Annotated in this window: 215 protein-coding genes and 1 tRNA gene (2 of these 216 only partly in view); 113 read left to right on the top strand and 103 right to left on the bottom strand. The window is 66.2% G+C overall.

Annotated features, from left to right (window positions below; genetic code table 11):
* The 3 genes from MUG98_RS21695 to MUG98_RS21685 form a co-directional block, all read left to right on the top strand.
* Positions 1–1,169: the 3' portion of an ABC transporter ATP-binding protein gene (locus tag MUG98_RS21695; RefSeq protein WP_265109502.1), read on the top strand. It extends 115 nt beyond the left edge of the window; the window shows 1,169 of its 1,284 coding nt (coding positions 116–1,284); the start codon falls outside the window, past its left edge; its stop codon occupies positions 1,167–1,169.
* Between the two features lie 28 nt (positions 1,170–1,197).
* The gene (locus MUG98_RS21690) at positions 1,198–2,529 is read left to right on the top strand and encodes an ABC transporter ATP-binding protein (protein WP_265112502.1); all 1,332 of its coding nucleotides are present in this window, start codon (positions 1,198–1,200) and stop codon (positions 2,527–2,529) included.
* A gap of 216 nt (positions 2,530–2,745) precedes the next feature.
* On the top strand, positions 2,746–2,901 hold the full coding sequence (locus MUG98_RS21685) for a hypothetical protein (protein ID WP_265109501.1): 156 nt from the start codon (positions 2,746–2,748) through the stop codon (positions 2,899–2,901).
* Positions 2,902–3,038: 137 nt separating this feature from the next.
* Here MUG98_RS21685 and MUG98_RS21680 read toward each other — a convergent pair whose 3' ends face one another.
* Both MUG98_RS21680 and MUG98_RS21675 read right to left on the bottom strand, forming a co-directional pair.
* The gene (locus MUG98_RS21680) at positions 3,039–3,563 is read right to left on the bottom strand and encodes a DUF7974 family protein (protein ID WP_265109500.1); all 525 of its coding nucleotides are present in this window, start codon (positions 3,561–3,563) and stop codon (positions 3,039–3,041) included.
* 105 nt (positions 3,564–3,668) lie between these two features.
* Positions 3,669–3,830, bottom strand: a complete 162-nt coding sequence (locus tag MUG98_RS21675) for a DUF7556 family protein (RefSeq protein WP_265109499.1) — start codon at positions 3,828–3,830, stop codon at positions 3,669–3,671.
* A gap of 135 nt (positions 3,831–3,965) precedes the next feature.
* Here MUG98_RS21675 and MUG98_RS21670 point away from each other — a divergent pair, with 135 nt between their 5' ends.
* From MUG98_RS21670 to MUG98_RS21660, 3 genes are all read left to right on the top strand, one after another.
* Positions 3,966–4,817 carry a CBS domain-containing protein gene (locus tag MUG98_RS21670; RefSeq protein ID WP_265109498.1) on the top strand — a complete coding sequence of 284 codons (852 nt, stop codon included), beginning with the start codon at positions 3,966–3,968 and terminating at the stop codon, positions 4,815–4,817.
* Positions 4,810–6,588: a glycine--tRNA ligase gene (glyS, locus tag MUG98_RS21665; RefSeq protein ID WP_265109497.1), complete on the top strand. Its 1,779-nt coding sequence runs from the start codon at positions 4,810–4,812 to the stop codon at positions 6,586–6,588. Before MUG98_RS21670 ends, glyS begins: the two co-directional genes overlap by 8 nt.
* 78 nt (positions 6,589–6,666) lie before the next feature.
* Complete coding sequence (locus tag MUG98_RS21660) at positions 6,667–7,251, top strand: diacylglycerol/polyprenol kinase family protein (RefSeq protein WP_265109496.1); 585 nt, start codon at positions 6,667–6,669, stop codon at positions 7,249–7,251.
* Between the two features lie 43 nt (positions 7,252–7,294).
* Here the strand turns inward: MUG98_RS21660 and MUG98_RS21655 are convergent, their stop codons facing one another.
* The 3 genes from MUG98_RS21655 to MUG98_RS21645 are packed head-to-tail and all read right to left on the bottom strand — an operon-like array spanning position 7,295 to position 8,442.
* On the bottom strand, positions 7,295–7,795 hold the full coding sequence (locus MUG98_RS21655; protein ID WP_265109495.1) for a TspO/MBR family protein: 501 nt from the start codon (positions 7,793–7,795) through the stop codon (positions 7,295–7,297).
* 42 nt (positions 7,796–7,837) lie between these two features.
* Positions 7,838–8,233 (bottom strand): PIN domain-containing protein, encoded by a 396-nt coding sequence (locus MUG98_RS21650; protein WP_265109494.1) that lies wholly within the window; start codon positions 8,231–8,233, stop codon positions 7,838–7,840.
* Positions 8,230–8,442 carry an antitoxin VapB family protein gene (locus MUG98_RS21645; RefSeq protein WP_265109493.1) on the bottom strand — a complete coding sequence of 71 codons (213 nt, stop codon included), beginning with the start codon at positions 8,440–8,442 and terminating at the stop codon, positions 8,230–8,232. The genes MUG98_RS21650 and MUG98_RS21645 overlap by 4 nt, the downstream gene beginning before the upstream one ends.
* A gap of 91 nt (positions 8,443–8,533) precedes the next feature.
* Here MUG98_RS21645 and MUG98_RS21640 point away from each other — a divergent pair, with 91 nt between their 5' ends.
* The 3 genes from MUG98_RS21640 to MUG98_RS21630 all read left to right on the top strand — a co-directional run bounded on the left by MUG98_RS21640 (position 8,534) and on the right by MUG98_RS21630 (position 12,236).
* Positions 8,534–9,007: a nucleotidyltransferase domain-containing protein gene (locus MUG98_RS21640; RefSeq protein WP_265109492.1), complete on the top strand. Its 474-nt coding sequence runs from the start codon at positions 8,534–8,536 to the stop codon at positions 9,005–9,007.
* Positions 9,008–9,196: 189 nt separating this feature from the next.
* Positions 9,197–11,638 carry a DEAD/DEAH box helicase gene (locus MUG98_RS21635; RefSeq protein WP_265109491.1) on the top strand — a complete coding sequence of 814 codons (2,442 nt, stop codon included), beginning with the start codon at positions 9,197–9,199 and terminating at the stop codon, positions 11,636–11,638.
* A 181-nt stretch (positions 11,639–11,819) separates the two neighbouring features.
* A complete protein-coding gene (locus MUG98_RS21630) occupies positions 11,820–12,236 on the top strand; it encodes a thiol-disulfide oxidoreductase DCC family protein (protein WP_265109490.1) in 417 nt (138 codons plus the stop codon).
* Positions 12,237–12,258: 22 nt separating this feature from the next.
* On the opposite strand, the gene MUG98_RS21625 is transcribed toward MUG98_RS21630, so the two are convergent.
* From MUG98_RS21625 to MUG98_RS21610, 4 genes are all read right to left on the bottom strand, one after another.
* Complete coding sequence (locus tag MUG98_RS21625) at positions 12,259–13,011, bottom strand: Sjogren's syndrome/scleroderma autoantigen 1 family protein (RefSeq protein ID WP_265109489.1); 753 nt, start codon at positions 13,009–13,011, stop codon at positions 12,259–12,261.
* Positions 13,012–13,192: 181 nt separating this feature from the next.
* Complete coding sequence (locus MUG98_RS21620) at positions 13,193–13,621, bottom strand: GNAT family N-acetyltransferase (protein WP_265109488.1); 429 nt, start codon at positions 13,619–13,621, stop codon at positions 13,193–13,195.
* A gap of 108 nt (positions 13,622–13,729) precedes the next feature.
* On the bottom strand, positions 13,730–14,182 hold the full coding sequence (locus MUG98_RS21615; RefSeq protein WP_265109487.1) for a TIGR00725 family protein: 453 nt from the start codon (positions 14,180–14,182) through the stop codon (positions 13,730–13,732).
* Positions 14,183–14,241: 59 nt separating this feature from the next.
* A complete protein-coding gene (locus tag MUG98_RS21610) occupies positions 14,242–15,456 on the bottom strand; it encodes an MFS transporter (protein WP_265109486.1) in 1,215 nt (404 codons plus the stop codon).
* 168 nt (positions 15,457–15,624) lie between these two features.
* On the opposite strand from MUG98_RS21610, the gene mdh reads away from it, so the two are divergent.
* On the top strand, positions 15,625–16,539 hold the full coding sequence (mdh, locus tag MUG98_RS21605) for a malate dehydrogenase (protein ID WP_265109485.1): 915 nt from the start codon (positions 15,625–15,627) through the stop codon (positions 16,537–16,539).
* Between the two features lie 52 nt (positions 16,540–16,591).
* Here the strand turns inward: mdh and MUG98_RS21600 are convergent, their stop codons facing one another.
* Both MUG98_RS21600 and MUG98_RS21595 read right to left on the bottom strand, forming a co-directional pair.
* Positions 16,592–16,753: a hypothetical protein gene (locus MUG98_RS21600; protein WP_265109484.1), complete on the bottom strand. Its 162-nt coding sequence runs from the start codon at positions 16,751–16,753 to the stop codon at positions 16,592–16,594.
* A 183-nt stretch (positions 16,754–16,936) separates the two neighbouring features.
* Complete coding sequence (locus MUG98_RS21595; RefSeq protein WP_265109483.1) at positions 16,937–17,182, bottom strand: ferredoxin; 246 nt, start codon at positions 17,180–17,182, stop codon at positions 16,937–16,939.
* Positions 17,183–17,347: 165 nt separating this feature from the next.
* Between MUG98_RS21595 and MUG98_RS21590 the strand changes: the two genes are divergently transcribed.
* Positions 17,348–18,142, top strand: coding sequence for a class I SAM-dependent methyltransferase (locus MUG98_RS21590; protein ID WP_265109482.1), 795 nt, complete (start codon positions 17,348–17,350; stop codon positions 18,140–18,142).
* Positions 18,143–18,194: 52 nt separating this feature from the next.
* Positions 18,195–19,403, top strand: coding sequence for an inorganic phosphate transporter (locus MUG98_RS21585; protein WP_265109481.1), 1,209 nt, complete (start codon positions 18,195–18,197; stop codon positions 19,401–19,403).
* 48 nt (positions 19,404–19,451) lie between these two features.
* Here MUG98_RS21585 and MUG98_RS21580 read toward each other — a convergent pair whose 3' ends face one another.
* Positions 19,452–19,883 carry a universal stress protein gene (locus MUG98_RS21580; RefSeq protein ID WP_265109480.1) on the bottom strand — a complete coding sequence of 144 codons (432 nt, stop codon included), beginning with the start codon at positions 19,881–19,883 and terminating at the stop codon, positions 19,452–19,454.
* Between the two features lie 30 nt (positions 19,884–19,913).
* Complete coding sequence (locus MUG98_RS21575; RefSeq protein ID WP_265109479.1) at positions 19,914–20,498, bottom strand: hypothetical protein; 585 nt, start codon at positions 20,496–20,498, stop codon at positions 19,914–19,916.
* A 136-nt stretch (positions 20,499–20,634) separates the two neighbouring features.
* Here MUG98_RS21575 and MUG98_RS21570 point away from each other — a divergent pair, with 136 nt between their 5' ends.
* From MUG98_RS21570 to MUG98_RS21555, 4 genes are all read left to right on the top strand, one after another.
* Complete coding sequence (locus MUG98_RS21570; protein WP_265109478.1) at positions 20,635–23,019, top strand: ATP-dependent DNA helicase; 2,385 nt, start codon at positions 20,635–20,637, stop codon at positions 23,017–23,019.
* Positions 23,019–23,534, top strand: coding sequence for a KEOPS complex subunit Cgi121 (gene cgi121 / locus MUG98_RS21565; RefSeq protein ID WP_265109477.1), 516 nt, complete (start codon positions 23,019–23,021; stop codon positions 23,532–23,534). The genes MUG98_RS21570 and cgi121 overlap by 1 nt, the downstream gene beginning before the upstream one ends.
* 343 nt (positions 23,535–23,877) lie before the next feature.
* Positions 23,878–24,855 carry a hydroxyacid dehydrogenase gene (locus MUG98_RS21560; RefSeq protein ID WP_265109476.1) on the top strand — a complete coding sequence of 326 codons (978 nt, stop codon included), beginning with the start codon at positions 23,878–23,880 and terminating at the stop codon, positions 24,853–24,855.
* Complete coding sequence (locus MUG98_RS21555) at positions 24,852–25,637, top strand: HpcH/HpaI aldolase family protein (RefSeq protein ID WP_265109475.1); 786 nt, start codon at positions 24,852–24,854, stop codon at positions 25,635–25,637. Before MUG98_RS21560 ends, MUG98_RS21555 begins: the two co-directional genes overlap by 4 nt.
* A gap of 142 nt (positions 25,638–25,779) precedes the next feature.
* On the opposite strand, the gene MUG98_RS21550 is transcribed toward MUG98_RS21555, so the two are convergent.
* Together MUG98_RS21550 and MUG98_RS21545 are read right to left on the bottom strand one after the other, a co-directional pair.
* A complete protein-coding gene (locus tag MUG98_RS21550; protein WP_265109474.1) occupies positions 25,780–26,649 on the bottom strand; it encodes an iron-sulfur cluster assembly protein in 870 nt (289 codons plus the stop codon).
* Entirely contained in the window at positions 26,649–27,713 is a 1,065-nt protein-coding gene (locus MUG98_RS21545) for an amidohydrolase family protein (protein WP_265109473.1), read from the bottom strand. The genes MUG98_RS21550 and MUG98_RS21545 overlap by 1 nt, the downstream gene beginning before the upstream one ends.
* Before the next feature lie 181 nt (positions 27,714–27,894).
* Between MUG98_RS21545 and MUG98_RS21540 the strand changes: the two genes are divergently transcribed.
* Together MUG98_RS21540 and MUG98_RS21535 are read left to right on the top strand one after the other, a co-directional pair.
* Positions 27,895–28,938: an NAD(P)-dependent alcohol dehydrogenase gene (locus MUG98_RS21540; protein ID WP_265109472.1), complete on the top strand. Its 1,044-nt coding sequence runs from the start codon at positions 27,895–27,897 to the stop codon at positions 28,936–28,938.
* 193 nt (positions 28,939–29,131) lie between these two features.
* The gene (locus MUG98_RS21535) at positions 29,132–30,502 is read left to right on the top strand and encodes an oxidoreductase (protein WP_265109471.1); all 1,371 of its coding nucleotides are present in this window, start codon (positions 29,132–29,134) and stop codon (positions 30,500–30,502) included.
* Positions 30,503–30,531: 29 nt separating this feature from the next.
* Here MUG98_RS21535 and MUG98_RS21530 read toward each other — a convergent pair whose 3' ends face one another.
* Positions 30,532–31,275: a rhodanese-like domain-containing protein gene (locus tag MUG98_RS21530; protein ID WP_265109470.1), complete on the bottom strand. Its 744-nt coding sequence runs from the start codon at positions 31,273–31,275 to the stop codon at positions 30,532–30,534.
* 130 nt (positions 31,276–31,405) lie between these two features.
* Positions 31,406–31,478, bottom strand: a tRNA-Gln gene (locus MUG98_RS21525).
* 179 nt (positions 31,479–31,657) lie between these two features.
* Between MUG98_RS21525 and MUG98_RS21520 the strand changes: the two genes are divergently transcribed.
* The 3 genes from MUG98_RS21520 to MUG98_RS21510 all read left to right on the top strand — a co-directional run bounded on the left by MUG98_RS21520 (position 31,658) and on the right by MUG98_RS21510 (position 33,678).
* A complete protein-coding gene (locus MUG98_RS21520; RefSeq protein ID WP_265109469.1) occupies positions 31,658–32,092 on the top strand; it encodes a hypothetical protein in 435 nt (144 codons plus the stop codon).
* A 225-nt stretch (positions 32,093–32,317) separates the two neighbouring features.
* Positions 32,318–32,908 carry an IMP cyclohydrolase gene (locus tag MUG98_RS21515; RefSeq protein WP_265109468.1) on the top strand — a complete coding sequence of 197 codons (591 nt, stop codon included), beginning with the start codon at positions 32,318–32,320 and terminating at the stop codon, positions 32,906–32,908.
* Between the two features lie 41 nt (positions 32,909–32,949).
* The gene (locus tag MUG98_RS21510) at positions 32,950–33,678 is read left to right on the top strand and encodes an SDR family oxidoreductase (protein ID WP_265109467.1); all 729 of its coding nucleotides are present in this window, start codon (positions 32,950–32,952) and stop codon (positions 33,676–33,678) included.
* A 23-nt stretch (positions 33,679–33,701) separates the two neighbouring features.
* Here MUG98_RS21510 and MUG98_RS21505 read toward each other — a convergent pair whose 3' ends face one another.
* Positions 33,702–34,856: a pyridoxal phosphate-dependent aminotransferase gene (locus MUG98_RS21505; protein ID WP_345779780.1), complete on the bottom strand. Its 1,155-nt coding sequence runs from the start codon at positions 34,854–34,856 to the stop codon at positions 33,702–33,704.
* A 246-nt stretch (positions 34,857–35,102) separates the two neighbouring features.
* Between MUG98_RS21505 and MUG98_RS21500 the strand changes: the two genes are divergently transcribed.
* Together MUG98_RS21500 and cysE are read left to right on the top strand one after the other, a co-directional pair.
* The gene (locus MUG98_RS21500) at positions 35,103–35,768 is read left to right on the top strand and encodes a metallophosphoesterase family protein (protein WP_265109465.1); all 666 of its coding nucleotides are present in this window, start codon (positions 35,103–35,105) and stop codon (positions 35,766–35,768) included.
* A 182-nt stretch (positions 35,769–35,950) separates the two neighbouring features.
* Entirely contained in the window at positions 35,951–36,460 is a 510-nt protein-coding gene (gene cysE, locus MUG98_RS21495) for a serine O-acetyltransferase (RefSeq protein WP_265112501.1), read from the top strand.
* A 36-nt stretch (positions 36,461–36,496) separates the two neighbouring features.
* Here cysE and MUG98_RS21490 read toward each other — a convergent pair whose 3' ends face one another.
* Both MUG98_RS21490 and MUG98_RS21485 read right to left on the bottom strand, forming a co-directional pair.
* On the bottom strand, positions 36,497–36,865 hold the full coding sequence (locus MUG98_RS21490) for a hypothetical protein (protein WP_265109464.1): 369 nt from the start codon (positions 36,863–36,865) through the stop codon (positions 36,497–36,499).
* Positions 36,866–36,954: 89 nt separating this feature from the next.
* The gene (locus tag MUG98_RS21485; RefSeq protein ID WP_265109463.1) at positions 36,955–38,352 is read right to left on the bottom strand and encodes a phosphoglucomutase/phosphomannomutase family protein; all 1,398 of its coding nucleotides are present in this window, start codon (positions 38,350–38,352) and stop codon (positions 36,955–36,957) included.
* A 182-nt stretch (positions 38,353–38,534) separates the two neighbouring features.
* Here MUG98_RS21485 and MUG98_RS21480 point away from each other — a divergent pair, with 182 nt between their 5' ends.
* Complete coding sequence (locus tag MUG98_RS21480) at positions 38,535–39,131, top strand: NADPH-dependent FMN reductase (protein ID WP_265109462.1); 597 nt, start codon at positions 38,535–38,537, stop codon at positions 39,129–39,131.
* Between the two features lie 24 nt (positions 39,132–39,155).
* Here MUG98_RS21480 and MUG98_RS21475 read toward each other — a convergent pair whose 3' ends face one another.
* The 3 genes from MUG98_RS21475 to larB form a co-directional block, all read right to left on the bottom strand.
* Positions 39,156–39,422: a GIY-YIG nuclease family protein gene (locus MUG98_RS21475; RefSeq protein WP_265109461.1), complete on the bottom strand. Its 267-nt coding sequence runs from the start codon at positions 39,420–39,422 to the stop codon at positions 39,156–39,158.
* An 82-nt stretch (positions 39,423–39,504) separates the two neighbouring features.
* Positions 39,505–39,654: a DUF7563 family protein gene (locus MUG98_RS21470; protein ID WP_265109460.1), complete on the bottom strand. Its 150-nt coding sequence runs from the start codon at positions 39,652–39,654 to the stop codon at positions 39,505–39,507.
* Between the two features lie 114 nt (positions 39,655–39,768).
* Complete coding sequence (gene larB, locus MUG98_RS21465) at positions 39,769–40,527, bottom strand: nickel pincer cofactor biosynthesis protein LarB (protein WP_265109459.1); 759 nt, start codon at positions 40,525–40,527, stop codon at positions 39,769–39,771.
* Positions 40,528–40,806: 279 nt separating this feature from the next.
* Between larB and MUG98_RS21460 the strand changes: the two genes are divergently transcribed.
* The gene (locus MUG98_RS21460; RefSeq protein WP_004267503.1) at positions 40,807–40,974 is read left to right on the top strand and encodes a DUF1931 family protein; all 168 of its coding nucleotides are present in this window, start codon (positions 40,807–40,809) and stop codon (positions 40,972–40,974) included.
* A gap of 202 nt (positions 40,975–41,176) precedes the next feature.
* Here the strand turns inward: MUG98_RS21460 and MUG98_RS21455 are convergent, their stop codons facing one another.
* Both MUG98_RS21455 and fni read right to left on the bottom strand, forming a co-directional pair.
* Complete coding sequence (locus tag MUG98_RS21455) at positions 41,177–41,938, bottom strand: hypothetical protein (protein WP_265109458.1); 762 nt, start codon at positions 41,936–41,938, stop codon at positions 41,177–41,179.
* 116 nt (positions 41,939–42,054) lie between these two features.
* Positions 42,055–43,119 carry a type 2 isopentenyl-diphosphate Delta-isomerase gene (gene fni / locus MUG98_RS21450; protein ID WP_265109457.1) on the bottom strand — a complete coding sequence of 355 codons (1,065 nt, stop codon included), beginning with the start codon at positions 43,117–43,119 and terminating at the stop codon, positions 42,055–42,057.
* Positions 43,120–43,240: 121 nt separating this feature from the next.
* Between fni and MUG98_RS21445 the strand changes: the two genes are divergently transcribed.
* Both MUG98_RS21445 and MUG98_RS21440 read left to right on the top strand, forming a co-directional pair.
* The gene (locus MUG98_RS21445; RefSeq protein WP_265109456.1) at positions 43,241–43,663 is read left to right on the top strand and encodes a hypothetical protein; all 423 of its coding nucleotides are present in this window, start codon (positions 43,241–43,243) and stop codon (positions 43,661–43,663) included.
* Positions 43,664–43,841: 178 nt separating this feature from the next.
* A complete protein-coding gene (locus MUG98_RS21440; RefSeq protein WP_265109455.1) occupies positions 43,842–44,090 on the top strand; it encodes a hypothetical protein in 249 nt (82 codons plus the stop codon).
* Positions 44,091–44,142: 52 nt separating this feature from the next.
* Here the strand turns inward: MUG98_RS21440 and rpiA are convergent, their stop codons facing one another.
* Complete coding sequence (gene rpiA, locus MUG98_RS21435) at positions 44,143–44,850, bottom strand: ribose-5-phosphate isomerase RpiA (RefSeq protein ID WP_265109454.1); 708 nt, start codon at positions 44,848–44,850, stop codon at positions 44,143–44,145.
* Positions 44,851–44,987: 137 nt separating this feature from the next.
* Here rpiA and MUG98_RS21430 point away from each other — a divergent pair, with 137 nt between their 5' ends.
* The 3 genes from MUG98_RS21430 to MUG98_RS21420 all read left to right on the top strand — a co-directional run bounded on the left by MUG98_RS21430 (position 44,988) and on the right by MUG98_RS21420 (position 47,591).
* Positions 44,988–45,776, top strand: a complete 789-nt coding sequence (locus tag MUG98_RS21430) for an ABC transporter ATP-binding protein (RefSeq protein WP_265109453.1) — start codon at positions 44,988–44,990, stop codon at positions 45,774–45,776.
* Positions 45,776–47,146: an ABC transporter permease gene (locus MUG98_RS21425; RefSeq protein ID WP_265109452.1), complete on the top strand. Its 1,371-nt coding sequence runs from the start codon at positions 45,776–45,778 to the stop codon at positions 47,144–47,146. Before MUG98_RS21430 ends, MUG98_RS21425 begins: the two co-directional genes overlap by 1 nt.
* An 85-nt stretch (positions 47,147–47,231) precedes the next feature.
* On the top strand, positions 47,232–47,591 hold the full coding sequence (locus MUG98_RS21420; RefSeq protein ID WP_265109451.1) for a hypothetical protein: 360 nt from the start codon (positions 47,232–47,234) through the stop codon (positions 47,589–47,591).
* Between the two features lie 247 nt (positions 47,592–47,838).
* Here the strand turns inward: MUG98_RS21420 and MUG98_RS21415 are convergent, their stop codons facing one another.
* Positions 47,839–48,396, bottom strand: a complete 558-nt coding sequence (locus MUG98_RS21415) for a DUF5518 domain-containing protein (protein ID WP_265109450.1) — start codon at positions 48,394–48,396, stop codon at positions 47,839–47,841.
* Between the two features lie 86 nt (positions 48,397–48,482).
* Entirely contained in the window at positions 48,483–49,628 is a 1,146-nt protein-coding gene (locus MUG98_RS21410) for an AI-2E family transporter (protein WP_265112500.1), read from the bottom strand.
* Between the two features lie 215 nt (positions 49,629–49,843).
* Between MUG98_RS21410 and MUG98_RS21405 the strand changes: the two genes are divergently transcribed.
* The 6 genes from MUG98_RS21405 to MUG98_RS21380 all read left to right on the top strand — a co-directional run bounded on the left by MUG98_RS21405 (position 49,844) and on the right by MUG98_RS21380 (position 55,318).
* On the top strand, positions 49,844–50,974 hold the full coding sequence (locus tag MUG98_RS21405) for a thiamine ABC transporter substrate-binding protein (RefSeq protein WP_265109449.1): 1,131 nt from the start codon (positions 49,844–49,846) through the stop codon (positions 50,972–50,974).
* Positions 50,975–50,978: 4 nt separating this feature from the next.
* The gene (locus tag MUG98_RS21400) at positions 50,979–52,862 is read left to right on the top strand and encodes an ABC transporter permease (RefSeq protein WP_265109448.1); all 1,884 of its coding nucleotides are present in this window, start codon (positions 50,979–50,981) and stop codon (positions 52,860–52,862) included.
* Positions 52,859–53,926 (top strand): ABC transporter ATP-binding protein, encoded by a 1,068-nt coding sequence (locus MUG98_RS21395; RefSeq protein ID WP_265109447.1) that lies wholly within the window; start codon positions 52,859–52,861, stop codon positions 53,924–53,926. Before MUG98_RS21400 ends, MUG98_RS21395 begins: the two co-directional genes overlap by 4 nt.
* An 82-nt stretch (positions 53,927–54,008) precedes the next feature.
* On the top strand, positions 54,009–54,320 hold the full coding sequence (locus MUG98_RS21390) for a carboxypeptidase-like regulatory domain-containing protein (RefSeq protein WP_265109446.1): 312 nt from the start codon (positions 54,009–54,011) through the stop codon (positions 54,318–54,320).
* 225 nt (positions 54,321–54,545) lie between these two features.
* Positions 54,546–54,857 carry a DUF7521 family protein gene (locus MUG98_RS21385; protein ID WP_265109445.1) on the top strand — a complete coding sequence of 104 codons (312 nt, stop codon included), beginning with the start codon at positions 54,546–54,548 and terminating at the stop codon, positions 54,855–54,857.
* Entirely contained in the window at positions 54,854–55,318 is a 465-nt protein-coding gene (locus MUG98_RS21380; RefSeq protein WP_265109444.1) for an FAD synthase family protein, read from the top strand. Before MUG98_RS21385 ends, MUG98_RS21380 begins: the two co-directional genes overlap by 4 nt.
* Before the next feature lie 42 nt (positions 55,319–55,360).
* Here MUG98_RS21380 and MUG98_RS21375 read toward each other — a convergent pair whose 3' ends face one another.
* Positions 55,361–57,733 carry an ATP-dependent DNA helicase gene (locus MUG98_RS21375; protein WP_265109443.1) on the bottom strand — a complete coding sequence of 791 codons (2,373 nt, stop codon included), beginning with the start codon at positions 57,731–57,733 and terminating at the stop codon, positions 55,361–55,363.
* Positions 57,734–58,006: 273 nt separating this feature from the next.
* Here MUG98_RS21375 and MUG98_RS21370 point away from each other — a divergent pair, with 273 nt between their 5' ends.
* Entirely contained in the window at positions 58,007–58,246 is a 240-nt protein-coding gene (locus MUG98_RS21370) for a DUF7127 family protein (RefSeq protein ID WP_265109442.1), read from the top strand.
* A gap of 91 nt (positions 58,247–58,337) precedes the next feature.
* Positions 58,338–58,928: a DUF1684 domain-containing protein gene (locus tag MUG98_RS21365; protein WP_265109441.1), complete on the top strand. Its 591-nt coding sequence runs from the start codon at positions 58,338–58,340 to the stop codon at positions 58,926–58,928.
* Between the two features lie 212 nt (positions 58,929–59,140).
* Here MUG98_RS21365 and MUG98_RS21360 read toward each other — a convergent pair whose 3' ends face one another.
* Entirely contained in the window at positions 59,141–59,821 is a 681-nt protein-coding gene (locus MUG98_RS21360; protein WP_265109440.1) for a class I SAM-dependent methyltransferase, read from the bottom strand.
* 449 nt (positions 59,822–60,270) lie between these two features.
* Between MUG98_RS21360 and MUG98_RS21355 the strand changes: the two genes are divergently transcribed.
* Complete coding sequence (locus MUG98_RS21355) at positions 60,271–60,849, top strand: DUF7090 family protein (RefSeq protein ID WP_265109439.1); 579 nt, start codon at positions 60,271–60,273, stop codon at positions 60,847–60,849.
* Positions 60,850–60,898: 49 nt separating this feature from the next.
* Positions 60,899–61,216 (top strand): nucleoside triphosphate pyrophosphohydrolase, encoded by a 318-nt coding sequence (locus tag MUG98_RS21350; protein ID WP_265109438.1) that lies wholly within the window; start codon positions 60,899–60,901, stop codon positions 61,214–61,216.
* A gap of 107 nt (positions 61,217–61,323) precedes the next feature.
* On the opposite strand, the gene MUG98_RS21345 is transcribed toward MUG98_RS21350, so the two are convergent.
* The 5 genes from MUG98_RS21345 to MUG98_RS21330 form a co-directional block, all read right to left on the bottom strand.
* Complete coding sequence (locus tag MUG98_RS21345; RefSeq protein WP_265109437.1) at positions 61,324–62,106, bottom strand: DUF7089 family protein; 783 nt, start codon at positions 62,104–62,106, stop codon at positions 61,324–61,326.
* Complete coding sequence (locus MUG98_RS25605; protein ID WP_425601064.1) at positions 62,106–62,195, bottom strand: hypothetical protein; 90 nt, start codon at positions 62,193–62,195, stop codon at positions 62,106–62,108. Before MUG98_RS25605 ends, MUG98_RS21345 begins: the two co-directional genes overlap by 1 nt.
* 562 nt (positions 62,196–62,757) lie before the next feature.
* On the bottom strand, positions 62,758–63,690 hold the full coding sequence (locus MUG98_RS21340) for an OapC/ArvC family zinc-ribbon domain-containing protein (RefSeq protein WP_265109436.1): 933 nt from the start codon (positions 63,688–63,690) through the stop codon (positions 62,758–62,760).
* Positions 63,690–64,091 carry a DUF2073 domain-containing protein gene (locus tag MUG98_RS21335; RefSeq protein ID WP_265109435.1) on the bottom strand — a complete coding sequence of 134 codons (402 nt, stop codon included), beginning with the start codon at positions 64,089–64,091 and terminating at the stop codon, positions 63,690–63,692. The genes MUG98_RS21340 and MUG98_RS21335 overlap by 1 nt, the downstream gene beginning before the upstream one ends.
* Positions 64,092–64,097: 6 nt before the next feature.
* The gene (locus MUG98_RS21330; protein ID WP_265109434.1) at positions 64,098–64,736 is read right to left on the bottom strand and encodes an Era-like GTP-binding protein; all 639 of its coding nucleotides are present in this window, start codon (positions 64,734–64,736) and stop codon (positions 64,098–64,100) included.
* Positions 64,737–66,420: 1,684 nt separating this feature from the next.
* Between MUG98_RS21330 and MUG98_RS21325 the strand changes: the two genes are divergently transcribed.
* The gene (locus MUG98_RS21325; RefSeq protein WP_265109433.1) at positions 66,421–68,136 is read left to right on the top strand and encodes a Cdc6/Cdc18 family protein; all 1,716 of its coding nucleotides are present in this window, start codon (positions 66,421–66,423) and stop codon (positions 68,134–68,136) included.
* 167 nt (positions 68,137–68,303) lie between these two features.
* Here MUG98_RS21325 and MUG98_RS21320 read toward each other — a convergent pair whose 3' ends face one another.
* Positions 68,304–69,197 carry a S26 family signal peptidase gene (locus MUG98_RS21320; RefSeq protein WP_265109432.1) on the bottom strand — a complete coding sequence of 298 codons (894 nt, stop codon included), beginning with the start codon at positions 69,195–69,197 and terminating at the stop codon, positions 68,304–68,306.
* A 271-nt stretch (positions 69,198–69,468) separates the two neighbouring features.
* On the opposite strand from MUG98_RS21320, the gene MUG98_RS21315 reads away from it, so the two are divergent.
* Together MUG98_RS21315 and MUG98_RS21310 are read left to right on the top strand one after the other, a co-directional pair.
* Positions 69,469–71,061, top strand: coding sequence for a DNA-directed DNA polymerase II small subunit (locus MUG98_RS21315; protein ID WP_265109431.1), 1,593 nt, complete (start codon positions 69,469–69,471; stop codon positions 71,059–71,061).
* A gap of 145 nt (positions 71,062–71,206) precedes the next feature.
* Entirely contained in the window at positions 71,207–72,115 is a 909-nt protein-coding gene (locus MUG98_RS21310) for an amidohydrolase family protein (RefSeq protein ID WP_265109430.1), read from the top strand.
* An 87-nt stretch (positions 72,116–72,202) separates the two neighbouring features.
* Here the strand turns inward: MUG98_RS21310 and MUG98_RS21305 are convergent, their stop codons facing one another.
* Together MUG98_RS21305 and MUG98_RS21300 are read right to left on the bottom strand one after the other, a co-directional pair.
* Entirely contained in the window at positions 72,203–73,936 is a 1,734-nt protein-coding gene (locus MUG98_RS21305; protein ID WP_265109429.1) for an acetate--CoA ligase, read from the bottom strand.
* A gap of 124 nt (positions 73,937–74,060) precedes the next feature.
* Entirely contained in the window at positions 74,061–74,498 is a 438-nt protein-coding gene (locus MUG98_RS21300) for a hypothetical protein (protein WP_265109428.1), read from the bottom strand.
* 234 nt (positions 74,499–74,732) lie between these two features.
* Here MUG98_RS21300 and MUG98_RS21295 point away from each other — a divergent pair, with 234 nt between their 5' ends.
* Positions 74,733–75,911: an aspartate kinase gene (locus tag MUG98_RS21295; protein WP_265109427.1), complete on the top strand. Its 1,179-nt coding sequence runs from the start codon at positions 74,733–74,735 to the stop codon at positions 75,909–75,911.
* Between the two features lie 86 nt (positions 75,912–75,997).
* Positions 75,998–76,156, top strand: a complete 159-nt coding sequence (locus MUG98_RS21290) for a hypothetical protein (protein ID WP_265109426.1) — start codon at positions 75,998–76,000, stop codon at positions 76,154–76,156.
* A gap of 66 nt (positions 76,157–76,222) precedes the next feature.
* Here the strand turns inward: MUG98_RS21290 and MUG98_RS21285 are convergent, their stop codons facing one another.
* Together MUG98_RS21285 and MUG98_RS21280 are read right to left on the bottom strand one after the other, a co-directional pair.
* Positions 76,223–77,773 (bottom strand): lipopolysaccharide biosynthesis protein, encoded by a 1,551-nt coding sequence (locus MUG98_RS21285; RefSeq protein ID WP_265109425.1) that lies wholly within the window; start codon positions 77,771–77,773, stop codon positions 76,223–76,225.
* A 212-nt stretch (positions 77,774–77,985) separates the two neighbouring features.
* The gene (locus MUG98_RS21280) at positions 77,986–79,611 is read right to left on the bottom strand and encodes a long-chain fatty acid--CoA ligase (protein WP_265109424.1); all 1,626 of its coding nucleotides are present in this window, start codon (positions 79,609–79,611) and stop codon (positions 77,986–77,988) included.
* A 203-nt stretch (positions 79,612–79,814) separates the two neighbouring features.
* On the opposite strand from MUG98_RS21280, the gene MUG98_RS21275 reads away from it, so the two are divergent.
* Entirely contained in the window at positions 79,815–81,155 is a 1,341-nt protein-coding gene (locus tag MUG98_RS21275) for a tryptophanase (protein ID WP_265109423.1), read from the top strand.
* A gap of 68 nt (positions 81,156–81,223) precedes the next feature.
* On the opposite strand, the gene MUG98_RS21270 is transcribed toward MUG98_RS21275, so the two are convergent.
* Both MUG98_RS21270 and MUG98_RS21265 read right to left on the bottom strand, forming a co-directional pair.
* A complete protein-coding gene (locus MUG98_RS21270) occupies positions 81,224–81,586 on the bottom strand; it encodes a hypothetical protein (RefSeq protein ID WP_265109422.1) in 363 nt (120 codons plus the stop codon).
* A gap of 66 nt (positions 81,587–81,652) precedes the next feature.
* On the bottom strand, positions 81,653–82,072 hold the full coding sequence (locus MUG98_RS21265; RefSeq protein WP_265109421.1) for a GNAT family N-acetyltransferase: 420 nt from the start codon (positions 82,070–82,072) through the stop codon (positions 81,653–81,655).
* 408 nt (positions 82,073–82,480) lie between these two features.
* Here MUG98_RS21265 and MUG98_RS21260 point away from each other — a divergent pair, with 408 nt between their 5' ends.
* Positions 82,481–83,125: a helix-turn-helix domain-containing protein gene (locus MUG98_RS21260; RefSeq protein WP_265109420.1), complete on the top strand. Its 645-nt coding sequence runs from the start codon at positions 82,481–82,483 to the stop codon at positions 83,123–83,125.
* A gap of 64 nt (positions 83,126–83,189) precedes the next feature.
* Here MUG98_RS21260 and MUG98_RS21255 read toward each other — a convergent pair whose 3' ends face one another.
* Both MUG98_RS21255 and MUG98_RS21250 read right to left on the bottom strand, forming a co-directional pair.
* Positions 83,190–83,546: a hypothetical protein gene (locus MUG98_RS21255; protein ID WP_265109419.1), complete on the bottom strand. Its 357-nt coding sequence runs from the start codon at positions 83,544–83,546 to the stop codon at positions 83,190–83,192.
* Between the two features lie 27 nt (positions 83,547–83,573).
* Positions 83,574–84,722 (bottom strand): aromatic ring-hydroxylating oxygenase subunit alpha, encoded by a 1,149-nt coding sequence (locus MUG98_RS21250; protein ID WP_265109418.1) that lies wholly within the window; start codon positions 84,720–84,722, stop codon positions 83,574–83,576.
* 213 nt (positions 84,723–84,935) lie between these two features.
* Between MUG98_RS21250 and solA the strand changes: the two genes are divergently transcribed.
* The 5 genes from solA (at position 84,936) to MUG98_RS21225 (ending at position 92,591) form a co-directional block, all read left to right on the top strand.
* Positions 84,936–86,087 (top strand): N-methyl-L-tryptophan oxidase, encoded by a 1,152-nt coding sequence (gene solA, locus MUG98_RS21245; RefSeq protein WP_265109417.1) that lies wholly within the window; start codon positions 84,936–84,938, stop codon positions 86,085–86,087.
* A 199-nt stretch (positions 86,088–86,286) separates the two neighbouring features.
* Positions 86,287–88,809 (top strand): GcvT family protein, encoded by a 2,523-nt coding sequence (locus MUG98_RS21240; protein ID WP_265109416.1) that lies wholly within the window; start codon positions 86,287–86,289, stop codon positions 88,807–88,809.
* Between the two features lie 4 nt (positions 88,810–88,813).
* Complete coding sequence (ilvA, locus tag MUG98_RS21235) at positions 88,814–90,049, top strand: threonine ammonia-lyase (protein ID WP_265109415.1); 1,236 nt, start codon at positions 88,814–88,816, stop codon at positions 90,047–90,049.
* Between the two features lie 204 nt (positions 90,050–90,253).
* On the top strand, positions 90,254–91,876 hold the full coding sequence (locus MUG98_RS21230; RefSeq protein ID WP_265109414.1) for a BCCT family transporter: 1,623 nt from the start codon (positions 90,254–90,256) through the stop codon (positions 91,874–91,876).
* Positions 91,877–92,360: 484 nt separating this feature from the next.
* Complete coding sequence (locus MUG98_RS21225) at positions 92,361–92,591, top strand: DUF7860 family protein (RefSeq protein WP_265109413.1); 231 nt, start codon at positions 92,361–92,363, stop codon at positions 92,589–92,591.
* A 127-nt stretch (positions 92,592–92,718) separates the two neighbouring features.
* Here MUG98_RS21225 and MUG98_RS21220 read toward each other — a convergent pair whose 3' ends face one another.
* From MUG98_RS21220 to MUG98_RS21205, 4 genes are all read right to left on the bottom strand, one after another.
* Positions 92,719–93,069 carry a nuclear transport factor 2 family protein gene (locus MUG98_RS21220; RefSeq protein ID WP_265109412.1) on the bottom strand — a complete coding sequence of 117 codons (351 nt, stop codon included), beginning with the start codon at positions 93,067–93,069 and terminating at the stop codon, positions 92,719–92,721.
* Between the two features lie 137 nt (positions 93,070–93,206).
* Complete coding sequence (gene glyA, locus MUG98_RS21215; protein ID WP_265109411.1) at positions 93,207–94,451, bottom strand: serine hydroxymethyltransferase; 1,245 nt, start codon at positions 94,449–94,451, stop codon at positions 93,207–93,209.
* Positions 94,452–94,575: 124 nt separating this feature from the next.
* Positions 94,576–94,797: a ubiquitin-like small modifier protein SAMP2 gene (gene samp2, locus MUG98_RS21210; protein WP_265109410.1), complete on the bottom strand. Its 222-nt coding sequence runs from the start codon at positions 94,795–94,797 to the stop codon at positions 94,576–94,578.
* Between the two features lie 93 nt (positions 94,798–94,890).
* Positions 94,891–95,970: a bactofilin family protein gene (locus MUG98_RS21205; RefSeq protein ID WP_265109409.1), complete on the bottom strand. Its 1,080-nt coding sequence runs from the start codon at positions 95,968–95,970 to the stop codon at positions 94,891–94,893.
* 226 nt (positions 95,971–96,196) lie between these two features.
* Between MUG98_RS21205 and MUG98_RS21200 the strand changes: the two genes are divergently transcribed.
* A complete protein-coding gene (locus MUG98_RS21200; protein ID WP_265109408.1) occupies positions 96,197–97,183 on the top strand; it encodes a replication factor C small subunit in 987 nt (328 codons plus the stop codon).
* A 21-nt stretch (positions 97,184–97,204) separates the two neighbouring features.
* Here the strand turns inward: MUG98_RS21200 and MUG98_RS21195 are convergent, their stop codons facing one another.
* A complete protein-coding gene (locus MUG98_RS21195; RefSeq protein WP_265109407.1) occupies positions 97,205–98,719 on the bottom strand; it encodes an ATP-binding protein in 1,515 nt (504 codons plus the stop codon).
* 117 nt (positions 98,720–98,836) lie between these two features.
* A complete protein-coding gene (locus MUG98_RS21190; RefSeq protein WP_265109406.1) occupies positions 98,837–99,403 on the bottom strand; it encodes a hypothetical protein in 567 nt (188 codons plus the stop codon).
* 210 nt (positions 99,404–99,613) lie between these two features.
* On the opposite strand from MUG98_RS21190, the gene alaS reads away from it, so the two are divergent.
* Positions 99,614–102,388, top strand: a complete 2,775-nt coding sequence (gene alaS, locus MUG98_RS21185; RefSeq protein ID WP_265109405.1) for an alanine--tRNA ligase — start codon at positions 99,614–99,616, stop codon at positions 102,386–102,388.
* A 6-nt stretch (positions 102,389–102,394) separates the two neighbouring features.
* On the opposite strand, the gene MUG98_RS25680 is transcribed toward alaS, so the two are convergent.
* From MUG98_RS25680 to MUG98_RS21175, 3 genes are all read right to left on the bottom strand, one after another.
* A complete protein-coding gene (locus MUG98_RS25680; protein ID WP_486606247.1) occupies positions 102,395–102,682 on the bottom strand; it encodes a DUF7957 family protein in 288 nt (95 codons plus the stop codon).
* 49 nt (positions 102,683–102,731) lie between these two features.
* On the bottom strand, positions 102,732–103,442 hold the full coding sequence (locus tag MUG98_RS21180) for a hypothetical protein (RefSeq protein ID WP_265109404.1): 711 nt from the start codon (positions 103,440–103,442) through the stop codon (positions 102,732–102,734).
* A gap of 163 nt (positions 103,443–103,605) precedes the next feature.
* Entirely contained in the window at positions 103,606–108,267 is a 4,662-nt protein-coding gene (locus MUG98_RS21175) for a vWA domain-containing protein (RefSeq protein ID WP_265109403.1), read from the bottom strand.
* Between the two features lie 176 nt (positions 108,268–108,443).
* Here MUG98_RS21175 and MUG98_RS21170 point away from each other — a divergent pair, with 176 nt between their 5' ends.
* The 3 genes from MUG98_RS21170 to MUG98_RS21160 all read left to right on the top strand — a co-directional run bounded on the left by MUG98_RS21170 (position 108,444) and on the right by MUG98_RS21160 (position 111,428).
* Positions 108,444–109,226 (top strand): alpha/beta fold hydrolase, encoded by a 783-nt coding sequence (locus MUG98_RS21170; RefSeq protein WP_265109402.1) that lies wholly within the window; start codon positions 108,444–108,446, stop codon positions 109,224–109,226.
* A gap of 75 nt (positions 109,227–109,301) precedes the next feature.
* Positions 109,302–110,564 (top strand): class I adenylate-forming enzyme family protein, encoded by a 1,263-nt coding sequence (locus MUG98_RS21165; protein WP_265109401.1) that lies wholly within the window; start codon positions 109,302–109,304, stop codon positions 110,562–110,564.
* 123 nt (positions 110,565–110,687) lie between these two features.
* A complete protein-coding gene (locus tag MUG98_RS21160) occupies positions 110,688–111,428 on the top strand; it encodes a type 1 glutamine amidotransferase (protein WP_265109400.1) in 741 nt (246 codons plus the stop codon).
* Between the two features lie 176 nt (positions 111,429–111,604).
* Here the strand turns inward: MUG98_RS21160 and MUG98_RS21155 are convergent, their stop codons facing one another.
* Positions 111,605–113,806, bottom strand: coding sequence for a (Fe-S)-binding protein (locus tag MUG98_RS21155; RefSeq protein WP_265109399.1), 2,202 nt, complete (start codon positions 113,804–113,806; stop codon positions 111,605–111,607).
* A 179-nt stretch (positions 113,807–113,985) separates the two neighbouring features.
* Between MUG98_RS21155 and MUG98_RS21150 the strand changes: the two genes are divergently transcribed.
* Positions 113,986–114,576 (top strand): conditioned medium-induced protein 4, encoded by a 591-nt coding sequence (locus MUG98_RS21150; RefSeq protein ID WP_265109398.1) that lies wholly within the window; start codon positions 113,986–113,988, stop codon positions 114,574–114,576.
* A gap of 182 nt (positions 114,577–114,758) precedes the next feature.
* Complete coding sequence (locus MUG98_RS21145; protein WP_265109397.1) at positions 114,759–115,487, top strand: CRISPR-associated protein Cas4; 729 nt, start codon at positions 114,759–114,761, stop codon at positions 115,485–115,487.
* 41 nt (positions 115,488–115,528) lie between these two features.
* On the opposite strand, the gene MUG98_RS21140 is transcribed toward MUG98_RS21145, so the two are convergent.
* Genes MUG98_RS21140 through MUG98_RS21130 form a run of 3 tightly spaced genes read right to left on the bottom strand, consistent with a single transcriptional unit; the run spans position 115,529 to position 116,996 of the window.
* Entirely contained in the window at positions 115,529–116,113 is a 585-nt protein-coding gene (locus MUG98_RS21140; RefSeq protein WP_265109396.1) for an L-threonylcarbamoyladenylate synthase, read from the bottom strand.
* A 44-nt stretch (positions 116,114–116,157) separates the two neighbouring features.
* Positions 116,158–116,667 carry a redoxin domain-containing protein gene (locus MUG98_RS21135; protein WP_265109395.1) on the bottom strand — a complete coding sequence of 170 codons (510 nt, stop codon included), beginning with the start codon at positions 116,665–116,667 and terminating at the stop codon, positions 116,158–116,160.
* Positions 116,667–116,996, bottom strand: a complete 330-nt coding sequence (locus tag MUG98_RS21130; RefSeq protein WP_265109394.1) for a glutaredoxin family protein — start codon at positions 116,994–116,996, stop codon at positions 116,667–116,669. Before MUG98_RS21130 ends, MUG98_RS21135 begins: the two co-directional genes overlap by 1 nt.
* A 102-nt stretch (positions 116,997–117,098) precedes the next feature.
* Here MUG98_RS21130 and MUG98_RS21125 point away from each other — a divergent pair, with 102 nt between their 5' ends.
* The gene (locus MUG98_RS21125; protein ID WP_265109393.1) at positions 117,099–118,478 is read left to right on the top strand and encodes a hemolysin family protein; all 1,380 of its coding nucleotides are present in this window, start codon (positions 117,099–117,101) and stop codon (positions 118,476–118,478) included.
* Positions 118,479–118,520: 42 nt separating this feature from the next.
* Here the strand turns inward: MUG98_RS21125 and MUG98_RS21120 are convergent, their stop codons facing one another.
* Both MUG98_RS21120 and MUG98_RS21115 read right to left on the bottom strand, forming a co-directional pair.
* On the bottom strand, positions 118,521–119,243 hold the full coding sequence (locus MUG98_RS21120; protein WP_265109392.1) for a hypothetical protein: 723 nt from the start codon (positions 119,241–119,243) through the stop codon (positions 118,521–118,523).
* A 55-nt stretch (positions 119,244–119,298) separates the two neighbouring features.
* Positions 119,299–120,492 (bottom strand): inorganic phosphate transporter, encoded by a 1,194-nt coding sequence (locus MUG98_RS21115; RefSeq protein WP_265109391.1) that lies wholly within the window; start codon positions 120,490–120,492, stop codon positions 119,299–119,301.
* 163 nt (positions 120,493–120,655) lie between these two features.
* Between MUG98_RS21115 and MUG98_RS21110 the strand changes: the two genes are divergently transcribed.
* The 4 genes from MUG98_RS21110 to MUG98_RS21095 all read left to right on the top strand — a co-directional run bounded on the left by MUG98_RS21110 (position 120,656) and on the right by MUG98_RS21095 (position 124,233).
* Positions 120,656–121,510, top strand: coding sequence for a basic amino acid ABC transporter substrate-binding protein (locus MUG98_RS21110; protein ID WP_265109390.1), 855 nt, complete (start codon positions 120,656–120,658; stop codon positions 121,508–121,510).
* A gap of 11 nt (positions 121,511–121,521) precedes the next feature.
* Positions 121,522–122,379, top strand: a complete 858-nt coding sequence (locus MUG98_RS21105; protein WP_265109389.1) for an amino acid ABC transporter permease — start codon at positions 121,522–121,524, stop codon at positions 122,377–122,379.
* A 71-nt stretch (positions 122,380–122,450) separates the two neighbouring features.
* A complete protein-coding gene (locus tag MUG98_RS21100) occupies positions 122,451–123,194 on the top strand; it encodes an amino acid ABC transporter ATP-binding protein (RefSeq protein ID WP_345779806.1) in 744 nt (247 codons plus the stop codon).
* A complete protein-coding gene (locus MUG98_RS21095; RefSeq protein WP_425601063.1) occupies positions 123,187–124,233 on the top strand; it encodes an amino acid ABC transporter permease in 1,047 nt (348 codons plus the stop codon). Before MUG98_RS21100 ends, MUG98_RS21095 begins: the two co-directional genes overlap by 8 nt.
* A gap of 43 nt (positions 124,234–124,276) precedes the next feature.
* Here MUG98_RS21095 and MUG98_RS21090 read toward each other — a convergent pair whose 3' ends face one another.
* Both MUG98_RS21090 and MUG98_RS21085 read right to left on the bottom strand, forming a co-directional pair.
* Complete coding sequence (locus MUG98_RS21090; protein WP_265109388.1) at positions 124,277–125,005, bottom strand: DUF5828 family protein; 729 nt, start codon at positions 125,003–125,005, stop codon at positions 124,277–124,279.
* 78 nt (positions 125,006–125,083) lie between these two features.
* Positions 125,084–125,941 (bottom strand): hypothetical protein, encoded by an 858-nt coding sequence (locus MUG98_RS21085; protein ID WP_265109387.1) that lies wholly within the window; start codon positions 125,939–125,941, stop codon positions 125,084–125,086.
* 301 nt (positions 125,942–126,242) lie between these two features.
* On the opposite strand from MUG98_RS21085, the gene upp reads away from it, so the two are divergent.
* Entirely contained in the window at positions 126,243–126,923 is a 681-nt protein-coding gene (gene upp / locus MUG98_RS21080) for a uracil phosphoribosyltransferase (RefSeq protein ID WP_265109386.1), read from the top strand.
* A 103-nt stretch (positions 126,924–127,026) separates the two neighbouring features.
* Here the strand turns inward: upp and MUG98_RS21075 are convergent, their stop codons facing one another.
* Positions 127,027–127,227, bottom strand: coding sequence for a YgaP family membrane protein (locus tag MUG98_RS21075; RefSeq protein WP_265109385.1), 201 nt, complete (start codon positions 127,225–127,227; stop codon positions 127,027–127,029).
* 153 nt (positions 127,228–127,380) lie between these two features.
* Entirely contained in the window at positions 127,381–129,459 is a 2,079-nt protein-coding gene (locus MUG98_RS21070; protein WP_265109384.1) for a S9 family peptidase, read from the bottom strand.
* Between the two features lie 170 nt (positions 129,460–129,629).
* Between MUG98_RS21070 and MUG98_RS21065 the strand changes: the two genes are divergently transcribed.
* The 3 genes from MUG98_RS21065 to MUG98_RS21055 are packed head-to-tail and all read left to right on the top strand — an operon-like array spanning position 129,630 to position 133,939.
* Positions 129,630–130,631, top strand: coding sequence for a TAXI family TRAP transporter solute-binding subunit (locus tag MUG98_RS21065; protein ID WP_265109383.1), 1,002 nt, complete (start codon positions 129,630–129,632; stop codon positions 130,629–130,631).
* Positions 130,632–130,658: 27 nt separating this feature from the next.
* Positions 130,659–131,216, top strand: coding sequence for a DUF1850 domain-containing protein (locus tag MUG98_RS21060; protein ID WP_265109382.1), 558 nt, complete (start codon positions 130,659–130,661; stop codon positions 131,214–131,216).
* A 5-nt stretch (positions 131,217–131,221) separates the two neighbouring features.
* The gene (locus tag MUG98_RS21055; RefSeq protein ID WP_265109381.1) at positions 131,222–133,939 is read left to right on the top strand and encodes a TRAP transporter permease; all 2,718 of its coding nucleotides are present in this window, start codon (positions 131,222–131,224) and stop codon (positions 133,937–133,939) included.
* Between the two features lie 81 nt (positions 133,940–134,020).
* Here MUG98_RS21055 and MUG98_RS21050 read toward each other — a convergent pair whose 3' ends face one another.
* Positions 134,021–134,623 carry an IMPACT family protein gene (locus MUG98_RS21050; protein WP_265109380.1) on the bottom strand — a complete coding sequence of 201 codons (603 nt, stop codon included), beginning with the start codon at positions 134,621–134,623 and terminating at the stop codon, positions 134,021–134,023.
* Between the two features lie 142 nt (positions 134,624–134,765).
* On the opposite strand from MUG98_RS21050, the gene MUG98_RS21045 reads away from it, so the two are divergent.
* Complete coding sequence (locus MUG98_RS21045) at positions 134,766–135,161, top strand: DUF7522 family protein (RefSeq protein WP_265109379.1); 396 nt, start codon at positions 134,766–134,768, stop codon at positions 135,159–135,161.
* Between the two features lie 42 nt (positions 135,162–135,203).
* On the opposite strand, the gene trpY is transcribed toward MUG98_RS21045, so the two are convergent.
* Positions 135,204–135,707 carry a TrpY family transcription regulator gene (gene trpY / locus MUG98_RS21040; protein ID WP_265109378.1) on the bottom strand — a complete coding sequence of 168 codons (504 nt, stop codon included), beginning with the start codon at positions 135,705–135,707 and terminating at the stop codon, positions 135,204–135,206.
* A 141-nt stretch (positions 135,708–135,848) separates the two neighbouring features.
* On the opposite strand from trpY, the gene MUG98_RS21035 reads away from it, so the two are divergent.
* The gene (locus MUG98_RS21035; protein ID WP_265109377.1) at positions 135,849–136,652 is read left to right on the top strand and encodes a hypothetical protein; all 804 of its coding nucleotides are present in this window, start codon (positions 135,849–135,851) and stop codon (positions 136,650–136,652) included.
* 103 nt (positions 136,653–136,755) lie between these two features.
* Here the strand turns inward: MUG98_RS21035 and hisB are convergent, their stop codons facing one another.
* Positions 136,756–137,343 carry an imidazoleglycerol-phosphate dehydratase HisB gene (gene hisB / locus MUG98_RS21030; RefSeq protein WP_265109376.1) on the bottom strand — a complete coding sequence of 196 codons (588 nt, stop codon included), beginning with the start codon at positions 137,341–137,343 and terminating at the stop codon, positions 136,756–136,758.
* Positions 137,344–137,624: 281 nt separating this feature from the next.
* Here hisB and MUG98_RS21025 point away from each other — a divergent pair, with 281 nt between their 5' ends.
* The gene (locus MUG98_RS21025; RefSeq protein WP_265109375.1) at positions 137,625–137,900 is read left to right on the top strand and encodes a DUF8028 family protein; all 276 of its coding nucleotides are present in this window, start codon (positions 137,625–137,627) and stop codon (positions 137,898–137,900) included.
* A gap of 189 nt (positions 137,901–138,089) precedes the next feature.
* Here MUG98_RS21025 and hisA read toward each other — a convergent pair whose 3' ends face one another.
* Complete coding sequence (hisA, locus tag MUG98_RS21020; RefSeq protein ID WP_265109374.1) at positions 138,090–138,848, bottom strand: 1-(5-phosphoribosyl)-5-[(5-phosphoribosylamino)methylideneamino]imidazole-4-carboxamide isomerase; 759 nt, start codon at positions 138,846–138,848, stop codon at positions 138,090–138,092.
* A 118-nt stretch (positions 138,849–138,966) separates the two neighbouring features.
* Between hisA and MUG98_RS21015 the strand changes: the two genes are divergently transcribed.
* The 3 genes from MUG98_RS21015 to MUG98_RS21005 all read left to right on the top strand — a co-directional run bounded on the left by MUG98_RS21015 (position 138,967) and on the right by MUG98_RS21005 (position 142,644).
* Positions 138,967–140,829, top strand: coding sequence for an SLC13 family permease (locus MUG98_RS21015; protein ID WP_265109373.1), 1,863 nt, complete (start codon positions 138,967–138,969; stop codon positions 140,827–140,829).
* Between the two features lie 171 nt (positions 140,830–141,000).
* Positions 141,001–142,167: an inorganic phosphate transporter gene (locus tag MUG98_RS21010; RefSeq protein WP_265109372.1), complete on the top strand. Its 1,167-nt coding sequence runs from the start codon at positions 141,001–141,003 to the stop codon at positions 142,165–142,167.
* Between the two features lie 51 nt (positions 142,168–142,218).
* Complete coding sequence (locus MUG98_RS21005; RefSeq protein ID WP_265109371.1) at positions 142,219–142,644, top strand: universal stress protein; 426 nt, start codon at positions 142,219–142,221, stop codon at positions 142,642–142,644.
* A 22-nt stretch (positions 142,645–142,666) separates the two neighbouring features.
* Here MUG98_RS21005 and MUG98_RS21000 read toward each other — a convergent pair whose 3' ends face one another.
* The gene (locus MUG98_RS21000; protein WP_265109370.1) at positions 142,667–143,179 is read right to left on the bottom strand and encodes a hypothetical protein; all 513 of its coding nucleotides are present in this window, start codon (positions 143,177–143,179) and stop codon (positions 142,667–142,669) included.
* A 350-nt stretch (positions 143,180–143,529) separates the two neighbouring features.
* Here MUG98_RS21000 and MUG98_RS20995 point away from each other — a divergent pair, with 350 nt between their 5' ends.
* The 3 genes from MUG98_RS20995 (at position 143,530) to MUG98_RS20985 (ending at position 146,602) form a co-directional block, all read left to right on the top strand.
* Positions 143,530–144,711 (top strand): inorganic phosphate transporter, encoded by a 1,182-nt coding sequence (locus MUG98_RS20995; protein ID WP_265109369.1) that lies wholly within the window; start codon positions 143,530–143,532, stop codon positions 144,709–144,711.
* 247 nt (positions 144,712–144,958) lie between these two features.
* On the top strand, positions 144,959–145,348 hold the full coding sequence (gene fer, locus MUG98_RS20990) for a ferredoxin Fer (protein ID WP_265109368.1): 390 nt from the start codon (positions 144,959–144,961) through the stop codon (positions 145,346–145,348).
* Between the two features lie 225 nt (positions 145,349–145,573).
* Entirely contained in the window at positions 145,574–146,602 is a 1,029-nt protein-coding gene (locus MUG98_RS20985; protein ID WP_265109367.1) for an A24 family peptidase C-terminal domain-containing protein, read from the top strand.
* Between the two features lie 21 nt (positions 146,603–146,623).
* Here the strand turns inward: MUG98_RS20985 and MUG98_RS20980 are convergent, their stop codons facing one another.
* Positions 146,624–146,845: a hypothetical protein gene (locus MUG98_RS20980; protein WP_265109366.1), complete on the bottom strand. Its 222-nt coding sequence runs from the start codon at positions 146,843–146,845 to the stop codon at positions 146,624–146,626.
* Between the two features lie 97 nt (positions 146,846–146,942).
* Positions 146,943–147,362, bottom strand: a complete 420-nt coding sequence (locus tag MUG98_RS20975) for an HIT family protein (RefSeq protein WP_265109365.1) — start codon at positions 147,360–147,362, stop codon at positions 146,943–146,945.
* A 282-nt stretch (positions 147,363–147,644) separates the two neighbouring features.
* Between MUG98_RS20975 and MUG98_RS20970 the strand changes: the two genes are divergently transcribed.
* The 3 genes from MUG98_RS20970 to MUG98_RS20960 all read left to right on the top strand — a co-directional run bounded on the left by MUG98_RS20970 (position 147,645) and on the right by MUG98_RS20960 (position 150,179).
* Positions 147,645–148,631 carry a CDP-glycerol glycerophosphotransferase family protein gene (locus tag MUG98_RS20970; protein ID WP_265109364.1) on the top strand — a complete coding sequence of 329 codons (987 nt, stop codon included), beginning with the start codon at positions 147,645–147,647 and terminating at the stop codon, positions 148,629–148,631.
* Between the two features lie 25 nt (positions 148,632–148,656).
* Positions 148,657–149,337 carry an NTP transferase domain-containing protein gene (locus tag MUG98_RS20965; protein ID WP_265109363.1) on the top strand — a complete coding sequence of 227 codons (681 nt, stop codon included), beginning with the start codon at positions 148,657–148,659 and terminating at the stop codon, positions 149,335–149,337.
* Positions 149,338–149,477: 140 nt separating this feature from the next.
* Positions 149,478–150,179, top strand: a complete 702-nt coding sequence (locus MUG98_RS20960) for a glycerophosphodiester phosphodiesterase (RefSeq protein ID WP_265109362.1) — start codon at positions 149,478–149,480, stop codon at positions 150,177–150,179.
* A 91-nt stretch (positions 150,180–150,270) separates the two neighbouring features.
* On the opposite strand, the gene MUG98_RS20955 is transcribed toward MUG98_RS20960, so the two are convergent.
* Entirely contained in the window at positions 150,271–150,981 is a 711-nt protein-coding gene (locus tag MUG98_RS20955; RefSeq protein WP_265109361.1) for a uracil-DNA glycosylase, read from the bottom strand.
* A 55-nt stretch (positions 150,982–151,036) separates the two neighbouring features.
* Complete coding sequence (locus tag MUG98_RS20950; protein ID WP_265109360.1) at positions 151,037–151,825, bottom strand: enoyl-CoA hydratase/isomerase family protein; 789 nt, start codon at positions 151,823–151,825, stop codon at positions 151,037–151,039.
* Between the two features lie 134 nt (positions 151,826–151,959).
* Here MUG98_RS20950 and MUG98_RS20945 point away from each other — a divergent pair, with 134 nt between their 5' ends.
* A complete protein-coding gene (locus tag MUG98_RS20945; protein WP_265109359.1) occupies positions 151,960–152,181 on the top strand; it encodes a DUF8151 family protein in 222 nt (73 codons plus the stop codon).
* A 138-nt stretch (positions 152,182–152,319) separates the two neighbouring features.
* Positions 152,320–155,550, top strand: a complete 3,231-nt coding sequence (gene ileS / locus MUG98_RS20940) for an isoleucine--tRNA ligase (RefSeq protein ID WP_265109358.1) — start codon at positions 152,320–152,322, stop codon at positions 155,548–155,550.
* 191 nt (positions 155,551–155,741) lie between these two features.
* On the opposite strand, the gene MUG98_RS20935 is transcribed toward ileS, so the two are convergent.
* Both MUG98_RS20935 and MUG98_RS20930 read right to left on the bottom strand, forming a co-directional pair.
* Entirely contained in the window at positions 155,742–156,665 is a 924-nt protein-coding gene (locus tag MUG98_RS20935; protein WP_265109357.1) for a DUF4382 domain-containing protein, read from the bottom strand.
* A gap of 73 nt (positions 156,666–156,738) precedes the next feature.
* On the bottom strand, positions 156,739–156,999 hold the full coding sequence (locus MUG98_RS20930) for a hypothetical protein (RefSeq protein WP_265109356.1): 261 nt from the start codon (positions 156,997–156,999) through the stop codon (positions 156,739–156,741).
* Between the two features lie 274 nt (positions 157,000–157,273).
* Here MUG98_RS20930 and MUG98_RS20925 point away from each other — a divergent pair, with 274 nt between their 5' ends.
* On the top strand, positions 157,274–159,376 hold the full coding sequence (locus MUG98_RS20925; RefSeq protein WP_265109355.1) for a CARDB domain-containing protein: 2,103 nt from the start codon (positions 157,274–157,276) through the stop codon (positions 159,374–159,376).
* A 3-nt stretch (positions 159,377–159,379) separates the two neighbouring features.
* Here the strand turns inward: MUG98_RS20925 and MUG98_RS20920 are convergent, their stop codons facing one another.
* The 3 genes from MUG98_RS20920 to MUG98_RS20910 form a co-directional block, all read right to left on the bottom strand.
* Positions 159,380–159,925, bottom strand: a complete 546-nt coding sequence (locus MUG98_RS20920; RefSeq protein WP_265109354.1) for a heme NO-binding domain-containing protein — start codon at positions 159,923–159,925, stop codon at positions 159,380–159,382.
* A gap of 170 nt (positions 159,926–160,095) precedes the next feature.
* Positions 160,096–160,950 carry a ribose-phosphate diphosphokinase gene (locus MUG98_RS20915; protein ID WP_265109353.1) on the bottom strand — a complete coding sequence of 285 codons (855 nt, stop codon included), beginning with the start codon at positions 160,948–160,950 and terminating at the stop codon, positions 160,096–160,098.
* A 65-nt stretch (positions 160,951–161,015) separates the two neighbouring features.
* Entirely contained in the window at positions 161,016–161,897 is an 882-nt protein-coding gene (locus tag MUG98_RS20910) for an HVO_0234 family beta-propeller protein (RefSeq protein ID WP_265109352.1), read from the bottom strand.
* 190 nt (positions 161,898–162,087) lie between these two features.
* Here MUG98_RS20910 and glmM point away from each other — a divergent pair, with 190 nt between their 5' ends.
* Positions 162,088–163,452: a phosphoglucosamine mutase gene (gene glmM / locus MUG98_RS20905; protein WP_265109351.1), complete on the top strand. Its 1,365-nt coding sequence runs from the start codon at positions 162,088–162,090 to the stop codon at positions 163,450–163,452.
* A 34-nt stretch (positions 163,453–163,486) separates the two neighbouring features.
* On the opposite strand, the gene MUG98_RS20900 is transcribed toward glmM, so the two are convergent.
* The 4 genes from MUG98_RS20900 to hisI form a co-directional block, all read right to left on the bottom strand.
* Positions 163,487–163,996 carry an HPP family protein gene (locus tag MUG98_RS20900; protein WP_265109350.1) on the bottom strand — a complete coding sequence of 170 codons (510 nt, stop codon included), beginning with the start codon at positions 163,994–163,996 and terminating at the stop codon, positions 163,487–163,489.
* Between the two features lie 92 nt (positions 163,997–164,088).
* Positions 164,089–164,499, bottom strand: a complete 411-nt coding sequence (locus MUG98_RS20895) for a universal stress protein (protein ID WP_265109349.1) — start codon at positions 164,497–164,499, stop codon at positions 164,089–164,091.
* A 50-nt stretch (positions 164,500–164,549) separates the two neighbouring features.
* On the bottom strand, positions 164,550–165,707 hold the full coding sequence (locus MUG98_RS20890) for a DUF7118 family protein (RefSeq protein ID WP_265109348.1): 1,158 nt from the start codon (positions 165,705–165,707) through the stop codon (positions 164,550–164,552).
* A gap of 1 nt (position 165,708) precedes the next feature.
* On the bottom strand, positions 165,709–166,077 hold the full coding sequence (gene hisI, locus MUG98_RS20885) for a phosphoribosyl-AMP cyclohydrolase (RefSeq protein ID WP_265109347.1): 369 nt from the start codon (positions 166,075–166,077) through the stop codon (positions 165,709–165,711).
* A 134-nt stretch (positions 166,078–166,211) separates the two neighbouring features.
* Here hisI and MUG98_RS20880 point away from each other — a divergent pair, with 134 nt between their 5' ends.
* Positions 166,212–166,532: a cupin domain-containing protein gene (locus MUG98_RS20880; protein WP_265109346.1), complete on the top strand. Its 321-nt coding sequence runs from the start codon at positions 166,212–166,214 to the stop codon at positions 166,530–166,532.
* Positions 166,533–166,656: 124 nt separating this feature from the next.
* Here MUG98_RS20880 and MUG98_RS20875 read toward each other — a convergent pair whose 3' ends face one another.
* Positions 166,657–167,460, bottom strand: coding sequence for a hypothetical protein (locus tag MUG98_RS20875; protein ID WP_265109345.1), 804 nt, complete (start codon positions 167,458–167,460; stop codon positions 166,657–166,659).
* A gap of 118 nt (positions 167,461–167,578) precedes the next feature.
* On the opposite strand from MUG98_RS20875, the gene MUG98_RS20870 reads away from it, so the two are divergent.
* The gene (locus MUG98_RS20870; RefSeq protein WP_265109344.1) at positions 167,579–168,187 is read left to right on the top strand and encodes a class I SAM-dependent methyltransferase; all 609 of its coding nucleotides are present in this window, start codon (positions 167,579–167,581) and stop codon (positions 168,185–168,187) included.
* A 219-nt stretch (positions 168,188–168,406) separates the two neighbouring features.
* Here the strand turns inward: MUG98_RS20870 and serA are convergent, their stop codons facing one another.
* Positions 168,407–169,993: a phosphoglycerate dehydrogenase gene (serA, locus tag MUG98_RS20865; RefSeq protein WP_265109343.1), complete on the bottom strand. Its 1,587-nt coding sequence runs from the start codon at positions 169,991–169,993 to the stop codon at positions 168,407–168,409.
* 319 nt (positions 169,994–170,312) lie between these two features.
* Between serA and MUG98_RS20860 the strand changes: the two genes are divergently transcribed.
* Positions 170,313–170,858 (top strand): YbhB/YbcL family Raf kinase inhibitor-like protein, encoded by a 546-nt coding sequence (locus MUG98_RS20860; protein ID WP_265109342.1) that lies wholly within the window; start codon positions 170,313–170,315, stop codon positions 170,856–170,858.
* A 26-nt stretch (positions 170,859–170,884) separates the two neighbouring features.
* Here MUG98_RS20860 and MUG98_RS20855 read toward each other — a convergent pair whose 3' ends face one another.
* Complete coding sequence (locus tag MUG98_RS20855; protein ID WP_265109341.1) at positions 170,885–171,781, bottom strand: DMT family transporter; 897 nt, start codon at positions 171,779–171,781, stop codon at positions 170,885–170,887.
* A 181-nt stretch (positions 171,782–171,962) separates the two neighbouring features.
* Here MUG98_RS20855 and MUG98_RS20850 point away from each other — a divergent pair, with 181 nt between their 5' ends.
* A complete protein-coding gene (locus tag MUG98_RS20850; protein ID WP_265109340.1) occupies positions 171,963–172,412 on the top strand; it encodes a universal stress protein in 450 nt (149 codons plus the stop codon).
* Positions 172,413–172,444: 32 nt separating this feature from the next.
* On the opposite strand, the gene MUG98_RS20845 is transcribed toward MUG98_RS20850, so the two are convergent.
* Complete coding sequence (locus MUG98_RS20845; protein WP_265109339.1) at positions 172,445–173,176, bottom strand: DUF7978 family protein; 732 nt, start codon at positions 173,174–173,176, stop codon at positions 172,445–172,447.
* A gap of 182 nt (positions 173,177–173,358) precedes the next feature.
* Between MUG98_RS20845 and serB the strand changes: the two genes are divergently transcribed.
* Positions 173,359–174,009, top strand: coding sequence for a phosphoserine phosphatase SerB (serB, locus tag MUG98_RS20840; RefSeq protein WP_265109338.1), 651 nt, complete (start codon positions 173,359–173,361; stop codon positions 174,007–174,009).
* Positions 174,010–174,104: 95 nt separating this feature from the next.
* Entirely contained in the window at positions 174,105–174,488 is a 384-nt protein-coding gene (locus MUG98_RS20835; protein ID WP_265109337.1) for a hypothetical protein, read from the top strand.
* Between the two features lie 156 nt (positions 174,489–174,644).
* Here MUG98_RS20835 and metX read toward each other — a convergent pair whose 3' ends face one another.
* Both metX and MUG98_RS20825 read right to left on the bottom strand, forming a co-directional pair.
* On the bottom strand, positions 174,645–175,850 hold the full coding sequence (gene metX / locus MUG98_RS20830) for a homoserine O-acetyltransferase MetX (protein ID WP_265109336.1): 1,206 nt from the start codon (positions 175,848–175,850) through the stop codon (positions 174,645–174,647).
* Complete coding sequence (locus tag MUG98_RS20825; RefSeq protein WP_265109335.1) at positions 175,847–177,187, bottom strand: O-acetylhomoserine aminocarboxypropyltransferase/cysteine synthase family protein; 1,341 nt, start codon at positions 177,185–177,187, stop codon at positions 175,847–175,849. The genes metX and MUG98_RS20825 overlap by 4 nt, the downstream gene beginning before the upstream one ends.
* Positions 177,188–177,359: 172 nt before the next feature.
* On the opposite strand from MUG98_RS20825, the gene MUG98_RS20820 reads away from it, so the two are divergent.
* From MUG98_RS20820 to MUG98_RS20795, 6 genes are all read left to right on the top strand, one after another.
* Complete coding sequence (locus MUG98_RS20820) at positions 177,360–178,682, top strand: glycosyltransferase family 87 protein (protein WP_265109334.1); 1,323 nt, start codon at positions 177,360–177,362, stop codon at positions 178,680–178,682.
* 73 nt (positions 178,683–178,755) lie between these two features.
* Positions 178,756–179,988 (top strand): MFS transporter, encoded by a 1,233-nt coding sequence (locus MUG98_RS20815; protein WP_265109333.1) that lies wholly within the window; start codon positions 178,756–178,758, stop codon positions 179,986–179,988.
* 149 nt (positions 179,989–180,137) lie between these two features.
* Positions 180,138–180,608: a cupredoxin domain-containing protein gene (locus tag MUG98_RS20810; RefSeq protein WP_265109332.1), complete on the top strand. Its 471-nt coding sequence runs from the start codon at positions 180,138–180,140 to the stop codon at positions 180,606–180,608.
* Between the two features lie 427 nt (positions 180,609–181,035).
* Positions 181,036–182,058: a DMT family transporter gene (locus MUG98_RS20805; RefSeq protein WP_265109331.1), complete on the top strand. Its 1,023-nt coding sequence runs from the start codon at positions 181,036–181,038 to the stop codon at positions 182,056–182,058.
* A 98-nt stretch (positions 182,059–182,156) separates the two neighbouring features.
* Positions 182,157–183,269, top strand: a complete 1,113-nt coding sequence (locus MUG98_RS20800; RefSeq protein WP_265109330.1) for a pyridoxal-phosphate-dependent aminotransferase family protein — start codon at positions 182,157–182,159, stop codon at positions 183,267–183,269.
* 546 nt (positions 183,270–183,815) lie between these two features.
* Complete coding sequence (locus MUG98_RS20795; protein ID WP_265109329.1) at positions 183,816–184,097, top strand: hypothetical protein; 282 nt, start codon at positions 183,816–183,818, stop codon at positions 184,095–184,097.
* 219 nt (positions 184,098–184,316) lie between these two features.
* On the opposite strand, the gene eif1A is transcribed toward MUG98_RS20795, so the two are convergent.
* The gene (gene eif1A, locus MUG98_RS20790) at positions 184,317–184,604 is read right to left on the bottom strand and encodes a translation initiation factor eIF-1A (protein WP_265109328.1); all 288 of its coding nucleotides are present in this window, start codon (positions 184,602–184,604) and stop codon (positions 184,317–184,319) included.
* 131 nt (positions 184,605–184,735) lie between these two features.
* Here eif1A and MUG98_RS20785 point away from each other — a divergent pair, with 131 nt between their 5' ends.
* Positions 184,736–184,915, top strand: a complete 180-nt coding sequence (locus MUG98_RS20785; protein WP_265109327.1) for a DUF7470 family protein — start codon at positions 184,736–184,738, stop codon at positions 184,913–184,915.
* Between the two features lie 239 nt (positions 184,916–185,154).
* Here MUG98_RS20785 and MUG98_RS20780 read toward each other — a convergent pair whose 3' ends face one another.
* On the bottom strand, positions 185,155–187,128 hold the full coding sequence (locus MUG98_RS20780; protein WP_265109326.1) for a DUF460 domain-containing protein: 1,974 nt from the start codon (positions 187,126–187,128) through the stop codon (positions 185,155–185,157).
* Between the two features lie 125 nt (positions 187,129–187,253).
* Between MUG98_RS20780 and MUG98_RS20775 the strand changes: the two genes are divergently transcribed.
* On the top strand, positions 187,254–188,228 hold the full coding sequence (locus MUG98_RS20775; protein ID WP_265109325.1) for an aldo/keto reductase: 975 nt from the start codon (positions 187,254–187,256) through the stop codon (positions 188,226–188,228).
* Between the two features lie 1,135 nt (positions 188,229–189,363).
* Here the strand turns inward: MUG98_RS20775 and rnz are convergent.
* Positions 189,364–190,290, bottom strand: a complete 927-nt coding sequence (gene rnz, locus MUG98_RS20770) for a ribonuclease Z (protein ID WP_265109324.1) — start codon at positions 190,288–190,290, stop codon at positions 189,364–189,366.
* Between the two features lie 313 nt (positions 190,291–190,603).
* Here rnz and MUG98_RS20765 point away from each other — a divergent pair, with 313 nt between their 5' ends.
* From MUG98_RS20765 to MUG98_RS20755, 3 genes are all read left to right on the top strand, one after another.
* Positions 190,604–191,710 (top strand): DUF7282 domain-containing protein, encoded by a 1,107-nt coding sequence (locus tag MUG98_RS20765; protein ID WP_265109323.1) that lies wholly within the window; start codon positions 190,604–190,606, stop codon positions 191,708–191,710.
* A 108-nt stretch (positions 191,711–191,818) separates the two neighbouring features.
* Positions 191,819–192,823 carry an AAA family ATPase gene (locus MUG98_RS20760; protein ID WP_265109322.1) on the top strand — a complete coding sequence of 335 codons (1,005 nt, stop codon included), beginning with the start codon at positions 191,819–191,821 and terminating at the stop codon, positions 192,821–192,823.
* 61 nt (positions 192,824–192,884) lie between these two features.
* Entirely contained in the window at positions 192,885–193,322 is a 438-nt protein-coding gene (locus MUG98_RS20755) for an acyl-CoA thioesterase (RefSeq protein ID WP_265109321.1), read from the top strand.
* 10 nt (positions 193,323–193,332) lie between these two features.
* On the opposite strand, the gene MUG98_RS20750 is transcribed toward MUG98_RS20755, so the two are convergent.
* The gene (locus tag MUG98_RS20750) at positions 193,333–194,412 is read right to left on the bottom strand and encodes a THUMP domain-containing protein (RefSeq protein WP_265112497.1); all 1,080 of its coding nucleotides are present in this window, start codon (positions 194,410–194,412) and stop codon (positions 193,333–193,335) included.
* A 201-nt stretch (positions 194,413–194,613) separates the two neighbouring features.
* On the opposite strand from MUG98_RS20750, the gene MUG98_RS20745 reads away from it, so the two are divergent.
* A complete protein-coding gene (locus MUG98_RS20745) occupies positions 194,614–195,174 on the top strand; it encodes a TATA-box-binding protein (protein ID WP_006671604.1) in 561 nt (186 codons plus the stop codon).
* A 370-nt stretch (positions 195,175–195,544) separates the two neighbouring features.
* Complete coding sequence (locus MUG98_RS20740) at positions 195,545–195,964, top strand: DUF7344 domain-containing protein (RefSeq protein WP_265109320.1); 420 nt, start codon at positions 195,545–195,547, stop codon at positions 195,962–195,964.
* 155 nt (positions 195,965–196,119) lie between these two features.
* Here MUG98_RS20740 and hisG read toward each other — a convergent pair whose 3' ends face one another.
* Positions 196,120–196,974, bottom strand: a complete 855-nt coding sequence (gene hisG, locus MUG98_RS20735; RefSeq protein WP_265109319.1) for an ATP phosphoribosyltransferase — start codon at positions 196,972–196,974, stop codon at positions 196,120–196,122.
* A gap of 238 nt (positions 196,975–197,212) precedes the next feature.
* Positions 197,213–197,881 carry an AIM24 family protein gene (locus MUG98_RS20730; protein WP_265109318.1) on the bottom strand — a complete coding sequence of 223 codons (669 nt, stop codon included), beginning with the start codon at positions 197,879–197,881 and terminating at the stop codon, positions 197,213–197,215.
* A gap of 228 nt (positions 197,882–198,109) precedes the next feature.
* Between MUG98_RS20730 and MUG98_RS20725 the strand changes: the two genes are divergently transcribed.
* A complete protein-coding gene (locus MUG98_RS20725) occupies positions 198,110–200,854 on the top strand; it encodes a heavy metal translocating P-type ATPase (RefSeq protein WP_265109317.1) in 2,745 nt (914 codons plus the stop codon).
* Positions 200,855–200,880: 26 nt separating this feature from the next.
* Here MUG98_RS20725 and MUG98_RS20720 read toward each other — a convergent pair whose 3' ends face one another.
* Positions 200,881–201,864 (bottom strand): stage II sporulation protein M, encoded by a 984-nt coding sequence (locus MUG98_RS20720; RefSeq protein WP_265109316.1) that lies wholly within the window; start codon positions 201,862–201,864, stop codon positions 200,881–200,883.
* A gap of 158 nt (positions 201,865–202,022) precedes the next feature.
* Between MUG98_RS20720 and MUG98_RS20715 the strand changes: the two genes are divergently transcribed.
* The 3 genes from MUG98_RS20715 (at position 202,023) to MUG98_RS20705 (ending at position 205,847) form a co-directional block, all read left to right on the top strand.
* Positions 202,023–203,321, top strand: coding sequence for an amidohydrolase (locus MUG98_RS20715; RefSeq protein WP_265109315.1), 1,299 nt, complete (start codon positions 202,023–202,025; stop codon positions 203,319–203,321).
* A 152-nt stretch (positions 203,322–203,473) separates the two neighbouring features.
* Positions 203,474–204,271, top strand: a complete 798-nt coding sequence (locus MUG98_RS20710; protein ID WP_265109314.1) for a hypothetical protein — start codon at positions 203,474–203,476, stop codon at positions 204,269–204,271.
* A 292-nt stretch (positions 204,272–204,563) separates the two neighbouring features.
* Positions 204,564–205,847, top strand: a complete 1,284-nt coding sequence (locus MUG98_RS20705; RefSeq protein ID WP_265109313.1) for an adenosylhomocysteinase — start codon at positions 204,564–204,566, stop codon at positions 205,845–205,847.
* Positions 205,848–206,077: 230 nt separating this feature from the next.
* On the opposite strand, the gene MUG98_RS20700 is transcribed toward MUG98_RS20705, so the two are convergent.
* From MUG98_RS20700 to MUG98_RS20690, 3 genes are all read right to left on the bottom strand, one after another.
* Positions 206,078–206,860 (bottom strand): PAS domain S-box protein, encoded by a 783-nt coding sequence (locus MUG98_RS20700; protein WP_265109312.1) that lies wholly within the window; start codon positions 206,858–206,860, stop codon positions 206,078–206,080.
* A 183-nt stretch (positions 206,861–207,043) separates the two neighbouring features.
* Complete coding sequence (locus MUG98_RS20695) at positions 207,044–207,217, bottom strand: hypothetical protein (protein ID WP_265109311.1); 174 nt, start codon at positions 207,215–207,217, stop codon at positions 207,044–207,046.
* A gap of 2 nt (positions 207,218–207,219) precedes the next feature.
* Positions 207,220–207,468, bottom strand: a complete 249-nt coding sequence (locus tag MUG98_RS20690; protein WP_265109310.1) for a HalOD1 output domain-containing protein — start codon at positions 207,466–207,468, stop codon at positions 207,220–207,222.
* Positions 207,469–207,668: 200 nt separating this feature from the next.
* On the opposite strand from MUG98_RS20690, the gene MUG98_RS20685 reads away from it, so the two are divergent.
* The 4 genes from MUG98_RS20685 to MUG98_RS20670 all read left to right on the top strand — a co-directional run bounded on the left by MUG98_RS20685 (position 207,669) and on the right by MUG98_RS20670 (position 216,692).
* Positions 207,669–213,734, top strand: coding sequence for a PAS domain S-box protein (locus MUG98_RS20685; RefSeq protein WP_265109309.1), 6,066 nt, complete (start codon positions 207,669–207,671; stop codon positions 213,732–213,734).
* A gap of 49 nt (positions 213,735–213,783) precedes the next feature.
* On the top strand, positions 213,784–214,596 hold the full coding sequence (locus tag MUG98_RS20680; protein ID WP_265109308.1) for a CPBP family intramembrane glutamic endopeptidase: 813 nt from the start codon (positions 213,784–213,786) through the stop codon (positions 214,594–214,596).
* A gap of 43 nt (positions 214,597–214,639) precedes the next feature.
* A complete protein-coding gene (hjc, locus tag MUG98_RS20675; RefSeq protein ID WP_265109307.1) occupies positions 214,640–215,158 on the top strand; it encodes a Holliday junction resolvase Hjc in 519 nt (172 codons plus the stop codon).
* Positions 215,159–215,345: 187 nt separating this feature from the next.
* A complete protein-coding gene (locus MUG98_RS20670) occupies positions 215,346–216,692 on the top strand; it encodes a cytochrome P450 (RefSeq protein WP_265109306.1) in 1,347 nt (448 codons plus the stop codon).
* A 345-nt stretch (positions 216,693–217,037) separates the two neighbouring features.
* On the opposite strand, the gene MUG98_RS20665 is transcribed toward MUG98_RS20670, so the two are convergent.
* Positions 217,038–218,864 carry an acyl-CoA dehydrogenase family protein gene (locus tag MUG98_RS20665; protein WP_265109305.1) on the bottom strand — a complete coding sequence of 609 codons (1,827 nt, stop codon included), beginning with the start codon at positions 218,862–218,864 and terminating at the stop codon, positions 217,038–217,040.
* Positions 218,865–218,952: 88 nt separating this feature from the next.
* The gene (locus MUG98_RS20660; protein WP_265109304.1) at positions 218,953–219,576 is read right to left on the bottom strand and encodes an SWIM zinc finger family protein; all 624 of its coding nucleotides are present in this window, start codon (positions 219,574–219,576) and stop codon (positions 218,953–218,955) included.
* Between the two features lie 305 nt (positions 219,577–219,881).
* Here MUG98_RS20660 and MUG98_RS20655 point away from each other — a divergent pair, with 305 nt between their 5' ends.
* Complete coding sequence (locus tag MUG98_RS20655; protein WP_265109303.1) at positions 219,882–220,145, top strand: DUF7472 family protein; 264 nt, start codon at positions 219,882–219,884, stop codon at positions 220,143–220,145.
* A gap of 109 nt (positions 220,146–220,254) precedes the next feature.
* Here MUG98_RS20655 and priL read toward each other — a convergent pair whose 3' ends face one another.
* Entirely contained in the window at positions 220,255–221,334 is a 1,080-nt protein-coding gene (gene priL, locus MUG98_RS20650) for a DNA primase regulatory subunit PriL (RefSeq protein ID WP_265109302.1), read from the bottom strand.
* 245 nt (positions 221,335–221,579) lie between these two features.
* Between priL and MUG98_RS20645 the strand changes: the two genes are divergently transcribed.
* Positions 221,580–222,440 carry an alpha/beta fold hydrolase gene (locus MUG98_RS20645; protein ID WP_265109301.1) on the top strand — a complete coding sequence of 287 codons (861 nt, stop codon included), beginning with the start codon at positions 221,580–221,582 and terminating at the stop codon, positions 222,438–222,440.
* An 87-nt stretch (positions 222,441–222,527) separates the two neighbouring features.
* Here MUG98_RS20645 and MUG98_RS20640 read toward each other — a convergent pair whose 3' ends face one another.
* From MUG98_RS20640 to phnE, 3 genes are all read right to left on the bottom strand, one after another.
* Positions 222,528–222,848, bottom strand: a complete 321-nt coding sequence (locus MUG98_RS20640) for a HalOD1 output domain-containing protein (protein ID WP_265109300.1) — start codon at positions 222,846–222,848, stop codon at positions 222,528–222,530.
* Positions 222,849–222,967: 119 nt separating this feature from the next.
* Positions 222,968–223,711: a DNA polymerase sliding clamp gene (locus MUG98_RS20635; protein WP_265109299.1), complete on the bottom strand. Its 744-nt coding sequence runs from the start codon at positions 223,709–223,711 to the stop codon at positions 222,968–222,970.
* 100 nt (positions 223,712–223,811) lie between these two features.
* On the bottom strand, positions 223,812–224,848 hold the 3' portion of the coding sequence (gene phnE / locus MUG98_RS20630) for a phosphonate ABC transporter, permease protein PhnE (protein ID WP_265109298.1). It continues 13 nt past the right edge of the window; only the last 1,037 of its 1,050 coding nucleotides appear in the window; its start codon lies beyond the right edge, outside the window; the stop codon is at positions 223,812–223,814.

Below are 224,848 nucleotides of genomic sequence, written 5' to 3'. Positions count from 1 at the left end.
TCGGCCTCGTCGGCGAAAGCGGCGCCGGCAAGAGCGTCGCCTCGATGAGCCTGCTGCGGCTCGTCGAGAGTCCCGGCGAGATCGTCGCCGGCGAGATTACCTACAAGGGCGAAACCATCTTCGGCCTCGAGGAGGGACCGGACGGCGAGCTTCGAGAACGCGACGACATGCTCTCGAAAGAGGAGATACGGACCCGAATCCGGGGCAACGAGATCGCGGTGATCTTCCAGGATCCGATGGAGTCGCTCAACCCCGTCTTCACCGTCGGGGGACAGATCCGAGAGTTCATCGAACTCAATCGCGGGCTCCCGGAAGACGAGGCACGCGAGGAGGCGATCGAAATGCTCCGAGAGGTGGGGATCCCCGACCCCGAACAGCGCTACGACGAGTACCCCCACCAGTTCTCGGGCGGGATGCGCCAGCGCGTCCTCATCGCGATGGCGTTGGCCTGCGAACCCAGCCTCATCATCGCCGACGAGCCGACGACGGCGCTCGACGTCACCGTCGAGGGCCAGATTATCGACCTCGTCGACGAACTCCAGGCGAAGTACGGGACGAGCTTCATCTGGGTTACCCACGACCTCGGCGTCGTCGCCGAGATCTGCGATCGCGTGAACGTGATGTATCTCGGCGAGATCGTCGAACAGGCCCCGGTGGACGACCTGTTCTACGACACCAAGCATCCCTACACCGAGGCCCTGCTGAACTCGATGCCCCGCCCCGATCGGGCCGCCGAACTCGAGCCGATCGAGGGCGTGATGCCCGAGGCGATCAACCCACCCTCGGGCTGTCGGTTCCACCCCCGCTGTCCCGACGCCCGGGAGATCTGTACGCAGGTCCACCCGGAGACGCTCGAGGTCGATCGGGCCGACGGCTACCCGCACCGGGCGGCCTGCGTGAAACACGACGTCTTCGACGTGGGCTACGACGAGAGCGTCCCGTTAGCGGAGAGCGAAGTGGAGCCCGACAGGATCGGCACCGTCGCGACGGGCACCGACTCGGAGTCAGAGACGACGGCAGAACCGCCCGCAGGGGACAGTCAGGCGTCGACGGATGGCGGTGAGGCGAGCGACGCGAGCCGATCCTCGTCAGACCGGGGGTCTGAAGGCGGTGAGGCGAGTCGACCGGCGACGGACGCCGATCCCGAGGGAGGTGATCGGCGTGAGTAAGCCAGACGACCCGATCGGCTTCGGCGACATGGATCTCGAACAGGGGGAGACGCTGCTCGAGGTCGACGGGCTGACGAAGTACTTCCAGTCCGACTCCGGGCTGTTCGCGTCGGTCAACTTCGAACCCGATCGGTTCCCGCCGGTGAGCTTCGGCGTCGACCACGTGAAAGCCGTCGACGACGTCTCGTTCGAGATCGAGATGGGCGAGACGCTGGGGCTCGTCGGCGAGTCCGGTTGCGGCAAGAGCACCCTCGGACGGACGATCCTGCGGCTGCTCGACCCGACGGACGGGACGATCCGGTTCAAGGGCGAGGACCTGGCCGAGATGAGCGGCGAGCAACTCCGGCAGAAGCGATCGGAGATCCAGATGATCTTCCAGGATCCGCAGTCGTCGCTCGACCCGCGGATGAAGGTCGGCCAGATCATCGAGGAGCCGATGCGGGCCCACGACATGTTCGACGACGAGGGCCGGGAGGCGCGGGCAAAGGAACTGCTCGAGAAGGTCGGCCTCGATCCCCACCACTACAACCGGTATCCCCACGCGTTCTCCGGGGGGCAGCGCCAGCGGATCAACCTCGCGCGGGCGCTGTCGGTCGACCCCGACTTCGTCGTCTGCGACGAACCCGTCTCCGCGCTCGACGTGTCCATCCAGGCACAGGTGCTGAACACGATGGAGGAACTGCAGGAGGAGTTCGGGCTCACGTACCTCTTCATCGCCCACGACCTCTCGGTCATTCGGCACATCTCCGATCGGGTCGCGGTGATGTACCTCGGGCACGTAGTCGAAGTCGCCGATAAGAAAGAGCTGTTCGAGAACCCCCAGCACCCCTACACGAAGGCACTACTCGATTCGATCCCCGTCCCCGATCCGCGAGAGACCGATGCCCGCGGGGTACTCGAGGGGGAGGTCCCGAGTCCGATCGATCCGCCATCGGGGTGTCGGTTCCGGACGCGGTGTCCCCGGTTGATCGCGCCCGACGCGTACGACTGGACCGGCGACGAGTGGACGCAGACGCGGGCGTTCATGCGTGCGGTCAAGCGCCGGACGTTCGAACCGATGCCGGCCGCGGAGATAGAAGCCGAGTTCTTCGGCGGCGACCTCCCGCGGGGCGAGCCAGGAGACGTCGTCCGGAACGCGATCGACCTGCTCGCGACCGATCGCGACGGCCCCGCGGACCGCGACGGGAGCGACGCTCCCCCCGAGAACACCGCGTGGGAGACGGCGACCGAGCGACTGCTCACGTCCTTCGCCGAGCGGAGTATCTGCGCGCGCGAGCGTCCCGCGTACGAAATCGAGTCGGAGCACGGGGACGGCGATCACATCTCGGCGTGTCACCTGCACCGCGACGACGGCCGGTGAGCGATCGGCGACCGCGGTGCAGGTCGTTCGATCGACCGGCCGAACCGTCTCCGCGCCGGTTCCGATTCGACGGTCGGTCTCGAGCCCATCGCATCAGGAACAATATGGGTTTTGAACGCGCGTGCTAGCGATTGACCAACCAATGAGGAACAATTACACAACGTGAAGAACCGTCGCAAAAATACTTAAGAGCGTAGGGGAACTATTTACTCGTGTATGAGTAAGATACTCGCAGTCCTTGCGACGTACACGAGCATCGGCGCGAAAGTACAGCGAACGATCGAGCACTCGCCCGAGTTCTCGGGCGTCCAGAAGAGCGATACCGGCCGCCCCGATCGGCAGGTGCCAGCGGGTGGCTTCCTGACGGGGTAAGCCCGTCGAGGTGGATCGAACACGAATGAGTCGCTCCCTCGACCCCGCCTCGAGCGGGGAATTTCACTTCTGATTCGGACCGATACCGCAGTTCGGCGTAGCGCCCGCTGTAGCCTCCCGAACGGTCGCTCCCGGAGCTACTCGATCGTGATCGTCGTCGAATCGGACGGCTGATACCGGTTCTCGTGGGTCGCGACGAACACCCGGACCTCGTACTCGCCGGGGTCGGGAACGATCGATTCGTTGTGAGCACCGGTCCTGACGCGCTCGAGGCGGCCGTTCCACGTGACCGAGACCTGTTTGCGCTCGCTGCCGCGGAAGCGAAACGCCGACGGCCGGGCGCGTGTGTACCGGCGTTCGTCGGTCGCCTCGAGTTCGCCGTCGATCGTCCACCCCCAGGGACGCTGTCGTGGCGTCGGGATCTCGACGGGAACGGGCAGCCGATTTTTGAAGTCGACGGTGATCTCGACCGGGTCGTCCCGCTCGTAGCGGTCTCGGTCCGTCTCGACGGACACCGCCACCGCCCGGCGAGCGAGCGTCGCGGGAACGAGCGCATCGAGAACCGTCGCGACGGTGTATCGGGAGTCGTCGGATTCGAACCCGAACTCGTCGTCCGCGTTCGTCTCCGTCTCCTCGCGGTTGCGTGGGTGAGGCCCGACCATCATCGGAAGATCACCGCTGGGATACTAAACGGTCCGTGCTCCGGCAGTCGCGATCGAAAAAGGCCGCGAGACGACTCCCCGCTCCCCGCACGTCCCCCCGAAGCGTCATCGCATCGCCGGCAGCGTCGGCGCGGCATCTGCCTCCATCGAGAGCCAGGCGCCGTCGGCAGAGATGTCTGCGATGACGTACTCGTCGCTCGATTCCGTCGAGTCGATCGAGCCGACGATCGTGTCGTCAGCGGACACGGTGTGGGAGTTCTGCACCATGTGTGTATGTGACTACCAACCACATATAAACTCGTCGAATCGGACTATCCAGATCGCAGACGGGTCGGCTCCCGGACCAGTTCGGCGGCCCGTGAAGCACTGGGTTTATACTCATTTTTGCCCTATCGTGGGGACATGAACGTAGCCGACGCGATGACGCCCCGTGAGGACGTCGTGACCGTGGACCTGCCGGGCACTCGATCGGACGTGCTCGAGTACCTGCAAGAACAGTCGTTCTCGTCCGTTCCGGTGATCAAATCGACCGACAACGGGCCCGAGTACCGGGGGCTGATCTCGCGGGACGCGCTGATCGAACAGCCCGACGAGGACCAGCTGGTGATGCTGATGGACGACGTCCCGACCACCACGGCCGGGACCGCGCTCGAAGACGTCGCGCGGATGATGGTCGAAGACGGCGCTCGCCGCGTCCCCGTGGTCGACGGCGAGTTCGAGGGGATCGTCACGGTGACGGACGTGATCCACGCGATCGCAGCGGGCGACCAGGAGACCGACGGCGACGTCGAGTCCCACGCCAGCGAGAACGTGAACACGACCTTCGAGGGTGCGCCGCTCCCGGTCGCCGAACGCGAACTGTACTACGCGAACGTCCCCTACACCGTCGCGCTGGACGACGACGGCCGGATGAGCGGCGTCCTCACGGAGGTCGACATCATCGAGGTCGCGCGCATCGTCGAGGGCGAAGAAGAGACGGGCGACAACTTCCCCGATCAGGACTCCGAGTGGTCGTGGGAGGGGATCAAGGGCGTCGGGAGTCGGTACCTCCCGACGCGGGACATCGAGATCCCGACCGGTCCCGTCAGCGAGTTCATGAGCGACGACGTGGTGACGGTCTCGGGTGGGGCGTCGATCCGGGAGACCGCACAGCGGATGATCAACAACGACATCGAACAGATCCCGATGGTCACGGGCGAGCAACTGGTGGGTATCGCCCGCGACGTCGATCTATTGGAGGCACTCTATGAGTGAACAGCGAGAGACACCGGCGGATACGAGCGAGGTGACGAGCGAGAAACTGGTCGAACTGGCCAAGCGGCGCGGCTACTTCTTCCAGTCGTCCGGCGCGTACGGCGGCGTCGGCGGCTTCTACACCTTCGGCCCGCAGGGGGCCGCGCTGAAGGGGAACGTCGAAGACGCCTGGCGCGATCGGTTCGCGGTCGCCGAGGGCAACATGGAGATCGACGCGCCGACGATCATGCCCGAACCCGTCTTCGAGGCGTCGGGCCACCTCGACGGCTTCGACGACATGCTCGTCGAGTGTCCCGAGTGTGGCGAGAGCCACCGCGCGGACCACGTCGTCGAGGACAACACGGAGTACGAGGACGCCGAGAGCCTCCCCATTCCGGAAGTCGAGGAGGTCATCGCCGAGTACGAACTCGTCTGCCCCGACTGCGGTGCGGGTCTCGCGGGCCAGGCCGTCGAGGCCTTCAACCTGATGTTCGAGACCAACATCGGCCCCGGCGACTCCCAACCCGGCTACCTGCGCCCCGAGACGGCCCAGGGCATCTTCGTCGAGTTCCCGCGACTCAAGGAGTACGCCCGCAACCAGTTGCCGTTCGGCGTCACCCAGATCGGCCGCGCCTACCGCAACGAGATCAGTCCGCGACGATCGATCATCCGCACGCGGGAGTTCACGCAGGCCGAACTCGAGTACTTCATCGACCCCGAGGAGGACGAACCGGACCTCGAGGCGGTCGAAGACGTGGAGATGACGCTCTACCCCGCCAGCGAGCAGAACGCCGAGGACGGCGAGGAACTCGAGACGACGATCGGCGAAGCCGTCGAGGAGGGCATCATCGCCAGCCCGTGGGTCGCGTACTTCCTCGGCGTCGCCAAGCCGTGGTACGACGCGGTCGGCGTCGACATGGACCGGTTCCGGTTCCGCCAGCACCTCTCGGGCGAGCGGGCCCACTACGCCGCGGACTGCTGGGACGCCGAGAGCGAGATCGACGGCAACTGGATCGAGATGGCCGGCTTCGCCTACCGGAGCGACTACGACCTCTCGAAACACGCCGAGCACTCCGGCGATCGGTTCACGATCTTCAAGCAGTACGACGAGCCGAAGACGGTCGAGCGCGCGACGGTCGACCCGGACATGAGCTACCTCGGTCCCGAGTTCGGCGGCGACGCGCAAGCGGTGGTGCAGGAACTCGAGGATCTCGCGGCCCGCGATCGATCCGCGTTCGGCGGCGACGCGGTCGAGATCACTCTCGAGGGCGAAACCCACGAACTCCCCGTCGAGAAGACCGGCTTTAGCGTCGAAGAGCAGACGGAAGCCGGCGAGCACATCGTCCCCCACGTCGTCGAACCCTCCTTCGGCGTCGATCGACTCGTCTACACCGTCCTCCACCACGCCTACCGCGAGGACGAGGTCGACGGCGAGGAGCGGACGTACCTCGCGCTCGATCCCGAGGTCGCGCCGACGTTCGTCGGCGTCTTCCCGCTCCAGAGCGAGGCGGAACTCGAAGCCGAGGCGCAGGAAATCGCGTCGGAACTTCGCGAAGCCGGGCTGGCGGTTACGTACGACGACTCGGGCAACATCGGTCGGCGCTACCGCCGCCAGGACGAGGTCGGCACGCCGTTCTGCGTGACCGTCGACTACGAGAGTCTCGACGACCGTGCCGTCACCGTCCGCGAGCGCGACTCGACCGACCAGAAGCGCCTGCCGATCGCGGACCTCCCCGAGACGCTGGCGGCACTGCGCGGCGGAGACGTCGAATTCGACGATCTCGAGGAGTGACGATCGAGCGGAGGTGCGGTCGGCCCCGTTCGAAGACAACCGACGAACTGAAGGTTCGCACCTCCGAGAGGTGAGATGATGGCCGACGAACTGAAGCGGCGACTCGTCCACGCCAGCGGCTCTGGACTGGTCGCCCTCTATCTACTCGCCAACTATCTCGGGCTCGGGCTGACGTGGGCCCGATTCAGGATCCTCATGGTCCTCCTCGCGACCGGTGCGCTCGTCCTCGAGTTCATCCGACTCCGGATCGGACTCGACTGGCGGCTCTACGAGGTCCTCACCCGCGAGTACGAACAGAACAATCCGGCCGGATACGCGCTGTACATGATCAGCATGGCCGTCGTGGTGGTGCTCTTCCAGCAGGACATCGCCCTCCCCGCGATGTTGATGCTCTCGCTTGGCGATCCGATCAGCGGGGCCGTCTCGGACAACAGCCTGCAGCGGATCAAGCCGCCGAAGGTCCTCATCACGATGTTCCTCGTCTCGACGGTTATCGCGATCCCGTTCCTGCCGCTCGTGGCGGCCCTGATCGCTGCCCTCGGCGCGACGCTCGCCGACGGCGTGACCCTCGAGATCCGCACCTACATCGTCGACGACAACCTGACGATCCCGATCTACGCCGCCGTGCTCGCGTGGTTCGCGATCGAATTCGTCCCGATCTGAGCCGCCGGGGACGACTGAACCATGGTTGAGAGGAACCGGTTCATCAGGCGTTCAGCCGCCAGAGTTCGAAATTGAGGACCGCCGCGAAGGTGATCCAGGCGAGATAGGGTACGAGGAGCGCCGCTGCACGACGATCGACCCGACGGAAGGCGGCGATCGTTCCGAGCACGAGTACCCAGAGGACGACGATGACGGCGAGGCCGAGCAGCGGTCTCTCGAGTCCGAAAAAGGCGGGCGTCCAGGCCACGTTGAACAGCATCTGGGCGACGAACAGGCCGAGCGCGAGTCCGCGGCCGTCGGCGTCGCTGCGCCAGACGAGCCACAGCGCGACGCCCAGCAAAGTGAAGAGGAGCGTCCACACGATCGGAAAGGCGATTCCGGGTGGGTAAAACGACGGCTTCTCGAGCGCGCGGAACCAGGGCGTGTCGGGCGAGGAGACCGTCGCCGGCAGCGCGCCGACGACGTTGATCAGGAGGACGAACCCGATCGCGGTGCCGATCGACTTTCCGTCCGGAAGACGGTGGCCGAGCGTGGGGGATTCCATACCTCCAATAGGCGGTGAAGCGTCTTGACAGTGGGGACGGTATCAGTCGAGAAAATCGACGTCGGCGACGTCAGCAAGTCCCGCAACGTCGAAATCCGAATCGGAGACGACGAGTCGATCACCGACTGCGCGTGCGGTGCCCGCGATGAACGCATCACGAGCGGCGAGCGGTTGCCCGCGTCGGTGCAGTTCGTCCTGCAGTTCGCCTGCAGCACGTGCGACGTCCGCCGTCTCGTCGACGACGGTCACCCACTCGAGCGCGCCCTCGACGGCGGCGAAATTCGTCGGTCCGCTCTTGAACACTTCTCCCTGGTAGATCTCGAACAGTACCAGCGGCGGTGCGACTGCCCGTTCGTCGAGGTGGTCGTCGACGTACGCGATCGCGTCGTCGACGCCGTCGAGATAGTCGATGAGAACGCTACTATCGTAGACTGTCACTGTTCCCCGACTCCCTTTTTCATCTCCGTCCGCATCGATCGCGCCTTCTCGGCCGCGTCGGTTCCCTCCCAGAGCCCTGCACCCTCTCTGATCGACTCTCGCCGCTCTCTGACCAGACGCGAGAGCAGATCGTCGAACGTCTCGTCGTCGCCTTTCAGCGCCGCGAGTGCCGCGTGAGTATCCTCGTCGACGCGGATGCTCTTGCTCATACGCGTTTGTATACGGGCCAGTATACAAGTTCGTTTCCCCGCGCTGTCGAACTAACACTTACGGCGGCAGTTCGAGTATCACCGAGACGCGATGCCCGAACTCGACGACCGGTACCTCGACGCGCTCGAAACGCTCTCGACGACGCTCGACGATCGGTCCGTGACGTGGGCGCTTACGGGAAGCACCAGTTTCGCCCTCCAGGGCGTTCCCCTGACGCCGAACGATATCGACGTGCAGACGACCGAAGAAGGCGCGTACGCGATCGAAGCGGCGTTCGCTGAGCAGGTCGTCGACCCGGTTTCGGTCGCCGAATCGGAGACGATCCGCTCGCACTTCGGGGCCGTCGAACTCGACGGCGTTCGGGTCGAGATCATGGGCGCGGTACAGAAGCGCCGGGACGACGGCACGTGGGAACCGCCGGTCGACGTGGCGGAGCATCGAACGTTCGTTGAGATAGGAAACGGCCGTATTCCCGTTCTCTCGCTCGACTACGAAGGACGGGCGTACGAGCGGTTGGGACGGACAGAACGGGCGACACTGCTATCGGAGTACAGCGATCCGTGATCGCGGACGGTCGGCGATCCACCAGCAACGGACGGACCCGAACGAGGGAGCAAACAGACGTCACCGAGAACGGGAATAATCGGCTCATCGGGGCCGCTGTGATCTGGATTCCCACCGTATCGGTATCCGCAGTATCACTTTCACCGCGGTACGGGAACCCTTATTCGCGGCGGCGATGAACGACCGCCAATGGCAGCGACGGACGAGGACGGGAGCCAGCCCACGATCGAGCATCCTCTCCTCAAGCCGAACTTCCTCGAACGACGACTCTACCAGTTACAACTCGCCGGAACGGCCGCGAACCACCACACGCTCGTCTGTCTCCCCACCGGACTGGGGAAGACGACCGTGAGCCTGCTCGTGACCGCACGGCGCCTCGACGAAGTCGGGGGGAAATCACTGATGCTCGCGCCGACGAAACCCCTCGTCCAGCAGCACGCGGAGTTCTACCGGGAGGCGCTGCAGATCCCGGACGACGAAATCGTCGTTTTCACGGGCGACGTCAGCCCGGAGGATCGGGCTGCACTCTGGGAGAAGTCGACGGTCGTGATGGCCACGCCGCAGGTGATCGAGAACGACCTCGTCGGCGGCCGAATTTCGCTTTCCGACGTGACCCACTGCACGTTCGACGAGTGCCACCGCGCGACCGGCGACTACGCCTACAACTACATCGCCGAGCGGTACCACGCGGACGCCAGCGACCCCCTCGTCACGGGGATGAGCGCCTCTCCCGGCGGCGACGAGGAGGCGATCCTCGACGTCTGCGAGAACCTCGGCATCCAGGAGATCGAGGTGATGACCGAGGACGACGCCGACGTCGACGAGTTCACCCACGACACCGACGTCGAGTGGGAGCGGATCGACCTCCCCGACGAGGTGCTCGAGATCCGGGACGCGCTGAACGAGGTCATCAAAGACCGCCTCGAGAAACTCAAGGAACTGGGCGTCGCGGACTCGACCCAGCCGGACCAGTCCCAGAAGGACCTCAATCGGATGCGGGCCGAACTCCAGCAACTGATCAACAACGACCAGTCGGAGGGGTTCGAGGGAATGTCCGTCCACGCGGAGGTGATGAAACTCCGGCAGGCCGTCACGCTCGTCGAGACCCAGAGCGTCGAGGCGCTGCGCCGGTACTTCGATCGCCAGCGCAACCAGGCACGATCGTCGGGCGCGTCGAAGGCGAGCCAGCGGATGGTCTCGGACCCACGCGTTCGGGAGGCCGTGCGCAAGGCCGAGAGCTTCGACGAGTTGCACCCGAAGTACCGGAAAACCCGGATGCTGCTCGCCGAGACGCTGGGACTCGACGACGGCGAGCGCGTGATCGTCTTCACGGAATCGCGCGACACGGCGGAGGCGCTGACCGACTTCCTCTCGGAGAGTTTCGACGCGAATCGGTTCGTCGGGCAGGGCGATCGCGAGGGATCGGACGGGATGACCCAGAACCAGCAAAAGGAGGTGTTAGACGAGTTCCGGGCGGGCGAGTTCGAGGTGCTCGTCTCCACCTCGGTCGCGGAGGAGGGACTCGACGTACCGGAGGTCGATCTCGTCCTCTTCTACGAACCCGTCCCGACCGCGATCCGCTCCATCCAGCGGAAGGGTCGAACGGGCCGCCAGTCCGAGGGGCGGGTCGTCGTCCTCATGGCGGAAGACACCCGCGACGAGGCCTACTTCTGGATCTCCCGCCGCCGCGAGAAGGAGATGGAACGGGAACTGCGCGAGTTGAAGGGGATGGCCGACGAGATCGAGGACGAACTCGACGCGGCCCAGCAGTCGCTCGCGGCGTTCGACACCGGAGCGAAAGTGGACGACGAGAGCGGCGAATCGAGGGACGGGAGCGGGAGTTCCACCGGAAGCGGAGGGGTTTCAGGCCGACCCGGCCTGCAAGAATTCGGGGATACTAACTCGGAATCGGGTACCGATGCGGAGGTCGAATCCGCGGACGAGGACGTCGACACGCCCGACCCGCACGCCGAGGGCGACGCGATCGAGATCGTCGCCGACCAGCGGGAGATGGACGCCAACATCGCCCGCGACCTCTCGCGACGGGAGGAGATCGAGGTCCGCCTCGAGACGCTCGACGTCGGCGACTACGTCGCCTCGGACCGCGTGGTCGTCGAGCGCAAGTCCGTGGCCGACTTCGTGGACTCGCTGGTCGGTGCCGATCGATCGGTTTTCGAGCAGGTCGGCGCGATGGCCCGCCACTACTCGCGGCCGATCGTGATCGTCGAGGGCGAGGGCCTGTACGAACAGCGGGACGTCCACCCGAACGCGGTTCGCGGGGCACTCTCGAGTCTCGCGGTCGACTTCGGCGCGAGCGTCCTCCGGACCGAAGACGAGACGGAGACGATGGAACTGCTGGCGGTGATCGCCGGCCGCGAGCAGGAGACCGCCGATCGCGAAGTGTCCGTCCACGGCGAGAAGCAGTCGAAGACCCTCGCGGAGCAACAGGAGTACGTCGTCTCCTCGATCGCCGAAATCGGCCCCGTCACGGCGCGATCGCTACTCTCCGAGTTCGGCACCGTCGAAGAAATCATGATCGCGAGCGAGGACGAATTACGGGAGGCGGAGGGGGTCGGCAAGGTGACGGCCGAGCGGATTCGCGAAGTGGTCGGCAGCGAGTATACGGGGTGAGGAGGACCCGATCCCTGCGGTCGAACCGATCGATACGAGTCTCAGGGCCGCCGCGAGCGGCCGTCGCGTCGTATTTCCACTCGGGTCCGGACACGATTATGCCAGACCGGAATCCCCCGGAGAGACCGGGCACCGTAACCGGAACCGTGAACTGCCGTCACCACTTACCACGATCTATCCGATGGGCGAGGACATTCCCGACGAGGACCCGATCGTCCTCTTCGACGGCGTCTGTAACCTCTGTACCGGATTCGTGCAGTTTCTCATTCCGCGCGATCCGGAGGGGCGCTTTCACTTCGCGTCGCTGCAATCCGACGTCGGCGAGGCGTTACTCGCCGACCACGGACTCGACGGACACGGCCTCGACTCGATCGTCCTGATCGAGGGCGACGACGCGTACGTGAAGGCCGCGGCGGTGATCCGGATCGCCAGCATTCTCGGCGGGATCTACGCGCTCGCCCGCCCGTTCGCGTACCTCCCGCGTCGAGTCCTGGACTGGGGGTACGACGTCGTCGCCGCCAACCGGTATCGCCTGTTCGGCAAGAAAGACCGGTGTATGATGCCGAGCGAGGACGTGCAGGATCGGTTCCTCGACTAGTCGGAACAGCGGCGAGTCGCCGTCATCGAAGGACGTCGAGCGTCTCGCTCGCTTCGCGAGCGGCCTCGAGGCACTCCGTCGCGTAGCGGGGGTCGTCCGTCTCGGCCGCCTCGGCCGCGAACTTCTCGAGGGCAGCGACGAGCGAGGCGTGTGCGGCGTCGAGGTCGCCGGTCGGCGACTCGCGCGTCGGTGCCGATCGCCGCGACGGTGCGGTCCCACCGCGCTCCGATCGATCCGTTCCGTCCCGTCGAGTCGAGTCACGCCGCGACGAAGTCGTCCGGGCGTCGCGATCCGGATCCGCCGACGATCGGACCTCCGACCCCTCGCCGTCGCTCGACTCGCCAGCGGCCTCCGCGTTCGAATCGAACTGCCGCGTCGCTTCCTCGGCCGGTGACGTGCCCGCCTGGGCCGGCGGTTCGGACCGATCGTCGGCAGCGGCGTCGGCAGTCGAATCGTCGCTGACGGCGTCACGATCGGTCGCTGCAGCGTTCTCCCGATCGGTCCCGGCGGCGTCGTCCTCGCCGGACGCCTCGGCCGGCTGGGCCTCGAGACCCGTCCCCTCGACGGCGTCGGGGTTGCCGTGACAGCTCGGGCAGAACGTCGTGCCGTCCTGCTGGAAGAGTGGATCGCCACAGGTGCCGCAGTGGGTGTTCGTCATCGTGGCCCCCTTGAGCAGGAGGTCGCTCATCCGCTGGGTAGCCTCCCGTTCGGCCTTGTCGCGCTCGTACTTCTCGCGAAGTTTCTCGCGCTCGGCTTCCTTGTCGAAGTCGCTCATGTGTGTCTAGAGACGCTGGAGTGTCGAAAAAGCTGCGAAGTGTGCAATCGCGACCGGTCACGGGTCGGGGGTCCCGATCGGGGGTCGGAGTTCTCGATTACGGGTCGTCGCGTCCTCGATCGCGGGTCGGTTCGCCCGCCGATCGGAGCCAGCGCTGCTTATACAGCCGACAGTGACCGTCTTACTCCATCCGGCGATACATCCCCTTCGATGCGGGTCGGGTCTCCTCGAAGCCGAACTGCTCGTAGAAGCCGTCGACGTCGGCCATGAGGTTGACGTACGCGCCCGGCGGAGCCGTCTCCTCGACGTACGCCGCGAGGTGCTCCATGATTCGGGTACCGAGGCCCTGTCGCTGGTGCTTCGGGTGGACCGCCATATCGGAAATCTGGTAGACGGTACCGTCGTCGCCGACGATCCGGCCCATGCCGACGACCTCGTCGGTCGGATCGTGGACCGCGATCACGCCGTAGAGCGAGTTCGGGAGGCCCCGTTCGAGCCCCTCGATCGATCGGGACGTCATCCCGGCAGCCTCGCGCAACGCGGCGAAGGTCTCGGGATCGGGGAGCTCCTCGCGGATCGTGTAGGGATCCTCTGGGTCGCGATCGCTCATATCGGACGGGGCGTGCGACGGGACAAGGTAGTGACGGTTCGAGGTTCGTCGCGGTCCTGCCTGCCGGTCGTCGCAGCGTCAGTTCCGCTGCCGACCGTCCCGCCGTCCTCAGTTCCGCCGATCGATCGCAGCCTCGACGGCGTCGACGGCTGCTGCGGGCGTCTCGACCGTCTCGACGCCGGGAACGTCGTGGGTTCCGAGGCTGACGACCGGTCGATCGTAGATGCCGGCGAAGCCGATCTCCGTGAGCGTCCCGTAGCCCCCGGAAAGCGCGACGACCGCGTCGCCGTTCAGCGGGACGAGTGCGTTGCGAGCGTGTCCGAGGCCGGTGGCGATCACCGTGTCGACGTACTCGTTGGCCTCGTCCCGGTGCTCGCCGGGGAGAATTCCGATCGTCGTTCCACCCGCCGCCGTGGCACCGCGACAGACCGCTTCCATCGTTCCGCCGCGACCGCCGCAGACGACCGTGTGACCGCGTGTACCGAGTTCGCGGCCGACCGCGACCGCGACGTCGGTCTCCTCGTCCGTGATCGTGCCGCCGCCGATAACACTGACGCGCATACTCGGGAACGGAGCGGCGAGCGCAAAGACGCGTTCGATCGCGAGCCGTGTACCCCTAGCTACGATCGTGCGAGGAGGACGCCCGCGAGGACGAGCCCGATCGTCGGGAACGTCGCGAGCGCGGCGAACAGCAGGACGGTCCCGCCGTAAGTGAGCGCGACCCCGGCGATCGAGGCCCCCGCGGCCCCGATCCCGAAGACGCCGAGGTAGGTGTAGCCGAAGGAGAGCCCCTGTACCTCCGCCGGAACGTACTCGCCGATGAGCGCCTGGTGGATCGGTGCCTCCATGAAGACGAAAAAGCCGAGCGCCGCGCAGACGGCTGCCGTCGCGAACAGCCCGTCCGTCGTGACGAGCGGGAACAGCGCCGTGACGGCCAGCAGCGCGGCGAACGCGCCGACGATGGCGCGCTCCGGCGATCGGCTGTCGCTCAACTTCCCGCCGACGAACTGGCCGGCAGCGCCGACCAGTAACAGTCCCGCGTAGACGTACTGGCTCGGGTCGAACGTCTCGCCCGCGACGTCGACCGGCTCGAAGACGGGGAGACCGGCGAGGACGTCCGGGAGGAACGTGAACAGGCCGCGATAGTACGTGCCCGCGAGGATCGCGATGCCGAACACGACGACGAATCCGCCGGCGAACAGCAGTCGGGTTCGTGCGACGACCGCGGAGAGCCGATCGCCGGCGGCCGTCGGTACCGGTTCGGTTCCGGGGTCGACGGCCGCCCGCTCGTCGAACTCGAGTCGATAGGCGGCGAGGATACCGACGACGGCCGGGAAGACGAACAGGCCGGCGACGAGTCGCCAGTCGAAGACCGTGAGCAGGAGCGCCGCGACCAGGGGCCCGATCGCCGTCCCGACGTTGCCCGCGACGCCGTGGTACGCGAGCACGGTTCCCTGTCGCTCCGAGCCGCGGGTGATGAGCGACAGCCCGGCGGGATGGTACAGACTCGCCGCAGCCCCCCAGATCACCAGCGCCAGTCCCAGCACCGGGACGGACGGGGCGAGACCGACGAGCACGAACCCGCCGCCCATCCCGACCATCGAGAGGACGACGAGCCGTTTCGATCCGTACGCGTCCGCGAGCGCGCCGCTCGGGAGGGCACCGATCCCGACGAGCGCGTACCCCGCGGCGACTACCGTTCCCAGGACGGCCGGCGAGACGTCGAAGGCGTCCAGCCAGACCACCACGAAGAGCGGGATCGTGAGTTCGTAACAGTGGAACGTCGCGTGCCCGATCATGGTGAAGCGGGCGATCGTGCGATCGTTCCGGTGCATACGAACCGCCAGTCGAACCGGCAAGAAAGGCGTTCTGGAACCGCACGGGGTCTCCCGACCGATCGCGAACGGGTTGTTCGACGATCGACGTATTAGGCATCGTCATTTTCAGGCGTGCGTGGTGAATCCGACGGATTTAACGCAGGGGCGGGTCCATTTTTACGTGGTATGACGAAAGTTAGCGTGGTCGGCGCGGCCGGCACGGTCGGGGCCGCCGCAGGCTACAACATCGCGCTTCGGGACGTTGCAGACGAACTCGTCTTCGTGGACATTCCGGACAAGGAAGACGACACGATCGGGCAGGCTGCCGACGCCAACCACGGGGCAGCGTACGACTCGAACACGACGATCCGGCAGGGCGGCTACGAGGACACCGCCGGCTCGGACGTCGTCGTCATCACGGCCGGCATCCCGCGCCAGCCGGGCCAGACCCGGATCGACCTCGCGGGCGACAACGCACCGATCATGGAGGACATCGGCTCCTCGATCGCCGAGCACAACGACGACTTCATCACCGTCACCACGTCGAACCCGGTCGACCTGTTGAACCGCCACCTCTACGAGACGGGCGATCGGGCCCGCGAGAAAGTAATCGGATTCGGCGGCCGGCTCGACTCCGCCCGGTTCCGCTACGTCATCTCCCAGCGCTTCGACGCGCCGGTCCAGAACGTCGACGCGACCATCCTCGGCGAACACGGTGACGCACAGGTCCCCGTGTTCTCGAAGGTCCGCGTCAACGGGCAGGACCTCGCGTTCGACGAGGACGAGAAGGAGGAACTCCTCGAGGAACTCCAGACCTCGGCGATGAACGTCATCGAGAAGAAGGGCGCGACCGAGTGGGGCCCGGCGACCGGTGTCGGTCACATGGTCGAGGCCATCCTGCGCGACACCGGCGAAGTCCTCCCCGGCAGCGTCAAACTCGAAGGCGAGTACGGCCACGAGGACACCGCCTTCGGCGTCCCCGTCAAGCTTGGCTCGAACGGCGTCGAGGAGATCGTCGAGTGGGACCTCACCGAGTTCGAGCGCAACCAACTCGGCGAGGCCGCCGAGAAGCTCTCGGAACAGTACGACAAGATTTCGTAGTCGCTGCCCACCGTCACCCGATTTTTCGCAGTCAGCCGTCGCGGGAACGGTTTCACACCCGCAGGTCGGCGGTCAATTTCGATCCTGACCGTTCCCGAACGCGAACGTCGACCGCTCCGGGATGAAGCGTGATTTCCACGGACGGTTCGATCGATCCGGTGATACGATCGAATTCGGCCCGTCGGGCGATCGTCGCGAGTTCGAGTTCGGTCACCGCAAAACGCATCCGCGACGGCGTCGTGACCCGCCGCCAAACGGGACGGAGACGTACTCGGGTCGATCGCCGTCGGGCCCGAGCGTTCGGCCATCGCTCCCGTTCGCGGGTCAGCGCCCGGGACAAATCGTCGTCGGGATCTGTAACATTGCGTCACTGAGGGTCGAGAGAGTTGGACCGCCGTCAGGGAATCAACTGCTCGCCGTCGTCGTCGTAGATCGTGATCGCGTCGACGGGACACGAGCGGGCGGCGAACTTCGCGTCGAGTTCGGCGTCATCGGGGACCTCGCGGACGAAGATGCCGTCCTCGACTTCCTCGCTGTCCTGGAGGACCGCCTTTCCTTTCGACTTGTCCTTCTCGAAGGCGTCCCACTCCGCGACGCACTGGAACATCCCGATGCAGGTGTCCTCGTCGAATTCCACTTTCATGCATGAACGTTCGGCTGACGATGGTAAAGCAGTGACGGGACCGCGCGAGTCCGAACTTTCCGGCTGTGCTCGCCGTCGAGCCGTACTTCTCACCAGCTGTGCCATATGTTACACGGAACCATATGTCATCGTGATTTTATTATCGGTCGCCGCATCGAACGGAGTATGGCAGCCGATCGCCCGCGACCGGTCGAATCGCACGAGACCGCCGATCCCCTCGGTCGAGCCGTGCTGGCGTTCCAGCGCGGCGCGTCCGGCACGCTGCGCTACCGCGACGGTGCCGACACGCAGGACGGCCGCGTCCGCGAGTTCTACTTCCGTCCTCCCGCGGAGTGGGACGACGAGACGATCGCCCTGCTGGAGCGACTGGCCGACCACGAGCCGATCCTCGACGTGGGCTGTGGCGCCGGCCAGCACGCGCTGTGGTGGCAGGAACGCGGCGTCGACGTGACGGCGATCGACGCGAGTCCGGGTGCCGTCGCGGCCGCGGGCGAGCGCGGCGTCGAGGACCTCCGGGAGATGGACATGTTCGACCTCGAGTTCGATCGGAACCGCTTCGGGGCCGTCCACTGCGTGGGGACACAACTCGGTCTCGGCGGGTCGCTGGCCGGGATCAGCGACCTGCTCGCCGAGTTCGCCCGCGTCACCGACGGATCGGCGCTGGCCGTCGTCGACAACTACGCTCCGACTCGGCTCGATCGGGAGTTCTTCGGCTACCGGCCGGATCCCCGCGAGGGAGTCGCTCGCCGGTGTTTTCACTTCGAGTTCGAACGGGAGACGGCGGACGGCGATCGAGTCCGGGAAGTCGGTTCGACGCTACAGTTCCTCCTGTGTTCGCCCGACCGACTCCGCGAGGCGACGATCGGAACGCCGTGGGGGCTGCGATCGGTACACCGGGACGACGACGGCGCGTACTACAGGGCGGTGCTCGACAAACGCGGATCCGGACCGAACGGGTAGCCGAGACCGGAGGTACCCTTTTACGTCACGTCGCCGAACTTCGGGGGACGAAATGGTCGCACTGTCGTTCGCGGTGCTCGTCGGAACCGCAATTCTGACCTGCCTGTTCATGGCGTGGGTACTGGGTGCGAACAGCAACTCGCCGCCGTTCGCGCCGGCGATCGGCGCGAACGCCATCTCGACGATGCAGGCCGCGTTCGTAATCGGCCTGCTCGCGGCCGCCGGCGCGCTCATGCAGGGCGGGAGCATCTCCGAGACCGTCGGTTCTGATCTGATCGACGGCGTCGCGATCACGCCGCTGGCGGCCACGGCGGGGCTGCTGACCGCGGCGTCGTTCATGGCGATCGGGATCTACACGCGGTACCCGATCCCCGCGGCGTTCGCGACCACGGGGGCGATGGTCGGCGTCGGCCTCTCGCTCGGCGGCGACCCCGCACTGGCGACCTACCGTCGCCTCGGCATCTTCTGGCTGCTCGTTCCGTTCATGTCCGGCGGACTGGCGTACGCGACCGCGGTCACCTTGCGCCGGGACGACGTTCCCGAATCGATCGGCGTCCCGCTGCTCGCGGGCGTCGTCGGCGCGATCGTCGCGAACGTCAGACTCGGGGTCATCCCGGACCCCGGCGCCGACCAGGGGACGCTGGCGCGGTTCGTCTCGCGTCAGTTCGGCGGCGGGCCGGAACTGGCCGCCGGGATCGACCTCGGGACGGTCCTCGTGACGATCGTCGTCGGTGCTCTCGCCTTCCACTGGATCCGCAGACGCGTCCTCGTCTCCGTCGAGCGGGGCATCCGCTCGTTCCTGCTCGTGCTCGGCGGCATCGTCGCGTTCTCGTCGGGCGGCTCGCAGGTCGGGCTCGCGACCGGCCCGCTCGAGAACCTCTTCCGGATCGAACTCGGGCTCCCGACGATCATCCTGCTCGCGATCGGCGCGACCGGCATCCTCGCCGGCGCGTGGATGGGCGCGCCGCGACTCCTGCAGGCGACCTCCCGGGAGTACGCCCAACTGGGCGCTCGCCGATCGATCGCGGCGCTCGTGCCCGGCTTCGTCATCGCACAGCTTGCGATCGCGCTCGGGATCCCGATCTCGCTCAACAACATCATCCTCTCGGGCGTCATCGGCGGCGGGCTGGCCGCGGGGTCGGCCGGCGTCTCCCGGCGCAAGATCGGATTCACGATCAGCTTCTGGCTGCTGACGCTCGGGAGTTCCACCGTCGTCAGCTACGGCCTCTACCGGGCGCTCGCACTCGCGCTCGGCGGCTGACTCCGGACACCGGCTTCCGTCGATCGCGAACTGACGGACCGTCGGTCGTCACTCGAGGACGGTTACCGGTCGTGGCGTCCGGTCGATGACCGTGGTCGCGACACTGCGACCGAGGAACCGCCGCACGAAGCCCATCGAACTGGCGTCGTGTCCGGACATGACGACGTGATCGACGTCTTCCTCGGACGCGTACTGGGGAACGACCGTGCCGGGCCGCCCCTCCACCGTCTCGATCCGGACCCGATCGATCGCCGCGTCGTCGACCGACGCTCGCAGTCGGGCGGCACGATCGCGTGCCGCCTCGGTCCGCTCGTCGCTTCGCTCGAGCACGCCACCCTCGCTGAGCGGTGCGTCCAGCGGCGTGACGACGGCGAGCAGCGTGACGTCGGCTTCTGGGAACGTCTCGAGGGCGTACGCGAGCGCCTCGTCCTCCTGCGGGCGGCCGAGCGTGGGGACGAGGACCCGATCGGGGTCGATCATAGGCGGGCTTCGGTCGCCACACCCATCGATCTATCGTCGCAGGTAGTAGACGACGATTCCCGGTGCAGTCAGCAGGATGAAGACCGCGAGCAACGAGAGCCGGTTACCGAAGACGACGTACACCTCGTGGAGTTTGCCCGTCGAGGCACCGATCGCCAGGAGCGTCGTCCCGTAGCCACCGGAGACGAGTCCGCGCGGCCCGCCGACGGCGGCGAGGGCGCGCTCCCAGCGGGAGGGGCCGATCCACGGGATCCGGACGTAGACCGTCGATCCGAGCCGGCGAGCGATGCCGCCGACGGCGGGGAGCGCGATCAGGCCCGGAAGGCCGATTCCGAGCCCGATCGAGCCGAGGAGGCCGTAGCCGGCGGCCCGCTTCAGCTTGCCCAGCAGGTACTGCCCGAACGCGACGACGACCGCAGCCCCGACGAGGAGGACGCCGAGTTCGAGCACCGACGGCTGCCACCCCGCAACGGCGACCCGACGGCCGAGCGTGTCGGTCGTCATTCCCAGCGTGAGTACGCCCAGTCCGGCCCCGACGAGGAGTTTGCCGCTACGACCGCGGGCCGTCCCCGACCGGAGCGGCGACGATCGAAGGGCACTGGCCAGCGTCGACATACCCGTCGGTTCCGGCGACAGTCGCAAAAAGGCACCTGACTCCAGCACGACGACTGAACCGAGATCGATCCCGCCGTCGTCGATCGCCGCCCACCGAGACGACAGTTTAAACCGCTGCACGTGCCAACTGCGGACAATGCATATCGAGGAGCTGTCGGGGCTCCCGCCCGGCGCGATCGACCACTTCGAGCGCGAGGGGATCGAGGAGCTGTACCCGCCACAGGCCGACGCGGTCGAGGCCGGCGCGACCGAGGGCGAGAACCTCGTCGCCGCCGTCCCCACCGCCAGCGGGAAGACCATGATCGCCGCGCTCTCGATGCTGTCGGCGGTCGAACGCGGTGGAAAAGCGCTCTACATCGTCCCCTTGCGAGCGCTCGCCAGCGAAAAAAAGGCCGAGTTCGAGGCCTACGAGAGGTTCGGCGTGACGGTGGGCGTCACGACGGGCAACTACGAGAGCACGGACGAGTGGCTCGCCGCGAAGGACATCATCGTGGCGACCAGCGAGAAGGTCGACTCACTCGTGCGCAACGGGGCCGACTGGCTCTCCGACCTCACCTGCGTCGTCAGCGACGAGGTCCACCTCATCGACGACTCGAACCGGGGGCCGACGCTCGAGGTCACCCTCGCCAAGTTGCGACAGCTGAATCCCGCGTTACAGGTCGTCGCGCTCTCGGCGACGGTCGGCAACGCCGACGAGATCGCCGACTGGCTCGACGCCTCGCTCGTCGACACGGACTGGCGTCCGATCGACCTCCGGATGGGGGTCCACTACGGCAACGCCCTGAACTTCGACGACGGTTCGACGCGCGAGGTACCCGTCGACGGGAGCGAAAAACAGGAGGCCGCGCTCGTCCGCGACATCCTGCAGGAGGGCGGCTCATCGCTCGTATTCGTCAACTCCCGCCGGAACGCGGAGGCGGCGGGCAGGCGACTCGGGCAGGTCGCGAGCCGCGAACTGACCGACGTCGAGCGGACGGACCTGGCCGACCTCGCCGAAGAAATCCGGGGGGATAGCGACACCGAGACGAGCGAGGAACTCGCGGAGTGCGTCGAAAACGGGTCGGCCTTCCACCACGCCGGTCTCTCGAGCACCCAGCGCAGCCTCGTCGAGGACGCCTTCCGCGATCGGTTGCTGAAGGTGATCTCGGCCACGCCGACCCTCGCGGCCGGGGTGAACACCCCCGCTCGTCGGGTCGTCGTCCGCGACTGGCGGCGCTTCGACCCCACCGCAGGCGGGATGGCACCGCTCGACGTCCTCGAGGTCCACCAGATGATGGGGCGGGCGGGTCGACCCGGCCTCGACCCCTACGGCGAGGCCGTCCTGCTCGCCAGGAGCCACGACGAGAGCGAGGAACTGTTCGATCGCTACGTCTGGGCCGATCCGGAGCCAGTTCGATCGAAACTCGCCGCCGAACCGGCCCTGCGAACGCACGTGCTCGCGACGATCGCCTCCGGTTTCGCCAGAACCCGCGAGGGCCTGCTCGACTTCCTCGCGGAGACGCTCTACGCGAGCCAGTCGACGGAACCGGGCCGACTCGAACGGGTGGCCGACGACGTGCTGTCGTATCTCGAGCGGAACGATTTCGTCGAACGGAACGGCGGTGAGACGGCGGAAACCGACGACAGCGGGGCGTTCACCTCGGCTGCCGATCTCGTCGACGGTGGCGGCCGAGACGAGGAACTCGAGGCGACCAGCCTCGGCCACACCGTCTCCCGGCTCTACCTCGATCCGATGAGCGCCGCCGAAATCGTCCACGGACTCGAGTCGGCCGACGCACGCCCCACCGCGCTCGGATGCTACCAGCTTATCTCGCGCACCCCCGACATGTACGAACTCTACCTGCGATCGGGCGAGGACGAGCGGTACGGCGAACTCTTCTACGAGCGCGAGGCCGAACTGCTCGGCGATCCGCCGAGCGAGTTCGAGGACGACCGCTTCGAGGACTGGCTGTCCGCCCTCAAGACGGGCCGGCTGCTCGAGGACTGGGCGGAGGAACTGGACGAGGACACGATCACGGAGCGGTACAAGATCGGCCCCGGAGACCTCCGCGGAAAGGTCGACACCGCCGAGTGGCTGCTCGGGGCAGCCGAGTCGCTGGCGGTCGAGATCGACAGCGAGTGGACCGTCGCCGTCCGCGAGGCGCGGGCTCGCGTCGAGCACGGCGTCGGCGAAGAACTGCTCGAACTCGTCTCGGTCGGCGACGTGGGCCGCAAACGCGCCCGGCGACTGTACGAGCGCGGGATCGAGGACCCCGCCGAGTTGCGAACCGCCGACAAGAGCGTGATCCTCGGCGCGCTGAAAGGCGAGAAGACGGCCGAGAACATCCTCGACAACGCCGGCCGCGAGGACCCCTCGATGGACGGCGTCGAACCGGCCCCGGCCACGTCGACTGCCAGCGCGACGGCTGGTGAAACGAGCGGCGATCGAGGCGACAGCGGCGAGGGACCCGATCGCGCCGAACCGGTACAGGACGAGGCCGACGACGCGGACGAGAGCCAGTCCAGCCTGGGTGATTTCTGATGGAACTGCTCGAATGCCGCCTCGAGATCGACGACCTCGATTCGTTCGTCGCCGACCTCGGCGCGATCGGCGATCGCCACGGCACGACGATCCAGGCGTTCGACGCGCGCTACGTCGCCGACCGGGCCCACCTCGAGCGAGCCGTCGAACTGGCCGACCGAGCGATCGATCGCGGCGAGAACGTCGCCCGGGATCGGGCGGTCGAGATCCTGCTGTACGCCGCCGGCCGCCGCCAGATCGACCGGGCACTCGAAATGGGGGTTGACGAGGGCGAGGGGCCGGCCGTGATACTCGTCGCCGCCACGGATGGGGCCGATGCCGACGCCGAAGCAGCCACCCTCGCGTCGCTCGACGACCTCGACGCAGTCGTCGGCGTCGAACCCACACTCGAGGTCGGCGAGTCAGCGACAATCTGTAACTTCTTCGAAATCACCGACGCCGAGCGATCGGCAACCGACGCCTCGATCGGCGCGCTAGTCCGGGAGCGAGTCGCACTGCTCGATGTCGAAAAGTAGGGTACACCGGTCCTACAGTGTCTATCCGACGACCGTCGATCGGTGCTGGCTCCAATCGGAGCCGAAAGATAGTACACGGGGCTGTCGTATTTCGTCACGTTCCGGCGAGTCCACGGAGCCCGGGGACGGAGACGGGGGGAGTAAACTACCGACGCTCCCGTCAGTGGCCGCCTGAATTGGGGTTCCTTCCGTCACGTGCCGGCACACGGAACCGATCGGCGGAGTGGCGGACCCCACCAGAAATTCTGTACTGTTCACCGTCTCTGATCACCGGGTCGCATACGTTTCAGCCGATCTGAGTATCGGGTCACATACTTTTTACAGCGACTGTGGACAGGTACCTATGGCCACAGATTGGGAGGTGTTACTCCCGATGCGGATCGATCCGTCGGGTCCGGAATCGATCGCGGATTTTGCGCGGTGTACTGGTATGGACGAGTACGGCAGTTACGAGGCCGCACTCGACGATATCGATCGGTACGATGCCGTCATCGTCAGAGTGGCCCCGCTCGGTGCCGATGTCATCGATCGGGCGGACCGGTTGCAGGTCATCGCGAAACACGGAAGCGGACTCGACAACGTAGACGTTCCGGCAGCATCGCGGCGGGATATCGTCGTCTGTAACACGCCCGGCGCGAACGCACGGTCGGTCGCAGAACACGCGATAGCGCTGCTGTTCGGCGTTCGTCGAAATCTCCACACGGCGGACAGACACGTCCGTGCGGGCAACTGGGAACGGGCCGCGTTCACTGGCGACGAACTCACCAGAGATACGTTCGGCGTGTACGGGTTTGGAAACATCGGGCGGAAGACGGCAGATCTCGCTACGGGACTAGGGATGACCGTCCTCGCGTTCGATCCAAAGAAACCCGACGACGCCTTCTTGGAAGGGGTCGAACGAGTCGAGTCGCTCGAGGCACTGTTCGAGCGATCGAACACGGTGAGCGCTCACGTCCCCTTGACCGATCGGACGCGCCACTCGGTTTCGACCGCGGAGCTGGCAGCGCTTGGCGAGACCGGCGTTCTGATCAACACCTCGCGGGGGGCAGTCGTCGAGGAGACGGCACTCCACGAGGCGCTCGAGAGCGGGACCGTAGCCGGGGCCGGCCTCGACACCTTCGAGACGGAACCGCCAGGAGACGACCACCCGCTCTACGCACGGGACGAGGTGCTCCTGACGCCCCACGTCGGCGGCGTGACCGAGCAGGCACTCAGCAGAATGAGTCAACAGGCGGCCGCAAACGTCCGCACGGTGTACGACGGTGGACTGCCGGACTCCACGAAAAACCGCGCCGATCTGAGCCGAGAGGTGGCCGGATGAGGTCCGAAAACGGGTTCCGACGTGCGCTCGAACACGGTGAGACGGTTCTCGGAGCGAGTTCGGAGACGTTCTCACCGACGGTGATCGAAACATTCGGTCGCCTCGGGCTGGATTACGTCTGGCTGGACTTCGAGCACGGGGGCCCGAGCCCGTACGACAGCACCGCCTTCGAGGAGTTCACTCGAGCAGCCGAAGCGGCCGACATCGAGTTGCTGGTTCGACTGCCGGCTCCGGAGCCTCCCCTCGTCAGGAAGGTCCTCGACGCCGGCGTCCGGACGGTTCTGCTCCCCCGAATCGAGACGGCGAGCGAACTCCGCCGAGGGATCGAAGCGGCCTACTTCGCTTACGACGGCGACGTCGGCAACAGAGGCGTCGGCGTCGGCCGATCGGGCGAGTGGGCCGGCTACGTCGACAGCTTCGTCGCCGGCGAGGACGACGAGGTCCTCGTAGGGACGATGATCGAGAACGAACGGGCAGTCGAAAACATCGAAGAGATCCTCGCCGTTCCGCAACTCGGGTTCGCGTTCGTCGGTCCGGCGGATCTCGAGATATCGATGTCGGCCGGCGATCCGACGGCGAAGAATCACGACGCCGTGACGGCCGCGATCGATCGAACGCTCGAGGCCTGCCTTGCCGCCGAGATCCCGATCGGTCGGATTCGAAACGATCCCGCCGACGCACAGGCGGCGATCGACGCCGGCTACCAGATCGTCCGGATCGGCGGGGATATCAGTTCGGTCCGTGAGGTGCTCGGCGATCGACTCGACGAAATCCGAGGATAGCCGTGTACGTGGGCGGACCGCAAACGACTGGAAACGGAGAAATTCGACGGCACCTGCGTACTCATACGGTCTGTTGTGATTCTTTACCGGTGATCGCCGCCCCGGGCGGGCGATCGCCGGTAACAAGTTACAACGATCCCTATCAGTCGTCGCCTGCCCCCTCGAAGCGGCGCTCCCTGGCCGCCTGTAACCCCTCACAGATTCCGCCCTGACTGGACATGTTGACCTGTGCGAGTCGCCCGCGGCGGTGGACAAGGTCGAACGAGTCGGCGTCGATCGGCTGCCCCTCCGGCGTCCGGAACAACACGTCGTCAGGTGCGGAGACGACGCCCGTCTCTCGGGCTTTCTCGAGATACCGATCGATCGGGGCTGCCGGAACCGAGACGGCGACCGCGCGGTTCTGGACGTAGATCGAAAGCTGCTCCCGCTCATCGTCGTCGGTGGGATCGCTCGCCGTCTCCGCGGACGCGGCCGACGGATTGGCCGCCGATCGCTCGAGGTCCGCGACGGTAAGCTCGACGATCGTCTCGGCATCGAGACCCGCGTCGAGCAACGTCTCGATCGCGTCGTACTGGCGTGCGACGCGGGCCTTCTCGTCGAGTTCCGCCCGGACGGCGGCGACGTCGCCGTCGGCGTCGGGAAACGCCTCGGCGAAGGAGCGTCCCTCATTCACGCCGCGGGTGATCTCCTGCTCGTGCATGTGCTCGTCCAGGATGATTCGCGCGTCCGCGACGCTCGGCAGGGTTTCGACTTCGTCGCGGGCGTCGATCGCCATCATCCACGCGAACGCCGGCGAGCACCACGCCGTCGGCAGGGTGAACCGGACGGTGACGCGGTCGCCGTCGATCTCGATCGCGTCGACGTAGTCGAGGGCGACGATCGAGCGATCGAGTTCGGGATCCGTGACGCGGTCGAGCCGATCGCGGACGGCCGCCCGATCGGGGCCGACGGTGTCGGAATCCGACCGGGAGCCGCGATCGGAATCGCCGTCGCTGGAGTCGGGAGTCGACATCAGTCGTCCGCCGCCGCCGGTTCCTCGCTCGCGTAGTGGTCGCCGAGATCGAACTGCTGGCTGATCTCGTCGTCCTGGAACGTCCGGCGTTTCTCCTCGATGTCGATGTCGTACAGGTCGGCCGCGTTCTCGCCCATCACTTTCCGTTTCGTCTCGAGATCCCACTCGACGCCGTACTCCGCGCGGTGTTCCGGGGTGAGTTCGGCCTCCATGACCTCCTCGACGAGCCAGTCGGGGTTCCAGATCGCGTAATCCGAGCCGAACAGCACACGGTCCTCGCCGAGCCACCAGAGCAGTTCCGAGAGGATCTCGGAGAACTTGCCGGGGCGGTTCTGGGCGAACGGGGCGGCGACTGCGAGTCCGCCGTAGACGTTCGGCTCCTGGGCGGCGATCCAGCAGAAGTCGTCGAGTCGGGGGAGGCCGACGTGTTCGACGACGAAGTTGAGTTCGGGGAACGACGACGCCGCGTCGTCGACGTCTTTCACGTCGAACGCGTCGCGGTTCAGCGGCCGGATCGTCGGCCCTTTGTGCGGATGGACGTTCTCGATACCGAGTTCCTGGCACTTCTCTAAGAACCGGAACGCCTCCTCGTCGTCGAGTCGCCACCCCTTCGAGTCGCCACGCCACTCGGCAGTGTAGAGCTTGACCCCCGAAATGTCGTACGTCTCGTGGAGTTCTTCGAGATACTCGATTCCCTCGTCACCGTCGCGCGGATCGAAGGTTCCGTTGAGCACGAACCGTTCGGGGTACTCGGTCGCCAGTTCGGCGTTCTGGTGGGTCGTGTTGAACCCCTCGTCGTAGAAGTCGGTCAGGTACGTGGGCTGGAAGATTCCCATGTCGGCAGCGGCGTTGCCGAACATGTCCTCGACCATCCGATCGGCCCCGTAGTGGCGATACTCCGACATGTCCCACTGGCGCTCGTCCGGCGTGAACGTCGTGTGATAGTCGTAGAAGCACTGGATGAACTCTTCGCCACCCTCGTGGACGATGTTGTCCTCCCTGGCGTCCCACAGATGGACGTGAGCGTCGATGACGAAGACATCCTCGCCGTTTTGCTGATACATCCCATCGTGTGAATCGGTAGCAACCCCCATTATTCTTTTTCAGACGAGTCTGACTTTCAGGTATCGAAGAACGACCGGTTCGATCGCGGTCCCAGCGACGTCGAGGATCACCTGACAGTCACAGCGAACGATAACTCGGGCGAACGTTTTCACCTAGTACGGTGATGTGCACGTTGTTACCATGGAAGCAGCCAGACTCCACGAGTACACCGACGACATGAGCGAGGCACTCTCGATCGACGAGATCGATCGACCCGAGATCGATCGATCGGACGGCGTCCTCGTCGAGGTCGAGGGCGCGGGCTGGTGCCAGACGGACAACCACATCATCGAGGGAATGTGGGAAGAGTACGCGCCACAGGATCTGCCGATGACGCTGGGCCACGAGAACGCCGGCGTCGTCGCCGAGGTCGGCGACGAGGTAACGCTGGTCGAGGAGGGCGATCCGGTGATCTGTCACCCCGTCCAGACCTGCGGCATCTGTCGGCCCTGCCGACTCGGCGAGGACATGTACTGCGAGAACAGCGCGTTCAACGGCCTCACAACCGACGGCGGCTTCGCCGAGTACCTCCAGACGAACGAGCGGGCGGTGATCCCGCTTCCCGAGGGCGTCGACCCGACCGAGATCGCACCCCACGCCGACGCTGGAATCACGGCCTACCACGCCGCGAAGAAGGCGGTCCGCGAACTCAATCCCGGCGACACCTGCGTCGTCATCGGCATCGGCGGCCTCGGCCACATCGGTCTCCAGTGTCTCGACGCGATGAGCGGCGCGAACATCGTCGCCGCCGACATCAAAGACGAGGCGCTCGAACTCGCAGAAGAGGTGGGGGCTCGCCACACGGTCAACTCCGCCGAGGAGGACCTCGCCGACGTCGTCGCGGACCTGACCGACGACGTGGGGGCCCAGCAGGTCGTCGACTTCGTCGGCGGGGACGAGACGACCGCACTGGCACCCGAAATCGTCGCCGCCGGCGGCGACCACCACGTCGTCGGCTACGGCGGGCACATCCACGAACCCAGTCAGGCCCTGGTCAACGGCGAGTTCGCCTTCAGGGGGACCCTGGTCGGCAAGTACGCCGAACTCCAGGAACTCGTCGCCCTCGTCGATCGCGACGAGGTCGAGTTGCGCACCGAACGAAACGATCTCGACGAGATCAACACGGTCGCGGAACGACTGGAACACAACGAGATCGAGGGGCGTGCGGTCGTGCTCCCGCCCTGACGCGGCCGCTCCGGGGGTTCCGATTCGGCTCACACCGCCGCCCGGACGTGACGTGAACAGGTCGTAGTCGCGAACGGGACAGAACGGGGGAAGGGAGCGATCGTGTCGTCGAGATACGTCCCGACTCCGAGGAGGGGAATCTCCGATCCCCGACCGGCACTACGCTCTTGTACGGCCGCGTGATACGCCCTGCATGGCCAGCCTCGAAGATCCGATCGAGATCGGCGGGCTGACGGTCCCGAACCGACTCTATCGCGCGCCCCTGCTCGAGTGCGCGGGCAACGGACCGGACGCCGTCGACACGCTGATCGACGATCTCGAACCCGCCGCCGCGTCCGGCGTCGGACTCGTCTGCCAGGGCGCGACCATCGTCCGCGGCGAGGGCGGCTGTGCCGCACCGGGGATGACCCGCGTCCACGACCCCGACTTCGTCTCGCGACTGTCGCGGCTGACCGATCGGATCCACGAGCACGGCGGCCGCATCTTCGTCCAGCTCGAACACGGCGGGCTGCGGAGCATGGAGACGTGGCACGCAGAGTACCGCCGGAAGCACCCGGACCTCGAGCAACTCGCGGTATCGAAACCGCCGTGGCAGTTACGGGCCCTCGATCGGCTCGGCTTCCTCTCGTACGACCCCCGCGTCCTGTCGACCGACGAGGTGTACGACCTCGCCGCGGACTTCGGCCGAGCGGCCGCCCGCGCCGTCGACGCGGGCTACGACGGGATTCACCTTGCGGGGGCGAACATGGGCATCGTCCAGCAGTTCCTGTCGCCCTTCTACAACCGCCGCGGCGACGAGTTCGGCGGCTCGCCGGACGCCAGACTCGAATTCCTCGCGCTCGTCCACGACGAGATCCGCGACCGGGCCGGCGACGTCCCCCTGATGACCAAGGTTCCCGCGGAGACGCCCGCGCCGCCCGCGCCGATCGTCCGGCGGAAGCTCTCGCTCGACGACGGAGTCGAGATCGCCCGTCGACTCGAGCGGATCGGCTACGACGCGGTGGTTCCGGTCCAGACGTCCGTCGTCTGGGACATGAGCATCGTCCGCGGGGCGTACCCCGATCGGGCCTGGTCGAACGAGGCCCTGCAGGAGGAGTACGACGTCGCCTTCGGCGGATCGGGCCGGAAGCGACTCGTCGCCTGGGGGAACCGCGTGCAATCCCTGCAGTACGACTTCCAACCCGCGTGGAACGAGGACTTCTGTCGACGGGTTCGCGAGCAGGTGGCGATCCCGGTCCTCGCGGAGGGCGGGATCCGCGAGCGCGGAACGATCGACCGGCTGCTCGGAGACGGCGGGAACGACGGGGGTGGCGAGGACAGCGGGGACGGCCCTACACCGGCCTGCGACGCGGTCGGAATGGCCCGACCGTTCTACGCCGAACCCCGGCTCGGCACCCGACTACTCGACGCCGGTGACGCGACGACGCGGGTGCTCTGTGAGAGCTGTAACAACTGTACGGTACCGCAGGTGACGGGCGCGCCGGGAATCTGCCGAACGCCGGACGTACTTCGAAAACGGGGCGAACTCGAGCGATCGGGTGCGTACGAATCTTCCGAATCGTAGCGTTCAGGCCGTAACTGACCCGTCAGGGATCAGGCCGTGACGGTGTCGCTCGTGAGATCCGCGAGCGTCCCCTCGACCGTGTAGTCGGGTGCCTCGACCCGGAATCGGGAGTCGGTCGAGCCCGCGTAGTGGAGTTGCAGCGTGTACGAACCGTCGTCGGCGATCGGTGCCGCTTCGCGCCGATCCGCGTCGACCTGCTCTAACATGACCATCTCGCCGGCGTAGGCGGCGTCGGACTGTCCCCGGATCTCGTAGGTCGCCCGGTCCTCCGAAACCTCCGACCCCGCGAGCGGATAGCCGCGCTCGATCCACGCGCCGAACCCCTCATCGAGTGCGTACACCTCTTCGTAGCCGTCGTCGATCAGCGACGCGGCACGCAACCCGGAGAGGTGATGCGGACAGCCACAGTAGGTGACGATCCGTTCGTCCGTGGCCCAGTCCTCGATCGGATCGTCCGACTCGCCGTCCGGGGCGGGGCTCAGCGGTGCACCGACGATGTGGGCCCGCTCGTACTGGGCCGATCCGCGCGCGTCGGCCACCCGCGCCTCCTGGCGCTGGTACCAGTAAAAGACGTCGTCGATCGGTGCCAGCGGCACCGCGACGCCGTTGAACGTCTGCGTCCGGTAGCTACTGGTGTCGATCGATCGCTCTTCGGGGACCGTCTCCGGTTCCGGACCGTAGCCGTCGGGTTCGCTGTCGTCGCTGCCGAGGCAACCGGCGACGCCGCCGAGCGTCGCCACACCCCCGATCGCCAGGAACGTCCGTCGATTCATACGTGATCGGTAGTAGAGACGGGGAAATATGGTTTCTGGTGCGGGGACGATCGGCGATAGACCCCTTCGTTTCGACTGGAGATCGATAGCAGTGACTGGGAAGAAGTTCCAGTCGAAAGAACGTGAGGAGTAGTCCATGCTGGATTCGAACCAGCGTCGAAGCCCCCAGAAGGCTTCAGGATTGGCCGCTACCCTAATGGACTTGACATGCTTCGCCGGTCTCGATTACCGACGACGTACCAGTCTGTAGTGGGTGTCCATATTAGAGTGTTACGAACTCGGCCGCGATTTAGCTCCGGTCGGATGGACAGGTAGCCGAGTCTGTAGCCTTGGCTTGGCCAGGTTTGGATTAGCGTTTCGGAGGTTCGGAGTGTTCCATTCGATGGCAGTTCGCGCAGAGGACCACACAGCGATCGATTTCCTCGCGAATGCTCTGCCTCGAATACCCGTCGACGACCATCTTCGAGATATCCAGGTCCTTCTCGGCGGGGTGGTGAAAATCGAGGCACGGGGGCCTGTCTTCGCTACATCGGGCACACTCACAGTACTGATCCTTGTACCCGTAGAGCCATCGACGGATTTTCTTCCGGCGACGGTCCTTGCGCTCGATTCGTTCCTCCCGATTCTTGTAGTACCAGCGCTGTTGACCGGTGGGTTCCTCCCACTCGACGCCGCCAGGAATGTCGACCCAGTCAGGTTTCGGTTGGATCGGCTAACCACCCGTCACGGCCCGATCGAACGTTTCCAATCCCGCACGCTCTTTGGCCGCGTTCCAGCCGCCCAACGTTTTCATGATCGTCGCAGAGGCAGGAGTTAATCCAGCTCCTCGTACTGTGCTTTCGCGGGCGACTCGCCGAGCCGATCGGCGGCCTCCCGTAACGCCTCGAGACAGTCCGTATCGGTCGTCACACCCCCGTTCACCGCGTGAGTTGGTATAAAGTCTCGGCCCCCCCGATCGGGCACGAGCCTCGCGTCATCGACACCCGATCGCGGACGCCGCCGAACCGACATCCCTTTTCCCTTCTCTCGCGCACCCCCGAGTATGTACGTTGGACGGTTCGTCGTCGTCGGCCCCGACGTCGGCGCGTACCGGGTGTCGTCCCGATCGTTCCCGAACCGCGAGATCACCGCCCGTGAGGACGCGCTCACCGTGGGTCCCACCGAGGACGCCCCGGAAACGGACAACCCGTACGTCTCCTACAATTGCCTGCGCGTCGTCGACACCCCGACGGGCGAGACGGCCGCGTTCGGCAACGGTTCGCACGTCGACCCGATCGCTGAGAAACTCGAACTCGGCTACCCGGCCCGGGACGCCGTCGCTGAGAGCCTGCTGGCGCTGGACTACGAGAAAGACGACTACGACACGCCCCGGATCGCGGCGACGATCGGTGCCGCCGGCGAGGCGCTGATCGGAACGGTCCGAAAGGACGCGCTGCTGGTCGAGACCGTCGACGAACCGACGCTCGTGGCGACGTACGAAAAGAACGCGCCCGAGACGATCGAGTTCGCGGCCGAGAGTGCCGACGACGCGGCCAGCGAGGCCTACGACCACGAGTTCGAACACGCGGTCTGTGCCGCCGGCGTCGCCCGGACCGGCGACGGGTTCGAGACCGCGATCGAGAACGGCGACTGAACGGCGGAACTACAAAGTCGATACCGGCACGTGGTTCGTCTATGCCAGCAGCACTCGTGACTGGATCCTCCAGGGGCATCGGCAGATCGACCGCGCTTCGCTTCGCTGCCGACGGGTACGACGTCGCCGTGAACTACCACACGAGCGAGGACGCCGCGGAGCGAGTCGCAGCCGAGATCCGCGACCGCGGACAGGAGGCGATCGTCGTCGGCGCGGACGTCTCGGATGCGAACGCCGCTGCCCGACTGGTCGATGCCGCCGCCGACGCGTTCGGGAGCGTCGACCACGTCGTCAACAACGCCGGGATCGATCAGCACGTCTACACGGAGACCCTCGATCCAGCCGACTTCGATCGGATCATGGACGTCAACGTCAACTCCGCGTTCAACGTCACGAAGGCGGCACTCCCGCATCTTCGAGCGTCCGACGCGGACCCCTCGGTGACGAACGTCTCCTCAATTCTCGCTCACACCGGCGCAGCGATCGAGTGTCACTACGCCTCCTCGAAAGGAGCACTCCTCTCGCTCACCCGGAGCCACGCACGGGATTTCGCACCCGACGTTCGTGTGAACGCGGTCGCTCCGGGCCACGTCGAGACGGCGATGACCGCCGATCGGACGGCCGACGAAAAACGCGAGGAACTGGCCCGGATCCCCGTCGACCGATACGGTCAGCCGGAGGATATCGCCGAGGCGATCGCATACCTCCGTGACGCCACGTTCGTCACGGGTGAGACGCTGAACGTGAACGGGGGCGAACTGATGCGTTGACGGGGCGCTCCGGTGGCCGATCCTCAGTACTCCCGTAGTCCGGCCTCGATCCGATCGAACCCCTCGTGGAGGCGGTCGACGGAGTTCGCGAACGAGAGTCGCAGCCGTCCCGGGGCCGTGTCGCCGAAGCCGTCCCCGGGGGCGAGCACGACGCCGTGTTCCTCCAGCAGGTATTTTGCGATCGTGAGGCTGTCGTCGTCGATCCCCGGGTCGAGAAACGCGTAGAACGCACCCTCCGGACGGGGGCAGGAGAGCCCGTCGATCTCCGCGACGCGGTCGACGACGAGGTCTCGACGACGTCGAAACTCGTCGTACATGTCCTCGAACGGCTCTCGTGGTCCCGTGAGTGCGGCGATAGCGGCGTGCTGGGCCACGCTCGACGCACAGGCCGTGGTCGCCTCGTGGACCTTGACCACCTCGTCGACGAGGTGGCCGTCGCCCGCGAGCCAGCCCAGCCGCCAGCCGGTCATCGCGTACGCCTTCGAGCAGGAACCGACCGTCAACACGTGATCGGGATGGTCTGTGTACGCCGCGATTCCCTCGGGCGCTCTATCGTAGGTGAGTCCGAGGTACACCTCGTCGGCGATCACGTACGCGTCGCGATCGGCGGCGGCCTCGACGATCGCACGACACTCGTCCGGATCGAACACGCGACCGGTCGGATTCGACGGCGTCGTGAGCACGACCGCTGCGGTGTCGTCATCCATCGCATCGACGATGCGATCGGCGTCGAGATCGAACCCCGACTCGGCCGGCATCGGCACCTCGCGGAACGACCCGTCCGCGAGGATCGCCTGCGTCTCGTAGTTCGGCCAGGTCGGCCCCGGAACGACGAGTTCCTCTCCGGGGGACACCGTCGCCAGGATCGCCAGGTGGAGCGCCTCCATTCCGCCCACGGTGACGACGATCTCGTCAGGGCCGTGTCGGACGCCGAACTCGGCGTCGAGCGTGTCGCTGATCGCACGCCGACACTCTGGAAGTCCCGCGTTCGAGGTGTAGTGTGTCGCACCCTCGCGAGCGGCGCGCGCAGCCGCGTCGACGACGTGTGCAGGCGTGTCGAAGTCGGGTTCGCCGACCTCGAGTCGAACGAGATCGTCCTCGTGGCGTTCCGCGAGATCGAACATGACGCGGATACTCGACCGCTCGGCTCGCCGAACTCGATCCGTCGGTGTAGGCATACACTAGGAACGTAGATCTGTCCAAAAAGGGATCGGATGCCGGAAATCGGTAGGACCACAGCCGCGATTATCGACGGATCCCGGATCGGAATCCCCGCGTCGGATATCGGGACTGCCGTCCGGGTTGTCCGGAGCGTTCCGGATGGTGTGGTGCTAACGCTTGTGACACCGACTGTGGGGCGCGTTCGACGGGGCGACATCGATCGCGGGCAACCTACAAATCGCTGGCACCTGTTAGCCGTCCGTATGAAGATCGGGCTTGTCTCCGACATTCACGGGAACCGGGTCGCCCTCGAGACCGTCCTCGACGCCATGCCGCCGGTGGACGGACTGGTCTGTGCGGGCGACGTGGTCGGCTACAACCCCTGGCCCGGGGAGTGCGTCGCCGAACTCCGCGAACGGGCGGTGCCGACGGTGATGGGAAACCACGACGCCGCCGTCGAGGGGTCCGCGTTCCGCTTCAACCGGATGGCCCAGGCGGGGGTCGAACACGCACGGGAGCAACTCTCGGACGACCAGCGCGCGTGGCTCGCCGACCTGCCCCTCGAGCGACGCGAGTACGACGGGCGGCTCAAAGTCGTCCACGGCCACCCCGACGACCCCGATCGGTACACGCGGTACACCCGGCCGCACGAGTTCTCGGCCCGGCTGCTCGGCGACGAGGACGTCCTCGTGCTCGGCCACACCCACGTCCAGCACGTCGAACGGTACGCCGACGGGATCGTGGTCAACCCCGGAAGCGTCGGGCAGCCACGCGACGGCGATCCGCGGGCGGCCTACGCCGTCGTCGACCTGGACGCCCTGACCGTCGAGACCCACCGCGTCGAGTACGATATCGACGCCGTCCGGAAAGCCGTCGCCGAGGCCGGCCTGCCCGATCGGATCGGGAGCCGACTCGCCCGCGGGCAGTAAGCGACCCTTTTTATGATATCCGTACCAGTACTGTCAATTATGGTACGATCCGGCCATTCCGCGTGCATCGACAGGAACCGATCCCGCCACGCTGTGGCCGGTTGTCGGCCGTCGGTGCTGGACCGGCGTTCGGTGGCAGTCACGCGGACCGATCGGACCCCGGCGGCCGGCCACGAACACCGATGATCGGACGGCTTCGCGAGGATATCGCGGCGATGCTCGATCGCGACCCGGCCGCGAAGGGGTGGCTCGAGGTCCTGCTGTGCTATCCCGGGCTTCACGCCGTCTGGAGCCACCGCATCGTACATCGGCTCTGGAACCGGGACTTCCGACTCACCGCACGGCTGCTCTCGCACGTCGTGCAATGGCTGACCGGCGTCGAGATTCACCCCGCCGCGTCGATCGGCCGGCGCGTGACGATCGATCACGGGATGGGCGTCGTCATCGGCGAGACGGCCGAGATCGGCGACGACGTACACATGTACCACGGCGTCACGCTCGGCGGCGACACGAACGAGCCGATCAAGCGCCACCCCACGATCGAGGACGGGGTCCAGATCGGTGCGAACGCGACGCTCCTGGGAGATATCACGATCGGCGAAGACGCGGTCGTCGGTGCGGGATCGGTCGTCAGCAAGGACGTCGAGGCAGGGGCGACGGTCGCCGGCGTCCCGGCGACGCGGGTCGACTGAGAAGACGGGGCGCTCGGCGGGGTTCGAGGGGACGTTTTACTGCTGTTCGTCGCTGACCGTCCCGTCCGTGCCCGGCGGCTGGTCAGACGCCGGGACGCCCTCGCCCGTCGTGACGCTCTCCGAAGACTGCTCGGCGTCCGACCCCGTCGCTGACGGGTCGGGATCGGAAGTGTAGCCGAGTTCGAACCAGAGTTTCGCCGTGCAGGTCATGTCTTCCTCGTCGAGTTCGGTCTCGTCCTCCTGCTGGTCGAGGTAGCCGTTACAGCGGCCGTGTTTGACGACGTTCATCAGCGTGGCCGCAGAGCCACACTCCGGACAGTCGATGTAGTAGTTGCCCTCGTCGTTCTGGTGCCACGAGTCGGGCGTCAGTTCGGTGTAGGCCGCGTCCTCGTTCCGTCCACTCATATCCGGATACTCGGGTCCGACGTGGGTAAAGGGGGGCCCGGAGTACGCAACCCGGGGCGAGTCGAGTGTGACGATCAGTCACACACCGGTCAGATCAGCGGTTCGACCAGTTCCTCGCCCGCATCGAGCAACCGCCGGACCCGCTCCTCGTCGGTCGCCTCGGCGTAGACCCGCAACACGGGTTCGGTGCCGCTGGGCCGGATGAGCACCCACGAGCCGTCCGCGAGCAGGAGTTTGAACCCGTCGGCCGTGTTCACGTCTTCGACGTCGGTCCCCGCCACGGCCTCGGGAATCTCGTCCTCGAGATCGGCGAGCACCCGCTCCTTCCGGTCGTCGGGACAGTCGACGCTGATCTTGTCCTGGACGACGGTCCCGTGCTCCGCGAGGAGCCGATCGACCCGATCGTCTACCGGCTCCGCGGCGTGCATGGTCGCCGCGAGCAGTGCGAGCAGGACGCCGTCCTTCTCGCGGACGTGGCCCCGGACGGTGAACCCGCCCGACTCCTCGCCGCCGATCAGCGCGTCGTGGTCGGCCATCGCCTGCGCGACCCACTTGAAGCCGACCGGCACCTCGTGAACGGCCTCCTCGTGGGCCTCGGCGACCCGATCGATCAGGTACGTCGTCGAGACCGATCGGACCGCGGGGCCGGACTCGCTCTCGAGCAGGTAGTCGTACAGCGCGGCGAAAAAGAGGTTCTCGTCGAGATATCCCCGATCGGGAGTGACGATGGCGATTCGATCGGCGTCGCCGTCGTTGGCGATTCCGAGGCCGATGTCGCCGGCCCCAGTCACGCGATCCCGGAGTGCTGTGAGGTTCTCGGGTGCGGGTTCGGGTGCCCCGCCGCCGAAGTCGGAGTCCCGGTCACAGCGCATCCGCTCGACGGTCGCGCCCGCGCGTTCGAGCAGCGCGTCCGTAGTGTCCCGGCCGCTGCCGTGCATGGCGTCGTAGGCGATCGTCAGGTCGGCGTCGGAGAGGTCGGCGTCCCCCGTGATCTCCGCGACGAGGTCGATCGCGGCGTCGGCGTGTGGGGTGACGAAGTCGACCGGCCGGGCCGTACCGTGCTCGTCCTCGGGGAGCGGGTCGGGATCAGCGAGTCGATCGGCGATCGCGTCGGTCACCTCGGGCAGCGCAGGTGCGCCGTCGTCGGGGATGAACTTCACGCCGTTGTACTCCGGCGGGTTGTGCGAGGCGGTGATCACGAGCGCGCCGGCCAGGTCGCGCTCGACGATGGCGTGGGCGAACAGCGGCGTCGGCCGATCGCGCTCCGGGAGGAGCACGTCGAACCCGTTCGCACAGAGCACGCGCGAGAGTTCCTCCGCGAAGCCGCGGGAACTCTCGCGGGCGTCGTACCCGATCGCCACGGGTCCATCGAGATCCTCGTCTCGCAGGTACGAGGCGACCGCTTGCCCGACCATGCGCACGCGCGGTGCGGTGAACGTTTCGAGAGGTGCCCGCCAGCCGTCGGTCCCGAACGAGATCACGTCCATACGCGTTCGTCATCGCCTGCCGCGAAAAAGGCGGCGCTGGTATGCTGGTATCCGCGACCGAAACCCGGACCTCGATCGCGGTCCCGACCGAGCACGGCCACCACGAGACGATCGAGCGCCGATCGAGACACCCGACGTACGGAGCCCGTGACGTTTTTCGGATAGCGGCCTCCATGACCGATATGAGCGACATCCCCTCCGTGCTCGCCGTCAGCGGGAGTCTCCGCGAGGAGAGTTACACTCGGACGGCCCTCCAGTACGTCCTCTCGGCCGCCGACGAGGCCGGTGCCGAAACGCAACTGCTCGACCTGCGCGAGTACGACCTCCCCGTCTACGATCCCGACGTCGACGAGCAGGGTGACGCCGGGACGGTCACCGGACTCGTTCGCGAGGCCGACGCGGTCGCGCTCGGGACGCCGGTCTACCACGGCTCGTACTCCGGCGCGCTGAAGAACTTCCACGACTATTGCGGATTCGACGAGTACGAGGACACGACCGTCGGCCTGCTGGCGACCGCCGGCGGCGGCAGCTACGGGTCGACGCTCGATCACCTGCGGATCACCGTTCGCGGCGTCCACGGCTGGGTCCTCCCCCACCAGGTCGGCCTCCGGAGCGCCCGCGAGAAGTTCGAGGCCGATCCCGCCGCGATCGACGGCCGCCGTTTTCGCGATCCGGTCCTCCGGGAGCGCGTCGAGGAACTCGGCCGGATGCTCGTCGAGTACGCGTTCATCGAACCGGACGTGAGTTCGCCGCGGACGGAAGCTGCAGTCGATGATTGAATCGCCGGCGGTTCACGGGCAGTTTTAGTCGCCGTCGACCAGCCGCTCTTTCGCCGCTCGCGTCAGCTGTTTGATCTCGTACTCGCGGGACATGGCCGCCGATCGCGTCTCGAAGGGCTCCGCGTGCCGGAGTTCGACCGGCGTCCGACCGCGGGTGTACTTCGCGCCCGCGCCGTCGTTGTGTTCGGCGAGCCGTCGATCGAGGTCGGTCGTGTAGCCGGTGTAGAAGGTACCGTCGGCACACTCGAGGACGTAGACGACGTGGTCGCCGTCGACGGGGCGCGTTGCCATCGGCCGTCGATACGAACGGGTGGACAAAAAGCGACTCGTCTGCGATGGGGGCGCGTGGTCTTTGAAGGCGGTTCGAAGGGGTTCAGGTCCCGCGTGCGCGCTCTTTGGCGACTTCTGCGATCCCTGCGTTGGCCGAGCAACTCGTACACGCGTGGATTTTCCCGCGTTCGTCGGCGAAGACGCGTGCGAACCGCTCGGAAACGTGCGCGCCGCAGTGGTCACATGTGGGCATGGGTATACCGGCACAAGCCGGTATGCGTACCTACCCAGTACGAATTTAAAAAGTCTTTCCCAAACGCCGTTTGGATTTTTGTGTACCACAACATATCTTTCTCGTCTCGACACTCTAGCCCCGTGCGTCGTCGATCGCTCGCGCGATCAGAACCGCCTGAGAGCCCGCGACGAAGCCGGCGTCGACGTTGACCACCGACAGCACCGTACACGACTGGAGCATCCCGGCCAGCGCGGCTTCGCCGTCGCTGCCGAAACCGTACCCGCTCGAGACGGGCACGCCGATGACCGGCGTATCGACGAGTCCGGCGACGACGGTAGGTAACGCCCCTTCACGGCCGGCACAGACGATCAGCACGTCCGCGTCCCGAAGCCGATCGAGCTGGTCCAGGATCCGGTCGAGCGCGGCGACGCCGACGTCGTCGACTCGGTCGACGGACGCGCCGGCGTCCTCACAGACGAGTTCGGCCTCGTCCGCGATCGGGCCGTCGACGGTGCCGCCGGTGGCGATCCCGATCGTCGCGTCGAGCGCCGGCGGTTCGTACGCCGGCGTCCGTACGTAGAGGGTCGAACTCCGCCGATCGATGGTGGCGTCCGGAAAGGAATCGTCGAGCGCCGACTCGAGCGCAGCGACCTGTCGATCGGTGACGCGAGTGACGAGCGCTCGCCCGGTCGTCTCGAGTGCGGTCTCGGCGAGTGCGACGACCTGTTCGGCCGACTTCCCCGCCGCGAAGATGCCCTCGGGAATACCCCGACGTTGCGGTCGGGCCGCGTCGAACCGGCCCGCGTCGCCGGTGACGTACCCGTTGAGCTCGGCTTCGGCCTCGGCCGGCGACAGCGAGCCGTCGGCGACGGCCTCGAGGAGTTCGCGCATACTCGGTGTCGGGGGTGCACGTACTCGAATCCGTCGACCCGATCGGCCACGGTTCGACCCGCGCGAGCGACGCAACCGAACCGCGCGCGACCGACCGTAGGACCGCGCGCGAGCCAGATTTCACCCGATCGGCGGGCCGATCGCGCGGATAGAAGCTCATCCGACATATACTTTCCGGTGGCCCCACGTTCCGAAACGGACGAATTGGGGGCTGCAGCCACCGTATTTCGGTGTGTAACCAAAGTTTTTATATGGGGGTAAGGGAAACGGGTAAATCGTATGGCAGACCTTATCGTCAAAGCCGCCGTGAAGGAAGCGCTCGATGACAAGAACGTCGCCTCGGATTTCTACGACGCACTCGACGAGGAAGTCGACGAGCTGCTCGAGGACGCCGCCCGCCGTGCCGAAGCGAACGACCGAAAGACGGTCCAGCCTCGCGACCTGTAAGGTACGCCACGTACACCATTTTTTCGGGCGCCACGCGACCAGCCGCGGCTGTGTCCGTGAGCCGTGAGTCCGGTCCGACGGGCACGTACACCAGTTCCGGGCACGCGCCAGCGACGGTACGTGGCGGCTGCCGGGCAAGTAGATCGCACAGTGACGGCAGAAATGGCGTCGTTCCAGTCGAGCGAGACAGAACCCGGGCGAACTACTCCCCGGTCGACTCGTCTGCCGGTTCTGATCTGTCGGGAGCCGCCGCGTCGTCGAGCAGCGAGGTCATCGCCGCCTCCGGATCGTCGGGCCGGATCGCCTCCACGGCGGTTCCGCTCGGCGACCGATCGCCGGCCCCGTTCGCGACGTCGTCCTGGCCGGACGACCCACCGGCAGGCGACCGCCGCGACGGCGACCTCCGAGCCGTCGCCGAATCGGCCGTCTCGCCGTCTCCGTCCGCGGTCGCCCGCCCGTCGTCGCCGGAGGCGAGCGCGAGAATGTCGTCGACGCTCTCGTCCGAGACCGTCTTCGCGGGCGGGCGACCGGACAGCGACCCGTACTCCCGCTTCAGTTCTTCGAAGTCCGGTTCTTCGGCGGCCGCGGCGAACGGTGAGGGCTCCCCGTCCTCGGGTCGCCGTTCGGTGGTCGCCGACGTCCCGATCGGCTCCTCGTCGCGGTCGTCGACTTCCGCCTCGAGTTTCTCGAACACCTCGTCGATTCCCTCCGAGGAGACGGTTCGCGTCGGTCCCCCGTCGAGGGTGAACGGATCCGGGTCGGTATCGCCGTCCTCGGTCGACCCGATCGAGTCGATAACGTCGTCGACGTTCGACTCCGAGACGTGATATCGGGTGCCGCTCTCACGGAGTTTCTCGACGACCGTTTCGGTGTCCTCCGCCGACTCCAGCACCGACTCGATCGAGTCCGCCTCGTCGGCCCGGGACCCCTCCGAGCCGTCCTCTCCATCGAGCGACTCCCTCATCTCTATCGTCTCGCACGAGGTAGTGCCGTATATTAAGTTCTTTTGTGGAACAAATAACCTTTCCGAGTGATAATGCCGGTCCGATCGCGGTCGAAAAAGCGTCGATCGCCGGAGCCCTACCGCGATCCGCGTTCGTCGAGGTACCGCCGGGTTCGACCCAGGACGACGGGGTCGACCGCCCGGAGGTCGGTAACCGACGCCGATCCCGTCACGAACATTGCGGTCCTGAGTTCGAGCGTGAGCGTCTCGATCAGGTCGACGACCGCGTCCGTTCCCTGGCCCGCTGGCCCGAGAAACGGCTTCGCGAGACCGCCCGCTCGCGCGCCGAGTGCGATCGCCTTCGCGACGTCGAGTCCCGATCGAACCCCGCCGCTCGCGATGACGCAATCGTGGACTGCGCCCGCCTCGAGCGTGCTGACCGCGGTCGGAATCCCCCACGCGCGGAATCGCCTGCCGACGTGTTCCTGTCTGTCGGCGCCGACGGCGGCCGCCCGGTAGGACTCGATCCCCGACCACGTCGTGCCGCCCTTGCCGGCGACGTCGATCGCGTCGACGCCGGCGTCGGCGAGTCGCTTCGCCGTCGACCGCGAGATGCCGTTGCCGGTCTCCTTGACGATCACGGGCACCGAGAGCGCGTCCGCGACCCGCTCGATTTCGGCCAGACAGCCGCGGGCGTCGACGTCGCCCTCCGGCTGGACCGCCTCCTGCAGGAAGTTGAGGTGGATCGCCATCGCGTCGGCGTCGATCATCTCGACAGCCTCCTCGACGTCGGCGACGTCGTACTCGAGGAGCTGGGCCGCGCCGACGTTGCCGTAGAGAAAGGCGTCGGGGGCGACGTCCCGGACGATCGTGTAGGACTCGAGGAGGTCCTCGTCGTCCAGTTCGAGGCCGGCCCGCTGGCTCCCGACGCCCATCGCGACGCCCGTCCGCTGGGCGGCTTCGGCGAGCGCCCGGTTGAGTTTCGTCGTGCTGGGGTGGCCGCCGGTCATGCTCTCGATGACGATCGGCGCGGCCAGTTCGTGGCCGAACAGGGTCGTCGTGGTGTCGATCTCGTCGCGATGGATCTCGGGAAGCGCCTCGTGGACGAGGTTGACGTCGGCGAAGCCGGTTCCCGACGTCTCGACGTCTTCTTCTTCGATGATGCGAATGTGGTCGTCTTTGCGATCGGCTGTCTCGGGCATCGAATCGCTCTACCGGAACGATCGGCTGAACCCGTTGAAAAGGTGTCCATTCGATCCGGCCGGAGACGCGATCGCTGGAACGGAGGATCGCGTTTTTGCCGATCGACGCCGTAGCTCGCGTATGCTGCGCCAACTGTTGATCGCCTTCGGGATCGTCGAGGTCGCGAAGCCCCGACCGGTCATCGACGCCTGCGAGCGGATCGGGCTCGCGAATCCGTCGGAAGCCCAGTTTCGCCCGTGGGCGCTCTGGGGGGCCCGCCTCGAGGGACTGGTGTTCGTCTGGCTGCTCGCTCGCGGTCGGCGGGGCTCGACGATCGTCAGCGTCCTGCTCGGGGTCACCGGGGTCGTGCTCGCGCTCCTGCCACGTCCGATCATCACGCTCAGCCAGCATCTCGTCTACGAGAACACCGACGACCTCGAGTTGAAGCCGTGGATCGAACCCGCGGCCCGGCTGCTGGGCGTGCTCTACCTGACCGTCGTCGCCCTCTCGCGGCGCGCCGACGCGCCCGAAGACGAGGAACGGACCGTCCGATCGACCCGGTGAACGCCGCCACGGGTCGGGCCCTCGCTCACCGACCGACGCGACCGCACGTCCACCGTCACCGACCGATCGAGACCCGCGACAGGCGCGTCGAAACTAGCTCCCGACCCGAGAATCGAGCCGGCTGTCACGACAGTACCCGGACAGAGACGGTTATCTCCGCCGCCGCCGTAGTCCACGTATGTCCCCACGTTCCACCCTCGGTTCGAAGCGACGCCACCAGCCATTGCTCGCGGAGGTCGCCGCGCTGACCGACCGGATCGAAGCACTCGAACAGCAACAGCAGCAGCTGAAACGGACGGTCGAGGCCGTAAGCCGCGAAGCAGGGGTCTCGATCGGCTGTCCGTGCGTTCGCTGTCAACGAAGCTATACGATCGTCAAAGGCGGGAGTATGTCCTGTCCGGCGTGTGGCTTCAGGGAATCGCTCTGAGGAGGTCGTAACGGGGTCCCGCGATCGGGACGGGCCGGGCTCGACGCCGTCGTCAGTATTGACGGCTCTCGACCCCGTCGTCGGTTCCCACGTAGGTCGTGTCCACCAGCCCGACGAACAGGCCGTGATCGACGACTCCCGGGAGCGCCGACAGCCGATCGGCGAGCGCCGCCGGCTCCTCGATTCCCCCGAACGCACAGTCGAGCACCAGGTTCCCGTTGTCGGTGACGACCGGGCCGTCCTTGTGTTCGGCGTCCCGAAGCGTCGGCTCGCCGCCGAGGTCGTGGACGCGATCGGCCACGACGGTGTGGGCGGCGGGGAGCACTTCGAGCGGAACCGACCGCTCGAGTCGCTCGGTCAGTTTCGACGGATCGGCGACGACGACGAACCGGTCGGCCGTCGCGTCGACGAGTTTCTCGCGGGTGTGGGCCGCGCCACCGCCCTTGACGAGCGTGCCGTGGGCGTCCGAACCGGGAGCGTCGACGACCGCGTCCGCACCGTCGATCGCGAGGTCGATCGACTCGACCGCGTCGAGCGTCGTGAGCGGGATGCCGACGTCGAGAGCGAGCTGGCGGGACTGGAACGAGGTCGGGATCCCCTGCACCGCGAGGCCGTCCGCGACCCGACGGCCGATCGCCTCGATCGCGAACGCGGTCGTCGACCCCGTCCCGAGCCCGACGACGAAGCCGTCCTCGACGTCTTCGGCCGCGCGTTCGCCCGCACGGCGCTTCGCTGCGTCCGATCCGCCCTCCGTCTTCATGCTTCGACGAGCGAGCGGCGACGGTAAAAACGTTGCACCTCCGAGGTGGTCGATCGATCGCGAGTCAATCGAACGAGACCAGGACGACTACGGCTGTTGGAAGAACCTTTTTCCATCCGGTTGTGGACCCACCCTCCATGGTGAAGTCGGAGACGGCGGTCTCCCTCTCGAACGTCCGCAAGACCTACCACGTCGGCCAGCCGGTCCACGCCCTCGACGGGGTTAGTCTCGAGATTTCGCGGGGCTCCTACACCGCGATCATGGGACCGAGCGGCTCCGGAAAGTCGACGCTGATGAACCTCGTGGGCTGTCTCGATACCGCGACCGAGGGCGAAGTCGTCGTCGACGGTCGCGAGGTCGGCGGACTCGACGATCGGGAGCGGACCAACCTCCGCGGGACCGAAGTCGGGTTCGTCTTCCAGACGTTCAACCTCATGCCCCGACTGAACGCACTGGAGAACGTCGCCCTCCCGCAACTGTTCCAGGGCGTCGATCGGACCGAACGCCGCGAGCGGGCCCGGACGCTGCTCGAACGCGTCGGCCTCGGGGACCGCGTCGACCACATGCCGAACGAACTCTCGGGCGGCCAGCGCCAGCGGGTGGCCCTCGCCCGCGCGCTCGTGAACGATCCCGCGATCGTGCTGGCCGACGAACCGTCGGGCAATCTGGACACCGACACCGAGGCGGAGATTCTCGATCTCTTCGCCGAGTTCCACGACGCCGGGACGACGATGGTCGTCGTCACGCACGAACGCCACGTCGCCGAGCGTGCCGAACGGATCGTCCACCTGCTCGACGGGCGGATCGAACGGATCGAGGAACTCGAGGCGGTCGGGCCGAGCGGTGACGCGACGCCGGCGGTCGAGAGCGACAGTACTGGCGAAAGCGAAACCAGCGGTACTGGAGAAAGCGGGGGCGATCGGTGATGAACCCCGTCGAGAGTCTCCGGCTCTCGTGGCGCTCGATCCGCGGCCACAAACTCCGATCGTCGCTGACGACGCTCGGGATCGTGATCGGGATTGCAGCGGTAATCGCCTTCGTGACGCTGGGGGCGAGCCTCCAGGCGGGGGTCATCGGCGACATCAGCCCCGACGACCAGCGCAACGTCTACGGCTGGGCGTCCGAACCCGACACCGAGGGCGGTCCGCTCGCCGGGGCCCAGCCGGTCTTCAGTCAGGACGACCTCGACACCCTGGAGGAGAGCGACGACATCGAGGCCGCCTACGGCTACATGCCGCTGTCGACGCAGGCGCTGGTGTACGAGGAGGAAATCTCACCCCAGAGCGAGGCGCTGGTCGCGGCCGGCCCGTCGTACATCAGGGAAAGTTCCCTCGACGAGGGCCGGCAGTTCGAGATGGGCGAACGCGAGGCGGTGGTCAACCCCGCCGTGGCGAACCAGTTCGAGGAAAACGTCTCCGTCGGCGACGAACTCACGATCGTCCTGCAGGGAGGGCAGCGGACCACCGTCACCGTCGTCGGAATCACCGAGTCCTCCGAGGGGTTGAGCCCGTTCGAGGGGTTCGAACCCTCGCCGCGGGTCTACGTGCCGACGGACCCGTTCTACACCGAGCAGGTCGGCGGTGCGATTGCAGGCCCGATCGCGGGGGACGGAGGCGGTCCCGGACTCGGACCCGGCACTGGAGCGAACGGGTCCACCGCGGCACCCGGCACCGGAGCGAACGGATCCACCGTGGCACCCGACACCGGCGCCGACGACGCGCTCTTCCTCGCGATCGTCGTCGAAGCCGAATCGGCCGACGACGCGGACGTCGAGCGGGCCCGCGAGCGCGCGACGACCTACCTCGAGAGCGACGAGTCCGACGCGGGGACGCTGATGGACGAGGCCGGACTCGAGGTCACCCTGCAGACGAGCGCGGAACTCCTCCAGCAACTCCAGGACGTCCTCGACCTGCTCCAGAACTTCATCGTCGGCATCGCCGCGATTTCGCTGCTGGTCGGCTCGATCGGCATCGCGAACATCATGCTCGTGAGCGTCACGGAACGCACCCGCGAGATCGGCATCATGAAGGCCGTCGGTGCGCAGAACCGGGCCGTCCTCGGACTCTTTCTCGCGGAAGCGGTGATCCTCGGCACGGTCGGGGCGATCCTCGGGACCGCGCTCGGACTCGTCGGGGGATATCTCGGCGCGTGGTACATCGGACTCCCGCTGGTCTACCCCTACGAGTACGTCGCCCTCGCGATCGTCGTCGGGATCCTCGTCGGCGTGCTCTCGGGACTGTATCCAGCCTGGCGCGCGGCGCGTACGGACCCGATCGACGCGCTCCGGTACGAGTGACGGTCACCGGTCCGTGACCGTCCGGAGGCCCGACCGTTGGTGATACCGAGAGAGTTATTTACTCGGAATCGAGTAAGCTGTTTTGATGATGTGGCAAGACCTCGTCTTCATGATCGGGAGCAGTCTTTCGATCGTCTTTCTCGCGCCGACGCTCCGCGATACGAGTGCGAACGTGCCGCTTGGGACGAGCCTGCCGTCGATGGCGATCGGATTCGTTTACGCGGCAACGTTCTTCACGCTCGGGATGACCTTCTCCGCCGCCGGTGCGCTCGCCGCGGGGTCGATGTGGACGCTGATCGCGACGTTCCGTTCGCCAAAGCGGCTCTTCCCGGTCGACAGTCCGGCGCTGTTCGTCCGTAACCTCCGGCGCGTGATCAGTCGCCGACGGGCCGATCGGCCGGTGACCGACTGGTACGTCTCGGGCGATCGGTCCACCGGTCGCTGAACCGTTCCAGGTAGTTCCACTGTTCTCACGGTCGCACTCGCGACCGACGACGGATCTACGAGAGAGCGAGAGCGCTGGTCGCCGATTTCGGCCGCGTAAAAGGGGTACCTGGCAGAGCACCACGGTTCTGTCACAGGTGATGACGTGGCGTCGAGTGAGCCGTGGCGTGGTGCCCTGCCGTACTCTTTCGTATCACCGCAACGAACATACGAGTGATCCCAAACTATGTGGGGTCCGCCCGGACTCGTCAGGTCCGTTCCCGATCGCTATCGCGATCGGGTTCGGACTCGCGAGACTGGTCCCGTTCGCTATCGCGATCCCACGGCGAGTCTCCCGACGGGCCTGGCGGCCGGGTCGGGTCGACGGACCCGGACCGAACCGGACGCGATCGATCGGCCGGCGACAGTCCGATCGTATCGCGGGTCCGGGTGCGCTGGTCCGGATACTCCTGTGCGAGGTACGCGCCCAGGTAGCCGCCCAGCAGCGACAGACCGACGGTGTAGAGGAACACGACGAACGCCAGCACGAGGACGACGAACGTCGCGACCACGAACCCCTCGATCGGGGCGGTTGCGACGCCCATCCCGAAGCCGAGCACGCCGAGCGCGATGACCGCGATTCCAGCGATCGGGAGGAACGTGATCACGCCGGCGAGTGCGCCGACGATGGCTCCCTCGCGCGGATTCGGCCCCTCGAGAAAGCCCGCGACGGCTCCGCCGACGACGGTCGAGAAGGGGATGAACGAGAGCACGACGCCGACGACGGCACCGATGATCGCGTTGATGACGGTTCGTTCGGTGGCCATGGTGGACGAAAGGACGGGCAGCGTGAAAAGTAACGGTGTTCCCACAGATTCGGGAGCACCAGCAGTCGTGCTCGCCAGCCGCCGAGTCAGTCGTCAGCGAACTGCGAGCCCGATTCCTCTGACTGGGTCGCGGGAGCCGCCTCACCGGCGTCGGCCGGCGGGTCGGGACCCCCGGTTTCGGCGAGTTCCGTGAACGTCACCTCGCCGTTGACCTCGTCGGCGAGCAGATCGACGGCTTCGACGAAGACGGCGACGATCAGTGGACCGACGACGATCCCGATCGGACCGAGGGTGAACAGGCCGCCGGTAAAGCCGACGAAGTAGAGGCTTCCCGGGAGGCCAGCGGAGCGACGGGCGAGCCGAGGGCGGACGGCGACGTCGGGGAGCCAGCCGACGAGCACGAGTCCGAAGACCCCGACGAGCGTCGCCGCGACCAGTTCGCCGGCGGTGACGTGATAGATCGCGATCGGGACGACGAGCAGGCTCGGCCCGATGATCGGGACGAACTGCAGGATCGCGGCGATGAGCGCGAGGCTGAACGCCATGTCGTAGCCGAGGGCGAAGAACACCGGATAGCCGACGACGAGCGTCGCGACCGACGACGCGAGCTGAAGGACGTAGATCGCGTACAGCGTCTCGCGGGCGCGTTTCGCCAGCGCGTAAACGACGTCGCGGTAGCCGTGTGGGACCGGAGCGACGGCGGCCCGCCCGGCGGCGTCACCTTTCAGCAACAGCGCGAACAGCAGGATGACGAACAGTGCGAACTTGATCGCGAGGACCGGCAGTGCCGACGCGAACGACACCGCAGCCCCGCTCAGGTTGTCGATCGCGAGCGTCTGGACCTGTCCGGCCTCGATCGTGTAGGTCGCGTCGAGAACCGTGATCGGGAGTTCCCGGGGGAGTTCGTCGACGACGGCGATGATCTCGTCGATCCGAAAGTACAGCGTCGCCGCGATCGGCGAAAAGACGGCGACGACGCCGACGAACCCGAGCAGGGTAGCCGCCACGGCAGCCGTCCACTCGGTGAGACCGCGCCTGACGAGCCACCCGTGGACCGGCATCAGGACGTACGCGACCGTCAGCGCGATCAGGATCGTCCCGAGCACTTCGAGGAGGATCACCCCGGTGACGAGTCCGAGCAGCGCGACGACGCCCGCCAGGACGTACCGGCGGGTCGCATCGGCACGTGCGTCGCCGCCCGCAGGGTCGGGATCACCGCCCGCAGGATCGATCGTATTCGCCGTCACACACGTGGGTCTCACCCGGCGAGTAAAACCCTTCGGACTCGGTGACCCATCAGTTCGAGTTGAGAACGGGGACGGTCGCTCGATCGGCTGGAACCGCTCCTCGATCGGTCACGACGGTGCTGTCGGCTCGTGGCCCGGAACGATCGGAACGGCTGCGACCGACCACGACGCTTAAGATCACACAGTGGAACAACCGAGTAATGAAACGGCGAACGGTCATCGGTTCTGTCGGTGCGGGAGCGGTCGCGAGCCTCGGCGGCTGTCTCACTCGCGACGACGAGGACGAGGAACGGCCGGGGAACGACACGGCGGACGGGGATCCGGAGCCCGACGATCCCGACCTCGAGGGGACGCTGCGGGTCGCAACCTACGAGTCGATGGTCGACGGCGAGAACCCCGCGGGCCCGTGGCTCAAAGAGCAGTTCGAGGCGGAGTTTCCCGACGCCGAACTCGAGTGGACGGTCCCCGAATCGGGGATCAATCACTACATCCAGCGCGAACGGCAGGAGGCGGATCTCGACGCCGACCTCTACCTCGGGATCAACGTCGACGATCTCGCTCGTATCGACGATAGCCTCTCGGCGGGCGGCCTCTTTCGCGAACTCAACGCCGATCGGATCGATCGATCGGATCGCATCCGCGACGGGCTCGACGTGGGGGACCCGCACGGCCGCGTGCTGGCCTACGACACGGGCTACATCAGCCTCGTGTACGACGAGACCGTGGTCGACGAACCGGGGACGTTCGACGACCTGATCGACCCCGAGTACGCGGACGCGCTGCTCGCCCAGAACGCCCAGACCTCCGATCCCGGGCAGGCGTTCCTGCTGTGGACGATCGACGCCTACGGCGCGGACGGCTACCTCGACTACTGGCGGGACCTCGCGGACAACGGCGTCCGCATCCTCGACGACTGGAGCGAATCCTACTACGGGGCCTACATGCAGGAAGAACGGCCGATGGTCGTCTCCTACTCGACCGACCAGGTGTTCGCCGCGGACGAGGGGTACGATATGAGTCGCCACCAGGTCGCGTTCCTGGACGATCAGGGGTACGCGAACCCCGAGACGATGGGGATCTTCGAGCGCGCTTCGAAGGTCGATCTCGCCTACGAGTTCCTCGATTTCGTCCTCTCGAACGACGCCCAGGCCGAGATCGCCCAGCGGAACGTCCAGTTCCCCGCCGTGGAGGACGAGTTCGTCGATCTCGACGAGGCGTTCGACCAGTACGCCCACGAGCCGCCGGAAGCGGTGACGCTCGGCTACGACCGCCTTCGGGGCAACCTCGACGGGTGGGTCGACGACTGGGCGCGGGAGTTCGCCAGCCAGTAGCGCCGTGTCACGATCGGGTCGACTCGCCGGGGGCCGCACCTGGCTCGCGCGACACGTGCTCTCGCTGGCGGCGATCGCGACGGCCGGCGTCCTCGGCGTCATGCTGTATCTCCCGGTCGGCGTCGTCTTCGTCGACGCCGTCGTCGACGACGGGGTGCCGACGCTCGCGGCGTTCCACGAGGTGCTGACCGATCCGTTCTACTTCGGGGTCCTCGCGGACGTCTTCGCCGACCCGCTCGCGATCGGGAGCCACCTCGGCGCGCTGCTCGGCTGGCTCGGGGCCGTCTCTATCTCCCTGTCGATCGAGTACCCGATCCCCGGCGTCGGACTGGGGGTCCCGTGGCTCCGGATCGACGCACCCGGCGTCCGCACGGGGCTGTTCGGCTTTACGGCCTACCAGGCGGCGCTCTCGACGATCGCGAGCGTCGCGCTCGGACTGCCCGCCGCGTACGTGCTCGCGAACTTCGAGTTCCGCGGCCGGCGTACCCTCCGATCGCTGACGATCCTCCCCTTCGTCCTTCCCGGGATTATGGTCGCGGTCGGCTTCTACGCGATGTTCGGCCGGACTGGGACGCTCAACTCCCTGGTCGGGCCGGCCGGCGTCGGCCCGTTCCCCTTCATCGAGTGGAATCCGCTCGCGATCGTGATCGTCGCTCACGCCTTCTACAACGCGCCGCTGGTCGCCCGGGTCACCGTCGCCGCCTGGGAGTCCGTCGACGTGCGAACGGTCGATACCGCCCGCAGCCTCGGGGCCAGCGAACGGCGCGCGTTCCTCGACGTGGTCGTCCCGCAGCTCCGGCCGGCCGTCCTCACCGGCGCGCTGCTCACGTTCATCTTCACGTTCATGACGTTCCCGATCGTGCTCGCGCTCGGCGGCCTCCAGCTCGCGACGGTCGAGGTCTGGATCTACGATCGGGTTCAGCGGCTGGCCTACACCGAGGCCGCCACGCTCGCGGTCCTCGAGACGATCCTCTCGCTGGGGCTGACCTACGCCTACCTCCGGTACGAGTCCGCCCAGTCCGGGCTGGCCCGGGCCGCGTCCCCGCCGCCGAAGGAGCCGCTCTTTCCGACCGTTCGGACGGCGCTCACTCCCCGCCGACTCGCGATCGTCGGCTACGGCGTCGTCGCCCTGATCGTCTTCGTCGGACCCATGGCGAGTCTCGTGATCGGGAGCATCACGGACGGGAGCGGGCTCACGCTTCGCCACTTCTCGTTCCTGCTCGAGCGCCAGCTCGAGGGCGAATCGTTCCAGACCAAGCCGCTGCCGGCCATCCGAAACTCGCTGCTGTTCGGGGTGGGCACGCTCGCGATCGCCGTCCCGATGGGTGTCGTGATCTCGGTGCTGACCGCGCGTGCGGGTCGCGCCGGGACGATCGTCGACACGCTCGCGATGGTTCCCCTCGCGGTCAGCGGGATCGTCTTCGGGATCGGGCTCCTGCAGGGGCTGGTCTTCGGAATCTCCCTGCCCGGCGGCTGGCGGCTCCAGGTGACCGGTGCGGTCGCCATCGTCGCCGCTCACGCCGTCGCGGCCTACCCCTTCGTCACGCGCAACGTCTCCCCGCTGCTCGCGAACCTCGATCCAGCGATGGTCGAATCCGCACGGGCGCTCGGTGCCTCGCGGTACCGAGCACTGCTGGACGTCGAACTCCCGCTCGTCGCGAGCGGGATCGTCGCCGGCGCCGCTTTCGCCTTCGCCATCTCGATCGGGGAGTTCTCTTCGACGGTGATTTTGGCCAGCGGGACCGACTCGTACACGATGCCGGTGGCCGTCGAACGCTATCTCGGACGCCGATCGGGGCCCGCGATCGCCATGGGGACCGTCCTGCTGGTCGTTACTGCCGCGAGCTTCGTCGTCGTCGATCGGGTCGGCGGGAGGTTCGAACGGTGACCGAACTCAGTCTCGAGGGGGTCTCGAAGCGGTACGGCGGCCGCGGAGCGACGGAGACGGTTGCGCTCCGGGAGGTCGACCTCACCGTCCGCGACGGGGAGTTCTTCACCCTCGTCGGCCCCTCCGGCTGCGGGAAGACGACGACGCTGCGGACGATCGCGGGGTTCGAGGAGCCCACGGCCGGGAGCGTCCGGTTCGACGGCGAGGAGATGACCGACGTCCCGCCCGAGGATCGAGACGTCGGCGTCGTCTTCCAGAGCTACGCGCTCTTCCCGCACATGAGCGTCGCCGAGAACGTGGGCTACGGCCTGCGCTTCCGGGAGCCACCCGCGGGAACGACCACCGACGAGCGCGTCGCCGAGTTGCTCGACCTCGTCGACCTCGCGGGCACGGGCGATCGCAGCCCGGACCAGCTCTCCGGCGGGCAGCGCCAGCGGATCGCGCTCGCCCGGGCGCTCGCACCGGCCCCCGACCTGCTCCTGCTCGACGAGCCGATGAGCGCGCTCGACGCGCAACTCCGGGAGTCGCTTCGCCGGCAGATCGTCCGGATCCAGTCCGAACTCGGGATCACTACCGTCTACGTCACCCACGACCAGGCGGAGGCACTGGCGATCTCCGATCGGGTCGCGGTGATGAACGACGGCCGGGTCGAACAGGTCGCGACCCCGCAGGAGCTCTATCGCGAACCCGCGACGCGGTTCGTCGCCGAGTTCGTCGGGGACAACAACGTCTTCGACGGCACGGTTCGGGACCGCGACGTGCAGGGTCGGGACGGCGACTACGCACGGATCGCCGTCGGGGGCGAGACGTTCACGCTGCCCGCCCTTCCCGACGGAACCGATCGGGCGACGTTCTGCGTGCGGCCGGGTGCACTCTCGCAGACGGCCGATCGGAACCGGATCGCCGTCACCGTCGGGACCAGCGAGTTCCTCGGCGAGACGGTCCGGGTCAACGGCCGGTGGAACGGCACCGAAATCGTCCTCCAGTTGCCGGACGTTCCGGAGCGCGACGAGTTGACGGTCGGGTTCGCACCCGAGGACGCACACGTCGTCGATCTGGAGTGAGGTGTCCAGCGTCGGCGCGACGTGCGGTCGAACCGGAGCCTGCAGGTGACGCCTTTTCCACGTTGGCGTGGTAGCAACCCGCATGCACGTTAGCCGTCAGCTCCGGCTCGAGGTCGAACGACGGGAACTAGCGGCTGGAACGCCGATCACGATTCGCGTCCGCGATTCCCAGGGACGGCCGATCGAGAACGCGCTCGTCGACACCGAAACGAAATCGGCGCGGACGGACAGCCGGGGGCTGTGCCAGCTCCGGTTCGACTCGCCCGGGTTCTGGAAGCTCACCGCGGCGAAAGCGCCGACCGATCGCGTGGCCTACAATCCGGTGTCGACGCTCGTTCGAGTGGTCCCGAACGAAGCGTCACTTCGGCCCCGCCGACGGATCGGCACCCGATAACGGCTCGTCGCGCGATCCAGAATTACGGAGTTTTCGGAGAGCGGACTCCCCGCGGCGGGCCCACCGCACCGATCGGCGACTATCTCACGAACACGTTCGGTCCAATTCCGTCGGCGTGGGAAATCGGAACGGTACTAAAGGACCACGGAGGAGGCCTAGTCAGTAGCACGATCGCTCGCTGGCGGCGTCGGAAGCCGCCGGGGAGGCACGGCGGAACGACGATCCATGAACGAATACACGCTCCTCATCGCAGCAGGGAACACGGCGACGCTCGTCACCGGTGGGGCCGTGGCGACGCTCGCTTACAGGGCCTTCCGGCGCACCGGCTCGCCCGCACTTCGCGCGCTCGCGCTCGGCTTCGCCTGCATCGTCCTCGGCTCGGTCGTCGGCGGTGCCATCCACTTGCTCGGCAACAACGTGGCCCTCGGCGTCGCCGCCCAGAGTTTGGCCACGGCGGGCGGGTTCGCGGTCCTGCTGTACTCGCTGTTCGTCGATCGATCGACCACGGAGACCGTCTCGATGCGGTGGTCGGGATGAGCCGGGACGCGACGCGGGTCGTCGCGATGGGGACCTTCGACCTGCTCCATCCCGGCCACGTCCACTATCTCGAGGAGGCGGCGTCGATGGGCGACGAACTCCACGTCGTCGTCGCCAATTCGGCGACCGTCACGCACAAACCGGCACCGATCGTCCCGGACGAGCAACGGCGAGACGTCGTCGAAGCGCTCGAGGCCGTCGATCACGCCCGCGTCGGTCACCCGGAAGACTTCTCGGTCCCGATTCGCGCGATCGATCCCGACGTGCTCGTGCTCGGTCACGACCAGCACCACGGCGAGGCGGAAGTCGAAGCGATGCTCGACTCGTGGGGGATCGACTGCCGGGTCGAGCGGGCGGGCGCTCGCGAGCCGACGGACGACGAACTGCTCTCGAGTAGCGCGATCAAAGAGCGGATTCGAAACCGTCGCGATCGGACAGCGGCGATCGGGGACGACGACTGAGCGAGCGATCGAGCCGCGATCTGATCCGAAAAGCGCCCGCGATCAGGAGAGCCGCGATCGGATTCGATTGAGCCCGTGCTCGAGCATATCGGGGCTCACGGCCTGGAACTCGTCGTCGTCGGGGAGATAGGGACGAACGGAGTCCCAGCCGTCGCGGGCGTAGCGCTCGTCGAGCAGGACCCGAACGCCGACGTCCTCGGGACTCCTGATGACGCGACCGATCGCCTGGCGCGCTTTTCGTACTGCGGGGATCGTCAGCGCGTAGGTGAAGCCGTCGCCGAACGCGTCGTCGTAGGCTCGGCGGACCGCCTCGGTTCGGGGACTCGAGGTGTTGACGATCGGGACGCCACAGACGACCGCGGCCGCGAGTCGATCGCCGCTGTAGTCGACGCCCTCGGTCAGGGTTCCCCGCAGACTCGTCACGAGGACCTTCCCGTCACCGGCGAAAAACGCCGTCTTGAGCGACTGGGTCGTCTCGTCGTCGCTGGAGGCGTCGAGCAGGACGGGTTTGTCGACGCGGTCCTCGAGGACACCCGCAGCCCAGTCCGCCTCCGCGTAGCTGGGCATCCCGACGAGAACGTTGCCGGGCAGGCGAGCGACTTTCGCGATCGCGTCTGCGTAGTGGGTACGGGTCGGCGTTGTTTCGCCCGGGCCACCCCGGTTGTCGTACGTGAACTTGGGAGCCGCGACGGCGAAACTCTCGCGGTTCTCTTCCGGGAAGTGCAATCCGTAGCGGCGCTCGACGACGGGCCTGTCGTCCTCGCGTTCGAGGTACCGGAGCCCCGTCACCTTGGTGAAGGCCTCGATCGGTTCGAGGGTCGCACTCATCAACACGCCGCCGCCGAACTGGCCGAGTCGCTCGCCGATCGCGTCGCTGGGGACGCAGTTGTGCAGGGCGAGTCTGGCGGTGTAGGCCCGCCGCCACGAGTCCGGCGGTTCGGTCTCGTCCCACGTGCGCTCGAGTTCGATCTCCCGGAAGTAGTCGGTGTGACCGCAGCGATACCACTCGCCGAGGACCCGGCCGACCGTAGGGGTAGCCCGCGTCCGCTCTTCCTCCTCCGCTTCGTTCAGGACGCGCGCGACGACGGCCCCGACGGCCTCGACGCGGACCCAGTCGACGTCGCTGTAGCCGGCTTCCTCCGCCCACACGGAAATCTCGTCTTCGGCCGGCTCTCCCGGATCCCGGAGCGGAATCTCCTCGTCGTCGAGATCGGTGAGGTCCGACTCCCAGCCCCGGTAATTCCGATCGAGGTAGGCCGTCACCCGCCGATCGAGTTCGGCCCGGAGGTCCCGGACGAACTCGAGGGTGCGCTCGAGTTCCTCGTAGGAGACGTCGCTGTCGTTCAGTTCCGCCCGGACGAGGTCGGCGTCGGCGGTCTTCGACCCGCCCTCGGCCCGGCGGCCCTCCCGTTCGAACCTGATCGGCTGGATGACCCGCGAGAGTTCGGTCTCGGCGTCGCGAAGCGTGGCGTCGGCGACCCCGTCGCTGACGAGGTCGCGCACGCGCGGTTCCAGCATGTGGGCCTCGTCGCAGACGACGAACGTCGAGTCGTCGAGCAATGCGCCGGTGAACGCCGTGGTCGTGGTCGGATCGAACGCGTGGTAGTAGTTCCCGATGACGACCTCGGCGTGGCCCAGCAGCGCGCCCATCACCGAGTGGGGACAGGTGCCCTGGCGGACCGATCTGGCGACGAGGTTGTCGGGCGTGACCATACCGGCCCCGGTGAAGTCGAACGGGACGGCCTCCGCGGCGTCACCCTCGTCGCCCTCGTCGGGCAGGTCCTCGAGGTACTGCGCGTAGAACGGACAGTACTCGGTTTCCGCACCGACCGCGCCGCCGTCCGAGTAGGTGGGCATCTCGAGCGGGTACGGGGCCGTTTCGTCCGCAGTCTCGAGGAATCGGGCGGTGGTCCCCGTCCGGCCGCTGTCTGCGAGCCCGGTCTGTTGCTGGCGGGCGCGCGCGGTCAGACTGCCGGCGGTCGTGTCGCCGCCCTCCCCCGTGAGGTCGCGCGTCCGATCGCGCAGCGTTTCACAGCGATCGTAAACGTTGCCGTCGTCGATCCCGCCGGCGTTCTCGCGGTTGTACGGACAGACGTCGGCCTTCCCGACGAGGGTGAGCCCGGAGACCGGAGTCCAGTCGTCGGGGAGAGTCTCGTTTATCGTCTCCAGGTCCGCTTCGAACTGGCGCAGTTGCTGTTTGACGCTCGTGAGCACGAACACGCGCTCGTAGTCGGTGTCCGGATCGCGCACGAGGTCGATCCCCGCGGTGAGTGCGATCATCGTCTTCCCGGTGCCACAGGCGCCCTCGATGACGGTGTAGCCACCGTCGCGAGCGGTGTCGATGGCGGTCTCGATGCCGTCGACCTGCGCGTCGTAGGGCTCGTCGTGGCCGAACACCGGCCGCCAGTTCGTCATGGATGCCGTACTCGGCGGTCGTCGTCCATAGCGTTGACGGACTGGACTGGTCGCCCCATCCGATTTAAAGTACGGCCGGGTCGCGATCGAGAGGGAGGCGAAACCGGTTCGATGAGGACACGAAACCGGTTCGATGAGGACACGAAACCAGTCGAGACCCCGCGACCAGAGCGCGATCGATCCCGGCAGGGATCCGACGGTCCCGCGGTCCGAGTCGGCCGGCCGAAACCTGTAGGGGTGTTGCTTTAACTGCGTGAGCGCCTACCGGAAGGTATGAAAGTCCCCAAGTCCCTCCAGAACGTCGATCGCAGCGGTGCGGTCGTCCGAACCATCGAGTACGATGATGGCAGCGTCATCGCGATCGACTTCGGCCACGCGGGCGACGACCTCATGGTCGACGTCGTCGGATCGACGGCGATCGTCGTCACTGACGACGAGCAGTTCGAGTTCGAACTGCCGCCCGAGGCCAGCGACGTGTCCGCGCAGAACGGCGTCCTGACGATCGAGGAGTAACGCTCGCTCGGGAGTTCGTCGATACCGACACGAGAGCCACGCTTCGTCCCCGAAACGCAAGCCATTCCCCTCCCCCCGCGTTACGTGGGGTATGACCGAGTCCGACGACGCCGTCGACGTCGATCGCTGGCGCGAGGACCTCGAATCGAAACGCGCCGAGAAAGACGAGTTCTTCGCCGAGCATCCACAGTCACCGATCCCGCCCGAAGAGCGCGAGGCGTTCTCCGGCCTCGACTACTTCAATCCGGACCCCGACTACCGCGTGACCGCGACCGCCGCGGTCCACGACGATCCCGAGGTCGTGTTGATGGACACGACTGCGGGCCGGGAGATGCGCTACCTCCGGACCGCGACGCTTGCGTTCAAGTTAACCCGTGACGATCCGGACCTCGAGGACGGCAGCTTCGAACTGGCGGCCTACCGGCTCGAGAGCCCGAACGACGAACCCTACTTCGTTCCGTTCCGGGACAAGACGACCGGACAGCAGACCTACCAGGGCGGACGGTACATGGAACTCGCGGCCGATCGGGACCTCGAAACGGGCGACGCGATCGTCCTCGACTTCAACCTCGCGTACACCCCGTTCTGTGCCTACAGCGAGACCTTCGACTGTCCGCTACCGCCCGAGGAGAACTGGCTCGAGATCGCCATCCCCGCGGGGGAGCGGTTCGAGTCGAACTGACGACCCGTGATCGATCGCGACAGCCGCCCGAACGCGCGAAAACTGCGCTTTCGTTTCGACTCGAGTGGAAACGAGGGGGTTGGAACGCCGGACCGGACGATCCCGAAGTACCCACGTGGATCCGGTCGGTGCAGTTGAAACGTAGGGGTTGCGCCGATCGCCGGACTCGAGAGTGGACGCCGATCGCGAATCGCCGAGTGACGCTCCGAGAATCAGGGCACGACCCCGACGGTAAGCAGCGTGCCGAATTCGCGGTACCGTTCGACCATGTCGTCCCGGGTGTCCCAGTCTTCGGTGGGGAACTCGGCCTCGCCCGGAATGGCGATCTCCCGATCGGGGATATTGTCCTGTTCGACGACGTACAGGCCCGCATCGCGGAAGGCCTCGCGATACTGCTCGCGGTTCCAGCGAGTCATATCGATGGCGATGAACTCCTGCCACTCGTGGGAGTGGACGTTCTCCTCGTAATAGTTCACCGCACAGTAGAACGTGCCGCCCGGTCGGAGGACTCGGGCGATCTCCTCTAGCGTCCGGGAGGGATCCGCGGCGTAGTAGAACGCTTCCATACTCCAGACGTGGTCGATCGAGTCGTCGGCGAAGGGCAGCGCGCCGAAGTCGCCGACGACGTAGCCGACCCGATCGTCGTCGGTGTACTCGCCCGCGTTGCGAGCCATTTCGGGTGCGCCGTCGAGTCCGTAGACCCGACCGGCATCGTTAGTGTCCCGGAGCGCGCGACCGGCGTAGCCGCTCCCACAACCGAGATCGAGGACGGTATCGCCCGGTTCGACGGGCATCCGTGCGAGGGCGTGTTTGGCGGTGTGCCAGTGACGCTCCTCCATGCCCTTGTCGCGACCGCTCGCGGCCCACTCGTCGAACTCCTCACGTACGCTCATACGTGGAGGATCAGCCCCGGGAGCCAAAATGGATTCGACTCGACGCCGATCGGCCACTGGCTACGCGATCGGTCGTCGGCTCCAGGAATGACCGACTTTCCGGAACCACTGACCTCGGGGGACTCCCACGAAGGGAGTCGACATCGACATATTTTTAGGTTTGCCTAAAAAACGTACGTCCGGAGAGGACCAGGCGGGCCACGATCCGTGGGCATCGGATGGAGGCCGATCGAACGCCGACCGTCGTTTCGTCCTCTCGTCCCCTTTACGATACGCTGACGGTGTCCGGACTCGATCTCGGGCTACGGATCGCACCGGCCACCGGACGTCCTCGCCCGGCCCCCGATCGCACAGGAGCAACGACGATCGCACACGAGAATCGATCGCACGATTGCGTCGGGACCCACATCCCCACTCTTAAGTCAGTGCCGAAAGTTGTTCTCTCCAATATGGAGTACACGCTCGAAATCGACGGCACTCCCGAGACGGTGCCAGGTGGGACTGGCGTCCTCCTTCTACATCCCAGCACCGGTGAGACCGATCGGATCGACACCGATTTCCTCAAGACGGACACGGACAACTTCCTCGTCGTCTCCACCCGAACCACTGCCCGCGAAGTCAAGCAGAAACTCGAGTACTACGACGTCGACGAAAAACGCGCCGAGATTCTCGACACGCTGAGCATCGAACGCGGCTACTCCCGGCGCACGAGCGATACGGTCCACTACGTCGCTGCGCCCGACGACGTCGACGGCATCGTCGACCACATCGACGGCTTTCTCGACGACCACGACGGCAAACTCCGAATCAGCTTCGATTCCGTCACCGAACTCGCCTACTACGCCGGCGACGAACGGGCACTGGAAGCCGTCGAGCGGATACTCGTCCTGCTCGAGGAGTACGACGCGATCGGTCTCTTCCATCTCTCCGAAGAACCCCACGACGAGGCGCTGGTCGACGAGTTCCGCGGTCTATTCGACGGCGTGATCGACCTCGACGAGGACGGGAACGTCGACGCCGAGTTCTGAGCGGCCGTTCCACCGGACTCGACCCCATGCCGGCCGAACACGACATTCCATGCCGACTGAATACGACAAACTCGTTCGCGATCGAATTCCGGAACTCATCGACGCAACCGACGAGCAGCCGGTGATCCATATCGCAGACGACGAGGAGTACGCCGACAGGCTCGCGGCGAAACTCACGGAAGAGGCCGTCGAGTACCAGGACTCGCGAGAACTCGAGGAACTGGCCGACGTGCTGGCGGTGCTTCACGCGATTCTCGAGGATCGGGGACGGACGATGGCCGACCTCGAGACGCGTCGCCGCGAGAAACGAGCCGAGCGAGGCGGGTTCGAGGACCGGATCGTCCTCGAGCGAGTCGAACCCGAGTAACGGATCGAACCCCAGCAACGGCGCGGTATCGACGAACCAGTATCGCCGAACGACAACGAACCGGTATCGCCGAACGGCACTGATCCGATACTGACGATCGACACCGATCACTCCGCCAGGGAGTCGAAGGTCTTCTCTGCCCACCGGATCGCGTAATCGGGTCCGTGATCCCGGTAGGCCTCGGTGTCGAGCGCAGCGAACGGGGCCGGTAACTCGATCGCGTGCTTGATCGCCGCACAGGCGAGTTCGGTCGCGTCGGCGAACTCGGTGTCGCCGCGAGCAACCGCCCGCGGGAGGTCGGCGACGCGATCCTCGAGCCGGGTTCCCGCGTCCTGCCACGCGGCGGCGAGTTCCGGGTGGTCGCCGTGCCAGTCGGCGAAGACGTCGCGGCTCTGGAGGCCAACCCAGCCGTCGAACAGCGCCGCGGCGACCTGGTAGGTGCCGCCGGGATCGAGTTCGACCGCTCGGGCGAGGGCGTGATTGTCGTCCTCGAAGAACCCGAGGAAGTGTTCGGGTACCCCGAGGGCCAGTTCGACGATCGCTTCCGCGATCAGGAACTCGACGAACAATTCGGGCGATCCCTCGACCCGCGGTTTGACGATGATCGTCGGGGGTTCGGTCTGGCGCGTCCAGACGACGCTCCCGTCGCCCGGCATCCCGATCGTGAAATCCGAACTCGCATAGCGGGACAGGAGCGTGGGCGCGTCGTCCGGAAGCCACTCGGCGGGATAGCTCGCGGGATCGAGCGCGTCCGCGAGCAACCCGAGGTCCTCTGCCTGCGCTGGCGGGAGGGTCTCGAAGTCTCTCGAACAGTCGACGACCTGCACATCGGGTGCGTGCTCCGCGCGGACCGCTTCGAGCCGATTCGAAAGCGGCCGGGTTTCGAACATCAGACGAAGACGGTCTGGAAGATGATCAGGACCGATAGCAGTGCCGATGCAGCCACCGTACCGAGGACGACCTTGGTTGCAGTGCTCATACTCGGTGGCTGTCGGCCACGTCGCTTAAATCCACCTGTCTCGGTCGAAATCGCCCCCTGCCCGGGAGACGACCGTGCCGTCCGATCGGCACTGGTCGGTAAGGGACCTGACTCCGTCGTTGCAGTAATCGGTCCGGCCGAGAGATGGGGCGGGCCGATCGAGGTGGATCAGGACCGGTCGACGTAAATTAGGGCCGCGCGCGAAGTGAGTTGTTCGGTCCAGTCGAGTCGATCGTTCGCGTCCGGTCGAGTCGATCGTTCGCGTCCGGTCGAGTCGATCGTTCGCGTCCGGTCGAGTCGATCGTTCGCGTCCGGTCGAGCCGAGACCAGTTGGGTCGAGTCACACGACGGCGTCAGGGACCGGACGTGGTCCGTCCCGCGACGGAACGTGATCCGATCCGCGGCGGAACGCGATCCACCGTTTCACCTGGAAGTGATATTCTACTGTAGTCGTTCGATTCTCCATAGGTAACGGTTGCTCCAGTCGAAACTGTGCGGTCGGAAAATTGCTGTGGCGGCGGTATCGGGCTGTGGCGGCGGCATCGGCTCCGCGGTGGGGCGTTCACTCGGAGTCGCCACCGCGCCACGAGTCCGGGACGTCGATGACGTATCGGCCGTCCTCCTGCAGCGAAATAATGTACTCCTCGCGGTTGTACAGTTCCATGAGATTGAGTTCGTACTGGCCGGGATTGAGGATCTTGATGCTCTCGAACTGTTCATTGAGTTCCTCGCGTAGGTCTTCGATCGACGGGCGATCGGCCGACGGTTCGCTGACGACGCGGCCGTGATCCGGCGGCGCGTCCTCGTCGTCCGCCGACCGGGATGGGCGGTCCGACTCGCCTCCTGACGTCCCGTTGCCCGAGTGGACCGAGTCCGACGGGAGGTCGTCCCGGCTGACGACTTCGCTTCGGGCGTCCGCCTGTGCCGTGTCTTCGTCGTCCGCAAACGAAGTCGACTCGGCGGACAGCGACGGATCCGCGGACGCTGAGCGATCGGCGGGCGCCGAGGGATCCGTGACCGACGAATCCGACGTTTCGGTACGGGACGATCGGTCTTCGGGCCGACGTGCCGTGTCCGGCCACTCCGAGAACTCTTCCGCGCCGGACGAATTGGTGTTCGGGTCGGTGTCACCGGCGACCGACGACCCGGTGTCCGTGGTGGGCCACGACCCGCTGGCGTCGGTGGGACCGTCCGTACGCTCCGTCCCCGATCGGGCGGCGTCCGACGAGTCGGAGGATACCAGATCACGAACTGTCTCCGCCGCCCGAGTCGCGACGCCGTCCGCGTCTTCGGAACCGGCGTCAGGTCCGGCCCGTTCGGTCGACCGGGGCCGATCGGTCGTACCGGCGTTTCCGGCCCGTTCGGACGATCCCCGTGCGGCCGTCGCGTTCGGTGCGAACTGGAACTTGTTCCCCCCGCAGTCGGGACAGCCGGAGAGCATCTCTTTCGAACCGTCGGGAAACATGTGGCCGCAGTTCGTGCATTCGTGTGGCATTAGTTTCGGGACACGAGCGCGCTGATGAGCGTTTCGTCCTTGTGTAGCGTTTTGATCTGGTTTGCCGGACCGATCACCGTCAGTTTCGCCGTCGATCCCCCCGAGCCAATGAGCCGCCCGAGCAGCGACGAGTCGCGGGTCTCCGATTTGGGGTACGTTTCGATTTCGATCCCGTTGAACTCGTCGGGGCTAATTTCGGACATCGTCACTTCGATGAGTCTGCTCTCCTCGTCGGGGGTCAACCCCTCCTCGAGGATGACGATGTTACCCTCGTGGACCCCGTCTAGGATCATTCGGATCTTCTCCATGGTCGCCATCCCGTCCATGCGCTCACTGCTGATGAGATCGATCTGGACGCCGTCGGGACCGTCCAGATCGTCCGTATTGGTTGCTTTTGGCATGCCTGCTCACCCGAAGTACTCCGCGATGCTGTCGTACACTTCGTCCATGTTGTCGCCCTCCTTCGCGGAGAGCGGGACGGTCGTGTGCTGCGGGAACGCGTCCTCGATCCGCTTGACGCTCGACTCGTCGAGGTCGATCTTGTTCGCGAAGATGAGGACCGGCAGATCGCGGGATTCGATGATCCCGATGAGCATCGTGTTGACCTGGGTGATCGGATCCACCGCGCTATCCAGGACGTAGATGACGCCATCGACGTCCTCGCGCAGCCAGTGCATCGCCTCGGCGACACCCTCGGTGGCCTCGCGCGATCGGCGGATGGCGTCGTCCTCCTCCATGTCGTCCATGAACTCCTCGTAGTCGACTTTCGTCGTCACACCCGGCGTGTCGACGATGTCGATCGTCACCGTCTTGCCGTCCCGTTCGATCTCGATGCCCTCCTTCCGACGTGCGCGCCGGGTTTCGTGTGGCACGCGACTTTCCGTCCCGATCGCGTCGCCTGTCCAGTCGCGTGCGATGCGGTTCGCGAGCGTCGTTTTGCCGGCATTTGGCGGTCCATAGATGCCGATTCGTTTCGGTTCCTGTTCGGAGAACAGGCGCTCCGTCACCCGAGAGATACTATCTTTGAGTTCTGTGAACAATCCCATCCTTGGGGACCTCCAGCACCGCGGGGTGCATCTGCGCGTACTACTGACTGAATTCACTTAAGCCTACGTCAGACATGTGTACTGTCTTACAGCAGTGAATGCGATTTAATAGAGAATTACAGGGTGAATGTAAGGTCTCGCAACGATCGGATCGTTAGCTTTCAGATCCCGCAACGATTGGATCGTCGGATTCCAGGCCACGCGCACTGAACCTCGGCTATCGCGACAGAACGAACCGATCGCTGGACGCGAGGAATGCGGTCGTCGGGGTGAGCACGGATCGTGAGTCACCGGGAGACTCGAGAACGGTGACCTTCGAGGGGTTCCAGAAACGCTTTCGGCGGGGAATCGATCCGAGAACGCACGTTGCAGGAGCCACGCGATCCCGGCGATCAGACTCTCTTGTAATTGCCCGAGTGGATGATTCGCTGTACCGAGTACGGTGCCGTGGTGAACGATCCCCATGATGAATGATACAGGGGTCGATCGATCCGGGTCGACCACTGCGGATCAGAACACCCCCACCCCTTCGTTTCAACTGGAGAGAGTCGAGTGGACCCCTCCCGACGAGCGGTTCTGCGTGGCCGGGACGAGTAGGACACCCTTCGTTTCGGCTCGAGTCCGTTCGCCAGACCCGCTACGGGGAGAATCGCGGTGAAGAGCAGGATCTAGTAACAGAAGCGGCTGGAAGACAGTAGATCTAGTAGAATCTAGCAATAAACCACCACTCTCCTAGTAAATATTTGTTTTTGCTAGGATTGCGGATGCTGTTTCTGGTCTACCATCATAAAGCTTCCCGTTCTAGATCCCCTCCCCCCACCACCCCTCCTTCGGAGCGTTCCACCTGAAACGAAGGGGTGGGGGGCTAGGTGACACGTTGTATTAGGATACTAGAATGAACAACACTAGCATTGCCGTGGCTTATCAGTGCGTCTTTTTCGTCGTACGTCTTCTTCGTCACTTCTTTCCCTCCGACCGGCCTCCCTTCTCCACTCGATCGGTTCCTCCTCACCATCCGATCGGTCGTCTCGCCGTGAGACAGGTCGAGAACTCTTTTCCCACAGGTCTCCCGAACGATACACCACTTCTGTATCGCGGTGGCCCCAGTCGTCGGCAGTCGTGAAATTCTCGTCGGCTCGATCGACGCCCCAGCTCGATCGATGCCCAGACTGAGATGGACTCCTGTGGCTCCACGTCGGTTACACAGTCTCCGATCGAGCATCCAGTCTGTTCAACTCCGTATCTGTTTCGTTCACATTCCCCTATCGCTGAACGAATTCGTCACGATGATCAGGGCACGACCGTCGCGATGTTGGAACACGAGTATCGATGTCAGACTGATATTCGAAGGCGGGAGTAACGAAACGGCGGACGGAATCGTCGACCCGAAACGGACCTCCGTGCGATCCCCTGCCGAGGTCGGTGAGTTCCTCGTCGGTCCCGTGGTCGTCATCGTCGTCGAACTGGGGCCCGGTACGGATCGATCACGACTGACGATGACGTCGACACGTTGAACTGAATGGAAGAATTTAATACTACGGTCTTCCACTGTTTCGTTTGCATCAACTGGACTCGGGCCGGGGACGCGGAATAGTAGATATGCCTCAAGTGGCCATCTACGTCCCGATATTCCTGTATCCGGGGTCCGCATTCCACTCGAAACAAGGGGGTACGTGTACGACGGATGTCAGACGATACTGAAACCACGAGGAACGACGTAGACGTTGACGACGTAACCGTCGAGGGCGAGCGGACGGCCGGGTTCTCGACGGACTTCGGGAGTTCCGACATTACCGAGGACGAGTCGAACCAGGGGCTGTTCGACGACCTTCTCAGCGGGGAACCGATCTTCGAGAACAAGGAAGTTCTCCGTCCGTCATATACGCCACACGAACTCCCTCACCGGAGCGATCAGATCAACAAGATGGCGACGATCCTCGTCGCCGCGCTCCGGGGCGAGACGCCGTCGAACATCCTCATCTACGGGAAAACCGGAACCGGAAAGACCGCGAGTGCAAAGTTCGTCAGCAAAGAACTCGAGAGCACCTCCAAGAAGTACAGCGTCCCGTGTGACGTCGAGTACATCAACTGCGAGGTGACCGATACCCAGTATCGGGTCCTCGCACAGCTGGCCAACAAGTTCATCGAAAAAAACGAAGCGCGCATCGACGAGCGGATCGAGACGCTCGAATCGGTGCGTGCTGACCTCGACGAGTACGAGGACGCGTCTCCTGTGCGATCGGCAGACGATCAGTCCGATCTCTTCGCGGACGTCGCGTCGGAGGAACCGGTCGAATCGGATACGAACGACCCCAGCGATCTGGTTTCAACTGGAACCGATACCGACGCCGTGTCTGGCGACTCTCCAGTCGAAACAGGGGGGTCGTCGATCGTCGACGCCGAAGCCAGCGATGGCGAATTCCCACCGGACCACCCGCTCGCCTCGACGCCGTTTACTTCGCGTGCGGAACTCGAGGGGCGGATCGACGAACTCGAAGCCGATCGGGACTCGTTCGAGGAGGTCCCGATGACCGGCTGGCCGACCGATCGGGTCTACAGCGTCTTCTTCGACGCCGTCGATTACGACGAGCGAGTAGTCGTGATCATGCTCGACGAGATCGACAAACTCGTCGAGAAGAGCGGCGACGATACGCTCTATAACCTCTCGCGGATGAACTCCGAACTCGAGAACTCCCGGGTTTCGATCATCGGGATCAGCAACGACCTGAAGTTCACGGATTTCCTCGACCCCCGCGTCAAATCCTCGCTCGGCGAGGAGGAGATCGTCTTCCCGCCGTACGACGCGAACCAGCTCCGGGACATTCTCCAGCACCGATCGGACGTCGCGTTCAAGCAGGGCGCACTCTCGGACGACGTGATTCCACTGTGTGCTGCCTTCGCTGCGCAGGAACACGGGGACGCTCGCCGCGCCCTCGATCTGCTCCGGACCGCGGGCGAACTCGCCGAGCGTGCACAGACGGAGACTATCGTCGAAGAACACGTCCGTCAGGCGCAGGACAAGATCGAACTCGATCGTGTCGTCGAGGTCGTCCGCACGCTCCCGACACAGAGCAAACTCGTCCTCTTCGCGATCATCCTCCTCGAGAAGAACGGCGTCCACAGCATCAACACGGGCGAGGTGTTCAACATCTACAAGCGCCTGTGCGAGGAGATCGACGCCGACGTACTGACCCAGCGGCGGGTGACGGACCTCATCAGCGAACTCGACATGCTGGGGATCGTGAACGCGGTCGTCGTCTCGAAGGGCCGGTACGGTCGAACCAAGGAGATCAGTCTCTCGGTTCCACTCGACGAGACGGAGGCCGTCCTGCTGTCCGACTCCCGGCTGAGCGACATCGACGACGTCCAGCCGTTCGTCCAGGCCCGGTTCGAGAACTGATCGAGATCGGTTCCCTACCGCGTTTCGGTTCGCCACCCAGGTTTCGGCTCGCTACCCGCGTTTCGGCTCGCTACTCGAATGTCGTGTTTCCGCCAGAAACGGCTTTGCTACCCGGATGTCGATCAGTCACCAGAAACGGGTGTGTTCGGTATCGTCGAGGATCGCCGTCAGAACCGTCGTCGGGTGACGGCGACGGCAGCGGTAACACCGGCTGCTGCGACGCCCGCCGTTCCGACGGCGTGTGCACCTATCGCGGCGGATCCCTGTCCGTCCGGACTGGCGCCGACGACCGTCGGTGACGTGGTGGCAGTCCCGCCGAAAATCGTGTCGAAGGTCAGTCGAACGTGGCCGAGCCACGGGATCCGGACCATCGCCTTCCCGGAGACCCAGTCGGGCCTGACGATGTTGGATTTCGGATTCATCCCGATCTGGTCGTAGTTGTAGTTCGCGTCGCCTTTCGTGACGAATCCGTCGTGCGGGGCCGGGCAGGTACTGATGTCGTCGCAGTCGTTCCCGTTGAGGTACGCTGGGTCGGCCTGGGTCGCGACCCAGTTCTCTCCGTCTTCGACCCAGAAATGAGCGCGGTGGATAATCGGCGTCCGGCGATCGCTCCCGTCGGGCTTGAAGACGATGACGTCGCCGGGGTTGCCGAACTTCTCGTGGTTACTCTCCTGTCCGTTCTCGAGCGTGACGACGCCGGTTCCGTCGGCGGGATCGTCGCCGACGAACCGATCGTCGTCGACGACGAAGATGAGGTCGCCGCGTTCCATGTTCGGTTCCATGCTCCCGCTCTCGACGGCGACGAGTGGTGGCCAGATCCCGCTGAGACCGAACAGCAGGAGGCCGACGATCGCGACGATCGCGACGCTGCTCGCCACGTCGCGGGCGAAGACGACGGTTCCGTCGTCGGTTTTCAGAAACCAGCGGATCACGCCGTCGTCCTCGATGGAGACCGCGTTCTCGTCGGACGACTCGCCGGTGCTTGTCGCGTCCGCGTTGGCGTCTCGATCGTCGTCACCGTGGCCGTCGTCGGCGGAGTCTCCGAAATCGGGACCGCTCATCGTTCCCCGTTTTGCAGGGGCCAGCAATCAACTTTCTGTTCGGCCGGGTCGTCGGTCGTCGGCCGTCGCTGTGGATCGATCGCGACCGTGCGCGCGATGTTCGGGGTCTCGAAGCGTCTCGACCGATCGTCGGATTCCGGCGTCTCGACCGATCGTCGGATTCCGGATTCACGCTCGAATTGGAATTCGGATCCCTCCTCGAAGGATAATCGCTACTCCACTCGATCGGGGATTCGCTACGTTTTTCCCCGCGGTCACGAATGCGAGGGGTGTGCCACTCGAGGGCCCTGCCCGGATCGTCAGCGAACTCACCAGTCACGGATACAACGCCGAACGCGAGGCGGTGACGCGGATCGCGTCCGCGGACGATTCGCAGGCCGTCCTCGAGCGCGTCATCGAGTCGCTTTCCGAGGAGGCCCTCGTCGTCACGACCGACCACGTCGAATCGGCCCTCGAAGCAGAGGTGCCATCCGAGTCCTCCTCCGATCGATCCGTCGAGGCGTCCGACACCGCGGGCCGATCCGTCGCGAGTGACCCGCCGGACGACCCCTCCGTTTCAACTGGAGATCCCTCGCCACATTCGAAGCACGGGGGCCGGTCGGCTCCAGTTGAAACAGGGGGGTCTCCCCCGACGGCCGACCGATCGGTCGATCCCGACCTCCGATCGCTCGAGATCAGCAACGACATGACCGGGGGGAGTACCGGGACCGGCGAGTACAGCGACTTCGTCTCGGTCTTCCGGGATCGTCTCGATCGACTCGGCTCGAAACTGCGGAGTCGGGTCAATCACCGCCCGGCGACGGCTATCGAGTCGATGCCGGGCGGCGAAGAGGTCGCGATGGTCGGACTGGTAAACGACATCCGATCGACGGCCAGCGGCCACTGGCTGATCGAACTCGAGGACGCGACGGGGTCGTTCCCGTGGCTCGTAATGAAAGACCGGGAGTACGTCGACCTCGTGGACGAACTGCTCTGTGACGAGGTGCTCGCGATGGAGGGGACGCTGGCGGACGATTCCGGCATTGCCTTCGTCGATTCGATGCAGTTCCCGGACATCCCTCGGACCCACGAACCCTCGACGGCCGATCGCCACGTACAGGCGGCGCTCATCAGCGACGTCCACGTCGGCAGTCAGGAGTTCATGGCGGGCGCGTGGAACCGCTTCGCCGACTGGCTCCACACCGAGGCGGGAGAACGCGTGGAGTACCTGTTGCTCGCGGGTGACATGGTCGAAGGCGTCGGGGTCTACCCCGACCAGGACGAGGAACTCGACATCGTCGACATCTACGAGCAGTACGAGACGTTCAACGAGCGGCTGAAACAGGTACCCGGTGACATCGAGATCGTTATGATTCCCGGCAACCACGACGCGGTGCGACTCGCCGAACCTCAGCCCGGATTCGACGAGGAACTCCGGGAGATCATGTCGGCCCACGATCCGCGCATCGTGAGCAACCCGTCGACGGTGACGATCGAGGGCGTCTCCGTGCTCATGTACCACGGCGTCAGCCTCGACGAGGTCATCGCGGAACTCCCCGAGGAGAAGGCGAGCTACGACGAGCCCCACAGGGCGATGTACCAGCTCCTGAAGAAACGCCACGTCGCACCGCAATTTGGCGGACACACCCGTCTCGCACCCGAAGAACGGGACTACCTCGTCATCGACGAGGTGCCCGACATCTTCCACACGGGCCACGTCCACAAACTCGGGTTCGGAAAGTACCACAACGTCCTCGCGATCAACTCCGGCTGCTGGCAGGCACAGACCGACTTCCAGAAGAGCGTCAACATCGACCCCGACGCCGGCTTCGCCCCGATCGTCGACCTCGATACGCTCGACGTGACGGTTCAGAAGTTCAGCTAGCGGGTCGCTGGTACGTCGATCGGTCCGCTGCCGGCGGTCGGACCGCTGCCAGCAGTATATCTGGTCGCTGCCAGCAGTATATCTGGTCGCTGCTAGCAGTACAGCTAATGCCCGCGACCTCGTTAGCAACTCCCGTCCGATCGATATGTCTCCCCCAGACCAACGAGACCCCTCCGAAGCACGCGAGACGTCTTTTCGTCCCGCGATCGACTCCCACACCCACCTGTTCCCCGGACGGCTCGCCGATGCGATCCAGCGCTCGCTCCGCGCCGAGGCCGGCTGGGAGTTCTCGACGCCGACCGGTCGGACCGGGATCGAAGCGGTCCTTCGTTCGGCGGGTGTCGCCGCCTACGTCGCCCTTCCGTACGCACACGAGGCCGGAATCGCGAGCGACCTGAACGAGTGGCTCGTAGAACAGGCCGACGCGTCGTCCTCTCTGGTCCCGTTCGCGACGGTCCATCCTGACGACGAGGACGTCGCGGGCGTCGTCCGCGAGGCGTTCGAGGAGGGCGCGAGAGGCCTGAAGTTCCACTGTCCGGTCCAGGAGTGCCGGCCCGCGGATTCGCGACTCGCCCCGGCGCTCGACGTCGCGGCGGCGTACGATCGCCCGATCACCTATCACGGCGGCACCGCGCCGATGTTCGAGGACAGTCCGTACGTCGGCGCGGACGTGTTCGCGGAACTGGTCGGTTCCTACCCGGAGCTTCGGATCTGCTGTGCGCACATGGGCACCTACGAGGTCGAGGCGTTCCTCGACCTCGCGCGGGACAACGAGCACGTCTACCTCGACACGACGGTCGCGATGTCGGCGTCGGCCGAGGAGACGGTGGGATTCGACCCGTCGACGATCGCCGACGAGACCCTCGTCGAACTCTCCGAGTCGATCATGTACGGGTCCGACTTTCCGAACATCCCGTACCCGTACCGCGAGGAGCGGGCCGGACTGCTGGCTCGCGACCTGCCCCGGAAGACGGCGCGGGACGTCTTCTACCGGACCGCGATCGATTACCTGGGACTCGAGGAGGGGCCTGCGCTCGAAACCGAGAGCGAGTAGTACACGCGTGAACGGACGAGAAGTGTCGTCCCGCTCCGTTCTCGCGGTTGTACCGGAAGCACGGACCGATCGGCTCGCGGAGAGAGGTCAGGCGGTTTCGCTCTCTTCTTCCGCCTCGTCCTGGAGCTCCGTTCGGCGGATCTTCCCCGTGACCGTCTTCGGGAGTTCGTCGCGGAACTCGATCTCGCGGGGGTACTCGTGGGCCGAGAGTTCGTCCCGGACGTGATTCCTGATCTCCTCTTTCAGATCTTCGGACGTCGTCGCCCCTTCGCTGGGAACGATGTAGGCTTTCACGATGTTGCCCCGTTCCCGGTGGGGTTTCGGAACGACGGCGGCCTCGGCGACGGCCTCGTGTTCGCCCAGCGAACTCTCGACCTCGAACGGGCCGATCCGGTACCCAGAGGAGAGGATGACGTCGTCGGCGCGACCCTCGAACCAGAAGTAGCCGTCTTCGTCCGTGTGGGCGAGGTCACCCGAGAGGTACCACTCGTCGCCAGACGCCGCGTCTGGCGTGGATCCCACCGCATCGCTCTGCTCACCCCCGTCCGGACCGTCGACGAAACACGACGCGGTCTTCTCGGGTTTCTCCCAGTACTCCGCGAAGAAGCAGGGGTAGTCCCCGCGCTGGGCGATCTCGCCCGTCTCGCCGGGTTCCAGAACTTCGCCGGTCTCCGGATCGACGACGGCGGCCTCGATCCCGGGCAGCGGCTTCCCCATCGACCCCGGCCGGACCTCCATCGTCGGGTAGTTGTTGATGATCATGTTCCCCGTCTCGGTCTGGCCGTAAGTGTCGTGGATCGTGACGCCGAGCGTCTCCTCGCCCCACTCGACGACGCCCGCCGAGAGCGGTTCGCCGATCGACAGCGCGTGCCGTAGATCGAGCGATACTCCCTCGAGGACGTCCTCGTGCTCGCGGAGCATGCGGTAGGCCGTCGGAACGGAGAACAGCACGGTGATCGGGAACCGATCGAGGAGGTCGGCCCACTCCTCGGGGTCGAACTCGCTCTCGTAGGTGAACAGCGCGGTTCCCCAGAACCAGGCGCCGAGCGTGTTGATCGGTCCGGTCAGCCAGCCGAGGTCGCCCGTCGACCAGTAGCAATCGCCCTCCTGCAGGTCGACGGCGTACTTCTGGGTCGTGGCGACGCCGGTGACCCACCGGTGCTCGTGGAGGACGCCTTTCGCCAGCCCGGTCGTCCCGCTGGTGTAGTACAGCAGTGCATCGTCCTCGCCGCCGGTGTCGGCCGGTTCGTACTCGCGGCTCGCGGTCTCCATCTCGCTGTGGTAGCTGACGTCCCCGCGCCGGATACCCGTCCCGTCGTCGCTGACGACGATGACGTGTTCGACGGCGGGCGCGTCCTCGAGCGCGTCGGCGACGGTGTCGCGGTTCTCGGCGGTGGTGACGATCGCCTTCGCGTCGCAGTCGTCCAGGCGGTAGGAGATCCCGTCGGGACCGAACCGCTCGTTGATCCCGCCGAAGACGGCACCGCGCTTGAGCGTCCCCACCAGCGCGACGTAGTGCTCCGGGATTCGCGGCATGTACGAGAACACCCGATCGCCCCGCTCGATCCCCAGCGATTCGAGCACGTTCGCGAACCGGCTGGTTCGTTCGGCCAGTTCCCAGAACGTCAGCGTCGTCAACTCGCCCTCCTCGCCCACCTGGTAGAGCGCGACCTTCTCCTTGTTCTCTGCGTGACGATCACAGACCTCGTGCGCGATGTTGATCCGGTCCGGTGCGTCCCAGTCCGCCGCCCCGTAGATGTCCTCCCACGAGAACCCCTCGCGAACCTGCTCGTAGTCGGGCATGTTGTGGTTCGATGCCATACACGGCGGGAGGCACCGTTGTCAGCAATAATTGCTTCGGATGATTTCGAGTCCGATTCGGATACAAAATATCTGCCGTCGATCCGCGACGGATCGACGGTCGTCCAGGGCGACCGAGGCCCCTCTACGGTTCGAGGCGGAACCGGACCGTCTGCGACCCGTTGAATCGGGGACCGGTCCCGTGATTCTCGAACCCGAGTTCCTCGGCCGCCGTTTCGATCTGTTCGGACCCGGGTGTGACCAGCACCTCGACGGACATCGACTCCTGCTCGGCGAACCGGACCGGTTCGGCCAGCAGCCGCTTGCAGGCGTCGGTCGTGCCGTCTAGCTGGGTGACGTGGACGGTATCCTCCCGCGCGTCGAAACTGATGAACCCGAGGAGATCTTCCGGATCCGAACCGTCGTACTGAGAGTCGCCGACGTCGGCGTTCGGGTCGCGCGGGCCGTCCTCGGCGACGCGTACCGTCCGATCGTGAACCAGGTTCCGCATGACGTCCGTGGGGGAGTCCGCGATCGACGCCAGCGCGTCGGCATCGGCCTCGAGTGCGTCCCGTACGTTCATTTGTGTGTGGTAATGATACCCACAAACATAAATCCCGCCCGCAGTTCACGATCGCCGAACAGTCACGACGGCTGATGGATCGCCGCTCAGTAGGGCGGTTCGCAGATCGGTTCGTGTTGGACGCCCGGTAAAAATACGGGCGATGGGACACAGTTATCTGCTCGCTCTGGTTACGCATTGTCACATGAGCCACGCCACCGGTACGCGACCGAATCGAACCTGCGAGGTGTCAGTATGCGCGTCGTAGCCAAATTCGGGGGGACGAGTCTCGGGAGCGGCGATCGAATCAACCGTGCGGCGGATTCGATCGCGGCGGCCGTCGAGGACGGCCACGAGATCGCCGTCGTCGCGAGCGCGATGGGATCGACCACGGACGAGTTGCTCGACGAGATTACCTTCGAAACCGACGAGGCCGATCGGGCCCAGATCGTCAGCATGGGCGAACGGACCTCCGTCCGGATGCTCAAGGCGGCGCTGTCGGCCCGGGACATCGACGCGACGTTCCTGGAACCCGGCAGCGACGACTGGCCGGTCGTCACCGACGAGTACGGCGAGGTAAACGTCGAGGAGACCCAGCAGCGCGCCCAGGAGGTGGCCGCGGAGCTCGACGGGACGGTTCCGGTCATCACCGGCTTCCTCGCGGAAGGCCCGGACGGCTCGATCACGACGCTCGGCCGCGGTGGCAGCGACACGACCGCGGTCATGATGGGGAAATACATGGACGCCGACGAGGTCGTCATCGTCACCGACGTCGAGGGCGTCATGACCGGCGACCCGAACGTCGTCGAGGGTGCCCGCAACGTCGGCGAGATTTCGGTCGACGAACTCCGGAACCTCTCGTTCCGCGGCGCCGAGGTCGTCGCCCCGTCCGCCCTGTCGTACAAGGACGGCAACCTCGACGTCCGCGTCGTCCACTACCAGCACGGCGATCTGCTGTCGGGCGGGACCAGCATCGAGGGCGAGTTCCAGAACCTCGTCGACCTGCGCGAGCGCCCGCTGGCCTGTCTCACCGTCGCCGGCCGGGCGATCCGCAACCAGCCCGGCGTCTTCCATCACCTCTCGGAGGCGTTGAGCGAGAGCGACGTCAACATCGACGCCGTCGCGAGCGGCCTCGACACCGTCACGTTCTACATCGACGAGGAGGAGGCCGAACGCGCCGAGAACATCCTCCACCGCGAGGTCATCGCACGCGACGAACTCTCGAGCGTCACCGTCGACGAACCGATGGCCGTCGTTCGCGTGACGGGCGGTGAACTCCCCAACCAGCCCGGCGTCATCAGCGACATCGTCAACCCGCTGTCGGACGCGCGAATCAACGTCCAGGACATCATCACCAGCGCGACCAGCGTCGCCATCTTCGTCGACTGGGACGATCGCGAAGAGACGCTCGAGTTGACCCAAGACCTGTTCTAGACCCTCCTTTTACCGTACGGCGCGTTCGATCGGCGCCGAGATATCAATACGCCAAATTTTTCACCCGTTGCGGGATATCACCGTTCATGAGCCTTCGTGACTCGCTCACCGAACTGGGAGCGATACTCGACGGGGAGGAGATGACCGGCAGACAGGCGGCGATCATCGTCACCGTCTGGATGGGGGCTGTCGTCGCCTTTGGAGTGATCTCCTACCTCGTCGTGTTCGTGCTGATGGACTTCTGAGTCGATCGACGGTACCGGTACACGACGTAATTTCGCTGCTCCCGGTTCCAAAACGGATCCATTCGCCTACGTGGATTGAGTAGCCGTTTTTAGCGTATCGGTCAGGTCGGCCCGATACCGATCGACGAGTTCGCGAACGACGAGTCGATCGCGAGGATCGATACCGAGCACGTGGAGCGACACGATGTAGGCGACAACCCCAGCGACACTGCCGATTACGGGGGCGAGACTACTTGAAACGCTGACGCGGATCGCCCACATGACGAGCAGCGTGACGCCACCAGCCGCGATCGGCGTGAGGAGCGTTCGGTCGAACGGCCACAGGCCCTCGAACCGTCGGAGGAGGAGAACCTGAATTCCGTTCTGAATGGAGATCGCAAACGAAGTGCCGAGGGCGGCACCGACGAGGCCGAACTGTACGATGAACGTGTACGTCAACGCGATGTTGAGCGCGGCGAGGACCCAGTCGAGCAGCATTCGAGCGTACTGATGGTCGGTCATCATCAGTAGCCACCCGGTCGCCCCCACGGCACTGCCGACGAACACGCCGCCGAGATACACGACCAGTGGAACGTACCCCTGCGTGTACGTTGGGCCGAACAGCGCGAGGAGTTCCCGCCCGTACACGGTTAGTACGGCGAGAACGGGGACGACCGTGGTGACGATCAGCTGCGCGACGGACGTGTAAATCTCGTTGAGTACCTCGATCCGATCGTCGGCGTACAGTCCCGATGCGACCGGCGGTAACAGCTGGTTGAACGACTGCAGCGGGATCCACGCGATCGCTATCAACACGAGGAGGGCGTTGTACACGCCGGCCGAAACCGTCGTCAGCAACAGCCCCACCAGAAGCACGTCGACGCGGTTCTGGAACACTTTTCCGAGGCTACTCATCGCGACGGGAGCCGCATGATCGTAGAATCGTCGAAGCTCACTTCGCGCCTCGCGCAGGGACGGCACGATTCCCGTCACATGCGCCGCTATCGGGACGGCGAACGCCGCGAGTACGCCCGCGCTGATGACGATCGCGCCGGTGACTCCGACTACCGAGTATCCGAGGGCGAGTGCCGCGGTCGCACAGACGAGCCGAACCCCCGGGCGGAGCAACTTGTTGAACACGACTTCGCCGCGGGCGGAGCCGACTGCCCGGAAGCTTCCGGAGACGATCGTGACGACGCCGAGCAACAACACGAGGACTCCGAACCCGCGCATCGTCCGCACGAACGACGGCTGGTCGACGGTGAGTTCGTTGATCCGGGGGGCCAATCGCCAGACACTGACCGCCAGTACGACGCCAAATCCGACCGTCGTCGCGTACGCTAACCCGACGATGACCGACTGGCGCTTCGGCGTTCTTTCGTACGCGGGAACGTATCGCTGAAGCACGGGCACGCTCCCGAAGGTCACGATCCGGACGAGTATCTGTGCGATCCGCCATGCCATCGCGTACACGCCGTACGCCATCGGACCGAGGCCTCGCGCGAGGACGACCTCGACGGCCGTCGTCAATACTCGTTGTCCGGAAATGCCTCCGGACGTGACGACGGCACCGTGAGCGATAGTCAGGAGGGCTTCTCGCTCCTCGTCCGGAATCGTTTCTTCGTCGCCTCGACTCACTATTCGTACCCGTATCACTTCATCTGACGGTGAAAAGTCAATCGTTCCAGGGAATGTCGTATCGGTCGTTGCTCGATTCGTGCCGAATACGACGAAAGAGGCAACGAATCGAGCGATCCGATCGCCCTAAAGGCGGAGATCGCCGGAAAGCGGGAGAAGACTTCGTGTGCGAGACGCGCCGTAGACCCGACTTACTCGGCGTTCGGTTCTGATCAGTCCTCGAGCAGCGACTCGATCTCGTGTTGCTCGCGCAGCGTCTTCTTGTCGAACTTGCCCGTGGCGGTCTTCGGCACCTCGTCGATGTGAACGACGGCGTCAGGGGTCCACCAGTCCGGGTAGTCCTCCGCGAGGAACGCGTTGATCTCCTCGAGGAACGCGTCCTCGTCGATCGCGTCGTCGTCCGTCGGGACGACGAACGCGACCGGTCGTTCCTGCCACTTCTCGTGTGGCGCGCCGACGACGGTCGCCTCGCTGACGTCCTCGTGGGCCATGATGGCGTTCTCGAGTTCCTGCGAGGAGATCCACTCGCCGCCGCTCTTGATCACGTCTTTCGCGCGATCGACGATCTTGATGTAGCCGTCCTCGTCGACGGTGACGATGTCGCCGGTCTTGAGCCACGACCCCTCGAAGTCCTCCTCGTTGGCCTCGGGGCGCTTGAAGTAGGAGTCGGTCACCCACGGACCGCGAACGAGGAGTTCGCCGAAGTCCTCGCCGTTCCAGGGGATCTCGTTGCCGTCGTCGTCGACGACCTTGAACTCGAGGCCGGGGACGATCAGGCCTTGCTTGGCCTGCTTCGCGTACTGTTCTTCCTTCGGGATGTCCTCGAGGTCGGCCTTGAGGTGGGCGACCGACCCGATCGGGGACATCTCGGTCATCCCCCAGGCGTGGACGACCTCGACGCCCATGTCGTCGTACTGCCGGATGAGGCTCTCCGGGGCGGCGGAGCCGCCGATGACGATGCGATCGAGGCTCGAGAGGTCGGCGTCGTTCTCCGCTATGTACTCGAGGACGCCGAGCCAGACGGTCGGGACGCCGGCGGTCATCGTGACGCCTTCCTCCTCGATCAACTGGACCAGGTCGGCGGGATCGGGCGACGGCCCGGGGTAGACGTGTTTCGCGCCGGCGGCCGTGGTGGAGAACGGCAGCCCCCACGCGTTGACGTGGAACATCGGGACGACGGGCATGACGACGTCGTCCTCCTCGATGCCGAGGCCCTGCGGGGTCAGAGTTGCCATCGTGTGCGCCCAGAGCATCTGCTGGGTGTACTCGACCCCCTTCGGCTTGCCCGTGGTCCCCGAGGTGTAACACATCCCGGCGGGGTTCTCCTCGTCGAGTTCGGGCCAGTCGTACTCGTCGTCCTGATCGCCGACGAACGACTCGTAGTCGGTGACCGGTTCGAGACTGGTCTCGGGGACGTCCGAGCCCATGACGACGAACTGTTCGACGCTCTCGAAGGCCTCCTCGTCGTAGGCCGCCTCGAACGGCTCGAGCAGCGACTGGTCGACGAACAGCACCTTGTCCTCGGCGTTCTGGACGATGTACTGGACGTGTTCCGGCGGGAGCAGCGGGTTGATCGTGTGTAGCTGGCCGCCGATGTTCGGGGCCGCGAAGTAGACTTCGGCGTGCCGGTGGTGGTTCCAGCAGAACGTCCCGACCCGGTCGCCGTCCCCCACGCCCGCCTCCTCGAGGGCGTTCGCGAGCTGTCGCGTTCGATCGCCGTACTCGCTGTAGGTGTTGCGGACGATCCCCTCGTGGGTGCGCGAGACGACCTCCTGCTCGGGGTGGAGGCGCTCGGCACGCCACAGAAACGGCTTCAGTGTCTGGTCGTATCCTCCCATAATTTCGTACCAGTGGTTCCTAACGAATCGACTGTAATAATAGTAGGTGTCGGACCGCCGTTGGCCACCGAGTTCCACGTCTGGGATCGAGTGCGCCGATTCGCCGTTCCGGTCGCGAATCGGTACGTTGACGGCCAGGTTCGCTACACCGATCGACACCGCCGGTCACTCGAATTGAACTGCGTGGCCGTTCGACTGGTCGTATGGTCGCGTACCGGACGAAGATGGTCGAACGGATCAGGCTCCCGTCGCGGGAGCAACGTGAACGAACGCTCGCGGAGGCCGGCTACAACGTTTTCAACGTTCCCGCCGAGGACGTGTACATCGATCTGTTGACCGACAGCGGCACCGGCGCGATGAGCGACGAGCAGTGGGCCGCGCTCGTCCGGGCGGACGAGGCGTACGCCGGCTCGCGGAGCTTCGATCGGCTCGAGTCGGCCGTCGCGGACGTGATGGGCTTCGAGCACGTGATCCCGGCCCACCAGGGTCGGGGCGCGGAGAACGTCCTCTACGGCACGCTGCTCTCGACCGGGGACGTCGCCCTGAACAACACCCACTTCGACACCACGCGGGCCCACGTCGCGAACCAGGACGCCGACCCGATCGATTGCCCGGTCGACGAGGCCTACGACTTCGAGAGCGACGCCCCCTTCGGGGGGAACCTCTCGCTCGATCGGGCCCGGGAGGTCGTCGACGAAGTCGGTGCGGAACGGGTCCCGCTGGTCATCCAGACGATCACGAACAACTCGGCGGCGGGCCAGCCGGTCAGCGTCGAGAACACCCGTCGCGTGCGGGCGTTCGCGGACGAGATCGACGCGACGTTCGTCGTCGACGCCTGCCGGTTCGCGGAGAACGCCTACTTCGTCAAGCAGCGCGAAGACGAGTTCGCGAACGCTTCGGTGGCCGAGATCGCACGCGAACAGCTCTCGTACGCCGACGCCGTCGTGATGAGCGGCAAGAAAGACGGGCTGGTAAACGCCGGCGGGTTCGTCGCGACCGACGACCCCGACCTCTTCGAACGATGCAAACAGCGGGCGATCCTCTACGAGGGGTTCCTGACCTACGGCGGGATGGCCGGTCGCGACGTCGCGGCGATGGCCGTCGGACTGCGCGAGGCCGTCGAGGAGGCCTACGTGGCCGATCGGGTCGAACAGGTTCGCGAGTTCGGGTCGCTGCTCGGGGAGACCGGCGTCCCGGTCGCCACCGGCGGCCACGCGGTGTATCTCGACGCCGGGGCCGTCCTCTCGCACCTCTCGTCCGACGTGTTCCCCGGCCAGGCGCTCGTCTGCGAACTCTACCGCGAGGGCGGCATCCGCGGCGTCGAACTGGGGAGCTTCGCGTTCCCGGAGACCGATCGTCCCGAACTGGTCAGACTCGCGGTGCCGCGACGGACCTATCACCGGGAGCACTTCGACCACGTCGTCGAGACGGTCGAGACGGTCCTCGAGGCGCGATCGGAGGTCGGCGGGCTCCAGCTCGCGACCGAGCCGGCGATTCCCGAACTCAGACACTTCACCGCCGACCTCGAACCGGTGCCGTCGTAACGCCGGGCGTGGCTCGTCGAACGCGTGACCGTCGAAAAGCCGCGTTCCCGGCCCGCGACAGGGTCCCGTTATCGCCCCGCGATGACGTTCCTGGCGCGATCCGTGAGCGATGGCTCCGGGGCCGGTTCGGACTCGCTACCGAGACGTTGTTTCGCACGGGAGCGCAGTCCGGTCGACTGTCCACTCGTGCCGCCGGTGACCCAGTCGGGTAGCTGTGCCTCCAGTTCGGCCTGTTTTTCCGCCTTGATCTGGCTGTACTGTCGCAAGAGGAGTCCGACCCCGAGGAACAGGCCGGCGTCGACCAGTTCCCGTCGGAACCGCTCCGAGTCGTTCCGGACCGCGATCGCCTTCACGAGCGAGATGACGCCGATCGCGAGGTAGAGTTTCGAACTCCGCGAGGGGTCGCCGCTGAGCATCCGTTGTAGCGCCATGCGACCCGACGTACTACGTTCTCTCTGATAAAAGCCGCTGGCGATCGGACCGGTAACGAGAGCGTACTACACCCGTTCGCTCGTCTCCGCGACTCCCCGGTGGCGCTCGTCGTCGATCGGTTCGATCGCGAACCCGAGCGTCTCGTAGAACGGTCGGACGCCGTCGTCGAACCGCGCCGTCAGTCGGCCCTCGCGTTCGAGCGCGCGCTCGATCAGCGCGCGACCGATCCCGCGACCCCGGTGGCGACGGCGAACGCCGATCGCGGCGACGTGGCTGCCCCGATCGAGGGGTTCGAGGACGAGCGTGCCCAGGATCCGTTCGGCGTCGTCGCGGTCGTTCCCGTCCGTGCCGCCGCGTCGATCGCCGGCGACGAGAACGTCTCCCGCTGCGGTTCGGGACTCGACGTCGCCGGGTTCGAGCATCGCCGCGTCGAGGATGCGCCGGATCTCGAGGACGTCGTCGAGGGTTGCGGTGCGGACGTACATCTCGCTCGTTACGGTCGTCGATCGACGTCGGTCAACAACGCGTCGATTTCGGGCCGGTCCCGGATCGAGTCGTCCCGATCGGTCGCGACGACGGCGGTCCGTCTCATGGCTCGGGCTACGCCGCCCGTCCTCAAAACGGGTGGGCTTTCGTCGTCCGCGATCGTCTCGACGGGTTCCCCGTGCCGTATCCGACGGAACTGCGGTGGCGCGACAGCGTCACCGAGGACTGCCGCGTCCGTAACTGGTACCGGTTATCATTACGTCGTGTGCCGGAGGAAATGATTAAGGGATGGTGTGTGCTACTTCTTCGCAAGATGGGACACGAGCACGGTCGTATTCGATACCGCTCCGTAGACACCACCAGGTGCTCTGTCTCCGAACGATGGCCCGACCGGGGGGTGAGAGCCGATGAGCCTGATCGCGATCGTTGACATCGCGCATCCGGATCTCGCGCTGACGCCGACGATTCGCGAGCGTCCGGACGCGTCCATCGAGGTCATCCCACACTCGACGACGGATCCGGAGACGGGCCTGTTCTTTTTCCTCGTCGAAGGGACGGACGAGACGTTCGACGATGCGCTCGACCGGGATCACACGGTCGCGAACTGGACGCTCGTCGACGATCTCGGTTCGACGCGCATCTACCGGTTACAACACACCGACGAGACGAAACTCATCTCGCCGACGACGACCGAACTCGGGGGATTGATGCTGAAAGCGGAGAGCAACGATCGCGGCTGGACCGTTCGTCTCCACCTCCCCGATCGGGACGCGATCGCCACGCTGTGGGAGTTCTGCGAGGAGACGGACATCTCCTTCGAACTGCACCGAATGTTCCGCCAGAACGAGTGGTCGAACGGACTGACGCCGAAACTGACCGACGAACAACAGGCCGCGCTGGTGAGTGCCTACGAGGACGGGTACTTCGAGGAGCCTCGCGAAACCTCGCTCGAGGAACTCGCCGACCAGCTCGATATCTCGCCGACGGCCGTCGGCGGTCGCATCCGTCGCGGCACGGGCAAACTCGTCGAAATGACGCTGCTGGAGGACTAGCAACGACGGGTGCCGGCGTGGTCGACGGGGCGGAATTTCGAACGGCGCCGGTCGCAACCACCGCTCACACGGCGGTGAGGTGATCGTCACGAGGTTCGGCGAGCGCGCCGGTCAGTCGCACCTCGCGGATCGCGTCGAGCGTCTCGCCGACGGTGACCCCTTGCTCGCTTGCCGCCGCGACGACGATCCCGACGGGAACGCCGTCTTCGTACCGTGCGTCGAGGGCGTCGACGATCGCCAGCACGTCGTCGGTCGCCGGCACATCGAACGCGATGTCGGCGCGGGCGACCACGACGTCGTGTCCCGTGTGGCGGTGGTGACGGCGGTAGAAATCGACGATCTCGTTTGCCTCCGTGGCGTCGCTGGTGACCTCACAGTCCGGACACGTGGCGGCGAACGGGGCCTGCTGTTGGGGACTCATGTGTCGTGATCGTGGCGCGTCGGGCGGTTACGCATCGTACGTTTCGTAGGCCTCCTGTGCGAGTAGGTGGAGTCTGTGCACCGTGTGTTCGTTCGGGCCGAGCTGGGCCTGGGCGATCGCGCCGGATTGTAGCCCCCGCTGCTGGCGCTCGACCAGTTCGAAGTCCTCCTCCTGGAGCTGTCTGCTCGTCCGAACGAACTGCTCTTCCTCCTCGGTGAGTTCGGACTCTCTGAAGTAGTAGTCCGCGACGAGCTGGAACCGCCCCTCGTCGATCGGATCGATGATGTAGGTGCCGTACCCGTCGGCGGTCCCGTACATGTTGACCGCGAAGTTCGGCCAGAAGTAGTGGAACTGGGCTTCGTGCTCGTCGTGGATGCGCATCTCGTCGTCGACGTCTTCCTTGTGCTTGTAGTGGAGGACCCAGTGATAATCGTCGACCTCGAGTTCGGACTCGAGCAGTTCGAGGTTTTCGACCCAGTCCTGGTGGTTGGCCTGGCAGTGATCGCACTCCGAGTAGTTGCCGCCGAAGACCTTCCAGTTGCACTCGACTTCCGAGACGATTCGCCGGGCGAGCTGGTACTCCTCGAGCGGGAGCGACTCGAGCTCGGTCTCGAGCCGTCCGGCCTGTTCCGCGAGGGGCATCGGATCGTCGGCGAAGTTGACGAAGACGAACGGCCCGATGCGATCGCTGTGGACCTCCATGAGGGAGTTCTCTTCGGCGTCCAGCTCGGGGACGTCCTCGTCTTCGAGGTCCGGATTCAACGGTGCCTCCTCGAAACTCCGGGGCGTGCTCGCGAGGTCGCCGTCCAGGTCGTACGTCCAGAGGTGGTACGGACACTGGATCCGTCGCGCGTTGCCCGGATCGGTCATCGGCGTTTCCTCGACGATCGCGGACCCCCGGTGTGCGCAGACGTTGTAGAACGCCTGAACCTCGCCGTCGTGGTTCCGGAGGACGATGATCTCCCGATCGCCGATCGTCCGAGTGAAGTAATCCCCGGAGTCCGGGATGCAGTTCGCGTGGCCGGCGTACACCCAGTACTGGCCGAACACCGCGTCTTTCTCCATCTCGTGGACGTCCGGATCGGTAAAGTACCGCGCCGGGAGGGCGTTCGTCTCGTCGGTGATGTCGGGGCTCACTCGCTCTACCTCGTCGAGACCGTTGTTCCATCTGGTCATGCTCTGTGCCATGCCATGGCGTACCGTTCAATAAGGGTTGATCGCAGATGGTTCGGACGTATAAGTGGTGGCGGACGGTCGTGCCACCACGGCGGGCGGAGTCGGTCCGAAAGCGCCGCTCGAGACCGCTCCGCGCTCGACGGCCGACGTCAAAAAGGTGTGACGTGAGACAGCCGAACGCTATTGACCGTGTTCGTCGAAATGGACTGCAGTATGCCGACGACAGCAGAGCGGTACGACGTCATCGTCATCGGCGTCGGCGGGATGGGCAGCGCGACGACGTTTCACCTCGCCGGGCGCGGATACGACGTGCTGGGACTCGAGCGATACGACGTTCCCCACACGATGGGATCGTCGCACGGAATCACGCGGATCATCCGACGGGCCTACTACGAGCACCCGTCGTACATCCCCCTCATCGAGCGGGCGTACGAACTCTGGGACGACCTCGCGGACGAGACCGGCCGACCGGTGATCCACCGAACCGGCTCGATCGACGCTGGTCCCGAGGACAACGTCGTCTTCGAGGGCTCGCTGCGCTCGTGCCGGGAGTACGACATCCCTCACGAGGTCCTCACGAGCGAGGAGGTCAGCGAGCGGTTCCCCGGCTACCGACTCCCGGACAGACACCGGGCGCTGTACCAGCCCGACGGCGGGTTCGTCGTCCCCGAACAGTCGATCATCGGCCACGTCGAGGCGGCACAGGCTGCCGGTGCCGAGGTACGCGCCCGCGAACGGGTACGCGACTGGGAGCCGACCTCGGACGACGGCGTCCGCGTCGAGACCGATCGCGGCACGTACGAGGCCGAGAACCTGGTGCTCGCCGCCGGCGCGTGGAACTACAAGTTCACCGACGCGCTTGAGGGGCTCGCGGTCCCCGAACGACAGGTGCTGGGCTGGTTCCAGCCCGAGCGGCCGTCGGCGTTCGAACCCGAGAACTTCCCCGTCTGGAACCTGAAGGTGCCCGAGGGACGGTTCTACGGACTCCCGATCTACGACGTGCCCGGGTTCAAGATCGGCAAGTACCACCACCGCGACGAGCAGGTCGATCCCGACGACTACGCCACCGAGCCCGAACCCGAAGACGAACGGCTACTCCGCGAGGTCACGGCGAACTACTTCCCCGAGGCGAACGGTCCGACGATGCGGCTGGCGACCTGCATGTTCACGAACTCTCCCGACGAGCACTTCATCCTCGATACGCTCCCCGACCACCCGCAGGTGGCCGTCGGCGCGGGTTTCTCGGGTCACGGCTTCAAGTTCGCCAGCGTCATCGGCGAGATTCTCGCCGATTTCGCCGTCGACGGCGACACCGACCACCCGATCGACATGTTCCGACTCGATCGGTTCGACGAGGAGGAGTAACCCGTCGAGCGTCCGCCGGGGGAGTAGCGCGCCAGCGAGCGGTCGACCTATTCGCGGCGCGTCGCCTTTCCGGTCGATCGAGGGATGTCAGTTCCGTCGTCGTCTCCCGTCGTCCCGCGCTCAGTCCCGACCGTTGTTATACGCCACAGGTTATTCACCCGGATAGCTATGCCCGGTCGTCTGGCAGTAGCTATGTCATATGAGTACAGGGACCACACTTCCCGACACCGCGGGGACCGTCATCGTCGGCGCCGGTTGCGTCGGCTGTAGCGCCGCCTACCACCTGGCTCGTCTCGGTCGCGAGGACGTCGTCGTCGTCGACCAGGGGCCCCTGTTCGAGACCGGCGGTTCCACCTCGCACGCACCCGGGCTGGTGTTCCAGACGGCCGGAAACAGGCTGATGACCCGGATGGCATCGTACACGCGCGAGTTGTACGAGGACCTCGAGAGCTTCCGGACGTGTGGCGGCATCGAGGTCGCGTACACCGAGGACCGCTGGAACTACCTGAAACGAAAGCGCGAGCGGGGTCAGGCCCACGGTATCGAGGACGGCGAACTCCTCTCCCCCGGCGAGGTGGCCGAGCGCGTCCCACAGATCGACGAGGGAGTCATCCACGGCGGTTACTACGTCCCGACGGACGGCAAGGCCCACGCCGTCGACGCCTCGGCGACGATGGCCGAGCAGGCTCGCTCGGCGGGTGCCGAGTTCTACGGCGAGACGACCGTGACCGACCTCGAGACGAGCGACGGCGGGGTCGAGGCGGTCGTCACCGATCGCGGACGTATCGCGGCGGACGAGGTTCTCATCGCGACGAACATCTGGGGCCCGCTGTTCGGCGACATGGTCGACGTCGATATCCCGCTCGTTCCCTGCGCGCACCAGTATCTCGTCTCCGACGGTCTCGAGGCGCTTCGGGGCGCGAACCGCGAGATCGAACAGCCGCTGTTGCGCCACCAGGACCGATCGCTGTACTTCCGCCAGCACGGCGAATCCTACGGCGTCGGCTCGTACAACCACGAACCGCTGCTGGTCGACCCCGAGGACATCTACGGCCCGGAGAAACTCGAGGACCTGGGTCTGGAGTACCCGTCGCTGCGGGAGTTTACCGCGGAGCACTTCTACGAGAATACCCACCCGGATCACGACCAGACGGCCTACGACGCGGCCTGCGAACTCGTTCCCGAACTTCGGGACGCCGAGTTCGAGTCCGCGATCAACGGCATGTTCTGCTTTACTCCCGACGGGATGCCGATCCTGGGACCGACGGAATCGATCGACGGCCTCTGGTGGGCGCTAGCCATCTGGGTCACCCAGTCGGGCGGTGCCGGGAGTATCGTCGCTTACTGGATGGAAGACGGCGTTCCGCGACTCGACGGCGAGCGCGTCGACGCCACGCCGGCCCACCTCTCCCGGTTCCAGCCCCACGCCGGGTCGCGCGAGTATACCCGGGGTCGCGGCGCACAGCAGTACCAAGAAGTGTATCAGCTGATCCATCCGCGCGAACAGCCCGAAGTGCAGCGGTCGCTCCGCCGAAGCCCGTTCTACGAGCGCCAGGCCGAACTCGGTGCGGAGTTCTACGACGCCGGCGGCTGGGAGACGCCGCAGTGGTACGAGACCAACGAATCCCTGCTCGAGGAGTACGACGTTCCAGACAGGCCGGATTGGCTCGATCGGGGCTGGTCGAAGGCCCAGGGCGTCGAGCACCAGGCCGTCCGCGACCGCGTCGCGATGGTCGACATGACCACCTACACCGGGATCGAGGTGACGGGCGAGGGGGCCTGCGAGTTCCTCCAGAGCCTCCTGACGAACGACGTCGACGTCTCACCGGGCCGGATTCGCTACGCCGCGATGTGCAACGAGGACGGCGGCGTCCTCGCGGACGTGACGGCCGCCCGACTCGCGGCCGATCGGTACGTGCTGTTCACGGGCGGCGGCAACTCCGCGACCCTGCACTCCCGGTGGGTCCGCGAGCACGCGCCCGACGACGGCTCCGTGTCAGTGACGACCCGCGACTCGAGTCTCTGCGGCGTCGGCGTCTTCGGCCCCGACGCCCGCAACGTCCTGTCGCCGCTCGTCGAGGCCGATCTCTCGAACGACGCGTTCCCGTTCTACACCGCACGGGAGACCCACCTCGAGAGCCTTCCCGTCACGATGCTCCGGCTCTCCTACGCCGGCGAACTGGGCTGGGAACTCTACGCGCCGATGGAGTACGGCGCGCGGCTGTGGGAGACGATCGAAGACGCCGGGGACGAGTACGGCATCGTCCCGATGGGCTGGGCGGCCCTCGATTCGACGAGCATGGAGAAGGGGTTCCGGCTGTGGGGCACCGACGTCACTCCCGAGTACAATCCGTACGAGGCGGGCATCGGATTCGCGGTCGACCTCGAAACCGATTTCGTCGGCAAGGACGCGCTGGTCGCGGCGCGTGACGAGGGCATCGACCGAAAGATCGCTCCGATCACGCTCGACGAACCCGGGTCACTCGTCGACGCGGGCCACCCGGTGCTCGATCCGGACACCGACGGCGACGAGGTGCTCGGATACGTCGCTCGCGCGGACTACGGCTACACGATCGACGCGGGTATCGCCTACGCCTACCTGCCAGCCGACGTCGCCGAGGCGGGCCGTGCGGTCGAGATTCGCTACGAGAACGAGCGCCACGCCGCGACGGTACGGGACGGACCGCTGTTCGATCCCGACCGCGAACGAATGCTCCGGTGAGCCAATGAGCCGGGAGTCAAGGACCGTCGAATTCGCCGATATCGAGGCCGCTCGCGATCGACTCGACGACGAGTCGGTCGTCAAGCACACGCCGGTCGAGCGAAGCACGTCCCTCGACGAGCTAACGGGGGGCGAGGTCCACCTCAAGATGGAACACCTGCAGTGGACCGGCTCGTTCAAGACCCGCGGCGCGTACAACAAGATCGCGCAGTGCGCGGCCGACGGCGGGACCGAGCGGGTCGTCGCGGCCAGCGCCGGCAACCACGCGCAGGGCGTCGCCCTCGCGGCGACGAAACTCGGCGTCGACTCGACGATCGTCATGCCGAAAGGGGCACCTCAGGCGAAAGTCGACGCGACTCGAAGCTACGGCGCCGACGTCGAACTCGTCGGGACCGACTTCCGGGACGCGATGCGCCACGCGCGCGGACTCGTCGACGACGACGCGACGACGTTCGTCCACGCCTACGACGACCCTGCGATCGTCGCCGGCCAGGGAACGCTCGGCCTCGAGATGTACGAGGACCTGCCCGAGGTGGACACGATCGTCGTCCCGATCGGCGGTGGCGGGCTCATCTCCGGCATCGCGACTGCCTTCGCCGAACTGTCGCCGGAGACGCGCGTCGTCGGCGTCCAGGCCGCGGGGGCGGCGACCGTTCCAGAGAGCCTGCAGAAGGGCGATCCGGTCTCCCTCGAGTCGGTGACGACGATCGCCGACGGCATCGCCACGGGCGGGATCTCCCGGTTGACGCTCTCGCACATCGAGGAGCACGTCGACGAGGTGGTGACGGTGACCGACGGCGAGATCGCCCGTGCGATCCTGTTGCTGCTCGAGCGGGCGAAACAGGTCGTCGAAGGGGCGGGTGCGGCCTCGGTCGCGGCCGTCATCAGCGAGGAACTGGACGTCGCGGGCGAGACGGTGATGCCGCTTCTGTGTGGCGGCAACCTCGATATGACGATGCTCCAGACGGTGCTCGTCCACGCGTTGAGCGATCGGGAGCAACTGTTGCGCTTGCGCGTTCGGATCGACGACCAGCCGGGAAAGATGGAGGAGATTTCGGGGCTCATCGCCAGCCACAACGCCAACATCCAGACCGTCCGTCACGATCGATCGGCGCCGGAACTCGACGTCGGTGAGGCCCATCTGCTCTTTCAGATCGAGACCAGCGGTGCGGGGCAGTCTCGAGCGATCATCCGATCGATACGCGATCACGGATACGAGGTCAGACACGTCAACGCGTGACGCTACTGTGAGCGCGAGTCTCCTCCCGTCCGAGCGCTTAAAAGCATTGCTGGTAATTAAGATGAACACTGATGGGGGGGGCTTGTCAACAGGTGTCATGTCGTCCTGTGACATGAATGGCCGTCGTATGGCGGGTGGATGTGCCGCTCGACTGGCCGTCAGTCGCTCGAGTCTCGGGGCAACGACGCGACACGGTGACCAACAATGGATGATTCAGCCACACGCAGTACGGCAAGCCAGTTCTTCGACGAACTCGACACCGTCGTCTTCGGGATCGGGTTCGTCGTCGCGGCCGTCGCGGTACTCGGGTTCGTTCTCAGACCGGATACCGCGTACGGCTACATGGACAGTGTGAACAATTTCCTGTGGACGGCGCTCGGGTGGTGGTACCTGATCGCGATGTTCGCCCTCGTCGCGTTCGTCGCGTTCCTGATATTCGGGCCCTGGGGGAACATCAAACTCGGGGGCGACGACGAGGAACCCGAGTTTACGTTCCTCGCGTACTTCGCGATGCTGTATTCGGCGGGGATCGCCGCCGGGATCGTGTTCTGGGGGCCGGCCGAAGCGATCTTCCACTACGACGCCGTCTCGCCGTTCGTCGGTGCGGAGTCGCAGACGCCGGAGGCCGCCGTCGGTGCGATCCAGTACACGTTCTTCCACTGGGGCATCTCCGCATGGACCGCCTACGTGGTCATGGCCCTGCCGATCGCGTACTACGCCTACCGCCACGACGCGCCGTTGCGGATCTCGACGGTGCTCGCCCCCTGGGTCGGGATCGAGAACTTGGACGGACCGGTCGCGAAGTTCGTGGACGTGCTCGCAGTGTTCGCGACGATCGGCGGCGTCGCGACGACGCTCGGGCTGGTGGGGAACCAGTTCCTCGTCGGCGTCGAGTGGATGACCGGCGCGAGCGTCGGCGACGCCGGTACCGTGCTGGTGATCACCGGACTCACCGTCGCGTTCACCGTCTCGGTCGCACTCGGCGTGCGAAAGGGGATCCGTCGGCTCTCGTACTTCAACATGGCGCTGTTCGCCGTGATGACCGTCGCGACGTTCCTCCTCGGCCCCACGACGTACATCATGTCGATCGGGACCGAAGCGCTCGGCGCCTACCTCAACCAGTTCATCACGATGAGCTTCTACACCGGTGCCGGGGAGGCAACGGGGGGCGGCGTCGCCGGATGGGTCGGCGGTTGGACGGTCTTCTACTGGGCGTGGTGGTTCTCCTGGACGCCGTTCGTCGGGCTGTTCATCGCCCGCATCTCGCGCGGCCGCACGGTCAGACAGGTCGCGGTCACGGGCGTGGTCGCGTCCACTGGCGTGACCATCCCGTGGTTCGCCACGATGGGCGGGACGGCGATCTTCATGCAGGAGACCGGCCAGGCCGACATCCTCACCGTCATCAGCGAACTGGGCGAGGCCGGGTCCGGCTACCCGCTGTTCGAAGCGCTGCCGCTCGGCGGACTGCTGACGGTGCTGTTCCTCGTGCTCGTGACGACCTTCCTCGTCACGTCGGCCGATTCCTCGACGCTGGCACTCGGGATGCTCACCACCGGCGGTGTCGAACGGCCCTCGACCGTCAACCGGGTCATCTGGGGATTCCTCATCGGCGCGCTCGCGTCGCTACTGATGGTCACCGGCGGCGTCGACGCGCTGCAGGCGGCCGCGATTATCACCGGCGGACCGTTCTCGGTTATCGCCCTGATCGCCGTCGCCTCGATGGGGCTCTCGTTCGGGACCGAACGCCCGCTGTTCCTCCGGGACGAGGACGGCGTCGAGGTGCCCGGTTCGGGCGACGTCATCGGCGGCGCACAGGACGACGACTGAGGCGTCGCTGCCCGTCCGTCGCTGCCCGTTCGACGCTGGCTCCGAGTGATGCCGAGACGAACTCGTCGAAACGCCCACTGGACGACAGGAGCGGCGGCCCGAAGAATAGAGCCCGTGCTCAAACGACAGGGTTGATAGGCACAGTTCCGCCCGACAGTCTGGATCGTGCTGGTGACAATCCTCGTATTTCTCTGCCTCCGCCGGAAGGTCGACGGCGGTTACCTCGGGACCAGCGAGACGGGCTTAGTCGTCCCGATAGCGGGCGCCGTCTCGTGGGAAGAACCTCTCTTCGCCCCGATAGTGGGTGCCGTCTCGTAGCGAAAACCTCTCTTCGGTCAGATGCCGACGTGGACCGTCTGGTATCTCCTCGGGTCAACGGTATCCCGACAGATAGTACGGAACATATTCGACCCGCGGAACAGGACGTCCTCTACGGTTCGTTGATGGACGAAACCATTAATTTGCAGTCCACATACTCCATCGTATGGGACAGTACAGTTCCCCTGATTACGCATTCCTGACCAAAACCGGGTTCCTGATCGGACTCGGGCTGTTCGCACTCGGAGCGGGTGGTGAACTCATCGGCCACGCGTTCTTCGATCAACTCCCGACGTGGGAAGAGACGCTGTTTTTGTACTCCGAAATAGTCGGTCTTCTGATCGGCTTTTTCTCGCCGTTCGTCTTCGGAATCTTCCTTCCGCTCACGAAGTCGTAGGGATCATCGAGTGTCCGTAGCGACGCTTCATCGTACCGAAATAGACCGGCCTAGACGCCGTGAACGCGTAGCTACCGGGACGCGGAAAAATAAGTGATTCGCCGCTCGTCGGTCCGTTCGATGGACCTCACTCCTTCGGACTGATCTTCCCCGCAAACGTCTGGAAGGTGATCGTCTCGTCCGGGATGTGGAAGGTGTCCGTCGCGAACTCGTAGTCGTTCTCCGGCGTCTCGGCGGTCCAGATGATGTAGGCGAACTCGCCTTCGACGAGTTCTTCCTCCATAGTGATCGACGCGTCCGGATCGTCGAACTCGTCGAAGAGGTTCGTGAACAGTCCCTCGATCTCCTCGAGTCCGCGAAACGTTCCCATGTTGGTGACGACGGTCGATTCGTCGGTGTAATCCTCCATGACCGCCTCGAGATCCTGGTTTCCGAAGGCCTCGAGGTGGTGCTCTAGTACGGATTCGGTCGTTGTCATGCGTATCCCCTCCCGCCGGTCGGCCGCTCCGGCAAGGCTGTCGATAGTTCAACACAACCAGTATTAACGATTCCGTCGGTCTCGGCGACACGAGACTCGTCGGGGGGCCCGTATCGCGGCGCGATCGGTGAGTGCGACTACTCGTAGACGGGGAACGACTCGCAGAGGTCGTCGACCGTCCCGGAAACCCGTTCGAGCGTCGCGTCGTCTTCGGGAGCCTCGAGGACGTCGGCGATGAGGTGGGCGACCGTTTCGATCCCCTCGGCACCGAACCCGCGCGTCGTCAGTGCGGGCGTGCCGATCCGGATCCCGCTGGTGACGAACGGCGATCGCGTCTCGCCCGGGACCGTGTTCTTGTTGACGACGATGCCGACGGCCGACAGTGCAGCCTCGGCGTCCGCCCCGGTGAGGTCGGGGTGAGACTCGCGGAGGTCGACGAGCACGAGGTGTTTGTCGGTGCCGCCGGAGACCAGCGAAACCCCTCGATCCTGGAGGACGTCCGCGAGCGCCGTCGCGTTCGTGACGGTTCGCTCGGCGTACTCCTCGAACGCCGGCGTCGACGCCTCCTCGAAGCCGACGGCCTTGCCGGCGATGTTGTGCATGAGCGGACCGCCCTGGCTGCCCGGGAAGACCGCGCTGTCGACGTCGTCCGCGTACTCCTCGTCGCACATGATGATGCCGCCGCGACCGGACCGAATGGTCTTGTGCGTGCTCCCGGTGACGAACGCCGCGTGCCCGATCGGACTCGAGTGGACGCCCGCCGCGACGAGGCCCGTGATGTGGGCGATGTCAGCGAGGTGGTGTGCGTCGACCTCGGCGGCGATGTCGCCGATGCGCTCCCAGTCGAACTCGCGGGGATACGCCGAGGAGCCGCTGACGATCACGTCGGGGTCGACCTCGTGGGCCTGTTCGGCGAGCGCGTCGTAGTCGATGTACCCGGTCTCGGGGTCGACCTCGTACTGGTCGACCTCGTACAACTGACCGGAGAAGTTGACGTGGTGGCCGTGGCTGAGGTGGCCGCCGTGTGTCAGGTCCAGTGAGAGGATCGTGTCGCCCGGCTCGAGGGCGGCGAAGTAGACGCCCATGTTCGCCTGGGTCCCCGAGTGAGGCTGGACGTTGACGTGATCGGCTCCCCACAGCCCCTTCGCCCGTTCGATGGCCAGCCGCTCGACTTCGTCGACGTATTCGCAACCGCCGTAGTAGCGCGCCCCGGGATAGCCTTCGGCGTACTTGTTGGTCAGTACCGTTCCCTGGGCCGCCAGAACGGCCTCGGAAACGTGGTTCTCCGACGCGATCATTCCGAGCGTCGACTCCTGTCGCTCGCGTTCCCGCTCGACGGCGTCGGCGACCGCCGGATCGACTTCTTTGAGTGGGGATGGCATACCATAACCATCGAGCAATCCGTCCAAGTATCTTGCTCACAGGTGATCGACCCGTTGAAAAGTTCGCTCACCTTCGATCGGTGCGCACGGACGGACGACCGTCATCGGCGTTCGAGGTCGCCCCTCACCCGCCTTTGATCAGCCGCAACACCGTCACGTGGTCGTGTTCGACCGGCTGATCCTCGGGGACGGGGCGGCCGTCGACGAGGACGCTCACCTCGTGGGGGCTGAGGTCGACTTCGCGGAGCAGATCGGCGTAGGTCGGCCCGCGATCGCCGTCGGTCCCCACCGCGTCGAGATCGAACTCGTGGGTGTCCTCGCCCTTGACGTCGACGGTGACGTGCATACCCGTCCTTACGAGCGGGGGTTCTTGAGGTCGTTGTTTGCGCGGTTCGAGCCCCGGAGAGCCGAGAACCGCGGATACGCGATCGCCGCCGCCCTACTCCGCGGCGGGGCCCCCGGTCTGGGCCGGCGTCGGGGTCTCGCGGGTCTGGCGGCGGCGCGCGTAGAGCCCGATCGAGAGCGCGCCGAGGCCGAGCAGGAGGATCACGAAGTTGATGAGGTCGCCGAGAACGGGGATCAGCCCGAGGATCGCGCCGCCGAGCAGGCCGACGACGAGCGCGAGCCAGCGGTTCTCGACGCCGGCGGCGGCGAGGAGCCACGCGGCGACGGCGAACCGACCGTAGACGACGCCGATCCACACCAGGAGTCCGAACAGGAAGCCGCCGACGATGCTGACGGGGATGCCGACGATCGTGATCGCGATCGCGACCAGCAGGATCGGCACGCCGACGAGCACGCCGAGTCCTGCGAGGCCGGTCCTGACCGGGTCGGTCGCGACCCGACGGGCGACGTCGGCGGAGAACCGGGGGAACAGCGCGAGCAGGGCCGCGCCGAGCAAGAGGTTCATGACGAACGCGTAGGCCGCGAAGAGCCATTCGGTGATCGGCTGGAGCGTCGGTTCGGTCCCCACCCCGATCCGCGAATCCTCCGTGATCGTGCCCGCGACCGCGTCGGTGTTCCCCTCGAGCGTGCCGCCGTACCGGAGGTCGCCGTCGATCGCGGCGTTCTCGCCGAGTCGGATCGTCTCCGCGCCGATCGCGGCGTCGCCCTCGATCGTCCCGTCGATCTCGACCGTGCCGGCGCCCGCCTCGAGCGAGCCGCCGATCGTCGCCCCCTCGGCGACGACGAGGTTCCCGCCCGCGCCGCTGACGTCGCCGTCGACGGTGCCGCTGATCTCGACGTTGCCGGCCACCGCCTCGACGTTGCCGCCGACATCGCCCTCGATGTGGACGTTCCCGGCGAAGGCGCTCACGTCGCCGGTGACGGTGCCGCGGACGATCACGTTTCCGGCGAAGGTCTCTATCTCGTCGACCGTCTCGCCCTCCTCGACGACGACCGTGCCGCCGGCCCGCTCGTCCGACTGGGCGACGGCCGTCGGTATCGCGATCGTTCCGGCGACGATCCCGAGCAGGATCGCGACCGTCAGGACCCTCCGGAGCCGCGTCGTGCGTGTCACACAGCTAACTTCATCCTCGAACGGCAAAAACGGACACCGCTCTCGTCGGGAGTGATGAAAATACAAATTCGCTGTCGGTTCGGCGGGATCGGGCGTCGGTCCGCCCGTGACAGTTCTCGGGCCACCGTCGTTCGTACGCGGGACTGGCGGCCACTTGGGCTGCAGCCAGCACTCGGCGAGCACGGCCTTCGGGCGATTTATCTGCGGGCCGCCCTTTGCGATCGGTATGAGCGAGGCCGACGCCGAGGCGGCGGAGCCGACTCCCGGCAAGACCGAGGTCTGGATCGAGAAGTACCGGCCGGAACGGCTCGACGAGATCAAGGGCCACGAGAATATCATCCCGCGACTGCAGCGGTACGTCGAGCAGGACGACCTCCCCCACCTCATGTTTGCGGGGCCGGCCGGAACCGGAAAAACCACCGCGTCACAGGCTGTAGCCCGCGAAATATACGGTAACGACTGGCGCGAGAACTTCCTCGAACTCAACGCCTCCGACCAGCGCGGGATCGACGTCGTTCGCGATCGGATCAAGGACTTCGCGCGCTCCTCCTTCGGCGGCTACGACCACCGAATCATCTTCCTGGACGAGGCCGACGCGCTGACCAGCGACGCCCAATCCGCGCTGCGCCGAACGATGGAGCAGTTCTCGAACAACACCCGGTTCATCCTCTCGTGTAACTACTCGAGCCAGATCATCGACCCCATCCAGTCGCGGTGCGCAGTCTTCCGCTTTACCGAACTCTCCGGGGAGGCGATCGAGGCGCAGGTGCGCGAGATCGCCGAGACCGAGGCGATCGAGGTGACCGACGACGGCGTCGACGCGCTCGTCTACGCGGCCGACGGCGACATGCGCAAGGCGATCAACGCCCTGCAGGCCGCCGCAGTAATGGGCGAGACCGTCGACGAGGACACCGTCTTCGCGCTCACCTCGACGGCCCGCCCCGAGGAAGTCGAAGCGATGGTCGAGCACGCGATCGACGGCGACTTCACGGCCGCCCGTGCGGCGCTGGACGATCTGCTGACCGATCGCGGTCTCGCCGGCGGGGACGTCATCGACCAGCTTCACCGCTCCGCGTGGGAGTTCGACGTCCCCGAGCGGACGACGGTGCATCTGCTCGAGCGACTCGGCGAAGTGGACTACCGGATCACCGAGGGGGCCAACGAGCGGCTACAACTGGAAGCGCTGCTCGCGTCGCTGGCACTCGAGGAATAACCCGGTCGGCGTCCCGATCGATCACCGGTCGACGTCCCGATCGATCACCGGCTCCTGAAGCGAATCGGGAAAGACGTCCGTCGCGTCGGCTGCTGCCCCGCTGAACTCGACGCGCGTGCCGCCCGCGTCGCTCTCGTCGATCGCCACCGACCAGCCGTGGGCCTCGGCGATTCGTCGCACGATCGCCAGGGCGTAGCCCCGTCGATCGCCCGTCTCGGTATCCGGTTCGAGTAGCATCTCGCGCTGTTCCTCCGTGACGGTGGCGCCGTCGTCAGCGACGAAGAACCCGTCCGAACACGTGCCGACGCGGATCGTGACCGGCCCGCCGCTGTCGGGCTTGCCGGCAGCGTCGGACCCGGTCCCGACGTCCGGTTCGGCGGTCCGGAACAGGTACTCGAGAACGTCCGTCAGCCGTTCCTTGTCCGCCTCGAGCAGGCGATCGTCCTCGAGGTGGAGGTTCAGATCGGCCTCTCCGTCCAGTCGCGCCAACGCGCGGCGGGTGACGTCCTGCAGGGCGACGGGTTCGACGGTGGCGATCACGTCCCGCCGGCGCGCGAGTGTGGACAGGGTGTCGATCCACTCGACGAGTCGGTCGTGGGCCGTCTCGACCTCCGCGAAGTGGTCCGGATCGTCCGTCTCCTGTGCGACCATGAGATAGGCCTCCGCCACGTTGAGCAGGTCGCGGAGTTCTCCCTCGACGATCCGCTCGAACTTCTCGAATCGCTTCCGCTGGGCGGCGAGTTCCCGTTTGCGGCGCTTTCGTTCGGTGACGTCCCTCAACGTTGCGAGTCCGCCGGTCGACTCGTCCTCACGCTCGAGCGCGACGGCGGTGACGAGGAGGGTCCGGTGACCGTCCGTGGTCTCGCAGTGTTCGACGACGCGGAGCGGGTCGTCGGCCGCATGCTGCCCGACCGGCGGCGCGTCCGCGATGGAATCGAGGACGTAGTGGTCCGCGAGCGGCGTCCCGCGGAGCGTCGCACGATCGTCCCCGAACGCGTCCTCGAAGGCCGTGTTGACGTTTCGGACGACGGCGTCGCCGTCCGGGATCGCGTACCGAACGGCGGGGTCCGGAATAGCATCGAGAAGGGGTTCGAACCAGTCCTCGTCCGGTTCGCTCGAGGGTGTCTCGCCTGGCGGTTCGATCGGGATCGGTGCCTGCGCGGTCCCGCGTTCCGGTTCGTGGCACACCCAGCGGATTTCGTCGACGAGGTGTATGGTGGCTCGATCACCGTCGCGACGGACGTACCCATCGATCCCGTCGGTTGCTCGCGCGGTCGTCGGCGCGTACTCCGAATCGGTGTAGAGCACCAGCGGCGTCGCGTCGCAGGCCTCGATCACGTCCAGCAGGTGCGCACCGGCTGCGGTCGTCGGCGTCTCCGCGAAGACGACGCAGTCGGCCGCCGGCGCTCGCTCGCGGATCGTCTCGATCGAGACGGCCGGCACTACGGAGGGGCCGGCGGCGACGCGCTCGAGGTCGGCGGCCCCCGAGACGGCGTCGGATTCGGTTGCCGCGACGTACAGGACGATGTCGATCATGTGAGTGGGCCGATCGGTGCGTGCTGTGGGCAGGTCCTCGTCACAGACAGCGAGCGAACGGCACTAAATATGTACCGGTCACTCACCACGGCAGCTACCTGTAATCGGTTGGTGGGCTTATCGTTGCATCTCTGCCACAAGTTCGGTTTTTTCACCCCAACCGTCAACGACTGTTATTTCGGCTCGTTCGGGTGCCTCCATCGGACCGATGATGCGAACGAGAGCCGAGGGATAGGTAACCGCACTGCCGCCACCGCCGCCGCCGTTTTGCGGTCTTTTTGCTCTTGCTGTCCCGATAATAACGCCAGCATCGGTTTCGAGTTCCTCAACGGCAATTTCCGTGTATGACGTATCTGGGCCTCTTGAAGCGATGTACAGGAGGGCTTCGTCGTCGAACTCGGTTTCCTCGACGAAGGATTCGACCGCGTCCCGTCGCTCTTCCTCGACGTAGTTGAAGTCGAGGTTGGCAAATGCGACATCCGTCGAGCCATAGAATTCGAGATATCCCGACCGTTCTTCGTGACCGGCCCAGTCAGAGGTTCCGGTCGGGGCACTAAACTGCACGAGTTCGTACGTCTCAGTGCTACTCTCGTCCGGTTCGGTGTCGTTCGTCTCCTGTAGACACCCGACAACGAGGGAAGAAAGGCCGCTTCCAGTGCCCGCGAGGACCGTGCGGCGTTTCATACGGTCTATCTGGAATACTCACATAAAAACCGTTATCTGTGAGCCGCGGCGAGAGGCGGCGATGGTCGAATTCCGCGTGAGGTATAATACAAACAGAACGCCGGTTCGAGCGTCGGTTCACGGGCTGTATCGCCCGAACTCCCGTCGCGAGAACGACGTGGCATACCAGTTGCGGAACTGTTTTACCCGCTGCACGGTCAAACACGTACAATGAGCGAACTGGCGGAGGAATACCGCCTCGAGTACTTCGAGGAGGAAGGATTCGAGCGCAAGGAGTGTCCCGACTGCGGGGCTCACTTCTGGACGCGCGACCACGACCGCGAGACCTGTGGTGAGCCGCCGTGTGCGGAGTACGACTTCATCGGCGAGCCCGGATTCGCGGAGGAGCACAGTCTGTCGGAGATGCGCGAGGCGTTCCTCTCGTTCTTCGAGGACCACGGCCACGAGCGGATCGATCCGTACCCCGTCGCGGCCAACCGCTGGCGAGACGACGTCCTGCTCACGCAGGCGTCGATCTACGACTTCCAGCCGCTGGTCACGAGCGGCGAGACGCCGCCGCCGGCCAACCCGCTGACCATCTCCCAGCCCTGCATCCGGATGCAGGACATCGACAACGTCGGCAAGACGGGCCGGCACACGATGGCCTTCGAAATGATGGCCCACCACGCGTTCAACGTGCGCGAGGACGCCGACGAGGAGTACGCCTACGAGGGCGAGGTCTACTGGAAGGACCGCACCGTCGAACTCTGCGACGAACTCCTCGACTCGATGGGCGCGGACGTCACCGACGTCACCTACATCGAGGATCCGTGGGTCGGCGGCGGTAACGCGGGTCCCGCGATCGAGGTCATCTACAGGGGACTCGAACTCGCCACGCTGGTCTTCATGTGCATGGAGCAGGACCCCGAGGGCGAGTACGAACTCAAGGACGGGAACCGCTACTCCTACATGGACACCTACGTCGTCGACACGGGGTACGGACTCGAACGCTGGACCTGGATGAGCCAGGGGACCCCGACGGTCTACGAGGCGATCTACCCCGACATGATCGCGTTCCTGAGGGACAACGCGGCGATCGAGCACACCGACGAGGAGGCCGAACTCGTCAACCGCGCCGCCCGGCTCTCGGGACAGCTCGACATCGACGACGTCGACGACGTCGAGGCCGCCCGCGACGATATCGCCGCGCAACTGGACGTCTCCACGGACGAACTCCGCGATCTGGTCGAACCGCTCGAGGACATCTACGCGATCGCGGACCACTGCCGGACCCTCGCGTACATGCTGGGCGACGGTATCGTCCCCTCGAACGTCGGCACGGGCTATCTCGCGCGAATGGTGCTCCGGCGGACGAAGCGGCTGTGTGACAACGTCGGCGTCGACGCCCCGCTGGACGAACTCGTCGACATGCAGGCCGAGCGCCTCGAGTACGAGAACCGCGACACCATCCGCGACATCGTCCGGACCGAGGTCGAGAAGTACCGCGAGACGCTGGAACGCGGCGGTCGGCGAGTCGAGAGCCTCGCCGAGGAGTACGCGAAGAGGGGGAAGCCGATCCCGACCGACGAACTGATCGAACTCTACGACTCCCACGGCATCCAGCCCGACATGGTCGCGGAGATCGCCGAAGAGGCCGGCGCGGACGTCGACGTCCCCGACGACTTCTACAGCCTCGTCGCCCAGCGTCACGACACCCCCGAGGGCGTCGAGACGGTCGCCGAGGAGGGCGACGATCGCTTCGAGGACCTCCCGGAGACGGAGAAACTCTACTACGACGACCAGCAGCGAACCCAGTTCGAGGCAGTCGTCCTGGACATCTTCGAGCGCGAGGACGGCTACGACGTCGTCCTCGACCAGACGATGTTCTATCCCGAGGGCGGCGGCCAGCCCGCAGACACCGGGACGCTCTCGACCGACGACGTCACCGTCGAGGTCGAGGACGTCCAGATCGAGGACGGCGTGATCCTCCACCGCACCGACGAGAGCCCCGGCAAGGGCGAGTTCGTCAACGGGCAGGTCGACGGCGGCCGCCGTCGGCAGCTCATGCGCCACCACACGGCGACCCACATCGTCATCCACGCCGCACGACAGGTGCTCGGCGATCACGTCCGCCAGGCCGGGGCCCAGAAGGGCGTCGAGAGTTCCCGGATCGACCTGCGTCACTACGAGCGGATCGATCGCGCGGACGTCAAGCGAATCGAACGCCTCGCCAACGAGATCGTGATGGACAACACCACCGTGTCGCAGGAGTGGCCCGATCGCCACGACGCGGAGGCCGAACACGGCTTCGATCTCTACCAGGGCGGCATCCCGCCGGGCGAGCAGATCCGGCTGATCCACGTCGACGAGGACGTCCAGGCCTGCGGTGGCACGCACGTCGCCCGGACCGGCGACATCGGCGCGATCAAGATTCTGAACGCCGAGCGCGTCCAGGACGGCGTCGAGCGGATCACCTTCGCAGCCGGCGAGGCCGCAATCGAGGCGACCCAGGTGAAAGAAGACGCCCTCTACGAGGCCGCCGAAATTCTCGACGTCTCGCCCGAGGAGGTTCCCGACACCGCCGAGCGGTTCTTCGAGGAGTGGAAGGATCGGGGCAAGCAGATCGAGGACCTGAAAGAACAGCTCGCCGCCGCCCGCGCCGGCGGCGGAGGCGGCGGTGAGGAGGTCGCGGTCGGCGACACGACGGCCGTCGTGGATCGGATCGACGCCGATATGGACGAACTGCGCGCGACCGCGAACGCGATCGCCGGCGAGGGCAAGATCGCCGTCCTCGGCAGCGGCGAGAGCGGTGCCCAGTTCGTCGTCGCCGTCCCCGACGGCGTGGGCGTCAACGCCGGCGAGGTCGTCGGCGAACTCGCCGGCCGCGTCGGCGGCGGTGGCGGCGGTCCGCCGGACTTCGCACAGGGTGGCGGGCCCAACGTCGAGGACCTCGACGACGCGCTCGAGGACGCGCCGGACGTGTTGCGGCAGGTCCAGGACGCGTAGGAAGACTCAGTTCCTCGAGGTCGTCGACGACGCGTTCGAAGTCGATCTCGTCACTGTGTCTGAACAGGTTCGATACGAGTTTCTCATCCCGTTGGCATCGTTGCAGGTTCTACCAACCACCGTTCCGGATCGATCGAAGGCTCTGCTATTTCTACCGCTTGCCTCGTCATCAGGTGGTCGAAATAGTACTATCACCAGGTCATCGATCGTCATGATGTTCTGAATCGGGTCCGGAAGCAGGACCGACTCCCCGTCGGTTTCGAGTTCGTTATGGGTAAATTCGATATCTTCCATTTCTATTGCTTCGTATAGCCGAACTTGATATCAAAAAAATGACGATCGGCTACATCAAATCCTGTAATAGCGGAAGGCCGATGTGATCGGCGACAGCGCGGCAATCGGTGTCCCAGTCGAGCGGCTTGTCGTGACAGACGAGTATGATCGCGCCGCCATCGAGTTCTTCGATGCGATAGGCTGGTGCGGACAACAGCGTTTCACGACCATATGTTTCGACCATCGGTGGAGTGAAGACCGTCAGCCAACTCAGGCAGGCGTACTCGTCGTGAGTGAGCGACTCGGCCGTAACGGGCGGCTGTTTGACCTCGCCCTCGTAGAAGCGATGTTTCGGCGTTTCAACGTAGATCGCGATGGGACGATCGTCCGTGGCGGTATAGCCAGTACTGACACTTTCGATCAACGTATCGAGCGCTTCGTCGTCGAGCGAGTCGGTTATGCGATCATCTTTCTCATACAGAAACGAGGGTCTAACCGCATACGTAATCAGTGGAGAATACCACAAATTGACTGATGTATCATTGTCTTCGTATATATAATTATATTTGTAAGACATGTTAGTAATTCCTGAAACATAATCGGTGAGGATTTCGATATCTCCGTGATCTGTTGTGATGATCCCTCCTATAGTCCCAAACTCGCTGTGCTGGTCGAATGCAGCCCTGTGTGCGTTTTTTAGCGAATCGCGTTCGCCATCTTGATAGATGAAATAAATATAAATATCTTCTTCAGATGACAGATTATCGATCGTTCTTGCCATTGAATTTCACACTCCGACCGCAGTATGCGTTTACTATCATTCTCCATTCAGATAAAATTGTGTGCGGATAGCTGAATCGGTTCGAACACTCTATCGTTTCAGTCTTTCCATTCTATGATGGTACCGCTATAAATATCCAGATAGAAAGCTGCTGAGAGGGCGTTTATGGAGCCCCTTGTGCAGGAGTGCCGATGACACCCGGTCCGTATATCGATGTGGTACTGGGGGATGGTTCTCCGAGTGAATCGAGAGTTCCTTTGGTCACACCGTCAGTTTCCTCGATCAGCTTTCCGATCTTATTTAGCCCTCCATTTTGCTTGGTGAATGCTCCATCTGGAGCAACGACTTCCATCTGGGCAGATGGATCGATATTTCCTTTGGCCTGTTGCGCCTTGTACCGAATTATTTTCTCCCGAATGTCCCGGTACCGGACCGCACCTGTGCTCGACTTCGCTTCGAGATACTTACCGTTCGTTTTCACGACATCGAGCTCAGGGCCACCACCGAGAGCATTATCGATTATACGCAATCTTTCCGCTCTGGTGTCCGCATCTGCAAAGCTAATCTCGTCGATGATTCGATCGAACTGGTCGTCAGTGAGCTCAGTCGCGTCGATCCCGTCGTATTCTTTCCCAATATATCTGACGTTGTTTGGGTTGTCGACGTACTCGTTTGCGACACGGAATTCGTAGAGAGCGCCTCGAACGTTGTTCGTGCTGGACGGTGGAGCGATGTCCTTTGCAATCACGCCTTCGACGCCGTCCACGTTTCCGTGAAGGTCGTTCAGATTTCGCCCGAACGCATCGATTTGATCGTCCGTCACGGTGCCACTGCTGTAGTGTCTCGCGAGTGACTCCCGCATTCCTGCAGCGCTATCGCCGTCGTAATCTGTAAGACGTCGTATCGTATTCGCGTCGATTTCGTCGACGAATTTGACGCCCGCACCAGGTGCGTCGGCGATGAGTTCCTTCGTGCGCTGTCGGTGAACGCCGTCTAACTCGTCGACTTTTCGTACCGCCCGATCTATCTGACTATAGCTAACGGCGTCGTCGTCGGCCGCTCTGTAGACCGCCCGTCGGAACGACTCGTCGAGTTCGCCCGATCCATCCGCAACGATTCTGACGGTTTGCTCGTCGAGTTTGCCCGCGGTTTTTACATTATCGACCTGTTTCCCGGTGGATCGACCCGGGCCAAGAAGCCGACTCACGGCGTCGTCCCCCAGCGAGAAGGTTCCGGCGAGCGCCCGTGAGAGCTGATACCGACTGTACCGCACCGGCGCTTTCGCGGTGTGACTCGCTCGACCCGCCATCTGGGCCGCCCGGCGCATCTGGGGCGTGCTGATGGTGTCGACGGCCGACTGGACCCGCTTGGAACTCGAGAGGGCCTTACCTGCCTCGCCGGCCGGGATGACGGCCTCGACGACGAACCAGGAGAGGTAGCCGCCGTACCAGCCCTGGCGGTACGCTTCGTAGAGGTCCTCGTCTTCCTCGGGATCGTGGGGGTTGTTGCGCTCCTGCTGGGCGTCGATCGCGTCGGGCATCGACGCGATGATCTCGTCGAGGTTGAGGATGGCGTTGGGAATCTCCCGCAGCGCGGCGATGGTCTCGACGGGCTCGTTGTACAGCGCGCGCAGGCCGTCGATCGATTCGCCGGCCCCGGTCGTCATCCCCTGGAGGAAGCCGAGATCGCGTTCGATCGCGGTGTGCGTGATCCCCTGGGCCCGGATTGCGTCCGAAGCGGCGCTCCAGACGCCGCCCACTTCGACGGCGGCGACCTCGGCGGTGCCGTACCCGTCGACGGTCCCGTGGCGATCTTCGGCCTGGACCGTCACCCGCGAGCCCGCGAAGGCGTCGGTAAAGGTATCGACGGTTCCGATCTCGAACTCCACGTCGCCGTCGTCGCTCGTCCCGGACAGCGAGACGGTCTCTTCGACGTCGCCGTCGCGAACGACCCGCGCCTCGTCGAGGCCGGCCGGATCGTACACGAAGAACTCGACCTCGTAGCTCCCGGAGACCCGGACCGACCAGTCGCGGGGATCCCAGCCGGAGAGGTCCGCGTCCGGATCGTTGAACGTCGCATACGTGACGGTGATCTCGGGCGGGGCGATGTCGAACAGGGTCGGATCGTCCCCCCGGTCGAGCGCCTCGCCGTCCGAGATCCCGTCGCCGGTCGTGTCGCGCGATTCGGGGTTCGTGCCGAGCTGGACTTCGTCGACGTCCGACACGCCGTCGCCGTCGGTGTCGTTCACCAGCGGATCGGCGGTGACGCGATCGGTCTCGAGGAGGTCGTCCTCCAGTCCGTCCAGATCGTCGACGTCGTCGGCGCCCTCGAGTTCCGAGAGCAGGTCGAGCGAATCCTCGCGAGAGGCCGTGTACCTGATCTCGCGCTCCTCGAGCTGTTCGGCGTCGGTCAGTCCGTCGCCGGTCGTATCGATCCGCGCCGGGTGGTGTTCGGCGTACGCGACGGAGGCGTAGAGCTTCGTTTCGTTGTCCTCCTGGAAGACGCGGTAGTCGATGTCGACGGTCTCGTTGTCCCGAATGCCGTCACCGCTGGTGTCGAGCGCGATCGGATCGAGGTCCAGCGGTTCGCCGACGACGCCGGGCCCGCCGGTCGGCATCGAGAGGTTCATCTCGGCAACCAGATCCGGAATGCCGTCGCGGTTGGTGTCCTGCAGCTGGACCTGGGTTTCATTTTCGGCGACGCGTTCGAAGGTTTCGGGCAGGTCGTCGGCGTTTTCGACGTGGTAGAAGTCGCCGCCGGTGGTGGCGGCGATCTCGCGGAGTTCGTTCTCGTCGATCCCGTTGCCGACGCCGATGGTGCTGATCTCGATGCCGCGGTCGGCGGCGGTTTCGGCGACGCCGACGGGATCGGGGCCGCGGTTGGTGTGGCCGTCGGACAGGAGGATGATCGTCTGGGAGCGGTTCTCCCAGCCGTTGCGTTCGAATTCGTCGAGTGCCTCCTGAAGCCCGGCGCCGGTGTTGGTCGAGCCGCCGGCGTTCAGGTCGTCGATGCTCTGGTTGAGCGAGTCGTGGTCTCGCGTGAGGCGGTGTTTCAGACTGCCGCCGTAGGCGTAGCCGACGAGGCCGGCCTGTTCCTCGTCGGTCAGTGCGCCGACGAACCGCTTGGACGCCTCCCGGGCGTTGCGAATCCGGGAGCCGCCCATACTGCCGCTCTCGTCGACGACGAACATGACGTCGATCAGCTCGAACTCGGCACCACCGTTGCCGCCGTCGGTCGCGTTGTCGTCGAGCGTGATCGTGTCGCTGGTCTCGTCCTCCCACTCCTCGATCCAGAACACCGAGAAGAACGAGAAGTGGTCGACTTCGGCGGTCGCCGTGCCGTTATCGTGGTCGATCTCGGTCTCGACCGGCGTCCACGGCTCGTCGCTGTCGGGATCCCACGTGGCGATCGAGAGGTTGCCCTCGCGCTCGAGAGCCGTCTCGTCGAGGGGGATCTCGACCGTCGCCTCGTCGATGTCGCGCTGGCTCTCGATGCGAACCATCGGCCCCGCGCGGTAGGCGTCGTCGGTTTCCGGAGTCTCGTCGGTGATCGAGATATCGGTTTCGTGGAGGCCGTCGCCGCCCACATCGACGGAGACGCCAGACGACTCGTCCGACACCTCGACCTCCCGGTATTCGTCGGGAGCGGGTCGATCCGGAATGACGTCGTCTTCGTCGACGCGAATCTCGTGGGTCGCCTCGACCGTTCGATCGGCGTCGTGTGCCGCCGTCGCCGTCACCGTCACGGTGACGTTCTCGAGGTCCGGCCCGACGTCGACGAGGGTCGTTCCGCTCGCGATCGACCCGGCCGACTCGCCGGCCACGAGCGACAGCGGCTCGGCGTCGGCGTCACCGTCGACGGTCACGTTGGCCTCGTCGTAGGCGTACGGGCGGACGTCGGTGAGGGTCGCACCCAGTTGAACGAGGACCGTGCCGTTGCGCTCGAACGCCCGCCCCTGCGAGAGCGAGAGCGACGGTTCGCTGTTGGCCTCGACCGTGTCCAGCGCTCGCTCGGCGTGTTTCCAGGCGTTCTCGAGGTGGGTCAGTGCTTTCGCGCGGTCGTCGGGACTGATCGTTCGGTCCGGTCCCGTGGACTTGCCGTTCTTCTTCCCCTTCCCCCCGCCGGGGGCGTCCCGAGAGACGGTTTCGTCGGCCCGATCGAGCGCGTCGACGGCGTTTCCGAGCGCGCTCTCGGCCTTCTGTCGCTGACCGGGGTCGCGGAACCCGCCCTCGTTCGCCGCGACGACGACGTTCGCGTCGGACACGGCGAGCCGCGCGGTCGCGTTGCCCGCCGCGTACAGGTCGGCGCTGATCGCGTCGACGATCGCCTCGTCCTCGCCGTCGACTTCGCCTCGCAGCGTCGCGAGCGCTCGCTGGGCCTCGGCCAGGTGTTCGAACGCCGCTCGCGAATCGGCGTACCGGACCCGCCGGTACTCCTGCAGCGAGGCGTTGACCGCCTCGACGGTGTCGTTCGCCGGCGTCGTCGCGGCGTCGTCGCCGTCGATCTCGAGTTCACCGAGACGTTCGGTCGCGCTCACGATCGCCTCGAGGGTCGTGTTCGCCTCGAGGTCGGGAATCGTGACGTTCGCGTCGCCGCGATCGTGTCCGGGTGGGCCGCCATCTTGTCCGGGCGGTCCACCGCCGCTCCGCCCCGGCGGCCCGTCGTCCGCCCCGGGCGAGCCACCGGTCTGGGCCGCGAATGCGGTCGTTCGCTCGTCCGCCGCGCTCGCACTCGGCCCGCTGGCGAGTGCGGGCATGGCGACCAGCGAGGTCGCCATCAGCACGGCGAAGAGTACTGCCCCTAATCGCTCCTTGCTGAAACCCATACTCGGGATAAATAAATCTCTACACTTATAATTTATCTATACTTTATGGTATAACATCATGTCTGCCGAATCGAATCCAATATCGATACCGGCGTATTATTCGTCGCGGCGATCGCTGGCCGTCGACGCCGCGCGGAACCGAAACTGTCGCCTTGCTACGGCCGGACGATACGCGTATGCCGATTGCCTCGAACGGCTCCGTCTCGCTGTACTACGATCGCGAGGGGAGCGGCGAGCCCGTCGTCTTCGTCCCCGAAGCCGGCCTCGGCGGCTGGTCTTGGGGGTGGCAACACGCCGCTATCGCCGGCCCCTACGAGGCCGTCGTCTGGGACCTCCGGGGGACCGGCCGATCGGACGCGCCGCCGGGCCCGTACACGATGGAGACGCTCGTCGACGACCTCGAGGCGGTCCTGACCGACTGCGAGATCCGGACCGCTCACCTCGTCGGCTGCGGGCTCGGCGGCGCGATCGCGCTCGCCGCGGCCCGGTCCTCGAGTCGGGTCGAGAGCCTGACCCTGTTCGGAACCGCCGCCCGCGGAGACGAGTACGACCTCGACCCGCTGTTCGCCCCGCCGGACGATCGGGCGGCGCTCCGTGATTCGCTCGCCGCGGGTCTCTCCGACGACTTTCGAACCGCTCAGCCGGACGTCTGCGACGGAATCGTCGACTGGCGGGCCGACGGCGACGCGACCCGCGAGGGCTGGGACGCGCAGGTTGCCGCGCTCGAGGGCTTCGACGCGACCGACTGGCTCGTGGCGGTGACCCAGCCGACGCTGGTGCTTCACGGGGCCGGCGACGAACTCGTTTCTCTCGAAGCCGGCCGAGACCTTGCACGCGGCCTCCCGCGCGGGGAGTTCGTCGAACTCGACGAGGCAGGGCACCTGGCGTTTATCGAGCGCTCGCGGACGGTCAACGATCGACTCCTCGGCTTTCTCGAGGACCATACCGCCGCGGTCTGATCGAGCCGGGAGCTTCCGGCCAGTTCCGCGAGCGCACTGCTTGCCAGTGTGCCCCACCCTACTACGAGCCCGCGCGTGGAAACGCCGCTCGTGACCCTTTCGCTGGCTCGCCGGGCCGATCGGTTCCCGGACCGGTCCGCGGTCGTCGACGTCTCCGAGGAACGTCTGTACGCGTCCGCCGAGACCGTCCACGAGGACCGCGTCTCGTACGGGGAACTCTCGGCCATCGCCGGCAGAACTGCCGGTCGGCTCGCGTCGCTGGGAATCGAGGGCGGCGACACCGTCTGCTTCGTCTCGCGCAATCGGGTCGCCTCGCTCGCGCTCCTGTTCGCCTGCCGGCGGCTGGGTGCGACTTACGCTCCGATCTCCCACCGGTTGACGCCGGCCACGGTCGAGCGGCCGTTCGACGCGGTCGATCCCGACATCGTCGTCTCCGAGACCGCCCAGCGGGATCTCGTCCGCTCGATCCCGTTCGATCGGTCGGTGACGCTCGACGAACTCGCGGACGAGACCTCAGCCGGGATCGAACGCCGGGGTGACGACGCGAACGTGCCGCTGCTCGCACCCCACGGCGAGTCGGGTCGTCCGATCGTCGGATTCTCGGCGAGTACCGTCGAGTGGAACTGTATCGCGGCCGCCGTGACGTGGGGACTCTGCGGGACCGACTCGGCGATCGTGTGTACTCCGCTCTCGACGGTTGACGGGCTGTTCCGGGTCGCGCTCCCCGTGCTGTACGTCGGCGGGACCGTCCTGCTCGACCGGGCCTTCGATCCCGGCGACACGCTGACCGCCGTCGCCGACCACGGGGTGACGACGCTGTCCTGCCGATCGTCGGCTGTCCGCGAACTCGCGGCGGACGAGGGATTCGACGCTATCGAGGGGCTCGACCGGACGATCTGCGACGAGTCGACTCCGCCGGCGGCGCTGGAGCCGTACGGCGATCGCGGCGTTTCGGTCGCACGCGCCTACGGTCGCCTCGAGTGTCCCGTCGCCCTGAGTCAGTCGATCGAAACCGATCGCGACGGTGACGAGCCTGGTGACGGAACCAGTGTCGGCCGCCCGGTCCCGGACTGTCGGACCCGCCTCGTCGACGCCGACGGCACTGTTCTCGAGGGGGCAGCCGAGGGCACTCTCCAGTTGTCGGGACCCGTGCTCGCCGACGGCTACGTAACCGCTGCCGGAACCGACGACGAGGACTGGTTCGAGCCTGTCGCCGAGGAGACCGCCGGATCGGCCGAAGTCGTAGACGGCGACGATCGCGGCCGGTTCGCGGATGGCTGGTTCGATACCGGGGAGCCGTTCCGTCGTGACGCGGATGGAACCTATTATCTGCGGTAATTGACCCCCTCGATCAGGAGCGGCGGGTCGTCCCGGTCACGGACGCTCGAACTCGGTCGGCAGTCGCGGCAACGCCGGTACGCGACGGAAGGTCTATTTTTATCGAGTCGTCACTAGTCCCCAATGAGTCAGCTCCGTCTCGCCGTCCTGAACGCGGCCCATCAGGACGCGAACACGACGCGAAACTTTCGGCGCGAACTCGACGCCTCGCTGGCGGAGTTCGACGTCACCGACGGGACGCTCCCCGACGGCTTCGAGTTCGACGGGGCCGTCGTCACCGGGTCGCGCTCGTCGGTCTACTGGGACGAGGAGTGGATCGAGTCCACCAGAGAGTGGGTGGACTCGGCGATCGATCGCGGGATTCCGGCCCTCGGGGTCTGCTGGGGCCACCAGCTGCTCGCGGACGTGCTCGGCGGCACGGTCGCGGACATGGGCGCCTACGAGGTCGGCTACAGTACGATCGAGCAGGTCACCGACTCGCGGCTGTTCGACGGCATCGCCCGGGAGTTCACGGCCTTCACGAGCCACTCCGACGAGGTGGCCGACCTCCCGCCGGGGGCCGAACCCCTCGCGACGAACCGGTACTCGAACCACGGGTTCCGAAAGGATCGGGTCTTCGGCGTTCAGTTCCATCCCGAGTACGACGCGAAAACCGCACGCGAACTCGTCCACCGCAAAGAACTCTCCGACGATCGGCGCGAGTCCGTCCTCGACGAGATCACCGAGGCGAACTACCGGAACGCCTGCGAGGCGAAGCTGGTCTTCGACAACTTCGTCCAGTTCGTCCGCGAGGTGAACGCAACCGATGTGGCCGTCGAAGCGGACACCTCGGAACGCGCTGCGAACGTCGGGAGGTCTGACTAGCTTTCGGGCGGCGCTACTTCTGACGAAGCAGGAGTTGCTCGAACACATCGTAGGACGCCTACGAGTCGAAAGGTGCGGCAATCGAGATGTTCCGCGAGGATTCCGAGTCGTCAGCAAACGGTGCGTAAGCGACGACGAACAGGGGCCACACGAAGAACGACTCGGATGTCGGCCGATCAGTCGGCCGCCGCCGTGACCTTCGCCGTCTCTTCGGCGCCGATCGCCTCGACGATCAGTTCGGCGACGTCGACGATCTCGATCTCGTCCTCGTAGCCGCCGGTCTTGCGGCCGTCCTCGTACATCGTCATGCACATCGGGCAGGCGACGACGAACTTCTCGACGTCGCTCCCGGCGTCGGTGTCCTCGAGCGCCTCGCGGATACGCTCCTTGCTCGGTTTCGGCTCCTCTTCGAAGTCCATCCAGAGGCCGCCGCCGCCGCCGCCACAACAGAAGGAGTTGTCGCGGTTGCGGGGCATCTCGTCGAGTTCGCATCCCGTCGCCCGGATGAGTTCGCGCGGGGCCTCGTACTCGTCGTTGTACCGGCCCAGATGGCAGGGGTCGTGGTAGGTGACCGTGTAGTCGAGTTCCGTCCCGGTCAGGTCGAGTCGGCCATCCTGAACGATCTCCTCGACCGCCTGCGTCCAGTGGAGGACGTCGATCTCGCCGTCCGCGTTCCACTGCTCCTCGTAGTCGAACGGCATCATCGGGTCGTCGGCGAACTCCTCGAAGTCGACCTCCGGGTACTCGTTCTTGAAGGTGTTGTAGGAGTGTGGGTCCGTACAGACGATCGTGTCGAACTCGCAGTCTTCCCACGTCTCGACGTGGTGGCCGGCGAGTTCGACGTAGAGGAACTCCTCACCGACGCGGCGGATGTCGTTGCCGTCGTACTTCTCGTCGTCGAAGAGGATGCCGAAGCTGACGTCGGCCTCCTGTAAGATCGCCGCCAGCGATCGAGCGACCTTCTTGTTGCGCTCGTCGTAACTCGGGAAGTCGCCGACGTACCAGAGGTAGTCGACCTCCTCCTCGCGGGCGTCGGGGACGTCGAACTCGAGGTCGTCGGCCCAGTCGCCCCGGTTGCGCGGCGAGTCGCCGAACGTGTTGCCGTTCTGCATGACGTTCTGGAAGACGTCCTGCATGCTGGAGGAGACGTCGCCCTGGTCGGTCAACTGGCGGTTGAGCCGGGTAAAGGACTGGAGGTGCTCGATCTCGACCGGACAGGCGTCCATACAGGCCATACAGGCCATGCAGGACTCCATCGTCTCCGCGTCGATCACCGAGGTGCCGCCGTCGGCGATGATCGGCTGCTCCTCGCCGCCGGCGTCGAGGCTCTCGCGGTACGTCTTCAGGTCGAGGATGACGTTCCGCGGGTCGAGGGGGCGATCGGACGCTTTCGCGGGACAGACCGAGGAACAACGACCACACTTGGTACAGGCGTCCTGGTCGAGGATCTCCTTCCAGGTGAAGTCGTCGATGGATTCTGCGTTGGTCGCGTCCAGGTCGGAGGGAACGTTCGGGAGGCGCTTTCCGGCCTTCTCGTCGCGAGTGATGACGTTCGCGAACGAGGAGATCATGTGGAACGGCTTGGCGTAGGGGATCCACGCGATGAAGAAGAACGCGAGCAGCGAGTGCGACCACCAGGTCAGCCAGTGGAGCGTCTCGGCGTTGACCCCGAGCACGCTCACCGCGGTGTAGTTCGGATCGGTCGCCGTTCCCTCGATCGTCGGGAGTCCGATCGCGTCGAACACCATCGCGAGGCCGTAGCCGACGAAGCTGACGATTTCGTGTTCGGGCATGCCGGTCGCGTAGATGCGAAATCCTTCGAGCAGGAATCCGCCGAGGCCGAGGCCGAACAGCGTCCAGATGAAGATGTCGTCCTCGCTGGAGGTGTGGCGGTCCCAGAGGCGCTCGTTGCGAACCCAGTAGCGCCGGTAGATCGCCATGCCGATTCCGACGACGAACAGCAGGCCCATGGCGTCGACCATGAACTGGTAGCCGAGGTAGAAGTCACCCTGCCAGAAGTGGATGCCCAACAGCAGGTCGGTACCGTACTGGTTGAACGCGATGATCGACGTCGCGATGAACAGGGTCAGGAACCCCCAGAGAATAAACGAGTGCATCAGGCCGCCGTAGAGGTCCCGATTGAAGTTCTTCTCGTTCGAGAGCACGATTTTGGCCGCGCTGACGATTCGGTCCGGCAGGTCGTCGAGTCGGGCGAACGGATCGTCGTCCCCCTCGGCGTAGCGACTGAAACGCCGGTAGACGCCGTAGAGGAGGACGACGATCGTGATGGACGCGAGGAGATAGAACAGCGCGTACTCGGTACTGCTTATCCCCCAGTAGGTTTCCCGACTCACCTCCGACTGGGCTACGATGTTCATGTTCTATCACCCGGAGGGATGAGACTTAACTCTTGTCACACCGATCGGCCCGCTACACCGTCGCCTTCTTGCGAAAATAATTCTGGGATTGTGAGTTTATAAGCGTTGTCCGTGGTCTGTTCGCGGCCGACGCTATCTGGCAACAGGCTTAAATAGCCGCCCGTCGGGAGTGTCCACCCATGAACGACAAAACCGAGGAGCTCCGGGATATCTTCACCGACGTCACCGACGGTGAGGCGACCGTCACCGAATCACAGGAGGATACTCGCGGCTCCCTCGAGAAAGACGAACGGACCGTCGAGGACCGGCTCGAGAACGTCATCACGCAGATGCGAGAGCGATACGAGTTCGAGACGCCGCTGACCGACGCGCAACTCATCGCCCTCGCCAAGGCGTTCTACGACGACGAGAGCGACGCCGCGATCGCCGACGAACTGGACGTCGACGAGGACGTCGTCTTCGAGACCCGCCTGTCGCTGCACCTCGTGGCCGACGACGACGCCGACGAGGTCGATCTCGTCGCGATCCGCGATCGGGAGGAAGACGACGCCACGCTCGCCGCCGAGTACGACGTCAGCGAGGCTCAGATCCGCCGCTACCGGAAGGTTGCCGCAGCAAAAAACGAGTCGCGAGCGGCCAACGACCGCTACCGTGACGAGTTCGACAGCATCCTCGCCGACGCCGATCTGACCGATCGGATGGCCTCGGACGTCCGCGAGGACGGTCTCGAGGACGCTACGGAAGGGATGGAGACGGACGTGGAGTTCTAGAAACGAACTTTTTACCCGGATCCTCGCGCGCCAAAAGCGCGCTCGAACCCGGGCACAACCTTCGATGAAAAGCTGAGCGCGCCAGCGGCGCACTCGGTACAACTGCACACCGCGGATAGTGACAGTCATCGACGCCGATTTTCGGACGTACCTTTTTATACGATCGGGCGGCCAGACGTCCCGTGACTCGACACGTCGCGTTCAGCGATCTCCGAACGGTCGCCTACTGCCCGCGGAAGTGCTACTACCAGCGAACGCGGGACGATCACGATCGGGCGTCGCCGCCCGAGGTCGCCGCAATCAGGGGCCTCGCGACCCGGTACGACGAGTTGCTCGACGCGTGCCCCGACGAACTCGCGACCGAACCGATCGCCGTTCCGCCCGCCACGTACCGCGAGCGTCTGGCGACCGCGCGGGATCGTCTCGGTGGTGGAGACGGCGCGGACGGTGTGGACGGCGAGGACGGCGAGGACGACACGAACCACTGGGACAGACTCCGCGACCCGGCCGATCGCGACGTCCTCGCCACCGGGCGTGACTGTCGGGGCATCGTCCACAAGGTGCTGGCAGAGCCGGTCGAGCCCGCGATCGTCTCGGCCGGAAAACCGCCCGAACGGGGCGTCTGGCAGCCCCAGTCGGTCCACGCCGTCGCGGCGGCCAAGGCGCTCGCCTGGGAGCACGAGACGCCCGTCGAACGGGCGTGGCTGGAGTACCCTGCCTCCGGCGTGATCCGGCGGGTCGAACTCACGACGCGCCGGAAAGCCGAGTACCGGGCGGCGCTGCGGACGGTCCGGGAACTCGACGGGCCACCGCCGCGGATCGACAACCGATCGAAGTGCGCGGCCTGCGAGTTCGCCGACGAGTGTGGTGTCCGGACGCGGACGCTGCGATCCCTGCTCGGGTTCGGCTGATCGCGGTGCTCGCCGCGTCGGAAACTGGTAGCCTCGGCTGGTCAGTGCCGATCGAGCCAGTCCTCGATCTCGTCGGCCATCGCTCCCCGTCGATGGATCGTGGCGCTCGAGACGTCGACGACGGTACTCTCGGTGCCGGGCGTCTCCCCGTCGTCCAGCGCCACCGCGGCCGCCTCGCGGATCGCCGGATCGAGGTCGTCGAGACGCCGAACGCTCCCCTGCCCGCTGACGTTCGCGCTCGTCGCGGTGAGCGGCGTGTCGGCCCGTTCACAGAGCGCCAGCGCGAGGTCGTGGTCCGGGATCCGGACGCCGACCCGATCGCGCCCGGCCGTGAGTTCGTCCGGGACTGCCTCGCGCCGCCGACAGAGCACCGTCACGGGACCGGGCAGGAACCGGGCCATGAAGTGGCGCTCTCGATCGGTCGCCCGCACGTACTGGAACGCGGCCGGGACCGAGGGCACGGCCAGCGAGATCGGCTTCGAACGGTCCCGCCCCTTGGCGTCGAAGACGCGGCCGACGGCCTCGGGGTCGAGCGCGTCCGCACCCAGCCCGTAGACGGTCTCCGTGGGGTAGACGACGAGGTCCCCGTTCGTGATCGCGGCTGCCGCACGATCGATCTCACTCATTCGATCGACCATCGGGCCGTAACCGGCAAAAGCGTACCGCGTCGCTACGCGAGCCCGAGCCGTTCCTCGAGGTCGTCGTAGTCGGGGAAGTCGGGCCACTCGGTCGCGACCCACGCGGCCTCGACGGTGCGGTCCGCGTCGAGCGCGACGAAGGCGGGACGCGGTTCGCTGATCCCGGTCATCCCGTCGAGGTCGTGTGCGATGCCGTACGACTTCGCGACCTCGTTGCCGGGGTCGCTGAACAGCGAAAACGGGTACTCGTTCTCGTCGAGGAAGCGGGAGATCCCGTACGGCGTCGCGGCGCTAATGCCGACGACGCGTTCGTCGAGTTCGTCCCACCCTCGTTCGTCGAGTTCGTCCCAGACGTACTTGGCGAGGAACGAGCCGACCATCGGCGTGAACACGAGAATCGTCCGGCCCTCGCTCGCGAGGTCGGAGAGGGTCCGATCCTGCCAGAACTCGTCGGTGACGAGCGGGCGGGTGAAGTCGGGTGCGACGTCGCCGGGGTCGAGACCGTCGGCGGGGCCGAGGTCGACGACATCGAAGTCCGGCATCAGTCTTCACCTCCAGCGTCGACGGCGGCCGTCTCTGCGGGGCCGTCCGCGTCGGCGCGATCGCCGTAGGTCGACTCCAGGTAGTCGACGATGTTCGCGCTCTCTGCCATCGTGATGCCCGTGGTCTCGTCGACGACGACGGGCACGGTCCGGACGCCCGCGACGCGCTTGACGACGTCGCGCCGGGAGTGCATCGGTTCGACGAACCGCGACGTGTACGCGAGATCGTACTCCTCGAATAGTCGAGCCACGCGTTCGCAGTAGGGACATCCCTGCAGTCGGTAGAACGTGATCGGTGCGTCCGTCACTGCGCTGTCTGATGCGGTCATAGACGTTCGTTCGGGAAAGAGGCGGGTAAGCGTGTCGTCGGCGGTGGTTCCGACCGCAAAACAGTAAACGGTTAACCGATCCGGTAACAAGTCTCCACATCAATGGCGCTGTCTCCGCTGTTCGAGGTCGTGCTCGCCGCTTACGACGTCCCAGTCGTGGGTCTCGAGTTCGATCGGTCGACGGTGACGATCCTCGGTGTGCTGGCAGTCGTGATCCTCATCGGCCTCTCCGCGTTCTTTTCCTCGTCCGAGATCGCGATGTTCAATCTCCCCAAACACCGTCTCGAGGGGATGGTCGAGGAGGGAATCGATGGGGCGACGATGGTGAAGACGCTGAAGGACGATCCACACCGGTTGCTCGTGACGATCCTCGTCGGCAACAACATCGTCAACATCGCGATGTCCTCGATCGCGACGGCGATCCTGTCGATTTACTTCGGCGGACTGGTCGGCGTGTTGCTGGCGACGTTCGGAATCACCGCCCTCGTGTTGCTGTTCGGCGAGAGCGTCCCCAAGTCCTACGCGGTCGAGAACACCGAATCCTGGGCCGTCCGCATCTCGAAGCCGCTGAAGGCCACGGAGTACCTGCTGTTCCCGCTGATCGTCCTCTTCGACTACCTCACCCGGCAGGTCAACAGACTCACGGGATCGACGGGGGCGATCGAGTCGCCGTACGTCACCCGCGACGAGATCCAGGAGATGATCGAGTCGGGCGAGCGAGAGGGGGTCCTCGAAGAGGAGGAACACGAGATGCTGACGCGGATCTTCCGCTTCAACAACACGATCGTCAAGGAGGTAATGACGCCGCGACTGGACATGACCGCGGTGCCGAAAGACGCCGGCATCGACGAGGCGATCGAGACCTGTATCCAGAGCGGGCACGCTCGGATCCCCGTCTACGAGGGGAGCCTCGACAACGTCCTCGGCGTCGTCCACATTCGCGACCTCGTGCGCGACCTCAACTACGGTGAGACCGAGGCCGAGGCCCTCGAACTCGCGGACCTCATCCAGCCGACGCTGCACGTTCCCGAGTCGAAGAACGTCGACGAACTGCTGTCCGAGATGCGGGAAAACCGGATGCACATGGCCATCGTCATCGACGAGTTCGGCACCACCGAGGGGCTGGTGACGATGGAGGACATGGTCGAGGAAATCATCGGCGAGATTCTGGAGGGCGGCGAAGAACAGCCGATCGAGGAAATCGACGACGACACCGTCCTCGTCCGGGGCGAGGTCAACATCGAGGACGTCAACGAGGCCCTCGACATCGACCTCCCGGAGGGTGAGGAGTTCGAGACGATCGCCGGCTTCATCTTCAACCGTGCGGGCCGACTCGTCGAGGAGGGTGAGGAGACCGAGTTCGACGGCGTCCGGATCACCGTCGAAGACGTCGAGAACACCCGCATTATGAAAGCTCGGCTGCGGAAACTCGAGCAGGAACCGGACGAACCGGACGACCTCGAAGCGGAACGCGAGAACTGAGTTCGGTCGAACCCGCCGTCACACGGCACTCTGTCGGCCCTGTTACTGCGTCGCCGAGGTCCGGGACCGGGATCGAACCAGCGCCTGCACCTCGCGGGCGACCTCCGGCGGCATCGTCAGCCGGCGCGGCCCCTGGACGTACTGGCCGTCGGGCTGTGCGTACTCGAATTTCACGACCGCAGTGTCGCCGACGTGCCGGATCGACGCGTCCCGGATCACGTCGAGATCGATCGCCTGGTCGGGGTCGTAGAGGTAGATCGCTTCGTTCTCGGGATCGAAGGTTCCGACCGATTTGAGGAACACCGCCAGCGCGATGGCGACGAGTGCGAGCGGGATCGTCAGCGCGGCGAGACCCGTGAACGGGCCGGCACCGACCGCGAGGAGTTCGCGCTGGGAGACGACTCTGCCGATCGCCATCAGCGAGCCGATGATCGTCGCCATGACGATCGCGCCGATCGCGGCGTCCATCGCACGGTCGAGACTCTCGCCCGTCGGGGTGGTGATCGGCAGTCGTCGGCCGAGTGCCTCGACGTGCCGTTCGGTCCGATCGGAGACGGCGAGCGCGAGGATCGTCGCCACGAGTCCGGCGGCGACGGCGACGACGATCGACTGGCCGCCGATCTGGCCGGTCAGGTCGTAGAAACGCCAGAAGACGACGATCGCGACGGCAGCGAGGAAGGTACCGACGCCGAGCGACCACAGAACGCGGACCGTCCGGGAGGTCGTGGCGTCCCGTCGCCAGCTTATCGGTTCGGAGTCGTCCATACCGGATCTGGGTACCGTTCGTGTAAAGGCGGTTCGATATCTCGGAGCAGTGCCCTCAGCCGATCAGCGAGAAGACGACGACGAAGCCGACGTAGGAGACGACGATCGAGCCGGCGAGCGAGCCGATCCACGCGAGGACGGTGTAGCCCATCTTGCTGGCGCTGACGCCGCCACCGGCCCCGGCCGCGGCGTAGCCGCTGCCGATGATCGCGCTGACGATGATCTCGTTGAAGGAGACTGGGATGCCGTAGAGGACGGCGGTCTGGGCGATGATGAACGACGGGATGAGTGCGGCGATCGATCGCCGCGGTCCGAGCGAGGAGTAGTCCTGCGAGATCGCCTTGATCATCCGCGGCGCGCCGGTCCAGGAGCCAAGCAGGAGGCCGAACCCGCCGCCGAGCAGCAGGGCGGGAAGCGGGAGACCGACGTCGCCCGACAGCGGTATCAGCGGGCCGACTGCCAGCCCGACCTGGCTCCCGCCAGCGGAGAACGCGACCAGGCCACCGAGGACGAGCAGGAAGTGTCGCTCCCCGCGCTCGGTGCCCTGCCGGAGATCGAAGCCGATCGCGAGCGCCCAGGCGGCCGCGATCGCGATGGACGCGGCCGCGGTACCGGCGATCGTCGGGCCGGGGAGCCAGCCGCCGGCAACCTGGGCGATCGACGCGCCGCCGGCCTCCTCCGGGCCGAGGATCGCGAACTCGATGTTGGCGACGAGCGCGCCGACGAAGGCCGCGAGCACGACGATGAGCGTCTCCTCGGAGACCGGTTCGGCACGGAGCGTCCGGGCGATCGCGTAGGCGAGACCGCCCCCGACGAACGGCGTCAGGATCCACAGCGTGGCGATTTCGGTGTACTTCGGCCACGCGGGATCGCCGCCCATGGCCAGTCCGACGCCGATGACGGCGCCGGTGACCGTGAACGCCGTCGCTATCGGATACCCCGCGAAGACGCCGAGCGCAACCAGGACGGCCGCGATGAGGAGCGCGATCGTCGCTGCTTCGGCGTTGAGGGTCACTCCGCCGATCAACTCCGCTCCGACCGCTTCGGAGACGTTCGCTCCCTGCAGGACAGCGCCGGCGAACCCGAGCAGGCCGACGAGAAAGCCGGCTCGCATCACCGAGATCGCGTTTGCGCCGACAGCGGGTGCAAACGGTGTCGATCCACTCGATCCGGCGCCGATCGCCCAGGCCATAAAGAGGCTGGCGATCGCGGCGACCAGAAACGTCCCAATCGTCGCGATCTCGACCATCTACAGGGGCCTTACTGGCGATCCTACAAGTGTGTGCCGACCTGCGATCGCCTGCCAACGCGCGCCGGACCGAGCGATCGGCCCGAGTCGGCGTGATTCGACGGTCCCACGAGTGGAACGAAGGGATCTTAACGACTAAGGGGTACCCGTGGCAGTATTAACCATGAGCGAACGCTCGAACTCGATCGACAGGCGGAGTTACCTCAAGGTGACCGGTGCAGCGGGTCTCACGACGGTCGGACTGGCCGGCTGTCTCGAGGACAGCGGCAACGGTGGAGACGGCGGCGATGGCGGCGACGGCGGCGACGGCGGCGACGGCGGCGACGACGGTGGCGATGGCGGCGACGGTGAGGAGAACCAGATCGTCGCGGGAACGGCGCCCGGATTCCCGCCGTTCGAGATGAACGAGGGGGGCGAACTCGTCGGGTTCGACATCGACCTCCTCGAGGCCGTCGTCGCGGAGACCGAGTACGAACTGACGGGGTGGGAGGAACTGGAATTCGACTCGCTGATTCCCGCCCTCGACAACGGAAACATCGACGTCATCGCGGCCGCGATGACGATCACGGAGGAGCGCCAGGAATCCATCGCGTTCTCCGATCCGTACTACAGCGCCAACCAGTCGGTGCTCGTCCAGTCGGGTGGGGATTTCGAGGCGTCGTCCCTTGACGACCTCGAGGGGGCTGACGTCGGCGCCCAGTCCGGGACGACCGGCGAGGGCGTCGTCGAAGACGAACTCGAAGACGTCAATTACAGGTCCTACGACAACTACGTGCTGGCGGTCGAGGAACTCGAAAGCGGCCTGCTCGACGCGGTCGTCCTCGACGAACCGGTCGGCGAGACGTTCGCGGCGAACCGCGAGGTCGAGGTGGCGTTTACCTTCGAGACCGGCGAGGAGTACGGATTCGGTCTCCGGCAGGGCGAAGACGACCTACAGACCGCGCTCAACGACGGCATCGCGGCCGTCGAGGAGTCGGGCCAGTACGAGGAGATCACTCGCGAGTGGTTCGGCGAGTAACCTGATACAGAATGGATTTCGTCGCACCGATCGGCGGGCCTCTGACGACGCTGACGCTCCCGGTTACGGAGACGATCGCCGCGCTCGATCAGCTGCCGTTGCTCCAGGGCGTCGTGAGCGGCGCGCTCGGCGAGGACTGGGCGTTCGTCGCGGAGAACGCCGACTATCTACTGGGCGGAACGGTCATCACGATCGTCCTGACGATCGCCAGCCTTCTGCTCGGATTTTTAGCGGGCTTTCCGGCAGGGGCGATCGAGGTGTACGGCGACGGCTATCTCCGGTCGTTCGTCCGCAAGGTCGGCGTCTTGCTGCGGGGAACGCCGATCCTCGTCATCATCATCTTCACCTACTTCGTGTTGCCGATCGACGTCGTCCTGGGACCGACGGCAGCGGTCCTCGAAGCGATCGACTGGGTGCTCGGGCCGACGCCGTTTACCGTCCCGACCGCCGTTCCCGAGGCGTTCATGGCCGCGACGATCGCGCTCGGCTTCCGGAGCGCCAGTTACCAGTCCCAGATCTTCCGGGGTGCGCTCCAGAGCATCGACGAGGGACAAATGGAGGCCGCACGATCGATCGGCATGAGTCGCCTCGAGGCGATCCGCAACGTGATGGTGCCGCAGGCGCTGCGCCGGAGCGTCCCCGGGTTCCAGAACGAGTTTACGATCGTGCTGAAGGACACGTCGATCGCGTTCGCGATCGGACTGGGGGAACTGCTCAAACGCAGCTACGATCTGTTCACCCAGCAGACCACCGCGATTCTGGAGGTCATCCTCTTCGTCAGCCTGATCTACTTCGTGTTGACCTTCAGCACCAATCGCACGCTCGATTACGTGAGCAACTACTTCGCAATTCCAGGTGAGTCGTCGTGACCGACTATCGAACGGACGGCGCGGGCGGACGCACAGCACGGAATCGAACCGAGGCCGGCGGACGCGAGTCGATCGCGGGCGAACCGCTGTTACGGATCGAAGACCTCCGGAAGTCCTACGGCGACGAGGAGGTGCTTCGTGGCATCTCCCTCGAGATCGATCGCGGCGACGTCGAGGTGCTGGTCGGCCCCAGCGGGAGCGGCAAGTCGACGCTGCTGCGGTGTCTCAACCGGTTGACCGAGACCGACAGCGGGCACATCTACCTCGGCGACACCGAGGTGACCGGTCCGGACACCGATCCGAACGAGATTCGACAGCAGATCGGGATGGTGTTCCAGGACATCAATCTGTTCGCGCACCTGACCGCGCGCGAGAACGTCACGCTCGGCCTCCGAAAGGTCCGCGGAATGGACGCGGAGGCGGCTCGCGAGCGCGCGGACGCCGAACTCGAGCGGGTCGGACTCGCCGATCAGGTCGGCTCCTACCCGGCACAGCTGTCGGGCGGGCAGAAACAGCGCGTCGGGATCGCTCGCGCGCTCGCGATGGACCCCGAAGTCATGCTGTTCGACGAGCCGACGAGCGCGCTCGACCCGGAACTGAGCAACGAGGTGCTGGCCGTGATGGACGAACTCGTCGCCGAGGGGATGACGATGGTCGTCGTCACCCACGAGATGCGGTTCGCGCGCGGCGCGGCGAGCGGCATCACGTTCCTCGACGAGGGTCGGATCGTCGAACGCGGCCCGCCGGAGCAACTGTTCGACGACCCCGAAAACGAGCGAACTGCCCAGTTCTTCGAGAGCATTCGCCATGACTGAGCGGACGGAGGGAACCGAATCGATGGGCGAGACGCGGTCGATCGGCACGCGCCGGCTGCGGCCACCCCGAGACGTCGAGGCGCTGCTCGCCTTCGTCGCGGGCGTCGCCTTCTGGGGCTGGCTCGTCACGCGCTGGCTCTACGACTGGACGCTCGGCCGCTGGGGGATCGGCCCCGGTTCGGGCGAGAGTTTCCTCTCGCCGGCCCCGCTCGAACGCGCGGCCGAGACGTTCGCGAACACCAGAGCGGTGGTCGGACCGGTCGGCGTGTCGACCGAGTGGCTCGCGGGCGCACTCGACGGGGCCGCGCTCGCGATCGAGATCGCACCCGCGCTGGCGACCGGCGCCTGGTACACGATCGTTCTGACGGCGGTCAGCGTCGTCCTCGGCTTTTGCATCGCGGTCCCGCTCTCCGTCCTGCGCGTCTACGGCGGGCCGTTCCGGTGGGTCGCGATCGCGTACACCGAACTGATCCGGGGGACGCCGCTTCTGGCCCAGTTGTTCGTCCTCTATTACGGACTGCCGCTTTCGATCTGGCTCAACGACGTCGACGTCGTCGGTCGGGGCTTCGTCCCCGCGTACGCGTTCTGGATCGCCATCGTCGGCTTCACGATCAACGGCTCGGCCTACCAGGCCGAGTACATCCGGGGGGCCCTGGAGAGCGTCGACGAGGGGCAACTGACCGCGGCCCGCGCGATCGGCCTCTCCAAGATCGAGGGGATCCGGCACGTCGTCCTGCCACAGACGTTGCGCTACGCGATCCCGGCGTGGACGAACGAACTCGTCTACCTGATCAAGTACTCCTCGCTGGCCGGTTTCATCACGGTCCCGGAACTCTACTACCGGGCGAGCCGCATCGCGTCGACGAACCTCGAGTACACGACGATCTTCGGGCTGCTCGCGCTGGTGTACCTCGGACTGGTCCTGACGGCGACGAACCTGATGGACCGCCTCGAACACCGCGTCGCGGTCCCCGGTCTGGGACGGGCCGAGGGCCGCCAGCAGGGGACCGCCGAGGAGGCGGCGGGCGAGCGTCAGTAGCCAGTGGCGATCGTCCGCGCGGCGGCCGGCCGTCGGTCGTCCGTCAGTTGGTCGTCGACTTCGACTGCTCCTCCGGTTCAGGTTCCGGCGGCGGTTCGGCGCCTTCGATCGCTTCGGCGGCGTCCGTGTCCTTCTCGACCTCGACGTGCCACCGGTCGATCTCTTCGTCGAGTTCGGCGAGTCGATCGGAGACGTCGTCTTTCAGGCCGTCGTCGTTGACGTTGACCTCGAAGACGAACTGTTCGCCGTTGTCTCCGCTCCGGGTCGACTGCTGGACGTTGGCGCTGATGAGTTCGTTGTCGAAGTAGTACGGCGCGAGCTGGGTCATCACGTTCTGGTAGACCGTGTCTTCGACCCGACGCAGTGCCTTGCGGCTGGCGGAGTCGGCCGCTCGCGCGACGTAGTCGATCGACTCCTTCCAGTTGCCGACCGCGCCCTCCGCGTCGTCGTCTTCGAGTCGTTCGTACGACTCCGACAGCTTCTCACCGGCGGTCTTGATGTCCTCGTCGGGCTCTTTCCCGGCTTTCTCGCCTTTCCCCTCCTCGACGCTCGCCTGATCTGCGGTCTTCTCGCTGACGTCCGCGTCGAGCGTCTCGTGGGCGCGCGGTCGCCACTCTTCCCATTCCTCGAAGGCGCGGGCGAAGCGATCACCGTCGGACTGGTCGGGGTCGTGGACCCCTTCGTCCCGGAGCGCGCGCGTGATGCGTTCGCCGTGCTCGACGACGTCGCCCCAGTCACCGCGAACTTTGAATCCCGAGATGCTCTCTTCCATTCGGCTGGGCAGGTGGTAGGAGGTGGACCGGTATAAACTTCGTTGCTGCGTAGCAAAGGATGCCGGTACCGTTCGCGGTTAGTACTGCTGTCCAGTCGTCTCCTGATGACCCGTCGGTCCACCGCTCGTTCCCGGGCCGTGCTGTCCCCGTTCGCGCATTCCCTCTCTGTCCGTGTAGTGTCCGGTCTGTCGGCCGCCGCTCGTCCGGCCACGTCGTCCGCTCCCGCTCGTTCGGTGGCCGCCCGTCTGCTGGCCCCCCATCCGGGTATCCGACGTCTGACCGCCCATCTGGGACCCCTGTCCGATCTGCTGGAGGACGGACGCGCACGAGTCCATCGTCCGCTCGATCGTCGCGACCGTCTCGGCGACGTGCGAATGGCGCTGCTGGTACTGCTGGAGTTCCGGCAGCCCCTCGTTCGCGACGCGAATGAACATGTCCGCGGCTTCGGGACCGAACATCGAGTCGCGGGCGATCAGCATCTCGTTGAGTTCGGCGATCTCGGCGATGTCCTGGCAGACCCTGGCACAGGTCCCGAGTTCCGGCGGGCCGGCCGCACACTCCGTCGCACACCAGGCGGCGACGTGTGAGAGGTCGCTGAAGTCCTCGAGGACGATGCGAAGTTCGTCGGTCATGTGGTCCTCGAACGATCGAGCCTGAGTGCCGGTCTGCTGACCCCCCATCTGCTCGGTCAGTTGCTGCCCGCCGGTTCCGTGACCTCCCGGTTGCTGTCCGCCCGTCCGCTCGGTCATCTGCTGGCTCCCCATCTGCTGCCCGCTGGCCTGGTGACCGCCCGGCGGGTGTCCCCCCATCGAATCGGCGATCTGGGGACTGCTCGACCCCTGGCCCGCCATCTGACGCTGGGCCGTCCGCTGGCCGTGCATCCTCGATTCGGTCGGCTGCTCTCCCTGCCGTGGCTGGTGCTGATGGTGTGTCATAGATTTCGGGTCACCTGTCCGGTACCGGGTCAGTACATCGATCGCCGAGTAAAGCGACCGCACCGTTCCGATCGATTTCGCCTCCTAATCCGGACTTTCGAGGTGCGACTCGGGCCGCGCCGTCCCGCGATCCGATCGCTTCGAGACAGTAAGTTCGCGTTGACTCCGATCGGTGAGGGGTGGTCCGCAAGCCGGCCTGTAACTGCGGGGGATCTCGATCCAGGTCGCCGGTCTGCCAGCGCGGCATCGCCGTTCGCGCCGGACCGATACCATGAACTACCCGGCGGATCCGTATTCGGGTATGACGATCGAAGATCGGGACAACGCCTATCTCGTCACGCACGCACTGGCGAAGGATACGCTCTCGCGGATCCGAGACGTCGAAACAGAGCAGGTCAGTTTCCGGAAAGGCCTGGTCAAACTCGGACGGATCTGCGGCTACGAGATCATCGACGGCCGGATGGAGACGGAGTACGTCGAGATCGAGACGCCGCTGGAGCCGACGATGGGCGAGCGGGTCCGCGGACTGGACGACGTCGTCATCATCAACGTCTTGCGCGCGGCGACGCCGTTCGTCGAGGGGCTGCTGAAGGCGTTCCCGCGCGCCAGACAGGGCGTCATCAGTGCGAGCCGCGACGAGGAAGCCGGTCGCGACGAGGACGGCTCCTTCCCGATCACGGTCGACTACGTGAAACTGCCCGAGATCCACGAGGAGGATACGGTGATCGTCGCCGATCCGATGCTCGCGACCGGGAGTACGATGTGTACCGTCCTCGACCACGTCATCGAGGACGCCGCTGCCGAACCGGAGAACCTGATCGTGCTCTCGGCCGTCTCGGCTCCGGAGGGGCTGCTCCGGGTCGACGAGGCCGTCCCGCAGGCCGACCTCCTGACGGTCTCGATCGACGATCACCTCGACGACGACGGCTTCATCGTGCCCGGCCTGGGCGACGCCGGCGATCGGGCGTTCCGGACGACCTGAGCGGCGCTCAGGGGCAGGAGTCGGACGGCGATCCCTGTGGGATAGACGTGGGCTGGAGTCGAGCCGCGGTTTCTGCGGTGTGGATGCTGGAGACGGGCCGCGATCAGGAGTGCGAACAGGTGTCGATCCCGAAGAGCGCGTTCGCCGGACAGCGCTGGATCACCGCCGTCGCGACGACGTCACTCCCCGCGACGAACGCGAGGGTTCCGATCGTCCGCTCCCGGTTCCGGTAGCCGACCAGCAGGAGTACGATCCCGCCGACGACGCGAAGCGCTCGATCGAGACCGCAAACGTTCTCGTCCATACGAATTCGACGAGTCGGGGGTCCGTAGACGTGGTCCCTGCACTCGACGCGATCCCTTCGGTTCCGGTCGACCGGCGCCGTCACCGATCGGGAACGCCGCGATCCGACCGCTCCCGATCGGGGGCCCGATGCCGGTCGAGAGCACCGGTCACGTTACGAGTCGTCGTCGCCCCGGTCCTCGTCGTCGCTCCCGTTCGAGAGCCCGGCGTCCCGGTCGCGCTCGAGTGCGGGCGGAACGTCGCGGTAGTCGGAGTAGCCGTCGAACCAGCGGACGATGCGCTCGATGCGATCGACGACGTGGGCGGGTTCGCCGGACCGTGAGAGTTCGTGGCCCTCGCGGGGATACCGGACCATGCGGGTCTCGACGTCGTGTTTCTTCAATCCGAGGTAGAACAGTTCGGCGGTGTTCGCCGGCGTCCGGTAGTCCCGATCCGAGTGGACGACGAGCGTCGGCGTTTCGACCTGGGGGACGTGCGCGACGGGCGAGCGCTCCCAGAGGAACTGGGGCTCTTCCCACGGCGTCGCGCCGAAGTCACCCTCGACGAGCTTGAACGCGTCCGTCGAGCCGTAAAAGCCCGTGAGATCGTAGACGCCGCGCTGGGCGACGGCCCCGCGGAACCGATCGGTCTGCGTGACCGCCCACGCGGTCATGAAGCCGCCGAAGCTGCCGCCGGTGACGAACTGCTCGTCCGCGTCGACGTAGTCCCGCTCGCAGACGGCGTCGACGCCGGCGAGGACGTCGGCCAGCGTGGCGTCGCCCCAGTCGCGTTCGATCGCCATGGCGTGGTCCTCGCCGTATCCGGTCGAGCCCCGCGGATTGCACCAGAAGACGACGTAGCCCCGGGCGGCGAGGGTCTGGAACTCGTGCCACATCGTCCCGGCGGTCGACCACTGAACGTGCGGCCCGCCGTGAATCTCGACGACGAGCGGATACTGCTCGTCGGGGTCGAACTCCGGCGGTCTGAGGAGCCAGCCCTGGATCTCGGCTCCGTCGCGCTCGAACCACACCTCCTCGGGCTGGGCGACCGCTCGCTCGTTCAGGTAGTCGGCGTTGATGCGGGTCAACCGGGTGGCCTCGTTACCGCCGCGGGTCGTGACGAAGACGTCGCCGGGGTGGTCCCACTCGCTCTGGACGTACGCGATCGCGTTCCGACCGACGGAGAAATCCTCGACGATGACGCCGTCGCCGTACACCGTCGTCGGCTCGTCGCTCGCGTCGCCCGGGACCGAGTGAACGACGGTCGAGCCCTCGTCCGGCGTGGTGAAGTACAGCAGTTCCTCGTCGGGCCCCCACTCGAAGCTGCCCTTGTAGCCGAACGTCCTGTCCAGCGGCTCGGTGGGGATCACTTCCTCGCCGCGTTCGCGGTCGTAGACGGCGATCTCGGTCTGGCGGAGCGTGAACTTCTCTTCGGGCGTGTACAGGTAGGCCACGCGATCGTCCGCGGTCGCGTCGATCGAACCGGGGCCGAGTCCCCCCGTCGTCTGCGTGAACGGCTCGGCCGTCCCGCTCGCCAGATCGTGCGCGTAGAGGTCGTACGTGATCGAGTCGTCGGGTCGATCGCCGGCCTTGCTCGCGTAGTAGACGGTCTCGCTGTCGCCCCACGCGGGCGCGACGTAGTCGGCGTCTCCCTCCGTGAGCCGGGTCACGGCGGCGTTCTCGGGGTCAGTTGCGAGGTCGCCGTCGAGCGCCGAAGCGACGTCGAGGACGTAGACGTGGCTTCGGCGGCCGTCGAAATACTCCGTGTCGGCACGGTAGATCATGCGATCGATCACGCGCGGGTCCGGTTGCTCGGGTTCGAAGTCGGGATCGACCGCGCGGTCGCGACCGGCATTCCGATCGTCCGCGGTTACCGCCTGGGTGAACAGCAGCCGGGAGCCGTCCGGGTTCCACGCGAGGTCGCCGATGCCGCCGACGACGGACGTGACCCGTCGCGCCTCGCCGCCGTCGGTGGGGAGCAGGTGGAGTTGCTGGCGATCGTCGTCCTCGCCACGGGTGCTGACGAACGCGAGCCAGTCGCCGTCCGGGTGCCAGCGCGGGTGGCTATCGACCCCCTCGCTCGCGGTGTACTGCGTGGGTTCGTCGCCACCGAGCGGGACGACGAAGATCGTTGCCTCGTCGTCCCCGTCCTCGGACGCCCGTCGAACGAACGCGACGCGCTCGTCGTTGGGCGATAGCTGTGGATCCGCGACGCGGGCGATGTCGTGATAGTCGGCTGCCTCGATCCGGTTCATACCCACATTCTGCAACCCGTGACGGATTATTCTGCCGACTGGAGCCGGGCACGGGGTCGCCGAGATCGTCTGATAAATTCATCCCTATATTTTTTTATTTCTGGCATAATAATTCCGTTTACGGTTGAACATCGAAGCACCTATTAATTGATGTGCATTATATTGCAGGCATGGTTCGTCATATCAAGAGGCGTCAGTTTGTCGCGTTGAGTGGGGCTGCTGGAATCGCCGGTCTGGCCGGATGTATCGGCGAGGACGCCGTCGAAGACGGCGACGAGAACGGTGACGACGAAGGGGCCAATCCGGACGAGGGTGGCCAGACTCTCTCGTGGCACGCCGGCGGAACGGGCGGCACGTACTACCCGCTGTCGGGCGACTTCAAGAGCATCGTCGAAGAGAACACGCCGCACGGGCTGCAGGTCCAGTCGACCGGTGCGAGCGTCGCGAACGTCGGCAGTCTCGCCCGCGAGGAGGCCGATTTCGCGCTGATCCAGAACGACATCGCGTACTTCGCGGTCAACGGAACCGGCCTCGAGGAGTTCGAAGGGAACGCGATGGAGAACATCCGGGGCGTCGCCACGCTGTACCCCGAGACGATCCACGTCATCACCCAGGCCGACTCCGGGATCGAGACGGTCGAGGACCTCGAGGGCGCGTCGGTCAACACGGGCGACCTCGGGAGCGGGACGCAGGTCAACGCCCTGCAGATCCTCTCGACGGCCGGCCTTGAGGAGGGCGACTTCGACGAACAGAACTCCGACTTCGCGACGGCGGCCGATCAGATCCGCGACGGCGACGTCGACGCCGCCTTCGTCGTCGGCGGTTGGCCGGTCGGATCGATCGAAGAACTCGCGACGACCTCGGACATCTCGCTGGTGGAAGTCTCCGGGGACCTCCGCGAGAGCATCAAGGGCGACGCCGAGTGGTTCGCGGACGACACCATCCCGTCCGGCACCTACGGCGGCGTCGACGAAGACGTCGAGACCGTCTCCGTCCAGGCGATGATCGCCACGCACGAGGGGCTCGACGAGGGCATCGTCGAAGAAGTGACCGAGGCCATCTTCGAGAACACCGACGACATCACGCAGAAAGCGGACTTCATCGACGCCGAGTCGGCACAGGACGGCATGCCGATCGACCTTCACCCGGGTGCCGACGCGTACTTCAACTGACACCCGGACGTGCCTCATCTCTGGATCGTGTCCCGACCATCTCGCCGGCAGTTCGTCGTCGCCGTTCTCGCCCTTCTGGTAGCAACGGCAGCCACGGCGGCTGCGGTCGCGACCGTCTCGGCGGACCGGACCCTCGTCGTCGCCGACGCCGAGTCGGGAGATAGACTGCTCGAACGGCCCGTCGAAGACGGAACCGAAGTGACGCTGTCGTACACGCACAGCGTAGAGAAGACGACGGTCGAGGACGTCTACGTCGTCGACGGGACGGAACTTCGAATGGACCGGATGGTCTTTCACTCTCACGGGGCCGGTCTGCCGTCCGACGCACCGATCGAACATACCGACGAGGGGTTCGTCCTCCCGCTGAACGAATCGTACGCCGAAGTCCCCGTCGCACCGAGGCCGATCCCGGGTCACGAACTCGTCGTCGGCGACGACCGGTACGATCTGGTCGCACTTTCCGACGGTTCGGTGATCATCTCGGTGACCGAGCGAGGCCCGACCGATCGGCTCTCGGACCTGCTATCGATCGACCATCGGTCCGAACCGGTACTCACCACTGATTCGACTGTTATTCACTCCTGACAGACATGAGCGTAGATACGCCTGACACGGACGCACTCTCGGACGAAGAACAGGAAGAAATTCTACAGGAGGTCGAACGTCGCCGGTCGCACCGCGGGCTGACGGCCGGCCTCGTCGCCCTGATCGGTATCGCCTTCTCGGCGTTCCAGCTGTGGCTCGCCGCCCGCGGCCGCCAGTTCGGCGGGACGCTTCCGCTCGTCGGGGAGTTCCAGATCGTTTCGCTCCAGCAACTACAGATCAACGCGATCCACGTGACGTTCGCGCTGGTCCTCGCGTTCCTGCTGTTTCCGGGAAGCCGCGGAGACGGGTTCGTCGCCCGCCGACTCGGCGCGATCGAGCCCGAAGTTCGCCGACGGTTCGGGCCGGACAGCGCCGCGACGCGGGTCGTCGAACGACTCGGTGACGGCGCTCGCTGGGCGTTCGTCGATCCCGAACTCAGCCGCATCACTCCCGTCGACGTCGTCCTGATCTTTCTCTCGCTGCTTCCGCCGTACTACATGGTGACCGAATTCAACGAGGAAATCCGTCAGATTCCGATCTTCGGCATCGCGGCGGCCCGACCGATCCAGGAGGTCTATCCGTTCCTCGAGCCGATCGTGACGGCGCTCGCCGCGATCGGTATCCCGCTTTCCGAGGTGTCCTACGCCTTCTTGCTCGGCGTCCTCGGCATTCTGCTGGTGCTCGAGGCGACCCGACGAACGCTCGGCGTCCTGCTCATGTCGCTGGTCGCGTTCTTCATCGTCTACGCGAGGTGGGGGTATCTCGTCCCCCGCGATTCGGCGATCGGCGCGCTGGCGATTCAGCCTACGACCTGGGGGAACATCGTCTACAACCTCTGGTACACGGTCGAGGCGGGGGTCATGAGCACACCCGTCACCGTCAGCGTCCGGTTCATCTACATCTTCATCCTCTTCGGAGCCTTCCTGGAGATGAGCGGCGCCGGCAAGTGGTTCATCGACCTGGCGTACTCGCTGACCGGGACGAAGAAGGGCGGTCCCGCCAAGGCGAGCGTCGTCTCGAGCGGCTTCATGGGAATGCTCTCGGGGTCGTCGATCGCCAACACCGTCACGACGGGTGCGTTCACGATTCCGCTGATGAAGCGGTCCGGCTACACCCCCGAGTTCTCCGGTGCGGTCGAGTCCTCGGCCTCCTCGGGCGGCCAGATGCTCCCGCCGGTGATGGGTGCCGCCGCGTTCCTGATCGTCGAGTACCTCGGAGTTCCGTACGCGGACGTCATCATCGCCGCCACCCTGCCCGCGATCGCGTTCTTCTTCGGGATGTGGATCATGGTCCACTTCGAGGCGGTCCGGGGCGGCATCGGCGGCCTCCCGCGAGGACAGCTTCCCGACGCTCGCTCGCGGCTCCGCGAGGGCTGGTTCTACCTGATCCCGATCGTCCTCCTGCTGTACTTCCTCATCGTCGCCCGCCTCTCGATCGGCCGCGCGGGCTGGTACACCATCGTCGCCATTATCGCCCTGATCGCGGTCGTCGCAGCCTACGGCGAGCGCACTCGCGTTCCGCTGCTGGCGACGATCACGGCGGCCTTCCTCGCCCAAGCGGCGGCGTACGCGGTCGCCGGCACCGGCCTCGCGGGCGCGATACAGGCGGTGGGGGGCGTCGAGGTGGCGACCGAAACGTACTCGCTCGAGGCCGCCGTGGCCGCCGCAGCGTCGGACCTCGGGACGATCGTGATCCTCGTCAGCTTCGCGTTCCTGCTGATCCGTCCCGCTTCGGACACGTCCCTGCTCGAGTTCGAAGACGACGTCGACGAGAGCGCCGAACGGACCGCGGCGGCGCTCGGCCGGCCGCAGGCGGCGGACAACACGGCGTACCGGTTCGTCTCTTTCATCCTGAAGTCGATGGACTCCGGCGCGCGAACCGCGACGACGGTCGTCGTCGCCGTCGCCGCAGCCGGCGTCGTGCCGGGGGTCATTAGCGTCACCGGACTCGGACCGAACCTCGCGGCGCTCATCGACGCCGTCAGCGGTGGTTCGATGTTGATCCTGCTCTCGCTGACGGGCGTCGCCTCGATCATCTTCGGGATGGGGATGCCGACGACCGCCATGTACATCATCCTGATCGCGATGCTCGAGGCGCCGCTGGTCGAGGCGGGTATCGTGGCCCTCGCCGCTCACCTCTTCGTGCTCTACTTCGGGCTGATGGCTGACGTCACGCCACCCGTCGCCGTCGCCGCCTTCGCCGGCGCGGGGGTCGCCAAGGCCGACGAACTCAAGACCGCGTCGGTCGCGTTCCTGCTCTCGCTGAACAAGATCCTGGTGCCGTTCGCGTTCGTCTTCTCGCCCGGTATCCTCCTGATTCGCGGCGACGTCGACGACTGGTGGATCATCGGCTGGGCCGATATCACCGATCTCGGCTTCTTCCTCCCGGAGGTCGTGATCCCGGTGCTCGGAATGTTCCTCGGCGTCTACGCGCTGGGCGTGACGATCATCGGCTACCAGTACACGTCGGTCTCGACGGCCACGCGAGGGAGTTACTCGATCGCCTCGATCCTGCTGATGGTGCCGGAGATCCCCCTGCTCATCGTCGAGGGGATCCTCGCGCTGTTCGGCGTTCCCTCGGCGCTGACCGTCACCGCGATCACCGTCCCGCTGCGACTCGTCGGCCTGGCGATCCTCGTCAGCCTCTCCTATCGCAACCGATCGCGCGCGTCGATCGACGAGGCCGACACCGACGTCGGGACGGCGGTTCCCAGCGACGCCTGACCCGCACGCGAACGCGCTCGATCCAACGCCAACTCTCGAACGCGGGGTCTCCGACGCAGCCAGACACCTGGCGTCGGGGCGTCAGTCGAGGTCGACCCGCCCGCTCGTTGCACTGCGAAGCCGATCGCGGAGGTCGTCTGCTGCCGCGACGGGAACGCGGACGTCGAACGATACCACCTCCTCGTAGTCGGCCTCGAACTCGTAGCCCTCGCTCTCCAGGATTCCCCGTACCGTCCCGGAGTCGTCGTACGCGACGGTGATCGAGACGCGCTCGTGCGGACGTTCCTCGACGACGCCGGCCCCGTCGACGGCCTCCTTGACCGCCCGGGAGTACGCCCGGACGAGGCCGCCGACGCCGAGGTTCGTCCCGCCGTAGTAGCGCGTGACGACGACCGCGCAGTTCTCGATCTCCTGCTGGGTGAGCACGTTCAGCGCGGGTTTCCCGGCGGAACCGGACGGTTCGCCCGCGTCGCTCGCGTACTCCCGGAGCATGTCGCCGTCGGCCCGGACCCGGTAGGCGGGCACGTTGTGCGTGGCGTCGTCGTACTCCGCCGCGATGGCGTCGACGAACGCCTCCGCGGCCTCGACGGAGTCGACGGGTCGGACGTGGCCGATGAACTCCGAGCCCTGCACGACGAACTGCGCCGTCGCTGGTGCTGCGACGGTCCGATAGGTCTCGCTCACGGTCTCCCTCCGTCCGTCCCGTGGATCACCATGCCGGCGCTACTTCAGCCGGCGAAAAGAGCCCATCGGTCCCGCCGATACCCGGTTACGAGTCACTGCCGACACCCCTGACGCTATTAGCGAGGCTGTGGTGTCTACTCGCATGGACGGTAGCGAGATCGATCCCGAGTTCGCGGACGAGCTACGCAGCACCTGTCGAACGACGGTCGGCGACGAACTGCGAAGCATCACGTACTTCACCGAGGACGTGGTCGAACAGCTGTACCTCCGATCGGACCTGGAGCGGACCGCCGACCTCGTCGGCTTCGCCGATCACGAGCGACTCGGCTTTCGCTCCCAGTCGGCCTACCGCAACACGCAACTGGGCGACTACCGGGCGACGATCCGCCTGTTCGAGAACGGCTACCTGACGCGCGTCATCCGCGGCGATCACGGGGTCTGGGTGACGACGGATCCGATGTCGATCGACCGGTTCGAGGAACTCACGAGCGCGCTCGAAACCGTGCTCGTGAACCACGACGTGGCCATCGAAACCTGACGGCCGCTCGGCTTTCGCGGGGACGCGTCGCCGATCGACCCGCTACTGCAGTTCGATCTTCCGGACGAACTCGAGATCCCGAATCTGGGTGATGACCTCGCCCGGCAGATCCTCGTCGGTGACGAGGTAGAGCCGCGGTTCGTCCGTGAATTCGGGATCCTCGCTGATCGTCTGACGAATCGAGATGCCGTTGTCGGCCAGCGTTCCAGTAACTCCGGCGACGATCCCCTCCCGTTCGGCATCGTCGACCGCGATCGACAGCACGGTCAGGTCGAGCACCGGCGCGAGGTCCATCAGGCTCGGCACTTGCGAGATGTTCTGGAAGATCCGCCGCAGTTCGGGATCTTCGAGGATGGCGTCAGTCGTCGAGTCGACGACCCGTCGATCGACGTCGATCTCCCGGGCGATCCCCGTGTTCGGAATCTCGATACCCCCGGATACCACGCGCCCGTCGTCGTTGACGGAGAAGCCCCGCTCGAGGAGCAGGCGGATGACCGCCTGCTGGCTCGGCGACCCTTCGAACTTCTCCATGATCTCGTCGAACATTCGCTGGCGGATGTACGCGGGCCGGAATATAATGCCCGGTGGTTGACGGGCCACAGTCGTGGCCCGACACCGCTGCCGACGACCGGTCCGGTGTGACCGTCTGACGGAGCTTTTTAACATCGCCCCTGATATTTCTCGTCTATGCGCGCACTCCGGAGCTGTGACTTCTGTGACGCGGAGGCAGTCGGCACGTTCGAAGTCGTGCCGCCCGAACTCGAACCGACCGACGCCGAGCAACGACGCGTGGTCCTCTGTCGCGACTGCTCGAGACGACTCGACACGCTCCTCGAACCGCTGCTCGCTCGGCTCGGGGCCGACGGAACCGCCGCAACGGGATCTGGCCCCGTCGTCGCGACCACCGACGCGTCGACGGCGACCCGCACGCACTCGAGCAGTTCGAACGCGGCCGAGGGCGATGGCGGCGACGCCGATCGGTCCACCGTGGACGCCGACGACACCGTCAATGGCACCGGCGTCGCCGGGACGGCGACCGGCAGCGACGAGGGCGGATCGATCGACGGAATCACCGTCGAGCACGACGCACAGTCCGGTGAGACCGATCGCGACTCCGGTTTCGGCGGCAACGACTCGACCGCGAGTGAAGCCGGCGCCGACGCCACCGCCGAAACGGACGGTGACGAGACGACGGCTGCCGACACCGCTGACGCGGAAGCGAACGGCGACGAGGCGAGTGCCGATCGGGACGGGGAATCCGGGACCGACGCCGTCGCGGCGGCCACTGCGACGCGAGACCACCCCTCGAAAGCCTACGCCAAGGTCGTTCGCCTGCTGCGCAACCGCGAGTTCCCGATGGAACGCGACGCCGTCGAGTCGCTCGCCGCCGGCGCGTACGACCTCGAGAACCACGAGGTAGAAGCGATTATCGACCGGGCGATCGAGGACGGGGAGTTCACCGAGGACGGACGGCTTCTCCGCCGTCCCTAGTATCACTTCCGTCGTCGAACGAGGCGCCCATCCATCGTCGAACGCGGCCGAGAACTGACTCGAGACTATCGGTTCTCGCCATCGGTTCGGGACGGAGCCGACGCTAGAGCGTTCCTTTCGTACTGGGTGTCCCCTCCCGGCGGTCGTCGATCCGCGTCGCGTCGTCGAGGGTCCGGGAGAGGGCCTTGAACAGCGCCTCGACCTCGTGGTGGGCGTTCTCGCCCTCGACCGCGAGGTGCAGGGTCAGTCCGGCGTTCGTCGCGAGCGATTCGGCGAAGTGTCTCGCCATGTCGGTCGTGAACTCCCCGATTTGCTCCTGTGAGAACTCCCCGTCGAAGTAAAAGCGCGGGCGACTACTCACGTCGACCACCGCACTCGCCACCGCCTCGTCGAGGGGCACCCGCCGATCGGCGTAGCGGACGATGCCCGACCGATCGCCGAGCGCCTCGTCGATCGCCTCCCCGAGGACGATCGCGCAATCCTCGACCGTGTGGTGGTCGTCGATCTCGAGGTCGCCGTCGCACTCGATCTCGAGGTCGAACAGACCGTGCCTGGCGAAGGCCGTCAGCATGTGATCGAAGAAGCCGATGCCCGTCTCGACCGTGGCGGTCCCGCTCCCGTCGATCGTCACGGTACACTCGATCGCCGTCTCGGCGGTCTCGCGCATCACGGTCGCCGTTCGCTCGCTCATGCCGTATCGATACCGCCGACGGTACAAGGGGATTCCGCTCGCCCTGACCGCTCCGATGCCCGATATCACGACGCGACCGATCGTGGCCTCTCACTACCGGTCAACTACCGAAACGGGCTCAGATAGTTCGATAAAACGTCTAACTGTTCGTTAGCCGGTTTCGAAACGTCGGTTGGGGACCGGTTAACGAGGTGAAACGAGCCGAAACAGGTGCAATATTCAACCCGTTATATGACGTCTACGGTGAATGTCGTGAATACGACGAGGTGAATCGTCGATCAATGTCCAACCACTCCCCGCTCTCGAACGAATCGATCGCGCCGTCGAACCCTGAAGCGGAGCGACAGCACGAGGGGCGCCGGAGCCGGCTCGCCCGATCGGTCAAGGGCCCGGCCCAGTTCCTCTCGTTCTGGATCGCCATCGCCCTCCCGTTCGTCCACCTGCCGTTGCTCGCGCAGGGTCTCGACGACGCCACCGCCACGCTCACGTTCCTCGCCCTCCTCGGGCTCAACGTGGTAGCTCTCTACGTCGGCCACGGGTACAACCAGGAGACGTGAATCGATTCGCCGACGGTCCGTGTCGCTGGCTGCCCTCGCGGTGCCCTCCTGCCTCTTGTCCTTCTGTCCTCTCCTCGAGCAGCAGTTCGTCTCCGCGATGTCCAGAAGCGTTCGCTGACGGTGGATCGCACGACTTCGCGTCGCTCGCGCCGCGCTCCCGGTCGCGACGACGATCGGGATCGGCGAGGCTCAGCGCTCTTCGATCGCAGCCTGCGCCGCTTCGAGCGTGAACCGTCCTTCGTACAGCGCGCTGCCGACGACCACCGCGGCCGCACCGGCGTCCGCGAGCGCCCGAACGTCCTCGATCGTCGCGACGCCGCCGCTCGCGATCACTGGCATCTCGGTCGCGTCGACCAGTTCACGGACGGGCTCGGTCGCGACGCCCTCGAGTTGACCCTCGACGTCGACGTTCGTAAAGAGGATCGCGGCCGCGCCGAGGTCCTCGTACCGCTCGGCGGCCTCGACGGGTGAGACGCCGGCGCCCTCGGTCCAGCCCTCGACGACCACTTCGCCGCCCTTCGCGTCGAGACTGACGACCACGCCCTCGGGGTAGGTCTCGCTGATCTCGGCCACGATCTCGGGATTCTCGACCGCCGCCGTGCCGAGGATGACCCGATCGACGCCCCGATCGAGCAGATCGATCGCGTCCGCGGCGGTCCGGATCCCGCCCCCGAGCTGGGTCGGGACGTCGACGGCGTCGATCACGGCCTCGATCGCGTCGGCGTTCGCCCGGTCGCCCTCGAACGCGCCGTCCAGGTCGACGAGGTGGAGCGTCTCCGCGCCGGCGTCGATCCATCGGCGGGCGGCCTCGACGGGATCGCCGTAGGTCTTCTCCGTGCCCCGCTCGCCCTGGACGAGCTGGACGACCTCGCCGTCCTGGACGTCGACCGCCGGGATCACTTCGAACGCCCCGTCGCTGTCGGCGTCGCCTGCGTCGTCGGTGCTCATACCCGACTTCGGGGACCGGACGCGAGTAAAGCCGACGGTTTCGCCGAATCGCCATCGGTGCCACGCTGTTCGCGATCCAACCAGAATTATTACATTTCTGGTCGGCGTTGACCGTATCATGTCGGTTTCGGTCTGCCTGCCGCTCGTCCAGGAGCCTGCGATGCAGCCGGAACTGACGACGGACATCCTCGTCGTGCTGGGCGTCGTCGCGCTCGCGCTCGTCCTCTTTCTCACCGAGCGACTCCCGATCGACGTGACCGCGATCCTGCTGATCGTCGTCCTCGTCGTGCTGGAGCCGTGGACGGGGATCGATTCGAGCACCGGCATCTCCGGCTTCGCGAACGACGCGACGATCACCGTGCTGGCGATGCTCATCCTGAGCGGCGGGATCAGCCGGACGGGGCTGGTCCAGGAACTGGGCCGTCGGATGGCCGCCTATGCGGGCACGAGCCTCCGCAAACAGCTGTTCGCGACCGTCCTCGCGACGAGTCCCGTCTCGGGCTTTCTGAACAATACGCCCGTCGTCGCGTTGCTGGTTCCCGTGGTCACCGACGTCGCCAACCGGGGGAACACCTCGCCGTCGAAGCTGCTCATCCCGCTGTCCTACGCCTCGCAGGTCGGGGGGATGCTCACCCTCATCGGCACCTCGACGAACATCCTCGCCAGCGACATCAGCGCCCGGCTGGGTGCCGATTACCCCGAACTCCACCGGTTCTCGATGTTCGAGTTCACGGGACTCGGTGCGATCGTCGTCCTCGTCGGGGCGCTCTACCTGATCTTCGTCGGCCACTACCTCCTGCCGGAACGCGTCCCGGCGCGGGCCGACTACGTCGAGGAGTACGCGGTCGGCGACTACATCGCGGACGTAGCCGTCGTCCCCGGGTCGCCGCTCGCCGGCGGGACGATCCGCGACGCGACCGCCGCGCTGGGTCCGGAGGTCGACGTCGTGCAGGTCGTCCGCGACGAGGACCGATCGGTCGCACCGCGCCAGGAGACGCGTCTCGAGGCGGGCGACGTGCTCGTGGTCCGGACGGACCGGGACGCGTTTACGACGCTCGAAGACGCCGAGGGCGTCGAACTCGTCGGCGATCCGCAGTCCGCGGCGGAAATCTCGGCGGCGGATTCCCAGGGCCTGCTCGCGGAACTGGTCGTCTCGCTCGACTCGCGACTCGTCGGGGAACGACTGGATCCCGAACGCTTCCGCGAGGAGTTCAACGCCGCGGTGCTCGGCCTCCGGCATCGCGGGACGGTCGTGGGCGAGCGCCTCGTCGGCCGTCGACTCGATGTCGGCGATACGCTCCTCGTGCAGGCACCTCCCGACACGCTCGATCGCCTCTCGCGGGGTAACGACGTGATCGTCGCCCGCGAACCGCCCCGGCCCGAGTACCGCTCCGATAAAGCGCCGATCGCCGTGGCGATCATGATCGGCGTCGTCGCGGTCGCGGCCCTCGAGGTATATCCGATCCTGCTCTCGGCACTCGCGGGCGTGGTCGCGATGGTCGTCACGGGGGTCCTCGATCCCAACGAACTGTACGACGCCGTCGAGTGGGACATCATCTTCCTGCTGGCGGGCGTGATCCCCCTTGGAATCGCCCTGGAACGGACGGGCGCGGCCGCCTACCTCGCGTTCCTGGTCGTCCAGACGGCCGGCTTCCTGCCGCCGCTCGTCGTGCTCTGGCTGTTCTACATCGTGACGGGCCTCATCACCGAGGTCATCAGCAACAACGCGAGCGTCGTCCTGCTGATCCCGGTTGCGGCGGCCGCGGCGGCGGGCATCGGCGCGAACCCGTTCGCGTTCGTCCTCGCGGTGACGTTCGCCGCGAGCACCGCCTTCCTGGGACCGATCGGCTACCAGACCAACCTGTTCGTCTACGGACCCGGCGGCTACCGGTTTAGCGACTACTTCCGGATCGGCGCGCCGCTGCAACTCCTGCTGTCGGTGGTCACCGTGCTCGGAATCGAGTTCTTCTGGGGCGTGTGATCGAACCGGCGAGAGGCGAGACGACTGCCGCGGGCCGCGGGCGGGATCCACCGTCGACCGAGACCGACCCGACGCGTTCGTGCCACGGCGCGATCGAGGGCGCCTATCCGTCGCGTAACGTGGCGATCGCTCCCAGTACTTATTTCACTAGTACACCTCTACTATCCACCGATGGTCGAAACCGTGCTGTTGGTCGGGGTCGTCGTCTCGATTTTCGTCGGCTTCAACATCGGTGGCTCGTCGACTGGGATCGCGTGGGGGCCGGCCGTGGGTGCCGGAATCCTGAGCAAGGTCACGGCTGCGGCGTTGATGACGTTTTTCGTCTTCCTCGGCGGGTGGACCGTCGGTCGAAACGTGATGGACACGCTATCGGGCGACATAATCACGATCGAAATCTCGCTCGCGGCGGGCGTCGCCGTCCTCTTTTTCATCGGGCTGGGGATTCTCGTCGCGAACGTTTTCGGCGTCCCCGTTCCGACGTCGATGACGACCGTTGGCGCGATCGTCGGCCTCGGTTTGGCGACCGAGACGACCAACTTCGCGACGATCGGCTGGATCATCTCGTGGTGGATCGTCACGCCGATTATCGGGCTCTGGATCGGCGCGACCGTCGGCCGATACGTCTACCCCGAACTCAACCGACGGTTCGAAATTAGCACCTCCGAGGGACCGCTGCTCGCCGTCGATCGCAGCGGTTCGGTCCCGACGCTGGCGCTCGGCCCGAACACGACCTACCAGGAACTCGGCGGAACGATCGTGGTCTTCGTCATCGGCTGTTACATGGCGTTCAGCGCCGGGGCGAGCAACGTCCCGAACGCCGTCGCACCGCTGGTCAGCGGCGGCGATCTCCAGGTCGACACCGCCATCATCATCGCGACGCTCGCGATCGGATTCGGCGGCTTTACCATCGCCCGCCGGACGATGGAATCCGTCGGCGGCGAACTCAGCGATATCCCGCTGCTCGCGGCCCTGATCGTCATGATCACCGCCTCGACGATCACGACGATCCTCTCGTGGGCCGGCATTCCGATCAGCCTCGTGATGGCGTCCGTGATGACGATCGTTGGCCTCGGCTGGGGGCGTGCGACCCGTCCCGTCACGGCCCAGGAGGCCATTCGCGGCGAGGTCGACACGGAGATGACGATGGGGGCGCTGAAGGCGGATCCGGACGCCCCGATCACGAAAATCGGTGAAGAAGAGCCCGAGGAAGTCCTGAAAGCGGGCGATCTGTTCAATCCGCGAGCGATCGTCAAGTACGTCTCGATGTGGATCATCGGGCCGTCGATGTCGACGCTGCTGGCCTACGGCTTCTTCACGGCGGTTCCGTTCGTCGGGTGAGTGTCCGTCGCCGTCCCCGGCGTTTATTCGCGCCGCCATCGTAGATCGGGTATGATTTCACACATTCTCGTTCCGATGGACGGCTCGGAGATGAGCGAACACGCACTCGAGTACGCCCTCGAGGCCTATCCGGACGCCCAGGTAACCGTCCTGACCGTCGTCGGCGAACCGTCGTCGATGTGGGGCGAGGCGTCGGGGCTCGCCCTCGCCGACGACCTCGAGGAAGCGGCCCAGGAACACGCGCAACCGGTGTTCGATCGGGCGCGGGAACTCGTCGACGTCGCCGACGGGGACGCGGACCTCGAGACGGTCGTCGAACTGGGACATCCCGTTCGCGCGATCATCAACTGCGCCGACGACTACGATACGGTCGTCGTCGGCAGTCACGGCGGGTCCATTTCGGACTACTTCTACGTCGGCAACGTCGCCAAGAAAGTCGTTCGTCAGTCGCCGACCCCGGTCGTCGTCGTCCGGTGACCGGCCGTCGACTTGGGGCCGATCAGGCGTCGGGCCGGTCGTCCTCGGTCGATTCCTCGATGAGTTCCTCGACTTCCTCCTCGCGAGGCCGCCGGTCGACTCGCTCGTCGACGGAATCGACCTGCGCCTGCACCTCGTCGAGTTGGTCGCCGACCGTCTGTTCGACGGTGTCACTGACGGTTCGTTCGACGCGTTCCTCGACGGTGTCGCCGACGGTCCGCTCGACCGACTCTTCGACGGTGTCGCCGACGGTCCGCTCGACCGACTCTTCGACGGTCTCGCTCATCGTCGCTTCGACCTGTTCCTCGACGGCGTCGCCGACGGTCTGCTCGACCGATTCCTGGACGGTCCGGGTCATCCAGTCGGGATCGAACCGGGCCATCTTCCAGACGACGTGCAGGATGTACGAGGCGAACACGCCCAGCCCGAACGTCAGCCCGATCCGGATGTCGAGCGTCGCGATCAGGACGATCGAGAGGAGGATCAACCCGCCGTACGCGAGGTCGATGATCGCATCGACACGTGCCGGTCTCATAGTCGACTGACGGGCGCGACCGAATCGATCAGCGCCGTCCGTGACTGCGACGAAACGCGTCCGCCCTGCGGACTGCCACTCCACCGAACCGATGGTGCGCGTGACGACATGATGTCCCGATGTAGGGTACGGTTCGGTGAAACGCTTTGGGATCGTCCACGGGATCCCCACTGGATCGGGTGTGCGGTCGCTGCACGGGCCGGATCGAGTCGTGGGGGCTAGCTCAGCCGTTTCCGTCGCCGATCGACCGCCGATCGCCGTCACCGGACCTGGATCGACGCCCGGAATCCGTCTGCCGACACCGGGGACAAATAGGCGCGTTTTTAGGGACGGCTCGTGTGGATATCATTGTGACAGAAGTACTGCTTATCGTGGGGCTTCTCGTGGCGGTCTTCGTCGGCTACAACATCGGCGGCGCGACGACGGGGCCCGCGTTCGGCCCCGCCGTCGGAGCCAACGTGATCACGAAACTCATGGCAGCGGCGCTGATGTCGATTTTCTTCTTTCTCGGCGCGATCACGATCGGGCCGAACGTCGTCACGACGCTCGGGGACGAACTCGTCCACACGACCGACATCTTCACCATGCGATCGAACGTCGCCGTCCTCTTTTTCATCGGCGGCGCGCTGTTCGTGGGTAACTACGCGGGCGTCCCCGCCTCGACGTCGATGACCGCCGTCGGTGCGATCGCCGCACTCGGTCTCGCGACCGGCGAACTCAACTGGGCGGTGATGGGTGAGATCGTCGTCTGGTGGATCGTGGCTCCGATCATCGGGTTCTGGGTCGCCGGCGTCGTCGGCCGCTACTTCTACCCCCGGATCAACGCGTGGGTCGCCATCGAGGGGGACCGCGAGGGTCGGGAGATGATCACCGTCGATCGATCGGGGACGGTCCCCCGACTCCAGTTCGGGATCGGCGCGAACCGACGGGAGATCACGGGCGCGTTCGTCGTCGTCGGGATCGGCTGCCTGATGGCGTTCTCCTCCGGGACGAGCAACATCGCGAACGCGATCGCACCGATCTACGGCACCGGGGAATTCGAGATGGTCCCGCTCATCCTGCTCGGGTCTGCGGCCGTCGCGGTGGGCTGTTTCACGATCGCCCGCCGGACGCTCGACACGCTCGGCAACGACATCACGAACCTCCCGCTGACGGCGGCGATCGTCGTCGCAGTCATCGCGTCGACGATCGTCATCATGCTGTCGGCGATCGGGATCCCCGCGAGTTTCGTCGTGGTCGCGACGATGTGCATCATCGGTCTCGGCTGGGGACGCGCGACCCGGACGACGACGCTCTCCGACGCTCGCAGGGGCGAGGAGACCCGCGTCTCCGTCGGTGCGCTCACGGCCGAGGAGGAGGGCGAGACGCCACCCGAGATCGGTGAGGAGGAACCCGAGGACATCCCCAGGGCGTCGGACCTGTTCGATCCGTCGACGACGGCGCGGGTCATCATCATGCAGAACGTCGTGCCGCTCATCGCGACGGTCGGCGCGTATCTCACGTTCCAGTTCGTTCCGATCTTCGGGTTCTGAGCCGATCGGTCCCGGAACCCACACGCCCGGGTCGACAACGTTCGACAACCGTCGAGACGTTCGTCCCGATTCCACCCGTCGAGGCGCTCGTCGCAATTCGGCCGGACATTTCCGGTTCGATCTCCCGGTTCGCCGCGAAATCCGTCAACTCGTGACGTTCTTTCGATCGGATTGCTCGGTTCTGGCTGAAAGACAATTTAGGTCCGAACAGCAAGCTATACCAGTACGGGACTCGAATCGCTGAGTGATGCCCACGGTAGAATACCTCAACTACGAAGTGCTGGACGACCAGGGCTGGGACATGGACGACGACGATCTCTTCGATCAGGCCGCTGACGCCGGTCTGGACGACGAGGATTACGGCACCCTCGACGTCGCCGAGGGCGAATACATCCTCGAAGCCGCCGAGGCACAGGGCTACGACTGGCCCTTCTCCTGTCGCGCAGGCGCCTGTGCGAACTGCGCGGCGATCGTCAAGGAGGGCGAGATCGAGATGGACATGCAGCAGATCCTCAGTGACGAGGAGGTCGAAGAGAAGGACGTTCGACTGACCTGCATCGGCTCCGCGGAGACCGACGAGGTCAAGATCGTGTACAACGCCAAACACCTCGACTACCTGCAGAACCGCGTCATCTAAGGGCCAGCCTCCGGCTGGAACCGATTTATCGAGTAGCACCGTCTGAGCTACGGGTATCGTCCGGGCGTCGATGCGACGACGAGCGCGTCGATCGGGTCCGCCGCGCCGTCGCTTTGCCTTCGGCTTACCAGTCGCCACGGGATCGTCGTGTCTGCCGAACCGGATTGCGCTCCCGTGCTCGATCGAGCCGAAAACGTAAGGAGATCGGGCTTCGCAGGGGGACCTGTGACACTCGCTGGCGCGTCGGCGACGGTCCCGGATCTCCTGCGACTCGTCGCCCTCCCCGTCTTCGCGTGGGCTGCTGTTCGTGACGTTCGTACCAGGCGGGTCTCAAGCGCCGTCTGGATTCCCCTCGCAATTGTCGGGGGCGGAACGCTCGTCTGGGACGGCTGGATCGCCCGGCAGGCCGGCGGTCCGGCGTGGACCTACGACTTTCTCGTCCCGGCGGCGATCAGCCTGGGTCTGGTCGTCCCGATCGCGTACCTGTTCTGGTGGCTCGGCGGCTTCGGCGGCGCGGACGCGAAGGCGTTGCTCGTCCTCGCGCTGCTGTTCCCGACCTTCCCGGAGTACACCGTCGGCCCGTGGACGCTCCCCGTCTCGGGCACGCCGATCGAGGCGTTCTCGTTTACGATCCTCTCCAACGCCGTCCTCGTCGGACTGGCGATCCCGATCGCCCTCGCGGTCCGTAACGCCGCCGCCGGTCGCGTCGCCCCCGTCATGTTCGTCGGCTGGCCAGTCTCCTGGGAGCGGGTCGCCGAGACCCACGGAACGCTGCTCTCGACGCCGACGGGGGTCTCCCGGACCGGACTCGATCTCGACGCGCTGCGGATGTACCTCCGCTGGCGCGGGCTGACCCTCGCCGAACTGCGCGACGCGCCCGATCGGTACCGGGATCCGGCGACGCTCCCCGACGAGCCGAACCCGCCGACCGACGGGGCGGTCGCGGCCGGCCCCGACGTTCGAAGCGACGGGGGGACGGCCGGGTCTGCGGCCGCGACCGCGGCCACCGACGCGCAGGACGCCGATCGAACGATGGCCGCCGCTGACGACCCGTGGGGTGCCGCGGCCTTCCTGGACGACATCGAGGGCACGGCCTACGGAACCACGGCGGACGAACTCCGGGAGGGGCTCGAGGTCCTCGCCGAGACGGAGACGGTCTGGATCTCGCCGGGCGCGCCGTTCCTCGTCCCGGTGTTCGCCGGGTTGGTGATCGCCCTGCTGTACGGCGATCTGCTCGTCGGCACGATCGTATAGCTGGTGGCGACGGGCCAGCGACTAGAGCGTCCGTTCGTACAGCGGCACGATCGCCGTCCAGAACAGGACGAACGCCGCACCGACGCCGACGATTGCGAGCCACGGCGTCGCCGACCGCGACGGCGGGACCGTCGCGAGCGCGACGAACGTCCCGAAAAACAGCAGGCAACAGACCAGCACGCTCCCGAGTTCGAGGGTCGTGGCGATCGGGTGGGAACGAAACTGGGCGGCGAAACTTGCCATACGCGTCGCTCACGCGCGATCGGCAAAACTGTCACGGCACCGGGCCGGGACCGGGCCGGTCCGGAGGACGTTGCAAACCGACAGCGGGTCGATCGGCTCAGGCGTTCGACTCGATCTCTCCGGCGATCTCGTCGAGTTCGTCGTCGTCCAGGTCGATCTGTTTCCCGATCATCGTGTGGGTGTTGCCGCCGCCGTCGCCCTCGAACCGGGGGACGATGTGACAGTGGACGTGGGGGACTTCCTGGCCTGCAGCTTCGCCGTTGTTGAACGCGACGCTCGTCGCGTCGGCGTCGACGGCGTCTTCGACGGCGGGCACGAGCCGGTGGATGGTCGCATAGAGGTCCTGGGCGACGTCGTCGGGGACGTCGTTCAGTCGTTCGTACTCCTCCTTGGGGACGACGAGCGTGTGGCCCGGTGCGAGCGGATTGGCGTCGAGAAACGCAGCCGTCGCCTCGTCTTCGTACACGATTCGTGCGGGAATCTCGCCCTCGACGATCTGGCTGAAGATCGTACTCATAGGCGAGTGTGTGACGCCCGCTTGTAAGAAGCTTACTCGCCGTGTTTCGTCTCGGTCGATCGGTGCACGAACGGTGTCACTGGGCCTCGGTCGGTCGAGAACGCGGGCGCGTTCCTCCCGTTCGTGGATCCGAGTTCTGTCCTCAAGAGTACTACAAACGTTATTACTCTGTCCGACCTGATTGTACGTACCGTTTCGTCCGTTCGGCGGAGCCGACAAGCTGATACGTTCCAGCGAACGGACCGACGGCGCTCGCCAAGGCGCCGTCGAGGAGTTTCACGCATGGTAGAGGTACTGTACGCCATCGAGCGACCGTTCATGCGAAAGACGTTCGAGGCGATCGACCGTCACGTGGACGTCGAGTCGGCGTTCGTCCCGGTCCGGGCGGATGCGCGCGGCTGTAGCGACCGCATCGACGAAATCGACGTGGACGATCCCGGGGCGGTCGACGACAACGTCAGCGCGATCGATCCCTCCGTCGTCGTCTACAACCACCGATTCGGCATCGAGCGGTTCACGTTCTACGAGGAGTATCCGCTCGTTCACCTGCGACACGGTGCGTCGATCGGTCGCGGCGAGGTCGCCGTGACGGCGGAGACGATCCTCGAGTACGTCGCCGCCGCGCTGGCACCCGGCGAACGGTGGGCGAAGGCGTACCGGGCCGCTGCGCCGTCCGACGTGACCGTGGCCGTCGTCGGCATCCCGGAAGCCGACGCGCTGGCCGATGCGCCACCGCCCCGCGAACGCCGGGTGCTGTACGCGCCGACCAACTACATGGTCGGCCGCGGCGCGTACGCGAACACCGCCCGCTCGGTCGTCGAGTGCTTCGCCCACACGGAGTACGAACTGCTCTTCCGTCCACACCCGACCGACAGACGCGAAGGGCCGGGGCTGGCTGTCACTCGCAACTGCAGGCGCCGGATCGACGGGGTGCCGAACGTCGTCTTCGATACGGCTACGACGCCCACCGAGAGCATGCGTCGATCGGACGTCCTTATTTCGGACTACTCGGGTTCGATCGCCGAGTGGCTCCACACCGGTCGGCCGCTCGTCCAATTGACGGACGTCGATGCGCCGGACCGCGACGTGCCGCGGATCGGCGTCACGACCGACGCGATCGATCTCGAACTCGTCGACGATCTGTACCACAACGGCGAACCCGACGCCGTGAAGCGACGACGAGCGTCCTGGATCGAGTACCTCGGCATCCCGATGGACGGCCGGGCCGGCGAGCGCGCCGCGAGGGAGGTGCTTCGATGCAGGGCGTGATCCCCGCTGCGAGGGAGGTGGACCGATGCGTGGCGTGATCCTCGCCGCGGGTCAGGGCCGACGAATGGGCCACTACACCGGCGACGTCCCGAAGGCCTTTCTCGAGTTCGACGGCCGGACGCTGTACGATCGACAGTGCGCGCTACTCGAGCCACACGTCGACGAAACGGCCGTCGTGCTGGGGTATCGTCACGAGACCGTCCTCGAACGGTTCGATCCCGAGAACCCGTTGATCCTCGAGGACTGGGACCGATACGAGAACGCCGCGTCGTTGCTCCTCGCGCTCGGACGAATCGACGACGATCTGCTGGTCCTGAACGGCGACGTACTCGTCGACATGCGCGAAATCGGGCGGCTGACGGGCCAGTTCGACGCCCTCGGCGGTCGGCTCAACCTCGTCGGGTGTATCCCCGGGCTACAGGACGTGGAGACGGCGATCCGCTGGGACGAGACGGGGCGCGTGACGGCCTACGGGCTCATCGAGGGCCACCAGCACGCCGGGTTCGGCGTCGTGAGCCGCGATCACCGGATGGCTGCGATCCGGGTCCTGCGAACGCGGCTCCACGACTGGTACCCCTGCGTCTACCCCCTGACGCCGACCCGGCCGCTGTTGATACCGGCCGATCGACACGTCGAGATCAATCGGCCGGCGGATCTCGATCGGGCCCGGACGTGGCTCGCGTCCGAGCGGATCCGCTGTGCGTGATCGGCGAACGGCGGGCGTCGCGGAAGGGATAGCTGTCCGCAGGGACGACACTCGATCTCGGGACATATTCTGAATGATTGGCCAAAAACGGGCGAGGAAATCACAATATTGATGACCACTGGCTGTTGGGTGACCGGTAGATGGAGATTATCGGCCACCGAGGCTGTGCAGCTCAGTTCCCGGAGAACACCCTCCTCGCTATCCGTGAAGCCGCCCGTCGGCTGCCCGCAGTCGAGGTCGACGTTCGGCGGTGCGGATCGGGCGAACTGGTGGCGTTTCACGACGAGACGCTCGAGCGCGTCACCGACGCGGACGGACGAGTCGCGGAGACGCCCTGGTCCGATCTCGGCGACCTGACCGTGCTCGAATCGGGCGAACCGATTCCCCGTCTCGAGTCGGTGCTGCAGGTGGTCCCGGACGACGTAACCGTTCAACTCGAACTGAAAGAACGGGGTATCGCGTTGGATACGTTACAGCTTGCGATGGCGGCCGACGCCGACGTCCGCGTTTCGTCGTTTCTCCCCGAGGCACTCGCGGAGATCGAGGCGGCCCCCCTCGACGTCCCGAACGGCCTCCTCTTCGGAGAGGAACCCGACGTCAACCTCTCGCGGGCGATCGACCTGGATTGTACGCACGTGTTTCCCCATTACGAACTCTGCCTCGAAACCGACGTGGTGTCCGCCGCCCGCGAGCACGGGTTCGACGTCATCGCGTGGAAGGCGGCACGGACGGTCGACGACGTGCGAGCCCTCCACGAGGCCGGCGTCGACGGCGTCACCGCGGATCGGTGGGACGTCGCTCCGGCGTCGCTCCTCGCATCTGGCGAGACACAACTGGTGTAGCGAGCCGTCCAGCAAGCGAGTCGCCCAGCAGGGACCTCGCCCGACGATGCAGCCCCTCCGGTCACGGTTTGCCCCGCCCTCTGAGAACCGGTCATCCGGTCCGTTCCGACGGTCCCGATCGCTCTCCGTCGGCTGTCCGTCCACAGAGCCCGTCCAGCGTCTCCCCGATCGCTGCGAGGTACGCTTCGGGTTCGTACCCCAGCCGGCCGACCCAGACGTCCTGGTACGACGGGTGCAGAATCGGAACGAGCCACACCCCGAGCCGATCGCACCGGATCGGATCGAGTACGCTGTCGAGAAACCCCTCGAGGTCCCGATCCTCGGCCGCCAGCACCGTCGTAGTCGCGTGTTTGCCGGTTGCGAGGACGACCGTGGGACCGACGAGTTCGAGTTCCGTCAGCAGGTGGGTTCGACAGTTCGAACGCTCCTCGGCGGTCGGCTCGCGGTTCGTGGTCGGGTCGTCCGGATCCGCAGGGAAGCACTTCACCGCGTTCGTGTAGTACGCGTCGTCGCCGTAGCCGACCTGCGCGAGCATGCGCCGGATCCGGCGGCCGGAGTGGCGCGAGGTGTAGGCCTTGCCGGTCCAGTTGCCGCCCCGCCACCGATCGGCTTCGGGGTTGCCGTAGCCGGGCGCTTCGCCGACGACGACGATACTCGCGTCGCGAGCGCCGGTGCCCCACGAGATGCACTCGCGGTGCTCGACGAGCGCCGGGCAGCGCCGGCAGTCGTCCTCGAGCACGTGGCGATCGTTCGGGACTGGAGGGTCGTCTCGGAATCCGGAGTCGGAGTCGGACGCGGGCACACGCGAGGATACGTCCGCAGGGATATATGCGGGCCGGTACGACGGCCGCCGCTCGCTATCGGCCGACGAACTCGGGATCGTCGTCGCCGAAGAACGCGTCGAGCCCCCGTGCGTAATCGTCCGTGTGCGTCGCGTTCGCGATGGCGTCCGTCTCCGCCGCGAGTTGCGCTTCGAGGTCCCGGTCGAAGCTCTCCGTCAACAGGCGGGTCGTCGTTCCGAACGCCGCCGTCGGCCCCGACGCCACTTCGCTTGCGAGTTCCGCGAGTCGATCGTCGAACGCGTCGCTCGGGACGACCTCGGTCGCGAGCCCCATCTCGACGGCCTCCTCGGGGTCGATCGGCTCGTCACGCAGGACGATCTCCTTCGCGGTCCGGAGGCCGACCAGTCGCGGCAGGTAGAACGTCGCCCCGCCGTCACCCGTCAGTCCGATCCCCGGGTACGCGAATTTCAGCGTCGTCTCGTCGCCGAGGACGACCAGATCGGGCATGAGCGCGAGGCTGAACCCGGCCCCGGCGGCGATGCCGTCGACGCCGCCGACGACTGGCGTCTCGGCCTGGTGAAACTGGACGATCGCCTCGTGGAGGCGGCCGGCCAGTTGCCGGAGCAGCGGGGCGTCGGATTCGCCGCCCGAAAACGCCGTGAGGTCGGCACCGCTCCCGAAAAAGTCCCCGTCGTGGGTCAGCACGATACACCTCGCGTCCGGGTCTTCTCCGAGTGAGGCGGCCACGGATACCAGTTCGTTCGCCATCTCCAGGTGCAAGGCGTTTCGGCCGGCCGTGCTCTGGAGCGTTACCGTCGCGACGCCGTCGTCGCGATCCACGGTGAGGTTCTCGTACTCGGGCATGCTGACCGAACGTTCCCGAGGCTGCGAGTTAACAGTTCCCGTGGAGCGACGGCCGATCGGGTGAGCGAACGCACGACGATCGCGTTTCGTTCGTGGGGACAGATTTACGTGCTCCCGGGAACTTTGACTCGACAATGACATCGGAACTCATCGCAGAATCGCTCTCACTGGTCGTCTATACCGCCATTGCAGGGATCCTCACGACGGGCGGAATCGCAGCGGAGTACGCGAGTTTCCAGCACCTCGGGGCGGGCGAAGCGACGGTCGCCATGTGGCTCGCCGCGATCGGCTGTGTCATGCTCTACGCCGGTGCCTACGGCCTCGGCTACCAGAAAATCCTCTCGCAAGTCGTCTGATCGGTCCGAGCGGGTCCGCGTTCTTCGTCCACCTGCTCGGCGATCGGCACCTCGAACGGCCACCCCGGGCGCCGTCGGTCCGATCGCCGGACCCTCGATATCGATTCCTCTTTACTGCACCAGCCAGTTACCTCTGGTATGAGCAGGTTCGGCGAGGTCGACGACCAGTACGATCCCCACGAACTCGAACAGCGGGTGTTCGAGTACTGGGACGAGGTCGACGCCTACGAACAGACGGTCGAGCATCGCTCGGACGGTGAATCCTTCTTCTTCGTGGACGGCCCGCCGTACACGTCCGGATCGGCGCACATGGGGACTACCTGGAACAAGTCTCTCAAGGACGTCTACCTCCGCTTCTTCCGGATGCAGGGGTACGACGTCACCGATCGGCCGGGGTACGACATGCACGGGTTGCCGATCGAGACCCGCGTCGAGGAACGACTCGGCTTCGAGAACAAGCAGGACATCGAGGAGTACGGCGAGGAGAACTTCATCCAGGAGTGCAAAGACTACGCCAACGAGCAACTCGAGGGCCTGCAGTCGGACTTCCAGGACTTCGGCGTCTGGATGGACTGGGAGAACCCCTACCGGACGGTCAGTCCGGAGTACATGGAGGCCGCCTGGTGGGGCTTCTCGAAGGCCGCCGAGCGCGGTCTCGTCGAAAAGGGCCACCGATCCATCTCGCAGTGTCCCCGCTGTGAGACCGCGATCGCGAACAACGAGGTCGAGTACGAGGACGTCGAGGACCCCTCGATCTACGTCAAATTCGACCTCACCGACCGCGAGGGCTCGATCGTCATCTGGACGACGACCCCGTGGACCATCCCCGCGAACACGTTCGTCGCGGTCGACGAGGAGGGCGACTACGTCGGCGTCCGCGCGAAGAAGAGCGCGGAGCAACGCTCCGCGGAGGATGACGAGGAAGAACTCCTCTACGTCGCCGAAGCGAAGTACGAGGACGTCCTGAAGGAGGGCCGGTACGAGGACTACGAGATCGTCGAGGAGTTGACCGGCGAGGAACTGATCGGCTGGTCGTACGAGCACCCGCTCGTCGAGGAGGTGCCGGACCACGTCGACGCCGAGGGCGCGTTCGAGGTCTACGCCGCGGACTACGTCGACACGCACGGCGACGGGACCGGCCTCGTCCACTCCGCGCCGGGCCACGGTGAGGAGGACTTCGAGCGCGGTCGCGAACTCGGCTTCCCGATCTTCTGTCCCGTCGACAGCGACGGCGTTTACGCCGAGGAAGGGGGCAAGTACGAGGGCCAGTTCGTCAAGGACGCCGACGAAGAGATCGTGGCGGACCTCGAGGCCAACGGCACATTGCTCGCGTCGGGTACCACCACCCACAGCTACGGGCACTGCTGGCGCTGTGACACGGGCATCATCCAGATCGTCACCGATCAGTGGTTCATCACGATCACGGACGTCAAGGACGAACTCCTCGAGAACATCGGGGACAGCGAGTGGCACCCCGAGTGGGCCCGCGACAACCGTTTCCGGGACTTCGTCGAGGAGGCCCCCGACTGGAACGTCTCCCGCCAGCGCTACTGGGGCATCCCGTTGCCGGTCTGGACGCCCGAAGACCGCGACGACGATCAGGACCGGATCGTCGTCGCCGATCGCGAGGAACTCGCCGATCGGGTCGACCAGGAGATCGATCCCGACGAGGTCGACCTCCACAAGGACACGGTCGACGACCTCACGATCACCGAGGACGGCACGACCTACACGCGCGTGCCCGACGTCTTCGACGTCTGGCTCGACTCCTCCGTGGCGTCGTGGGGGACGCTGAACTACCCCGAGGACGACAGCCGGTTCGACGAACTCTGGCCCGCGGACTTCATCCTCGAGGCCCACGACCAGACCCGGGGCTGGTTCTGGTCCCAGTTGGGCATGGGTACCGCCGCGCTCGGCGAGATTCCATACAGGGAGGTGCTGATGCACGGCCACGCGCTCATGCCCGACGGCCGCGCGATGTCGAAGTCCAAGGACATCCTGATCGATCCCCACGAGGCGATCGATCGCCACGGCCGGGACGTGATGCGGCTGTTCCTGCTGTCGAACAACCCGCAGGGCGACGACATGCGCTTCTCCTGGGACGGCATGCAGACGATGGAGAACCACTTGCGGACGCTGTGGAACGTCTTCCGGTTCCCGCTGCCGTACATGCGCCTGGACGATTTCGACCCGCAGCAGACGACCCTCGAGGACGTCGACGACGACCTCGAACTGATCGACGAGTGGATCCTCGCCCGGTTGCAGTCCACGAAGGCCGAGATGACCGCCCACTTCGAGGACTTCCGCCAGGACAAGGCGGTCGACGCCCTCGTCGAGTTCGTCGTCGACGACCTCTCGCGGTTCTACGTGCAGGCGGTCCGCGAACGCATGTGGGAGGAAGAGGACAGCGCCTCCAAACGGGCCGCTTACGCGACGATCTATCGGGTGCTACGGGAGATCGTCGCCCTGCTCGCCCCGTACGCGCCGTTCGTCAGCGACGAGATCTACGGTACCCTGACCGGCGACGCCGGACACGACACCGTCCACATGTGTGACTGGCCGGGCGTCGAGGAGTACTGGGAGGACGAGCAACTCGAGGACGACGTCGAACTCCTGCGGGCGATCGAGGAAGCCGGCGCGAACGCCCGTCAGCAGGCCGGTCGCAAACTCCGCTGGCCGGTCCCGCGGGTCGTCGTCGCCCCGAACGACGAGCGGGTGGTCGAAGCCGTCGAGCGCCACACGCCGCTGCTCGAGGATCGGCTCAACGCCCGCGATATCGAACTGGTCTCGCCCGACGATCGCTGGGGCGAACTCGAGTACAGCGCCGAGGCCGACATGAGCGAACTCGGCCCGGCGTTCGGCGATCGCGCCGAGACGGTCATGAACGCGCTCAACGAGGCCCGCGTCGAGGAGCCGAGCCTCGAGGCGATCGAGGCGGCCGTCGCGGACGTCCTCGAAGCCGACGAGGAACTCGAGGAATCGATGGTTTCGTTCGTCACTCAGACGCCCGAGGGCGTCGCCGGGAGCGCGTTCGGCCTGAACGGCGACGATCGCGGCGTCGTCTACGTCGACGCCTCGCTGACCGACGACATCGAGAGCGAGGGCTACGCCCGCGAGGTCATCCGCCGCGTCCAGGAGATGCGCAAGGACCTCGACCTCGACGTCGAAGAGCGGATCGCGCTGGACCTCGAGATCGACGACGATCGCGTCGCCGCCCTCGTCGACGAGCGGACGGACCTGATCCGCGAGGAGGTCCGCGCCGACGAGATCGGGACGGTCGAGGACGGCCACCGCAAGGAGTGGGAGGTCGAGGACGTCGACGTGACGATCGCGATCGAGCCGCTCGCGACCGCCGAAGCGTCGGACTGAGCTCGGGACCGGCCGACGTTCCCGAACGAGACTCGAGACTGGCGTGATCCCGGACGAGACTCGAGACTGGCGTGATCCCGGACGAGACTCGAGACTGGCGTGATCCCGGACGAGACAACGCTGAGCGATCCGGAGTCGATTTCAGACCGGCGGCGAGCCGATGGTTACGGAACAGGTCTCATCGATCGCTCTCAATTGTCGGCTCCGTCGTCGTCCTCATCAGTGCCGTTTTCCTCCGTCTCGGCGGCACCGTCCTCATCGCCGGCTCCTTTCTTCTTTTTCTCGTCACCTTTGTCCGCGTCGTCTTTCACCTCTTGGACGTCGATATCCTTGCCGTTGACACCACTCTTCGAAATCACGGGCTTCAGATTGTAGCCGTTGTCCGGCCCGCGCTTGACCACGTTGATGTCGAACACGAACTCGACGGAGTCGTCGCCACCGATCTCGAAGGATTTGTTGATCTGCAGTTTTTCGTTCGGGACGTTCACCTCCACCGCTTCGCCGTCGACGATCCCCTCGACGTCCGAGACGTAAAGTTCGATCTTCTGGTAGGTGCCTTCCGACAGGCCTCCCTCGAAGACGTTCGTCGCTTTGTCACCGACGACCTGCGTGAGATCCACCGTCGCACCGTCGAGGTCGAGGATGTAGAACCCGCGTTTTCGCTCGACGTTCTCGTTTTCTTCGTCGTCTTCTTTCTCGGATTCCTCCTCGTCTTCCTCGTCGTCGTCCGGATCGTCGGCACCGTCCCCGTCGTCCGCCTGTTCTTCTTCGTCTGCGGCTTCTTTGTCGTCGTCCGATTCGTCTTCGTCGTCCGCTTCCTCGTTCCCGCCGTCGAAGATACGAGCCCTGTCGAAGGTGACGTCCAGCCTGTCGAAATCTCCGATGTCGGCCGGCATGTCACTGATGAGCAGCCGGAAGTTTCCACTCTCGGTATCCGCGTCGTCCGTGGACCCCTCGGTGTTCTCATCGTCCGCCGGCGTACTATCTGCCGTGCACCCGGCGAGCAGCGTCGCACTGACACCACTGCCAGCGGCGATGAACGCGCGGCGCCCAACGATGGATTTGAACCGATCGTCGTTTCGGCTGCGATCGTGACTCGACTGCTTTTCTGGCATGGTCGTCCCGTCGAACGGCAGCGGGGTAAGTGGCGACGATCGTTCGTTCGGTTAGAATTGTTTAAAAACGTTTTTAGCGGACGTTCAGTAAATCCGACCCTCCAGTTTCGAAGATCGGTCCCGTCGGAGGGGTCGATCTCGCGGCCGGGAGCAGGTCGGTCCCGACTGTCGACCGACTGGCCGTCGATCGATCGACGTTCGGGGCGTAGTCGGCCCCGATCCGGGACGCCGGCGTACCGCTGCCGGCGTGAACGTCCGGGACCGTGAGCAGTCCGAAGCCCGCGACGCTGCCGAGCACCGTCCGTCGCGGAAGGTCGTCTCGATCGCTACTCATATGCACTCCGTCCTCCATCCCGGTCCGCCGCGCGGTTCGATCGCACGATCTCCGTGGGTGTCGTTCGCTCTCGTGTGGGATACTGGCACGCCACAAAATGTGACTCCATTTTACAACGCATATGAATCTCTCTGGTAGATCAAGGCTGATATTCCCCGTGCCGGTCAGGAGACTATCGCTGTCAGGGTATCGTCATAGCAAAATTCACAGACTGAGCCGTCGTGTGGACGATATTACCACAAAAGACTTGACTATCAGTTTCCAGTGTCTCTCTGTGACCTCCCGGGCCTGGCTCGTCTTCGTCACCTGTTTGCTCGTCGTCGCAGTTCCCGCGAGCGTCGGCGCTGTCGATACGCACGGGCCGCCCCGGCCGACGGCGGCTCCGGCCGACGCCACGTACGCCGGATTGTCCGCCGCTTCCGCGGAGGGCGGGACCACCACCGCCGCGACGGCGAACGACGTCCTCCACCGAACCACCGTCCTCCGTCACCTGCCCGATCGGCCGGGCGAGTTCGAGACCGAGATGACGTTCCGCGTGCCCGATCCGGTGACGGAACTCGAGGTCGAACTCGAACCTGCAGCGTCCGTCGAGTCGACCGACGGCTTCCAACGGACCGAGAAGGGAACCTACCGCTGGACCGGTGTGACCGACGAGCCGACGATCCGGTTCACGATGCCGGCCGATCGGACGGGAGACGACGGTCACGAGGACGCCGCGGACGAACGAGTCGGTCCCCCGTCACGCGACGGTGACGGCTACACCTTCGTCGATACGGGCGACTGGGGCGTCGTCCGGGTGCCGGGGGTCGGACTCTCCTTCCGGTGGACCGAACCCGTCGGCATCGAGGAGACGGTCACCGTCGACGGCCCCGGCGCGACCGGCGGCGATATCGCGTACTTCGGGCCGGTGACCGAGTACGAACGAACGGGCGACGGGGAGCGCATCAGGCTCGCCGTCGCCGACGACGCGACGCTCGCCGAGCCGCCCGGGGAGATTCTCGACGCGCTCGTCGGCGCGAGCGATCGGCTGGACGTCGGTGCGAGCCACGACGAGGTGTTCGTCGTCGCGGTGCCGACCGACGTCGAGTGGGCGGCCCGCGGGCTCCAGTACGGCGAGTCCGACGCGTGGGTCGTCGCCGACGCACCCCTCGACGAGGCGAACACCGTCTGGCTCCACGAGTACGTCCACACGCGGCAGGCGTTTGCCAACCCCGACGTCGGAACCACGACCGAGACGGCGTGGCTCGTCGAGGCCCAGGCGGAGTACTACGCGGGGCTGTTCGCGCTCGAACGGGGACTGGTCGACTTCGACGCGTTCGCCGACGACCTCGAGGCGGGCGAACGCGACCCCTACGCGGACGCCATCCTCGCGGACCCGACGACCTGGACGGACGATCGGACGGACTACGTGACCGGACCGCTCGTCTACGGCGAGATCGATCGCCAGCTCCGGCTCGCGACGGACGGCGATCGGACGCTCGCGGACGCGTTCCGGACGTTGAACCGGAACGACGGGGCCGTCTCCGAGGACGACTTCCTCGCGGCGATCGCGGCCGAGGGCGGCACGGACGTGCGATCGGTCGCCGAGCGGTACACCCGGACCGATCGGAGGCCCGAGACGTGGTCTCGGACGGCCCACGAGGCCGCCTTCGATCAGCCCGTCGCGCAGTTCGCCTACGAACTGGACGCAGCCCCGATCGAGGTCGGCGGCGAGCCGTGGAGCCCCGGCGAGCCGTCCGATGCGGACGCGGTGGCCGAGATCACGGTGCCCGCCGGCGAATCCGTCACGATCCCGGTTGTCATCAGTAACGTCGGCGATCGGGACGGCACTGCAGACGCGACGCTCGCAGTCGACGGCGACGTCGTCGATCACCGGCGGGTCGAACTCGCGGCCGGCGATCGGACGTCGGACGCCCTCACGTGGACGCCCCCGGAACCCGGCACGTACGACCTGCGGATCGGTTCGGATCGCCTGACGGTGTCCGTCCGATCGCCCGCGAGCGTGACCGTGACCGGGCTGGAGGTCCATCCGGACGTCGCCGAACCCGGCGAGGAAGTGTCGGTCACCGCGACGGTCGAAGCCGCGGCCGATCGGCCGGGAGCGGCCGTCCTCGCGTTCCGGACGCCGGCGGGAACCGTCGCCGAGGCGCTCGTCGTCGTCGCCCCGGGCGAGCGCGAGACGGTCACGGAGACGATGACGTTCGACGACAGCGGGCGGTTCGAGGTCGCCGTCGGCGACCAGTCGACGACGGTTACGGTCGGGCCGAATCCGATCGACAGGGTCGAAGCTCTACCCGGATTCGGCGCTCCAACTGCGCTGGCGGCGCTTGCGGGACTCGTCCTGGCGCTGGTCGCGGTGTTCGGCCGCCGGCCCTAGCGCTCACGCGAAGGCCACGCGGAACCGGCAAGCCTCGCTACCGTCGTCGACACAGGCCGTCTTCGTGACGGTCGCGTCGGCGTCGAACGCCGTCACGATCCCTTCGAGAATCCCGTGGGCCAGCGCACAGTAGTCGCGGTTCCGGTGGGTTCGGTAGGTGACGACGACGGCGTCCGCTTCCGGCGCCGGGCGACCGGTGACGTCCGGGAGCGACGGCTCTTCGGTCGCCGTCTCGATGTCGTCCAGGGTCGTCTCGATCGACGTAAGTACTCCCTCGAGTCCCCGATCGGTGTCGATGTGGGCATCGAACGTCTGTAACAGGTTCGGCGCGAGCATTCGCCCGAAGTCGCGTTCGATCGCTCGTCGATCCTGGACCGCCATCTCCGAGACGGTCGCGAGGATCGCCTCGGCCTCGTCGTCGTCGTAGTGTGACACGGGCAGATACAGCGTCTGCTCGACGCCGGCGTAATCGACGACTGTCGCCCAGGTCTCGTCGTCGGTTCTCGCGACGACGTACTCTTTGAGCGTCTTGTGGACGATTCCGTGCATCTGGACGTCTGTTAGACCGGGTCTCACCGCCGGTCGTGCGGTGCGAGTCCACACTGCGATCCGTTCGAATCGCTAATAACTAGGCGAGGGACGGGTGATCACTTAAGAGTTGAGATACATGTCATCGAACGGAACAGCTTCTGCGGGGGACGCCGTCGCTGTGAGGCCGACTACAGGCGTGCGGCGATCGCCGGCGCGACCGAGACGGCGCTGACCGCCCGTTCGATCGTGTCGGTGCCGTAGATCGACTCGACGCCCGCCCGCGAGAGCTTCGTCACGGCGTTGCTGACGAGCAGCGGGTGGACGCAGGTCACGAAGACCCGTCCGACGTTCCGGTCCTGCAGGACACCGACGGCCTCGCTCATCGTCGACCCCGTCGCGATGATGTCGTCGGTGACGACGACGTCCCGACTGGTGACGTCGACGTCGCTCGGGGTGATCTCGACCTCTGTGCCGGAGTGGCGAATCTTCTCGAAGTAGTCCGTCTCGCCCGTCCCGTAGGCGTCCCGGACCGTCTCGGCGAGTTCGATCGCCCCCGCGTCCGGCGAGAGGAAGACGGGATCCGCGAGGTCGTCCGGCAACGGCTCCGCCAGCCGGCCCCCCGCGTCGACCGAGGTCGCCGTCGGCTCGAAGAACTCGCAGATCGCCTCCTCGTGGGGGGTGACGGTGAGTACGCGGTCCGCGCCGGTCGAGATGGCGCGCGCGACCGCCCGTGCGGAGATGGGCTGTCCCGCCTCGAACGCTTTGTCCTGGCGACCGTAGCCCATGTACGGCAGGACCGTGACGACCTCGCCGACGCCCGCCTCCCGGACGGCGTCCTGCAACTGCAGGAGTTCGACGTGCGCGTCGCTCGAGACGGTCGAGGCGACGACCACCGCCCGATCGGTCTCGGGGTCCGGGTCGGGCACGGACGCGAGCAGTTCGCCATCGGGAAACCGATCGTACTCGACGGCCGCGAGCGGTTCCTCGAGTTCGCGTGCGAGTGCTGCGGCGAGGCCCTGCGACGTGGATCCGCTGACGATCATACTCGTGGCCACAGCGTGTGGGCTAAACCAGTTTTCGTTCTCGCGGTCGTCCGAACCGGTGGCGCTCACTCCGTCAGCGCCACGGCGATCCCCGTCACGTCGCCGACGCCGATCGTCTGCGATCGCCACGTCCCCGGGCCGTCGCCGTCGTTCGCAGCGCAGAACGTTCCCCGTTCGGTGACGGCGTAGACCGACTCGCCGTAGGCGATTCCGACGACGGTCTCCGGTGGCTCGTCCATCGCCCGCCACTCGTCGTCGGCCGGATCGTGCGCGTACACGGTCCGATCGGCCACTGCGTGTGCCCGACCGAGCCGACCCCGATCGCCGAGGGGGTCGGCCGCCACGACGTCGAACGGCTCGTCGCGGATCGCCATCCAGCCGTTGCCGAGTTTGTAGAGGCCGTCGGCGGTCGCGGCGAGGGGGATCCCCGCCGCGGAGACGTCGCGGACGTCCGTGAGCCCGGCGTGATCGAGCCCGTTCGCGTGGACGCGATAGACGCCCGTCCCGGTGCCGACGAGGTCGCCGTCGATCGCCGTAACCGTCTCGATGGCACCGTCCTCGAGCGTCTCCCAGTCGTCGCCCGTCCGGCGAGCGACCCGCCCGTCCGCATCGGCCGCCAGGAGCGCTCTCCCGTCGTAGCCGACGGCGACCGCCGGTCCGAAGCCGGTCCCGACGAACGTGGCGTCGTCGGCCCGCTCGCCTTCCGATTCGGACGCCGGCGTCCCGTCCAGCACCCGGACGTCTTCGTCGGTCGCGATCGCCACGGCGGCGTCGTCCCCCGTCCGCGTGGCGGCGACGTCGCGTGCGTCACAGCGATCGCAGAGTCCGAATTCGCCGACGGCGTCGCCGGCGACGCGCACGCGAACTACGCCGATCGAACTCGTGACGTAGGCGTCGACCGCACCCGATCGATCGCCGTAGACGCGCTTTTCCTCGATGGTGTGCATACCCCAATCGTCGGGACGGCGATCCGAAAGCGTTCTGTCTGACTCCGCTGTTCGCGTTCGTGGTGAGACGACGTACCGCCTTCGCGATCCGCGATCGCTGGGAGTCACAGATCGATCGAGCGTCGACACGGACACTCAAGACGGTGGTATGTCGGAATCCCTTTGAGGAGTCCGGTCGGACTAGCACCTGATGCAAGTCTTCGGATCGAGCGGGACGCGGGGCGTCGCCAACGAGGAACTGACGCCCGCCTTCGTCCTGCGCGTCGCGAAGGCGGCGGGAACGGCCTGGGGGGTCGATCGAGTCGCCGTCGCGCGTGATACGCGCCACACCGGGCGGATGCTGGCCGACGCGGCTGCGAGTGGACTGGCGAGCACGGGGACGGATATCGATCGCCTCGGGATCGTCCCGACGCCGGGTGCGCAGGCCTATGCCGAACGCGAATCGGTTCCCGTGATGGTGATCACGGCGTCACACAACCCGCCGCAGTACAACGGCGTCAAACTGGTCGGCAGCGACGGGGTCGAACTCGCGGTGTCGGACCTCGAGTCGATCGAGGAGACGCTGCTCGCCGAAACGTTCGCGGTCGCGCCGTGGGACGAAACGGGTCAGGTCCGCGAGATCGACGGCGTCGCGCGCCAGTACGTCACGGATCTGCTCGCGGCCGTCGACCGGAAGCCGATCGCCGACGCCGATCTGACGGTCGCGCTCGATCCGGGCCACGGCGCGGGGGCGCTGACCAGCCCCCAGTTCTTCCGGGAACTCGGCTGTCGCGTCGTCACCGTCAACGGCCAGCCCGACGGCCACTTCCCCGGCCGGCATCCGGAGCCGGTCCCGAACAACCTCGGCGATCTCGGCCGCCTCGTCCGGGCCACGGATGCGGACGTCGGCATCGCCCACGACGGCGACGCCGATCGGGCCATCTTCTTCGACGAGAACGGCGCGTACGTCGAGGGCGACGCCACCCTCGCGGCGCTCGCGGCGGCGGAACTCGAATCCGGCGACACCACCGTCTCGGCGGTCAACGTCTCCCAGCGTCTCGTCGACGTCGTGAACGAGGTCGACGCCGACCTCGAACTCACCCCGATCGGGTCGACGAACATCATCACCCGGATCGAGGAACTCCAGACGAAGAGCAAGCGGGTCCCGATCGCGGGCGAGGGCAACGGCGGGATCTTCTTCCCCGGCTACCGCCTCGCCCGAGACGGCGCGTTCACGGCGGCCCGGTTCCTCCGGCTGGTCGCCGAGCGGCCGGTCAGCGAGATCGTGGCCCCCTACGACGGCTACGCCAACGTCCGGCGCAACGTCGAGTACGAGTCGACGGCCGAGCGCGACGCGATGCTAGACGCCGCGGCCAACCACGCGCAGGCGGCCGACGCGGAACTCAACACCCGGGACGGCTACCGCCTCGATTACGGCGACGCGTGGGTGCTGGCCCGCCCCTCGGGCACCGAACCGCTCGTGCGGATCTACGCCGAAGCCCGCGACGAGGACCGGGCGATCGATCTCGCGGAGGACATGTACGAGACGCTCGTGGACGCGAAAGCCGACGCCTGACTGATTTTCGGCCGCCGATCGGTTCGACGCCCCGTCACGATCGGAGCGATTCACCGTACCGCGCCCCCCACCGCTCGGTCGCGAGCAGGAGTCGGTGGGCGACCACGAGCACGACGACGGCGAGGACGATCAGCGCGCCCTCGGGCACCGACGGCAGGAGACCGAGCGAGACGATCAGGGTCGTCGCGCACGCGGGCGGGTGCCGGGTGTCCGTCGCGAGCATCCCGCCCGCGGTGAGCGTCGTCGCGAGGACGCCGCTCGCGGCGAGTCGCAGCCCCTCGATCGATCCCGGAGCGGTCGTCGCCGTCATCGTGACCCCGCCGGCGAGCAGGTGGTAGGCCAGCAGGCCCGCCGCGACGCCGATCGCGTGGCCGCCGATCACCCGCTTGGGGGACGTCGCGTCGCTGTCCTGGAACAGCGCGAGAACGAACGCGGAGGGACCGAGACTCGGAAAGAGCATGGGCAGTCCGGACAGCCACGCGAGGCCGGCCGTCGTCGAGATGAGGAGGCCGGTGTGGAGCGTCGTCCCCGTCCGATCGTCCATGCTGATCGATCGTCGTGTGACCGTGAAAATGCCGCCGGTTTCGTCTCGCTCGCGCTGATCGGCCTCACCGTCACCGTCGATCCCGCTGCCCGTCAGGGAACGATCGTCACCGGCACGTCCGCCCGACGCGTAACCTGTTCGGCGACGCTCCCGAGTAACATCCGCGAGACGCCCGATCGCCCCTCGCTGCCCATGACGATCCCGTCGACGGCTTCCTCGTCGACGTACTCGAGGATCGCGTCGGCCGCCTGCCCCTCGATCACCCGGGACTCGATCGTCCTGTCGCGCTCGGCCGCGATGCGTTCGACCTCGTCGAAGAAGTCGGGGTCCCGATCGGCCCCCTCGCCGCCGACCGCGGGCGGGCGGCCGCCGTACCCCGCCTCGAGGTCGTCGACCGCGTGGACGACCGTGATCTCGTCCTCGGGAAACCGATCGAGGGCGTACTCGAGCGCCGATCGCGCGGGCCCGGAGTCGTCCATCGGGACGAGCAGGCGACTGGTCATACCGGACGTACGATTCCCGTCGCCTTCAGTCGTCGTCCCGTCGAGTCGCGTCAGACCGGATCGTCTTCCCCTAGCGCAGCCTCGAGTCGCTCCCGTTCGGCCCGAAGGGCCGCGAGTTCGTCCGCGATCCGGCCGTCGGCCAGCCGATCGCGTTCCGCGGGCGACAGCTGATCGACCGCCTGGGCCGCCGTCTGGAGCCGATCGTAGTCGGGGTCGCGCGTCCGCTGTCGGACCGCGCGCAGGGCCGCGACGGTTTCCTCGCCGGCGACCCGGGCGATGAACGGCTGGTACTCCCGCGTGCGCCGCCGGAGCACGCCGGCCGGACCCGGCGGCCACTCGATCGCGAGCGGGTCGGCGTCGATCCCCTCGAGGTAGGTCTGCTGGGTTGCCACCCGCCGCTTGAGCCGATCGGCGTCGTCGACGTAGTGGGAGAGCTTCGACCGGGAGTAGTCGGCGTACTCGAGGAGCGTCGGGATCGTCTCCTCGCCGGCGGGAGCGTCGTCGACGAACGCGCGCAGGTCCTCGGGGGGCTGTTCGTACTCGACGAAGGGGTACCACCGACTCCGATCGACCATCGCGAACACCTCCCGGGCCGACGCGGACTGGCGGTAGTCGACGAACGCCTCGCGGATCGCGTCGTTGTAGGTCTCGATCGGCTGGCGGAGGTCCTCGACCGGCGCGTCGAGGTCGGCGTCCGCGAGTTCCAGCAGGCGCTCGCGGTCGCCGATCGCGTCGCCGATCGCGCGGATCCGCCTGCCAGCCGCCTTGCGCGCCTCCGCGAGGGCCTCGCGGGCGGCCTCGCGTTCCTTGAGGAGGTCGGCGTACCGCTTCGCGGGCTCGAGGGCGTCGTGGGCCCGCTCGAAGTCGGACTCGCTCAACCGTCGTTTGTCGATCGCCTCGAGGGCGTCCTCGAACGCCGCCCGACTCGCGAGGTCCTCTGGTAGATCCTCGACGAGCGTGGCGAACTGCCCCTCGAGTTCGACGTAGGCCTTGAAGTTCTCCCGGCCGGTGCCGGTCGCTCGATCGACGTAGTCCTCGAGCAGGTCCGTCGCGTCCCGGTAGGCGTCGGCGGCGTCCGCGACGGTGTCGCCGCCCTCGTCGTCGATCGCGTCTTCGGCCCGGGCGAACCGCTCGCGGGCCGATTCGAGGCGCTCGAGCGCCGTGGAATCGCTCTCCTCGGCCGATCCGCGGTGGACGCGCTCGCTCATCCTACTCCTCGTAGACGGCGTCCGGGTCGAACACCCGCTCGCCGACGTGCTCGCCCTCGATCGTCCGGTAGAAACACGATCGGTGGCCCGTGTGGCACGCGCCGCCCTCCTGCTCGACCAGGTAGAGCAGGGTGTCGGCGTCGCAGTCGACTCTGACATCCTCGATTTCCTGCGTGTGGCCGCTCGTCGCGCCCTTCTCCCACAACTCGTCACGGCTCCGGGAGTAGTAGTGTGCGCGGCCGGTTTCGCGGGTCCGTTCGAGGGCCTCGGGGGAGACGTAGGCGAGCATCAGCACCTCGCCCGTCTCGGCGTCCTGTGCGATGGCGGGGACCAGGCCGTCCTCGCCGAACTCGACGGCGATGTCGTCCATGTTCGAACGCATGACCGTCCGGGCGATAGGTCTTTTGCCGGGCGGGTCGCCACACCGACGGCGTCTACTCGCCATCCGGTCCGGACGTGGGAACCGTCGACGCTTATCACGTATCGTGTGGGCAGGAGACCGTGATGTCCGCCTATACCAAAGCGAACTACCACGACGTCGACGATCGGAACGGGATGTACTTCCTCCGTGACGAACTGGACTGCGAGAACATGGGCGTGACCGTCGTCGAGTGCGAGCCCGGCTGGGAAGGCAAAGAACACGACCACGAGGAGGAAGACCACGAAGAGGTCTACCTGCTGATGGAGGGCGAAGCGACGGTCGCCGTCGAAGACGAGGAGATCGAGATGAACCCGGGCGACGCGATCCGGATCGCCCCGGACGCGACCCACCGGATCCACAACGGCGACACCGAGAGTCGGTTCGTGCTGATGGGCGCACCGTGATCGTCCCCGGCTCCGTGCCGGACGTTCCGATCGAGTCGAGGTGATCGCCGCCCTTGTGCTCGCGCTCGGAACCGATCGACGGACCGCCGATCGTCAGCGTCGACCGTCGCGAGCGGCTGCCCCTTCAGGGTCGTTCGTACGCGACGCCGTCGTCCGTCGCGAGCGCGAGCGTCACGCTGCGAGCCAGACGGCCGCCCGTTCTGACGTGGTGTTCGGGCAGTAACGGAAGCGACACCGGCCGGTAGGCGTTGGCGGTCATCGCGGCGATGCCGGCGTAGCGACCGACCTCGCGGTCTCGATCGAAGACGTGGATGCGCTTGTCCGCGCCGCGGCCGTACCGGTAGGGGAACGCGTCCGGTTCGGGGCCGGGGCAGGTCAGCGCGTCGGCTGCGAGGACGGCCTGGACCGTGTCGTCGGCCTCGAGCAGGAGCCGCGGCTCGTCGGTCCCCGTTCGGTCGCGGCCGTCCTCGATCGACGTTCCCGCACGGCCGTCCCCGATCGAGGTCGCCGCCGTCGACGAGTCTTCCCGCCACTGCGGTTCCGCGTCCGTTCGCACGCAGGCGTACCGCCCGTCGGTCAGCGCGATCCGGTCCGGAATCGAGTAGAACTGGCGGCGTCCGTCCGCACGGCCGCGGAGCAAGAACGGATCGCCGAGGACGGCCCTGGCGTCCTCGAGTCCCCACTCGTCGACGACGAGGACCGGCGCTCGACCGGCGTGAGCGGCGTCCGCAAGTCTGCTGGCGATCGTCAGCGGCGTGACCTCCCGGACGCGATCGACCGATAGCGGCGCGTCCGGACCGTTCGTCGGGTGGTCGCCACCGGTCGCCACGACCGGTTCCGCGTCGTCGATCGAGTCCGGACAGCGGTAGCCGCGATCGCGGAGATCCGTGAGGACGGCCGCGAGTCGCGACGTCTCGTGGGATTTCATCGCCGCCCCTACGAGCCCGAACGACAAGAGCCTACGGCCAACGCGGCCGATCGGATCGAATCCCGTCGGCGCACCCGTTTGGCACCAGCGCCATGCCGTCCGGGCCCGTCTCCCGCCCATGGACCGACAGGAACTCCGGCGGGCGTGGGATGCCGTCGCCGACGACTACGCCAGGAATCGCCGAGCCGACGGGGAAGACGCCGCGCTGATCGACGAACTGCTCGAGGCGCTCCCCGCGGACGCGACCGTCCTCGACGTCGGCTGTGGCGACGGGATGCGCACGCTCGCGAACCTCACCGGGGTCGAGCGGATCGGCCTCGACCTTTCTGGCCGTCAACTCGAGCTGGCTGCGGCGAACGTCCCCGGGGCCGGCCTCGTCCAGGGCGAGATGACGGCCCTCCCGCTCGCGGCGGACTCGATCGGCGGGATCACGGCGTACCACGCCGTCTTCCACGTGCCCAGGGCGGAGCACCCGGCGGTCTACGAGGAGTTCGCGCGCGTCCTCCAACCGGGCGGGCGACTCCTCACGACGGTCGGGTCGACGGGATACGAGACAGTTCGCCGCGACTGGCTCGGAAGTGGCCGAGCGATGTTCTTCAGCACGCCCGGCCGTCGCCGGACCCGAGCGGGGCTCGAGGCGGCCGGCTTCGAGATCGTCTGGGAGCGCCGCGTCGACGATCCGCTCGGGAGTTCGGTCCCGTTCGTGATGGCCGAATACCGGGAGTAACGCCACCGCGCGCATCCGAGTCCAGCGTCTCCGCGGGTTGGTCCCCGAGGGCGTGGTGACCCTCGACACGCGGTCGGTCGAAACCGTCGCTGCCGAGGGGCACAGCGGTGGATCCTCCGTCGTCGGTATGCCGGAGACCAGGCGAGAAACGAGGTGACGATCGCCGACTGAGCGACGCCGAGCGGGGAGTAGTCGTTTTCGAATCGCGATCCGGCAGATCTACGCCTGCCCGTTCAGCGTGATGTAGTCGACGCCGATGATCCGTTCGTCGGATTCGAGTTCGTCTTTCGCGGCGCTGGGGACCTCGCTATCGACGTTGTAGACGGTCAGTGCCTCGCCGCCGATCGTCTCGCGGGCGTTGAACATACCGGCGATGTTGACGCCGTGTTTGCCCATCACGGAGCCGATGAGGCCGATGACGCCGGGTTCGTCGGTGTTTCGCGTGACGACCATCTTCCCGTGGGGGATGGCGTCGACGCGGTAGCCGTCCACGCGGACGATCCGCGGGTCGTCGCCGGCGAAGAGGGTCCCGTCGACCGTAACCTCGTGATCGCCGTTGCTGACGGTCACCGAGACGAGGCTCTGGAAGTCCTCGGCCTGGCGGGTCTTGGATTCGGTGACGTCGACACCGCGGTCCTCGGCGATCTGAGGCGCGTTGACGGCGTTGACCTGCCACTCGAGCGGTTCGAAGACGCCCTTCAGCGCCGACGCGGTGACGAACTCGACGTCCTCGTCGGCGATGTCGCCCTCGTAGGTGACTTCGACTTCCTCGATGCGCCCCTTGAGCAACTGGGCGGCGACCTTGCCCGCGGTCTCGGCGATCTCGATGTACGGTTCGAGGCGGGGGAAGGCGCTCTCGTCGATCGACGGCGCGTTCAGCGCGTTCGCGACGGGTTCGCCGGCCAGCGCGGCGTTGACCTGGTCGGCCGTCGAGGTGGCGACGTTCTCCTGGGCCGCTTCGGTCGAGGCCCCGAGGTGGGGCGTGACGATGACGTCGTCGTGCTCCAGCAGCGGCGAGTCGGCCGGCAGCGGCTCCTCGGCGAAGACGTCCAGTGCCGCGCCGGCGAGGGTCCCGTCCTCGACTTTCGCCGCCAGCGCGTCCTCCTGGACGATGCCGCCGCGCCCGACGTTGACGAGGTGGCCCCCCTCCAGCAGGTCGAGTTCCTCCGCGCCGATCATCCCTTCCGTCTCGGGGGTCAGCGGCGTGTGGATCGTCAGGAAGTCGGCCCGCTCGAGGCACGGTTCGAAGTCGACGAGTTCGGCGCCGAGCCGATCGGCGCGTTCCTCGGAGATGTAGGGGTCGAACGCGACGATGTCCATCCCGAGCGAGTCGAGTTTCTTGGCGACCTCCTGGCCGACGCGGCCGAGGCCCACGATGCCCAGGGTCTTCCCGTCGAGTTCCGCGCCGAGGTAGTCGCTTTTCGCCCACTCGCCGTTCTTCAGGCGGATGTGCGCCTGCGGGATCGATCGGGCGGTCGCGAACGTCATCGCGACGGTGTGTTCGGCGGCCGCGCGCACGTTGCCCTCGGGGGCGTTGGCGACGATGACGCCCTCGTCGGTCGCGGCCTCGATGTCGATGTTGTCGACGCCGATGCCGGCCCGGCCGACGATGACGAGGTCCTCGCCGGCTTCGAGCACGTCGTCGGTGACTTCGGTTCCCGAGCGGACGATCAGCCCGTTCGCGTCCGATACCGCCGCGAGGAGTTCCTCGCCTTCCAGTTCGTAGCCTGTTTCGACCTCGTGGCCGGCGTCTCTGAGAACGTCCAGACCCGCGTCGGCGATCGGGTCCGTGACGAGTACCTTCATGCGCGAGACAATCGGGTGGAAGAGGTAAACCCTTCCGTTGTCGCTGGCGGTGGCAAAAACTACCTCCGACGGTCTCGTCCCCGTGCCCGCCCCGGATTCGATCGGGCGTGCAGTTTCCACGTCTGCCCCGGATTCGATCGGACGAACGACCCGGAACGATCGTTCGACTCGTCCAGCCACCCGTCCACAGGCAGCGATACGGTGGTCGGTTTTCGTACTCGCACGCCCTCGCAGGTCGCGTCGGACGGGGCGGTACTCCCGCGGCACCCACCTGCATCCACCCGAAATTATATATAATTAGAAATCATATCGGGTCTAAATGATTGGGGCACTTACCTCGGCGCTAGACGACGCGGACCCGCTCACGGTCACCAGTCCCGATTTCGAATACGGCACGCGACTCCCCGACTGGACCGGCTTCACCAACGAAAACGAGAATCCCGAACTCCGGATCGACGGCGTCCCTGACGCGGCCGAGTCCCTCCTCGTGACGATGATCCACCCCGAGGCGGCCGAGGTCGTCGATCACCCCTGGATTCACTGGCTGGCCTGGGGGATCGACCCCGATACGGAGGCGCTCCCGAGAAACGGGATCACCGACGACGCCATCGAGGGGTACAACGACTTCCTCCGGCAGGGGTGGGGTGGCCCGTCTCCACCGCCCGGGCGGACCGAAACCTACCGGTTCAGAGTCTACGCGCTCGATCTCGATCTCGACGTCCCACCCGAGACGAGACGGGCCCGAATCGCCTCGACGATCGGTCTCGAGGGGGCGGTCCTGGCCGCTGGCGAACTGACCGGACAGTACAGCGCCGAGCAGGGGTCCGTCTTCAACACCGAGGGACCGAGCGGGCTCCGTCCGTGACCGGCTGAAATCCGAGTTCCAGTCGGCTAGACCGTGATCAACGCGACGCCGACGACGACCAGCGTGGCACCCGCCACGACACCTTTCGTCACCCGTTCGAGGTCGCGCAACAGGACGGCCGCAAAGAGCAGCGTGAACAGCGGCGCGGTCGCGACCAGCGGATCGACGATCGCGATCCGACCCGCGTCGAGTCCCAGCGCCGCCATCAGCGAGAGCATCGCGACGGTGGTCAACAGCCCACTGCCGACGAAGTACTGGTAGGACTCCCGCGGTCGATCGAGGACGTCGAGGCCGTCGGTGGCTACCACGAAGGCGACGAGCGCGATCAGCCCTACCGTCTCGTTGATCGTGACCGCCTCGAGCGCCGAGAGCGGCGTCTCGGTCATTCCGTACCGACGGCTGACGTTCGCCACGGCGAACGTCGCGGCGGCGGCGATCGGCCACAGCAGATCGCGGGGCTGCCAGCCGCCGATGTCGCCGCCCTTCGAGACGGTGAGGATCGCCAGGCCGGCGACGAGCACGAGGATTCCGGCTCCCGTCACCGGGCCCAGCGGTTCGCCGAGGAAGACGAGCGCGATCAGCGTCGCGAACAGCGGGCGCGTGCTGAGGATCGCGCTGTTGAGACTCGCACCGACCTTGTCGACGCCGACGAAGATCGTGATCCGCCCGAGCGCGGTCCCGACGACGCCGGCGAACCCGAAGATCGCGATCGCCTCCGTCGTGAGTCCCGCAAACGCCGATCGGCCGTCGAGCGCAGCGATGACGAGCCAGTAGATCGCCGAGTCGACGACCACGACGACCAGCGACGCCTGGACGGAGCCACCGCCCGCGGCCATTCCGCGCTTGTCGAAAATCGGCGTGAATCCCCAGAGGAGAGCGGGGATCAGCGCGAGGGCGACGACCTCGGCGGTCGCGCTCGTCACGCCACCACCGGGAACGCGATCGGCGGGCGTTCCCGCGACAGGACTGTCATTGTCGCCACTGGTGACGCTCGAGCCAAAGACGTTGCGATGGCGGCGACTCTCGGCCGTCTTCGGGCGGCCCCGTTCCCAGCGGACGGGAGCGTGACGTGGCTTTATCGGGTTACTCGACGAACACGTTCGTATGTACGATCGGATCCTCCTGCCGACGGACGCGGAGAAGGGGACGGAACTGGCGACCGAACACGCGATCGCCCTCGCCGAACACGCGGACGCCGACCTTCACCTGCTGTACATCGTCGACAGCGACGTCTACAGTTCGTACACCGGGGACGAGTACGTCCACGAGTTCGAGGGCCTCGAGGCTGCGCTCGAACAGGTCGGCGAAGACGCGCTCGAGGCTGCGGCCGACGCCGCACGGGAGGCGGGACTCGAGCCGACGGTGGCCGTCAGGCACGGTCGGCCCCACGAGGAGATCCTCGACTACGCCGCCGACGAGGACGTCGACCTGCTTGTCATGGGATCGAAGGAGCGATCGGGCGAGTACCGTCGCCTCCTCGGCAGCGTCACCGATCGCGTCGCGCGGCTGGCCTCGCGGCCGGTGACGATCGTCAAGACGCCGGTCGAGGAGTGATTCGAGGGGTCCAGCGACGGAGCGTCGAAACGTCAGTCGCCGCTGTCCGCGTCACCGGCCGCCAGTCCGCTCTCGAGTAATCGCGGAAGCGCAGCGATCGCCGCGCCGAGCCCCGCGAAGACGAACACGGTGACGGCGAGCGTGAGGACCGTTCCGGCGTCGACCGGGACGGCGATCTGATTGGGGTCGCCGGTTGTGCCGACCCGTTCCTCTTCGGGAGTCCACCTGGCGATCTGTGCGAGCCCGGTCGCCAGCACGAGGTAGGCCAGCCCCATCGACCCGATCGCCTGTCCAGCGTCGGCGCGCGTCTCGAGTCGGGCGTACCGGACGAGGAGGTAGCCGGCCAGCGCCAGCACGACGACCGGAACCAGCGTGGTAACGTGGGACGTGAGTCCGGCGTACGTGGCGAACCCGGCCTGTACTTGCTCACCGCCCTGTTCGATCGTCGCGCCGTGACTGCCGAGCGTGGAGAGTCCGGCGATCGCCCACCGGTTGGGTTCCTGCTCCATGCGGGCGAACGTACCAGCAGCGAACATCGAACTGGTCAACTGGTAGATCACCGCGAAGACGACCACGAACGCACCCGCCCCCGAACACAGCCCCGCTACCCAGGGTGGGGCGGTCGCGGTCGGCTGCTGCGTCTCGCCGACGTCCGGCGGCTCCGGTTCGTCGTCCGTTCCGGTACGATCGCTTTCGTTCTCGGTTTCCGTTCCGTCGTCGAGGGGTGGTCCCTTGTCGTACTCGAGGTGGGGTTCAGATGACATATACTCGGCCAGTGCGTCTCGGGAAATAACCATTTCGATAAGGTGTTTCCCGCGGTCGTTCGCGTTCGCGGACGGGTGGGATCCCGCCCCCGTCGCCCCATCGTTTCGGGTCGAGGGGCGATCGCGCGCCGCGTCGACCGAAACCTGAACTGGTTTATTCGGGGCCCGACAAGCGGCGAGCGATGACAGTCGTCGCTTTCGACTTCGACGGGACGCTTTCCGACTCCGAGATGACCGTGTTGCTCGGCGATCGCTGCAACGTCGCCGACGACATGACCGAGATCACCGAGCGCGCGATGAACGACGAGATCGGCTACGCCGAGAGCCTCCGCGAGCGCGCCGCGCTGCTCGAGGGCCTCCCGGCGGACGACGCCGAGGCCGCATTCGACGAGGTCCAACTCCGGGCGGGTGCCGCCGACCTGATCGCGGAACTGAACGAGGCCGGCGTCACGACGGCCATCCTGACGGGCGGGTTCGAACGCGGCGTCGCGGCGGCCCTCGATCGCGAGGGGGTCGCCGTCGACCACATCGTCTCGAACCGGTTGCCGATGACCGACGACGGAACCGAACTGACCGGCGACGTCGAGGGGCCTCTGATCGAGGGAACCAAGGACGACGCACTCGCGAACCTGGCCGACGACGTGGGTGTCGTCATGGGCGAAACCGTCGCGATCGGCGATGGTGCTAACGACCTGCCGATGTTGCAGGTGGCGGGTCTCTCGATCGGGTTTCAGCCGAAACCGGCGGTCGAACCGAACTGTGAGGTCGTCGCGACGTCGATGGCCGAGGTTCGCGAGACGTTGCTCGAGCGGGGTGTTCTCGAACAGTCGTAATCCCACTGGACTGTCTTTCCCGGCTGTCTGTCCGGGATACGCTCCCATTTCGGGACCGAGGGAGTTATTAACTCGTGACCGAGTAAGTTGCTTCGATGATGTGGCAAGATTTCGTCTTCATGCTCGGAAGCGGGCTCTCGATCGTCTTTCTCGCACCGACGCTCCGTGACGCGACCGCGAACGTACCGCTGGGGACGAGCCTGCCGTCGATGGGGATCGGGTTCGTCTACGGACTGACCTTCCTGTCCCTCGGGATGGCCTTCTCCGCCGCCGGTGCGATCGCTGCCGGTTCGATGTGGGCCCTGATCGCGCTCGTCCGCTCACCGCAGGGACTCTCCGGCCGACTCGCCCGCGTCGAGAGCCCCGTCCTGTTCGCTCACGACCTCCGGCGCTGGCTCGCCCGCCGCCGATCCGGCGGCCTGCCCGTCGAGCAGTACGTGGCCGCCGATCGCGGCACCGGTTGCGACACGATTTATTGATCCGGTTTCGAATTCGACTCGACGCCGCCGTCCCCGTCCGTCTCGATCGACGCTCTCCGGAACGGAGTGGCGATCGAAAGCGGAGAGCGGGAACCTACCGCCAATAACGGGTCGGTCCCGTGCTATCGCTCCCTCACAACGGTATGAAAACAGCTCTCACTCCGAGAAGAGACTCGTGTGGACCGGTGCGAACGATTCCGACTCGTCGGTGTCGGAATCGGTGTCCGAAATCGTGCGACCGCCGAGGCCGGTCGAGAGCAGTTCCGAGAGCGGCGGCCCGACCTTCTCGGGTTCGACGAGGAAGGCGTCGTGGCCGTGATCGGACTCGACGACGTGGTGGGCGACGTCGACGCCGGTCTCCCGGCAGGCCTCGGCCAGCGTCTCGGCCTGCTCGACGGTGAAGTGCCAGTCACCGGTAAACGACAGCACGAGCAGTTCGCCCTCGAAGGCCGCCAGCGCGTCGGCGTCCGACTCGTAGCCGGCCGCGAGGTCGAAGTCGTCCATCGCCCGGGTCATGTAGAGGTAGCTGTTCGCGTCGAACCGATCGGTGAACTTGTCGGCCTGATAGTCGAGGTAGGACTCCACCTCGCGGTAGGGGAAGAAGGCGGCCGCCGGGTCCGGCGGTTCCTCGCGGACCGCCTCCCGCCCGGCGGAGCGGCGGCCGAACTTGCGGGCCATCGACTTCTTCGAGAGATACATGATGTGGCCGATCTGACGGGCACGGGCTAGCCCGTCCTCGGGTTCCGGGCCGCCGTAGTAGTGGCCGCCGTTCCAGTTCGGATCGCTCGTGATGGCCCGCCTGGCGACCGTATCGAGCGCGAGACACTGGGCGTCGAGTCGGACTGCGGCCGCGACGGCGGCCGCGCGCTCGACGTCGTCGGGATACCGGCGCAGCCAGTCCAGGACGTTCATCCCGCCGACGCTGCCGCCGACGACGGCGTGGATCCGTCCGACGCCGAGTTCGTCGAGCAGCCGTCGCTGGGCGCGCGTCCAGTCGCCGACCGTCACCGGGGGAAAGTCGGTGCCGTAGGGCTCGCCCGTCTCCGGGTTCTCGCTGGCGGGGCCCGTCGTCCCGTAACAGGAACCGGGGCTGTTCGCACAGACGACGTAGTACTCGCTCGTGTCGATCGCTTTCCCGGGGCCGACGACGTCGCCCCACCAGGCGCGGGCCTGTCCCGCCGTTTCGCCGCCCGCGTCCGGCCGGCGGGCGACGTGGGCGCTGCCGGTCAACGCGTGACAGACCAGCACCGCGTTGTCGCCGGTGAACTCGCCGTAGGTCTCGTAGGCGACTTCCAGCGAGGGGATCGACTCGCCGGACTCGAACTGGAACTCCCCGAGGTCGATCGCGTCTTTCGTCGTCATGGATCCCGTTCGTCCCCACTGCTCGCCTGTGTTGCGGCCTCGATCGCCTGTTCTAGATCCGCCAGGACGTCTTCGGGGTCCTCGATCCCGACCGACATCCGGATCAGATCGGCCGTGACGCCGGCTTCCTCCCGTTCTTCGGGGGTGAGCTGGCCGTGGGTCGTGCTCGCGGGGTGGATCACGAGCGTCTTCGCGTCGCCGATGTTCGCGAGGAACTGGGCGAGTTCGACGCTCTCGCAGAAGGTCTTCCCGGCCTCGAATCCCTCTTCGAGCCCGAACGCGACCATCCCGCCGTAGTCCTCGAGATATCGCTCGGCGTTGTCGTGGGTGGGGTGGTCCTCGAGCCCCGGATGCGTGACCCAGGCGACGTCTTCGTTGTCGTCGAGGTACTCCGCGACGATCGCCGCGTTCTCGCAGTGTTTCGCCATGCGAAGCGGCAGGGACTCGAGCCCCTGGAGGGTCTGCCAGGCGTCGAACGGCGATTGCTGGTTGCCGAGACTTCGGAGCGATCTGAACCGGGCCGCCGCGGCGAACGGTGCCTCGGGGAAGTCACGCGAGAAGTCGACGTCGTGGTAGGCGTGGTTCTGGCCGGCGATCTCGTCGTAGCCGTGCTCGCCCCACGGGAACGATCCGCCGTCGACGAGGACGCCGCCGACGGTCGTGCCGGAGCCGTGGAGCCACTTCGTCGTCGACTCCCAGACGACGTCCGCGCCGTGTTCCAGCGGGCGACAGAGCGCGGGCGTCGCGAAGGTGTTGTCGACCACGAGGGGAACGCCGTTGTCGTGGGCGATCTCGGCGACGCGCTCGAAGTCCGGCGTCACGAGCGACGGGTTCCCGATCGTCTCGACGTGGACGAAGGCGGTGTCCTCGTCGATCGCGTCGGCGTAGGCGTCGTACTCGAGGGTGGGGACGAACCGTGGCTCGATGTCTCGCCGACTCGCCGTCTTCGAGAAGTAGGCCGTGGTTCCGCCATAGGTGTCGGTCGAACAAACTACGTTGTCGCCGGCCTCCGCGAGGATCAATACCGCGGAGTCGAGCGCGGCCATCCCGCTGCCCGTCGCGACCGCGCCCGCACCGCCTTCCAGCGAGGCGAGGCGATCCTCGAGGGTCGTGACGGTCGGGTTGGCGATCCGGGAGTAAATGTAGCCGTCGTCCTCGAGCGCGTAGCGATCCGCGGCGGTGCCGGCGTCCTCGAACACGTAGGAAGTGGTCTGGTAGATCGGCGGTGCCATCGCGCCCGTCTCCGGATCGGGGGACTGTCCGGCGTGGACGCTTCGTGTGCCGATTCCCGGCTCCGGGGGGTTGGCGTCGGGCCCGTCGCTCGCGTCGTCGCTCATGTTTAGTATGCATACTTCTCCACGTTCATATGCGCCTCAGTAACGGCAAAAACCGCTGGTCGTGCGTGTCATTCTCTGTCGCGACGGTCTGTGCGCCGATCGGTCGTCCGGAACGCTCCCCAATCGAATCCGGATCGGCACGCTCAAACCGATCCCGTTCGATCCTCGACCCGTGTCCCGTCCCGTCCCGACCAGGGGTGCTCGTGCCGTCCTCGCGAGCGGCGTCTGTCTCGGCGTCGCCATGCTCGTCGCCATGGCCGCCGATCGATCGCACATGCTCGCGGCGAACTTCGAGGTCTACCGAGTCGCCGCCGAGGCCGCCATCGCCGGCGAGGACGTCTACGCCGTCGCACCCGAACGATTCCCCGACTTTTACTACCTCTACCCGCCAATCACGCTCGTTCCGTTCTTGCCGTTCGCGGTCGTCGGTCTCTGGCCCGGCTTCGTCGTCCACACCGCGATCGAGGTCGGCCTCGGGCTGACGTTCGCCGGACTGCTCGTCCGGCGGATCGAACGCCACCGTCCCCTCGCCAGGCTCGATCGGCTCCTTATCGCCGCCTTCGTCGTCGGTTCGATCCACACCGTCCCGTCGCTGGTGTACGGCCAGATCAACCTGCGGATGGCGCTGCTGGTCGGTCTCGGCCTGTATTTGCTCGAGGCCGCGACCGGTGACGTCGCGGACGCGAACCCGAGCGGCGGATCGGCGGACCGAACCGAAACGCTGGCGGGCGTCGCCCTCGGCGGGGCGGCGCTGCTGAAGGTGTTCCCCGCTGCGATCGGACTCTGGCTCCTGCGACTCCGGGCGTGGCGGGGGATCGCCGGTGCGATCGGGACCGGACTCGGCGGCCTCGCGCTCGGCGCGCTCCTGTTCGGGCGCGACCGCACGCGGGCTTTCTTTCTCGAGGCGCTGCTCCCGCGACGCGACGGCGAGGCGTTCGCCGGCGGCCTCGACCCGATGGCGACCTACGTGACGATCAGGCGGCCGCTCTCGCAGGTGCCGGCGATCGACCCGGCGTTGCTGTCCGTCCTCGCCGCCCTCGTCCTCGCGATTCCGCTCGGCTACGTCTACACGCGCGTGGAGACGCTGACCGATCGACTCGTCGCGGCCCACGCGACGCTGATCGCGGTCTTCGTCTACTTCCCGTCGTACCCGCTGTACTACGTGCTCCTGTTCGGCACGCTCGTCCCGGCGCTGTACCTCGTGGCCGATCGGGTCGCGCGCCGGCTTCTCGTCGCCGGGGCCCTGCTCGCGAACGTCGTTCTCATGGGGCCGACGCTCGCGTCGCTTTCGGCCGCGCTGCCGGCCGCGATCGGCGAGCCGGTGTTTGCCGTCGGAATCGCCCTGCTCTCGGTGGCCACGCCGGTGCTCGCGGGTAGTCTGGTGATGCTCGCGGGCTGTGTCGTTCACCGCTACCGTCGCGATCGGACGCCGGCCGCGGTCGCCACCGGCGAGGACCGAGAGCCGCCTACCGCGTCAGAGACGGCGGAACCGTGACCCACCGCCGTCGGCCGTCGTATGGCGGTCCGGGACGGACGGTTTGATAGGCTCGTAGCGCCAAGCCCCGTTCGTGCAGTCGAGTGACCGCGACCGGGTCGTACTCGCCGCCGTCGTCTTCGCGGTGCTGTTCTCGCAGGTGTTGCTCTACCCGGGCGTGGCGACGCTCGTCGAGACGCTGGGGGCGGACGCGACGACGTCGCCGTTCGCCGAGACGGCCCTCGACGCGAGCATGTGGTTCCTGGTCGCGGAGTTCGCCGCCTACGTCGCGTTCGTCGGCGTCTGGGGGCTCGCCAGCGACGTGACGGGCCGCCGGATGCCGTTCATCGTCACCGGATCGCTGGCCGGCGCGATCGGCTACGCCGGCTTGGCCGTCGCTCCCGCACTCGGCTCGGTTCCCTTCGAGGGCGTGCTGGTCCTGCGGGTCCTGCAGGGTGCGATGACGATCGGCGCGTTCTCGCTGACCATGACGATGCTGATGGACCTCGACGGAGGTCACGGCCGCAACATGGGGGCCGCCGGGATCGCGATCGGCCTCGGGGCGGCGCTCGGAGCCCCCGTCGGCGGGCGACTGACGCAATTCGACCCGATCGCGCCGCTGGTGATGGCCGGCGGCCTGCTCGTCTGCGTCGGCGGCCTGGTCTCCCTCGTCGACGATCGCGCCCCCGGCGAGCGCCGGACCGCTCGCGCACTCGTCGACGGCGTTCGACGACGGCCGACGCTGTCGCTCCCCTACGCGTTCGGGTTCGTCGATCGGTTGACGGCAGGCTTCTTCGCGCTCGTCGGGACCCTCTACTTCCAGGAGACGTTCGCCGTCGGCGCGGCCACGACCGGGCTGTTGCTCGCGTGCTTTTTCGCACCCTTCGCCCTCCTGCAGTACCCGATGGGCGCCCTCTCCGATCGGATCGGCCGGACGATCCCGATCGTCGTCGGATCGCTGTGCTACGGAGTCGGGATTCTGGCAGTCGGTGCCGCGCCGTCGATCGCGATCGCGGCCGTCGCCATGGTCGCCGTGGGCGTCCTCGGCGCGCTGGTCGCCCCGGCGACGATGGCGCTGGTCACCGATCTCGCCGACGAGAGCGAGCGCGGGGTCGCGATGGCGGGGTTCAACCTCGCCGGCAGTCTCGGTTTCCTCGGCGGGTTTCTCGTCGGCGGTACCGTCGCCGGCACCTACTCGTACGGACTCGCCTTCCTGGTCGTCGGCGGGTTGGAGATCGCGATCGCCGTCGTTGCGGTGCCGGCGTTCGTGCGACTCTCCCTGAACCGACCCGATGGGTTGGGCGCCGGCGGCAGAAATGACGTCTAGATGACAGCAACGGTTCGTTGGTCTACAGTTGAACCCGTAGAATGACGGGTTACTCACCGAAACCGGCGTCCTTCTGTGGTGTGTAAACACATCACTAAGCGGCGACAGAGCGTGTTAATTTTTATGTACTCGGTCCCAATCATCGGTTGATGACACGAGACAGCACTCTCTCGCGGCGAAAGACGATGAAGCTCGCGGGTGCGACGGCGGCGACCGCGCTCGTTGCAGGATGTTCCAGCGACGATAACAACGGGGGCGACGGCGACGGCGGTAACGGTGGCGACGACACCTACGAAATCGATCCGGACACCACGATCGAACTCGAGGCCAATATCGGCGGCTGGCAGGGCGTTGCACCGTCCGCAATCGAAGGGACCGAGAACCCGACCCTCGTCCTCGAGGCGGACGCGGACTACGAGATCGGCTGGAACGAAGGCGACGGCAACCAACACAACATCCAGCTTCGTAACGAAAGCGACGAGGTCGTCGACGACTACGAGACGGAACTGTCCGCAGAAGGCGGCGACGATCAGTTCATCTCGTTCACGGCCACCGAGGAAATCGTCAAGTACCGCTGCCAGCCCCACTCCGCGATGGAAGGCGAGATCCAGGTCCAATAACGAGTTTCCCGGTTCTTCTTTCATTTTCTTCCGGTCCTCACCAGCTACTGCTTCGCGGTGCTACCGTCGGCCTGTCGCGGGTGCGTTCAGCCGACGGGACGTCCGGTGGCCGATCGATCTCGGTCCCGCGATCGAACTCGCGAGGTATCGAGAGGCTGGACGACGCTGGTGACGTCGTCGTGCTCACCGAGCGGCCCGTCGCCGATTGCGACCGATCGACCGACGTCCGCCCGTCGTCGGTGCTGAACGCGTCTCGGTGAACTCAACCCTGCCCGCGTGGCCGACGTTCTGTTCTGTTTGCTCACTTACTACCACGGTTCCGAATGCCAGCGTTCCTTGTTAGCATACCTCTCCAAATTTGGCAACTAGAGGCACTCTACCGATCGAATAGCAACATACAAGTGTCCGAGTCCCATTTCGTGGTGAAATGACTGCACAGCGAGATCTCCTGCTCTTCGTCGCGCTCGCGATCGGCTGGGGCACCGCCTTCGGCGCGATCGAGGTCGGCCTGGCGACGTTGCCACCGATTCTCTTCGCCGCACTTCGACTCGACGTTGCGACCCTGCTGTTCGTGGGGGCCATCGCGGTCCTCGGCCTCGAGTGGCGCCCCCGGACCCGCGGTGACGTGACATCGATCGTCGTCGCGGGCGGGCTGATGGTCGGAGCCCACTACGGCCTGCTGTTCCTCGGCCAGTCGTACGTCTCGAGCGCGGTCGCCGCGATCGTCCTCAGCCTGACGCCGATCGTGACGCCGCCGCTCGCGATCGCTTTGCTCCCGCAGGAACGCCTCCGCGCACCCGCCGTCGTCGGCCTGTTTGTCGCCCTCGTCGGGGTCGTCGTCATCGCGGTTTCCGGCGGTTCGCTCGACGGACAGGTGGTCGGCGTCGCGCTGTTGTTCGGGGCCGCGTTCGTCTTCGCCCTCGGCTCGGTCCTGACCGAGCGGACCCAGGGGACGCTGTCGGTAATCTCGCTGCAGACGTGGGCGATGGCCGTCGGCGGGGGCATCCTGCACGGACTGAGTTACGCCCATCCCGGCGAAACCGTGCCCGCCACTGCGACGGCGTGGACGCCCGCGACGATCGCCGCACTGGCGTACCTGGCGGTCGTCGCCACCGCCGGTGGCTTCCTCGCATACTTCGTCCTGCTCCAGCGGGTCGGCGCGAGCCAGCTCAGCCTCGTCAACTACGCCACGCCCGTCGTCGCGTCGCTCGTCGGTTGGGCCCTGCTGGGCGAGTCGATCACGCTCGCGACGATCGGCGGGTTCGGGCTGATCGTCCTCGGTTTCGCCCTCTGTCAGCTCACGACGCTCTGGCGACTCGCGACCCCGATCGCCGGCTACGGTCCCCGGCGTCGATCGACTGCCGCAAACGGCGTCGTCGTCGGAGGTAACGTCTACGTGACCGGACGCGAGACCGGTCGATCGGCACCCGTCGCGCCCGCTGCGGACTGACGACTCCGTGACGTGGCATCGGACGGGCCGTTCTTGCTGCGGCATTCCAAAGTACCATACCGTCTCGCGACCCAGTAAGCCGTACTCAGGTGGTTTCCGTGACCAAGAAACGCGAATACAGAGACGACTATCCCGACAAGACGCTGTATATCCCGGGCCCGACCGAGGTGCGCGAGGACGTTATCGAGGCGATGTGCGAACCGATGTTCGGCCACCGGATGGACCGCATGACGGATCTGTACACGACCATCGTCGAGGACACGAAGGAGTTCCTCGGCACCGACAACGACGTCGTCGTTCTCACGGGGTCGGGGACCGAGTTCATGGAGAGTTCGATCCTCAACCTCGTCGACGAGAACGTCCTCTGTACGACCTGTGGCAGTTTCAGCGAGCGACAGGCCGACGTCGCCGAACGCCTCGGCAAGACCGTCGACACGCTCGAGTACGAATGGGGACGGGCGGTCAAACCCGAGGACGTGCGCGACGCGCTCGAACGCAGCGAGACCGAGTACGACGCCGTCACCTGCGTGATGAACGAGAGTTCGACCGGCGTCCGGAACCCGATCGAGGAGATCGGCGACGTCGTCGCCGAGTACCCGGACACCTACTTCATCGTCGACGCCGTCTCCGCCCTGGGCGGCGACTACGTCGACATCGACGCCCACGGCATCGACGTCATCTTCACGTCGGTCCAGAAGGCCTTCGCCATGCCGCCGGGTCTCGCCGTGTGCGTCGTCAGCGACGACGCCTACCAGCGCGAACTCGAGACGGACTCGGCGTCGTGGTACGGCGGCTTCCAGCGCACGCTCGACTACTACGATCGGAAGGGCCAGACCCACTCCACGCCGGCGATTCCGGTCATGCTGGCCTACCGACAGCAGATGAAACACATGCTCGAGGAAAGCCACGAGGGTCGGGCCCAGCGCCACCGGGAGATGGCCGAGTACACCCGCGAGTGGGCCCGCGACCACTTCGAGATGTTCCCCGAGGAGGGCTACGAGTCCCAGACGGTGGCCTGCATAGAGAACACGCAGGGCATCGACGTCGCCGAGACCATCGCGGCCGTCGACGAGGAGTACGACATGGTCTTCTCGAACGGGTACGGGTCGGCGCTCGGCGAGAAGACGTTCCGAATCGGCCACATGGGTGAACACACCGTCGAGAGCATCCAGGCCCTGACCGACGCCATCGAAGACGTCACCGGACTGTGAGTCGACGGTCGAGGACGCCGATCGAACTCCCGGCCAGGTTCTGTCTCTCGAGAACGAGACGGGAGTGAGAGACAGGGCCCGGTGTGAACTCGGCTCTATTCCCGCGGTTCTTTTGAAAACCACCGGACGGATCGATACCCGCTTCGGTGTCACCCTCCCCGCCGTGAGCGGCGAGGCTTTCGCGTCGAATCCCCTCCCTTTCGCTTCGGATCCCTTGGAGACGCACTCGTCCGTCCCGGGCGCGCGTAGTTTTGACGGCTTCCCCTTCGTCCCCGGTGACGGCGCCCCCTTTGGCCCCAGCCGACCGTAGTCGTTCGAACCCGGTTCGGGATCCGTCTGATTCCGGTTGTATAATTACGATGTTATTTTGAGAACGGATACCATGTCACTAATTGCGTGGCGGCTCTAGTCGTAACACATGCAATCTGTACTATGATATATGATATCACGTATCTATTCTTACCAAGAATATGAAATGTTATATGCGTCGAGATACTATTTCGATCCGAAACCAGTCGTCCGACGGCCGGACGGCAGTTCCCACCCATGATCTCTCGCCCACACCCACAGCACGATAGTCCCGCTCGCCAGCCACCGACCGGAGTCGAACCGATCACCGGAGGGATCGCGTTCGTCCTCGCAGCGCTGGCGCTCCTCGTCATCGCCAGCTATCCCGTTTACGCCGCGGCGTTCGGCGGCGCTCTCGCGGTCGCCGTCGCGCTCGTCAGGGTCGGCGGTCCGGCACTGGGTCGCCGACTCCACGGCCGGATGACGGAACTCGACGTTCCCGGTCTGGGAACCGTCCAGATTCGCGTCACTGCCCGATAACGACCCCTGTTTTCGGCCGTTCCGATCGATCGCTGCGATGCCCGTCAGGGCTCGACTGCGAACGCTCGCGTACTCGAGCACTCGACTCGACCACGCGCCACGAGTTCCCGGCGACGGATTGCCGGCTCCCGATGCTGTCTTCCGAGAAACGAACTCCAGAACGCCTCTTCCCGCTTCGAACGCGACTGGCTTCGGCTTCGGGCCGCTGTTGTCGTCGCGCTACTGGATGTGGCCTTCTTCGCGAAGCTGGTCGGCCTCGCTCTTCTCGTAGCGCCAGGTAATGTCCGCTTTCTCGTCCTGCCAGTCCCACGGCTCGACGAGTACGACGTCGTCCTCGCGGATCCAGATGCGTTTTTGCATCTTGCCGGGAATCCGAGCGGTGCGCTCTTTCCCGTCAGCACACCGTACTTTGACGCGATTCGCCCCGAGCATGTCCGTGACGGTCGCGAAGACCTCGTCGTCCTCTGGCATACGGAGGTTCTTGCGACCGCCCTCGTCGTCGCTCATGGCCCCACGTTGTCGTTCGATCGGTTTAACCCTTTACTGATCTTCGTGCTCTCAACCGCCACACGTCGCGGCGATCGGACTCGAACGGAAAAACCACGCCGTTTATTTCTGTCGGGTATCCAGACCTGACCATGCTACGGAATCTCGGTCCGCTCGGAATCGTCGGCCTCCTGATCGTCGCTGCTGGCATCGGCCTGATCGCCTGGGCGGATCCGGTCGTCGCGGTCGGAATGGCGCTCGTGCTCGCCGGACTCGGCCTCGTCGTGAAGGCGTTGATCTCGAACGTACTCGGCGCGTGGGGGATGATGTGACCGTCGCGATGAGCCGCTTTCGACCCGACACCGCCGAACCGTGCCGGTAGCTCGTCACCACGTTCTCGTCCGGTCTGTCCGCCAGGAGTGCGATCCGGAGGTCCCGGTATCGCCGTGGACCTCGGCCTCGGTGCGCTGCTCGGCTACGCGACGCCCGTCGGCTCTTCCTCGACCACGAGCCGTCGGGCCTGTCGCCGTCGAATCCCCGGAGTACGGCCAGGCCCTCCCGAACGGCCGAGTTACGCCTCGTTGTCGCCCGCGCGGTGTTCGCTGATGAGCCGATCGACCATCTCCAGTTTCCGATCGCGCCTGCGGGCGGCGGCCCGGTCGTGCCAGTCGTCGATGACGGCCTCGACGTCGTCCTCGCGGGCGACGGCGAGTTCGTCGACCTCCTGCATGGCGACGTCGCCCGCGGGACCGACCGGAATCTCCTCGTCGAAGAGGATCTCGTCGGCGATCTCGGAGAGACCGCCGTCTTTCAGGATGACGCGCGGTTCGAAGTCCGCGAGTAGTTCGGCCGTCGATCGGCCGGCGCCGCTGGCGTCGCGCAGGTAGACGACGTCGCCCGGCGCGATGCCGTACTGATCGTCGGCCTCGCGGATCGCGCCCTTCGTGAATTTCTCGACGACCTTGACGGGGACGAGTCCCTCCTTCTCGGCGGAGACGTCGCTGAAGTTCGAGTGATCCAGCTTCCACAGGGCCTTCATCCGATCGACTTTCTTCTCGAGGGTCTCGGCGTCCTCGCGGGCCTCGTCACGCTCGCGTTCCAGCCGGTTTGCCTTCCGCTCGAGGCGGTTCACCTCGCGGTCTCGGCGGACTTCCTTGCGCTCCTCGCGGCGGGCGGCGTCGAGTTCCCGTTCGAGTTCGTCGATCCGGTCGTCTCGCTTCTCGAGTCGTCCCTCGAGGGTCTCGACGTGGGACTGGAGCCGATCGACCTGCCGTTTCAGGTCCTTGATCCGCTTCTCCTCCTCGGTGAGTTCGCGGGGTTCGTGTTCGGATGTGTCCTCGTCGTCGGTGTCGTCGTCCTCGAGATCGGTGAGGACGGCCTCGACGCTCTCCTCGCCGGCGACGACCCGGGCCGTGACCTCGCCCCGATCGACGCCCGGCGGGAGTTTGGCCGCGATGCGATCGAACTGGTCCTCGTGATCGTCGACGGCGAACAGTGCGGCGGCCAGCGCGTCCCGCTGGTGATCGTCCTCGTAGGGATGCTCGCGCGTGCGATGCTGTTTCTCGTCGATCGGGAGGTCGCTCGCGGGCGTCCAGCCCGCGGCGTCGAAGCTCCGGCGGAACTTCTCGACCGTCTCGGGCATCGGCGTCACGTCGGCGGCGACGATGATCGGGCGACCCCGCTCGACGATCCACTCGATCACGTCCGCGGTGTCGCTCGTGCGCGAACTCCAGACGTCGAGGACCGTGCCCTCGAGGGAGACGATCGCGACCGCGGTCGTCGTCCCCGGATCGATCCCGACGACGACGTGGTCGCGACGCTTCGCCAGCGGACGGAACTCGATGCCGTCCCGGCGCTCGCGCTCGATCTCGACGCGAACGTCGCCCGATCGGCTCCGGGAGACGGGGATGTCGCTCGGCTTCGCCTCGACGGTGAAGACGGCGTTGGCGTAGCCGCCGTAGGCCTCCCGAACGTCCGCCTCGTATGCGAGGTTCGCGTCCTCGAGTTCGGATTCGACCTCGCGGGCGCGTTTCTTGACCGAGCCGTGGATGCGCCGGGTGTAGCGGTCCTCGCTCCAGCCGCCCTTGCCGGTCGATCGGCCCCTGGCGACCTTGACCTCGGTCGTGTCGGTGAAGGCGGAGACCTCCTGGCCGACGCTGTGGGCGGCCAGGCGAGCGGCGGCTTCGGCCTCCTGCATCGGCTCTTTCCCGTAGGGGATGCCGTGACGCTTCGCGACGCGCGAGAGTGGCTCGGGCTGTTCGGCACCCGTCACCTGGACGAGTTTCGTCCCGGTGGGGAGCGAGCCGAGGAAGTGTATCAACTGGTCCTTGTCGGCAGCCAGTTCGTACATGTTGTCCGTCGCGACGATCGCCGGCTCCTCGTCGTCGATCAGTCGCCGGAGTTTTCGGTGGGTGACGACGTCGCGGCTGACGTCCTCGCCGTCGTAAACGACCAGCGCGTAGGAGGGTGCGTCGCCGCGCACGTCACCGCTCTGGACGTCGACACCGAAGACGACTGCATCGAGCGCACTCGTTCGCGTACTCACGGGCGGGCATAGGGGCGAAGCAGGTATAAATCCGGCGCGGGTTCACACGATTTTGCGAGGTCCCGGTCGGGTGGATCGATTGCCGTCGACGCCGGGTATTAGGATCTCGTCGCCGTGGATGGCTCATGGAGTACACCACCCTCGGCTCGACCGGGATGGAGGTCAGCAAGATCTGTCTCGGCTGTATGAGCTTCGGGACCGGGCAGGACTGGATGCTCGACGAGGACGAGAGCCGCGAGTTGATCGAGCGCGCGATCGATCTCGGGATCACCTTCTTCGACACGGCGAACGTCTACTCGGCGGGCGAGAGCGAGGCGATCCTCGGCGACATCCTCGCGGACTACGATCGCGATCGGCTGGTCGTCGCCTCGAAGGTTCGGTTCACCGGCGCGTCCGACCACCGGAACGCCAGCGGCCTCTCCCGGAAGACGATCGAACAGGAACTCGAGCACTCGCTCGATCGGCTGGGGATGGACGCGCTCGACCTGTACCAGATCCACCGCTGGGACCCCGACACCCCGATCGAGACGACGATGCGCGCGCTCGACGACGCGGTCCGCCGGGGGCAGGTCCGCCACCTCGGGGCCTCCTCGATGTGGGCCCACCAGTTCCTCGAGGCGCGGCGGGTGAGCGAACGCGAGGGGCTCGCCCCCTTCGAGACGATGCAGAACCTCTACCACCTGGCGTACCGCGAGGAGGAGCGCGAGATGTACCCGGTCTGTCGAAAATACGACGTCGGCACGATCCCGTGGAGTCCGCTCGGCGCGGGCTATCTCGCCCGTCCGCACGAGGAGTTCCGGACGACGACGCGGGCCGACCACGAGGTCGAAAACGCCGGCGTCCCCTACCACGAGTTCCCCGCCAGCCGGGAGATCAACGAACGCGTACAGGAACTGGCCGACGAGTACGACGCGACGATGGCCCAGATCGCGCTGGCGTGGCACTTCGGGAACGAGAACGTCACCGCGCCGATCGTCGGCACGTCGAGCGTCGAACACCTCGAAGAGGCGGTCGAGGCGCTCGACATTTCGCTGTCGGAGTCGGACGTCGAGTACCTCGAGGAGCCGTACGAGCCGGTGCCGGTGTACGGGCACGAGTAGGCGGGGGCCGTCACACGGGCACCTTATTCAGTATCGGCTACGTGCGCTGGTTCGTACGTAGATATGTGATTTTATCTGAAACAGTTCACTGACGACGTACTTGAGGAGAACCATACAACGAGGTCGCCCGCGAGGTCCCGTGTTCGTCCTGTGAGGCTGACGCAGACTCGAGCGCAAGCGACTGCCGGGACACCGGATCAGAAGGCTCTGGCTGCACGTGTTGATCGGACCGAAGGCGACGACGAGGAAGTTAGTAAGGGACGGACACTGCCACCTTGTTCCCCTGTATGTGGAGTGCTCCATCTCACTAACAATATACTTATAAACAGGAAAATTTTAGCATATCGTATCGGTATTAATTTACAATGGTCTCGCGTAGACGACTTCTTGCCTCAGGTGGAGTATTTGCCAGCGCTGCCTTTGCCGGCTGTATCAACGAGCGAGACCCGAACGGAGTAACAGCAACGGTTAGAGAGAACCCCCCATTCTCTATCTCTGACAATGATTATATAATCGCCCGTCAACCAATCGATTCAACAAATAAGGCAGGAACGATTCAAGGGACTGCAACGGCTTACGATAATCTCGAATCTGAAAATATCACAGTTATCTGTGACTACCGCGTTTCGTCACAGCCACAAGAGTGGGCACATACAGCGTTCCACGAAATTCACGATTGGTCGCACTTTGATGAGGAACTATCTACTTGGGGTTCGAATTTGGTTCCGACATCGAGAGAAGACTCTCTTGCGAGTGTCGAAAAGCGATCAGCGACCTACGAAGGAAACTGGTATATCCACTTAACACCGCCACGTACAGGCCCCACGAACTATTTTTTCGATCGGTATATCCAGTAGGTGACCTGACCGACGGCGATTTGATCGTTGAGGTTCGCACTGAGGTGGAACACTCTGAGGTATCGGATTGGTTACCTGACGATCGGTCTATAGAAATACATACATCACTGGTGTATGATGATATCGATACAGACGGATAGAAATATATCCTGAGTATTCGATTATCCCTCGGTAACCACATTCCATCGATTTGATGTGGATTGTTCGGTTCTTTACCTGTACGGGACGGACGTTCCACGATCGAGTCCGGCTGACGAAGGTCGTCCTCCCTTCCGCTGTCAGCTATCCGGATACGGAATCTCGAGTTCGTCTCCGTCGTCCGGAACGAACGCTTCCCCGTCGAAGACCTCGCGGGCCTGTTTCTCGTGGTCCTCGGTCTGGCCGGCGTACCGCGAGGAGACGTGCATCAGCGCGAGCCGATCGGCGTTCGCCCGATTTGCGATCTCGGCGGCCTGGCGAGCGGTCGAGTGGGCGGTTTCGGCCGCTCGATCGGCTCGATCGTCCGCGAACGTCGCGTCGTGGATCAGCAGGTCGGGCTCGTCCGCGACCTCGATCGCCGCCGCGGTCGGTCGGGTATCGCCAGTGTAGACGATCGATCGGCCGGGGCGAGACTCGCCGACGACCTGCTCGGGGTCGACGACGGTTCCGTCCTCGAGTTCGACCGGTTCGCCCTCGTGGAGCGTGGAGAACTTGGGGCCGACCGGGACGCCGAGTTCTTCGGCCCGTTCGCGATCGAACCGGCCCTTGCGATCGTCCTCGACGAGGGCGTAGCCGACCGATCGGGTGTCGTGATCGGTCTCGAACGCTCGGACCTCGTACTCGTCGGCGCGGTACGCGACGTCGCCGTCGCCGATCTCGGAGATCCGCACGGGAAACGAAGGTCGGTTATCGAGGGCGTTCACGAACGACTTCAGCTGGCGGCGCGTGCCGCGTGGCGTGTGGATCGCGAGCGGTTCCTCGCGGTCGTTGAAGGCCATCGTCTGGAGCAGCCCCGGAATCCCGAGAACGTGATCGCCGTGGAGGTGCGTGACGAAGAGCTGGGAGATCGAGAACCCGGTACCAAAGCGCATCATCTGGCGCTGGGTTCCCTCGCCGGCGTCGAACAACAACTGCTCTCCCTCGCGGCTGACGAAGATCCCGCTCGGGTTCCGATCGGTCGTCGGAATCGCCCCGCTGGTACCCAGAAACGTCACGCGCAGTGGCATCGGTCTACAGTCTACGGGCTGTGGCTAAACCGCCTTCGGATTGGCTCGTGGGTCGGGTGCTCGCGGGTCGATTCGAACGAGCGCCAATCGCGCCGACCGCTGGCTTTCGGGCGAGGATGCGGCCGACCCGATCGGCGATCGTCGCAGGATCGGGACCGAGCGGGTGGCCCGGGAATCACGCGGAAGTGGGGCCGGGCTCGAGAGCCACCCGACGGGGGTTTCCGGTGCCGTTCTCACCCACTAGAATGGAAAGCGTCCTTTATTGCGGTGGCAGCCCAATGGTGGTGCAACGACGCGCGGCCATCCCCTCACAATGAGTTCGAGACTGCAGTTCGGCACGCTCAAGCGAATCGTCGCGATCCTGATCGCGATCGTGATCGTCGTCGCTGCGGGCATCGTGGTCGGACAGGCGCCTGCAATCTTCGGCGTCGACCAGGATCCAGAGGCCGCGATTACGCTCGAAGACCAGCAGGGCAACGGAACGGACGTAGAGATCGCTGAAGTCACGCTCTCGGAGGGCGGGTTCGTCGTCATCACGGGTGGGGGCGACGAACCGCTCGTCGTCTCGGACTACCTCGAGGCCGGCAGTCACGAGAACGTCACGCTGGAGCAGGAGGAGGGCGGAGCCGAACTCATCGGGCAGCTAACCGCGACGGTTCACCGGGATACCGACGACGACGAGACGTACACCTATGAGGAGACCAACGGCGAGGAGGATCTCCCGTACCTCGAGGACGGCTTCCCGGTGAGCGACACCGCGACGGTCACGTCGGCGGACGACGGGGACCCGTTCAGCGACTCGTTCGTCGTCGAATCGATCGACGCACCGTCCCAGGCGACGACGAACGAGACGATCGAAGTCGTCGCGGAGGTCCGTAACCCGACCGAGTTCACCACCCAGCAAAACGTCGAATTCCGACTCGACGGCCGGGTCCTGGAACGACAGGTGCTGGATCTCGACGCCGAAGAGAGCCGCGAGGTGACGTTCGAGATCGACACGACCGGGGCTACGCCAGGGACCCAGACGATCGGCGTCTACACCCAGGGCGACGGTGCGCTCACGGAGATTTCCCTCGAGTTCCACACCGACCCGAGCGTGACGATCGTCGACGCGGACGACGACGGCGTGACCGCCGACGTCGCGATCCCCGAACGGGGCTTCGTCGCGATCGAGGACGGCGACACGGTGATCGGAACCAGCGAGCAACTCGAACCCGGTGAACACGGGAACGTGACGGTCGAATTCGACGAGAACGCCACCGTCGACGAGAACGCCGACCTGGCGGCCGCCCTCTACGAGGGCGACCCCGCCGACGTCGACGCGGCGACCCCGATCGAGCACGAGAACGAGTCCGTCGAGACGACGTTTACGATCGCGGACGCGGGCGCCGACGCGGAGAGCGATGGGGACGACGAGTGATGCAGGTAACGGGCAGCGGGTGACTAGTGAGTCGACCGGACAGGTGACGGTGGCGCCCGCGACGACTAACCGACCGATTCTTACCCGTCCCGTTCGTATCCGCTGGCGATGGACGCGCCGCTGTGGACCGACACCTACGCCCCGGAGCTGGCCGAGTTGCCACAGGACGACGCTCGCGAGTACCTCGAGCGAGCCGTCGAGGAGCCGATCAATCTGGTTCTGCAGGGGCCGCCCGGGAGCGGCAAGACGGCGGCGGCGCGCGCACTGGGCCGCGAGGCCCACGAGGACCCCGACAACGACCTGATCGAGATCAACGTCGCCGACTTCTTCGGCCGGACCAAGACCGAGATCAAGAACGATCCGCGGTTCGCCTCGTTTCTCGTCGGCCGATCGTCGATGTCGAAGCGGGACATGATCAACCACGTTCTCAAGGAGTCCGCGAGCTACGCGCCCGTCTCGGGGACGTACAAGACGATCCTGCTGGACAACGCCGAGGACGTCCGCGAGGACTTCCAGCAGGCCCTGCGTCGGATCATGGAACAACACCACAAGACGACGCAGTTTATCATCGCGACCCGGCAGCCGACGAAGCTCATCCCGCCGATCCGATCGCGGTGTTTCCCCCTCTCGCTCCGGGCACCCTCGAGCGAGGAGACGGTCGCCGTGCTCGAACGGATCGTCGAGGCCGAGGACGTCGACTACGACGCGGACGGCCTCGAGTTCGTCGCGGGCTACGCGAACGGCAACCTCAGACGGGCGATCCTGGCCGCCCAGACGACCGTCGAGGACGCGGGCGAACTGACGATGAGCGCGGCCTACGAGACGATCGGTTCGGTCGGCCTCGACGAGGAGGTCGAGTCGATGCTCGACGACGCCGAGGCGGGCGAGTTCACGGACGCCAGAAAGACCCTCGACGACCTGCTCGTCGACGAGGGGCTGGACGGCGAGGAGGTGCTCGGGGCGATTCTGAAGGCCGCGCGCAAGCGCTACCAGGGCGACGACCTCGCGCGCATCCACCGACTGGCCGCCGACGTCGAGTTCGAGATGCACGAGGGAACGAGCGACCGAATCCACGTCTCGCACCTGCTGGCGGAACTCGGGCGGGACGCCTGAGGTCGACGACCCGCGGCCCGACGCGGCGCACACTTTTCGCCGTCGCCGTCCAACGACGTCCATGCCGACCGTCCTCGAGACCCGCATTCGAAACCGCTTTCGCGTCCAGCCGAACCACGCGAACAACAACGAAACGCTCCACGGGGGCACCCTGATGAAGTGGCTCGACGAGGTGGGCGCGATGTCCGCGATGCGCTTCGCGGGCGAGACCTGCGTCACCGCCCGGGTGAACGAACTCGACTTCGTCCGGCCGATCGGACTGGGCGACACCGCCCTCGTCGAGGCGTACGTCTACGACGCCGGCCGGACGAGCGTCCGCGTCGCGATCCGCGCCTGGCGCGAGGAGCCCCGGACCGGCGAGACCGAGGGGACGACCGAGTCTTCGTTCACGTTCGTCGCGATCGACGCGGACGGGACGCCGTCACCGGTCCCCGAACTCTCCGTCGAGAGCGAGGAGGGTCGGCAGTTGCGAGACCGCGCGCTCGGGAACGAATCGTGATCGCGTCTCGTTACGCCGACAGCACCAGCACGTACCGGGTCAGCGACCGGTGGACCCGCCGCTCGAACGCCGCCTCGATCCCCCAGCCGGCTTCGCGGGCCGCGCTCGCCCACGATCGATCGGCGATCACGACCGCTCGCGGGGCCACGCGACGGGCCTCGGACAGCGCGCCCGACACGAGGTCCTCGAGGCGGTGGGTCTCGATCTTCGACTGGCGGCCGTAGGGGGCGTCGAAGACGACGCCGTCCACGACGTCGTCGGCGAGTGGCAGACGGGTCGCGTCGCCGCGGCCTACGTGCCACGTCCCCCGGTCGACGCCGATCGGCGCCGATTCGTCGCGATCGAGGTAGTGGGTCAGGTTCTCTCGGGCGCCCCGGACCATCTTCGACTGTGCGTCGGTGCCGATCACGTCCGCGCCGACGAGGCCTGCCTCGACGAGCACGCCGCCCGTCCCACACATCGGGTCCAGGATCGTCGCTCCGGAACGGGCCCCCGCGATGTTCGTGACGGCCCGCGCGAGCAGCGGGTCCATGCTGCCGGGCTGGAAGAACGGCTTCTCCGTGGGGGCGCGGGTGCCGAAGTCCCGGACGCTCTCGGCCGCGAGCCAGCCGAGGGCGCAGACGGACCTTCGCTCATCCACGGGCTCGTCACCGCCGTCCAGGGGTTCGAGCACGCCGTCGTCCGGGTCCCGCTCGATCGTCCCGTCCGAAAACACGACCCGCAGGAGGTGGTCCGGCTCCTCGAGATCCACCGAAAACCCGCGGTCGACCAGGAGTTGGCCCAGTTCGCGTTCCGCGCGTTCGGTGCTGACGCCGGTCGAGCCGTGAACGTCGGTCGCCCGCACGGCGACCGTTCCTTCGCGATCGATCGACGCCGCTTCGAGCAGCGCGCGGGCGCTGTCGAGGGTGGCGTCGGTTCGGCCGAGAAGGTCGCTCGCGCGGTGCGTGTATGCGAGCCCCCGGACCCGGACCGGATCGATCGCGTTCGCGAGGGCGATCCCGGGCCCGATTCGGCGGACGCCGGTCGCGGCGCTGCGGGCCTCGCGGGCCGCGAACGCGTCGTCCTCGCCGCCGAGTTCGAGGAGGTACACGTCCATTCGTCGCCGCGGATCGGGTATGAGCCTACCGCTTTTCCGGACTGTGGTCGTCGTCCCGAGCGACGAACTTCTGCGTCAGCCCCTGAAACGCACGGCTCACGTCCGCCCGTCTCGGACGACCAGCCGTATGAACCGGATATATCAGGTGGCGGTACTAACCTTTATAAACCTTAAATACGTCTTTTTAAGCGACTTATGACGGACCCGAAGGACACCATAAACATCGAAAACGTGGTGGCGTCGACCGGTATCGGACAGGAACTCGACCTCCAGAGCGTCGCGATGGACCTCGAGGGGGCCGACTACGATCCCGAACAGTTCCCCGGGCTGGTCTACCGCACCCAGAACCCGAAATCCGCCGCGCTGATCTTCCGATCGGGAAAGATCGTCTGTACCGGTGCCAAGAGCACCGACGACGTCCACGAGAGCCTGCGAATCGTCTTCGACAAGCTCCGCGAACTCCAGATCCAGGTCAACGAGGACCCCGAGATCGTCGTCCAGAACATCGTCACCTCGGCCGATCTGGGGCGCAACCTCAACCTGAACGCGATTGCGATCGGGCTCGGACTGGAGAACATCGAGTACGAACCCGAGCAGTTCCCCGGCCTGGTCTACCGCCTCGACGAACCCGAAGTGGTGGCCCTGCTCTTCGGCTCCGGGAAACTCGTCATTACCGGCGGAAAGAAACCCGAAGACGCCGAACACGCCGTCGACAAGATCGTCTCCCGGCTCGAGGACCTCGGGTTGCTCGAATAACGACCGCTGTTTTCGGTCGCGACGAGCACCGAACCGCCGCCACCAGCGCGATCGCTCGCAGCGGGACCGTTCCCGTCGGTCGATCGACGTTCCGATCGTCCCGGGCCGGGACCCGATCCGTTCCGTCCTGACCGCGCCGGCAGAAACGGTTTTTCGACGCCGATTTCTCGCGAACGCTCGGCTCCAGCGGTACGGTTCGCGTCGCAACTCCGTTCGAAGCCGCGGCCACTGCGGCCGAGTTCCCGCCGTTTCTCACGGATTATGATCAGTTTAGAACGGTTCAATCCGGCTATACTGATCGAAACTGGTCGAGAACGTCGAAACGAGCGGCCCCGTTTATCGGGTTGAAAACGATGAGTCTCACCTGCCCATGACGATCCACTCCGACGAAACCCATCCCGGTTCGAATCAGCCGGTTTCCCGCCGTACCGGCCCGGTTCGACTCCGATCGCTCTCGCGGGACGATCTCCGGACCGTCCTGGACAGCGACCGGCGGCGCGCGATCATCGGGTGCGTGCTCGCCGCGGACGCGCCGATCACCGTCCAGCGGCTGGTCGCGTGTCTCGCCGACGCGGAGTACGACGCGACGGCCGTGACGACGCTGCACGAACTTCGCCAGCGCGTCCACATCTCCCTCCGCCGGACCCACCTGCCGTTGCTCGAGTCCCACGGGATCGTGACGTACGACCGGGGTGACGGCGTCGTCTCGTCGGGCGCGAACCTCGACCGCGTCGAGTCGATCCTCGACGGCGACGCGCTCCTCGAACTACCCACCGCCCGGACGGAGTAGTCGTCCCCGTCCCGGCGTCGCCGCGATCGAATCACTCGATCGGACTCGCCCGCTCTGACCTTTTCCGCGCACCGTTCGGTGTCGATGGTTTACTACCGGTTACTGGCTGATGTCTCGGCCGATCGATCGAGCGACGACGCGGCGGCAGGGAACGCTCACTCGACCAGCCGTTCGATCTCGGTCACGAGGATGCCGCTCGCACCGGCCTTCTTGACCTCGGTGATCGTCTCGAAGACGTCGCGTTCGTCGACGACGACGTGGACCGCCAGTTTCTCCTCGCCGCCGTTGGCGATGTCCATGATCGTCGGGCCGCCCAGCCCCGGGATGACCTCGCGCACTTCCTCGAGTCGGTCCTCGGGGACGTTCATCATCAGGTACCGCTTGCCTTCGGCGTGTTTGACCGAGGAGAGTGCGGTCCGGACCTCCCGGACTTTCGGCTCCTCGAGGACGTCTTCGCGAGCGAAGAGGCGGACCGAACTCGAGAGAACCTCCTCGACGACGGCCAGCCGGTTCATCTTCAGCGTCGTCCCCGTACTCGTGATGTCGACGATCGCGTCGGCCATCTCGACGTGGGGTGTCAGCTCCGTCGCGCCGGAGACCTCGACGACGTCGGGTTCGACGCCGGTATCCGCGAAGAAGTCGCGGGTGATGTTCGGGAACTCGGTCGCGACGGTCTTGCCCGCCAGATCGTCCACGCCGTCGATGGCTCCGTCCTCGGGCGCGGCGAGGACGAGTCGACAGCGGCCGAACTCGAGATCGAGCAGTTCCGCAACGTTGTCGACGCGGGCTTCCCGTACCTGATCGTAGCCGGTGATGCCCATGTCGGCCGCGCCGTCGGCGACGTACTCCGGGATGTCCGCCGCGCGGGCGAACAGCACCGAGACGTCGGGATCGACGGTGTCGGCGTAGAGTTTCCGATCGGCACCGTTCTCGAGGTGAAGTCCCGCCCGCTCTAACAGGTCGATCGTCGGCTCGTGCAGGCGGCCCTTGTTGGGAACGGCGATTCGCATTACTGGCCGTTCGGGGCCGGCCGGGATTTGTCTTTCCATCCGAACGGGACCGCTGCTCCCGTCAGCGTCGGTCCGCGATCGTGTGGGTGCCCCGTCTTCCACTGCCGCCCCACACGGGTATCGAATCAGTTCTCGGTCAGCGAGACGTCGGGTCGAACCCCGATCGTTATCCGGCCGGTGAATCCTGCCGCCCGCTCGAAAGCGCGACGCTCGTCCCCCGTTCGCGCCGCAGAATCCGTCACTGCTGGGGCTGGGATTCCTCGTACGGTTGCACGATGACGAACCCTTCGTCTCCCGAGAAGTCGAGCTGGTACCGCTCGTCGGAGGACTGTCCGATCATATCTCCGAGATTCGTATTCCGGCTCGCGCCGGGCGAGAGCGAGCCGCTCCACGCGACGGTCGCGTCGGGGTCGGTTTTGACCGGTGGCGTCAGGACGAGCGGGTCGCCGTGGGTCGTGATCGCCACGCTTCCGGGGCCTTCGAGGAAGACGTTCGTGAGCCCTCCGGACGACGCTGCCGAGATGCTACTGACCGTTCCGATACTGTAGTCGACCTGCGATTCGAAGGCGAGGATGTCGTTTCCGTTGACCGAAATTTTCTCTCCCGCGTCGAGATGGAGCAGCTGGATTTTCTTCCCCTGGTCCGCGACGTAGACGTGTCCCGTCCCTTCAGCCTCCATTACGGGCGTTCCCTCGTTCGTCACTTTCTCCTTCAGGAATCCGGAGATCCCGCCCTCGGCCGAGCTCTTGCCGGTGAACGAGACGTTCCCGGTGTAGGCGATCATCGATCCCGCCTTCATCATCGCCGTTCCGTCCAGGTCGATGTCGAGGAGCTTCTCGTTTTCCAGTTCGAACCGTTTTGCTCCCTCTTCTGGCGCGTTCGCCTGCACAAATTCGTCGAGATCCATCTTGTTGTTCTGTCAGGGCTGTTCACAGAGTGCCGTCTAAATTGTACCGGTAGCATAATTCCTTCAGTTACCGTCCGAGTCGCACGCTACTGCCGATCTCGCGAGTGTAGATTTCGCTACGAAACTCGGTCGCCCGTTTCGCTTTCTATTCGAAAATCCAGCGGGAAAATAGTCCCCGTATGCAAGTCACAATCCGCTTGAACGTGTAGCCCCTACGATCGCACAGACATGACTACCAGACGAGCGCACCTCGAGATCACGGGGATGTCCTGTGCGACGTGTTCGGGGTCCGTCGAGGACGCCCTGGACGATCTCGACGGTGTCGAGTCGGCGAGCGCGAACTACGCGACGGACGAGGGAACGGTCGAGTACGACCCCGAGGCGGTCTCGCTGGCCGAGATCTACGCGGCGATCGAGTCGGCCGGCTACGAGGCAGCCGCGGAGACGGAGACGATCACCGTCATGGGGATGTCGTGTGCGACCTGTTCGGAGTCGGTAGGCGAGGCCGTCGAAGCGTTGCCGGGCGTCCTCCGGGCGGACGTGAACTTCGCCTCGGACGAGGCCCGGGTCGAGTACAACCCGTCAGACGTCTCGCTGGCCGAGATCCACGATGCGATCGAGTCGGCCGGCTACGAACCCGTCCGCGAGGACGGCGAGGAGACCCAGGGGAGCCAGCGCGAGCGCGCCGTCGAGAAAGAACTGCGACGCCAGCGCCGACTGGTGATCGGCGGCGGTCTGCTGACGCTGCCGTTCGTGCCGATCATGCTCGCGATGTTCGGCCTGGTGACGCTCCCCGAAACCATCGCCGGCGTCGACCTCGGCTGGATCGAGTTCGTCATCGCGACGGTCCTGATGGCCACGCTCGGCAGGGAGTTCCTCGTCGGTGCCTACCGCGCGTTTTCCCACAACCGGCGGGCGAACATGGACACGCTGGTCGCGATGGGTTCCTCGGCGGGCTACGTCTACAGTACGGCGGTGCTCGTCGACCTCGTCGGCAGCGCCGGCCTCTACTTCGAGGCCGTCGCCTTCATCCTCTGGTTCATCACCCTCGGCAACTGGCTCGAGGTCCGATCGAAGGCCCGCGCGGGTAGCGCCCTGCGCGAACTCCTGCAGATGGAGGCCGACGAAGCTACCATCGTCGAGGATGGGGAAGAACGGGAGATTCCCATCGAGGACGTCGAGGTCGGCGACGTGATGAAGGTCCGGCCGGGCGAGAAGATCCCGACCGACGGCGTGGTCGTCGACGGCCAGAGCGCGGTCGACGAGTCCATGCTCACCGGCGAGTCCGTCCCCGTCGAGAAGGGCGAGGGCGACGAGGTCGTCGGCTCGACGATCAACGAGAACGGCGTGCTCCTCGTCGAGGCGACGAAGGTCGGCTCCGAGACCGCGATCCAGCAGATCGTCGAACGGGTCAAGGAGGCTCAATCGCGCCAGCCCGAGATCCAGCGGCTGGTCGATCGGGTGAGCGCGTACTTCGTCCCCGCGGTGATCGTCAACGCCGTGTTCTGGTCGATCCTGTGGTTCCTCTTCCCCGAGACGCTGTACGGCGTCTCCTCGGCGCTCGGCGCCTGGATCCCGCTGCTCGAACCCGTCCAGGGCGGCCCCGAAGTCGCCGTCGCCGGCGCGGGCGTCCCGGTTCTCGAGTTCTCGGTGATCGTGCTCGCCTCCGCCCTGCTGATCGCCTGTCCCTGCGCGCTCGGACTGGCGACGCCGGCCGCGACGATGGTCGGTTCGACGCTCGCCGCCACCAACGGCGTCCTGTTCAAGGGTGGCGACGTGCTGGAACAGGTCCGTGGGATCGACACGATCGTCTTCGACAAGACGGGGACGCTGACCCACGGCGAGATGACGCTGACGGACGTCGTGACGTTCGAACCCGACGCGGTCCCGGACGGCGGTGAGCCGAGTGGAACGAGCCGATCCGCGTCGGTTCGCGGGTCCGACAGCAGTGGCGAGCCGGCACCCGACGGCGGCGTCGATACCGATACTGCCGCGGACGCGGGCCTCCTCGCCGGTCGCGAGGAATCGCTCGAATCGCTCGTCCTCGGCGCTGCGGCGACGGCCGAGTCCGGCTCCGAGCACCCGATCGCGGCCGCGATCGTCGACGGGGCCGCGGAACGCGGGATCGAGGTGGGCGAGGTCAGCGAGTTCGAGAACGTCCCCGGCCACGGCATCCGCGCGGAGACCGATCGCGGCAGCGTGCTCGTGGGGCGCCGGAAGCTCCTCGAGGACGAGGGGATCGACACCGGGCCGGCCGAAGAGACCCTGACGCGGCTCGAGAGCGAAGGAAAGACGGCGATGCCGGTCGCCGTCGACGGCGAACTGCTGGGCGCGCTCGCGGTGGCAGACGAGGTTCGCGAGAGCGCGACGGAGACCGTCGCCGCGCTCCGGAAGCGGGGTACCGAGGTCGTGATGCTCACCGGCGACAACGAGCGCACGGCGCGCGCGGTCGCGAAACGGGTCGGGATCGACCCCGACAACGTCCGGGCGGAAGTGCTCCCGGAGGACAAGGCGGATCACGTCGAGGCCCTGCAGGACGACGGTTCGCGATCCTCGTCGGGCCGCGGATCCGACGGTGGGTCCCGCGTGATGATGGTCGGGGACGGCGTCAACGACGCGCCCGCGCTCACGGCCGCCCAGGTCGGCGTCGCGATCGGTTCCGGCACCGACGTCGCGATCGAGAGCGCCGACGTGACCCTGATGCGTGACGACCCCGCGGACGTGCTGAAGGCGATCCGGATCTCCGAGGCGACGCTCTCGAAGGTGCGCCAGAACCTGTTCTGGGCCTTCGTCTACAACACGACGCTGCTTCCGATCGCCTCGCTCGGGCTGTTGAACCCCGCGCTCGCGGGGCTGGCGATGGCGACCTCGAGCGTCAGCGTGATGACCAACAGTCTCGCGTTCGCGAACTACGACCCCCACGAGGAGTACCGACCCGCAGTCCTGAAGCCGTTCGATCGATTCCGGCGGTAGGCCTCGTTTTCCTCCCCGGGCCGTCGTCAGGCCTGTTCGGGGAAGAACAGTTCGGCGATCGGGACCGTCAGGTAGGCCTCGACGAACGCCGCGAGCGCGAGCAGGAGCCAGCCGAAGGCGACGAGTGTCCCGGTCCTGACGAGGTAGGCCCGCGTGAACAGCGCGTCGCGCGTGCCGGCGATCCGCTGGCCGGTCCGGTGGAGGAGCCGGAATCCCACGCCGGCGGCGACGAACAGCGCCGGCAGTTCGAAGATCCCGTGGGGGACGATCAGTGCGACGACGAGTCCGACGCCAGTCTCCGACCCGATTGCGAACACCAGGTTCCCGATGAGGACGCCGTTGAAGAGCATGATGGTCGCGGTCACGAATCCGAAGGTCAGCGCACCGACGATCGCGGCCAGGAACGGCGGCGTGTTGTTGGTGATGAAGAACGTCGCCGAGAGTTCGATCCCCCCGGCCAGTTCTTCCTCGCTGAACTCCTCCATCAGCATCTCGGCCAGCAGTTCCGTCAGGTCGACCCCGAACGCGACGAGGAGAGCACCGACGATCGTTCCGAATCCGAACAGGCCCGTCGCGAACCAGACGTACGGCCGGTGTTCGGCCCAGCCGTCGGCGAGAACCCCGACGGCGTCCGCGGCGTTCGTCCGGGAGACAGCGCCGATCGCCGCGAAGCCGATCCCGAGGGCGGTCGCGCCGAGTGCGGGCACCGCCGCGTCGTGAATCGCGACGATGGCGACGGCCGTGAGCACCGATACGAGGGCGAGGGCGGCCGTGAGGCCCGTCCAGTTGCGGATCGCGTTCGGTCCGCGACCGGGCCCGCGATCGGCAGCGTCCGATCCCGTCCTCGGGTCGGGCTCCGGTTCCGTGGGCGTGTCGATCGGGATCGATTCGGTCTCCGCTCCCGACTCGGCAGGCGATCGATCGTCGTGCGAACCCGGCGGTTCCGTCCGCGTCCCGGACTCCGACGACCGACGGTGCCCGTCCTTGACGTCGGTTCCACGATCGTCCATGGCTGGGTATTGACGGAATCGGGGCATAAGTCCGCCGACCGGGGCCTCGATCCCGTTCGATTTCGAGGCGGGTACTGGCGGTGCGAATCGCTGCGATCGAGACCCAGGCCGCTCTCACAATCGACAGTATAAGGAATTCCGGTGAGAACGCACAGGTAATGACGACGCTGGCAATCACTGGTGGAAAGGTACTGTTGCCCGATGCGACGGTGACGCGTGCGGACGTCCTGGTCGACGAAGCGGACGGCGTGATCCGGGCGATCGGCGAGGACCTCGGGGCCGACGCCGACGAAATCCTCGACGCCTCGGACTCGCTCGTGACGCCCGGGTTCGTCAACGGTCACTGTCACGTCGCGATGACGCTCCTGCGGGGCTACGCGGACGATAAACCGCTCGACGCCTGGCTCCGGGAGGACATCTGGCCCGTCGAGGCCGAGTTGACGGCCGACTCGGTCCGAGCCGGCACCGAACTCGGCGTCCTCGAGATGATCAAGTCGGGGACGACGGCCTTCGCGGACATGTACTTCTTCGTGCCGACGATCGCCGACGTCGTCGACGAGGCAGGGCTGCGCGCCCGCCTCGGTCACGGCGTGATCTCCGTCGCCAAGGACGAAGACGAGGCGCGCGAGGACGCCCGCGAGGGGCTCGCCGTCGCCGAGGAGATCGACGGGATGGCGGACGGCCGGATCTCGGCGGCGTTCATGCCCCACTCGCTGACGACGGTCGACGGGCAGTACCTCTCGGAGTTCGTCTCGGAGGCCCGCGAACTCGACGTCCCGCTCCACTACCACGCCAACGAGACCGAAGACGAGGTGACGCCGATCGTCGAGGAACACGGGGTTCGGCCGCTGGCCTACGCCGCCGAGAAGGGGATGCTCGAACCGGAGGATTTCATCGCCCACGGCGTCCACCTCGACGAGAGCGAGATCGGCCTGCTCGCCGAGGCGGGAACGAGCGTGATCCACTGTCCCGCCTCGAACATGAAACTGGCCAGCGGGATGGCACCGGTCGAGCGCATGCGCGAGGCCGGCGTGACCGTCGGCCTCGGAACGGACGGCGCGGCCTCGAACAACGACCTCTCGATGCTCGACGAGGCCCGCGACGCGGCCATGCTCGGGAAACTCGCCACCGGGGACGCCAGCGCAGTCCCCGCCGAGGCCGTCGTCGACATGCTCACCGGCGCGACGGCCGACGCGATCGGCATCGAGTCGGGCCGTCTCGAGGCGGGTGCGCCCGCCGACCTCGCGGTGATCGACCTCGAGAGGCCACACCTGACCCCGCCCCACGATCTCGTGAGCCACCTCGCCTACGCGGCCGCGGCCGCCGACGTCCGCCACACCGTCTGTGACGGGCAGGTGCTCATGCGCGATCGCGAGGTGCTGACGCTCGACGAAGCGGCGGTTCGCGATCGGGCCCGCGAGGAAGCCGAGGCACTGGTGACGCGAGCCGAGTCCTGATCCGCCGGATCCGTCAGCTGTGGTGAACGAAATCTGAACGCTCTGCGGGCTCGATAAACGTTATAAATCGTTCTCGAGTCGTTTTGTCGTATTGGAAACTCCCCGAACTGCCGTCAGGGTTTATTCGTGACTCCCTGAATGTCCCGATCGTGATGAACAGACATAGACTGCTCGTGACGGCGCTGGCCGCCGTCATGGTCCTGTCCGCGTTGGCCCCGCTGGGAACAGTGGCGGCGGATTCGGACGTCAAAGACGATCGAGATCTGACAGTGGACGTCGACGAGACCGTGGTGACGGTCGAACTGGATAACGATTCGGTCGAGACCCCAGTCGAGAACGCGACCGTCGAGGTCACGGTAACCGACGAGAACGCGTCGTACGATCCCGACGAGGAATACACGACCGACGAAAACGGCACGGTCGAACTCCCCGAACCCGAGGAACCCGTCAACGTGACGGTCAACGCGTCGTACGATAACCTCACGGACGAGGTGGACGCGACGCTCGAGCCCGTCGAAGATGAAGACGACGAGGAGGACGAAGACGAGGAGAACGAAGAGGACGAGGAAGATGAAGACGACGAGCGCGAGAACGAGGGAGAAACGGAGAACTTCGGCGCGCTCGTCTCCAACTTCGTCGAAGAGGAGAAGAGCGACTGGGAGGAGAGCGACGGCCCGTTCGGTCTCGCAGTCGCCGGCTTCATCTTCGAGTCCGAGCAGCACCCGGGTAACGCACCCGAGCACGCCGGCCCACCGGGCCACGCTGGTCCGCCGAGTGACGGCACCCAGAGTCCAGCACCCCACGCTGACTCGCCCGACGACGGGAACGAAACCGACGCGGGCAGCCCACCGGAACACGCCGGCAACGCGGACGATGGTGACGACGATGACGACGCCGAGAGCGAGGACGACGATGGCGGCCCACCGACCCAGGTCGGCGGTCAGGACTGACACCCACGCTCCACCGACCGTACAACTACTCGACCGATAGCGGACGACGGCACGTATCCACCACCCACCACATCAGAGGCACCCCATTCGAACGCGCCGCCGTCGCCGTTGTCGGACCATCACCGCGGCACTCGCGATCGACGACGGGTCGAACGCGAGTGTCCGCACAGTCGACGCAACTTTTTCGAGGCGAAGACTCGAGCGACGCCGAGCCACTGCCGTCGATCGCCGACGACCGGGATCGCTTCGGTAGTTCGGTAGGGTTTTGGCTCCGCTCCCACTCAGTCGACCCATGAGCGAGTATCCCCCGATCAGCGAGCAACTCGACGATCTCGAGGCCGCTCGAGAAGAGGGACGCCGAAAGATGGACTGGGCCGCCCAGCACATGCCGATTCTCGAGTCCGTCCGCGAGGAGTTCGTCGCGGACCGTCCCTTCGAGGGCGAACGGATCGCGATGGCGATGCACGTCGAAGCCAAGACCGCGATCCTCGTCGAGACGCTCGCGGAGGGCGGCGCGGACGTCGCCGTCACGGGCTGTAACCCGCTGTCGACCCACGACGACGTGAGCGCGGCACTCGACGCCCACGAAAACATCACCAGCTACGCGAAACGCGGCGTCGACGACGACGAGTACTACGCCGCGATCGAGGCGGTCATCGCCCACGAACCGACGATCACCGTCGACGACGGGATGGACCTCGTCGCCGCGATTCACGAGGATTACCCCGAATTGATCGAAGGCATCGTCGGCGGCGCGGAGGAGACGACGACCGGCGTCCACCGCCTGCGTGCGATGGACGACGACGGTGCGCTCGAGTACCCGGTCTTCGCCGTGAACGACACGCCAATGAAGCGCCTCTTCGACAACGTCCACGGCACCGGCGAGTCCTCGCTGGCCTCGATCGCGATGACCACGAACCTCTCGTGGGCCGGCAAGAACGTCGTCGTCGCGGGCTACGGCTACTGCGGCAAGGGCGTCGCGAAGAAGGCCGCCGGCCAGAACGCGAACGTGATCGTCACCGAGGTCGAGCCGCGGCGCGCGCTCGAGGCCCACATGGAGGGTTACGAGGTCATGCCGATGGACGAGGCCGCCGCGGTCGGGGACGTCTTCCTGACGACGACGGGCAACCGCGACGTGATCGTCGAGGAGCACTTCGAGAAGATGGACGACGGGGTCCTGCTCGCCAACGCCGGTCACTTCGACATCGAGATCGACCTCGACGCGCTCGACGACCTCGCGGTCGATCGGTACGAGGCCCGCGACGGCGTCGAGGCATACGAGATGGACGACGGCCGCCGGCTGAACGTGATCGCCGAAGGCCGCCTCGTGAACCTGGCCGCGCCGATTTCGCTCGGCCATCCCGTCGAAGTGATGGACCAGAGCTTCGGCATCCAGGCCGTCTGTGTTCGAGAACTGCTTGAGAACAGCGAGGAGTACGATGCTGGCGTCCACGACGTACCGGACGAACTGGACAAAGAGATCGCCGAGATCAAACTCGAGGCCGAAGGCGTCGACTTCGATTCGCTGACCGATACCCAGCGCGACTACATGGGAAGCTGGGATCACGGGACGTAGGTTCCGCCCTGCTGCGCCACACCCTCGTTTGCCGAATACGTCACGGACCTGCCACAACCTTCTCGCTGACGAAGATCGAGACCGCATCATCGACGCAGAACAGCCGGAGCGACGCCCGGAACGACCGCACTAGTACTGAACGTCAGCGTACACTCGATCGCACGACGGCCGTGTGATCGGTGTTATCGGAATCACCTGGTGCGCCTCAGCGTGCCGGTCTGTATCGCGAGTCAGGTGTCGGGCTTCCGTCCATCGGATTCGTTGACCACGAACACGAGGCTGCCGTCTTCGAGGCCGGTGACACCGGTCCGTGCGGTAAACGTCGTTCCGTTCGATCGCTGCCCGACGCAGCTACCGGTCCACCGCCAGCCGTCCTCGATCGTCGGCAGGACCTCCCGTTCGAGCCGGTCGACCTCGTCGTCCGCGTACACCGTCCGCCACTCGGCCCCGACCAGTGTCTGGGGGCTGTGCCCGAACTGCGTCGCGAACGACTGGTTGACGTACTCGAACGTCCCATCGGGGCCGACGATCGCGGTGCCGTCGTGGACGGTCTCGACGGCGGCGATACCCCGGTGGAGCAGCGTCACCAGCCGTCGATGTTCGACGAGTCGGCGGACGCGTCGTTCGAGCGCGGGCAGCGGGCCGCCGTCGTCGTCTCGACGGACGACCTCCGTCCACGGATCCGAGACGAGTGCCGGTCCGAACTCGTCCGGCCTCTCGCCGGTCACGAGCACGAACGGCAACTCGCGATCGCGTTCGCGAACGGTCTCGTAGAGGGCGGCCCCGTTCGTCGACCCGAACGCGGCGTAGCTGACGACGCAATCGACCGCCTCGATCGCCTCGAGACCGTCGCCGGGGTCCTGTACCGTTCGAACTTCCATCGCGTCGCTGCCGGCCAGCGCCGTGCGAACCGGTTGCTGGTCCGCCGGCTCCTCACCGACGTAACAGACGGTGATCGACGTCAGTGGGGGCGCTCGATCGGGGATCGTCGAGTTCCAGTCGGGACGTGCCATGTGTCGTTCCTGCGTACCGCGAGGGACGGTCGCCCGGGCTGACCCGGCCGGCGTCGGTGGGTCCTGCCCTCGTTCATCACGCGCGTCTTCGGGATCGGTGCGATCGGCCACGCCGATCCCGGATCGGTGTCGGTACGACCGCTGGAGCGGGGCGTACGGTGAATCGGCGCGGTTGCGGCTCGTTTACGGGCGGACCGGGATCGTCACATCGGACTGGATCCAGGCGTGTTCGTTCTCCGGATCGGCGATCATTCCGACCCGCATCGAGCCGACGTCGTACTCCTCGTAGGTCTCGCGAACGAACCCGTTTCGGGAGTCGGTGCTAATCGTCGTCGAGCGCCGGTCGCCGTCCGTCATAGTCAGTCGTATACGCTTCCGTCGACCGCGACGGTGCCGTCACCGCGGACCGTGACCGCGTGGCCCTGGTAGTCGAACTGGACGGTGACGGCTTCCGTTCCGGTGAACAGCTGGTCGAGCGCGCTCGGATCGATCGCGTCGTATAGCGGGGGCTTGAGGTCGAGTGCGTCCGTGTTCGTGGCGTCGGCGATGGCTTCGACGACGCGGACGCTGATCCGATTGCGCTGTTGGGTCATGGTGGAGCCGTTCATTACGACCCGATACGACCACGGGGGGTATTGGAGTGTCCATTATCTGTATAGCGACGGCCCGTGAGAAGGGGGCATATGTATAGAAGGTCGTGGCGATCGCCGGACGGCACCGTAATCGGCGGCCCGCTACCACATGTGTGCCGTGTATTACCATGGCATCCACGACTGTAATGAGCGTCCAGCCAGTAGACTCGGATGGCATGAGTGACACGATGGCACGGTGGCCGGTACGGACTGGCGCTCCCTCCCGGTCACTGTGGCTCGTGGCGATCGGCGTCGCGGTCGCCGTCGTCGCGAGTCAGTGGATCGGGTTCGAACCGCTCGGCGTCTCGGGTCTCCCGCTCGACGGACTGGAGTTGATCGGGATCGTCGGGCTCACGAGACAGGACGAGTCGGAGGGCCCGATCGCGGACCTTACGACGGCAGTCGAACGACTTGCGGCCGGCGAGGACGACGTGGACTTCTCGACCGATCGGTCCGGCGAGATCGGACGGCTCTCCGAGGCGATCGCGGACCTCGCGAGCACTCTCCGCGAGCGCGAGCAACAACTCGATCTGCAGCGGACGTACGCGGACGATCTCCTCGATGGCGTCGCCGACGTGTTCTGCGTCGTCGATCGCGACGGGAGCCTCCGGCACTGGAACGGCACGCTTTCCCGGGTAACCGGCTCCGCGGACGACGCCCTCGAATCGATGCCTATCGCCGAGTTCGTCCCCGACGACGAGCGCGATAGGCTCGACGACGCCGTCGAAACCGGGATCGAGACCGGGTCCGCCCGCGTCGAGGTTCCGATCGAAACTTCGGACGGCACGTCCGTCCCCTACGAGTTCGTCGTCCACGGGCTGGCGGATCCCGACGAGACCCCGGTCGCGGCGATCACCGGCCGGGACGTCACCGATCGGGCGGAACGCGAGCGGGAGATCACCGAAACCGAGGCCGCCCGACGGGAACTTTCGCGAATCATGTCCGACACGTCGCTGAGTCGGACGGCGAAGATCGACCGGTTGCTCGAACTCGGCTGTGATCGGTTCGGCGTGGACAACGGATTCACTACCCGAATCGACGACGCCACCGGCCGGTGCCGGGTCGAAACCGCCGTCGGCCCGGGGTTCGTCGAGGAAGGTTTCGAAATGGAGCTGTCGAAGACGTTCTGCCGACGGACGATCGACACCGACGACACGCTCGGGATCTCCCACGCGACCGAGGAGGGGTACGCCGACGACCCGGCCCACCGGGAGTGGGGAATCAGCTGTTATCTCGGCGGCCAGATCCGGGTCGACGGCGAACGCTACGGCACGCTCGGTTTCCTCGACCGAGAGCCCCGCGAAGAACCGTTCTCCCGGGCGGAGAAGACGTTCGCCGATCTCCTGACGCGGTGGGTGTCCCACGTCTACGAGCACCGCGAGCACGACCGCGAACTCCGGCGGACGGACAGGGCGATGGAGGCGGCCCCGATCGGAATCACGATGACGGATCCGACGCAGCCGGACAATCCGATCGTCTACGCCAACGACGCGTTCGAGCGGATCACCGGTTACTCGTCCGACGAGTATCTCGGTCGGAACTGCCGGTTCCTCCAGGGTGAGGGGACCGATCCGAAAGCGGTCGACCGACTGCACGCGGCCGTCGACGCGGAGGAACCGGCGTCGGCGAAACTCCGCAACTACCGGAAGGACGGCACGCCGTTCTGGAATCACGTCAACATCGCACCGGTGAAAAACGACGCGGACGAGGTGACACACTTCGTTGGGTTCCAGCAGGACGTCACCGAACGCACGGAGGCCGAGCGACAGCTTCGGGAGCGCGAACGACGACTCGAGCAGTACCGGACGTACACCGACGACGTGCTCGATGCGATCGACGACGTCTTCTACGTGCTCGACGGGAACGGCCATGTCCAGCGCTGGAACGAGACACTACTCGAGGCGACGGGCTACAGCGCGGACGAGGTCGAGTCGATGCACGCCACCGACTTCTTTGCCGAAGCGGACCAGGAGCGGGTCGTCGACGCCATCGAGACGGTCCGCGAAACCGGAAGCGATCGGATAGAACTGCCGTACCTGACCGCCGACGGCGAGTCGATCCCCTACGAGTTCACCGCGTCACTGCTCGAGGATCCGGAGGGAAATCCGGTCGTGGTCGGGATCGGCCGGGACGTCTCGGATCGCAAGGAGAAAGAGCGGAAACTCCACGAACGCGAGCAGCAACTCGAGCAGTACCGGGAGTACACGGACGACGTGCTGAACGCGCTCGACGACATTTTCTTCGTCATCGACGGCGCGGGGTACTTGCAACGCTGGAACGACCAGTTCGGCGAGGCGATGGGCTACTCGGACGCGGAGCTATCGTCCATGCACGCCGTCGAGTTCTTCGCCGATGAGGACCGGGAGGCGATCGCGTCCGCGATCGCGGAGGCACACCAGTCCGGAAGTACGCGCATCGAATGTGATGCGTTCACCAGCGATGGGGAACCGGTCCCCTACGAGTTCGTCGCGTCCGGGCTCGAGGATCCGGAGGGGGATCCCGTGATCGCGGGCATCGCCCGGGACATCAGTGATCGCAAGGCGCGCGAGCGCGAACTCCGCGAGCACGAACGCCAACTCTCGACGCTGATGAGCAACATTCCCGGCATGGTCTATCGCTGCCGAAACGATCCCGACTGGCCGTTCGAGTTCGTCAGCGAGGGCTGTTCCGAACTCACCGGATACGATCCCGAGTCGCTGGTCGACGGCGACGTGAACTGGGCCGCGGACGTCCTTCTCGACGGGCAGGACGACCTCTGGGAGACGGTCCAGCAGGCCCTCGCGAATCGAGAGCCGTTCCGGGTGACGTACCCGATCGAGACGGCGGACGGCGAGCGCCGCTGGATGAGCGAACAGGGTCGCGCCATGTACGCCGACGACGGCTCGTTCGAGTGTCTCGAGGGCGTTATCATCGATATCACCGATCGGATCGAGAGCGAACGCGAACTCGAGCGCACCCGACAACTGCTCACCCAGGCACAGCAACTGGCGAACGTGGGTGCGTGGGAACTCGACCTGACGGGCAACGCCGCCGAACTGGAGTGGTCCGACGAGGTCGCCCGTATTCACGGCGTCTCGACGGACGCCGACGTCGACTCGGGGGACGCGCTCGAGTTCTACGTTCCCGCGGACCGCGATCGGCTGGAACGTGCACTCGACCGCGCCGTCGAATCGGGCGAGAGTTACGAACTCGAACTACGCCTCGTCCGAACCGACGGCGAGCAACGGTGGGTACGAACGATCGGCGATCCGGTCACGGAAGACGGCGAGATCGTCGCCGTCCGCGGTTCGATCCAGGACATCACCGATCACAAGGAACGCGAACGCGAACTCGAGCGCTACGAGACGATCGTGCAGGCGCTCGGTGACCCGGTCTACACGCTCGACGAGGAGGGCTACTTCCGGTTCGTCAACGACGCTATCGAATCGCTGACGGGGTACGAGCCGGCCGATCTCGTCGGCGAGCACGTCTCGACGGTCATGACCCAGCCCGATCTCGGTAACGCCCGGGAACTGGTTCGCGACCTGCTCCGTACCGACACCCCGTACGGGACGTTCGAGATGGCGCTCCCGACGAACGACGGCGACTCGATCGAGACGGAGAACCACGTGGCGCTGTTGCCAACTGACGACGGCTCCTTCGCCGGAACTGCCGGCGTCGTCCGCGATATCACCGATCGCAAGGAGCGCGAGCGCGAAGTCGAGCGGACGACGGAACTGCTCGAACAGGCCCAGCAGATTGCGGGTGTCGGTGGGTGGGAACTCGACGTGACGACCGAACCGTACGACCTGACCGTCACGACCGAACTCAATCGGCTGTTCGGCGACCCGCCGGGAACGGAGACCGATCTGCGAGAGGCCCTCGGACGGTACCATCCCGACGATCGTCAGCGGGTCGTCTCGGCCATCGAGCGCACGATCGAAGACGGCGAGGGATACGACCTCGAGGTCCGAATGTACCGGGCCGACGGGACCGTGCGATGGATGCGAACGATGGCCCAACCGGTGTTCGAGGACGCCGAGGGCCGCCGGTCCACCGGTGACGGGATCGCGTCAGACGACGGCGAGATCGTCGCCGTCCGCGGTTCGATCCAGGACATTACCGATCGCAAGGAGCGCGAGCACGAACTCGAGCGAACGACGGACCTGCTCGAGCGCGTCCAACGGCTGGCGGAAGTCGGTGGCTGGGAAATGGACGTGCAGGCCGACCGGCGGACGGAGACCTGGACCGAGGAACTCTACCGTCTGCACGACGTGCCCCGTCACGTCACCCCCGACGTCGAACTGGCGATCGAGGGGTACCACCCGGACGACCGAGCGTTCGTTCGCGACCAGATCGAGACCGCGATCGCGACCGAGAGGGAGTACGATTTCGAAGCCCGCCTGCAAACCGACGCGGGCGAAAGCAGGTGGGTCCGGGCGATCGGTGAACCCATCTACGACGGCGATGGCAACCTCCTCAAGTACCGTGGCTCGGTGCAGGACATCTCCGACCGGAAGCGACGGGAACTCGCGCTCGAGTCGCTCCACGAGACGGCACGCGGACTGTTGCAGGCCGAGTCGGAGTCGGCAGTCGCAGACCTGGTCGTCGAGACGGCGGCGGAGGTGCTCGACGTCCACGGCGTCGGCGTCTACCTTCTCGACGCGGACGCGAACGCCTTCGAACCGGCAGCCTACACCGACGGGTTCGCCGAAGTCTGTGGCGGGACGCCACCGGTTCCCCTCGGTGACGACGATTCCGCGCTCTGGAACACCTTCGTGACCGACACCCAGACTGTCTTCGACGACGTTTCCGTCGTCGATCGCTCGCCGCTGTTCGGGAGCGACGTCCCGGGCGGCCTGCTGGTCCCGATCGGGGACTACGGCGTCTTCGTCTTCGTCGCGCCCCCGTCGACGATCGACGACGAGACGCGACGGCTGGTCGAGACGCTCGTCGCGACGACCGAGGCCGCGTTCGATCGTCTCGAGAGCGAGGCGAGTCTGCGCGAGCGCGACGTGGAACTCGAGGCCCAGAACCGCCGTCTCAAGCGCCAGATCGGAATCAACGAGATCATCCGCTCGATCGACCAGTCGCTCGTCCGTACGACCGAGCGGGCGGAGGTCGAGCGGACCGTCTGTGAACGGCTGGTCGATACCGAAGACATCGCGTTCGCGTGGATCGGGAGCGTCGACGCCAGCGAGACGGCGATCGAACCGCGCGCGTGGGACGGCGACGGGGAGGCGTACCTGGACGCGGTCTCGCTGTCGACCGACGCGGACCAACCCGAGCCAGCCGTTCGGGCGGCGCTCGCCGAGGAATCGACGGTCGTCTCGAACGTCGTCGCGGAGTTACAGTCCGAGCCGTGGCGCAAGACCGCACTCGCCAGCGACTTCGCTTCCTGTCTCTGCGTCCCGATCTCGTTCGACGAGTACTCCTATGGCGTGCTCGCGGTGTACGGCACTGAGCCGGACACGTTCGGCGACCTCGAACGGACGGTGTTCGAGGAACTCGGCGAGAACATCGCCAACTCGATCACCGCCGTCCAGACGCGCCACGCGTTACACGCCGACACCCTCCTCGAACTCACGCTCCGGTTCGACGACTCGGACGCCTTCCTCGCCCGGATCGCCCGGGAGACCGACGCGATCGTCGAGTACGAGGGCGTCGCGACCCACTCCGCCGACGAGACCCGCCTGTTCTTCACGACCGACGGGTCCGAGCCGGACGCCGTCGAGACGGTCCTCGACGATCTCGTCACCGTGATCGACTGGCGGCTGGTCTCCGATGCGGACGATCGTTGTCTCTTCGAGGCGACGGTCACCGGGACGGAACTCGTCTCGCGACTGCTCCGTCACGGCGCGAGTCCGCGATCGATCACGGCGACCGGGTCGGAATTCGAGGTCGTCGTCGACGTCTCTCCGTCGACCGACGTCCGCGAATTCGTCCAGATGCTCGCCCAGGGGTACCCGAGCGTCGAACTCGCCGGCCGTCACGACGTCGAGCGCGCGATGCACACCAGAGGAGAACTAGTGTCGTCGCTGTTCGAACCGCTGACCGATCGCCAACTCGAGGTGCTCAGGACGGCCTACTTCGCCGGCTTCTTCGAGTGGCCGCGCACGTCGACGGGCGAGGAGGTCGCGACGATGCTCGACGTCTCCCAGCCGACGGTCAACCGCCACCTCCGGGTCGGCCAGAAACGCCTGCTCGCCGGACTGTTCGGGAGCGAAGGACACTCGATCGTCGGCGATCAGGAAGCGGCGTAGGTCGATCCAGAGAGGAACGCACAAGGAGCCGGTGTCCATACCCCGTAACATGGAGACTCCTCCACAACAACGGACGGACGGACCGCTCCGTTCGACGCTCGTCGCGATCGGACTGGCGTCGCTTGGTATCCTCGCCTCCCAGTTTACGACGCTTCCTGCGTTCCTGCTCGATCCCGCCCTTCTCGAGTCGCCGGCGAACGCCTCGATCGAAGCCCGGACCGTCTTCATGATCCTGAACTTCCTCGGGTTCGTCCTCGCCGGTGGGCTCTATCTGGCGGCGACCGATCGGGGCTGGTCGTACGTGGACCTCCGGCTGCCGACGAAGCGAGGGTGGCTGTACGTCGCCGGTGGCATCGGCGGCAGTCTCCTCTACTACTTCGCCGTCGGACTGCTCGTCCAGGTACTCTCGCTGCCGGCCGCGGAGAGTCAGGTACTCGAGTTCATCGACGACGATCAGACGATGATCCTGATCATGATCCTCATCGTGGTCTTCTTCAACGCACCGGCGGAGGAATTCCTCTTCCGGAACATCGTCCAAAAGCGCCTGTACGCGGCCTTTACGCGACTTCAGGCGGTCGGGGTCGCGAGCGCGATCTTCGCGCTGGTTCACTTCCCCGTCTACGTCGTCCTGGCCGAGTCGGTGCTCGCGACCCTGGTCTCGCTCTCGATCGTCTTCGGCGGCTCCGTCATCTTCGGCTACGTCTACGCCAGAACCGACAACCTCATCGTGCCGATCGCCGCGCACGCGGCCTTCAACGCGTTCCAGTTCGGCGTGCTGTATCTGGCCCTCGAGTTCGACGTCGAGGGTGCCGAAACGGCTCCCTCGCTGCTCGGTGCAGTCGCCGGGATCGTCCCGCTGTAGTCGGGTCCGTTCCTTTATTATTCACCGGCGGTGAGGATCGGGTATGTCTCAGGCGAAGGGCGACCGCCGCGAGCGGGAACTCGTCAACGAACTCGACGGGGCCGGCTTCGCGGTGATGCGCGCGCCCGCGAGCGGTTCTGCGACCGACCGTGAACTTCCCGACGTGCTCGCCGGCGACGGCGAGCACTTCTACGCGATCGAAGCGAAATCGAGCGCCGGCGATCCGATCTACCTCACCGGCGAGGAGGTCGAGGCCCTGACCTACTTCGCCCGGAACTTCGGCGCGAAACCCCGGATCGGCGTCCGGTTCGATCGGGAGGACTGGTACTTCTTCCACCCCGCCGACCTCCACGTCACCGACGGGGGCAACTACCGGGTCAAGAAGGAGACCGCGATCGCGGAGGGGACGGACTTCCCCGAGTTCGTCGGCGAGAGCGAGAAGGTCACGCTCGCGGAGGTCGACGAGGACGATCCCGGGCCCGACGAGGAGATCGTCCGCGTCCTGAACGCGGTCGAGCAGGGCGTGATGGACGTCGAGGAGGCTGCAGGAATTCTCGAGTAATCCGGGTTCCGAATTCGGTACCGATCGGCACGACGTGCGGTCGGCGGTTCTCCGTGGGTGGCGGTCAGTCGAACCCTGTCACCATCCGGCCTCCGCTCGAGACGCCCGACGAAGCCATCGCCGAAATCGGTCGTTGCGCCGCGAGAGGGGCCGAACGTTCTTTACGATCCGGCCCTACCTGCGTGTGATGAGTTCCCACACCGGCCCGCCCGGTCCGCGCGGCGTCCCGATCGCCGGGTCCCTTCCCCGGTACGCCGACGACCCGTTCCGATTCGTGACGGAGTTGCGCGACGCCTACGGCGACGTCGCGGCTTTCGATCTCGGCCCGAACCGGACCTACCTGCTCACCACGCCAGCCGCCGTGGAACGCGTCCTGGTGACCGACGAGTCGGCGTTCTCGAAACCGACGTTCCAGACCGACGCACTCGGGGCTCTGCTCGGCGAGGGACTGTTGCTGAGCGAGGGGGAGACGTGGCGCGAGCGACGCGACATCGCGGGCCCGGCGTTCGCACCCGATCGGGTCTCCTCGCTGGCCCCGCTGATGGCCGAGCGAGCGACCGCGATGGTCGATCGCTGGGCCGACGGCGAGCAGCGCGATATCGAGTGGGAGATGACGCGGACGGCCCTCGAGATCATCGTCGATGCGATGTTCGGAATCGACCTCGATCCAGGCCGGACCCGCCAGATCCGCCGCCTCCTGGAACCGATCGGCCGCCGGTTCGAACCCGACCCGCGGCGGCTCCTGGTGCCGGACTGGGTGCCGACGACCGGGCAGCGCGAGTTCGATCGCTCGATCGCCGAACTCGAGCGGATCGTCGAGGGATTCGTCGATCGACGTCGTCGCCGGGGGATCGACGACGACCGCGACCTGCTCGCGCTCCTCCTGCGGGCCCGCGAGGCCGAGGGGATCGACGACGAGGGGATCCGCGACGAACTTCTGACGATGCTGCTCGCGGGCCACGACACGACGGCGCTGGTACTCACCTACGCGTGGGCGCTGCTGGCCGACCATCCCGCGGTCGAGCGGCGCGTCCACGAGGAGGTCGACGCGCTGTTCGAGGACCGCGACGATCCGACCGATCTGACCGCCGCCGACGTCCGAGGGCTCACGACGCTCCGGAACGTCCTCCGCGAGACGATGCGGCTCTACCCGCCGGTGTACGCGCTCTTCCGGCAGGTCGATCGGCCGATCGAGGTTTCGGGCTACCGGCTCCCCGAGGAGTCGCTGGTCCTGCTGTCCCAGTGGGCGACCCACCGCGATCCGCGCTACTTCGACCGCCCCGATCGGTTCGATCCCGATCGGTGGACCGATCCGAGCCACCCTACCTACGCCTACTTCCCGTTCGGTGCCGGTCCGCGAAGCTGTATCGGCACGGGGTTCACGATGCTCGAGGCGCCGATCATCGCGGCGGTCGTCGCCCGCGACTTTCGCCTCCAGCGGGTCGAGTCGGGTCCGATCGAACTCCGCGGCTCCCTGACGGCCCACCCGGCGGACGGGATGGCGATGGAACTCGTCCGACGGTCTCGATCGTGACCGGTCTCGCATCCTCGATCACGCTCGGACCCAACTGGTTGGGCCCAGTCGATATGTTGCGAACGATCCTTACGCCGATCGAGGCATGACTGACTCGACGGGTCACTCACGGCGGGTGGCCGCGTGTGACCACTGCGGGTCGATTTTCGCGGCCCGCGTGTGGGCCGACGGGCGGATCCAACCGATCGGACGACCGCGAAACTGCACCTGCGGTGAGGACGACTTTCGACTGATCGATTGAGCGCCGAAGATCGATCGAGAACGAGTGCGCTGGCCGTCGCCGTTCGAGCGTCCGCCTTGGCCGCTGGACCGATCCGCTGCCGGCGTCACCGTTCGACTCCGGGCCTAGTCGTCGGCCGTCACCGTCTCCGAGACCGCGTCCGGATCGACCGGCGCGTGGCGGACGATCGGCTCGAAGGCCTCGAGCGCGAACCGATCGCCGCTCGTGATCCCCCGCCCTTCCGGGGTTTCGAGTTCGTTCGCGACGAACCGCCGGGCGACGAGTGCCATCCGGCCGTTGCCGTCCTCGAGTTCCGACTGGGCCTCCTCGAGCAGCAGGGCACCGGTGAAGACGTCGAAGACGTAGTGTGCGAGACGCTTGGCCGAGAGCTGAGCGTACTCGCCGTCCTCGCCGGCCAGCGTCGCGAGCGCGTTCGCGAGGTCGTGATACTCGGACTCGACCGTCTCGGCGGCCTCGGCGAGCGCCGGGTGCGAGACCGTCTCGAGTCGATCCTCGATCGCTTCGCGCAGCGGTTCGTGTGCCCCCTCGCGCTCCAGGGCCCGGAGGACGTCCAGCGAGAGGATGTTCTCGGTGCCCTCCCAGATCGGCAGCACCTGTGCGTCCCGGAGCATCCGGTTGGTGACGAAGTCGTTCACGTAGCCGTTGCCGCCGTGGACCTCCATCCCGTAGGAGGCCGTGTCGACGGCCATTCGAGCGGTCCGCAGCTTCGCGATCGGGATCAGCAGGCGCATCAGCCTGTACGTGTCTTCGTCCTCCTCTCCCGCCCGCTCCGCGCGCTCGCGCTCGGAAAACAGCCGCGCGGCCTCGAAGACGTACGCCATCGCGGCCTCGTGGGTGACGGTCATGTCGACCAGGTCCTCGCGCATCAGCGGGTACTGGTCGATCGTATCGCCGAAGGCCTCGCGGTTGGCGGCGTAAATCTTGCTCTCCAGCAGCACGCGGCCCATGATGCCACAGGAAGCGGCTGCGTTCGACAGTCGCTCCAGGTTGAGCATCTCGGTCATCTGCTTGAAGCCGTTCTCCTCCTCGCCGACGAGGACGGCCTTCGCGCCGTCGAACTCGACCTCGCCGGTGGGAACGGCGATCGTCCCGAGTTTGTCCTTCAGCCGGCGGTAAAGCTGGTCGTTGACCTCGTCGGGCGAGAGCGGACCGTCCTCGACCCGATCGCCCTTGGTGACGGGACTTCCGGGGAGATCCCCGTGGGGGACGAGGAACATCGAGAGCCCGTCGGTCCCCTCCGGCGCGTCCCCGGTTCGGGCGAGCGCGAGCGTTCCCTCGGCGTCGATATTCGAGCAGAACCACTTCTCGCCGGTGAGCCGCCAGCATCCCTCGTCGTCGTCGTACTCCGCGCGGGTCTCGTTCGCACCGACGTCGCTGCCGCCCTGCTCCTCGGTGAGGAACATCGCGCCTTCGATCACGTCGTCGTACTCGCGGGCTGTCAGCCCCTCGTAATACTCCGCCAGCGAGCCGTCGTCGAACTTCTCGAGGACGAGCGCCGCGCCCGCGGTCATGGCGACCGGACAGTCGAAGCCGGGATCCGCGTAGCACAGCAGGTACTGCATCGCGAGGTTGTGCGAGAGGGGCATCGGCTCGTCGCGACCCGGCGGCGCTTCGAACGAATCGGCGACGATCCCCATCTCGTAGGTCAGCCGCTCGTTCTCGATCTGTTCGGCCGGATACCGCACGCGATTCTGGATCTCACCGTGCCTGTCGTACGGTTCGAGTTCCGGCCCGTGATCGTCGATGTAGTCGGCGTTGTCGGCGATCGTGTGGCCGACGATCTCGCCGAACTCGCTCAGTCGGGGTTCGGCCCACTCGAACTCCGCTGCGTAGTAGATTCGTCGCAGTTCGCGCTCGAGAGTCCGATCGAGTTCCCAGTAGTTGACCTCACGGCCCTCCTCGAACTGGCCGTAGTCGATCCCGGATGGCATACCGTGACAATTCCCGACGAGCGATAATAAAACGGGAGACACTCAACGGGTCGTCCGTTCTCGAGCGTTTAGCGGTTCGCGGACGGGCCTACGTCGCTTTTTCGAGTCGCGTCCGCGGGAAGACGTAGACTTTCAGCGACTCGGGGACGACGCCGTTCTTGGCCACGGTCGCGTGCGGGTAGATCGCACCGACGACGGGCACGTCCGAGTCGTAGCTCTCGTTCGTCCCGTACTCGGCGACGGTGGTCCCCTCCGGCCGAATCCGGACCGCGTCGGCCCGCAGCACGGAGACGTCGACGACGGTCAGCCGATCGCCCGTCTCGCGATCGACGACGGTATCGCCCGGCCGGATCGCGTGCTCGTCACAGTAGGCCGGGCCGGAGTGGTCCTCGTCGACGAACACCGCCGTCTCGCAGTCGTGACACGGGGCGGCGATCTGGCCCGGCGGCGGCGTCCGGCCCTCGTTGATCTCGATCGCGACGCGGCGGACGTGTTTGCACCGGGCGTTACGGAAGACGTGATCCGGGCAGGTACACCGGCCCGCCGGAAGATCGACGAGATAGGTGTGGTCGCTGGCCGAGTCGATCTCGTAGAGGCCGTCGCCGAGCGCCAGCACGGACATCGGTTCGGTGCGGGCGCGGCGCGATCGCTCTTCGAGGTGGTCGTCGGACGGAACTGGCAGTGGTGCTTTCGGTGACGCTGTTGTTTTCATAGGTGCGTCGTGAGGCTGGCCGGCACGGGGCCGATAGCTGCGTTGACGGCGGTGCTGCCGGCACTTGTGCGGTCGTGTGGCTATTCGAACCCAGTAGGGGTTCGACCGGCATAACGGCCGCGCCTGCACACTCCAGCCGCCTGTTTATATACTCGATCGGGCAGCGGATGCGTCGCGGCGGCGTTCGATCCGGTCGACGCGTCCGGATCCGGGGGCGTCAGTGGCCGTCGCGAACGGTTCCGGACCGATCGCTGCGAGCGCCCCTTCGAAGCGCTTTTGACCGGTCCGGCGAAATCGGACGTATAATGGTCGAGCGCGAGCAGCTCATCGAAATCGTCGTGGCAGTCTCTGCCGTCTTCCTGATGATCGGAGCCATGATCGGTATCGGGACGATCTACGGCGTGGATAACGGATCCCTCTCGAGCGACGGCGGCGAGATGCTCGTCGGCGCGATCGTCGGCTTCATTTTCCTGCTGACCGCCGTCGGGATCGGGTTGGCGTACGTCCTGAACGATCCCGACGACGACCTCGATTCGGACGAGGACGCCGACAGCCAGAGCGCGGTCTAGATTTCCGTTCCCGGGTTCCGACTCTCTCCCTCCACTGACTCCGATAGCGACCGGTGGATCCCGCTCGCTCCGCGATCGTCGCGATCGGGGCTCGACGGGTCCGATCGGGTCAGTCGCCGGCGGAGGCGCTATCGCCGTCGGTCTCGCGCCAGTCCTCGATCTCGTCGTCGTCGGCGTCGTCGATCCGCTCCTCGTAGTAGGCCATCGGGTGCGGAATCGTCTCGCAGAGGTCGTCCTTGTTCACGCAGTCGCCGTAGGACTGCATCGTCGCACAGGAGGGCGGCGAGTACTCCGTCGGCGAGGTGTCCCCACGGATGTGGTCGGTCTGGTAGCGCGTCATCTCCTCGCCGAACGAGGAGTTCACGCGGTAGAGGTCGACGATCTCGTCCGTGCTCATCCCGATACTCGTCAGGAAGGCGGTGATCGCGAACCGCGAGTGGTGGGGCAGGTGCTCGCCCTTCTGGATCCGGTCCAGTAACGCCTTCATACACGGCGGGAACAGGTCGGGAACGACGGTATCGATCTCGCGGGTCAACTCGAGGTCGGCGAGCACCTCGCGGATCTCGGCGGCCTCGTCTTCCAGTGCCGTCGCGATCGCGTCGGGAACGTCGAACGGGAGTCCACGGTCGATCCGATCGCGGATCGCTTCCCGGAGGAGGGTGAGCAGTTCCGATTCCGTGACCGGAACGTCGCCGTTGGCCAGCGCCCGGTTGACCAGTCGCCACTCGTCGTCCCAGAGGTCCGCCGCGAGCGGGACGTAGGTCCCGACGTCGATGCGGTAGCCGTCGGCCGTCTCCCTGACGGCGTCCTGGAGGTCGAACTCGGCCAGCAAGGAATCGACGTCCAGGCCCGTCGCGTCGACGCTTTTCAGTTCCGTCGTATCGGTCAGGTCGTCGGTGAAGCGATCGTATGCCGTCGCCGCCTCGGCGCGGGCGTACTTCCGGACGAGGACGCGTTCGTCGACCATCGAGACGAGCACCCGGGCGACCGGATAGGAGAGCAGTTCGACGCGCGCGTCCCGGCGCGGATCACCGGTCTCCCCGTCCTCGAGCGAGGCGACGACGCGCTCGCGGGCGCGGTCGACGACCGCCCGATCCTGCTCGACGACGGTGGCCAGATCGACAGCCTCCGTCGCCACGGCGTCGCGGGCGGCCTCGAGAAACGGATACCGGGCGTGCAGTCGCTGCATCGGTAACGAGATATTACTGCGGCAGGGTAAACGTGCTGGTTGCCCGGTCCCTCGATCGCCGCGACTGTCTTGTTATCCTGATCGACGGCCGCGAGTCGATCGAAGCCGGTGCCGTCGGTAACTCGGTGTTACCACCCCGGGACGGCGATCGATCGACGGCGCTCGTCCTGCGCTGGGTGCGTAATAGCCGATTGGCTCGCGCCGCGAGGGTCGATTTCAAGGGCACCCGACACGTCACTCCGGGTATGCCACGGGCGATTCGAGACGGCGTGTCGATATACTACGAACGCGACGACGGCGACGGCACGCCCGTCGTGTTCGTGCAGGGACTCGGCTACGGACGGTGGATGTGGCGCTGGCAGCGGGAGGCCGTCGCCGACGAGTACGGCGTGATCGCCCCGGACAACCGCGGGACGGGGCGATCGGACGCGGGCCTGCCGCCGATCGTCCCGCGACTCCCAGGCAAACTCCGGACCCCGCTCATCCTCAAACTCGCGGGCTACTCGATCGGCGGCCTGGCCGCCGACCTCGAGGCGGTGCTCGACGACGCGGGGATCTACGACGCCCACGTCGTCGGCGCGAGCATGGGTGGAATGATCGCCCAGCGCTACGCGCTCGAGTACTCGCGGGCGAAGACGCTGACGCTGCTGTGTACGAGCCACGGCGGGCCGGACGCGGTTCCGGTCCCTGAGGAGACCCAGGAACAGATCTTCGACGTGCCGTCCGGTGCGAGCGAGCGCGAGACGCTCCGCCACCGGATGCGCCCGGCCTTCAACGAGCGGTTCACGAACCGGAACCCGCACCTGATGGACCGGATCATCGAGTGGCGACTCGAACAGGACGCGAGCGACCCCGCGCGCGAGGCCCAGACCGCCGCCGTCCTGAACTTCGACGTGAGCGATCGGCTGGACGGCATCCGCGTGCCGACGCTCGTCCTGCACGGGACGAACGATCGGGTGGTCCCGGTCGAGAACGGCGAACTCCTGGCCGAGAAGATCGCGGACGCGCGACTGGAACTCGTCGAGGGGGGGTCACACTGTTTCTTCATCGAAGACGCCGATCGGGTCAACGAGGCGCTGCTGTCGTTCCTCGCCGATCACGAGTGAGCAGTCAGCAGGCGACGTGGAGTCGCGCGCCGAGTCGCCGCGTGGGGTCACGCGCCGTTTGACCACGCGTTCGCGGTCGACGTCCGACTACGCGCTCGCGGTCGACGGCGTCTCGAGGATTCGAACCTCGCCGTCGCTGCGGACGCAGACGTCGACCCCTTCGTACGGGAACCACAGCCGGTGGACGGAATCGCTGCCGACTCGATCGGCGTGGTCACACAGGGCGTCGAGTGCGTCCGGTTCCACGACGTCGTACAGGGGTGAGAGATCGGCCGGTTCGTCGCCGGTTACCGCCGCGACTGCCGTCAAAACGGTTTCGCTCGCCCGATCGCCGGCACCGGGATCGAACGTCGTGACGAAGGCGGCGTCGCGTCGGCGGGGATCGTCGGCGGCGTCTCTGGAGGGCATAGTTCAGTTACAGCCGCGATACTGGTAGCAGCAATCCTTCCCATATACCGGCTTTATGTTCGATCGACGCTCGGTCGGCAATCGGGTGTCCCGAAGTCGCGAGCGCAGTCTCCCGGCGACTAGTCGCTCTGGATGCGGGGCGCCAGCATGTACGTGACCTGGCCCTGTCCGTCCCCGAAGCCGAAGTAGATCTTGACGGGGAACTCCTCGCCGAGGTGGAGCGTGACCTCGGTATCCGAGGGAATCGCCTTGTTCATGTCCTTGAGATAGTCCAGCGAGAACAGCGAGTGAGCGGGACCGACCTGCAGGTCGATCAGGTCCTCTCCGGTGAGTTCGAGGTGGACGTCGTCGGTGTCGCCCTCCGCGTCGACGTAGAAGTACTCCTCGCCCTCGTCGACGCCGAGCGCGATGTGATCGGAGACCATGTCCGCCGCCTTCACCGATCGGTTGACGTCCTTGCCTTCGAGGATGACCTCGGCGGGCAGGTCGAGATCCGGAATGTCCGGCTCCTGTCGGATGGAGTCCGGATCGATCAGCGCGAGCGTGTACTCGAGCCCGTCGATCTGGATGTGGAGTTTCCGGGTCTCCTCGTCGAGTTCGAGCTGGATCAGTTGGCCGGATTCGGCCATGCCCGCGATGTCTTCGAGCCGGGAGAGGTCGACGCCGATCAGCCCGCCGTCAGCTTCGTAGGATTCGAACGCAGCCGAATCGAGCGAGAGATCGACCATCCCGACGTTCGCGGGATCGACGGCCCGGATTTCGAGGCCGTCCTCCTCGAGGTGGATCTTGCACTCGTCGACCAGCACACTCACCGAGTCGAGCGCGCTGGTGAGCGTTTCCGCGCTCACGATGGCCTTGAACATATGCGTCGGGGTACGGACGGTTGCCATAAAAAGCCACCCTTTACGCGCGGGCGGAAGCCGGTTCCGCCGGACTCGGACGGCGAGTCGGAATCTGCGCCGATCAGCGCGCGAGCGATTCGATCAGCCGCTGGGGCAGGCCGAAGAGCAACTCGCGTAGCCCCATCGGTTCGTCGTCGGCCCGGAGTCGCGATCGGATCCGCTGGCTGAACAGTTCGACCGAGATGATCAGCAGGAAGATACACAGCAGCGTCGCCATCGCGTTGGTGAACTGGAACAGGCCCTGCTGGACGTCGAGGATCTCGCCGAGGCCGCCGGCCCCGATGATCCCCAGGGAGACGGCGATCCGGACGTTGATCTCGAAGATGTACAGCGTCCAGGCGATAAAGGAGGTCCGTACCTGACTCAGCATCCCGAACACGATGACCTGCGGACGGCTGGCCCCGGTGGTCTCCATTGCCTCGATCGGCCCGTCCTCGATCTCCTCGAGTTCGTCGGTGAACAGCCGCCCGAGGTTCCCGATCGTGTCGGTGCCGACGGCGAGCAGCGCGGCCAGCGGCGTCAACCCGGCCAGCGGAATGTAGATCAGCGCCCAGACGAGCGCCGGGATCGACCGGATCGCCGACATCGTGCTCCGGAACAGGAAGTTGAGGGGGAAGGGAGTCACCCGCTCGGAGCCGAGGATGCCGAACAGCAACGCGAGCGGGAAGCCGAGGATCGTCCCGGCGAACCCGATCGCCAGCGTGATCCCCGCCTCGCCGAAGATCGAGAAGATTCCGAGGCTGGTCCCGAAGACGAAGTTGATCGGATTCGCGACGAACTGCTCGAAACTCGCCGGATCGAAGAGGAGGTTCCGGTCGGAGATGAACGCCCAGTACTGCTGGACGTCGAGGAACGGGAGCCAGCCAGCGTACAGCGTGATCGGGAAGAAGTCACGGAGTGATTTGAAGAAGAAGCCCCACTGGTAGCTCTCGCTGAAGAAGCCGACCGCGCTGAGCGCCTGGACGAAGAGAAAGCCGACGACGGCGACGAGCGCGGCGGCTCCGGCGGCCTGAACGCGGCGGGAATGGCGGATTCGATCCAATCGATCGACGACGCGGCTGCCGGCGGTTTCGTCCACCGGCTCGGGTTCGGCTGCGG

The organism is Halosolutus halophilus (assembly GCF_022869805.1).
Lineage (GTDB): Archaea > Halobacteriota > Halobacteria > Halobacteriales > Natrialbaceae > Halosolutus > Halosolutus halophilus.
Note: the sequence above shows the minus strand (reverse complement) of the source record. Positions and strands in the feature narration are given on the sequence as shown.

What these genes read in the sequence shown, in the direction of transcription:
- MUG98_RS21255 (WP_265109419.1), bottom strand. Translation starts at nt 83,546, where the DNA reads ATGAGTCCCCAACAGCAGGCCCCGTTCGCCGCCACGTGTCCGGACTGT.
- MUG98_RS20645 (WP_265109301.1), top strand. Translation starts at nt 221,580, where the DNA reads ATGCCACGGGCGATTCGAGACGGCGTGTCGATATACTACGAACGCGAC.
- serB (WP_265109338.1), top strand. Translation starts at nt 173,359, where the DNA reads ATGACAGTCGTCGCTTTCGACTTCGACGGGACGCTTTCCGACTCCGAG.
- MUG98_RS21540 (WP_265109472.1), top strand. Translation starts at nt 27,895, where the DNA reads ATGGAAGCAGCCAGACTCCACGAGTACACCGACGACATGAGCGAGGCA.
- MUG98_RS21680 (WP_265109500.1), bottom strand. Translation starts at nt 3,563, where the DNA reads ATGGTCGGGCCTCACCCACGCAACCGCGAGGAGACGGAGACGAACGCG.
- MUG98_RS21340 (WP_265109436.1), bottom strand. Translation starts at nt 63,690, where the DNA reads ATGCCACACGAATGCACGAACTGCGGCCACATGTTTCCCGACGGTTCG.
- MUG98_RS21155 (WP_265109399.1), bottom strand. Translation starts at nt 113,806, where the DNA reads ATGAACATCGTAGCCCAGTCGGAGGTGAGTCGGGAAACCTACTGGGGG.
- MUG98_RS25680 (WP_486606247.1), bottom strand. Translation starts at nt 102,682, where the DNA reads ATGGAAGATATCGAATTTACCCATAACGAACTCGAAACCGACGGGGAG.
- MUG98_RS20660 (WP_265109304.1), bottom strand. Translation starts at nt 219,576, where the DNA reads ATGAAAACAACAGCGTCACCGAAAGCACCACTGCCAGTTCCGTCCGAC.
- MUG98_RS21535 (WP_265109471.1), top strand. Translation starts at nt 29,132, where the DNA reads ATGGCCAGCCTCGAAGATCCGATCGAGATCGGCGGGCTGACGGTCCCG.
- hisB (WP_265109376.1), bottom strand. Translation starts at nt 137,343, where the DNA reads ATGAGCGAGCGAACGGCGACCGTGATGCGCGAGACCGCCGAGACGGCG.
- MUG98_RS21195 (WP_265109407.1), bottom strand. Translation starts at nt 98,719, where the DNA reads ATGATCGACATCGTCCTGTACGTCGCGGCAACCGAATCCGACGCCGTC.
- MUG98_RS21455 (WP_265109458.1), bottom strand. Translation starts at nt 41,938, where the DNA reads ATGAGGGAGTCGCTCGATGGAGAGGACGGCTCGGAGGGGTCCCGGGCC.
- MUG98_RS21105 (WP_265109389.1), top strand. Translation starts at nt 121,522, where the DNA reads ATGGATTTCGTCGCACCGATCGGCGGGCCTCTGACGACGCTGACGCTC.
- MUG98_RS21270 (WP_265109422.1), bottom strand. Translation starts at nt 81,586, where the DNA reads ATGGCGCTACAACGGATGCTCAGCGGCGACCCCTCGCGGAGTTCGAAA.
- MUG98_RS21440 (WP_265109455.1), top strand. Translation starts at nt 43,842, where the DNA reads ATGTCCCCACGTTCCACCCTCGGTTCGAAGCGACGCCACCAGCCATTG.
- MUG98_RS21390 (WP_265109446.1), top strand. Translation starts at nt 54,009, where the DNA reads ATGCACGTTAGCCGTCAGCTCCGGCTCGAGGTCGAACGACGGGAACTA.
- MUG98_RS21160 (WP_265109400.1), top strand. Translation starts at nt 110,688, where the DNA reads ATGAGTCAGCTCCGTCTCGCCGTCCTGAACGCGGCCCATCAGGACGCG.
- MUG98_RS21355 (WP_265109439.1), top strand. Translation starts at nt 60,271, where the DNA reads ATGGAGTACACGCTCGAAATCGACGGCACTCCCGAGACGGTGCCAGGT.
- MUG98_RS21260 (WP_265109420.1), top strand. Translation starts at nt 82,481, where the DNA reads ATGAGCCTGATCGCGATCGTTGACATCGCGCATCCGGATCTCGCGCTG.
- MUG98_RS21320 (WP_265109432.1), bottom strand. Translation starts at nt 69,197, where the DNA reads ATGAGCGGTCCCGATTTCGGAGACTCCGCCGACGACGGCCACGGTGAC.
- MUG98_RS21510 (WP_265109467.1), top strand. Translation starts at nt 32,950, where the DNA reads ATGCCAGCAGCACTCGTGACTGGATCCTCCAGGGGCATCGGCAGATCG.
- MUG98_RS20895 (WP_265109349.1), bottom strand. Translation starts at nt 164,499, where the DNA reads ATGACCAGTCGCCTGCTCGTCCCGATGGACGACTCCGGGCCCGCGCGA.
- trpY (WP_265109378.1), bottom strand. Translation starts at nt 135,707, where the DNA reads ATGTTCGACGAGATCATGGAGAAGTTCGAAGGGTCGCCGAGCCAGCAG.
- MUG98_RS20635 (WP_265109299.1), bottom strand. Translation starts at nt 223,711, where the DNA reads ATGTTCAAGGCCATCGTGAGCGCGGAAACGCTCACCAGCGCGCTCGAC.
- rnz (WP_265109324.1), bottom strand. Translation starts at nt 190,290, where the DNA reads ATGCCACTGCGCGTGACGTTTCTGGGTACCAGCGGGGCGATTCCGACG.
- MUG98_RS21405 (WP_265109449.1), top strand. Translation starts at nt 49,844, where the DNA reads ATGAAACGGCGAACGGTCATCGGTTCTGTCGGTGCGGGAGCGGTCGCG.
- MUG98_RS21445 (WP_265109456.1), top strand. Translation starts at nt 43,241, where the DNA reads ATGCTGCGCCAACTGTTGATCGCCTTCGGGATCGTCGAGGTCGCGAAG.
- MUG98_RS21175 (WP_265109403.1), bottom strand. Translation starts at nt 108,267, where the DNA reads ATGGGTTTCAGCAAGGAGCGATTAGGGGCAGTACTCTTCGCCGTGCTG.
- cysE (WP_265112501.1), top strand. Translation starts at nt 35,951, where the DNA reads ATGATCGGACGGCTTCGCGAGGATATCGCGGCGATGCTCGATCGCGAC.
- MUG98_RS20725 (WP_265109317.1), top strand. Translation starts at nt 198,110, where the DNA reads ATGACTACCAGACGAGCGCACCTCGAGATCACGGGGATGTCCTGTGCG.
- MUG98_RS21620 (WP_265109488.1), bottom strand. Translation starts at nt 13,621, where the DNA reads ATGAGCGATCGCGACCCAGAGGATCCCTACACGATCCGCGAGGAGCTC.
- glmM (WP_265109351.1), top strand. Translation starts at nt 162,088, where the DNA reads ATGCAAGTCTTCGGATCGAGCGGGACGCGGGGCGTCGCCAACGAGGAA.
- MUG98_RS21660 (WP_265109496.1), top strand. Translation starts at nt 6,667, where the DNA reads ATGGCCGACGAACTGAAGCGGCGACTCGTCCACGCCAGCGGCTCTGGA.
- MUG98_RS21480 (WP_265109462.1), top strand. Translation starts at nt 38,535, where the DNA reads ATGAGCGACATCCCCTCCGTGCTCGCCGTCAGCGGGAGTCTCCGCGAG.
- MUG98_RS21490 (WP_265109464.1), bottom strand. Translation starts at nt 36,865, where the DNA reads ATGAGTGGACGGAACGAGGACGCGGCCTACACCGAACTGACGCCCGAC.
- MUG98_RS21150 (WP_265109398.1), top strand. Translation starts at nt 113,986, where the DNA reads ATGAACGACAAAACCGAGGAGCTCCGGGATATCTTCACCGACGTCACC.
- MUG98_RS21595 (WP_265109483.1), bottom strand. Translation starts at nt 17,182, where the DNA reads ATGAAAGTGGAATTCGACGAGGACACCTGCATCGGGATGTTCCAGTGC.
- MUG98_RS21000 (WP_265109370.1), bottom strand. Translation starts at nt 143,179, where the DNA reads ATGAGACCGGCACGTGTCGATGCGATCATCGACCTCGCGTACGGCGGG.
- fer (WP_265109368.1), top strand. Translation starts at nt 144,959, where the DNA reads ATGCCCACGGTAGAATACCTCAACTACGAAGTGCTGGACGACCAGGGC.
- MUG98_RS21475 (WP_265109461.1), bottom strand. Translation starts at nt 39,422, where the DNA reads ATGGCAACGCGCCCCGTCGACGGCGACCACGTCGTCTACGTCCTCGAG.
- MUG98_RS20710 (WP_265109314.1), top strand. Translation starts at nt 203,474, where the DNA reads ATGAACAGACATAGACTGCTCGTGACGGCGCTGGCCGCCGTCATGGTC.
- MUG98_RS21295 (WP_265109427.1), top strand. Translation starts at nt 74,733, where the DNA reads ATGCGCGTCGTAGCCAAATTCGGGGGGACGAGTCTCGGGAGCGGCGAT.
- MUG98_RS20700 (WP_265109312.1), bottom strand. Translation starts at nt 206,860, where the DNA reads ATGGCACGTCCCGACTGGAACTCGACGATCCCCGATCGAGCGCCCCCA.
- MUG98_RS21555 (WP_265109475.1), top strand. Translation starts at nt 24,852, where the DNA reads ATGAGGTCCGAAAACGGGTTCCGACGTGCGCTCGAACACGGTGAGACG.
- hjc (WP_265109307.1), top strand. Translation starts at nt 214,640, where the DNA reads ATGTCTCAGGCGAAGGGCGACCGCCGCGAGCGGGAACTCGTCAACGAA.
- MUG98_RS21375 (WP_265109443.1), bottom strand. Translation starts at nt 57,733, where the DNA reads ATGACGAACTGGCGGCCGGTGTTCGGCCACGACGAGCCCTACGACGCG.
- ileS (WP_265109358.1), top strand. Translation starts at nt 152,320, where the DNA reads ATGAGCAGGTTCGGCGAGGTCGACGACCAGTACGATCCCCACGAACTC.
- MUG98_RS21010 (WP_265109372.1), top strand. Translation starts at nt 141,001, where the DNA reads ATGGTCGAAACCGTGCTGTTGGTCGGGGTCGTCGTCTCGATTTTCGTC.
- MUG98_RS20655 (WP_265109303.1), top strand. Translation starts at nt 219,882, where the DNA reads ATGGTCGAGCGCGAGCAGCTCATCGAAATCGTCGTGGCAGTCTCTGCC.
- MUG98_RS20715 (WP_265109315.1), top strand. Translation starts at nt 202,023, where the DNA reads ATGACGACGCTGGCAATCACTGGTGGAAAGGTACTGTTGCCCGATGCG.
- MUG98_RS21330 (WP_265109434.1), bottom strand. Translation starts at nt 64,736, where the DNA reads ATGGGATTGTTCACAGAACTCAAAGATAGTATCTCTCGGGTGACGGAG.
- MUG98_RS21045 (WP_265109379.1), top strand. Translation starts at nt 134,766, where the DNA reads ATGGACGGTAGCGAGATCGATCCCGAGTTCGCGGACGAGCTACGCAGC.
- MUG98_RS21520 (WP_265109469.1), top strand. Translation starts at nt 31,658, where the DNA reads ATGGCAGTTCGCGCAGAGGACCACACAGCGATCGATTTCCTCGCGAAT.
- MUG98_RS20950 (WP_265109360.1), bottom strand. Translation starts at nt 151,825, where the DNA reads ATGCCCGAGTACGAGAACCTCACCGTGGATCGCGACGACGGCGTCGCG.
- MUG98_RS21505 (WP_345779780.1), bottom strand. Translation starts at nt 34,856, where the DNA reads ATGCCTACACCGACGGATCGAGTTCGGCGAGCCGAGCGGTCGAGTATC.
- MUG98_RS21615 (WP_265109487.1), bottom strand. Translation starts at nt 14,182, where the DNA reads ATGCGCGTCAGTGTTATCGGCGGCGGCACGATCACGGACGAGGAGACC.
- MUG98_RS20695 (WP_265109311.1), bottom strand. Translation starts at nt 207,217, where the DNA reads ATGACGGACGGCGACCGGCGCTCGACGACGATTAGCACCGACTCCCGA.
- samp2 (WP_265109410.1), bottom strand. Translation starts at nt 94,797, where the DNA reads ATGCACGTCACCGTCGACGTCAAGGGCGAGGACACCCACGAGTTCGAT.
- MUG98_RS21290 (WP_265109426.1), top strand. Translation starts at nt 75,998, where the DNA reads ATGAGCCTTCGTGACTCGCTCACCGAACTGGGAGCGATACTCGACGGG.
- MUG98_RS21075 (WP_265109385.1), bottom strand. Translation starts at nt 127,227, where the DNA reads ATGGACGAGAACGTTTGCGGTCTCGATCGAGCGCTTCGCGTCGTCGGC.
- MUG98_RS21515 (WP_265109468.1), top strand. Translation starts at nt 32,318, where the DNA reads ATGTACGTTGGACGGTTCGTCGTCGTCGGCCCCGACGTCGGCGCGTAC.
- MUG98_RS21335 (WP_265109435.1), bottom strand. Translation starts at nt 64,091, where the DNA reads ATGCCAAAAGCAACCAATACGGACGATCTGGACGGTCCCGACGGCGTC.
- MUG98_RS21560 (WP_265109476.1), top strand. Translation starts at nt 23,878, where the DNA reads ATGGCCACAGATTGGGAGGTGTTACTCCCGATGCGGATCGATCCGTCG.
- MUG98_RS21385 (WP_265109445.1), top strand. Translation starts at nt 54,546, where the DNA reads ATGAACGAATACACGCTCCTCATCGCAGCAGGGAACACGGCGACGCTC.
- MUG98_RS20980 (WP_265109366.1), bottom strand. Translation starts at nt 146,845, where the DNA reads ATGGCAAGTTTCGCCGCCCAGTTTCGTTCCCACCCGATCGCCACGACC.
- MUG98_RS20870 (WP_265109344.1), top strand. Translation starts at nt 167,579, where the DNA reads ATGGACCGACAGGAACTCCGGCGGGCGTGGGATGCCGTCGCCGACGAC.
- MUG98_RS21055 (WP_265109381.1), top strand. Translation starts at nt 131,222, where the DNA reads ATGAGCGTAGATACGCCTGACACGGACGCACTCTCGGACGAAGAACAG.
- MUG98_RS21685 (WP_265109501.1), top strand. Translation starts at nt 2,746, where the DNA reads ATGAGTAAGATACTCGCAGTCCTTGCGACGTACACGAGCATCGGCGCG.
- MUG98_RS20670 (WP_265109306.1), top strand. Translation starts at nt 215,346, where the DNA reads ATGAGTTCCCACACCGGCCCGCCCGGTCCGCGCGGCGTCCCGATCGCC.
- MUG98_RS21425 (WP_265109452.1), top strand. Translation starts at nt 45,776, where the DNA reads ATGAACCCCGTCGAGAGTCTCCGGCTCTCGTGGCGCTCGATCCGCGGC.
- hisA (WP_265109374.1), bottom strand. Translation starts at nt 138,848, where the DNA reads ATGAGCACCGACGACGCAGGCGACGCCGACAGCGACGGGGCGTTCGAA.
- MUG98_RS20810 (WP_265109332.1), top strand. Translation starts at nt 180,138, where the DNA reads ATGACACGAGACAGCACTCTCTCGCGGCGAAAGACGATGAAGCTCGCG.
- MUG98_RS20875 (WP_265109345.1), bottom strand. Translation starts at nt 167,460, where the DNA reads ATGAAATCCCACGAGACGTCGCGACTCGCGGCCGTCCTCACGGATCTC.
- MUG98_RS21005 (WP_265109371.1), top strand. Translation starts at nt 142,219, where the DNA reads ATGATTTCACACATTCTCGTTCCGATGGACGGCTCGGAGATGAGCGAA.
- MUG98_RS20685 (WP_265109309.1), top strand. Translation starts at nt 207,669, where the DNA reads ATGAGTGACACGATGGCACGGTGGCCGGTACGGACTGGCGCTCCCTCC.
- mdh (WP_265109485.1), top strand. Translation starts at nt 15,625, where the DNA reads ATGACGAAAGTTAGCGTGGTCGGCGCGGCCGGCACGGTCGGGGCCGCC.
- metX (WP_265109336.1), bottom strand. Translation starts at nt 175,850, where the DNA reads ATGACGACGAAAGACGCGATCGACCTCGGGGAGTTCCAGTTCGAGTCC.
- MUG98_RS20930 (WP_265109356.1), bottom strand. Translation starts at nt 156,999, where the DNA reads ATGAGTAGCGATCGAGACGACCTTCCGCGACGGACGGTGCTCGGCAGC.
- MUG98_RS20690 (WP_265109310.1), bottom strand. Translation starts at nt 207,468, where the DNA reads ATGAACGGCTCCACCATGACCCAACAGCGCAATCGGATCAGCGTCCGC.
- hisI (WP_265109347.1), bottom strand. Translation starts at nt 166,077, where the DNA reads ATGGACGACATCGCCGTCGAGTTCGGCGAGGACGGCCTGGTCCCCGCC.
- MUG98_RS21200 (WP_265109408.1), top strand. Translation starts at nt 96,197, where the DNA reads ATGAGCGAGGCCGACGCCGAGGCGGCGGAGCCGACTCCCGGCAAGACC.
- MUG98_RS21630 (WP_265109490.1), top strand. Translation starts at nt 11,820, where the DNA reads ATGGGCGAGGACATTCCCGACGAGGACCCGATCGTCCTCTTCGACGGC.
- MUG98_RS21265 (WP_265109421.1), bottom strand. Translation starts at nt 82,072, where the DNA reads ATGTACGTCCGCACCGCAACCCTCGACGACGTCCTCGAGATCCGGCGC.
- alaS (WP_265109405.1), top strand. Translation starts at nt 99,614, where the DNA reads ATGAGCGAACTGGCGGAGGAATACCGCCTCGAGTACTTCGAGGAGGAA.
- rpiA (WP_265109454.1), bottom strand. Translation starts at nt 44,850, where the DNA reads ATGAAGACGGAGGGCGGATCGGACGCAGCGAAGCGCCGTGCGGGCGAA.
- MUG98_RS21350 (WP_265109438.1), top strand. Translation starts at nt 60,899, where the DNA reads ATGCCGACTGAATACGACAAACTCGTTCGCGATCGAATTCCGGAACTC.
- MUG98_RS21305 (WP_265109429.1), bottom strand. Translation starts at nt 73,936, where the DNA reads ATGGCATCGAACCACAACATGCCCGACTACGAGCAGGTTCGCGAGGGG.
- MUG98_RS20970 (WP_265109364.1), top strand. Translation starts at nt 147,645, where the DNA reads ATGGTAGAGGTACTGTACGCCATCGAGCGACCGTTCATGCGAAAGACG.
- MUG98_RS21135 (WP_265109395.1), bottom strand. Translation starts at nt 116,667, where the DNA reads ATGCCGGACTTCGATGTCGTCGACCTCGGCCCCGCCGACGGTCTCGAC.
- MUG98_RS20915 (WP_265109353.1), bottom strand. Translation starts at nt 160,950, where the DNA reads ATGATCGTCAGCGGATCCACGTCGCAGGGCCTCGCCGCAGCACTCGCA.
- MUG98_RS21610 (WP_265109486.1), bottom strand. Translation starts at nt 15,456, where the DNA reads ATGCACCGGAACGATCGCACGATCGCCCGCTTCACCATGATCGGGCAC.
- MUG98_RS21310 (WP_265109430.1), top strand. Translation starts at nt 71,207, where the DNA reads ATGTCTCCCCCAGACCAACGAGACCCCTCCGAAGCACGCGAGACGTCT.
- MUG98_RS21230 (WP_265109414.1), top strand. Translation starts at nt 90,254, where the DNA reads ATGGATGATTCAGCCACACGCAGTACGGCAAGCCAGTTCTTCGACGAA.
- eif1A (WP_265109328.1), bottom strand. Translation starts at nt 184,604, where the DNA reads ATGAGCGACGACGAGGGCGGTCGCAAGAACCTCCGTATGCCAGAGGAC.
- MUG98_RS21140 (WP_265109396.1), bottom strand. Translation starts at nt 116,113, where the DNA reads ATGAGTGAGATCGATCGTGCGGCAGCCGCGATCACGAACGGGGACCTC.
- MUG98_RS21095 (WP_425601063.1), top strand. Translation starts at nt 123,187, where the DNA reads ATGACTGAGCGGACGGAGGGAACCGAATCGATGGGCGAGACGCGGTCG.
- MUG98_RS20935 (WP_265109357.1), bottom strand. Translation starts at nt 156,665, where the DNA reads ATGCCAGAAAAGCAGTCGAGTCACGATCGCAGCCGAAACGACGATCGG.
- MUG98_RS21645 (WP_265109493.1), bottom strand. Translation starts at nt 8,442, where the DNA reads ATGAGCAAGAGCATCCGCGTCGACGAGGATACTCACGCGGCACTCGCG.
- MUG98_RS21365 (WP_265109441.1), top strand. Translation starts at nt 58,338, where the DNA reads ATGACCGAGTCCGACGACGCCGTCGACGTCGATCGCTGGCGCGAGGAC.
- MUG98_RS20835 (WP_265109337.1), top strand. Translation starts at nt 174,105, where the DNA reads ATGATGTGGCAAGATTTCGTCTTCATGCTCGGAAGCGGGCTCTCGATC.
- MUG98_RS20680 (WP_265109308.1), top strand. Translation starts at nt 213,784, where the DNA reads ATGGAGACTCCTCCACAACAACGGACGGACGGACCGCTCCGTTCGACG.
- MUG98_RS21220 (WP_265109412.1), bottom strand. Translation starts at nt 93,069, where the DNA reads ATGACAACGACCGAATCCGTACTAGAGCACCACCTCGAGGCCTTCGGA.
- MUG98_RS21130 (WP_265109394.1), bottom strand. Translation starts at nt 116,996, where the DNA reads ATGACCGCATCAGACAGCGCAGTGACGGACGCACCGATCACGTTCTAC.
- MUG98_RS21690 (WP_265112502.1), top strand. Translation starts at nt 1,198, where the DNA reads ATGGATCTCGAACAGGGGGAGACGCTGCTCGAGGTCGACGGGCTGACG.
- MUG98_RS20705 (WP_265109313.1), top strand. Translation starts at nt 204,564, where the DNA reads ATGAGCGAGTATCCCCCGATCAGCGAGCAACTCGACGATCTCGAGGCC.
- MUG98_RS21025 (WP_265109375.1), top strand. Translation starts at nt 137,625, where the DNA reads ATGTCCAACCACTCCCCGCTCTCGAACGAATCGATCGCGCCGTCGAAC.
- MUG98_RS20890 (WP_265109348.1), bottom strand. Translation starts at nt 165,707, where the DNA reads ATGAGCGAGCGCGTCCACCGCGGATCGGCCGAGGAGAGCGATTCCACG.
- MUG98_RS20825 (WP_265109335.1), bottom strand. Translation starts at nt 177,187, where the DNA reads ATGAGCGACGACGCGAGCGACGGGCCCGACGCCAACCCCCCGGAGCCG.
- MUG98_RS21225 (WP_265109413.1), top strand. Translation starts at nt 92,361, where the DNA reads ATGGGACAGTACAGTTCCCCTGATTACGCATTCCTGACCAAAACCGGG.
- MUG98_RS21115 (WP_265109391.1), bottom strand. Translation starts at nt 120,492, where the DNA reads ATGGTCGAGATCGCGACGATTGGGACGTTTCTGGTCGCCGCGATCGCC.
- MUG98_RS21655 (WP_265109495.1), bottom strand. Translation starts at nt 7,795, where the DNA reads ATGGAATCCCCCACGCTCGGCCACCGTCTTCCGGACGGAAAGTCGATC.
- upp (WP_265109386.1), top strand. Translation starts at nt 126,243, where the DNA reads ATGACGATCGAAGATCGGGACAACGCCTATCTCGTCACGCACGCACTG.
- MUG98_RS21345 (WP_265109437.1), bottom strand. Translation starts at nt 62,106, where the DNA reads ATGTTCGAAACCCGGCCGCTTTCGAATCGGCTCGAAGCGGTCCGCGCG.
- MUG98_RS20745 (WP_006671604.1), top strand. Translation starts at nt 194,614, where the DNA reads ATGACGGACCCGAAGGACACCATAAACATCGAAAACGTGGTGGCGTCG.
- hisG (WP_265109319.1), bottom strand. Translation starts at nt 196,974, where the DNA reads ATGCGAATCGCCGTTCCCAACAAGGGCCGCCTGCACGAGCCGACGATC.
- MUG98_RS21675 (WP_265109499.1), bottom strand. Translation starts at nt 3,830, where the DNA reads ATGGTGCAGAACTCCCACACCGTGTCCGCTGACGACACGATCGTCGGC.
- MUG98_RS21120 (WP_265109392.1), bottom strand. Translation starts at nt 119,243, where the DNA reads ATGGACGACTCCGAACCGATAAGCTGGCGACGGGACGCCACGACCTCC.
- MUG98_RS21570 (WP_265109478.1), top strand. Translation starts at nt 20,635, where the DNA reads ATGCATATCGAGGAGCTGTCGGGGCTCCCGCCCGGCGCGATCGACCAC.
- MUG98_RS20845 (WP_265109339.1), bottom strand. Translation starts at nt 173,176, where the DNA reads ATGTCATCTGAACCCCACCTCGAGTACGACAAGGGACCACCCCTCGAC.
- MUG98_RS20975 (WP_265109365.1), bottom strand. Translation starts at nt 147,362, where the DNA reads ATGAGTACGATCTTCAGCCAGATCGTCGAGGGCGAGATTCCCGCACGA.
- glyA (WP_265109411.1), bottom strand. Translation starts at nt 94,451, where the DNA reads ATGCCATCCCCACTCAAAGAAGTCGATCCGGCGGTCGCCGACGCCGTC.
- MUG98_RS21035 (WP_265109377.1), top strand. Translation starts at nt 135,849, where the DNA reads ATGCGCGCACTCCGGAGCTGTGACTTCTGTGACGCGGAGGCAGTCGGC.
- MUG98_RS21275 (WP_265109423.1), top strand. Translation starts at nt 79,815, where the DNA reads ATGGTCGCGTACCGGACGAAGATGGTCGAACGGATCAGGCTCCCGTCG.
- MUG98_RS21325 (WP_265109433.1), top strand. Translation starts at nt 66,421, where the DNA reads ATGTCAGACGATACTGAAACCACGAGGAACGACGTAGACGTTGACGAC.
- MUG98_RS20945 (WP_265109359.1), top strand. Translation starts at nt 151,960, where the DNA reads ATGACATCGGAACTCATCGCAGAATCGCTCTCACTGGTCGTCTATACC.
- MUG98_RS20755 (WP_265109321.1), top strand. Translation starts at nt 192,885, where the DNA reads ATGCCGACCGTCCTCGAGACCCGCATTCGAAACCGCTTTCGCGTCCAG.
- MUG98_RS20740 (WP_265109320.1), top strand. Translation starts at nt 195,545, where the DNA reads ATGACGATCCACTCCGACGAAACCCATCCCGGTTCGAATCAGCCGGTT.
- MUG98_RS20920 (WP_265109354.1), bottom strand. Translation starts at nt 159,925, where the DNA reads ATGCACGGAATCGTCCACAAGACGCTCAAAGAGTACGTCGTCGCGAGA.
- MUG98_RS21370 (WP_265109442.1), top strand. Translation starts at nt 58,007, where the DNA reads ATGAAAGTCCCCAAGTCCCTCCAGAACGTCGATCGCAGCGGTGCGGTC.
- MUG98_RS21550 (WP_265109474.1), bottom strand. Translation starts at nt 26,649, where the DNA reads ATGTCGACTCCCGACTCCAGCGACGGCGATTCCGATCGCGGCTCCCGG.
- MUG98_RS20850 (WP_265109340.1), top strand. Translation starts at nt 171,963, where the DNA reads ATGTACGATCGGATCCTCCTGCCGACGGACGCGGAGAAGGGGACGGAA.
- MUG98_RS21250 (WP_265109418.1), bottom strand. Translation starts at nt 84,722, where the DNA reads ATGACCAGATGGAACAACGGTCTCGACGAGGTAGAGCGAGTGAGCCCC.
- MUG98_RS20965 (WP_265109363.1), top strand. Translation starts at nt 148,657, where the DNA reads ATGCGTGGCGTGATCCTCGCCGCGGGTCAGGGCCGACGAATGGGCCAC.
- priL (WP_265109302.1), bottom strand. Translation starts at nt 221,334, where the DNA reads ATGCAGCGACTGCACGCCCGGTATCCGTTTCTCGAGGCCGCCCGCGAC.
- MUG98_RS21420 (WP_265109451.1), top strand. Translation starts at nt 47,232, where the DNA reads ATGATGTGGCAAGACCTCGTCTTCATGATCGGGAGCAGTCTTTCGATC.
- MUG98_RS20805 (WP_265109331.1), top strand. Translation starts at nt 181,036, where the DNA reads ATGACTGCACAGCGAGATCTCCTGCTCTTCGTCGCGCTCGCGATCGGC.
- MUG98_RS21530 (WP_265109470.1), bottom strand. Translation starts at nt 31,275, where the DNA reads ATGAATCGACGGACGTTCCTGGCGATCGGGGGTGTGGCGACGCTCGGC.
- MUG98_RS20775 (WP_265109325.1), top strand. Translation starts at nt 187,254, where the DNA reads ATGGAGTACACCACCCTCGGCTCGACCGGGATGGAGGTCAGCAAGATC.
- MUG98_RS21590 (WP_265109482.1), top strand. Translation starts at nt 17,348, where the DNA reads ATGGCAGCCGATCGCCCGCGACCGGTCGAATCGCACGAGACCGCCGAT.
- MUG98_RS21635 (WP_265109491.1), top strand. Translation starts at nt 9,197, where the DNA reads ATGGCAGCGACGGACGAGGACGGGAGCCAGCCCACGATCGAGCATCCT.
- MUG98_RS21580 (WP_265109480.1), bottom strand. Translation starts at nt 19,883, where the DNA reads ATGATCGACCCCGATCGGGTCCTCGTCCCCACGCTCGGCCGCCCGCAG.
- solA (WP_265109417.1), top strand. Translation starts at nt 84,936, where the DNA reads ATGCCGACGACAGCAGAGCGGTACGACGTCATCGTCATCGGCGTCGGC.
- MUG98_RS21380 (WP_265109444.1), top strand. Translation starts at nt 54,854, where the DNA reads ATGAGCCGGGACGCGACGCGGGTCGTCGCGATGGGGACCTTCGACCTG.
- MUG98_RS21470 (WP_265109460.1), bottom strand. Translation starts at nt 39,654, where the DNA reads ATGCCCACATGTGACCACTGCGGCGCGCACGTTTCCGAGCGGTTCGCA.
- MUG98_RS21575 (WP_265109479.1), bottom strand. Translation starts at nt 20,498, where the DNA reads ATGTCGACGCTGGCCAGTGCCCTTCGATCGTCGCCGCTCCGGTCGGGG.
- MUG98_RS20730 (WP_265109318.1), bottom strand. Translation starts at nt 197,881, where the DNA reads ATGGATCTCGACGAATTTGTGCAGGCGAACGCGCCAGAAGAGGGAGCA.
- MUG98_RS21110 (WP_265109390.1), top strand. Translation starts at nt 120,656, where the DNA reads ATGAGCGAACGCTCGAACTCGATCGACAGGCGGAGTTACCTCAAGGTG.
- MUG98_RS21280 (WP_265109424.1), bottom strand. Translation starts at nt 79,611, where the DNA reads ATGGGAGGATACGACCAGACACTGAAGCCGTTTCTGTGGCGTGCCGAG.
- MUG98_RS20760 (WP_265109322.1), top strand. Translation starts at nt 191,819, where the DNA reads ATGGACGCGCCGCTGTGGACCGACACCTACGCCCCGGAGCTGGCCGAG.
- larB (WP_265109459.1), bottom strand. Translation starts at nt 40,527, where the DNA reads ATGCGCGAACTCCTCGAGGCCGTCGCCGACGGCTCGCTGTCGCCGGCC.
- cgi121 (WP_265109477.1), top strand. Translation starts at nt 23,019, where the DNA reads ATGGAACTGCTCGAATGCCGCCTCGAGATCGACGACCTCGATTCGTTC.
- MUG98_RS21500 (WP_265109465.1), top strand. Translation starts at nt 35,103, where the DNA reads ATGAAGATCGGGCTTGTCTCCGACATTCACGGGAACCGGGTCGCCCTC.
- MUG98_RS21240 (WP_265109416.1), top strand. Translation starts at nt 86,287, where the DNA reads ATGAGTACAGGGACCACACTTCCCGACACCGCGGGGACCGTCATCGTC.
- MUG98_RS20795 (WP_265109329.1), top strand. Translation starts at nt 183,816, where the DNA reads ATGATCTCTCGCCCACACCCACAGCACGATAGTCCCGCTCGCCAGCCA.
- fni (WP_265109457.1), bottom strand. Translation starts at nt 43,119, where the DNA reads ATGCCCGAGACAGCCGATCGCAAAGACGACCACATTCGCATCATCGAA.
- MUG98_RS21190 (WP_265109406.1), bottom strand. Translation starts at nt 99,403, where the DNA reads ATGAAACGCCGCACGGTCCTCGCGGGCACTGGAAGCGGCCTTTCTTCC.
- MUG98_RS21090 (WP_265109388.1), bottom strand. Translation starts at nt 125,005, where the DNA reads ATGGAAGAGAGCATCTCGGGATTCAAAGTTCGCGGTGACTGGGGCGAC.
- MUG98_RS20640 (WP_265109300.1), bottom strand. Translation starts at nt 222,848, where the DNA reads ATGCCCTCCAGAGACGCCGCCGACGATCCCCGCCGACGCGACGCCGCC.
- MUG98_RS21125 (WP_265109393.1), top strand. Translation starts at nt 117,099, where the DNA reads ATGGCGCTGTCTCCGCTGTTCGAGGTCGTGCTCGCCGCTTACGACGTC.
- MUG98_RS21300 (WP_265109428.1), bottom strand. Translation starts at nt 74,498, where the DNA reads ATGAACGTACGGGACGCACTCGAGGCCGATGCCGACGCGCTGGCGTCG.
- MUG98_RS21460 (WP_004267503.1), top strand. Translation starts at nt 40,807, where the DNA reads ATGGCAGACCTTATCGTCAAAGCCGCCGTGAAGGAAGCGCTCGATGAC.
- MUG98_RS21180 (WP_265109404.1), bottom strand. Translation starts at nt 103,442, where the DNA reads ATGGCAAGAACGATCGATAATCTGTCATCTGAAGAAGATATTTATATT.
- MUG98_RS20900 (WP_265109350.1), bottom strand. Translation starts at nt 163,996, where the DNA reads ATGGACGATCGGACGGGGACGACGCTCCACACCGGCCTCCTCATCTCG.
- MUG98_RS20785 (WP_265109327.1), top strand. Translation starts at nt 184,736, where the DNA reads ATGCTACGGAATCTCGGTCCGCTCGGAATCGTCGGCCTCCTGATCGTC.
- MUG98_RS20665 (WP_265109305.1), bottom strand. Translation starts at nt 218,864, where the DNA reads ATGCCATCCGGGATCGACTACGGCCAGTTCGAGGAGGGCCGTGAGGTC.
- MUG98_RS20960 (WP_265109362.1), top strand. Translation starts at nt 149,478, where the DNA reads ATGGAGATTATCGGCCACCGAGGCTGTGCAGCTCAGTTCCCGGAGAAC.
- MUG98_RS21065 (WP_265109383.1), top strand. Translation starts at nt 129,630, where the DNA reads ATGGTTCGTCATATCAAGAGGCGTCAGTTTGTCGCGTTGAGTGGGGCT.
- MUG98_RS21415 (WP_265109450.1), bottom strand. Translation starts at nt 48,396, where the DNA reads ATGGCCACCGAACGAACCGTCATCAACGCGATCATCGGTGCCGTCGTC.
- MUG98_RS20880 (WP_265109346.1), top strand. Translation starts at nt 166,212, where the DNA reads ATGTCCGCCTATACCAAAGCGAACTACCACGACGTCGACGATCGGAAC.
- MUG98_RS21485 (WP_265109463.1), bottom strand. Translation starts at nt 38,352, where the DNA reads ATGGACGTGATCTCGTTCGGGACCGACGGCTGGCGGGCACCTCTCGAA.
- MUG98_RS20720 (WP_265109316.1), bottom strand. Translation starts at nt 201,864, where the DNA reads ATGGACGATCGTGGAACCGACGTCAAGGACGGGCACCGTCGGTCGTCG.
- ilvA (WP_265109415.1), top strand. Translation starts at nt 88,814, where the DNA reads ATGAGCCGGGAGTCAAGGACCGTCGAATTCGCCGATATCGAGGCCGCT.
- MUG98_RS21070 (WP_265109384.1), bottom strand. Translation starts at nt 129,459, where the DNA reads ATGAACCGGATCGAGGCAGCCGACTATCACGACATCGCCCGCGTCGCG.
- MUG98_RS21585 (WP_265109481.1), top strand. Translation starts at nt 18,195, where the DNA reads ATGGTCGCACTGTCGTTCGCGGTGCTCGTCGGAACCGCAATTCTGACC.
- glyS (WP_265109497.1), top strand. Translation starts at nt 4,810, where the DNA reads ATGAGTGAACAGCGAGAGACACCGGCGGATACGAGCGAGGTGACGAGC.
- MUG98_RS21015 (WP_265109373.1), top strand. Translation starts at nt 138,967, where the DNA reads ATGTCGGTTTCGGTCTGCCTGCCGCTCGTCCAGGAGCCTGCGATGCAG.
- MUG98_RS21545 (WP_265109473.1), bottom strand. Translation starts at nt 27,713, where the DNA reads ATGTATCAGCAAAACGGCGAGGATGTCTTCGTCATCGACGCTCACGTC.
- MUG98_RS21170 (WP_265109402.1), top strand. Translation starts at nt 108,444, where the DNA reads ATGCCGATTGCCTCGAACGGCTCCGTCTCGCTGTACTACGATCGCGAG.
- MUG98_RS20860 (WP_265109342.1), top strand. Translation starts at nt 170,313, where the DNA reads ATGATTGGGGCACTTACCTCGGCGCTAGACGACGCGGACCCGCTCACG.
- MUG98_RS21670 (WP_265109498.1), top strand. Translation starts at nt 3,966, where the DNA reads ATGAACGTAGCCGACGCGATGACGCCCCGTGAGGACGTCGTGACCGTG.
- MUG98_RS21360 (WP_265109440.1), bottom strand. Translation starts at nt 59,821, where the DNA reads ATGAGCGTACGTGAGGAGTTCGACGAGTGGGCCGCGAGCGGTCGCGAC.
- serA (WP_265109343.1), bottom strand. Translation starts at nt 169,993, where the DNA reads ATGAAGGTACTCGTCACGGACCCGATCGCCGACGCGGGTCTGGACGTT.
- MUG98_RS25605 (WP_425601064.1), bottom strand. Translation starts at nt 62,195, where the DNA reads ATGAGCACTGCAACCAAGGTCGTCCTCGGTACGGTGGCTGCATCGGCA.
- MUG98_RS21430 (WP_265109453.1), top strand. Translation starts at nt 44,988, where the DNA reads ATGGTGAAGTCGGAGACGGCGGTCTCCCTCTCGAACGTCCGCAAGACC.
- MUG98_RS20765 (WP_265109323.1), top strand. Translation starts at nt 190,604, where the DNA reads ATGAGTTCGAGACTGCAGTTCGGCACGCTCAAGCGAATCGTCGCGATC.
- MUG98_RS21085 (WP_265109387.1), bottom strand. Translation starts at nt 125,941, where the DNA reads ATGACACACCATCAGCACCAGCCACGGCAGGGAGAGCAGCCGACCGAA.
- MUG98_RS21625 (WP_265109489.1), bottom strand. Translation starts at nt 13,011, where the DNA reads ATGAGCGACTTCGACAAGGAAGCCGAGCGCGAGAAACTTCGCGAGAAG.
- MUG98_RS20910 (WP_265109352.1), bottom strand. Translation starts at nt 161,897, where the DNA reads ATGCACACCATCGAGGAAAAGCGCGTCTACGGCGATCGATCGGGTGCG.
- MUG98_RS21640 (WP_265109492.1), top strand. Translation starts at nt 8,534, where the DNA reads ATGCCCGAACTCGACGACCGGTACCTCGACGCGCTCGAAACGCTCTCG.